Raw genomic sequence first — 227406 nt, 5'->3', positions numbered from 1 at the left:
CGCTCCGAGATCGAGACGGTGTACCGGCCCGACGGCGGCCCGTTCTTCGACCGCAACGGCCTCCTGCTGATGTCGCAGGAGGAGTTGGAGCAGACCACCCAGCGCCTGATCGAGCAGCAGGGCCTTCTCGGGCCGCTGGCGGCCGACCCGTCGCTGCGCGGCGTGATGCGGGTGCTCTCCCTCGGCGTGAAGGGCGTGAAGAGCGGCGACGCCAAGCTCGAAGACCTCGCCCAGCCGATGGAGCAGATCGACGGGACCCTGCGCAAGGTGCTCGACGGGCAGCGCGCCCGCATGTCGTGGCAGACCCTGCTCGCGGGCGGGCGCAGCGAGACCACGGACACCCGCAAGTTCGTGATGATCCAGCCGGTGCTCGACTACAACGCGCTGGAGCCGGGCCGCGAGGCGACCAAGCTGATCCGGCGCCTGGCCGCCGAGCAGAACATCGACGCGGCGCACGGCTTGCGCATCCGCCTGACCGGACCGGTGGCGGTGGCCGACGACGAGTTCGCCACGCTCGCCGACGACGCCTTCCTGAACTACTCGCTGACCACCGCCGCCATCGTCCTGTTCCTGTGGCTGGCTTTGCGCTCCGGGCCCCTCGTGATCTCGGTCCTGATCACGACCTTCGCGGGTCTCGTCGTGACGGCCGCCCTCGGGCTCATCATGGTGGGCGAGCTGAACCCAATCTCGGTGGCCTTCGCCGCCCTGTTCGTGGGGCTCGGCATCGATTTCGGCATCCAGTTCGCCGTCCGCTACCGGGCCGACCGCTACGAACTCGGCAGCGTCGATGCGGCGTTGCGCGGAGCGGCGCGCGGCGTCGGCTGGTCGCTGACGCTCGCGGCGGTGTCGCTGCTGGCCGGCTTCTTCGCCTTCCTGCCCACGCAGTTCCGCGGCGTCTCCGAACTCGGCCTCATCGCCGGCGTCGGCATGATCGTGGCCTACCTGTTCTCGCTCACCCTGCTCCCGGCCCTGATCGCGGTGTTCAACCCGCGCGGCGAGAAGCGGGCGGTCGAGACGACCTGGATGGCGGGCGTCGACCACTGGATCATCGAGCACCGCAAGTGGGTGCTGATCTTCGTCGGCGTGATCACCGTCGCCGGCATCCCGCTGCTCCTGAAGCTGCCCTTCGATTCCAACCCGATGCATCTTCGCAGCCCGAAGGTGGAATCGATCGCGACCTATCTCGACCTGATCAAGGACCCGGCCACCAGCCCGAACTCGATCGACGTGCTGGCTCCGAACGTCGATGCGGTCCCTGCCCTCTCCAAGCGCCTGGAGGGGCTCGACGCGGTCGCCAAGGTGATCTCGATCGACACTTTCGTGCCGCGCGATCAGGACCAGAAGCTCGCCACGATCCAGGAGACGGCGCAGCTCCTCGCCCCCGCCCTCAACCCGGCGCGCAAGCCGCCGCCGCCGACGGATGCGGAGAACGTCAAGGCGCTCAAGGAGACGGCCGCGGCGCTGAAGACCATCGCGAACGGCGATTCGGCCGGCGCCAAGGCCGCGGACCGCCTGTCGGGCACCCTCGACACCCTCGCCGCCGCCCCGGCGGAGAAGCGCGAGGCCGCCAGCGTCGCGCTGACCACCGATCTGAAGACCCTGATGAGCCGCCTGTCCGGGCTGCTCGATCCGAAGAAGATCACCCTCGACAATCTGCCCAAGCCGCTCAGGGCCGAATGGGTGACGAGCGACGGCCGCGCCCGCATCGAGGTCCACCCGAAGGGCGACTCGAACGACGACGAGGTGCTGCGCCGCTTCGCCAAGGAGGTGCAGACGGTCGATCCCCACGCCACGGGCGCGCCGATCGCCACCACCGAGTCGAGCTACACCATCCTCGGCGCCTTCGTGCAGGCGGGTCTGACGGCGCTCGCGCTGATCTTCATCCTGCTTTCGGTTGCGCTGCGCAAACCCTGGGACGTGGCGATGACACTCGGGCCGCTGGTGCTGGCGACCCTGTGGACGCTGATGGCGCTCAAGGTCATCGGCATGCCGCTGAACTTCGCCAACATCATCGCCCTGCCGCTGATGCTGGCGGTCGGTGTGGCCTTCCACATCTACTACGTGATCGCGTGGCGCGCCGGTGTCGTCGACATGCTGGCTTCCAGCCTGACGCGGGCGATCTTCTTCTCGGCGCTGACCACGGGCACCGCCTTCGGTTCGCTGATGCTGTCGAGCCATCCCGGCACCGCCAGCATGGGCGAGCTGCTCGCGCTGTCGCTGTTCTTCACGCTGATCGCGGCCTTCTTCGTGGTCCCGGCCTTCCTCGGGCCGCCGCCGAAGCAGCCGGATGCCGAGCGCCCCGAGGGCAAGGAAGCCGGCCGCCCGCCGGGCACGGTCGCCCGCGAGCACGCGACGGTGAAGTAGCCGGACCCGTCCGGTTGGCGGTTCGGCGTCATACCAAATCCGTTTGACCCCTTCGGGATGGCGGATTTGGGCTTCGCTCAAGCGCCGCGCGGGCTGACCGATACGGTTCCCGCTTTGATCAAGCGGAAACCGTATCAGTCGCCCGCCAACCGGGCCTGGATCGCCTCCAGGATCCAGGCCTCGCGGGTCTTGCCCGCCTTGGCGGCGGCGGCATCGATCTGCAGCGACAAAGCCGGCTTGACCGGCAGGCTCAGGATGAACGCGGTCTCGCCCTCGTTCGGGCCGGGGGGATCGTAGACGAGGCTCGTCAGCGCCGAGGCAAAGCGCCGGACCGCCTCACGCTGGCGGTCGAGCGTCAGGCTCTCGTCCCGGGCGACGAGCGGGCAGTACGCGGCGACCGCGCGATCGACGATGACCGTGCGCGGCACGCCCTGGGCCCTGAGACGCTGTATGGCGGATGCCAGCGCCGTGCCCGCATTCGTCTCGGGTTGCGGCGAGACGATCGCTTGGGTGAGGACAGCGTCGGCCTCCGGGTGCGGCGCCGACGGTGGGCCGCAATCCAGCCCGGCGGCCGAGGCGGCTGTGCCCGCCAAGCCCACTGCGACGGCAAGGGAAACGAGGGCGGCGCGTCGTCTCATGGATCGCCGTTCCTCACGGCTTTGAAGCGGTTTTCGCGGGGCCATGCCGCGCGGTTCCGACCCCTGTCGAGGCGGCTTCCGTTGCCCCGCTCCGCTTGGACGGTTCCGGGCCGTCCGCGGGCTTCGGCTCTGGTAGGAGGATGCTCTCCAACACAGCGACCGGCGTTGATTTCGATCAGCGTGGAAGCACCGTCGGGCCTGAACCGGCCCCCGTGAGCGGGGCCGGCCGCGCGCTGCGGACGCCTATGGCAGGAAATCCGAGAAGCCGCCCAGGATCGCTCCGCCCTGCTCGACGGCCTCCCGCGCCTGCGGCGCGATCAGCGCATCCCGCTCGGCGGCATATTGGTAGCCAGGGGCCTCGCCGGGGAAGCCGCCCGCACTTGCCGGATGGGTGTAGAGTTCGGTGAGCCCGTCCGGCAGGTGGCGCAGCAGGGCGGTGACGCGCTCCGGGGTCATCGCCCCGGACCAGGCGAGGCCGAGGGTCCGGGTCGGGATCAGCAGGCCCGCCTGCCGGGCGCGCACGGCAAGGAGGGCCGCCCACGGCACCGTGTCGAGAGCGGGTTTGGCCTGGAAACCGGGCTCCGCGCGCCGCAGCAGGTCGCGCGGCTCGCGCGGCACCCGCAGTGCCCGCATCCCGTAATCGCGGCCGATCCGCAGCACCATTCCGGCGATCAGCGGGTGGATGTGGAAATGCTTGTGCGCGTTGACGTGGTCGAGCGGCAGGCCGGTGGCGCGGAACGCCTCGAACTGCGCCCGGATCTCGGCGGCGAGCTGCCGCCGGGCGCTCCCCTTGAGGGCAAGGTCGAGTCCGAGACGCTCCATGTCGCGCCGCATCAGCCCCTGCGCGTCCGTCAGGTCGGGAAGCTCGGCGGGCGGCAGGGTCGGCCACGCCTCGACCAGCACGAGGTGCAGCCCGACCCGCAGGGAGGGCGTGCGCCGCGCGCGGGCGACGGCGTCGGCGGCGCGGGGCGCGGAGACCATCAGGCTCGCGGCGGTGAGGATGCCGTCGCGATGGGCCTGCTCGACGGCCTCGTTGACCTCATGGCTGAGGCCGAAATCGTCGGCGGTGACGACCAGTCGCTTCAAGCTCTGCCCCTGTCTCGGGTGTTGGGAGGGCAAGCCCTCTCGCGGGTCCAGGGCGGAGCCCTGGAAGCAGGAAAGGCCGGGCGGGTGCCCGGCCTTTCCTGTTTGCTCGATGGAGCCGGCGGCTCAGCGTTACGCGGCGGCCTTGCGGTCCCGGAGGAAGTGCCAGAACTCGACGCCCTCGCGCAGGCGGCGCTTCATCATCTCGGGCGAGCGGACCATCTCGTTGACGATCGAGGCGATCTTCGGGGCGCGGAAGTAGAACTTCCGGTAGAACTCCTCGACCGCGGAGAAGATCTCCGAGTGCGACAGGTGCGGGTAGTGCAGCGGCGCGATCTGCACGCCGTTCTCGTCCACGAGCTCGGCGTTCTCGACGTCGAGCCAGCCGTTCTCCACCGCCTGCTTGTAGAGGAAGGTGCCCGGGTAGGGCGCCGCCAGCGAGACCTGGATCGTGTGCGGGTTGATGCGCTTGGCGAATGCGATCGTCTCCTGGATCGTCTCCTTCGTCTCGCCCGGCAGGCCGACGATGAAGGTGCCATGGATGGCGATGCCGAGTTCGTGGCAGTTCTTGGTGAACTTCTCCGCGACTTCGACGCGCATGCCCTTCTTGATGTTGTTCAGGATCTGCTGGTTGCCGGACTCGTAGCCGACGAGCAGCAGGCGCAGGCCGTTGTCCTTGAGAACCTTCAGGGTCTCGTAGGGCACGTTGGCCTTGGCGTTGCAGGACCACGTCACGCCGAGCTTGCCCAGCTCGCGGGCGATCTCTTCCGCGCGCGGCAGGTTATCGGTGAAGGTGTCGTCGTCGAAGAAGAACTCCTTCGTCTGAGGGAACTCCTTCAGGCAATACTTGATCTCTTCGATGACGTGCGCGACCGAGCGGGTGCGGTAGGTATGCCCGCCGACGGTCTGCGGCCAGAGGCAGAAGGTGCAACGGCTCTTGCAGCCACGGCCCGAGTAGAACGAGATGTAGGGGTGCTTGAGGTACCCGATGAAGTACTTTTCCATCTCGAGGTCGCGCTTGTACACGCTCGTGACGAAGGGAAGCTGGTCCATGTCCGTCATGATCTCGCGGTCCTCGTTATGGACCACGACGCCGTTGGCATCACGATAGGACAGACCCTTGATCTCCGACATCGGCACGCCGTCGGCGACTTCCTTGACGGTGAAGTCGAACTCGTTGCGGGCGCAGAAATCGATGCAGGGGGCCTGGGCCATGGAGCCGGCGGCATCCACCGCCACCTTGGCGCCGATCAGGCCGGCGATCAGCCGCGGGTTGGCGGCCTTCAGCGCCTCGACGGTCTTCACGTCGGACTTGAAGGACGGGACCGAGGTGTGGAGCACCACGAGGTCGAAGTCGTTGGCCTGGGCCACGATCTCTTCGAGCTTGATGTTGTGCGGCGGCGCGTCGATCAGCTTCGAGTTCGGCACCAGAGCCGCCGGCTGGGCCAGCCAGGTCGGGTACCAGAACGACTTGATCTCGCGCTTGGCCTGGTAGCGCGAGCCGGCGCCGCCATCGAAGCCGTCGAAGGTGGGGGCCTGCAGGAAGAGCGTGCGCATGGGGTTCAAGGCCTCAAGGCTCGAGCGTTGATCTGTAAAGGGCGAATGGTTTGAAGCTTAGACCGAAGTCGCGCGCGACTCGCGACCGAGGCCGTGCTCCGGAATCAGCGTACCGTCCGCAACCACACGGTAATCGTGACCTTTCCATGTCACCGCACCCGAGACGAAGCTCCAGGTGAAGTTGATGAAGGACAGCATGTCACGAATCGGCAACAGCCAGTAGGCGTGGGGGCTCAGCCCGAAGGCCCGCTCGATGCGCAGGCACAGCAGGATGCGGCAGGTAAGGGCCAGGGCGGCGACCGCGAGCGCGCCGGAGCCGGCGCCGGGCATCAGCGCGGCCAGTAGCGCCAGCGGAAAGGCGTGGGTCACGACCGATCCGGCATAACCCTTCGGATCGACGTTGCGGATGGTGCGGTTCCAGCGCAGCTCGTGCCGCCACAGGCCGGACAGCTCGGTATCGACGCAGGCATGCCCGATGGTGAGGGCGGGAATCGCCACCGTGCCGCCCTCGGCGCGCAGGGCTTCGCCGATCGCGTAATCGTCGGCCAGATCGTCCTTGAACGCGCGGAAGCCGCCGATGCGGGCCAGCGATTCGGCCGTCATCGCGATGGTCGAGCCGAAGCAGGGCCGGGCGAGATCGAAGGTGGTGCCGAGGATGACGTTGGGCACGAACTGCACGTCGATGGCGAGCGCCGCGAGCTGGGCGCACATACCCCGGTCGCCCGGCACGCCGTGATAGAGGCAGGTCACGCCGGAAATGCCGGGCTGCGACAGGGCGGCGGCGACGCGCTCGAGATAATCGGGCTTCACCGACATGTCGCTGTCGGCCAGCACCACGACGGCGTGGGCGATCTTCTCCGACATGTTGATGAGGTTGGAGACCTTGCGGTTCGAGCCGTGCTGGCTCGGATCCACCACGAGGTCGAGGCGCAGGGCGGGATGGGCTTCACGCAGGCGCTGCACCACGGCAATCGCCGGGTCGGCCGCGTTCTGGACGCCGAACACGATCTGCACCGGGCCGGCATAATCCTGGCGGCAGAAGCTTCCGAGGTTCTCGAAGAGGTCCGGCTCCAGGCCGCAGAGGGGCTTGAGGATCGTCACGCCGGGGCGCGGCGCATCGGCCGCGAGCGCGGGCGACGGCCGCGCGGCGAAACGGTCGACGAGCCAGGCCGCGAGCAGGGCATAGACGCAACCGGCGAGCGCCATCAGCAGTAGCACAGATGCGATCCAGGCCGGCAGCTCGTTCAGATCCATGGCGCGGCGTTGCTCGCTGCTGTCTTGGGGCGGGGCCGCGGGCGGCGGTCTGAAGACGGTGAAGCCTGGACGCCGCCCCAAACGGGTCGCGGTCGGCTCCAGGCGTTGTCGGTGGTCTCGTTCCTGCCGAATCGATGGTTGGTTCTGCCCGGCGGAGCGCTTCTCAATCCCTGGTCTCTGGCCCTACTCTCTGGGCGAGACTTTGGCGGCGAGCATCCCATCGGTGCGTTCGCGCATAAATTTCAGCAGGCCGTCGGCGCCACCCTTGAGTGGGTCGGCGAAGCTCGCTCGCATCGAGGCGACCTCGCTGACATTGCCGTTGAGCAGCACGTCCTGCACCTTGTTGCCGGCGTTGACGACGTAATCGACTTCTGAATCGTCGCCGTCCTTGTTCGAGACGCGGGTCGAGACGACGCGGTTGGGCCCGCGCTCCTCGCTCTTCGGCTCGATCTGGAACTTGCCGCCCGCCGCCTGCGAGAGGCGGTTGGCGTAGAGCGTGACGAAGTACTTGCCGAAGGTCTCGGTCAGCGCGTCCTGCTGCTCGGGCTTGAACGTCTTCCACTTCGGCCCGACGGCGGTGCGTACCATGGCGGGCGTGTCGAAGGTCTCGGCCAGGGTCTCGCCGACGATCGCCAGACGGCTCTTGAGGTCGCCCGCGCCGTTCTTCAGCGCCTCTTCGAACTTGGCGTAGAGGCGCCGGATCGGCGCCACGGCCGGATCGTCGGCGGCCCGGACGGGGTGCGGTGTCGCCGTGAGGGCGAGCATCGCCACGGCGGCGGCAAGGAGGCTGCGGCGGTTCAGGCGCACTTCTGGAGCGCTCCAGCTTCGTTGTCGGAGGAAAGGGGGGCGGGGTTCCGGGCGGCGGAGAAGCCGTAGGCCGGGGCGAGCGGGGTCGCGCCCGAGCGGCGGCCGAGCCGTGCCCGGATCGCGCCGAGCCCCTCGCGCACCGTCTCGGTGCCGTCGGTTTCGGCAGGCGCCGCGCCTTTGCGCTCCATCAGGTTCCACAGGGCGAGGCTCGGCAGGCCGACGGCGAGGTCGGCGACGCGCTTGACCAGGGAGAGGGCGAGGGCGGCTTCCACCGGGATGCCGAACAGGGCGCCCAGAGCGATCAGGCCGCCCTCCTGGGCCCCGATGGCGCCGGGCACGACGAAGGCGGCGCCGCGCACGGCCTGGGCCAGGCTCTCGATTACCAGGGCGTCGAGGAAGCTGATGGAATAGCCCATCGCGTTGAGGGCAATCCACACCTCAACGGTGCCGGCGACCCAGCCGAGGAGGTGGATCAGAAGCGCGGCGCCGACGCGGGCGCGATTGCCGTAGAGGCGGCGCAGGTTCTCAAAGAGCACGTCGATCGCGCCGAGCGCGCGCCACTCGCGTCCGGCGGCGAAGCGGCTCAGCGCGGCCTCGATCAGGCGGTGACCGCTGCGGCGCTGGATGACGTAGAAGGCGGCCAGCGCCGGAATGGCGATCAGCACGCCGCCCGCGACGGTGCGGACCATCGGCCCGTCGCCGGTGATCTGCATCAGCAGGAGAAGCCCGGCGATGGTGAAGATGAGCTGCGTGACCGCCTGGGTCATCAGATCGACGAACATGCTGGCGCCGGCCATGCCGCCCGGCGTACCGCTTCGGGTGAGCAGGCGCGCGCCGATGAGGTCGCCGCCGACCTGTGCAACCGGCAGGAGCGTGTTGATGCCCTCGCGCACGAAGCGCAGCGAGATGCAGTCACGCAGGGTCGGCCCAGCGCCGCGGGGAAACACCGCGTACCAGCCGAGGCCCGCCCAGGCGACCGCCGCAAAGCGGGCGAGCACGACGGCAAGCGTCCCCCAACCCGCGCTGACGACCGCGGCGGTGACATCGGACACGCCGGAAGACAGGAACAGCGCGAGCGCCGTGCCCAATCCAACGATCGATGCCAGTGTTGTGAGACGCTTCATCAGCCTCTTTCGATCATCGGCGAAGGCTTGTGTTGTCGAAATCCCACCCGAAGCGACCATCGAAGCTTAGCCGGTGGTGGGAAGCGTTCCGGCAGGTTGCAGCTTTGATCTGCCCTGTCTATCACCCGATTGACACACCGGGGAGCAAAGCGGCGCCCGCGGTGGACGCTGGCGACGATTGCCGCGAGATGCCGCTTCTAGGGAGCCTCAAATGGATCGCGAGCCGCAGATCACGGCGGATTCCGCCTTGGTCAACGACGCCTCGTCGACGGGTTTTTCACAGGGCTACGAGGGTCGTGACGAGCGGGGAGGACAGTCTCCCGCCACCCGCAGCCCGGTGATGGCCTGGAACGAGTGGGATCCGCTGGAGGAGGTGATCGTCGGCTCGCTCGACGGCGCCACGATCCCGACCCATCACCTCACCGTGATCTTCAACCTGCCGCGGGCGGCCCAGCCGTTCTACCGCTTCGCCTCCGGCTGGAAGTATCCGAAGTTCATGAAGAAGCTCGCGCAAGCGGAGCTCGACAACTTCATCTCGATCCTGGCCGGCGAGGGCGTGACGGTGCGCCGCCCGGATACGGTCGACTTCTCGAAGAAGTTCAAGGCGCCGCGCTGGACCTCGCGCGGCTTCTGCGTCGCCTGCCCGCGCGACCCCTATCTCGTGATCGGTGACGAGATCATCGAGAGCCCGATGTGCTGGCGCTCGCGCTACTTCGAGGGCGATGCCTACCGCTCGCTGTTCAAGGAATATTTTCGCAATGGCGCGCGGTGGACGTCGGCGCCGCGCCCTCAATTGACGGACGATCTCTACAACTACGACTATCGGGTGCCGAACCTGAAGGCCGGCGAACCGATGCAGTTCACGGTCAACGAGTTCGAGCCGGTCTTCGACGCGGCCGACTTCGTGCGCTGCGGCCGCGACCTGTTCGTGACCCGCTCGAACGTGACGAACCTGATGGGCATCGAGTGGCTGCGCCGCCACCTCGGACCGGGCTTCCGCATTCACGAGATCGAGAGCCGCTGCCCGCAGCCGATGCATATCGACTCGTCGTTCATGCCGCTCGCGCCCGGCAAGGTGCTGGTCAACCCCGACTACATCGACGTCGAGAAGCTGCCGGCGGTGCTCAAGAAGTGGGACGTGCTGATCGCCCCGCGCCCCGACCCGGTCGAGGGCTTCATGAGCAAGATCTCGATGTGCTCGCCCTGGACCTCGATCAACGTGCTCGCCATCGACGAGAAGAAGATCGTCGTCGATCAGAGCCAGCCGACCCTGATCAAGGCCCTGAAGGATTGGGGCTTCGACCCGATCCCGGCGCCGTTCCTGTCCTACGGCCCGTTCGGCGGCTCGTTCCACTGCGCCACGCTCGACGTGCGCCGCCGCGGTGTGCTGAAGTCGTACTTCTAGGAAACGGCCCTGCCCGGCAGCGGGCGGCGCCCTTCATCGATCCGGAGCCTGCCGCGAACGCCTCGCGGCAGGCTCTTTTCGTTTCAGGCTGCGGTCGTGCTCGCGGATCGCGCGCGTCGGCGACGTGATCCAAACGCGTAGCGGTGCAGGATAAGCCTCTCGGCCGAAACGCTTTTACCCGCTGAGGCGGTTCACTCGCCGATGAATTTTCCGGGCAGACGCGTCACCCGCCGGTAGGTCGTCCCGGCGAGCGCCAGTGCGCCGCCGTATTGCAGAAAGCCGTTCTCGGCGAGCCCGTCCGGCGCGAATGGGGCCTGGAGCGCGAGCCGGGTCAGCGCGTTGAGCGCGATGATCGCGAGGCAGAAGACGGCGGACGCGAGCGAAGCGGCGACGAAATCGGGCATGGTGGGCCTCCCGGCAGGGACGGTCCAAGCTTAGCAAGGGCCGAGCCAGCCGGAAGACGAGGAGAGGTGAGAGCCGTCTCCGACCTGATGGCATCAGGTCGGCGTCTCTCGGTCTATGGTTCAACGCGCTTTCTTTCGCCGAACCGGCGTCCACTTCGTCGGAAAGCGCTCTATCCGGCGGGCGGGCGCGTCGCCACCATGGAGGGCCGCTCCTCGAAGCGGGCGAACCACGCGGCGAGCCGGGGCGCGTCGTCGCGCCAGGCGATGTCGGAGAAGCGCAGGTCGAGGTAACCGAGTGCGCAGGCGAGCGCGATGGTGCCGATATCGACGCGATCGCCCGAAGCCTCCGCGTGCTCCTCGAACCACGCCAGCGCGCTCTCGATCTTGGCGGTCTGGCCCTCGATCCAGGCGGCCGATCGCTCGGATTCGGGGCGTGCGGTCAGCTCGTAGCGGATCAGCAGGGCCGCATCGAGTACGCCGTCGGCGGTGGATTGCTCGTTGAGCGCCCGCCAGCGCGCGTCGCCCCCGGCCGGGAACAGCCGGCCGCCGGCCTCAGCGTCGAGATACTCGCAGATCACCCGGCTGTCGGCGAGGCTCTCGCCGGAGTCGAGGATCAGGGTCGGCACTTGGGCCAGCGGATGCTGCGCCAGCACCGAGCGGTCGCGCTTGACCGGGTGGACGGCGCTCGGCAGCAACTCCAGCCGCTCGGCGAGGCCGAGTTCGTGGGCGACCACCATCACCTTCCGCACGAAGGGCGAGCTGTGCGAGTGGAACAGCTTCATCGGCTTGTCGGCATCCTCTAAGGTTTCGGATCGGGATGGGAAACGGGCGGTCAGCGCTGCACGGCGGCGGGTGTGCCCGGCACCTTCGGCATCTCGACGCCGAGGCGCTTGACCGGCCAGCCGTCGCCCCAGCGGCGCATGTCGCTGAAAGCGGGGTCGTTCTTCAGGCTCTGGGCGTCCTTGCCGGCGAAGGCAGCCGTCGCCGCCATGTCGAAGGTGCGCCAGAAGGCGAGGAAATCGAGGCTGTCGGCGCGGGCGTTGTTGATCTGCGAGACCAGCGTCGTCTGCTCGCCCGAGAGCGCCATGTCGGCCGACCAGCGGAAGGGCGGCGGCTTCTCGCCGGGCGGGTCGGGCGGCAGCTTGATCGCGCCGCCGTCATAGGCCGCGTCGAGCCCGGCGGGTGAAGCGAGCGTCGCGGTCAGCGCCGGGAAGCCATGGTCGTCCGAGAGCGCCCGCACCAACAGCTTGCGCTCGGGCGGAACGGAATGGGCGTCGCGCAGGATGCGCCGGGCGGCGGCGTCGGCGGCGCGTGCGTCGCGGTCGCCGATCACCGTGACCAGCAGGGTCTTGGGCGAGATGCCGTCGAGATCGCCGAGCGGGACGCCGCGGGATTTGGCGTCCCGGGCGATGCCGCCGGGCATCACGACATAGACGAGCTTGGGCGCGGGCAGGCCCTCCTGTGCGGCTTCCGCCGCGAGATGGGCGGCGAGCGGCGCGCCCGCGAGATGCCCGATCAGCGCGAGGCGGCCCGTATCCGGCTTCGCGTCGGCGTCGCCTGCGAGATCCGCCAGCGCGGATTTGAGCAGGCGCGCGGCGATGGCCGGCGCGTCGGAGGGGCGGGTGCGGTTCACCTCCTGAAAGCGGGGAAACAGCACGAGCCAGCCGTGGCGGGCGAGGTGGTCAATCCAGGCGCCGTAGGCCTGCGGGTTCGGCGCGCCCCAGGCGTGCAGGAACACCGCCACCGGCCGCCCGCCCTCGGGCGCCGGGCCCGCCTTGTAGAAGGCATAGGTCGCCGCGCTCGCCTTGCCGACCGCGCGCTTGGTGATGGTGGCGGCCTTGTCGCCGACGCCGCCCGGACCGTCCGTCGGCTGGGCCGGGGGCGCGGCGGCGAGGACCGGCCCGGCCACGGACAGGGCGGCCAGCATGCCCAGGGCGGGCCAACGCAGGGCGGCAAGTCCGGATTTCGGGCGCATCAATCACTCGACGATCGGCGAAACACTGTGCCGATCCCCTCCGCTCACGTGAATTTCAGGGCTCGACCGCGCCTGAATAGCAGATTCCGGCGCGGAGGCGACGCCGGAGAGGCAACGGTCCAAGCTATTCGCGTTCCTTCACCCGGCGGCACTCGGTCTTGAGGTAGCTCGTCTTGCCGACTTCGTCCCTCAGGTCGGTGCGGGCGATGATCTCCTGCCAGCCGTTGGTGCAGCCGAGTTCGTTCGCGACGCGGACCTTGCGCACCTCGCTCGCCCGCTCGTCGTTGCAATCCTGCTGCGGGATGCCGTTGGCGCAGACGAGCACGACGGCGATGAAGGCGTTCATGGCGAATCTCCCGTTTTTTGTTGGCTTGTCCCGCCTGTGGCGAGCCGGAGCCTTACGCACGAAGCCGACGTCGGGTTTCGTCTGTGAGAACGCTATCCCACTGAGACGATGAGATCGTTGCGAAACGTCTTTCCCTCCACGGGGTTGGCGAGCCAGCGGGTGCGCCCGATCCGCAGATCGTGACCGGCATGGAAGTGGCCGGAAATCCAGAGTTCGGGACGGTCCGCGTCGGGCAGGTCGTCGAGGATGGTGGTGGCGTAGAAGGCCGGCACCCACCACGGCACGCCGGGGCTGTCGCGGAACGCGTCGGCGGCGAGCGGGCTCGGCGGGTGGTGCGTGACGGCGACCGTGAGTCCCTGGTGCGGTTGGGCCAGCGTTTCGAGGAAGGCCGCCCGCTCGCGCAGATGGGCCTCCATCGCGTCGGCCGGCGACCAGGGCTCGCGGTCGGCCCGGCGGATCGAACCGCGGTACTCGCGCGAACCGGTGACGGGATCGGTCATCCGCGCGGCCGCATAGGCGACCGGGTCGTCGGGCCGGTCGGCCGTGTCGTCGGTGAGCCAGCGCCCGGCGAGCGACCAGTCGCTCCACAACGTGGTGCCGACGAAGCGCACCCCGCCGATCACCGCCGCCTGCCCGCCCTGGAGCAGGTGGATGCGGTGACCCAGCCCGTTCAGCCGGGCGACTTCGCGTTCGAGCGCGGCGAGGAGTTCGGGCGCGGTGCGCGGGTCGCCGGTCGGGGCGTAGTGCTCGTGGTTGCCCGGCACCAGCACCACCGGCCGCTCGCCCGCCAGCGCCAGCACCGTGGCGAGCCCGGCTTCGGGCTGGCCCTCGTGCAGGTCGCCGGCGCAGACGAGCACGTCGAAGGCGGCCGCGGGCGGCGGGATCATCTCCGGGCGGCGGCGTTCGAGATGCAGGTCGGAGAGGGGAAAGAGGCGCAGCACGGCGTCCGTCGGTTCGAGAGAAGTCGGAAAGCGTCAGGCGCGGGCCTGCGCCGCCTCCTCGGCCGCGGCGCGCCATTCGCGGCGGGCGGCCTTGAGCACGTCGAAGGCGGAATCGGCGTTGATGACGGCAATGCCGCCTGCCGCCACGAGGTCGGGCCAGGGCGAGAGGGTCAGCGCGGTGGCGGCTCCTGCGATAATGATCGCGACGTTGGCGGCGACATCGTTGCGGGCGGAGAGGTAGGCCGCGCGGGTGAGGCTGCCATGTCCGTCGCGGTGGCGGGCGAGCATCAGCGCGCAGGCGAGGTTGACGAGAAGCGCGCCGAGGCCGGTCAACGTCAGCGGCACGGGGGCCGGCGCGGTGAAGTCCGAGAATTTTTCGTAGGCCGCCCAGGCCGTGGCGAGGCCCGGCACCAGCAGGATGCCGGCGAGCAGGGTGCCGAGCCGCGCCCGGTTGCGCACGCTCCAGCCGATCCCTGCAAAGATCAGCAGGTTGATCGCGGCATCCTCCAGGAAGTCGAGGCTGTCGGCGATCAGCGCCACCGAGCCGATCGCCAGCGCCACGACGATCTCGATGCCGAAATAGCCGAGGTTCAGCGCCGCCACACGGGCGACGACCGGGCGCAGGCTCGGCGAGGGTGGCAGACGAGGCACCGGCGGGTTCCCGAGGGTGGGGCGAAGCGGGCCGGTGATGGACCGAGGCGCCCTGCCCTGTCGAGGCCCTTCCCGGCCGCGGGTCACTCGGTCCATTGTCCGGCTGGATTTGCACGCGCGGCTGTGCAAGGCGAAAGAACTGCCAAAGGACAGCCAAGCCGCCTATCGAGCGGCGATCCGGACCGGGGAGGCGTTGACCATGTTGCCCGAACTGCGCGTGCTCTATTTCGAGGATCTCGAAGTCGGACTGACGGAGATTCTCAAGAAGGAGATCTCCTCCTCCGACGTGGTGGGCTTTGCCGAGATCACCGGCGACCGCAACCCGATCCACCTCTCCGAGCACTTCGCCGCGCGCACGCCCTTCGGCACCCGCATCGCCCACGGCCTCTACACCGCGGGCCTGATCTCGGCGGTGCTCGGCACCCGCCTTCCGGGACCCGGCGCGGTCTACATCTCGCAGACCCTGAACTTCCGCGCGCCGGTGCGCATCGGCGATATCGTCGAGGTGAAGGTCGAGGTTGCCGAACTGATCCCCGAGCGCCGCCGCGCCCGGCTGGCCTGCACCTGCTCCGTCGGCGACGAGGTGGTGCTCGACGGCGAGGCCCTGGTGAAGGTGCCGAAGAAGGAAGAGGCCGATCCGCTCGCCATGCGCATGGGCGGCGGCCGCGCCTAAAGCATCGTCCCGAAAGGTGGTTGCCGGCTTTCGGGACAGGACGATGCGATAGCGAAAGTCGACCCTCTTTTGCCCGAGCCCATCGCCATCGACGATCCGGACGACCCGCGGCTCTCCGCCTACCGAGACGTGCGCGAGCGCGACCTCGTGGGCCGGCAGGGCCGCTTCATCGTCGAGGGCGAGGTGACTCTGCGGCTGCTGTTCTCGGGCCGCGCCCGCTTTGCCGCGGAATCGGTGCTGCTGGCGCCCGAGCGCTGGCCGGGCTTTGCGGATCTGCTGCGTGGGGACGGGCCGCCGGTCTATCTCGCCGGCAAGGACGTGATGAGCGCGGTGGCCGGCTTTCCGATCCATCGCGGCGTGCTGGCGGTAGGCCTGCGCGGCGAGGAGCCGTCACCCGAGTCCCTGATCCCGCCCGCCCCTGCCCCGGCCCTCGTCGTCGGGCTGGTGGGGCTGACCAACCACGACAATGTCGGCGGCCTGTTTCGCAACGCCGCCGCCTTCGGCGCCTACGCGGTCTGGCTCGACGCCGAGACCTGCGATCCGCTCTACCGCAAGGCGATCCGCGTCTCGGCCGGCGCGGCGCTGACCGTGCCCTTCGCCCGCGCGCCGAGCGGCGCTGCGCTGCTCGACCTCGCCGAACGCCATGCCCTGACGCCGCTGGCGCTCACCCCCGGCGGCAGCGAGACGCTCGACGCCCTGGAGCCGCCAGCCCGCGCGCTGCTGCTGCTCGGCACCGAGGGGCCCGGCCTGCCTGAATCGCTGATGGCCCGCGCCCGCCGCGTCCGCATCGCCATGGCGCCGGGCTTCGACTCGCTCAACGTCGCGACGGCTGGGGCAATCGCGCTGCATCACCTGGCCGGACGGCGTTTCTCATCCTGATCAGGAGCGCGCATCCGACCCAAGGGGCGCCTTGAACCTGGATTAAACCCCGGCTATGTTGCCCAAATATGTAATTTGTTCAACGGCAGTCGAGGCGGCGATGAGCAGGGGTGCTCGGCAAATGCCAAAGGAAAGCCTGGGTAAGCTGCGCTCCGAGGAAAGCCGCCGCAAGGGAGCTATCAAGCATGAGCAGGTCGTCGCCGTGATGGCCCTCGCGCAGGCCAGCGGCCTCACCGCCGGCAAGGATTCCCGAATCTCCGGCCGGGTTTCATCCGAGTTGATCGAGCGTGCGAAGGCACGGACGGGACTGGAGTCCGACACGGAGCTGGTCGAGTTCGCCCTGGCCAACCTCGCGGTCGAGGACAATTTCGCGCAAGTTTTCCGTGAGTTGCACGGTACGGTGGATCCGGGCCTGGATCTCGAATTCTGACAGGCCCGACGTGGCTTTCAGCTTCAGGGTTGCGGAGCGCCTTCGGAGGCAGATGCCGTCATCGCCTCTGCTCCGGCGCGCGGACGACCTGCTCCCCTTCGTCGGCGCTCGGGCTGAGGCCGGATATGACCTTCTGCTCGATACCTGCGTCTATATCGATGGTCTTCAAGGAAAGACCCCGCCGGCCATCAGGGATCTGATTTCGATCCGACACGTGAACCACAGCGCGGTTGCCGTGCAGGAACTCATGTACGCGGTCGGGGCTCTCGATCCGGCCGACCCGCGGAGCCTGGAGGCGGTGGAGAAGATCGGTCGCATGATCGAAGGCGTGCCGCGACACCGCCACTTCACGCCCGACGCCGAGGTGCTGGCTAAGGCGGCGGTCTATGCCGGGATGCTGGGCCGTAATCAAAACTATGCGAAGGATGATCGCAGGCGGGCTCTCAACGACTGCGTGCTGTTCCTCCAGGCTCTGAAGCTCGGATCCACGGTTCTGACGCGGAACATCAGGGATTTCGATTTCCTGCTTCAGATATGCCCGGTAGGTCGGGTTCTCTTCTACCGCGTCTGACGATCGCCTGCGGCCTCCCGCCTGTGGACGGCTCAGGCCCTCGCGGACCCTGGCCGGCCGGCGCATGTTAGAAGCAGCGGGCGCCAGCGGGGTACGGGATGGGCTACGAGATCGATCTGGGTCGGGCCGGTGACAAGCCCGGGATGATGGACCTCACGGAGCTTCTGGCGACGCGCCTCCTCGTCCAGGGCAATTCCGGTTCGGGCAAGTCGCACCTGCTGCGGCGCCTGCTCGAACAGAGCGCGGGACTCGTGCAGCAGGCGATCATCGATCCCGAGGGCGATTTCGTCACGCTGGCCGAGCGCTACGGCCACGTCGTGATCGAGGCGGACGGCAACGAGGCGGAACTCCTGCGCATCGCCGCCCGCGTGCGCGAGCACCGGGTCTCCGTCGTGCTCTCGCTGGAGGGGCTCGACGCCGAGGACCAGATGCGTGCCGCCGCCGCCTTCCTCGGCGGGCTGTTCGATGCCGACCGCTCGCTTTGGTACCCGATGCTGGTGGTGGTGGACGAGGCGCAGCTCTTCGCCCCGGCCGCCGCGGGCGAGGTCTCGGACGAGGCCCGCCGCCTCTCGCTCGGCGCCATGACCAACCTGATGTGCCGCGGGCGAAAGCGCGGGCTGGCGGGTATCATCGCCACGCAGCGTCTGGCCAAGCTCGCCAAGAATGTCGCGGCGGAGGCCTCGAACTTCCTGATGGGCCGCACCTTCCTCGACATCGACATGGCGCGCGCCGCCGACCTGCTCGGCCTCGACCGCCGCGGGGCCGAGATGTTCCGCGACCTCGCCCGTGGCCATTTCGTGGGTCTCGGCCCGGCGCTCTCGAAGCGCCCGCTGCCGATCGCCATCGGTCCGACGGTGACCGAGAGCCGCAACGCCGCCCCCGATCTGCTCCCCCTGCCAACCATGGGTGAGGAGGCGCGCGCCCTGATCATGACGGCGTCGGCCGAGGAAGAGGCCCGGCCTCTGCCCGTCCCCCGGCCCAAGCCCGTGCGTGCGCCCGGCCCCGACGTGCTGGTCCAACTCGCCAATTACCGCCCGCCGGTGCGCGACGATCTGCCGGAGGAGGAGCCGATGGACCCGGCCGAGCGCGAGGCGGCGATGGCCGAGATCCTCGCTTCGGTGCTCGCAGATTCGGACGCTGCCGCCTGCACCCCCGCCACCCTCTACCAGGATTTCACCGTCCGCTGCCGTATCCGCCGGATCGGCGGCGAGGCGATGGGCCTGCCCGAGTTCAAGCGGCGGCTCGCCGTGGCGCGGGCCGGCGTCCAGGGCGCCACCGCCGAGGGACCCGGTTGGGAGCGGGCGCAGGAGATTGCCGCCGGTCTGCCGGAGGATCTGGCCGGGCTGTTCCTGCTCATCGCCCGCACGGCGCTCGAAGGTTCGCCCTGCCCCTCCGACGCGGCGCTCGCGGAGGCCTACGGCACCTCCTCGGCGGGGCGTGCCCGGCGCATGCTGGGCTATCTGGAGGAGCGTGGCGCTATCGTCATGCGCCGGGATCTGCGCGGCGCGCCGATCATTGCCGTGCCCGATCTCGACGCCGAGACCGGGCCGCAGATCGGCGCCGCTGCCGTGCTCCCGCTGCGTCGGCGGCGGCCCTGAACGCGGCTGGAACCTGGTGAGACCGGCGGCACGCGACAATCCGTGCCTCTTGCCCCTCGCCCGCTTCCGGCCAAGATTGCGCCGACGATATCAGGTTGGGAGTCTTGGGGCGTTGCTGCAGTCGCGGGAAGGTTTGCGTACCCTGTCGGGCCGCCGCACGATCGTCGTCGGGGCCGGCCCCGGCGGGCTTGCCACGGCGCTGCTCCTGGCCAAGGCCGGACTGCACGTCACGCTGATCGAGAAGGACGCCCAAGTCGGCGGGCGCACTAAGACCGTGGAGGCGCCGGGCGGCTACCGCTTCGATATCGGCCCGACCTTCTTCCTCTATCCGCAGATCCTCGCCGACATCTTCGAATCCTGCGGCGAGCGCCTGGAAGACCATGTCCGGCTGGAGCGGCTCGACCCGCAATACAACCTCGTCTTCGAGGGTGAGGGCGGCATTTCGGGGCAGATCCGCGCCACCGGCGACGTGCCGCGGCTGAAGGCCGAGATTGCCCGCCTCGCCCCCGCCGATGCTGAGAACGTCGAAAAGTTCTTCCAAGAGAACCGGACCAAGCTGAACTACTTCAAGCCGGTGCTGGAGCAGCCCTTCGACAACATCCTGTCGATGGCGAGCCCAGCGATGCTGGCCGCCCTGCCCCATCTCCATCCCGGCCGCAGCGTGGACCGGGATCTCAAGCGCTACTTCGCCGACCCGCGGGTGCGCCTCGCCTTCTCGTTCCAGACCAAATATCTCGGAATGAGCCCCTTCCGCTGCCCGAGCCTGTTCACGATCCTCTCGTTCCTCGAGTACGAGCATGGGGTCTACCACCCGGTCGGCGGCTGCGGCGCGGTCTCGGAGGCGATGGCGGGGCTGGCCCGCCGCATGGGCGTCGACATCCGCCTCGGGCAATCGGTCGAGCGGATCCTGTTCGAGGGCAAGCGCGCCACCGGCGTGGTCGTCGGCGGCGAGACTCTGAAGGCCGATGCGGTGGTCGTGAACGGCGACTTCGCCAAGGTGATCCGCGATCTCGTGCCGGAGGAGCGGCGCCCGCGCTGGCGCGACGCCAAGATCGGCAAGGCGCGCCTCTCCTGCTCGACCTACATGCTCTACCTCGGCATCGAGGGCAAAATGCCCGAGAGCCTGGGCCACCACACCATCCTGCTGGCCAAGGAATACGAGCGCAACATCAAGGAGATCACCGGCGGCACGCTGCCGATGGAGCCTTCGATCTACGTGCAGCATGCCGGCTTCACCGATGGCGGCATGGCGCCGCCCGGCCACACCGCCCTCTACGTGCTGGTGCCGGTGCCGAACCTGAAGGCGGGCATCGATTGGGAGACGGTCGGCCCGACCTACCGCAAGCTGATTCTGGAGCGCTTGAAGCTCCTCGGCCTTCCCGACATCGAGAGCCGCATCCGCTACGAGCGCGTGGTCGATCCCCGCGACTGGCGCGACGAATTCGCGGTGCACGAGGGCGCGACCTTCAACCTCGCCCACGATCTCATGCAGATGCTGTGGTTCCGGCCGCATAACCGCTTCGGGCCGGGGCTCTACCTCGTCGGCGGCGGCACCCATCCGGGCTCCGGTCTTCCGGTGATCTACGAGGGCGCGCGCATCTCGGCCCGGCTCCTGATCGAGGATCTCGCCAAGGAGAAGGCGCCCGCGATCCTGGCGGACCTGCCGACGACCTCGCCGCTCGCCACGCAGGGCGATCCGAGCTGATGCGGGCCGCGTTTCTCGCGGGCCTTGCCGTGCTGGCGGCGCTGACGGGCCCGGCGCGGGCGGCAGGCCTGGAGGTGATCGTCGAGGGGGCCGAGCCGGGGCCGGGCGAAGTCTACGTCACCCTGTGCCAGGGCGGGCTGAGCGAGGCCGCCTGTCCGATCGGCCGGAGCGCTCCGGTCCGCGGCGGCGCCGAGCGCTTCGTCTTTACCGACGTGCCCGCGGGCGTCTGGGCGGTCGCCGCCTTTCAGGACGAGAACGGCAACGGCCGGCTCGACCGGACCGGGCTCGGCCTGCCGCTGGAGCCCTATGGTTTCTCCGGCGCGGTCGCGCGTCGGGCTCGGCCGGACTTTGCCAGCGCGAGCTTCGCCCTGCGCGAACCCGGCGCCGCCGTGCGGATCCGCATCGCCCGTCCCTTGCCGCGGCGCTGACGGGCGGATGATGCGCAGCGATGCCCCGCCCCTCGTCTCCGTCGAGGGCGCTGCCCTCGCCTATCGCAGCCGTCCGGCCCTGCGCGGACTCGACCTCACCCTCGTTCGCGGCACGACGCTGGCCCTGCTCGGGCCGAACGGGGCCGGCAAGACCAGCCTGATCCGCCTGTTGGCCGGGCGGCTCAAACCCGATGCCGGTAGCGTCCGCATTCTCGGCGGCGATCCCCATGCCGACCGGGCGACCCGCAAGCGGATCGGCTTCGTGCCGCAGGAGATCGCGCTCTATCCCCGCCTCACCGTCGCGGAGAATCTCGACGTGTTCGCCCGGCTCGCCGGCCTGAAGCGGGGGGAGCGCCGCGGGGCGGTCGCGGCGGCGATCGGCCGCTGCGCGCTGGCCGAGGTGGCCGGGCGGCTCGTCGCCACGCTCTCGGGCGGCTACCAGCGCCGGGTCAACATCGCCGTGAGCCTGCTCAGCGAGCCCGACCTGATCCTGCTCGACGAGCCGACGCAGGGGGTCGATCTCGACGCGCGGGCGTCGATCCACACGGTGCTGGCGGGCCTGCGCGCGGGGGGCGCCGGGCTCGTGATCAGCACCCACGATTTCTCCGAGGCCGAGCGCCTCGCGGACCGCGTCGCCATCCTCGCCGACGGACAGATCCGGCTCGAAGGCGCCCTGGCCGCGCTGATGCGCCCGCTCGAGGCCGCCCCGCCCGAGCACGAGGCGGTGCTGGAGAGCCCCCCGGACGCCGCCGCCGAGGCGGCCCTGCGGCGCTCCGGCTTCTCGCCGCTCGCAGGCGACGCGCGGTTCTGGCGCGCCGACCATGGTGCGGCCGGCGGGCTCGACGGCGCGGCTCTGCTTGCCGCCCTGCGCACCTCCGGTGTGCCGGTGGCCGAGATCCGCGTGCGCCGCCCCGGCCTGGAAACCCTCTACCGGGACAGCCTCGCCGACCGCCCGGGCCTGGAGAGCGCAGCGTGATCGCGGCGGCGTTCCGGGTGATGTGGCTCTCGCTCGTGCGCGACCGCGCGGCGCTGACCATGGCCTTCGTGCTGCCCACCGTCATCTTCGCGATCTTCGCGGCGATCTTTTCGGGCGCGATCGGCGACCGCATCCGCATCCATCTCGGGCTTGCGGACCTCGCGGGCACCGCCACCACGCAGCGCCTTGTCACGGCGCTTGAGGCCGAGCCGTCCTTGCGCATCGCCCGCCTGGACGTGGCGGACGAGGCGGCGGCCGTCCGCGCCGTGCGCCGGGGCGAGGTCGATGTGGCCCTGGTGCTGCGCAGCGACCTCGCAGCACCCGCTGGCCCCGACAAGGCAGGCACGGACAAGGGGAGCGCGGGGGCGAGCCAGCCGGTGCTGCTGATCGAGAGTCCGTCGCGGGCGCTTGCCACGCCGATCGCGCTGGGCCAGCTCCAGCGTGCCCTCAACGACGCGCTGCCCGACGTGGTGCTCTCGCGCATCGTCGCGGACGTGGAGCGCTCCGGCAAGATCGGGCCGGACGAGCGCGCCTTCCTCGACGAGGCCTTCGCCGAGCAGCGGGCGAAGAAGGAGCCGTTCTCCTTCACCCGTCTCGTCGAGACCCGCACCACCGCGAGCGGGCGCGGCAACGAGCGGGTGAGCTACTATGCGGGCGCCATCGCCGCCGTGTTCCTGCTGTTCGCGGCAATGCAGGGGGCGCTCTCCCTGGTGGACGAGCGCGAGGGCGGGCTGGCCGACCGCCTCGCCGCCGGCCCCGGCGGCCTGCCGGTGATCGTGCTGGGCAAATTCCTGTTCCTGCTCGGCCAGGGCGTGGTCCAGGCCGGACTGATCTTTTCCGCCGCCGCGCTTCTGCACGGCGTCGATGTGTCCGGCCACTGGATCGGCTGGCTCGTCACCTCGATCCTCGTCTCGGCCATGGCGGCCGGCCTCGCGCTCGCCGCCTGCTCGCTCTCGGCCACACGTCAGCAGGCGCATCTGGCCGCGACCTTCGGCGTGCTGCTGCTCTCGGCGGTGGGCGGCAGCATGGTGCCCCGCTTCCTCATGCCCCCCTGGTTGCAGCAGGCCGGCTGGCTCACGCCCAACGCCTGGGCGATCGAGGCCTATCAGGCGGCCCTCGGCGAGGGCGCGGCGGCGGCGCTACCGGCCTGGGGCGTGCTGGCGGCCCTGGCGGCCGTGGGTCTGGGGGTCGCGGTCGGGGTGGTGGGCCGGAGAACGGTCTGAGGCGGATCGCCCTGCGGCGACCTGCGCCCGCGACCCGGGCGCGCGGATCGGGCAGAGGCAACGCCCCCGACCTGTCTCTCTCCGAGCCGCCCCACCCCCATGACGAACGCGATGCTGCGCCTGCTGATCGCCGACGGCAACGACCGCGACGGCCGTGCGAAGCGCGAGGCCGCCGTCGGCCAAACCACCTCGCAGGCCTTCGCCAGCGTCGTGGCCGATCTCGCGCCCGAGGCGGCCTGCACGCTGGTGAACCCGGCCGATGCCGAGGCCGCGATCGGGTCCGATCTCGCCGGGTTCGACGGGATGGTGCTCACCGGCTCCACCCTGCGGCTCGCCGATGGCGGGCCGGCGGTGCGGCGCCAGCTCGACCTGATGCGCGCGGCGCTGGAGGCCGGGCTGCCAGTCTTCGGCTCGTGCTGGGGCATGCAGGTCGCCGCGGCGATCGCGGGCGGGGATGTCGGCGAGAATCCGCGCGGGCCGGAATACGGTTTCGCCCGGCGCCTCACGGCCACGGGTGACGGGGCCGTTCACCCGCTCTTGGCCGGTCGCGCTCCCGCCTGGGACGCACCCGCGATCCATCTCGATGCCGTCGTCGGCGCCCCGTCCGGCGCGCGGGTGCTTGCGGCGAACGCCATGCTCGACGTGCAGGCGATCGAGATCCGCTACGGGCGCGGGCTGTTCTGGGGCACGCAATACCACCCGGAAACCGACCTCGACGAACTGGCTGCGATGCTGCGGCTGAGCGCCGATGCGGTCGTCTCCGCCGGGCTGGCTGCCGATCACGCCGCGGTCGAGGCCTATGCCGGCGAGATTTCGGATCTCGACGGGAGCGAGGGCGCCACCCGCCGCCATCGCGCGTGGCGCCTCGGGATCGGTAACGACGTGCTCGAATCCGCGCAGCGGCGCCGGGAAATCGGCAATTTTCTCGCGTCTCTGTCCACAGCCCGCGGCGTGGAATGAACCGAGCGCGACCGGGTGGCACGTTGACCCGCCCGGTCCCGCATCTAGCTTCGCTTTAACGGCCTTCTTTTTCAGGCCGCGCGGGAGACGCGTTTCCAATGAGCCAGGGTTCTTCGGTCGCGGTCGTCGGAAGCGGGCTCGGTGGGTTGGCCTCGGCCTGCGTGGCGGCCGCGCGCGGCCATCGCGTCACGGTCTACGACAAGAACGACTGGATGGGTGGCAAGGCCGCGGTGCTGCACGAGGGCGGCTTCCGCTTCGATATGGGCCCGACCATCCTCACCGTACCGCGCGTGCTGGAGCGCATCTTCGCCGAGGCCGGGCGTTCGGTGCACGATTACATGGATCTGCGCCGCCTCGACCCGCAATGGCGCTGCTTCTTCGATGACGGCTCGCGCGTCGATCTGATCGAGGACGTGGATGCCATGGCCGCCTCCATGGACCGGTTCGCGCCCGGGCAAGGGGCGGGTGACGGCTACAAGAAGTTCATCGCGGTCTCCGAGCATCTGCACGGCGTCTCCGAGCGGTTCTTCTTCTGGAAGGCGGTGCAGGATCTGTTCGACACGATCGACCTGCGCGCCAACATGAACCCCGGCACGCTCCGCGACGTGCTGAGCCTGCGCATGCACGCCACCGTCGCGAGCACGATCCGCGGCAAGGTCAAGGATGCGCGCCTCGCGCAGATGCTCGACCACTTCGTGCAATATGTCGGCTCCTCGCCCTACGGCGCGCCGGCGGTGCTCTGCGCCATCGCCCACATGCAGACGGCCGAAGGCGTGTGGTACCCGATGGGCGGCACCCGCGCGGTGGCCGAGGGGCTGATGCGGCTCGCCACCGAACTCGGCGCCACGATGAAGCCCGCCGACGAGGTGCTGGGCCTCGACATCGCCGCGGGCCAGCTCCGCGGCCTGCGCACCCGCGACGGCATCACGCCTTATGATGCCGTGATCTCGAACATGGATTCGGTGCGCACCTACCGCGAACTTGTCGGCGGCGAGGTCGGCAAGTCCTACGAGAAGAAGTCCTTCGAGCCGGCCTGCTCCGGCGTGGTGCTCTATCTCGGCCTGAACAAGCGCTACGAGCACCTGAACCACCACGATTTCGTCTTCTCCCGCGACCCGGAGGAGGAGTTCGATTTCATCTACCGCAAGGGCGAGCCGGCCCCCGACCCGACCGCCTACCTCGCCGCCCCCTCCTCCACCGATCCGAGCGTGGCGCCCGAGGGCGGCGAGGCGCTCTACGTCCTCGTCCACACGCCGTATCTTCGGCCGCACCACGACTGGTCGAAGATGTTTCCGGCCTATCGCCGGACGATCCTGGAGAAGCTCAAGCGCACCGGCGGCATGCCGGATCTCGAGGAGCGCATCGTCGTCGAGCGCCACCTCACCCCGCAGGACATCCACGACCGCTACAAGGTGCTCAACGGCGCGATCTATGGGCTCGCCTCGCACGGGCGGATGATGGGCGCGTTCAAGCCCGGCAACCGCTCGCGGGAAGTGCGCGGCCTCTACCTCGCGGGCGGTGCCGCCCATCCGGGGCCGGGCATGCCGATGGTGATGATGTCGGGCTGGATCGCGGCCGACGCCCTCGATCAGGACCTGCGCGGCCGTGCAGAACCGGAGCTGCGCAAGACCGCCTGAGTTTATTCGACATGGCGCGGGGCAAACCGCTTCCGCCCGAGCGCTCGGCCCGGCTCTGGCGGTTCATGGCCGCTTATTTCGACCGCTTCGTGCGGCGCCACCTGAACGCCCTGCGGCTGGCCCGCTGGGGCGTTCCGGCTGACGGGACAGGCACGGCGCCGCTGGTGATCTACGCCAACCATCCGGCGTGGTGGGATGCGGCGATCCTGATCGTGGCGGCCGACCGCCTGTTTCCGGGGCGCGAGAGCTTCGCGCCGATCGATGCGGCGATGCTGGAGAAGTACGGCATCTTCCGGAGGTTGGGCGCCTTCCCCGTCGATCTCGACAGCGTGCGGGGCGGTGCGCAATTTCTGTCCGCCGCCCGCGCGATCCTGGCTGCGCCGAACCGCGCGATCTGGATCACGGCGCAAGGGCGCTTTGCCGACGTGCGGGCCCGCCCGCTGGGGTTGAAGCCCGGCGTCGCGCGGCTGGCCGAGATGGCACCCGAGGCGACCTTCCTGCCGCTGGCCGTGGAATACGCCTTCTGGGACGAGCGCGGGGCGGAGGCCTTCCTCGCCTTCGGCCAACCGCTCACCGCCGCCGAACTGCTCGCCCTGCCCCGCCCGGAGCGCCTCGCCCGGATGGAGACGGTGCTGACCGCGACCCTCGACCGGCTCTCCGCCGACGTGATCGCCCGCGATCCGGCTCGGTTCGAGACGCTGCTGGCGGGTCGGCGCGGGGTCGGCGGCGTGTATGACGGCTGGCGGCGGCTTGCGGCGGTGCTGACCGGCCGCCGCTTCGAGCCGGGCCACCGGGACGGCGATTCCGAGGAGACGCGGACCCGATGACACTCACCCTCCTCGTCCTCGCGATCATCGCCCTCGCGCTGGCGCTGCTTCCGGCGGGGCTGGCCGCGGTCAATCTTGCGATCCTGCGCAGCCCCGAGCCCACGCCGAGCGACGGTCTCGTCTCGATCCTGATCCCCGCCCGCAACGAGGTGGCAGTGATCGAGGGCACGGTGCGAGCGGCGCTCGCGAGTCGCGGCGTCCCGGTCGAGGTGATCGTCGGCGACGATCACTCCACCGATGAGACCGCGGCGATCGTCGGGCGCATCGCCCGCACCGATCCGCGCCTGCGGCTGATCGCCGTGCCCGCCCTGCCCGAGGGCTGGACCGGCAAGAACCACGCCTGCGTCGCCCTGGCCGAGGCGGCAAGGGGCGAGCGCCTGCTGTTCCTCGATGCCGACGTGACGCTGGCACCGGACGGCGCGGCGGCGCTCGCCGCGCATGCCGTCCGGAGCGGCGCCGATCTCGTCAGCGGCGTGCCGCGGCAGGTGATGGAGACCCTGGGCGAGCGCCTGACCGTGCCGATGATCGACTTCCTGATGCTCGGCTACCTGCCGATCGCCCTGATGCGCGCCTCGCCCCGCCCCTCGCTCGGTGCCGCCTGCGGGCAGATGATCCTGATCGCGCGCGCGGCCTACCGGCGGACCGGGGGGCACGGCGCGATCCGCACCTCGCTCCATGACGGCGTGCGCCTGCCCCGGCTGTTCCGCGAGCAGGGCTTCCACACCGATCTCGTCGCCGGTCACGCGCTCGCGGCCTGCCGGATGTACCGGGATTTTGCGCAGAGCTGGGCCGGCTTCTCGAAGAACGCGCATGAGGGCATGGCGACGCCCGCTTCGCTCCCGGTCTGGACGGTGCTGCTGTTCGGCGGCCATATCCTGCCCTGGCTCGTCCTTGCTACCGCCCTGGCGCTGGGCGCCGGCACGGCCGTCGTTCTGGCGGCGGCCGCCGTCATCGTCTCGCTGGCGACACGGGCAGCGATCACGCTGCGGGTCGCCGAGCCGCTCGCGACGATTCTCCTGCACCCCGCCACCGTCGGCACGGCATTGGCGATCCAGTGGAATGTGCTGCTGCGCCCCGGGCGTGCCGGCCGGGCCGTATGGAAGGGCCGCAGCTATACGGTCGGCGGGACGGCTAAGCCGCGGCAGGAACCGGGTTGAGGGACTTTTCGCGAAACAATCCATGCGGCAAATCGTGTAAGGCCGGCCATCCAGCCTTTGCAGTTCCTGAATAACGCCTGTAGCCTTGGTGCCACGTCGGCCCGGCGTCTTGCCGGGCTGCATCGCCAGGAAGTTCGGTCGCGTCGATGAGGGATGAGAGCGCCGCCGCCGTGTCGGCCCGCCCCACCGCCGACCCGCAGACAGCGCGGGAGGGTTCCCGCACGGTCACGGGCGGACGCCCGATCGAGAGCTTCCCCCCACGCTACGAAACCGGTCGGCACGGCCGACGCGACGCCTATGCCGCGCTCGATCTCGGCACCAACAATTGCCGCCTGCTGGTCGCCGAGCCGACGCCCAACGGCTTCCGGGTGATCGACGCCTTCTCCCGCATCGTCCGGCTCGGCGAGGGACTGGGCAATTCCAATCGCCTCACCGAGGCGGCGATCGAGCGCACGGTGGAGGCCCTGCGCATCTGCCGGGGCAAGATGAAGTCCCGCGCGGTGGCCCGCTCCAAGGTGATCGCGACCGAGGCCTGCCGGCTTGCCGTCAACGGCGCCGAGTTCGTGGCGCGGGTGCGCGCCGAGGTCGGGCTCGACCTCGAGATCGTCGACCGGCAGACCGAAGCCTATCTCGCCGTGACCGGCTGCGCCGCGCTCGCCGACCCGCGGGCGGAATCGGTCGTGATCTTCGATATCGGCGGCGGCTCCACCGAGATCGCATGGCTCGACGGCGCGGCGGCCAACCCTTCGACCGACCCGACCTTGCGCATCCGCGCCTGGGATTCGCTCCCCGTCGGTGTGGTGACGCTGGCCGAGCGCCATGGCGGCACCGAGGTCACCCGGCGGACCTTCGAGGGCATGGTCGAGGAGGTCGGCGACCTCATCTCCCCCTTCGCAATCCGCGCTGCGGCGGCTGCCACCGCACCCTATTTCCACCTGCTCGGCACCTCGGGCACCGTGACCACGCTCGCGGCCATGCATCTGCGGCTCGCCCGCTACGAGCGGCGCCGGGTCGATGGCCTCTGGATGAGCGACGACGAGGTCGGCGACGCGATCGAGGATTTGCTCGACACCCGTCTCGAACAGCGCGCCGACAACCCCTGTATCGGCCGCGACCGGGCCGACCTCGTGCTGGCCGGCTGCGCCATCCTGGAGGCGATCCGCCGGGTGTTCCCGTCCGAGCGCCTGCGCATCGCTGACCGGGGCCTGCGCGAGGGCCTGCTCATGAACATGATGCGCGAGGACGGCGTCTGGCGCCGCGGGCGGTATCGCTGAGAAAGCCGGGCCGGCCCTCGTCTCAGCGCCCGTAGCGACTGACTCCCCGGACGGAACGTCTTCACGGACCCGCCGCGCCGCGATAGGGACCATCCTGCGGCTGTGAGCGCATCGGTGCGTTCCGATGCTTGAGGACAGGATCATGAGCGACCGGCGAGGCGGGACGGGGGGCCTGCGCGGCGACCTGAAGCAGCGGGTGAAGACCGGGCGCGGGCGCACCCTCTCCCAGAAGCGCTGGCTGGAACGCCAGCTCAACGACCCCTACGTCGCCCGCGCCAAGCGCGAGGGCTATCGCTCCCGCGCGGCGTTCAAGCTTCTCGAAATCGACGAGCGCTTCAAGCTGTTGAAGCCCGGACAGCGCATCGTCGATCTCGGCGCCGCCCCCGGCGGCTGGTCGCAGGTGGCGGCGCGGATCCTCGGCGAGAGCGGCCGCATCGTCGGCATCGATCTGCTCGAGATCGAGCCGATGCCGGGCGCGACCTTCATCACCCTCGACTTCCTCGATCCCTCCGCACCCGAGCGCTTGACCGAGCTGCTGGGCGGCCGGGCCGACCTCGTCCTGTCCGACATGGCCGCCAACACCACCGGCCACAAGAAGACCGACCACCTGCGCATCATCGGGCTCGCCGAGACCGCCGCGGTCTTCGCCCGCGAGATCCTGGCGCCGGGCGGCGCCTATCTCGCCAAGGTGTTCCAGGGCGGCACCGAGGGCGATCTACTGACCGAGCTGAAGCGCGACTTTGCCACCGTGCGCCACGTCAAGCCGCAGGCGAGCCGGGCGGATTCGAGCGAGCTCTACGTGCTGGCCACGGGCTTTCGCGGCGAGGCCGGCGCCAAGGACGCGGCGGACGAACAGGACTAACCGTTACCGGCGGCTGCGCCCGGCCTTCCTTTCGTGGCACGATGCCTGCGCGTCGTGCCCGAGAGTCGCGCAAGGAAGGCCCCGATGACTGCCCAACCCCTCACCCGCTTCGCCGTCGCGCCGCTGGCCCGGATGACGCGGCGCCTCGCCGATGTCGCCGCAGGCCGCGCCGAGCCCGATCTGGTGATCACGGGTGCGCGGGTGCTCTCGACCTATTCCGAGCGCGTCCTGCCCGACCGCGAGATCTGGATCGCGGGCGGGCGCATCGCCGCGGTGAAGCCGGCGGGCCAGCATCGCGGCGCCGCCCCGCGCTACGATGCGCGCGGCGGCCTGATCGCGCCGGGGCTGGTCGATCCGCACCTGCACATCGAGAGCAGCATGGTGACGGCTTGCGCCTACGCCGAGGCCGCGCTGATCAACGGCACCACCACGATCGTCTGCGACAGCCACGAGATCGGCAACGTGCTGGACGTGAACGGCGTGGAATGGATGCTGGAGGATGCCCGCGCGGCGCCCCTCAACATCTTCCTGACCGTGCCGAGCACGGTGCCCGCCACCACCCCAGATCTCGAGACCGCGGGCGGCGACCTGACGGCGGAGAAGATCGGCGCTCTGTTCGATGCCTGGCCCGAGGCGATCGGGCTCGGCGAGAAGATGGATTTCGTCGCGGTGGCCAGCGGGGACGAGCGGGCGCACGCCATCATCCGCGCTGCGCTGGAGCGGGGCCGCCCGGTCTCCGGCCATGTCTACGGCCGTGACTTCGTGGCGGCCTACGCCGCGAGCGGCGTCACCGACACCCACGAGGCCGTGGATGCCGACATCGCCGACGATCTCCTGGAAGCTGGCCTCTGGATCTTTCTGCGCGGGGGGCCGCCGACCACGCCCTGGCACTCGCTGCCCAAGGCCATCGGCACCGTGACCGAGTACGGCGCCGCCTGGAAGCGGGTCTGCGCCTGCACCGACGACCGCGACGCCGACGACCTTCTCGCGTTCGGCCTCGACTGGGTGGTGCGCGAGGCGGTGGCACGCGGCATCCCGAAACCCGCGGCCTGGGCGATGGGCTCTTTGCATGGAGCCACCCGCTACGGCCTCGACGGCGAAGTCGGCGGCCTCGGTGGCGGGCGCCGGGCCGACCTCGTGCTCCTGAACGACGATCTCGTGCCGCAGGCGACGTGGTACGGCGGGCAACAGGTGGTGGAGGATCGCCGGCCGACGCCGCTTCTCGAAGAGGCCCTGGCCCGGCCCTACCGCTACCCGGCCCCCGCCTACGCCACGGTCCGCCTGCCCGATCCCGTTCCCGCCCTGATCCCGGCGCTGCCCGCCGGGCCCTGCACAGTCAACGCGATCCGCACCACGCTGCCGGGCATCGAGCTGACGCATGAGCGCGTCTCGCTCACCCCCGGCGCGGATTGGGCGGCGACGCTCGCCGCGCACGATCTCTGCCACGTCGCGGTGGTCGAACGGCACGGCCGTTCCGGCGGCGTCGCCCAAGGGCTGCTCTCGGCCTTCGGCTTGAAGCGCGGCGCGGTAGCGAGCAGCGTCGGCCATGATTCGCACAACCTCATCGTCGCGGGGCTGAACGAGGCCGACATGCGGGTGGCCCTCGACGCCATCGCCGCGCATCAAGGCGGCGTCTGCGTCGTCGAGGACGGCCAAGTCGTCGCGATGGTGGCACTGCCGGTGGCGGGCCTCCTCTCCGACAAGCGCGTGGGCGCTGTGGCGGATGAGGTGAAGGCGCTCAAGCGCGCCTGGGAGCGGGCCGGCTGCAGCATCCCCTATATGGGCTTCAACCTGATCCCGCTTGCGGTGATCCCGCAGATCCGCATCACCGACAAGGGCGTGGTGCTGGTGCCGGAGATGCGCTCGGTGCCGCTGTTCGAGGCGGCTTGAACGCGGCGCTCCGCCGAGCCCCTCTCCCCGCTGGGCGGGGCGAGGGGCGCACGCTGGTTCGACGCGCTCGATCGGAATCCGCGCTAGCGCGCGGCGGAGACGCCCGGCCCCTTGTCGGTCCATTCCGGCGGCAGGCCGACCATGTCGCCGAGGATGCCGTCGAAGCCGGGCGCCCGGCCGAAGGCCTCGCAATCCGGGTCGAGGGGTGCCTCGCCCAACGTGGTGATGCGGATGCGGTCGTAGGTCGGGAGCTGCAGCTCGCCCTTGAACGGATCCTTGCCGGTGGCGAGGTAGGAGCCGAAATCCTGGCCGAACTCGCCGGCGAGATCGTAGGCGTCGCTGGCGGCCGAGAAGCGGGCTTGGTTGGTGAAGGAGTTGGCCGCACCCGCCCAGATCATCGCCGCGCGCTGGCGGTTGCGGGCGTCGAGCGCCTCGGATTCGATGGTCAGGCTGCCGAGCCCGATCGGCAGCCGCGGCACCGGCACCCGGCCCAGGGTGTTGGCGAAGCCGATGCCGACTTGGCCAGCCACCGAGATCGCCGTCGTGGCGGCGACGGTCGCGCCGGAGGCCGGAATGTTGGTGAGATCGACCCGCGTGATCGCCGAGCGGACGGTGAGGTCGGCGCGCCCCGACGACACCACGTCGTAGCGCAGCGAGAGGTCGTAGCAGAGCGCCCGGTCGGCGGCGTTGGCGATCAGGCGCCGTTCCACCGGCGACAGGCCGGGGCCGGAGACCGCCTCGGAAAACACGGTCGGGACGATGCGCACGGTGCGCACCGTCTGCGGCAGGGTCGGATCGATGAACAGCTTGGACTCGGAGGCGACGGCGTCGCTGGCCACGAACTGGTCGCGGCGCGAGAGGGCGCCGCCGTCGGTGAGCACCACGTCGCCGCAGCCGGCCAACCCGGCGAGCAGGGCGGCGGCGAGCGCGAGACGGGAAACGCCGGGACGAAGGTTCGACCGCAGGGGCATTAGGCTCTTTCGCGGGATGGAGGCCGGCGCCGGGGGGACGCTCGGGGACGCGTATCCTGCCGTGACCGGCGGGACAGCATCGCTTTTCGGGCGGAAGCCTAGCCTTAAGCCGGCGGTCCCGGAAGGATTGGACGGGGGACGGCGCGCGTATCCAGCGGGCCTGTGACCGTTCCGCCACGTTGTTTCATCCCACGCCCACGCAACGTTGGGTTCCGGTATCGTCTTCGTGCAACGTCGCCGCGCCTCTCGCGCGCGACTTGCGCGCTCCTTGCGCGCCCCTTGCGCAACCTTCGGCGCGTCGCGCGCTTCTCCCTGCCGATGCGTCCCGCCCAGATCGTCCCCCTCGTCGTCGCCACCGCTCTGTTCATGGAGAACACCGACTCGACGGTGATTGCCACGGCCCTGCCCGCGATCGCAGCGAGCCTCGGTGTCGATCCGATCGCCCTCAAGCTCGCGCTCACCGCCTATCTCGTCAGTCTGGCGATCTTCATCCCGGTCTCGGGCTGGGCCGCCGACCGCTACGGCGCCCGCAACGTCTTCCGCGCGGCCCTGTGCGTGTTCATGGCGGGCTCGCTCGCCTGCGCCGCCGCGAATTCGCTCACCGGTTTCGTCGCCGCCCGCTTCGTGCAGGGGATCGGCGGGGCGATGATGGTGCCGGTGGGCCGCCTCGTGATCCTGCGCTCGGTGCCGAAATCCGAACTCGTCGGGGCGCTCGCCTATCTCACCATCCCGGCGCTGATCGGCCCGATCCTCGGGCCGCCGCTCGGCGGCTTCATCACCACCTATGCCGACTGGCGCTGGATCTTCTTCATCAACATCCCGATCGGGCTCGCCGGCATCGTGCTCGCGACCCTGTATTTCGGCGACATCCGCGAGGAAACGCGCCCACCGCTCGACGTGACGGGCTTTCTGCTCTCGGGCGGCGGGCTCGCCCTGCTGATGCTCGGCTTTGCCGCAACCGGGCGCCATCTCCTGCCGGACGGCGTGTCCTGGGCCTGCATGGCCGGCGGGATCGTCCTCGTCGGGCTCTACCTGCGCCACGCCAAGCGCACCGAGCATCCGCTGATCCGCCTCGACCTGCTCAAGCACGACACCTTCCGCGCGGCGGTGACGGGGGGAAGTCTGTTCCGCATCGGTACCGGCGCCATCCCCTTCCTGCTGCCGCTGATGCTGCAGATCGGGTTCGGGCTCGATCCGCTGCATTCCGGGCTCATCACCTTCGCCGCGGCGGCCGGCGCCCTTCTCATCAAGATCGTCGGCCCGCGCATCCTGCGCGCCTACGGGTTCCGCCGGGTGATGGTGGTCAACGCGCTGGTCGCCTCCGCCTTTCTCGCCGCCAACGGGCTGTTCACGGCGCAGACCCCGCACTGGATCATCGTCGGCGTGCTGTTGCTCGGCGGCTGCGTGCGCTCGCTGCAATTCACCTGCGTCAACGCCATCGCCTATGCCGACCTCGAATCGCGGGAGATGAGCGCGGCCACGAGTCTGGCCAGCGTCGCGCAGCAATTGTCCCTCAGCCTCGGCGTCTCCATCGGCGCCCTGGCGCTGGAGGGCGCTGCCGCCTGGCACGGCCATGCCGGGATCGAGGCGGGGGATTTCTCCCTCGCCTTCCTCGGGGTGGCCGTGGTCTCGGTGGGCTCGTTCTTCGTGTTCCGGCGGCTGGCGCCGGATGCGGGCGCGGAGGTGTCCGGTCAGCGACGGGTCGCCGAGGCCGTGCCGAGACCCGCCGACGGTTCGCCCCAGAGCCTTGCCCCTCTTACGCCGCGGCCCGCGCCGGAGCCCGGCCGCCCGCCCGCTTGACGCTGCCGGACTTAGGCCGCGCAGGCGCCTTGGCCGCCGGCTTGGCGGGGGCTCGTGCGGGCGCCGAAGCCTCGCCGGAGCTGAAGACCCCGCGCCAGCTCCAGGCGCCGGGGCCGGTCATCGCGTACATCAGGAAGGCGCCGGCCAGTCCGAGATCGGCGAGGAGGAAGCTGCGCTCGGTCACCGCGGCGGCCCCGGCATGGAGCCAGAACGGGTGCAGCAGAGCGGCCATGCCGGCCACGAAGCCGGCCATGGCGAGCCCAGTGATCCGCGGCATCACACCGAGGATGACCGCCAGCGGCCCGAACACCTGCACGATCACCGCCGCCGTCGCGATGGCGTTGGGGGCGGGGCAACCGGCGCCCGCCAACGCCACCGCGAAGCCGGAGACGTTGAGCGCGCGCGCCACGCCGGTCGGCAGCAGGGCCGAGGCCATGAGGAGACGGGCGGCGAGAAGGACGCCGTTCTGGGCTGAACCGAACACGGGCCGAGGACTCCGGGAGAAAAGGAATGCCGGGAAGCCTCGCGGGGCAGCGTGAATCGCCGGTTAAAGAGGCAGGGCGAAGCGATGGATGCCTGGGGATCGTCCAAGAACCATGCGCTCACCATGCACGCACCATGGACTTGCCCTTGCGTTGGGCTTAAGCCCGCAACCCGAGACCAGCACAGGACCGATCGAGGGGCATCCAAGCCGTGGTTCAGTCGATGGCCGACGTGCGGGAGGCGATCTTCGCCTTCATCGCGGCCCGCAACCCGGGCCTTCCCCCCGGCGCCGTCACCGGGGAGACGTCCCTCGTGACCAGCGACGCGCTCGATTCGATCGGCATCCTCGACCTGATGATGCATCTCGGCGACCGCTTCGGCGTCGAGGTCGATGAGGACTGCTTCGATCTCGCGAACTTCGCCAGCGTCGACACGCTGGCCCATTTCATCGACGACCGGCGTTCCGACGTCTGATCCGCGCCTGACCCGTCCCATGGCCCCGACGCTGCTGCACCACCTGCTCGAAGGAGCCGGCGCGGACGATTCCCCCGCGATCGTCGAGGGGGGCGAGACCCTCACCTATGGCGGCCTCCGGGCCCGCGTCGCCGCTTTGGCGGGGCGCTTGGCGCGTCTCGGCCTGCGGCCCGGCGACCGGGTCGCGATCCTGCTGCCGAAATCGATCCGTGAATGCGTCGCGATTTTTGCCGCCAGCGCGGCCGGCGGCGTGTTTGTGCCGATCCACCCGTCCTTGCGCCCGCGTCAGGTCCACCACATCGTCGCCGATAGCGGCGCGCGCGTGCTGCTGACCGATGCCGCCCACGCGGCCGGGCTCGAAGGCGCGCTCGACGACCTCGCGGACCTGCGCATCCTCGATGGGGAGACGGGTGACGACGCCGCGGCCCTCATCCCCGGCGAGCCGGCGCCGGAGGGGCTGGCGGCGATTCTCTACACTTCGGGCTCGACCGGCCTGCCCAAGGGCGTGATGCTCTCCCACGCCAACCTGATCGCCGGCACCCGCATCGTGCGGACCTATCTCGGCATCAACCCCGCGGACCGCCTCCTCTCGGTGCTGCCGTTCTCGTTCGATTACGGTCTCAACCAGCTCCTCACCACCGTAGAGCAGGGCGCGCGCATCGTGCTGCTGACGCCCCGGCTCGGCGACGACGTGGTGCGGGCGCTGGAGGCGCACCGCATCACGGTGCTGGCCGGCGTGCCGACGCTGTGGACGCTGCTGACACGGGCCGCGCCGCATCTGGCGAAGGCGGACCTTTCGGCCCTGCGGGCGATCACCAATTCCGGCGGCAGCCTCGCCCTGCCGACGATCGAGCGCCTGCGCGCGCGGCTGCCGCATACGGCCGTCGTGCTGATGTACGGCCTGACGGAAGCCTTCCGCTCGACCTACCTGCCGCCGGAGGAGATCGACCGGCGGCCGGACTCGATCGGCCGCGCCATCCCCGAGACCGAGATTTTTGCCGTCACCCTCGAAGGGCGCCGGGCGCGACCCGGCGAGCCCGGCATCCTGCATCACCGCGGCCCCACCGTCTCGATGGGCTACTGGAAGCGGCCCGAGGACACCGCCCGCGTGCTGGTGCCCGATCCATTTCCGCCACCCGGTTCCGCGCCGGGCCTCGTCTGCCGCTCCGGCGACCTCGTGGTGGAGGATGCTGACGGCTTCTTCCGGTTCATCGGCCGCGAGGACACGATGATCAAGACGCAAGGGTTTCGCGTGAGCCCGACCGAGGTCGAGGCGGCGTTGATGGAGACGGGCGCCTTCCGCGCCGCCGCCGTGATCGGCCTGCCCGACCCGAGCCTCGGCCAGCGCATCCACGCCGTGACCGTCCCCGCCGAGGGTGCGCCGGGCACGGCGGACGTGCTGCAGCGCCTCCGCGCGGCGCTGGCACCCCATCTCGTGCCCCGCACCATCGAGGCGGTGGCCGCGCTGCCGACCACGCCCAATGGCAAGGTCGATTACAAGCGCCTCACCGCCGAGCGCGCGGCGGTGGAAATCTAGGACACCGATGCGCGCGGGCCGACGGTCTCCCATCCGCTGCCCTCATCCTGAGGCGCCGCGCAGCGGCCTCGAAGGATCATCCCGTTCCCGCGCGATCCCTGGAGCACCCTTCGAGGGCGCCGCTGCGCGTCGCCACCTCAGGATGAGGTTGAGGATGGGGCAAGTCTCCCGCATGAGGTCGTCATGACCCAGGCCGTCTCTCCCGACCTCGCCGCCGCGCTGATCGCCGAGAATTTTATCCGTGATGCGAGCGGCGTGCTGCAGGTGGGCGGCCTGCCGCTGACCGACCTCGCAAAGGAATTCGGCACGCCGCTCTTCGTCTACGACGCCGACACGATGCGCCGGACCTACCGGGCGCTGTGCGCGGCACTCGCGGGCTTCGCGGCGGTGGATTTTTCGGTCAAGGCGAACCCCAACCCGGCGGTGATCCGCGTCTTCTCTCAGGAGGGCGCGGGGGCCGAGATCGCCTCCGGTGCCGAGTTCGACGCCGCGATCAGGGCGGATGTTCCTCCGGAAAAGATCCTGTTCGCCGGCCCGGGCAAGGGGGCGGCCGACCTCGACCGGGTGATCGGCGGCGGCATCGGCGAGATCCATCTCGAAAACCGCGAGGAGATTGTTCGCGTCGCGGCGGCGGCCGAGCGTCACGGCGTGCGCGTGCGGGTGGCGCTGCGGATCAATCCCGGTGCGGCCGCGCAAGGCGGGGCGATGCGGATGGGCGGCAAGCCTTCGCCGTTCGGCTTCGACGAAGAGGACATCAAGGCCGCCATCGACACCGTGGAGGCCGAACCGCGCTTGCGCCTCGTCGGGCTCCACCTGTTCGCGGGAACGCAAGGGCTGAAGGCGGACACCCTCCTCGGCCAGTGGGCCTACGGGCTCGGGCTTGCGGCGCGGATCGCGAACCGAATCGGGCGGCCGCTGGAGACGATCGATCTCGGCGGCGGCCTCGGCATCCCGTACTTCTCCGGCGACGCCGCCCTCGATCTCGGCGCGATCCGGGCCGGGCTGCCCGACCTGATCGCCACCCTGCGGGCCGACCCGCGGCTGGCGCGTGCCCGCGTGGTGCTGGAACCCGGCCGCTACCTCACCGGGCCGGCGGGCGTCTACGTGGCGCGGGTGCTGGCGGTGAAGGAATCGCGCGGCAGCCGCTTCGTCATCACCGATGGCGGCATGCACCATCATCTCGCCGCCAGCGGCAATCTCGGCCAGATCGTCAAGCGCGACTTTCCCCTTGCCGCGGTGACCGATGCGGGCGGTGAACGCGCGGCGACGGCGGTCGTCGGCCCGCTCTGCACGCCGCTGGACATGCTGGCCCGCGCCGCCCCTCTGCCGCCGCTGGCCGAGGGCGATCTCGTCGCGGTGCTGCAATCGGGCGCCTACGGGCTCACCGCGAGCCCGACGGGCTTCCTGAGCCACCCGACCCCGGCCGAGGTGCTGGTGGAGGGGGGCGAGGTCAGGGAGGTCCGGGCACGGGGCTGATCCTCGTCCCTCTCCCCCCGCTTCACGGCTCCGACAACGCCACGGCAGTCGCTTGTCTGGGTGCATTCGCAAGCGTGAACCTGCCGTCCGACGAAGGCCGCATGTCGAGGCAGCGCTCGTGGAAGCCCTGCAGTGTTGCACGGTGACCGATCGAAACCAGCGTGGTGGCGGGCAGCTGCTCCCGCAGCATGGTGTAGAGCGCCGCTTCGGTCGGCTCGTCGAGCGCGGCGGTCGCTTCGTCGAGAAAAAGCCAATCGGGTTTGGCGAGCAGGGCGCGGGCGATGGCGAGGCGCTGCTGCTCACCCAAGGTGAGGGTCTGAGCCCAGGCCGCCTCCTCGTCGAGACGCTCGATCAAGTGCGGCAATCGCGCCAATCCGAGCGCCCTATCGATCTCGTCCCCGCCGTGACGGACCAAGACCTGCGGATAGGTTGCAGCATAGCGAAGCGATCCGATCGGGATGTAGGGACGCTGGGGCAGCAGCAGCAGCGTCGCACCGGCCGGGATCTGAATGCATCCCTCGCAGAACGGCCAGATCCCTGCGATGGCGCGGAAGAGCGTCGACTTGCCGGATCCCGAGGGCCCTTTCAGGAGTACCGCTTCGCCGGGATGCAGGAGAAGGTCCGGAACGGAGGCGATGCGACGGCCATCCGGAAGTTTCAGCGCGAGACCGCGCACGCTCAGAGCCTGGCTGTCGCCCGCAGCGACCACCGGGGCGGCAAGCGCCCTCATCGCGTCGGCACGATCCATATCCTTTCCGAAGCTCGTGAGGCGATCGACCTCCGACTTGTAAGCCGTCAAATCCGTGTAATTGGCGATGAAGAACGACAGCGTCATCTGAAGCTTGAGAAATGCATCCGCCACCTGCGTCAGCGTGCCCAGCGTGATTTGGCCGGAAAAATAGTAAGTTGCAGAAAATATGTAGGGTAAGACCGTGGCAGACTGCTCATAGGCCACGATGAAGGCCATCAATCTTTTGCGCACCTTGATGATCGCGTAGAAGTTTTTCACCAATGGATTGAACCGGCCGCGGATTAATCCGTCTTTTTCGGCCTCGCCGCCTCCCAGCAGACTGACCTGTTCGCCATACTCCCTCAGGCGGGCGAGCGAAAAACGGAAATCAGCCTCGCGGCGTTGCTGATGGAAGTTGAGGCCGACGAGGGTGCGCCCGATCACGTGCGTGAGCCACGTGACGAGGCCGACATAAATCACGGCTCCCCAGACCAGGAAGCCCGGAACGTGCCAATTCGTTCCGGGAACGGTAAACGAAGCCGAAATACTCCAAAGTATGACGGAGAATGAGATCAGGTTCGAGACTGACGAAAGAAACTGGACGGTCAATGATTGCGTGGTACGCGTGAATTTATCGATGTCTTCCGCAATGCGCTGATCGGGGTTGTCGCCCGGCGACGAGAGCAGACCGATACGGTAATGAGTGTGATCTCCCAGCCAGCGATCGACGTAACCCTTCGTCATCCAAGTCCGCCAGCGGATCTGCAGAACCGACATGATCACGTACTGGGAAACACTCAGCGTGACGTAAATCAGGGACCACACAAGGAAAACGTGGAGCAGCTGAGACCAGAACGCACCTTCATCTTTATTCTGGATAGCGTCGAACCAATCACGATTGAAATACGAGAGCCGAACGGTCGCGGTGACCTTGAAAAGCTCGATTCCGAAGATGAGCGATACCAAGCCGAGCGCGATCCAGCGTTCCTGGATCCGCATGGGTCGAAGTGGAACAGGGCGACTGACCGTGTCCGTCGCCGTGAAGTAGGGATAGGCGAGCCGCCAAACCGGCAGGACGAGACGTTTTACTCGGCGCATGAAATTACCGAGGCGGCCGCAATAACTTGACGCGAGAGACGGCATCGGAACCACTATGTGTCTGTTAAGAAGGATCGGGACCGCGCCCCGTGGAAGCTTTCGACGAAGCCGTTCCCTGAAAGCAGTGCTTCCCTGTCGCCCGCTTGCCTTGAGGCCGGCATCCGGATGCGTCTTGAAGTCTTTGATCTTGAAGTCTTTGATTTTGAAGTCTTGGATCGCACCGCCCGCGAAGCATATCAGCCGACGCTTCCCCGCGGCGCCCTGCGAACAGGAAGCCGCGGGTGCTCATCCGGCCAGGTTTTCGTGAGCGCTCCACCCTGCCGTGGATGTCCGTTCGGCGTCGAACCGCGCAGTCCGGCACGATCCAGTCGAACCAAATCTAGAACCTGTAATCCGCCTGGAGCAGGGCGCTCCGCCCCTGATTGATGCCGATGTAGTCGCTGAAGTAAGATGGACTCAATGAATATTCATTGAGTATGTTTTTGACATTCAACGATACGGAAAAGTCGTCCCGCTGATAGGCAATCATGGCGTCGGCGACGACGTATCCAGGAACGTAGACGGAGTCCGTGCCGATGCCCGTCGTGCTTCGTGAGTTGCCACGTGCACCGACCCCGAAGGTGAGACCGGCGAACGGAGTGGACTGAAGGGCGTAGGTAACCCACAGGCTCGCGGTCTTCTTAGGCACTCCGAAGAACTCGCCACCTTCTTCCGTCGCGCGATCGGTCACAGCGATGTTTTGGATCGTCAAGCTCGCGATGACGTTGAGACCCGGAAGTATTTCGCCCTGAAGCTCGAATTCGGTGCCGCGACTGCGCAAGCCTCCCACCAGGATGCGTGTTTGACCCGTCGGATCGCGTGGATCGGTAATCGTGACGTTCGTACGGGCAAGATCGAACAAGGAGGTCGTCAGAGAAAGCCGCTTGTCGAACAGGAAGTAGCGCGCTCCGACCTCCGCGAGGTCGCGTCCTTCCGGCGCCGGCAATGCGCCGGCGACCGTACCGAGTACGGAGGGGACGAAGCCGACGCTGCGATTGCCATAGACCGTCATCCAGGGCGTCACATCGAACGCGGCGCCGGCGACCCAGGATTCGCCCTCGTTTCGCCCACTGACCCTGTTCGTCTCCAGGGGGGTTCGCGTGACGGAGTTGGTCGCCTGCCAATCATACCGGTACGACCCCATGATATGCAGGCGGTCGTCAAATGTATCGAACTTATTGATAAAGTAAATTCCTTGAATTGTTGATGAATCCTCGCGCAAATTGGGACTGTACGCAAATCGTAGAGGAAAGTAGGGCAGGCCCGTGCGAATGTTGACATTCCCGAGAGGCTCCCCCCCGATGCGCGGACGATTGGTGCGGTCGATGTAATCGTATCCGAGCTTCAGAAAATTCCTTGCAAATCCGGCATTGTATTCCGTCGTGACATCCAGGCGGTTTGTCAGATCACGCATGGAAACATTCGATGGGCTGTTGAACAAGCCCTGAACCTCGTCCTCTGTGGCATCCAGAAGGCCGGTGAGCAGCTTCGCGCGCGAGATCAGGTATTGCGTGCTGTTGTTGACCGTGACGTCGGCTCCGAGAACATTTCCGACATCGTAGGATTGCCGCGTGTTGAACGCGATCTCCTCGGTCGACCCACCGAAATAGGGACTGCCGATGGGGACTTCGCGCGGAAGCCGCAAGGGACGGCCGAGGCCGCCCTCGAGAAGGAAGGGTGCGAAGGTGATGGGCGCCGGGACAAGGTGCGCCCGATCATACCGCATACCCAGGAGGATGCTGAGATCCGCGCCGGTCCACCGTACGGACGGCGCGATGTGCAGCTCTCTCGGATCTCGGTATCCGCCGTAATTCTCGTCGGCATGGTTGCCGGATGCGACAAACCTGTAATTCAGACCATCGACGCCCTCGACCGGGCCGCCGATATCGGCGGCCAAGGTTTTGTAGTTGTAGGTTCCATACCGCATCGTCAGCGTCCGGATCGGCTCGGCGGTCGGCTCCTTCAGGGTCACGTTCACCACCCCGCCCTCCCTGCTCACGCCGGTCAGAATGGACGTTGGCCCCTTCAGCACCTCGATGCGCTCGACGCCGTCGATCGGAACCTGCGCGAAGGTCGAGCCGATCTGTCCGTTGATCGCGTAGCCGGCCTGCTTGAAGCCGCGAATCGTGAACTCCGGGCGGCCGGTCGAGACGGCGCTCGCCGACACGCCGGCCACGTTGCGCACCGCATCGGCCGTGCTGGTGATGCCCTGCGAGCGGACGACATCCCGGGTGACGACACTGACGCTAAGCGGGATTTCTTTGATCGGAGCCCCTCCGATCCGCACCGTCTCCCCGGCCGCCCCGGCCTGAAATCCACGGTCGCCGAAGGCGTTGACACCGCTGTTGTCGGTCACATCGATGGCTTCGATGACATTCCCGCCAGCGGGAGGAATCGCCGATGTGCTGGATGCCGCCCGGATGATGATGCTCCGGCCCTGGCCGGAATCGGCGCGCAGGCCGGTGCCGGCCAGGGCCTTGGCCAGGGCGTCGAAGACGGTTTCACGGCCCTGAACCGGCCCGGCCATGCGGCCAGCTGCGAGCGACTGGGGAATTACGATGATCGTGCCGGCCATGCGCCCGATCTCCGTCACGACGGTCGCCAGATCGCCGCGCGGGACGCTGAAGTCATACTGGGCCTGCGCGAAGGCCGGTTGAGACCCGCACACCAACACCCCGCCCCCCGCAACGAGAGACGATGCGCTGACGAAAGCACTGTAGATGTTCCTTCGCACAACACTCATATCCAGCCCCCACTCGCGCCTTCGCGCTTCTTTCGTGGGAGATGTCTGATGAGGCCGGCAAAGCGTCAGCATCCGGACGCTGTTTTTTGAGTCTTGACGAGCCGGTGTGGCCGACGTGCTCAGACGGCGAGGACACGGACCTGGTCGGCATCCAACAAGGCGGCCGAAGGGGTAGCCCGTTATCCGAGTTCAACAGAATGGGTTGGCGCTCCCGATCGCCGTGCCGCGCGCGATGCCTGCCGTGTCGAATGGCCGAACCCAGCAAACGGCACGTTCAGGCCGGGAAGATCGCTCCGTCCTTCAGGCCTTGGCCGGGCCGAGCTTGATCCAATACCGGGACAGGCGTGCCTGTGAAAGGCCGAGGGATTCCGCCAAGGCGTCGAGGGTCGCCTCCGGATCTCGAAGCGAGAAGACGCCGGTGACACGCAGGTCCGCGACGCCGGGCTCCACCTGTATGATTCCGGCGAAGTAGCGTTGCAACTTGGTTGCGATCGCCTGAAGACTGCTGTCCTTGGCCACCAGCAATCCATCGAGCCAAGCCGTCGCGGCAGCGATATCGGCCTTCAGATGTCGCCTGTTTCCGCCCGCGAACTCGATCAAGTCTCCGGCGGCCAACGATTCGGTCGCCGAAGCATAGGCGAGTCGCCCGGTCCCTTCGATTCCCGTCACCGCGAGGCGCTCATCCCGGCTTTCGACCAGGAATGTTCCTGCGGAGGTCACCAGCGTCAACGCCCCGGTCTGGACCTTGAAGGGCGTTGCGTCAGGGGCAACGCGCATCAGCACCTCGCCCGTCAGAAGTTGGATGCCCCGCTGCCCGGCCTCGCTTACGATGTTGAGGGCAGTCCGCGGCGCGAGCACGAGCTCGCTTCCGTCCGAAAGCGCCACAGTCTCCTGCCCACCCGTATAGGTGACGCGATCTGCCAAGATCTCGCTCAAGGGAATGTATCGGTCCGCGATCCCGGCACTGATCACGCCGAGTCCGGCCAAGCAGGCCAGGCCCAAGATGACGTTCCGTCGGTTCTCTCGATGGGCGCCGAGATGGCGCTTCAGAACTGCCTGCCCAGCTCCTCGCCGCGCCGTGACGCCGCAGGGCATGAGGCCTTCCTGCAGGCGAATCCAAGCCGTTTCATTGGCGGGATCGGCGCGCAACCACGCGTCGAACGCCTCGAGCTGATCCGCGGATACTTCGCCCGAGGAAATCTCCACCATCCATTCGATCGCAGCTTCGGCTCGCGCATCCTCAAATCTTTGGGGTGATGCCATGCTGAGGTGAGCCTTGCTCAGTTCTGATGATCGACCGCGGCATAAGCAGCACGCAGTCCTTGCGCAACGTACTTGCGCACCATGCTAACGGAAACATTGAGTTCCACCGCGATCACGGCATACGGCATGCCTTCGATCTGGCTCATCAGAAAAGCGATCCGTGCCTTTCGCGGTAAATTCGCCAGTATCGTCTCGACAGCTTGAAGGGCCTGGATCAGGATGAGGCGATCCTCTGCCGATACTTCTAACACCTCCGGCAGGAAGGTGAGCTCGGCCTTATAGGCGGCGTGGAGATCATGTCGCCGACGCTCGTCATAGATGAGGCGGCGCGCGATGGTCGTCATCATCGCGCGGGGCTGCCTGATGGCCCCAATGTTCGGCACCGTAAGCAACGCGCAGAAAACATCCGAAGCCAAGTCTTCGGCAGATTGCACGGTCCACGACTGTTTCCGCAACCAGTTTTTCAGCCACCCGTTATGGGCGCGAAATATCTCTTCGAGCGTCCTTCGGTTTGAGTTGAATGTGACCTCGGGCATTCATCGACCTTTCGACACTCCGCGCCTTGATCCCTCGGCTATGATTTTTCTTGCGGGACGCTCCCGTCGGCATAGAACTTTCAATCAAACCTGAACTGAATTGATGATCAGCAATTTGTGGGCCAGCTTGATGAGTCATGGAAAGATCTTCAGATGTCGGCCATAAATTGAAGTTTTAATGGAAATTCTCAGCAAATCTGGGTGCTTCGAGATATAACTGGTAAGACCGTCTCAGTAGATTGCGTAATCAGCGATTAACATACATTATTTTATCGCAAGGTGAAGCCACGCGCATTTCTATTTTTCGACTTTTAGGGAAACGATTTCCCTATATATTGATGAAGCGAGAATTTATCTCTCCGGGTTTGTTCTGCTGGACACCGGCTCCAGGGCGTGCACGCGAAGCCGCTTCGCGACGCGCCGGCACGGTCGATGAGGGCGCGGTGGACATCCCTGCGTTTCGCCGCGGTCGACGCCGAAGGCAGGACGTTCGAACACCCATGGGCTGCACGATCACGTCGGATCAGGCGGGCCGGGAGCCGGTCCGGGCGGCGGCGCAGATCGTATCTGGCAGCGTGCGCCCGGCCGCTACCTCACCGGGCCGGCGGGTGTCTATGTGGCGCGGGTGCTGGCGGTGAAGGAATCGCGCGGCAGCCGCTTTGTCATCACCGACGGCGGCATGCACCACCACCTCGCCGCCAGCGGCAATCTCGGCCAGATCGTCAAGCGCGACTTTCCCCTCGCCGCGCCGCCCCCTTACCATCGCTGGCCGAGGGCGATCTCGTCGCGGTGCTGCAATCGGGCGCCTACGGGCTCACCGCGAGCCCGACGGGCTTCCTCAGCCACCCGGCCCCCGCCGAGGTGCTGGTGGAGGGGGGCGAGGCCAGGGAGATCCGGGCGCGCGGGCCTTGATCCTGGCGCGTTCGCAAGATCGCGCGGCGCTTGCGGAAGCCCCCATCGCGTTCGCGTGACGGGGGCCTCGGATGCCGTTCGGGATGTGGTGGCGCGGCTTGGCGCGTCGATCAGGCGGCCCGCACCGTGGCGAGGAAGCGCTGAACCTCTGTCGAGAGGTTCTCGGACTGGCGTGACAGCTCCGCGGCGGCGCTCAGGACCTGGCTCGCGGCAGCCCCCGTCTCCTCGGCGGCGCCGGCCACGCTGGTGATGTTCGTCGTCACCTCGCCGGTGCCGATCGCGGCCTGGGCGACGTTGCGCACGATCTCCTGAGTCGCCGCCCCCTGCTGCTCCACCGCGGCGGCGATGCTCGACGCCACGCCGTTGATCTCCCTGATGCGGCTGGCGATGCCGCCGATGGCAGCCACCGCCTGCCCGGTCGCCCCTTGGATCGTACCGATCTGGGAGGCGATTTCATCGGTGGCGCGCGACGTCTGGTTGGCAAGCTCCTTCACCTCGGACGCGACGACGGCGAAGCCGCGGCCCGCCTCGCCGGCACGCGCCGCCTCGATCGTCGCGTTCAGCGCCAGCAGGTTTGTCTGACCGGCGATCGTCGAGATCATCGCGACGACGTTGTTGATCTGAGCGGCGGCGTTCGACAGGTTCTGCACCAGCACCGCCGTATGGTCGGCCTCGCCGACCGCGCTCTCGGCCAAGTCCGCCGAACTCGCCACCTGGCGGCCGATCTCCTGCACCGAGGCGCCGAGTTCCTCGGCCGCGGCGGCCACGGTCTGCACGTTCGCCGCCGCCTCCTCAGCCGCGGACGCCACGGTCAGAGATTGCGACGCCGTCTCGGTGGCCGTTCCCGACATGCTCCGGGCCGTCGCCTGCAACTGGCTGGCGGACGAGGTCACCATGCCGATGATCCCGCTGACCATCGTCTCGAAATGATCGGCCATCTGCCGCATGCCGGCCTTGCGCTGCTCCTCCGCCGAGGCGCGGGCGAGAGCGGTGTCCTCCTCCAGCTTGCGCGTATGGATCAGGTTCGTGCGGAACACCTCGACGGTGGATGCCATCTCGCCGATCTCGTTCCGTCGGCCCTTGGACGGCACCTCCCGGTCGGTATCGCCGCTCGCGATGTCGCGCATCGCGCGCGTCATCTGCTCGATGGGCCGGGCCACGCCGAAGATGGAGAACGCCATGGCCAGGATCGTGACGACGAGGCCCGCGACCAGCATCGCGATGGCCGTATGGATCGCCTGAGTCTGTTGGATCTGCGCGGCCTCTCCGGCGGCCTTGCTCACCTCGAAATTCAGATCGACGAGCCGGGTCGCGGCGGCGGCGGCGGCGCGATACCGTGCATGGTTCTCCGTCCGGAACAGCACCAGCGCCTGATCGGCGTTTGTTTCGGCGATCCGCAGCAGCTTGGACCAGTCCTGCTTCAGCGCGCCGACCGTCTGGATGAGGTCGTCGTAGGCGGCCTGCTCAGTGCTACTGGCGATGAGCACCTTGTACTTGTCGAGCTCCGCGGTGCGCGCCTCCATCAACTCATGCGCCAAGGCGAGGTCTTCTTTCCTGATCGCATCATTGGGTGCGGTCAGGAACCGAAGCTGGGCCGTTCTAACCTGCAGGATGAGCCTATTGATGCGGCTCGCCTGGTTGAGGGACGGAATTGCATTGGTGATGATGACGTTCGTGCTCTCGCCATTCGTTTGGAGGGCTTTGATCGAAACGAGTCCCTGAATGGCGGATACAATCGTCAGGATGGCAAACATGCCAACGAGTATTGCTTTGATGCTAATTCTCATTTTTCGCCCCAGTCTAATTTCTCCTCAAATCTATCATGAGTTTGATAATGGAATCTAAATCCCAATGCGACGTGCCCTGCCCGATTATTGCCGTTTCAATGAGATATAATGATTTTGACTGGGATTATTGGCGGACTTATTTCGTTTGTCTTGATCAAAGGTTGAGATCTCTGTCCATGTTCGTTCATCGGTTGTATCCCCTAACGAGGGGACAGGGACGGGCTGAAGCCGCCGGTCTTCGAGACTCGGCTCCGGAGCGGCGACGGCGGGAGCGCATTCCGACGTAGTGGTCACCGGCTCGTCGAAGGAATGCGCACCACAACAAGGACCGAGAGGCACCGACCCGATGCCATCAGGCCGGGCGACGCCGGGTCCTCGCGACCGCACAGGGGCTGCTCCCGAAGGCCGGCCGGTGAGGCGTATGCCGGAAATGCAAAAAGCCCCGGCCTTGCGGCCGGGGCTGGAGTCGGTCTCGAACTCTCGAAGGGCTTAGAAGAACCCGAGCTTCTTCGAGGAGTAGCTGACCAGCATGTTCTTGGTCTGCTGGTAGTGGTCGAGCATCATCTTGTGGGTCTCACGGCCGATGCCGGACTGCTTGTAGCCGCCGAAGGCCGCATGCGCCGGATAGGCGTGGTAGCAGTTCGTCCAGACGCGACCGGCCTGGATGGCGCGGCCGAAGCGGTAGGCGCGGGTTCCGTCGCGGGTCCACACGCCGGCGCCGAGGCCGTAGAGCGTGTCGTTGGCGATCGAGAGCGCCTCCTCGTCGTCCTTGAAGGTCGTCACCGAGAGGACGGGCCCGAAGATCTCCTCCTGGAAGATCCGCATCTTGTTGTGGCCCTTGAACACCGTCGGCTGCATGTAGAAGCCGTCGGCCAGATCGCCCTCGCGGGTGCCGCGGGCGCCGCCCGTGAGGCACTCGGCGCCTTCCTGGCGGCCGATATCGACGTAGCTGAGGATCTTCTCGAGCTGCTCCGAGGAGGCCTGCGCGCCGATCATCGTCGCCGGATCGAGCGGCGAGCCCTGGGTGATCGCCTCGACGCGCTTGATCGCGCGCTTGATGAAGCGGTCGTAGATCGATTCATGCACGAGCGCGCGGCTCGGGCAGGTGCAGACTTCGCCCTGGTTGAGGGCGAACATGGTGAAGCCTTCGAGCGCCTTGTCGAAGAAGTCGTCGTCCTCGTTGACGACATCCCCGAAGAAGATGTTCGGCGACTTGCCGCCGAGCTCCAGCGTCACCGGGATCAAGTTCTGCGAGGCGTACTGCATGATGAGGCGGCCGGTGGTCGTCTCACCGGTGAAGGCGATCTTGGCGATGCGCGGGTTCGAGGCGAGCGGCTTGCCGGCCTCCAGGCCGAAGCCGTTGACGACGTTGATGACGCCGGGCGGCAGCAGGTCGCCGATCAACTCCATCACCACGAGGATCGAGGCGGGGGTCTGCTCGGCGGGCTTGAGCACCACGCAGTTGCCGGCGGCGATCGCGGGGGCCAGCTTCCACACCGCCATCAGAATCGGGAAGTTCCACGGGATGATCTGGCCGACGACGCCGAGCGGCTCGTGGAAGTGGTAGGCCACCGTGTCGTGGTCGATCTCGGAGATTGCGCCTTCCTGGGCGCGGACGCAGCTCGCGAAGTAGCGCCAGTGATCGATGGCAAGCGGGATGTCGGCGGCGGTGGTCTCGCGGATCGGCTTGCCGTTGTCCCAGGTCTCGGCCAGCGCGATCAGATCGAGGTTGTCCTCCATCCGGTCGGCGATCTTGTTGAGGATGCGGGCGCGCTCGGCCGGCGCGGTGCGGCCCCAGGCATCCTTGGCGGCGTGCGCGGCGTCGAGCGCCCGCTCGATGTCCGCCGCCTCGGAGCGGGCAACCTCGCAGATCACCTTGCCGGTGATGGGGGAGGTGTTCTCGAAGTAGCGGCCGCTCGCCGGCGCGACCCACTGGCCGCCGATGAAGTTGTCGTAGCGCGCCGAAAACGGCGACTTCGTCTTGGCATCCGCCAGGAATTCGGGCTTGTTCATCGCGTTTCCTCCATTGCGCTTGTTCGTTGACCGCTCTTGCCGCCGGTCTTGCCGCGTCTTGGCGGGAGACAAGAGCAGTCGCCTCGTCCGATCAAGATGGACTTTTGTCCAACGCGGCTTCTGGCGGCCGCCGACTTGACTGTCTTCGCAATTGTTTTTGCCTGCCGCCGGGGCGGCTGCGGCTCCATCAGTTAGACCCTTTCAGGCCCCCTGGCGACCCCGCCCTTTGTCCAAGGAGCGGGGGCGTGGCGCCCTCGTCGGGCAATCGGGGCGCGTCGGTCTCGAGGCCGTTCCGGTGCAGGATCAGGCCGGTGACGCGGCCGGTCTCGTCGGCGGTGAAGCGGATCTGCGCATCATTCGCGCGCAGGAAGAAGGCGCGTTCGCCCTCGGGGACGAGTTCGTTGCGCGGCTGCCGTGTGGTTTGCGCGAAGATCCGCCCGTCCTCGACGGTCACCGCGATCTCGGAGCCCGGTCCCAGGGCGTAGCGGCCGGCGAGCGCCGCCAGACCGGAGCGGTCGATGGCGACTTCGCGATGCGCCTGCGGTGGCTCGGCGAGCACGGCCCGCGCCTCCTCGGCGGTGACACGCGGCCCGGTCCGGTCGCGGCCGTCGCGATGAAGGATCGCCCCGGTGGGCGTGCCGTCGGGCTCCGTCTCGAAGGTCAGGCGCATGTCGGCGACGGGGCTGACGAAGGTGCGGTCGCTCTCGGGCACGAAGGGGAAGGCGGGCTCCCGCATCCCCGGTCCTTCCGCCCGCGCCGTCAGGCCCCGGCCCTCGCGGGCGACGGTGAGGAAGGCGCGGGGGCCGAGGCGGTAGGTGCCGGGGTAGCGGTCGAGGATCACGTCCTCCAGCACGATCTCTTCGGGCGCCGCGTAATGGCCGAGATGGAGGGCGGCGAGGTCGCGGGCGATCTTCTGGGCCGGCGCGGTCTCGGTGTTCGAGAGCACGATCACCGTGAGCCGGTCGTCGGGATAGACGTCGTTGATCGAGAGGAAGCCGGGGATCGACCCGGCATGGCCGAAGACGCGGTGGCCGCTCGTCTTGTCGCCGGGTTTCCCAAAGGCGCGGGAGATGAACCAGCCGAGGCCGTAGCCGGTGCCGCGATCGTCGAACATCGCCGCGCGCGAGGCCTCGGAGAGCAGGCGCGGGCCGGCGAGCGCCTCGTCCCAGGCGAGCAGGTCGTCGACCGTGGAATAGAGCGCGCCCGCGGCATAGGCTGAACTCGCCGCCATCGGCACCGCGTTGCGCCACTGCGCCCGCCCCCGCCGGTAGCCGGCGGCCCGCCGCGGCAGGATCGCGGTGAGGTCGTCGTAGCCGGTCTCTTTCAGCCCCAGCGGCGCGAGGATGTTGTCGCGCAGGTACCCTTCGTAGGAGAGGCCCGAGGCGGCCTCGATCACCATCCCGAGCAGCACGTAATTGGTGTTGCTGTACTCGAAGCGTGTCCCCGGCGGGAACAGCAGTGGGTCGCCCGCCGTCAGCGCCACGATCTGCGCGGGCGTGTGATCGACCCGCGCGATCTGGTCGTAATAGTTCGGCAGCGCCGTGAAGTTGATGATGCCGGAGCGGTGTTGGAGCAGGTGACGCAGGCTCACCCCCGCCCAGGCTTCCGGCACGGACGGAACCCAGCGGCGGACGGGATCGTCGAGCCCGAGCCGGCCGGCCTCGGCGAGCTTCAGCACGGCCGCCGCGGTGAAGGCCTTGGTCAGCGAGCCGATGCGGAAATGGGTCTGCGGCGTGTTGGGGACCTCCCACTCTCGGTCGGCGAGGCCGTAGGCCTGGCGGAAGACCGGCCGCCCGTTCCGGGCCACGAGGATGACGCCGGAGAACAGGCCCGCCTCGACGTAAGGGGCGACGAGCCCCTGCGCGCGCGTCGTGTCATCGTCTTGGGCGCGCACCGGGCTCAGGGCCACCAGCGCGATCGCGACGGCGAGCCAGGCTGCGCGGACGGGCTGCGGGCGACGCGGGCTCACGGGGGCACGGCTCAAGAGGGCACGGCTCACGGGCTGCGGTTCTCCTTCTGGTCGGCGGCTCGACTGCGAACTTGGCAGCCAGCTTGGCCGCGAAACAGAGGCCGGCTTTGCGGCTGCGGCGTGGCGAATGCGGTCGCGCACGGAGCGGGCCGCTCCCGGATGCCATCACGCTTTCGCCGCGACCCGCTGCGACAAGCCCCCGGCGCGGGCGGAAGCCGTCGCGCTTGCGGGGTTTTCCTCGGCGCCGCCGACACGACACCAGAGGCAGACGATCATGACGATCCTATCGCGCAGCCTGTTCGCCGCTTCCGTCTCCGCCCTCCTCGCCGGAACCGCCCTGGTTCCGGGCAGCGCGCTCGCCCAAGTCCCTGCCCAAGTCCCTGCCCAAGTCCCTGCCCAAGTCCCTGCCCAAGTCCCTGCCCAAGTCCCTGCCCAAGTCCCTGCCCAAGTCCCTGCCCAAGTCCCTGCCCAAGTCCCTGCCCAAGTCCCTGCCCAAGTCCCTGCCCAAGTCCCTGCCCAAGTCCCTGCCCAAGTCCCTGCCCAAGTCCCTGCCCAGGCTACAGCGCCGGAGCCTGGCAAGGCGATCGCGCTGACGCAAGGACAGATCGACGGCCTCCTCGTCGCCCAGCCCGAACTCGCGGCGCTGCCCGGCGCCGCGCCCGACAAGCCCGATCCGAAGGCCGAGGCGCAGGCTCAAGCCGAAGCCGAGGCGATCGTGAAGCGGAACGGCTTTGCCAGCCTCGAAGAGTTTCAGGATGCCAGCGACACCGTCGATGCGGTGCTCGGCGGCATCGATCCCGAGACGAAGAGCTATGTCGGCGCAACGCCGTTGCTGAAGAAGCAACTGGCGGCGCTCCAGGCCGACAAGGCGATGCCCGCCCAGGAGAAGGCCGAAGCGGTCAAGGAGATCGAGGCGGCGCTCGCGGCGGGCGAGCCCGAGAAGCCGTCGCCGGCCAACATCACCCTCGTGACCCGGAACTACGCCCGGCTCAGTGCGGCAATGGCCGAGGGCGACGGGAAGCCGAAATAGGCGCCGCGTCGCAGACAACCCTCCTCCCCGTATGGGGGAGGGATAGCGCCGGCTTCCCCCGCGTTACGACACGCCAACCCCTTGTCCCGCTGCGCCCGGTCCCAAGCCGGATGCTGCCCCTGAGAGCATCCGCGACCGTGATATCCTCCCCTCGGCCCACCCTCGGAAGCCCGGCCTCCGAGGCCCCGCCGGGCGGTTCGCCGGGAGCGGCCCGGAGCATGCCTGCGGGCCCGCCGGCGAGCCCGTCCCCTTCGGGTCCATCCCCCTCGAATCCATCACCCTGGGTCGGGCCGGGCTTTGCCGAGTTCGTCGGCATCGTCGCGCTGATGATGGCGGTCACCGCCATGTCGATCGACAACCTGCTGCCGGCCTTCCCGATGATCCAGGAGCGGTTCGGGGTTGCCGACCCCAACAGCCTGCAGCTCCTCGTCTACGTCTACATGATCGGCTTCGGGGTGGCGCAGATCGTCTACGGGCCGGTCTCGGACGCGCTCGGGCGGCGGCCGACCCTGCTGATCAGCCTCGGCATTTACACCGCGGGCTGCATCCTCTCGATGCTGGCGCCGAGCTATGAGTGGCTGCTCGCCTCCCGCGTCATCCAGGGCATGGGTGCGGCGGGCGGCCGGGTGCTCGCCACCGCGATCGTGCGCGACCGCTTCTCGGGGCGCGAGATGGCGAGCGTGATGTCGCTCATCATGATGGTGTTCCTGATCGTGCCGATGCTCGGGCCGGCGATCGGCGCGACCATGCTGCTGCTCGGCTCGTGGATCTGGGTGTTCGTGTCGATGCTGGCGCTGGGCGGCATCCTCACGCTGTGGTTCGCCCTGCGCATGCCGGAGACGCTGCATCCCGAGTACCGCCGCCCGCTCTCGCTGCGGGCCACGGGGCAGGCGCTCGCCACGGTGCTGCGCAACCGCGCGGCGATCGGCTACGCCACGGCGCTCGGCCTGCTGACAGGCTGCATCATGGGCTATGTCGGCTCGGCCCAGCAGGTGTTCGACACCGGGCTCTATCATCTCGGCGGCCTGTTCCCCGTCGCCTTCGGCGTGGTGGCCGGCGCCATGGGCGCGGCGACGCTGATCAATTCCCGCGTCGTGCGCTGGCTCGGGATGCGGACCCTGTCGCATGCGGGCGTGACCGCCTTCACGGCGGTCGGCCTCGTGCAGGTCGGCATCGGCCTGCACTATCAGGGGCATCCGCCGCTGGTGCTGTTCCTCTCGGTGCTGGCGCTCAATCAGTTCCTGATCAGCTTCGCCCTGCCGAACTTCAACGCGCTGGCGCTGCAGCCGCTCGGGGCGATCGCCGGCACGGCCTCGTCGTTCCTCGGCTTCTACACCACGATCCTGGGCGCCTTCTGCGGCTTCGTCATCGGGCACGCCTTCGACGGCACGGTGATGCCGGTGGCCTACGGCTACGCCCTGCTCGGCGCGCTGGCCCTGCTCACCGTGGCCTGGACCGAGCGCGGGCGGCTCTACCGGGCCGGCGTCTCCGGCTGATACGGTTTCCGCTTGATCAAAGCGGGAACCGTATCGGTCAGCCCGCGCGGCACTTGAGCGAAGCCCAAATCCGCCATCCCGAAGGGATCAACCGGATTTGGTATGAGATCGGCGGCCCGGAGCGCGTCCGGGCCGCAGGCACCGGTCAGGCGTTGGCGCCGCCATCGACCGTGAGGGTGGTGCCCGTGATCTGCCGCGCCGCCGGGCTCGCCAGGAAGGCGACCGCGGCAGCGATGTCCTCCGGCCGGCCGTAATGGCCGAGCGCGGTCATGGCGCGCTGGAGGTCCGACTGTTCGCCGTTGGACGGATTCATGTCGGTGTCGGTCGAGCCCGGCTGCACGAGGTTCACGGTGATGCCCTGAGGCCCGAGTTCGCGGGCGAGCCCACGGGTGAACGAGAGCAGCGCGGACTTCGTCATCGAGTAGACCGTGACACCGGGAAACGGCACGCGCTCGCCGAGGCACGAACCGATGGAGATGATCCGTCCGCCCTCCCCGAGATGCGGGATCGCCGCCTGCGAGGCCAGCACCACGGAGCGAATGTTCACGGCCAGCAGCGCGTCGATATCGGCCAAAGACATCTCCGTCACCGGGCCGCCACGGGCGATGCCGGCATTGTTCACGAGGATGTCGAGCCCGCCGAGTTCCGCCGCGGCCGCATCGACCGAGCGCTTCACCGCTGCCGCATCGGCACTATCGGCCTGGATGGCGAGGCCGCGCCGGCCCTGTCCCTCAATCGCACGCACGACGTCCGCCGCTCGCTCGGCCGAGCGCTCGTAGGTGATCGCGACGTCCGCACCCCGCTCCGCCAGCGCCAGGGCGATGGCGGCGCCGATCCCGCGGGAGGCGCCGGTTACGAGGGCGCGCTTGCCTGCCAGTTCACTCATCGATTGATCTTTCTGTATCGAACGACACAGAATTGGCTACGAGCGTTGCCGATCGCGGTCAAGCGAATTATAGAACGATCGATGCAGAATTCTGAACCCGGCCCTTCCCCGCTGAGCTGCGGCCCAACGCGTGGCCGCGGCCGGCCGCGTGCCTTCGACCGGGACGCGGCGCTGACCCAGGCAATGCATCTGTTCTGGCGCAAGGGCTTTGCGGCCACCTCCATCTCCGACCTGACCGCGGCAATGGGGATCGGCTCGCCGAGCCTCTACGCGGCGTTCGGCTCGAAGGAGGGGCTCTACACGGAGGCCCTGCGCCACTACCGCGAGCGATACGGGGCGCATGTCTGGGGCAACTTCGATGCGGCCCCGACCGCGCGCGCGGCCGTCGAATCCCTGCTGATGGACACGGCCGCCGCCCTGACGCAGGTCTGCGCGCCCGAGGCGCCGCGCGGCTGCATGGTGACGCTCTCGGCCGTCGGCGGCGAGGGCCATGCGGAGCTCGGCGCCTGCGTGCGGGCCGCGCGCGCCCTCGGATTCGAGCGCGTCGTGGCGCGGCTCAGCCGCGCGGCGGCGGAGGGCGAATTCGGTGCCGCGGTCGATCTCCCCGCCCTCGCCCGCTTCGTCATGACTGTGCAGGGTGGGATGTCGCTTCAGGCCCGCGACGGCGCGAGCCGAGCCGAGCTGGAGGCGGTCGCCCGTCTGACGATGGCGGGATGGGACGCCAGGGTCGCCGGTTGATCGCGCGCGGCCCTCAGGCCGCCTCGTCCTCGGGGATCACATCGACCTCGACGGTGAGCTTCTGCTCCCCGGCGGAGGCGACCATGCCATCGATGGGGGCGACGTCGGCGTAATCGCGTCCACGCGCCACGACGATGTGGTCGTCGCGCACGACGCAGGCATTGGTCGGGTCGAGGCCGATCCAGCCACCTTCCCCCGCGCCCGTCTCGGGCCCGCACCAGAGGGCGACCCAGGCGTGGCTGGCATCCGCCCCGCGCAGGCGCGGGCGCCCCGCCGGCGGCCGGGTGCGCAGGTAGCCGCTGACATAGGCCGCCGGCAGGCCGAGCCCGCGCAGACCGGCGATCATGACATGGGTGAAGTCCTGGCACACGCCCGCCCTCAGGGCGAAGGCTTCCGCCAGCGGCGTCGAGACTGTGGTCGCCTTGGCGTCGAAACGGAAGTCGTCGCGGATGCGCTGCATCAGCTCGACCGCGCCGCCATAGGCGCTGCGCCCCGGCGGGAAGCTGGCGCGGGCATAGTCCGTCACCGCCGGTTCGAGCGGCACCCGCTGGCTGCGGAACTGGAAATGCGCCGGCCCGTCCGGCCCGAGCGAGGGCAGCGCCAAGGCCGCCGCACACACGGCCTCCCAGGGCAGGCCCGACTCGGGCGGCGGCGGAGCCGGACGCTCCACGGCGACGCGGGAGACCGCCTCGACCGTGAATTCGCGGTGGGGCTCGTCGAGGGTCAGGGTCAGCGTGTCGAGACCGAAGAAGTCGCGCCGCGCGAGACGGCTGGTCGGCGTGGGTGTGACGTGAAGCGCGCTCTCCAGCACCCGCTGCCCCTCGCCGTCGCGAGGGCGAAGGCGCAGGTTGCAGCGCGCGAAGCGGACGGCCCGCGCATAGCGGTAGGTCGTCAGGTGACGCAGGCTGTAGATCAAGCGAGACCCGTGAGCTTCTCGGGCCGCAGGGCATCGGGGCCGTTGGGGAAATAGCGGCCGGCGATCCCGTCGGCGAGGCCTTCCAGGTCCGCCTCGAACCGCTCCAGGGTCTCGGCGTCGAGCGCGGCGGCCTCCGCCGTCTGGAGCGTGACCGCCAGCGCCAGCGCCCGGCGGCGGTGTGGCTCGGGCAGCCCGTCGGCGGCGAGCGCCGGCAGGGCGTCGAGATGGGCCACCATCGCCTGGAGCTGGTAGGCGACGGAACGGGGATTGTTGGGATCGAGCACCGCCATGTCGCAGACCGCGTCGCGGCTCACGCCCACGAGGTAGCGCGCCCCGTAGGCGATCTGCGAATCGGCGAGCGAGAGCATCACGCCGAGATCCTCGGCACCGGCGTCCGGGCTGCAGAAGCGGAGCGCGAAGCCGCAGGTGTTGATCGCCCGCTCGACGCGCCGGCCCATATCGGCGAAGCGCCAGCCGGCGGCGTGGCCCATATTCTCGTGGATCAGGCCGGTGAGCGCGGCGAGATGGCCGAGCGCCCGCTCGGCCTTGCCGAAGAGCTGCGCCTCGGTCGGCGCCCAGGCTTCCGTATAGGCCAGGGTGTCGCGCAAATCGGCCAGAGCCCGCCAGGATTCGGCCGGCAGCCGCTCGCGCAGGGAGGCGGCGATGCGCCGGGCCTCCAGCACATGGGCGAGGCCCGAGCCGTGAAGCGTCTTGCCGGAGAGCGCCTCCCCGGCCACGGCCGCGGGCGGGAGATCGACCGCGCTCACCGCGCCCCAATCCTTGAGCAGCGCGCGGATGGCGAGCGCCGTCGGCGCGCCCTCCTCGCCGGAGGCGTCGGCGGCGATCGCCTCGCTGAACACGCCGAGATGGGCCTGGACGAGGCGGATCACCGCTTCCGCGCGCTCGAGGTAGCGCCCGAACCAGAACAGGTTGTCGGCGGCCCGTGACGGCAGATGGCCGGCGATGCGGCGGATGCGCGGCGCGCTCGTGTGCACCAGGCCCGGGGTGTCGACGGGCGTGTCGGACAGGACCCAGACGTCGGCGGAGCGGATGCCGGCGCGCATCTCGCTCGGGTCGCCACCCTCGTGCTCGGCGACGCGGCAGAAGGCGCTCGGCAGCACGCGCCATCCGTCGGGCGTGGCGGCGGCGAAGACGCGCATGACGAAGGGACGTGCGACGAGCCGCCCGTCCTGCCACGCGGGCATGGTCGAGAGCGGCGTGGGCTCCTGCGCCACCCAGTCGAACGGCCGCTCGCGCAGGGACGCGACGGCGCGGGCGCGGGCGGCGTCGAGCGCCGGGCCGGCCAGCATCGCGTCGCGCTCCGGGCCGCGCACCGGGGTCGCGGCGGCGCGCAGCGTCAGACGGTCGAGGTTGGCCAGCGCGTGGTCGAGCCCGTCCGGATCGCCGCACCACCATGTGCGAGGCCCCGTGAGCCGCAATTCCTCGCCGGTGAGCCGCCGGGCGATGGCCGGCAGGTACGGCCCGAGCGCGGCCGACTCGAGCACGCCGGAGCCCGGCATGTTGCCGACTACGGCGCCGCCCCGACGTAGCACCTGGAGGATGCCGGGCACGCCGAGGCGCGAATCCGAGCGCAGCTCCATCGGATCGAGATAGTCGGCATCGATCCGGCGCCAGACCGCGTCGGTGCGCTTGAGCCCGGCGATGGTCCGGACATGGAGGAGTCCGTCCCGCACCACGAGGTCGTCGCCCTCCACCAGCAGGAAGCCGAGATAGCGCGCGAGCGCGGCCTGCTCGACATAGGTGCTGCTGTAGGGCCCCGAGGTGAGAAGGCAGATGCGCGGGTCGCTGCGGGCGCAGGAGGCGGCCAATCCGGCGCGGAACGCCTGGAAGAAGCCGGGCAGGCGCTCGACATGGAGGTCGGCGAACAGGTCCGGGAAGGCGCGGGCGAGCACCATCCGGTTCTCCAGCGCGTAGCCGAGGCCGGAGGGCGCCTGGGTGCGGTCGGCCAGAACCTGCCAGCGCCCGTCGGGGCCGCGGCCGACATCGGCGGCGTAGATCGGCAGCCAGCGCCCGCCGGGCGGGGCGATGCCGTGGACGGGCCGGAGATATTCGGGATGCCCCGCGACCACGCCCGCCGGCAGAAACCCGTCCGCGACGAGCCGGCCCGCGCCGTAGATGTCGGCGACGATGCGCTCCATCAGGCCGGCGCGCTGGACGATCCCGGCCGACAATTCCGCCCAGTCGGTGGCGTCGATGACGAGCGGCAGCGAGCCCAGCGGCCAGGGATGCTCGCGCCCGTCGCCGTAGACCCGGTAGGAGATGCCCGCGTCGCGGATATGCCGCTCGGCGGAGAGGAAGCGGGCGGCGACCTCGCGGTCGTCGAGCCGGGCGAGACGCTCGAGAAAGCGCGGCCAGCCGCCGCGCAGGTTGCCCCCCGCATCGACCAGCTCGTCGGCGAGGCCGGGGCGGGGCGCGTAGCCCTCCGTCCAGCGGCGCATGCGCGCGGCCGGGTCGTCGGCCGCCCAGGCGGAGGCGTCGGGCGGTGGCCCGTCCGCGAGGGCGGCCGATGCGCTCATCGGGGTGCGGGCGTACGCAGGTCGAGGGTCAGGGGGAAGTCACCCGTGCGCTCCTCGGCCGGCATCGCGAGGCGGCCGGGGGTGTGGCCCATGGCCTCGAACCGGGCGAGGCGGCGCCCCTCCGCCTCGTAGGCGTTGACGGGGAAGCTGTCGTAGTTGCGCCCGCCCGGATGGCTGACATGGTAGCGGCAGCCGCCGATCGAGCGGCCACTCCAGGCATCGAAGATGTCGAAGGTCAGCGGCCCGTGCGGCGGGATCGTCGGGTGCATCGAGGAGGCCGGCTGCCACGCCTTGAAGCGCAGGCCCGCGACCGCCTCGCCGCTGGCGCCGGTCGGCGTCATCGGCAGGCGGCGGCCATTGCAGGCGATCACATGCCGGCCGGGGACGAAGCCCTCGACCTTCACCTGAAGCCGTTCGACGGATGCGTCCACGAAGCGCACGGTTCCCCCGGCGGACCCTTCTTCGCCCAGCACGTGCCACGGCTCCAGTGCTTGGCGCAGTTCGAGGCCGACGCCGCCCTGCTCCACCCGGCCGAAGACGGGAAAGCGGAACTCGGCTTGCGCCGCGAAGGCCTGAGGGTCGAAGTCGTAGCCGCCGCCGCGCAGGTCTTCCAGCACGGAGAGGAAGTCCGCCCAGAGGAAATGCGGCAGCATGAAGCGATCGTGCAGGGCCGTGCCCCAGCGGACACAGCCGCCGGTCTGCGGCTCGCGCCAGAGCCACGCCACGATGGCCCGCAACAGCACCTGCTGCGCGAGGCTCATGCGCGCGTCCGGCGGCATCTCGAAGGAGCGGAATTCGAGCAGGCCGAGGCGGCCTGTGGCGCCGTCGGGCGAGAACAGCTTGTCGATGCAGATCTCGGCGCGATGGGTGTTGCCGGTGACGTCGGCGAGGATGTTGCGGAACAGCCGGTCCACCAGCCAGTGCGGGATGTTGGCCCCATCCGGCTCCGGCACCTGCGCCAGCGCGATCTCCAATTCGTAGAGCCCGTCATGGCGCGCCTCGTCCATGCGCGGCGCCTGGCTCGTCGGGCCGACATAGAGCCCGGCGAACAGGTAGGACAGGCATGGATGCCGCTGCCAGAACAGCACGAGGCTCTTCAAGAGGTCCGGCCGGCGCAGGAACGGCGAGTCGGACGGGGTGGCACCGCCGAGCACGACGTGGTTGCCCCCGCCGGTGCCGGTGTGGCGCCCGTCGATCATGAACTTCTCGGCGCCCAGGCGCGTCTGCCGGGCCTCCTCGTAGAGGCCACGGGTGATGTCGACCGCCTCGCGCCAGGAGGCGGCGGGGTGGACGTTGACCTCGATCACGCCGGGATCGGGCGTGACCTTGATGACCGGGAGACGCGGATCGTAGGGCGGCTCGTAGCCCTCGATATGGATCGGCTGGCCGATGGTCTCGGCGACGCGTTCGAGATGTCCGACGAGGTCGATGTAGTCGTCGGCCCGCTCCACGGGCGGCATGAACACGCAGAGCACACCGTCGCGGGGCTCGACCGACAGCGCAGTCCGCACGGCCACGCCCTCCATGCCGGCGCCGTTGGCCCGGTCGGCGCCCTTCGGCAGGGGAGCGTCGCGGGGGCCGCCCGGTTCGACGGGCAGGTCGCCGCGCGCGTCGAGCGGATCCTGCGGATGGTAGTAGGGGTAGGAATCCGGCGGCACATAGGGCAGCGAGCCGAGCGGCAGGCGGAAGCCGAGCGGCGAGTCGCCGGGGTTCAGGTAGGCGCCGCCGCGGCGGAACTTCCAAGTCTCCGAGATCCAGACACGGCCCTCCCCCGCCGCGAGGTTGGCCAGCGGCAGCACGTAGCCGACGGGCTTGTCGAGGCCGCGCCCGAACACGCGCCTGAACCGGGCATCGGTCTCCGGGCTGCCGGTTTGCGGTTCCGCGGTCGTGACGTTGACCGGCAGCTCGCTCTCGCGGATCCGCCAGTAATCGGCGTCCTCGTAGGCCGGGAAGACGAAGCGGGCGAGTTCGAGCCGCTCGGCGAGCGTGCCGATCAGTCGCTCGGCATCCGTGATGGTGGCGGTCTTCGGACCATCCTCGACGGCGATCAGGTCGGCGTTCTTCCAGATCGGCACGCCGTCCTTGCGCCAGTATAGGGCGAAGGCCCAGCGCGGCAGGCTCTCGCCGGGATACCACTTGCCCTGGCCATAATGCAGTATGCCGCCGGGCGCGAAGCGGTCCCGCAGGCGGCGGATCAGTTGGTCGGCCAAGCCCCGCTTGGTCGGCCCCACGGCGGCGACGTTCCATTCGGGGGATTCGAAGTCATCCACCGAGACGAAGGTCGGCTCGCCGCCCATGGTCAGGCGCACGTCCTGCTCGGCGAGATCCGCGTCGATGCGCTCGCCGAGCGCGTCCATCGAGGTCCAGACCTCGTCCGAGAAGGGCTTGGTGATGCGCGGCGCCTCGGCGACGCGGCTGATCGTCATCTCGTAGGCGAACTCGACCTTGGCCGGTTCGGCGAGCCCCGAGATCGGCGCGGCGGCGTTGTAATGCGCGGTGGCCACAAGCGGGATGTGCCCCTCGCCCGTGAGCAGGCCGGAGGTGGCGTCGAAGCCGATCCAGCCGGCGCCGGGCAGGTAGACCTCGGCCCAGGCGTGCAGGTCGGTGAAGTCGGTCTTGGTGCCGGCCGGCCCGTCCACGGCGGTGGTGTCGGGCACGAGCTGGATCAGGTAGCCCGAGACGAAGCGGGCGGCAAAGCCGAGCCGGCGCAGCACCTGCACCAGCAGCCACGCGGAATCGCGGCACGAACCGCTCTGCAGGGTGAGCGTCTCGGCGGGCGTCTGCACGCCGGGCTCCATGCGCACGCCGTAATTCACCTCCGCCCGCAGCAGCGCGTTGAGTGCCACGAGGAAGGTGACCGTGTGGGTCTCCTCGGGAATGCGCGTGAGGAAGGCGTCGATCTCCGGCCCGTGCGCGTCATCGAGAACGAGGTAGGGCGCCAGCGCGACCTTCAGATCGGGCTCGTACTCGAAGGGATGGCGCTCGGCGTAGGGCTCGACGAAGAAGTCGAACGGGTTGATGACCGCGAGGTCGGCGGTGAGATCGACCTCGATGCGCAGCTCCGTGGTCTTCTCCGGGAAGACGAGCCGGGCGAGCCAGTTGCCGGCCGGATCCTGCTGCCAGTTGATGAAGTGGTTTTCCGGGCTGACCTTCAGCGCGTAGGCCGGCACCCGGGTTCGCGCATGCGGCGCCGGGCGGAGCCGGATCGTCTGCGGTCCCAGCGCGATCGGCCGGTCGTAGCGGTAATGCGTGACGTGGTGCAGGGCGGCTTGGATCGACACGGAGGCTCCGAAGGCTTCTGCGATTGTCTCGAACGAGCGGGCGGTGCGCTCGGCCGCCGGTTGCATGCCTTACTACAGTTCGGGCGGCCGGAAGGAGCAATCGGAATAGCAAGAACCGTGCAGTGGCCGTTGCCCGGCATGGAACTTCGTCCGGCTCACACCCTTGGTTGATGCGGAAGGCCGCGGGAGCGAGGCTGCGGCCCGGTTCTTGTAGGGATCCCGCGACGGCCGAAGCGGGGGCCTCCCATGAAAATCTTCCAGTGCCAAGCCTGCGACCAGCCGCTGTCGTTCGAGAGCACCGTCTGCGAGAGCTGCGAACGGCGGCTCGGCTATGTCTGCGACCGGCACGAGATCTCGGCGCTGGAGCCCAGCGGCGAAGATGGGCGCGGGCCGCTGTTCCGGGCCTACGCCCATCCCGGCCGCAAGTACCGCCTCTGCGCCAACGCGGCCCATGACGCCTGCAACTGGATGGTGCCGGAGGAATCCGACGAGGCCTTCTGCGTCGCCTGCCGCCACAACCGGATGGTGCCGGACCTGGGCGTCGGGACCAATCTCGACCGCTGGCGCCGGATCGAGGCGGCCAAGCACCGGTTGTTCTACTCGCTCCTGCGCCTCGACCTTCCGCTGGTGACGCGGGAGCAATATTCCGACGGGCTCGCCTTCGATTTTCTGGCCGAATCCGCCGGACCGCCGGTGATGACCGGCCATCTCGACGGGCTCATCACCCTGTCCATCGCCGAGGCCGACGACGTCGAGCGGGAGCGCCGCCGCAAGCTGTTCGGCGAGTATTACCGCACCCTGCTCGGCCATTTCCGCCACGAGATCGGGCATTACTTCTGGAACCTGATGGTGCGCTTCGACGCGAGCCTGCCGACCTTCCGCGCCCTGTTCGGCGACGAGAGCGCCGATTACGGGGCCGCGCTCAAGCGCCATCATGCCGAGGGGCCGCCGCCGCATTGGGAGGAATCGTTCGTCTCGTCCTACGCGACCGCCCATCCGTGGGAGGACTTCGCCGAGACCTTCGCCCACTACCTGCACATCATCGACACGCTGGAGACCGGCAGCGCCTTCGAGATCCGCCTGAAGCCGAAGCTGCGGGCCAAGGCGGAGCCGGCGGTACCGGCCACCTGCATCGATTTCGATCCGTACGAGACGCCGGACTTCGAGCGGGTGGTCGAGGCGTGGATCCCGCTCACCTACGCGGTGAACTCGCTCAGCCGCTCCATGGGGCAGCCGCCGCTCTATCCGTTCACGCTGACGCCGTCGGTGATCGCCAAGCTCGCCTTCGTGCATGAGCGGATCTACGCCGCGCGCGCGCCCGGCGGCTTCACGGAGGAGGCGAGCGCCGAGATGCTGAAGGCGGTGATCGCGGGTCTGCGCCAGCGGGTGGCGACCCCGACGACCTGAGCGGGTTTCGCGGGGGCCGAAGGCGATCCGTCATCACGCGGCATGCCGGATGGGGCTTTCGCCTCATCCGGCATGCGTGCCGCAGGGGTCGTGTGACCCGTTCCGTGTGGGCCGGTTACTGCGCCGGGGCCGGCGCCGGAGTCTTGGGTGCGGCGGGCTTCGGCGCGGACTTCGTCGCGGCGCCTGCGCTGCCGGTGGCGGCGGGCGCGTTGGCGGCCGTGCCGGGGGCGGATTTCGGAGCCCATTCGGCGTCGGCGCGGGGCCCGTTCGGGCCGTTGGTCGGGCCGGTGAGCTGGCCGGGTTGGGTGTCCGTCACCTTCTTCCAAGTCTGCGACTGGCACAGGAAGGCGATCAGGCAGCCCTTGACCGTCAGTTCCTCCGGCTCGTCCGACCAGACCGTGACGTCGTAGAACTTGCCGTCCTCGGCGTTGTAGATCTTGCCCTCGTAATGGGCATCCTCGTTCAGCTTGAGGCCGAGGATGAGCTGATGCCCGAGCGAGGCGCGGGTGCGCTTCTTCGCATCGGGGTTACGGAAATCGACCCGCGGCTTGCCCTCGTCGTTGAGCGGCGTCTTCAGCCACACCGCGTAGCCGCACAGGTTCTTCTCCTGCGGGCCGCACTTCTCGACGCGGATGCGCGCCTTGCCGTCCTGCGTCAGCCAGGTGCCGCTGGGGTCATGCTGGGGCGCCGCGGCCGAGGCGGGAGCCACCGACAGGCCGCCCAGGACGGCGAGGCCGGCGGCGAGGGCCGCGACGCGGCCGGTGCGGAGGAAAGGCGCGCGCGCACCGATCGGTCCGAAGATCATGCAAAAACATCCCCACTCGGGCGCGGCAGCGAGTGCGGGCCGCACCGTTCATCCTGACGATTGGGCCGCCCGCGCACGGACCGTTGCCCCTTCGCCGCAGCCATCGAATCGGAAGGTGACCGGATCATGACCGCCGCGGGGCGGTTCCGACGCAATTTGCCGGTCTTCCCACGCCCCATGCGAAAAGGGCCGGTGCACATGGCACCGGCCCTTTCGAACTACTTCGGTTGAGTCGCGACTTACTCGGCCGGAGCGAGATCGGCGGTGAAGTGGCCGCACCAATCCTTGGAAGCGACGACCGGCCACAGGCCCTGGCTCTGCGGGTCGGGCTGGCTCACCGGCGGGTTGAAGCGGCACAGGCCCTGGTCGCCCGCGGCCTGGGCGCCGTTGGTCTTGTGGTCGTCGAAGAAGCGGCAGCTCTGGCAGGCGGCGTTGCTCGAGGTGGCCATGATCTCTCTCCGGTTATCGTTCGATCGTTGCTCGTTGGCGGGTCTTCCGTCGGGGCCGTTCGGCCCTGCACGTCCCGCCGTCACCACCCTTGATTAGAACAAGTCCAAACTTGGAGCAAGCTCTTTAGAACGATTCCGAATTGTGAGCCGGCGTGCGAAAGGTGGCGTCCGATCCGTATGAAACCGCAGGTTGGCCAACGGTTTGCGGCCAGAGCGAGGGGGAGCCGGGCGATCGGACGGGCGTTGGGCCCTACCTCACGAATGCGTGAAGCGGCGGAGAGGCAAGGCTCTCCGCCGCTTCGAGGCAACGCTCCGGACGATTGGGATGAGGGGGTGCTACGCCGCGGCGGCGCGGTCGAGGGTGGCGGCGACGAGGCCGGCCAGTTCCGCCGCCTCATTGCGGATGTCGGGCACCGCGGTGCATTCCCACAGGACGCCGCGCAGGAGCGGCCCGAGGATCCAGAGCGGTCCCCCGCCCTCCCCCGCCGCGGTGCGGACCGCCCGGTAATCCACCCCCGCGTCGAGACCGAGGCCGAACGGGCCGGGACGCACGAGGCCCCGATCGAGCAGCCGCCGCAGCAGCGGGTCGCGGCTCTGCGGGAGATGGCCGAAGCCAGTGGCGTCGATCATCGCCTGAACCGCGAGGCGCTCCGGGCGCTCGGCCCCGCGCAGGCGCAGCGTCACCACCGCCTGCGACGCCTCGTCCTCGATCGCGATCAGGCGCCCCGCCCGCACCGTGAGGGCGCCGCGGGCGATCTCGTCGGCGATGGTCTGCGCGGCGGGCGGGGCGGTGCGGTGGCGGTGCACATCCCAGAACGGCCGCAGGTGGCGCTGGAACCGGGCCTGCTCCCGCGGCGGCAGGCTGCGCCAGATCGTGTCGGTGAGCGGACGCAGGGCGTCGATGACGCCGTGCCAGCCGACGCCCCGTTCCGCGGCCCGCGCGACGTCCGAGCGGATGCGGGCGAGGAGCCGCCTCAGGGAGGCGAAGTCGGCTGGCCTCAGGTCCGGCATGGGCCAGAGGTCGGCGGGGGCGTGGGCGTTCGGCAGCAGGCCGCGGCGCGACAGGGCGAGGATCGCGCCGGTAAAGCCCTGTGCCCGCAGGCTCGCCACCGCGTCGAGCATGGTGAGGCCGGTTCCGACGATGAGGACCGGCGCGTGCGGGTGCAGGCGGCCGAAGCTGTCCGGGGCCCAGGGGTCGAGGCTATGCCGGCTCTTGGGCGCCGCCGAGGCCAGATTGCCCATGGCGAGCACGGCGCCGGCGACCCGGTGGGTCTGCCCACCCTCGGTGCGCAGCAGGAAGCCGCCGGCCCGCGGCTCCAGATCGACCACCGCGTCGTTGACGAGGCGAAGGCGCGGCACCCCCGGCCCGGTGACGGCCGCGGTCAGCAGGTCGGTGAGATAGCTGCCGTAATGGCCCCGCGCCACGAAGGTGCCGGCCGACGTCGTCACGACGCCCCCGCCGAGATCGGCGCCGGAGAGCCACTCCTCGAAATGGCCCGGCCGGTCGGGAAAGGCGCTCATGTTGGCGGCGCGCACGTTGAGGAGGTGGGCCGGGTTGCCGGTGCCGTAGGCGAGCCCGCGGGCGAAGCTGCCTCCGCGCTCGCACAGCAGCACCGGCTGCTCCGGCGGCAGGGCTTCGAGAAGCTGGAGTGCGGCCATGGTGCCGCTGAACCCCGCGCCGATCACCGCGATGGGGGGCAGACTCGCCTGACGGGTCATCGTGTTCGATCCCTTAGCGTGAAACCCCCTCGGGTCAGCGTGACGGCAATTCCCAGACCGGCAGCGCGGACGCATCCACGGCGCGCGGCAACAGGCCCTCGGCGCGGAAGGCGTCGGCGATGGTCTGCTGCTCCGCCAACCCTTCGCGGTTCACCGGCTCGACCCGGTAGGAGCGGCGGGCATTGGCCTGTTTGACGATCTCGGGCTCGATCTTCCAAAGGGCGCCCAGCCGCGTGGCGGCGGCGTCCGGGTTGGCTTTCACCCAAGTCCCGGCCTCGCGCAGCTTGGTGACGAGCAGGGTCAGCACGTCGGCGCGCTTTTCGGCGTAGGCGTCGGAGGCGAGATAGTAGCGCTTGTAGGCCGAGAGCCCGGTGCCGTCCCGCAGGATGCGTGCACCCGCCTGGATCTGCGCGGCGGAGAGGAACGGGTCCCACGCCACCCAGGCATCGACGCTGCCGCCGGAAAGCGCGCTGCGCCCGTCGGCCGGGGTGAGGTAGGCCGGAGTGATGCTCTTGAAGGGCAGCCCCTCCGCCTTCAGCGCGGCGAGCAGCAGGTAGTGGCTGCCGGCGCCCTTGGTGACCGCGACCTTGCGCCCCTTGAGGTCGGCGACCGTCTTCAGCGGGGAATCGCCCGGTACCAGGATCGCCTGCGCCTCCGGCGAGGCCGCCTCCTGCGCGATGTAGGTGATCTTGGCGTTCGCCGCCTGCGCGAAGACCGGCACGGTGTCGGCGACGTCCGCCGAGACATCGATGCGGCCGACATTCAGCGCCTCCATGATCGGCAGGCCGCTGGTGAATTCGTGCCAGGACACGGTGACGCCGAGCGGCTTCAGGGCCGTTTCCAGGGTCGCGTCCTCGCGCAGCAGCGAGATCAGCGCCGACGAACGCTGGTAGCCGATGCGCAGGGTGGATTCCTCCGCCGCGGCCGGGTTGCGACCGAGGGCGAGACTCAGCGTCAGGCCGGCGAGGACGAGGCGGGCGGCGGACCGGCGGTTCATGAGGGCTTTTCGTTTTTTTAGAGGACGCAAACGGGACGGACGCCTCCCCGCAAGGAGGGAGGCCAGAGCTGCGGCGAGGGGCCGGTTGGGGAAGAGGAATCAGCTTCCGGGCTTGCGCACGGCGCCGGCGATGTCGACCGTCTTCGGCACGAGCTTGAGCCCGTGGAAGGTGTCGGCGATGCGCTGCTGCTCCTTCGTCACCGCCTCGTCGAGGGGGCGGATGCCGTAGGTCTGGCGCTTGAGGGCGATGCTCAGGATCGGCGCCGGGATGCCGACGGAGGGGCTCAGCTCCTTGGCCACCGCATCGGTGTTGTCCTTGGCCCAGGCATCGACCTCGGCCACCGCCGCGACGATGGCGTCGAGCGCCGGGCCGTTCTCGGCGGCGAAGGACTTGGAGGAGAGATAGAACTGGTGGTTCGGCACGAGGCCGGTGCCGTCGACCAGCACCCGGGCGTTGCCGCCGGCTTCGGCCGCCGCGAAGTATGGGTCCCAGATCACCCAGGCATCGACCGCGCCGCGCTCGAACGCCGCCCGCGCATCGGCGGGCGCGAGGTAGACCGGGGTGATGTCGGCGAGCGTCAGCCCCGCCGCCTCGATGGCGCGCACCAGCAGGTAATGGACGTTCGAGCCCTTGTTCAGCGCGACCTTCTTGCCGCGCAGATCGGCCACCGATTGCACGGCACTGGATTTCGGAACCAGGATCGCCTCGCCCTTCGGCGCGGCGGGCTCGTGGGCGACGTAAGCGAGCACGTCGCTCGCGGCCTGGGCGAAGATCGGCGGGGTCTCGCCCGCCGAGCCGAAATCGACCGCGCCCGCATTCAGCGCTTCCATCAGCGGCGGGCCCGAGGGAAACTCCGACCACTGCACCCGGTAGCCCAGCGCCTTCAGCTTCGGCTCCAGGCTGCCGCGGCCCTTGAGCAGGACCAGCGTGCCGTATTTCTGGTAGCCGATCCGCACCGTGCGCTCCTGCGCGTGTGCCGCCAGCGTCAGGCTGACGAAGATCAGCGCGGCCAGCGCCAGCCACAGGCGCGGCAGCAGCGAGGATGCGGGAACGGCGCGGGTGCGGGTAAGCATCGGACTAAAAATCCCCGATCAGTGGGCGCTGACGCGGCGGGTCGGCACGATGTCGTTGGCGATGACCTCGCCGAACGGACCGTTGTTGCGGGCCGTGCTCGGGGCTGTGCCGGTGGTGGCGCGCAGGGGGAGCTTCGGGAAGACCAGTTCGGCGAAGCGGTAGGCCTCCTCCAGATGCGGGTAGCCGGAGAGGATGAAGCGGTCGATGCCGAGATCGATGTACTCCTTCATCCGGTCGGCGACCTGATCGGCCGAGCCCACCAGAGCCGTGCCCGCCCCACCGCGGACGAGGCCGACGCCGGCCCAGAGGTTGGGCGAGACCACGAGCTTGTTCCGGTCGCCGCCGTGCAGCGCCATCATCCGGCTCTGGCCGACGGAATCCTGGCGCTTCAGGGTCGCCTGCGCCTGGGCGATGGTGGCGTCGTCGAGCCGCGAGATCAGCCGGTCCGCCGCCTCCCAGGCCTCGCTCTCGGTCTCGCGCACGATGACGTGCAGGCGGATGCCGTAGGAGAAGGTTTTGCCTTTCCGCTCGGCGGCCTCGCGGGCCTTGGCGATCTTCTCGGCGACACCGGCCGGGGGCTCGCCCCAGGTGAGGTAGACCTCGCAATGCTCGGCCGCGACCTCGATCCCGGCGGGCGAGGAGCCACCGAAATAGAGCGGCGGATAGGGTGCCTGGACGGGGCGGAAGATCACCCGGCCGTTCTCGGAGCGCAGGTGCTTGCCCTCGAAGTTCACGGTCTCGCCGGCCATCAGCCCGCGCCAGATATGCAGGAACTCGTCGGTGACGACGTAGCGCTCGTCGTGGTCGAGGAAGACGCCGTCGCCCTTGAGCTCCACCGGATCACCCCCGGTGACGACGTTGATGAGCAGGCGCCCGTCCGAAATCCGGTCCAGCGTCGCGGCCATGCGCGCGGCCATCGACGGCTCCTGCAGGCCGGGGCGCACGGCGACGAGGAAGCGCAGGCGCTGCGTGAGCGGGGCGAGCGCCGAGGCGACGACCCAGGAATCCTCGCAGGAGCGCCCGGTCGGCAGCAGCACGCCGTAATAGCCAAGGTCGTCCGCGGCCTGGGCGATCTGACGGAGATAGGGCAGCGAGACGTCGCGGGCGCCTTCCGAGGCGCCGAGATAACGGCCGTCGCCGTGGGTAGGCAGGAACCAGAGAACGTCGGTCTTGCCGTCGGTCTGGATGGTCATGGAATACGCTCCGAAAAATCGAAAAAAGTCAGGCGCGGTGGCCGAGAAGCCGGTCGAGGATGCGGCCTTCGAGTTCGGCCAGCGCCGGGTCGCCGCGGCGGCGCGGGCGCGGCACATCGACCGCAACGTCGAGGGCGATGGCGCCCTCCTCGACCACGAGGATGCGGTCGGCCATCGCGACCGCCTCGCCGACATCGTGGGTGACGAGGATCGCGGTGAAGCCTTGGGCCTCCCAGATCCGCTCGATCATCGCCTGCATCTCGATGCGGGTGAGCGCGTCGAGCGCACCCAGCGGCTCGTCGAGCGCCAGCAGCGCCGGGCGGCTCACCAGGGCGCGGGCGAGCGCCACCCGCTGGCGCTGGCCGCCGGACAAGGTCGCGGGCCAGTTGCCGGCCTTCTCCGCCAGCCCGACTTCGTCGAGGACGGCGAGCGCTCGCTTGCGCCGCTCGGCACGGCCGATCTCGCGCCCGAGCCCGACCGCGACGTTGTCGGCGACGCGTGCCCAGGGCAGCAGCCGCGGCTCCTGGAACATGATTTTCTTGGATTGGGCCGCGCCGTTTCCGGCACCGCCGTTGACGGTGACGCGGCCGGCGCTCGGCTCCTCGAGACCGAGGATGAGGCGCAGCAGGGTGCTCTTGCCGCAGCCGGAGCGGCCGACCACGGCGACGAACTGGCCGGCGGGGATGTGGAGGTCGAGGCCGTGGATGACCGGGGCGCCCCCGTCGAAGCTTTTCGCGAGACCGCGCAGGGTGATGGCGAGGCCGGCATCGTGAGGGCGCGCGGCGGCATCCTCGACGCGCAGGGCAGTGGCAGCGGACATGGGACTCACTCGCGGAAGAATGGCGCGCGGAAAGAATGATCAGGCGTTGCGGTAGGCCGGGTTCCAGGAGAGGCAGGTGCGCTCGAGCGCCCGGGTCAGGCTGTCGGCGATCTTGCCGAGCCCGGCGTAGATCAGGATCGCCAGCACCACGACATCGACCAGCATGAACTCGCGGGCCTGCATCGCCATGTAGCCGAGGCCGGAATTGGCCGAGATCGTCTCGGCGACGATCAGCGTCAGCCACATGATGCCGAGCGCGTAGCGCACGCCGACGAAGATCGAGGGCAGCGCGCCGGGCAGCACCACGCGCCAGAACAGCTCGCGCCGGTTCATGCCGTAGACCCGGCCCATCTCGATGAGCTGCGGATCGACCGAGCGGATGCCGTGCAGGGTGTTGGCGTAGACGGGGAAGAACACGCCGAGCGCCACGAGGAAGAGCTTGGCCCCCTCGTCGATGCCGAACCACAGGATCACCAGCGGGATCAGCGACAGGTGCGGAATGTTGCGCACCATCTGGAGCGTGGTGTCGGTGAGCTTTTCCGAGAGGTTCGAGAGGCCGTTGGCGAGCCCGAAGCTCAGCCCGATGCCGCCGCCGATGAGGAAGCCGGCGGCCGCGCGGGCGAAGCTGACCCACAGGTTCTCCCAGAGTTCGCCGGTCTGGGCGAGGCGCCAGCCCGCGGCGGCCACGTCGAGCGGCGCGGGCATGAAGCGCGTCGAGACGAGCCCGAACGAGGCCGCCGCCTGCCAGCCGGCCAGGACGAGAGTCGGCAGCAGCCAGGGCAGCAGCTTACCCGTCGGTAGCCGCAGGGGCTTGCGTTGCAGCGGCGCGGCGGCCTTGGCGCGGCTTGCGCGGCCAGGGAGCGATCGGATCGCGGCGGAATCGGCCATGGTTCGGCTCATCCGTTGTTCTGAGTCTTGGTGGCGGTCGCGGGCGGCGTCCAGACGATATCGGACACGCGCACGGAGCGGGGGATCACGCCGATGGCGTGGAAGCGGTCGGCGATGCGCTGCTGCTCGGCGATCACCGCCACATCCATCGGCGCGATGACGAAGCGGATGCGATCCACCGCGCGGCGCGTGGCGGCGAGCGGCACGCCGGTGATCTTCGACAGGCTCGCCGCGACGCTGGGACGGTTGCCCTCGCACCACACCGCGACCTCGCCGAGCGCGGCGATGGCTGCCTTCAGCACCTCGGGCCGCTCCTCGGCGAAGCCCTTGTTGGCGAGGAAGAAATTGTTGGTCGGCGTGATGTCCGAGGCCTGGACGAGAATGCGTGCGCCCTGCCCTTCCTCGGCGATGGCGAAGTAGGGATCCCACACCGTCCAGGCGTCGATCGTGCCGCCGGCAAAGGCCGCGGCGCCGTCGGCCGGCGCCAGCAGGACGGGGGTGATGTCGCGGTAGGACAGGCCCGCCTTCTCCAGCGCCGCGACGGTGAAGTTATGCGCGCTCGATCCCTTGGCGAAGGCGACGCGCTTGCCTTTGAGGTCGGCCAGCGTGGCGACCGACGAGCCCTTCGGCAGCAGGATCGCCGAGCCCGAGCCGCCGTTGGGCTGGGCCGCCGCGTAGACGAGGTTCGCGCCCGCGGCCTGGGCGAAGATCGGCGGTGCGTCGCCGGTCTGGCCGAAATCGATCGCGCCGAGATTCAGCGCTTCGAGCAGCGGGGGCCCGAACGAGAACTCGACCCAGCGCACGCTCACGCCCTGCGGCTTCAGCGCGGCCTCGATCGCGGCCTGCTCGCGGGCGACGGCGAGGATGCCGTTCTTCTGGTAGCCGATGCGCAGCACGCCCGGCTCGCTTGCGCGGGCGAGGCGGAGCGGAAGCGCGGTGCCGGCCAAGGCGAGGCCGCCCGCGAGGAGGCGGCGGCGGTCGAGCGTGGTCATCTCAGCGTGCCGCGGCCGTGGCCAACGGCGCCGCGGCAGCCTGCGCGACGTCGAGGAGCCGGGCGAGTTCCGCGGCGGCCTGCGCCACGCGGGCCCGGACGATCTCGTCGGCGACCCGGCCCTCGGCGATTTCGGTGTCGCCGGCATAGACGGCAGTCGGCGTGGTCTGCGCCGAGAAGAAACCGAAGAGCGGGCGCAAGCTGTGCTCGACCACCAGCGCATGGCGCGGCCCGCCGCCGGTCGCGGTGAGCACCACCGGCTTGCCGATCAGCGCCTCGGGGGCGACGAAGTCGATCAGGTGCTTGAACAGACCCGCATAGCTGCCCTTGTAGACCGGCGAGCCGATGATCAGCGCGTCGGCCGTCTCGATCGCCTCCACGATCCGCGCCGCCGGCAGCGGCAGGGCCGAACGGCTAGCGACCGCGATGCCGGTGCCGGCATCGACGAGATCGTAGACTTTCAGGTCGATCGGGCGCTGGCGCGACAATTCGGCGGCCACCGCCTCGACCAAGGTGCGGGTGCGGGAGGGGCGGTGCGTGTTGCCAGAGAAGGCAACGATCCGTGCGGGCATCGCGAATGATCCGAGGCAGGACCGCGGCCATGGAAGAGCGGGGCCAGAAACCTCCTGAAGGAGTGTCTCAAGCCTCAAATCTTCGAAAGGCAGCGGAGCGTTGTTGGGACGTTGTTGTCCTGAAATTTAAAGACTTGGGGTGGGGCAAATCAACGGATTGTTTTTGCGTTGTTTTTCTGGCGCGGAGGACAGTTCTCTCGCTTCGCGCGGAAAGGCAGAGAGATTCTTTTTGCCCTCGTCCGCAGCCTGTGGCGCTCCGAGAGGGCATCGGGCGGAGCCCTCACGCGCGATCGTTCTGACGTGAGTGCAGGTCTGCCTCCCGGTCATGCGCCTGTCGCGTCCGCCCGAGATGACCATGTTGCGGCGCTCGTATTGCAGCGCAACACACGCGCTGCCCGGAGCATTCTGCATGGCATCCCTGCCGATCCTCGCGCTCGCCGTCGCCTCCTTCGGCATCGGCACCACCGAGTTCGTCATCATGGGCCTCCTGCCGGAGATGGCGCGCGACTTCGACGTCACGATCCCGCAGGCGGGCCACCTCGTGTCCGGCTACGCGCTCGGTGTGGTGATCGGCGCGCCGCTTGTGGCGATGGCGACCGCGCACCTGCCGCGCAAAGCGGCCCTGCTCGCTCTGATGGCGGTGTTCACCCTCGGCAACCTCGCCTGTGCCCTGGCGCCGAGCTACGCATGGCTGATGGCCGCGCGGGTCGCCACCGCCTTCGCCCACGGCGCCTTCTTCGGCATCGGCGCCATCGTCGCGCGCAACCTCGTGCCGCGGGAGAAGCGCACGCAGGCCGTCTCCCTGATGTTCGCCGGGCTGACGCTCGCCAACGTTCTCGGTGTGCCGCTCGGAACCGCGCTCGGTCAGGCCTTCGGCTGGCGCTCGACCTTCTGGGCGGTGGTCGGCATCGGGCTCGTGGCGGGGGCGGCGATCACGCTCGCCCTACCCGGCGGAATGCCCGGCACGCGGGGCGGCCTCGGACGGGAATTCCGGGCGCTCGGGCGCTGGCCGGTGCTGCGGCCGATGCTGGTCTCGACCCTGTCCTCGGTGAGCTTCTTCACCGTCTTCACCTACATCGCGCCGTTCCTGCTCACCGTGACGCATCTGACGCCCGGCGGCGTGACGGGGGCGCTGTTCGCGGCCGGTGTCGGACTCACGATCGGCAATCTCGCCGGCGGCTGGCTCGCCGACCGCAGCCTGATGCGCACGGTGCTCGGCAGCTTTGCTGCCCTCATCGCGGTGCTCGTCGTGTTCCCGCTGGTCGCGCCCTTCACCTGGCCGGCGCTGGCGGTGCTGGTGCTGTGGAGCGGGCTCGCCTTCGCCCTGGTCTCGCCGCTTCAGGTCTGGGTGCTGGAGGCGGCCAGCGACGCCCCGAACCTCGCCTCGACCCTGAACCAGGGGGCGTTCAATCTCGGCAACGCGCTCGGCGCCTGGCTCGGCGGCACGGCGCTGACGCTGGGCGTGGGTTACGCGGAGTTGCCGGCCCTGGCGGCCGTCGTCTCCCTTCTGGGCCTCGGACTTGCCGCCACGGGGGCCGCGCGGTCCCTGTGGCCGTCCCTGGCGGCGAGCCAGGGACGGTCGTGATTCAGGTCACATCGGCGGGGTGAGGCCGTCCTTGCCGACCGCGACGAGCTTGCCTTCGAGCTTGCCGCCGTCCTTGGCCGCGACCACGAAGATCTTGGCGCCCGGCGTCAGGATCGACTTGTCGGCGGGGTCGAAGGCGACGATCGGCGCCTTGGGCGGCACCACGATCGTCTTCGAGCCGTCCTTGTCGTAGGTTACGGTCAGCGTGCGCTCGCCGCCGCTTCCGGCATTGCTGCTGGCCACGGTGGCGTTGGTCATCGAGCTCTTGACTTTCGGTGCGCCGCCCGCGCTGGCGCCGCCGGCCTTCACTGTGCCGTTGGTCATGGAGCTCTTCACCACCGGCCCGGCGCCGCCCGTCGTGTGGTCGGGGATCGGGTCCCAGCCGTAATGGCCCTCGGCCGTGCCGCGCATGGATTCGGGGAACAGCACCACTTCGAGGGCCGTCATCGGGTTCTCGCCCTTGGTGGCGGTGCCGATGAAGGTGCCGTCCTTGATCTGGTCCAGGCTCGACTTCACCACCCAGGCGAACTTGGCGCCGCCGACCTGCACCGTCTCGGACGTGCCGTCGGTGGTCTTGATCGTGACCGTGCCGGCGTCGCTTTTCTCGATCGTGCCGCGCACCCGCTGAAGCTCGGCCCCCTGGGCGGCACCCGCCAGCGTCGTCAGGGCGGCGACCGCCAGGGCGGTCCGCATCGTCTGGAACATGAGGTTTTCTCCGTTTGAGATCGGAGAAGAGTGGCGCGGGGCTGGAGGCTTTCAAGATTGCGCGCAAAATGGTGATGCGCAATCTTGCTGATCTTCTCCTCAGGCGCTGACCGCGATCACGAGGCCTGCCGGGTCCGGACGGCGCGCGATCAGTCCTCGCTCAGTCCTCAATCCCTTGCGCCCGACGCCGGGCGGCGCGGATCTTCTCCATGCGCGAGACCGAAAAGACCGAGGCCTCGTAGAGAAGCAGCATCGGGATCGCCAGCGAGAGCTGCGAGATCACGTCGGGCGGCGTCAGCACGGCGGCGGCGACGAAGACCAGCACGATGGCGTAGCGCCGCTTTTCTCGCAGGAAGGCCGCGTCGATCACGCCGATCTGACCGAGAAGCGTGAGGATCACCGGCATCTGGAACGCGAGCCCGAAGGCGAAGATCAGCGTCATGATCAGCGAGAGGTACTCGTCGACCTTCGGCAGGAGCTTGATCGTCGCCTCGCCCGGCTGCCCGATCTGCTGCAGCGAGACCGAGAACTGGATCAGCAGCGGCATTGCCAGGAAGAAGACGACGAGCGCGCCGAGCAGGAAGAAGATCGGCGTCGCGACGAGATAGGGCAGGAAGGCCTGGCGCTCGTTGCGGTAGAGGCCCGGCGCGACGAAGGCGTAGACCTGCGTGGCAATGACGGGGAAGGCCAGGAAGCCCGCGCCGAACACGCTGAGTTTGATGTTGGTGAAGACCTGTTCGAGGAAGTGGGTCGCGATCAGCTCGGCATTCTGCGCCCCCACGATCGAGACGTAGGGATAGACGAGGATGTTGTAGATCTGTTTCGAGAAGAAGAAGCAGCCGAAGAACATCACGATGAACGCGATCAGCGACTTGATCAGTCGCGAGCGCAGTTCGATCAGGTGCTCCAGAAGGGGTGCCCGCGAGGCCTCGATCTCGGCCTCATCGCGCTCGTCGCTCATGGAGTCGGGCCTGTCTCGGGCTTGGTGCCGGGGGTGGTGGAAGAGGTCTCGACGGCGGCGTGTGCCGGAGCCCCGTGCATCTGTTCGGCCTGCTGGCCGGGCGTCGGCCGCGGCACGTCGAAGCTGCCCGTGTCTTTCGCGCCGGCATCCTTGTTGCCGGAGCCGGGACGGCCCTCGACCGCGCTGCGGATCTCGTTGCGGATGGTGTCGACGGGATTGAAGGTCGGGCGCGCGGAATCGACGGTGCGCTTGACGCCCTCGACGTCGCGGCGGACCTCTTCCAGCTCCGCCTCGCGGATCGCCTCGTTGAACTGCGACTGGAACTCGCCGGCCATGCGCCGGACCTTGGTGGTGATCTGGCCCAGCGTGCGCAGGGCCTTCGGCAGATCCTTCGGCCCGATGACGATCAGGGCGACGCCGCCGATCAGCATCACCTCGCCCCAGCTCATGTCCAGCATTGCGTCGTCCGTCCCGCGGGGCCGCGCCTGTCGAGGACGGGCGTGCGGCCCGCGCTATCCTGCCCGGAGCCGATCTTCAACCGTGCCCGAAAGCCGTTGCAGCCCTTACGCGCCCCTTTGCACGCCCCGTGTCGAGCCCGTCGGTCAGACGGCCTTGTGGTCGCCCGCCGACACGTGCGGCTGAACATGCGGCGGCTGCGGGGCGGTGCCCGGCGCGCCCTGGTGCGGCAGCGTGCGGACCGGATCGTTCGGGCCCACCGGGGGCACGCTCGTCGCCGTATTCGGCTGGGTCTCGTCGTCGGCCATGCCCTTCTTGAAGGCCTTGATGCCCTTGGCGACGTCGCCCATCAGCTCCGACACCTTGCCGCGGCCGAACAGCAGCATGACGACGACCGCCACGATGACCCAGTGCCAGACACTCATGCTGCCCATGGCAACCTCCTACACCGCCCCAACTCCGGCGGCGCCTCCACTTGAATTGGGGCGAACCTAGGGATCGAGTGGCGCGAACACAAGCAGTGCAGGGCGCACAAGCGGGCAAAGGCTGCGCAGCCCTTGCCCTTCTTTGTCGCACTCCGCCTCGTTGCCGGGCGCGTCGACGGACCATCGAGCGTGAAGAGCGCCCCGCGGCGCGGGCCTCGGCTATGCCGGGGCAGCTGCCGGCGTTTGAGGCCGGAAAAGCGGCGGCGTGACGGCTGTTATGCGACCGCGCCGAAGGCCGCGTCGAAGCGCGCGCGCGCCTCGTCCACATCGATGGCGTCCGGAGGCGTGAGGCGGGCAAGCGCGGCCTCGGCCCGGCGTGCGCCCTCCCCCGCCAGATCGGACGCGGCTTCGGCGATGGCGCGCATCTCGTCCATGCGTCCGTTGCAATGGAGAACCACATCGATGCCGGCGCGGTAGGCGGCTTGCGCCCGCTCGCGGAACGGGCCCTGGAGCGCGTGCATCGACAGGTCGTCGGTCATCAGCAGGCCGTCGAAGCCGATCTCGCCCCGCACGATCTCGCGGATCACGCGCTCCGACAGGGTCGCCGGCCGCTCGGGGTCGAGGGCGGTGAACACCACATGCGCGCTCATGGCGAGCGGCAGGTCGGCCAGCGCCCGGAACGGGCGGAAGTCGCTCTCGCCCAGACTCACGCGGTCGGCCTCGACCACGGGCAGGTCGAGATGGCTGTCGCAGGTCGCCCGGCCGTGACCGGGGATGTGTTTGATGACCGGCAGCACGCCGCCCGCCATCAACCCCTCGGCGACGGCGCGGCCGAGTTCGATCACCCGCTCCGGCGTGTCGCCGTAGGCCCGGTCGCCGATAATGTTGTCCGAGCCCGCGACGGGAACGTCGAGCATCGGCGCGCAATCGACGTTGATGCCGACCGAGGCGAGGTCGTGCGCCATCAGCCGGGCGCCGAGCCGGGCCATCGCCGCGGCGTCGTCGCCGAGGGCGCCGAAGCGGCCGCCCGCGGGATATTTCGGCCAGTGCGGCGGGCCCATGCGCTGCACCCGCCCGCCCTCCTGATCGATCAGGATCGGCGCATCCGCCCGCCCGACCGTCTCGCGCAGGGCGGCGGTCAGGGCGCGTACCTCGTCCGGCGTGCCGATGTTGCGCTTGAACAGAATGAAGCCCCAGGGCCGCAGATCGCGGAAGAAGGCGGCCTCCTCGGGCGTCAGCGCCGTTCCGGAACAGCCGAGGATGACGGCGCGGGGCGTGCTGGCAGAGGTCATGCTGGCTGAGGTCATGGGGCCGGCGTTCCTCGGATGGGGCGAAACGGGCGCGAGGGCTTGCAGCAATCGCGGGGGCCGAGCACGGATTCGATCCCCCTCACGCCCTCATCCCGAGGTGCCCGCTGACGTGGGCACCTCGGGATGAGGGGTCGGATGGGATGCTCGGAATCGAGCCGGCTCCGGAGACGTACCGGAGCCGGCTCGATGGCAAGCGCGGTCTCAGCCTAGTTTTTGGCGACGAAGCACTGGCCGCCCGCGCCCTGCAGCGCGCTGCACAGGCTGGAGGCCTCGTTCTTGGCGAGCGGCCCAACGCGGACACGGAACAGGGTCTTGCCGTTCACCTCGGCCTGACGGATCAGCTCGGGCTTGCCGGAGAGCTGGCTGTACTTGCCTTGCATCTCGCGGAAGGCGGCCCGCGCCTCGCTCTCGCTGCCGCGCACGCCGAGCTGGACCGAGTAGCCGCTGACCGGCGCCGTGAGCGAGGCGGAGGTGGGGGCCGGCTCGGAGGTGCTGGCGGTGGTCTCGGGCGAGACGGAGGCGACGCGCTGCGGGGCCTTCGGGCGCGCGGCGGGCGCGGCCGGCGGCTCCGCCGGTGCCTCGGTGACGGGCGTGGTCGCCGGCGCCGTGGCCAGGGTGCGCGACGCGGAGCGACGGGGCTCCGACGACGGCGTCGCGGTGCTCGCAGCGGTGTCGGGCATCGTCATGGTCGGGATCGCCGAGGCAGGCGCCTGGGCGGTCTCGGCCTGGGGCGCCGGCGGCTGGTGGATCGGGGTGTCCGGCTTGACCGAGACGGTGCGCACCCGGCGCGGCTCGCCGAACGTGTCGGACAACGTGCCGCCGGGGGTCGCCCCGCCCTGCCCCGGCTCGCCGCCGTCGCTGCGGGCGGCGGCGGTGCGGGCGGCTTGGTTGACGTCGAGCGGCTGCTCTTCGCGGTTGACGATCTTGATCTGACCGTCCTTGGCGTTGCGGTCGTAGATCTGCTTGTTCTGGTCGGGAATCTCGACGCCGTCGGTCGCCGTCGGCTGCACCTTCAGCGGGGTCTTGTCGGCGAGCACGGTGATCGGGCCGCCGCTGCCGCCGCCATGAGTGCCGCGCCACGCCAGGGCACCGCCGACGCAGACGGCGACCACGGCGAGGCCGGCGCCGACCTGGACGAGGCGGTTGCGGCCGCGCGGACGGTCCGCAGACCGCGTCCGGTACGTCTCGTCGGCCTCGGCGAAGGCCGCCGGATCGGTCGTGCCGTCGGCGTACATGCCCTGCTCGACGGAGGCGAGGTACTGGTCGAAGGCATCCGCCGGGCTCTGGGACTGACCGTGCATGTCGGCATGCGCCTGAGTCCGGGCCGGGTCGTGGGCGGGTTCGTCCACGAAGGTCGGCTCGACGCGGGCCGGACGGCCCGTCTCCGACGCGCGCGTCACCGGAGCCGCCTCCTGGGCGGCACCCTTCTCCCGCGCTTCCAGCAGGGCGCGGAAGGGATCGTCCTGCCCGACGATGCGGGCAAGCTCGGCGAGCGGGTCGCCCTTGGGTGCGCCCTTGGGGGCGGCCTGCGGCGCCTTCGCCCGGATCGCCTCCTGCGACGTCTGACGCAGCTCGCGCTCGAAGGCATCGAAGTCGACCGTCGCGCGCGAAGCGTGTCCCGTCATGGCTTCATCCTCTCAACAACCGTCCTCGGTCACCGCATCTCGTTGGGTGCGGAGACGCCCAAAACCGCGAGGCCGGAGGCGAGAACGCCGCCCAAAGCCTCGACGAGGGCTAAGCGAGCCCGGGTGGAGTTTCTGTCGGTTGGATTAACAATCCGTAATTGCGGCAAGTCTTTGCCCTTATTCCAGAAACTATGAAGCGAACTTGCCGTTTCATAGAGGTAGAACGCAATTCGGTGCGGTTCGTGCGCCGCCGCCGCTGATTCGAGCACCCGCGGATACTGGGCAATCAGGCGCATCATCTCGATCTCGCCGGGATCGGTGAGCACCGACAGGTCCGCGTCGGCCAGCAGCGCCGCGGGCGAAAAATCTTCGCCGGGCAGCGCCTCGCGGGCCTGGCGCAGCACCGAGAAGCGGCGGGCGTGGCCGTATTGCACGTAGAAGACCGGGTTGTCCTTCGATTGCTCCACCACCTTGGCGAGGTCGAAATCCAGCGTCGCGTCGTTCTTGCGGTAGAGCATCATGAAGCGGATCGCGTCGCGACCGACCTCGTCGATGACGTCGCGCAGGGTCACAAACTCGCCCGCGCGCTTCGACATCTTCACCGGCTCGCCTGCGCGTAAGAGCCGCACGAGCTGGCAGAGCTTGACGTCGAGCCGGGCCTGCCCGTCGCTGACTGCCTTCACCGCCGCCTGCATCCGCTTGACGTAGCCGCCATGGTCGGCGCCGAGCACGTCGATGAGCTCGTTGGCGCCGCGCAGCCACTTGTCGCGGTGATAGGCGATGTCGGAGGCGAAGTAGGTGAAGGAGCCGTCAGACTTCAGCAGCGCCCGGTCCACGTCGTCGCCGAACTGGCTCGAGCGGAACAGGGTCTGCTCGCGGTCCTCCCAATCGTCGGGCAACTGGCCCTTGGGCGGCGGCAGGCGCCCCTCGTAGACGAGGCCCTTCTGCCGCAGCGCGTCGAGCAGCTCCGCGACCTTGCCGCCGTTCTCGCCCTGGAGCGTGGCTTCCGAGAAGAACACGTCGTGGCGGATGCCGATCGCCGCGAGATCCTCGCGGATCATCGCCATCATCGCGTCGATGGCGAAGCGGCGCACCTGCGGCAGCCATTCGTGTTCGGGCTGGTCGAGGAGCGCCCGGCCATGCGTCTCCGCCAGCCTCATCCCCACCGGCTTGAGGTAGTCGCCGGGGTACAGACCCTCGGGGATGGTGATCGTCTCGCCCAGCGCCTCGCGGTAGCGCAGATAGGCGGAGCGGGCGAGCACATCGACCTGCGCGCCGGCATCGTTGATGTAGTACTCGCGCGTCACCGGCCGGCCGGCGGCGGCGAGCAGGTTCGCGAGCGCATCGCCGAACACCGCGCCGCGCCCGTGGCCGACATGCATCGGCCCCGTGGGGTTGGCGGAGACGTACTCGATGTTGACCGGGCCGCCCGGCATTTGTCCGCGCCCGAAGTTCTCGCCCTCGCTGAGCGCGGCACGGATCACGTCCTGAAACACCTCCGGTGCGAGCCGCAGGTTGATGAAGCCGGGCCCCGCCACGCTCGCCTCGACGATGCGCGGATCGGTGCGCAGTTCTTCGGCCAGCGCCTCGCCGAGCGCCTTCGGGTTCTGCTTGGCCTCCTTGGCCAGCACCAGGGCGGCGTTGGTGGCGAGATCGCCGTGCGAGGCGTCGCGCGGCGGCTCGACCACGACGCGCGACAGGTCGAGCCCCTTGGGCAGCCGGCCGGAGCGGGTGAGGGATTCGAGCGCCTCGCGCACGCGCGTCTCGAAGAGGGCGAAGATGTTCATGAGGCTCAGTGTTCGTCGTTACCGCGTGCCGGCCCACCCGCGCGTCGGGCGGCCGGAACCGTCCGGGGCGGCATAGCAATGGCGGGCTGGAGTGTCACGGCGCCTCCGTCCGCACGACCGCGAGTTCCGCGAGCACGGCCCGCAACCGCTCCGGCAGCGGCACCGGCCGGCGCGTCTCCCGGTCGACATAGACGTGGACGAAGTGCCCCTGCGCGGCGGCTTCCGCCTCGTCCTCGCGAAAAATCGCGATCTCGTAGCGCACGCTGGTGCGGCCGAGATGGGCCACCCGCACGCCGGCCGTGATCCGATCGGGGAAGGCGACCGGGGCGAAGTAGCGGCAGCCTGTCTCGACTACGAGGCCGATGACGGGGGAGCGTGCAATGTCGAGGGCGCCCTCCTCCACCAGGATCCCGTTCACCGCCGTGTCGAAGAAGGCGTAGTAGACGACGTTGTTGACGTGCCCGTAGACGTCGTTGTCGCCCCAGCGCGTCGTCAGCGGCACGAGCCGGGGATAGGCGGCGCGGGTGTCGCGCAGGGTTATGCGGTCGGCGCTCAATCGGTCCTCCGTGATCTGGCCTTATGCGTTTCCCGTGCCGCCTTTCGCGCGGGGACAAGAGGCTCTCTCGGTAGAATGCAGCGTTGCACGCAGGGCGCGAAGGGCGGCGTTGTCGAGGCAAGATCCTGCATGGAGACTGCCCCGATGAAGTCCTTCGCCCTCGCCGCCACGGCCCTCGCCACCCTGATCCTCGCACCCGCAACCGCCGAGGCCCGCGAGTTCGGCGGTCATGGCGGGTATGTCGGCGGCGGTCGCCATCAGGGCGGCTACGGCCATCACGGCTATGGTGCGCGCTTCGGTCAGGCCGGCCGCTTCGGTGGGTATCGCGGCGGGTTCGCCGGTCATCGCGGCGGCTTTGGACATCGCGGCTATGGCCATCACGGCTTCGGATATCGTGGATACGCCGCGCGCGGCGTCTACGGCCGCGGCTACGGCTACGGACGGGGTGCCGGCATCGGCCTCGCGGGGGCCGGGATCGGTCTGGCCGGTGCCGGGCTGGGGTTGGGCCTTGGGCTCGCCGGCGGCGCGCTGAGCGGCGGCTACGGCTGGGGTGGTTACGGCGGCTACGCCGCACCCGCCTACGGCTACGCGGCACCGGCCTATGGCTACGGCTACGCGCCCGTCACCTACGGCAATGCCCCGATCTACAACACCGGCTACGGCGCGGGCTGCGTCTGCGAATGAGAGCGTGAGCCTTCCGCTGGCGGTGTCTCACGGTTCGGTCAGCGGAAGGCCGCGGCTCGGCGGGCTCCAGTGCAGGTTGGGCGTCGCCGCAAATAGCCGGCCGTGCTCCAGCACCGCGTAGGTGTCGGTCATGCCGGCGATGTAGTCGGCGATGCGCCGGGCGAGGCGGGCCTCGCTGGCATTCTCCAGTCCCTCCGACCATTCCGCCGGCATCCGCGCGGGGTCGGCTCGGAAGGCCGAGAACAGGTCGTTGACGATGGTCGCGGCCTTGGCCCGCACCGCCATCACTTCCGGATGGCGGTACATCCGCGCGAACAGGAAGCGCTTGATGTCGGCATCCGCCGTGGCGATGGCCGGCGAGAAGGCGATCACCGGCTCCTGCGCGGCGCGGATGTCGCCGACGCTGCCCGGTGCCAGTGCGGCGATGCGCGCCTCGCTCTCGCGGATCACGTCCTCGACGAAGCGCGTGATGACCCGGCGCGCCAGCTCGTGGATCTTTCGCGACGGCTCCAGGCCGGGATGCAGGGTGTCGATCTCGTCGAGCAGCCCGTTCAGGAACGGCACGGCCGTGAGGTCGGCAAGATCGAACAGCCCGGCCCGCAGGCCGTCATCGAGGTCGTGGGCGTCGTAGGCGATGTCGTCGGCGAGCGCGGCGCCCTGCGCCTCCGGGCCGGCGAAGCGCGACAGTTCGAGGTCGTTGGCCGCGTTGTATTCCAGCACGGCTGCCGGGATGCCGTCGGCGGCGTAGCGCCGAACCGGCGCGCCGGATGCATCGAGGAGCGGGCCGTTATGCTTGACCAGCCCCTCTAGCGTCTCCCAGGTCAGGTTGAGGCCGTCGAAGCCGGCATAGCGCCGCTCCAGCCGGGTGACGATGCGCAAAGCCTGGGCGTTGTGGTCGAAGCCGCCATACTCGGCCATGCAGGCGTGCAGCGCGTCCTCGCCGGTATGCCCGAAGCAGGTGTGGCCGAGGTCGTGGCTCAGCGCCAGCGCTTCCGCGAGATCCTCGTCCAGGCCGAGCGCGCGGGCGAGCGCCCGGGCGATCTGGCTGACCTCCAGGCTGTGGGTGAGCCGCGTGCGGTAATGGTCGCCCTCGTGATGCACGAAGACCTGCGTCTTGTGCTTCAGCCGCCGGAAGGCGGTCGAGTGGATGATCCGGTCGCGGTCGCGCTGGAAGTCGCTGCGGGTGGGCGAGAACGCCTCGGGGATCAGCCGCCCGCGGGTCGCCGCCGGATCGGTGGCGTAGGGCGCCCGCCAGCGCTCGCCGTTCTGCCGCACCTGCACAGCTCTTCCTTTCGCAGCCGCGTTGCGGCCAGCCCTCGCACCCCATATCTTGGGTAGGGAGTAGCCCGCGGCAATCACGGGCTCTTACCTTCACGACACCGGTTCGAGAAACGGGGCCGCGCCACGATGGCCGACATCAACCTCACCGCCCGCGCCGCCAAGCGGATCAACGAGATCATGGGTGCCGAGCCCCCCGGCTCGTCGCTGCGCATCAGCGTGAATGGCGGCGGCTGCTCGGGCTTCTCCTATGCCTTCGACATCACCAGCGCCCGCGAGGGCGACGACGTGGTGATCGAGCGCGACGGCGCCACCGTGCTCGTCGATCCGGTCTCGCTCGAATATATGGGCGGCGCGACCATCGATTTCGTGAACGACCTGATCGGTCAGTCCTTCAAGATCGAGAACCCGCTCGCCACTGCCTCCTGCGGCTGCGGCACCTCCTTCGCGATCTGAGGCGAGCCCGACCCGGCGATCGGGGGAAGCGGTCGCCATTCCGGCCTCAAGCGCAATGAGCCCGCCCAAGTGGGTTCGCGCGATTGCCCTGCCGTGGCACCGGCGCAATTGCCACGCCTGTGGAAAACCGGCAGGGATGGAAGTCTCACGGCCCTTCTCCGATCTCCCGCCAGCCTGCGATCTGATCCAGCCATGACGTCATCGACGCGCCGTCCCGTCCTCATGCGGGCACTGCTCGCCTCGGCTTGCGCGGTCGCGCTGCTGACAGGGCCCGCGCCCCTGGCGCCGGCCATGGCACAGGAGGCAGCGTCCGCGGTTCAGGATCTCGTCCTCGATAACGTGAGCCTCGCCTTCGGCGACACGCTCGTCACCGCGCCGAAGGTGACAGTGAGCGGCACGCGCCTCTCCCGCGACGACCTGCTGGCGATCTTCAAGGCCGACGCCAAGGACGCGAAGGACCCGGTCAAGGATCTCTGGCCGGCCCGGCTTCAGCGCCTCGATGCCGGCAGCCTCACCATGCCGGAGCTGCGCGTCGAGCGCCGCGACGGCGAGCGGCGGCAGGTCGTGACCTACCGCGACGTGGCCGCGCGCACGATCCGGGCGGGGCGTATCAGCGAACTGACCGCGGCCGGCGCGACGCTCACCGTCGAGGGCGCGCCGCAGGCGGGCAGCGGCAGCTACGGCCGCATCCGCGCCGAGGAGGTCGATCTCACCGCGCTGGCGCGCCTCTACAGCGAAGCCGGCGACGCGAGCAGCCCGCTTCAGCGCCTCTATGTGGCGCTCGCCGTCGAAAGCATCGCCTTCATCGACGAGCGCGGCACCACGGTATCGATCGCCCGCCTGATCGGCCGCGACCTCGCCGGACGCCAGACGCCGGCGACCTGGCGCGGCGCCGTGGAAGCGTTGGGCGATGGCGGGTTGGCCGAGGACGACCGGGCCATGCGCGCCCGTTCCGCCGGCCTGCTCGCGGATCTCGCCGAAGCGGTCTCGGTCGGCAGTCTCGAGGCGACGGACCTGAATGTGAAGGAGGTGAAGGGCGACGACCCGCTCTCCTTCAGCATCGGCCGCATGAGCTATGCGGGCGGCGGCGAGGCCGGCATCACGCTCGCCGAGATCGGCTTCGGCGCCAAGGAGGCGCAGGGCAAGATCGCCCGCCTCTCGCTCACCGGCTTCTCCCTGGAGCCGACTATCGCCGCCCTGCGCCGCCTCGCGAAGGCTCCGCTCCCCGCCGGCACCGATCCCGGGAAGGGGGCCGCTCCGGCGCCGGACCTGCATGAGGCGGAGCTGCGCCGCCTGACGCCGGTCATCGGCACGCTGACCCTGTCCGATCTCGGGCTCGATCTCGCGCAGGTGGCGGTGACGCCCCCGGCCGCCTCGGGCGATCCGCTCAAGGCGCCGAAGCTCGTTCCGCTCCCGCCGCTCCATATCGGCCTGCGCGGCGCCAGCATGAGCTTCGGGCCCCCGAAGGACGGCGTGCCGACCGAGACCCGTTTCACGCTCAACGGCCTCACCATGCCGGCCTCCGCCGTCGAGGGCGTTCCCGGTCTCGGCTCGCTCGGCCTCTACGGCTACCGTGACCTCGATCTCGATGCCACCGCCGACACCGCCTGGAGCGAAGACAAGCGCGAACTGAGCTTCAAGGCGCTGTCGCTCTCCGGCAAGAATATGGGCCGGCTCCACCTCAACGCGACGCTCGGCGGCATCGGCCCCGAGGTGTTCGACCCCGATGCCGCGGTCTCGGGCTTCGCCATGCTCTCGGCCACCGCCAAGGCGCTGGACCTGACGCTGGAGAATGGCGGCTTGTTCGAGCGCTTCATCGACGCCCAGGCGAAGGTGCTGAGCCTCAAGCCTGACGAACTGCGCAAGGAATACGTGACGGCGAGCGTGATCGGCGTGCCGGTGATCCTCGGCAACTCGGCGGCCGCCAAGGCGATCGGCGCGGCGATGGGCAAGTTCGTGGCCAAGCCCGGCACCCTCTCGATCAGCGCCAAGGCGAAGAGCGGCGACGGCCTCGGCATGGTCGATGTCAGCACCGCTCCGACCCCGGCGGCGGTTCTCGACAAGCTCGAGGTGAATGCCAAGGCCGAGTAGTCGTCTCGGTCCTCGTCATACGCCGGCTCGGTGGGGACCGGGTCCATGCGCGAAGCCGCTCGGGCGGCTTCGCGGCACGACAGCCCTCATCATCCGTGAACGCGAGCGCCGGTATTCGCGGACAGCGAGAAACCGTGGGCCGATCGCACTGAGCGATGGCCCTTTCGGTTGGTTGGCGTCAGTTCGCCGCCGCCACCTGCGAGCGTTTCGCCTTGGCGCCGGAATGGCCGGGGGCCTGGGCCACGGCCGTCTTGCTAGCCGTCTTGACGGCGGGCTTGGTGCCCGGCGCCGGGGCCGTGCTGGCGAGCTTGGCGATCGCCTGCTTCGAGGTCGGCGGCATCGCTGCCATACGCGAGGCGGGTTCGGGCGCCGCGGCTTTGCCGGTGGGCTTGGGCGGGCCTTTGACGGTGCCGGTGGCCGCGAATTGCTGCACCGGCGTCTTGGTCGCCGCCGCCTTCATCGGCACCGCTTGCGCGGTACGGACGGGCACGGAAGCGCCCTTCACCGGAGTGGCGGCCAAAGTGGAGGCCAAGCGCGTCGGGGCCGAAGCCGTCGCATCCTTGTGCCGGCCCTGTGCCGGCTGAGCGGAGCGGCCGGTTTCGGCCATCATGCGGCGCGGCTCGATCGCCGGCTTGGCCGGGGCGGCGGCGAGCGCCACCGGAGCCGGACGGAACGGCGCCGCGCGGGCAGCCGTCGGCTGCAACGCGGCCGGGACGGCGACGGCGGCGCTGGCCAGCACGATCGGCGCGGGCCGGGCCGGGCGCGTGACCGGTGCCGCCGTCTCCGGCGCGTCGTCGTCGCGCTCGCCCGCCGGGCGGAAGGCGAGTGCGCGGGAGGCGCGTTCGAGCCGCTCGGGCGCAGCCTCGGGCTCGGAGGGGCCGAGATCGGCCATCATCACCGGCGCGCGCCCGATCGCGGCGGGGCGACCGTCGGTGCGCAGGGTGGCGAGCAGCTTGCGATCGTCGCTGCCGGCGACCGAGGCCTTGCCGGCATATTCGACGCGCACCCGCGCCGTGCCCTTGCGATGGAATTCGAGCGCGCGGGCCGCCTCCTCGGACACGTCCATGAGACGGTTGGCATGGTAGGGGCCGCGGTCGTTGACGCGCAGGATCATCGAGTGGCCGTTGTCCAGGTTGGTCACCCGGACATAGCTCGGCAGCGGCAGCGTGGGGTGCGCGGCGGCGATGGAGTGGCGGTCGAAGACTTCGCCGTTGGCAGTGACCCGGCCGTGGAAGGCGCTGCCGTACCAGGAGGCGAGACCCTCGCGCACGTAGCCGCGGGCATCCTCACGCGGCACGTAGGTCTTGCCCGCCACCACGTAGGGCTTGCCCGAGAAGCGCCGCCCGCCCCCCTTCGGGATCACGTCGCCCTCGTTGTAGAGGCGGCGGCTCGCCTTCACGCCGTATTTCGGATCGATCTCGCTGCCCGAGGAGGCGCCGCCCGCGAGCTTGGCCGGATTGTTGGCGCAGTTGGCGGTCGTCAGCGCCACCGCGCAGACCGCCAGGAGCTGCAGGGCCGGTCGCAGGACCGGCATCGCACCCCGCGTCGGAGCGTCCGCGGCCGTCCTGATCGATGCCAAATCCCGTGGCATGACATGAGTCATGTCGCTCGCCCGCTCCCCGCCTACGCCACAGATTCCCCCAAGGCCGCGGAAAGCTGGGCCTTAAGGGGATCACGCTACGCCGAGCCGGAACACACGTCCGGCCGTCCCCAGAGGATCGTCCGGACGCGGTAAAGGAAGGCTGAACGGGCGCTCAGGCCGTGGGAGAGCCGAGGCGTTGTGTGCGCAGACAGTCTCGAGGACTCGAGAGGAACCTGCGCCGCGCGTCATGACGGGGGCCCCGTGAAGCGAAGGGCGGGCTCACGTCTCTCAGCGCGGGTTCTCGCCCAGCACCTGCTCGATCGAGCGGGCGCCGCGCTGCTTGAACAGAAGGTCGAGGGCTTCGAGCATCAGGGCGTGCATCTTGGTGCGCTCGGCATAGGCCAAGTCCCGGAGCTGGTCGTAGACCGGGGGCTCCAGATAGACCGACATCTGCTTGGCGCGCTCCTTGAGGGTCCCGGCCCGTGCCGGAGGCGCCGAGGCCGCCAGATCGAGCCTGACGATTTCCGCGCCCGCCGGGCTGTTCGCCTTCGCAGCCGATCGGGCGCCGCCTTTGCGCGGCCCGCCGGCCGGGCCGGCGGAGGCGACGATCGAGGCGAGGTCGAGCTTAGGCCGCCTTGACATGCTTTCTCGTGTCCTTGGCCGTCTCTGCGGCCGCTCCCTTGCGGGTCCGCTGCCCCGTCGCCTGCATGCGGCGCTCGATCCAGCTCCACAGCCGGCGGACTTCGCCCGCGGCCTGACCCTTCGGATTGAATTCGGTGACGCCCTGGCCGACGCCGATGGCGTCCTGATGGTCGTTGCGCGCCACGATGTTGACGTCGGGCAGGATGCCGAGCACCGCGAGCCCGTCGGCGGCATCGCGGATGCGGTAGGAGCGTGGCGGGGTCTGGTTCAGGACGAAGGCGAACTTCTTTTCCAGGCGGTAGACGGCGGCGAGCGTCGGCTTGAAGGCGCGCAGGTCGGCGGGGGTCGGCCGGCAGGGGATGATGCACAGATCCGCCGCGCGAATCGCCGAGAGCGTCCCGTTGGAATCGATGCCGGGGGTATCGATGAACACGTAGTCGTAGGACGATTCCGCCAGCCGCTCCATCACGAGGTCGATCTGCGTGGCGTCGATCTGGGCCACTTCGGGGCCGTCGGCGGTGCGGTGATCGAGCCAGTCGGTGATCGTGGCCTGCCGGTCCATCTCCAGGATGCAGACCGCGTGCCCGGCTTCCTGTGCGGCGACCGCGAGCGAGATGCACAGGGTGCTCTTGCCGCTGCCTCCCTTCTGCGTGACGAACGTGATTGCTTTCATGCCGGCCACCCCACCGCTCTCGGTTTCGTCGGGCTGCCGGTCCTGTGATCCCGGGGCCGCCCAGACCCCGGATTTCGCCTAACATAGTTAACCGCCCGTTAAGGCCGATGCCGGCCCTCATCCGTGCTCTGTTGACTTGAGGTTGAGTTTTCGCCGTTGCGCCGGTTGAGCGCTTTACGAGGACGGTTGCATTCCGCTATCGTAACCTAAGGCAAGTTTGACGGCAGAAAGTTTACCTGAGATTTCGATTTGCGGCCGGTTTGGCCGAGGAAACCGCTTTCGTCGGGTCGATCCTGGATGCTCGCTGAGCGTCCAGGCTGCGGTCCGACATGCCTGCAGAAGCGATGCCGGTGCCTTGAGATGACGGCTTTTCAACCTGACCTTCCCTCCGCCTTCGCCGGCTCCGCCTGCATTGGGGCCTGGGCCCATGACCCTGATTCCAACCGACTCGCTCTGTCCCCGGTCCTGGCGCGCCTCCTGGCCGTACCGGCGGCCTCGGCGGCCGGGGCACCTCTGACGCTGGCGCTGGCGGCTTTGGAGGCCGAGGACGCGGTCCGGCTGGAAAGCGTGCTGCGGGCGGCGGGGGAAGACGGACGACCTTTCGAGGCCGAGTTCCGCACGCGGCCCGGCCCCGACGGCCCGCGCTGGCTGCGCCTGATGGGGCGAAGCGGGCGCGATCCCGAAACGGGGGCACTCACGACCCAGGGGCTCGCCTTCGACCTGACCGAAGGGCGCCGGCCGGTCGATTCGGAGGTCCACCAAGCTCAGCGGCAAGCCAACCGCCTTGCCGACCATGCCGCGGCGATGAAGGGATTGGTCGCGGGCCTGCGCAATCCGCCCCTGGCCCGCCTCGTCGACGAGGTCGCCGTCGAGGTCGGCCACGAACTCGCCCGTCATCTCCACGGCACCCGACGGCAGGTGCACTGACGGGCGCGGCAGCCCGGATTTATCGCGGTTGCGCGGAGGCTTCGAGCGCGGGGCGCGTACGTGCCGGCGACGGGGGGAAGAGCAGCGGGCGCAAGGCCTGCGCCGCCTCAGGGTTGGGGCGGGCCAGGGCGGTCGCGAAGGCCTTTCGCAGGGCCGCGCAGCCGCGCCCGCGCGCCGGCTTTGGTGAGGCCGTCACCGTCGCCACGGCGATGGCGGCCTGCCCCGTCGAGGCCTCCCGGAGGGGCTGGGGCGCCGCCTCCGTCGCCCTCAACCCGAGCGCCCGCGATAGGATCGCCCGTCCCTCGGCGAGCTGTGCCGCGCCGAGGCGTGACCGCGTCAGCACGGCACCCACCCCGTCCTCGGCCGACGCGCAGATGCGCCTTCGCTCCGGGCTCGGACGCTGCATCGTGTGAAGGATCATCCGGCCGAGATCGGTCAAGGCAGCCGGGTCGGCTTCGGCGAGGCTTCGCGCCACGGCCTGCGCCGCCATGCGGCGGACACCGTCGACGGCGTCCCCCTCCGAGCGGCCCCGGCGATAGCCGTCGAGATACCACGCGGCGATCGGCGCGATCGTCCCCGGTGCGTCGGCCTCCATCGCGTCCAACAGCGGCACGTCACGCAGGATCACGGTGCGGGCCCGCTCCGGCTCGGCACCGTCGTCGAGGGTGGAATCGGGAAAGCGGTAGGCATCGACCCGGCCGGTGGCGACGCCGGCCCTCACCAGGGTGTCGGTGTCGGGGATCATCAGGTCGTCCGGCCGGACTTGGAGGGCGGCATCGACGAAATCGGCGCTGATTCCCGCCGCGAGGTAGGCGGCGCGTTCGGGCGCGCTGTCGGCGGCGATCTCGACGCCGAGCGGACCAGTTTCGTAGGGCGCGTGGAAGCCGAGCCGGGCCTCCGCCAGGACCAGCCGCTCGCGCCCGCGCACGAAGGCCAGGGTGCAGGCGGAGACGCAGTAATCCGGCACGTAGGTGACGAGGCCGTGCTCCGCGATCAGTGCGCCGATCGCCGCGCCCTCATCGACCAAGCCGCCCTCGCTGGTGAGATGGATGCGCTCGACCGCGCGGTGGGCCTCGAGCAGCCCCGCGAGCCGCTCGGCCGCCCCCTCGGTCAGCTCTCCCGACAGGCGTATGTCGTGCTCACCGGGCCCGAGGACGATGCGGGTCGCGGGCGCTTCCGGTGCGGCCGCACGGAGATCGGTGCGGGTCGTGAGCCCGCCGCCGACCGGATCGATCGCCCCGCGCGGGCTGGTCGTCCGGCCCGAGCCGGAGAGCAGGATCCCCGCCATCAGGGCGCCGGCCAGCCCGACCGAGACGCAAGCAACACCGCGCACGGCCCGCCGCGAGCCAGCCGCCATCATTCGCCCCCACAGGATGGTTCGGGTTCTCGTTCGACCCGAGAAGTGTCCATCGCGAGAGCGGCGACGCAAGGCCTTTGCCAGGGCGAAAAAGCGACCGGAGGCGACCCTTGTCGCCGGGGATGGGAGGGCGGGAAGAAATCAGTTTCGAGCCGCATCGTTTGCGGCAGGGGCTTCCCCGCCTCGACACTATGTCGCAGGGCGAGGGCGGAGCGTCGGCGGCGTCAGGGAGTGGGTTTGAGCAGCAGATAGATGTCCATGATCCAGCCGTGGCGGGCGCGGGCCTCGGCGCGCACCCGGCGGATTTCCTCGGCCACGTCACCGAGCCGGCCAGCGACGAGCAACTCGTCCGGCGTGCCGAGATAGGCGCCCCAGTGGATCGTCAGATCGGGGTCGAGCCCCTCGAAGCGCGGGTCACCATCGAGCATCACTACGGTGGCGCCGGGCTCCTCGCCCACGCCGTCGCGGAGCCGCCGGCCGGTGGTGATCCGCACCGGTTCGCCGATGCGGTGGAGCGGGATGCGGTGGGCGGCCGCGAGCGCCTGCACGCTGGTGATGCCGGGGATCACGTCGTAGGTGAAGCCGACGCGGCCGCGGGCGAGCACGCGCTCCAGGATGCGTAGGGTGCTGTCGTAGAGGGACGGGTCGCCCCAGACGAGGAAGGCCCCCCGCTCGTCCTCGCGCAAATGCTCGGCGATGAGATCCTCGTAGAGGGCTGCGCGGGCCGCGTGCCAATCGTCCACCGCCACGCCGTAATCCGCAGGGCGGCGGTCGCGCTCGGGATCGGCAGCCTCGACGAAGCGGTAGGGCCGCCCTTCAATGTAGCGGTCGCAGATCTGCCGGCGCACGCCGATCAGGCCGGCTTTGGCGTCCCCCTTGTCGAGGGCGAAGACCGCATCGGTCGCCTTCAACGCCTGGAGGCCCTGGATCGTCAGGTGCTCCGGGTTGCCGGTTCCGATGCCGATGACGTGGATGTGTCGCACGGTTCACGCTTCCGGCCGGGCTTGGTCCCGGCGACATCCCCGCGAGGGGAGAGATGGAAGCGGCTTCTTAACGGATCCGGGCTATGAAGGGAGCCTCCGGATCGGACGGCGCCTGGAGTGGCTGAGGCTTAGCCCACCAGCGCCGTGAGGCAGGTGCCGAATAGGGTGACGAAGGTCATGGTCGCCATGAACTTGATGTCGTCGATGCGCTGGCTCATTGCCTGAACTCCGTTGCGGCTCCTTCGCGGCCGCCGTGATCGTTAAATAACCCCTAACCTTGTGCAGTGGGATTGCGCGGTGCGTTTCGTCACCATTGCTCCCGCTATCCCAGAGGCCGCTCGGCGAAACATCCTTAACGACGACTTGGCGGTTGACTGTTGCCGCCCGGCTGATCTGGGACATGCCGAACGCACGACGGCCCTCGTGGTTGCGTTTCGCTCTTCGCTTGAGGCGGCCGGGCGTTCCGCGCTGACCGCTCCGGGAACGAGAAAGCCCCGCCGTGGCGAACACGGCGGGGCTTTCCTTGTCGAAGTTCGTGGAACGGCGCGGCTTACTTCGGCGCGGCGCTGGCGGCCGGGGCTGCGGGAGCCGGGGCGGCGCCGGCCGAACCCTGCTGCTCCAGCTTCTTGCGCATGTCTTCGCTGCGCTTCTCCATCTCGGCCTGGAGCTTCTTCTGCTGCTCCTCAAGCACCTTCGGATCGATGGCCGGGCCGTCGAAGGCCTTGCCGAAGCCGGTGAGCGGCACCGCGAACACGACCTCGCGCTGGGTCTGGTTCTGGACCCGGACGTTGAGCGTCGTGCCCTTCTTGAAGCCGGTCATCAGCTCGTTCGAGACGCCGCCGGCCTCGGCGAAGCAGCCGTTGGGGAAGCAGACCGCGAACTTGCCGCCGGTCACTTCCTTGCCGTCGACATCGAAGCGCATGCCGGGTGCCAGCATCAGGCCGAGCGGCAGAAGGAAACGGACGACCTTCACCTCTTGCTTCGTCGCGGCGTTCTTCATGTCGTAGACCGCGACGGCGAGCACCGGCTGGCCGTTATCCGACACGAAGTCGCGGGTGGTGTAGCAGACGTCGGTGCCCGAACCCTGATCCTTGCCGCAGACCTTGGTCCAGTCGGCCTGGCTCGGCTCGGACTTCACATTGATGAGCTGCGGGCCGGCAGCCTGACCCTGCTGCTGGGCCGGCGCGGCCGGCTGGGCCTGCGCGGGGGCCGGGGCCGGGGTCGGAGCGGCCGGCTTCTTCTGCGCGAACGCGGTTCCGCCCAGGCCGGCGCCCAGGCCTGCCATGGCGAGGATCGCGGCCACGCGCAGTGGGCGCGCGGAAGGCTTGGCCATGGAGAACTTGGCAAGGAACATCGGCGTTATGACCCCTTCAACGGATGGCGCGTAGATACGTGACGCGGTGCTCACTCGGTCCGCCGCGGCCTCGTGGGATGGCCGCAGGCCCGGCCGATCGGTCCGAGGCGCGGCCTTCCTGGCGGTGCGCCGGATCGGCAGAGGCAGCCTCGGGCGCGGCACGATTTCTACCCGAACGAGACGGCGGCCTGCTTTCCCCTGGAATGCGGCGAAGGCATGACGCCTGCGCCCTACACCCCTGCATCCGCCGCCTCAAGTCGCAGGCCCGGCCCACTTGCGGATTAGATGGGCCGTTTGGCCGGTTTTTCGCCTCGAGAGGTCGTGTTCGGGCCCCGCCGGGGCACCAGAACCAGCCTCGGCGGGGCGGTTGACCAGGCATCGAGCGAGGCCTGCCGCCTCGCCTCGCAGCCTGGGAGGCCGCATGGGCCGGTTTTCGAACAAGGGAACGACACTCTCGCAGGACGAGCTCTGGATCGCTTCGGCTTCACCGCGCGATGACGCGCGTGCTTTGGCCGATCAATCCAGATCGCGCAGATGCCGCGCCGCGACCGCCGAGGCGGCGGTACGGTTCTCGACGCCGAGCTTGGCGTAGATGCCTTCCAGGTGCTTCGTCACCGTGCGGGGGCTCAATCCCAAGATCTCGCCGATGTCGCGGCTCGACTTGCCGCGGGAAAGCCAGAGCAACACCTCCGCCTCGCGGCCTGTGATCGGCAGGCGCTCGCGCAGCCGTTCCAGCCCGGCGGCGGCGGGATCGCCGGAGAGGCGCAGCAGGATCTCCGGCCCGGTGCGGCCGATGAAGCTCAAGGTATGGATGCGCCCCTGCGCATCGGTGAGCGTGAGGGGTGCGGCGGTGCCGGCGAGGCACTTGGCCAGCCAGTCGCGCCCGCTCGGGGGAAGACTCAGGGGCTCGCTGGCTCCGAGCGCGGCGAGCACCTGCGCGGCCTGAGGCGTGCACCACAGGACCGCGCCCGCGGCATCGACCGCGAACAAGGTCCGCCCGGCGGTGTCGAGCGCGGCCCGGGCGCTCTGCGCGGCCCGGGCGCTCGCGAGATGGACGCGGATGCGCGCCAGGATCTCGTCGGGGGCGATGGGCTTGGTGACGTAGTCGGTCCCGCCCGCGCCCAGGCCTTTCACGATGTGCTCGGTCTCCGACAGCCCGGTCATGAAGATGACGGGCACGTGGGCGAGATGGCCCTTGGCCTTGAGCCGGCGGCAGGTCTCGAATCCGTCCATGCCCGGCATCACCGCGTCGAGCAGGATGATGTCGGGGGTGATCTCCTCCACGAGGTCGAGGGCGAGGTCGCCGCCGACCGCCACGAGCACCGTGGCGCCGGAGCGCTCGATCGCCTCGGTGAGGAAGCTGAGCGTATCGGGAGAATCATCGACGACGAGGACGATGTCGCGCCGCGTGTCAGGCATCGCGGGCCAACCCCTCCAGAACGCCGACATAGCGGCGCATGTCGTAGGCCGTCACCAGCCCGCGCATCTGCGCGATGAAGGCGGGCGGCACGGCGGCGTCGGTCTCCAACTCGGTGAGCTTGGCCTCGATGCCGCGCACATGGCCGATGCGGCCGAGGCGCAGCAGCGCGGCGACGTGCTCGGCCGGCACGGTTCCGCCGCGCGCCGCTTCTCCCTTCATCGCTTCGGCCGGACGCTCGGGCCGCACGATCGGGCGGGTTTCCGGGCCGGGGTCAGGCAGCGGGCGGGCGGTCCCCAGAAGCCCGGTGATCCTCTCTAAAAGATCCTGCATGTCGAACGGCTTGGCGATGATGTCGTCATGCGGCGCATCCGCTCCGCGGCTCGGACTGATCTCGTGGACGTTGGCCGACATCATCGCGATCCGGGCGGTGAAGCCGGTCTCGCGCAGCGTTCGCGCCACCTCCCAGCCGCTCATGCCCGGCATGGCGATGTCGAGCAGAACCAGCGCCGGCTCGCGCGCCTTCGCCAAAGCGAGGCAGGCCGGGCCATCCGGTGCCTCGGCGACCGTGAAGCCGAGGGGTTCAAGGATCTCGCGCATCAGCGCGCGGTGGGCGGGATCGTCGTCGGCGACGAGAACGAGGCGCCCCGGCTCGGACAAGGCGGGCCGCACCACCGCCGCGGGGGCCGGCATCGCCGCGGGCGCCGGGCGGTTCACCGAGGCCAGCATCAGCCGCACCCGGAAGCAGGTGCCCTCCCCGACCCGGCTCTCGACGGTGATCTCGCCGCCCATCACCTGCGACAGCAGATGCGCGATGGTCAGTCCGAGCCCGGTGCCGGGCGCCGCGCGGGCGGCGGGCATCGAGCCGCGCTCGAACGGCTCGAAGATCCGGCCGAGATCGGCCTCCGGAATGCCGAGCCCGGTGTCGCGGATCGTGAAGACGGCGACCTGCCCGCGATAGGTCATCTCCAGCGCGACCTCGCCCTCGGGCGTGAACTTGATCGCGTTGGACAGCAGGTTGAGCAGGATCTGGCGCAGGCGTTTCTCGTCGGTCGCCACCACCGCCGGCAGGATCTCGGGCCGGGTGAAGCGGAAGGTCAAGCCCGCACCCTCAGCCTGAAGCCGCACCATGTCGACGATCTGGGCGAGGAAATCGGCGAGCCGGATCTCGTTGCGGTGGGTCTGGAGCCGGCCTGCCTCCATCCGCGAGATGTCGAGCAGGCCGTCGATCAGGCCCGAGAGATGCTGGGCGCTGCGGCGGATCACCCGGATACCGTTGCGGCGGGGCTCGGGGATGCTCGGGTCGCCCTCCAGCAACTGTGCGTAGCCGAGCACGGCGTTGAGCGGCGTGCGCAATTCGTGGCTGATGCCGACGACGTAGCGGCTCTTGGCGAGGTTGGCGGCCTCCGCCGTCTCCTTGGCCTGCTGCAGCTTGGCGTCGGTAATCTTGTGGGCGGCGATCTCGGCCTCGTAGAGGGCGGTCTGGCGCGCGGTCTCCTCCTGCGCGACGCGGCGGCTCTCCTGAGCCAGCACGAACAGCCATGCCACCACGCCGAGAATCACGATCAGGATGAAGAACAGGCTGGTGAGCGCCGCGCGCAAGGTTTCCGCGTGCTCCGGATGCGCGGCGGCAGCCCCCGCATGGACGATGACGAGGATCAGCCCGATCACCGTGATCAGGGTCAGCATCAGCGCGATGTAGCGGCCGAGCGGCGCGCCGATCCAGGCGGCGGTGCGGGCGGGCAGCACGCGGGCGAGCGCGTCGTGCGCCTGCACCTCCAACCGTCCGTGCGGCTTGCACAGGTCGCCGCAGCGGGCATCGAGCGAGCAGCACAGCGAGCAGATCGGCCCCGAATAGGCCGGGCACTGGGCCATGTCCTCGGCTTCGAACGGGTGCTCGCAGACCCGGCAGGTGATCTCCGTCCGATCCCAGGCGGTCTGCGGGTCGCGGGCGAGGTAGCGCTTGCCTCCGGTCGCCAGGGCGATGGCGGGTGCGGCGGCGAAGGCGGTGGCGAGCGCCAGCATCGGCGCGAAGGGCTGGAGCGCGTCGCCGAACAGGCCGGCATGGATCAGGCAGCCGGCGAGCAGCGAGAGCACCATCGCCCCGGTGCCCACGGGGTTGATGGCATAGAGATGCGCGCGCTTGAACTCGATGCCCGGCGGCGACAGCTCGAGCGGCTTGTTGACGGCGAGATCCGCGGCGAGCGCTCCGACCCAGGCCGAGACCACGCAGGCATAGAGCGGCAGCGTGCTCTCGATGGTCTTGTCAATGCCGAGTTCCATCAGCAGCAGCGCGATGGCGACGTTGAACACGAGCCAAACCACCCGGCCCGGATGGCTATGCGTGAGGCGCGAGAAGAAGTTCGACCACGCGATCGAGCCGGCATAGGCGTTGGTCACGTTGATCTTGAGCTGCGAGATCACCACGAACAGGCCGGTCAGCGCCAGCGCGACGCCGGGCGAGCCCGAGACGTAGCCGAAGGCGACCGCGTACATCTGCGTCGGCTCGGCGGCGCGCTCCGGCGAGACGCCATGGCCGAGCGCCAGCACCGTGAGGAAGGCGCCGAGCAGGATCTTGAACATGCCGGGCACGATCCAGCCGGCGCCCGCCGAGAGCACCCCGACCCACCAGCGCCAATCGCCCCTCCCCTGAGGCGGTGGCATGAACCGCAAGAAGTCGACCTGCTCGCCGACCTGGGCCAGCAGCGCCAGCAGGATGCCGGAGGCGAGCCCGAACAGGCGCAGGTCGAAGCCCGCGCCCGCGGCTTCCAGGCCAGGATAGCCGGTGAAGGCTTCGAACGGCACCGGCCCCGAGAGCCAGATGCAGAGGAGCGGCAGCAGGTTGAGGCCGATCCAGAGCGGCTGCGTCCAGAGCTGGAACCGGCTGATGAGGCGGATGCCGTAGATCACGAGCGGGATCACCGCCCCCGCACTGACGATATAGCCGATCCACAGCGGCAGGCCGAAGCAGAGCTGCAGCGCCAGCGCCATGATCGCCGCTTCGATGGCGAAGAACAGGAAGGTGAAGCCGGCATAGATCAGCGAGGTGATCGTCGAGCCGAGATAGCCGAAGCCCGCTCCGCGGGTGAGCAGGTCGATATCGACCCCGTAGCGCGCGGCGTAGATGGTGATCGGCGCGGCGGTGGCGAAGATGATGAGCCCGACGACGAGCACGGCGGCGAAGGTGTTGGTGAAGCCCGTGGCGAGCACCAGCGTGCCGCCGATGGCTTCCAGCGCCAGGAATGAGAGCGAGCCGAGCGCCGTCTGCGCGATGCGGAAGGACGACCAGCGCCGCGCTTTCTTGGCGGTGAAGCGCAGGGCATAGTCTTCCAGCGTCTCGTCGGCGACGAGGCGGTTGTAGTCCCGACGGATCGGGATGATGGACCGGGCGCTCAGGGGGCCGTCCTCACGATGGGCGGATCACCGGCTTGCAACGGACGTGCCGGCCAAGAGCCTGTCCAACTGTCCGTCACGGCGGGGCACGGACATCCCTAACGCCCGCTGCTCACGGAATCGAGAGCGGTACGCTACGGTCCGCTCTGCCGGGCGGACATACGCAAAACAGCGTATGGGTGCGCCGCATCATCAAGCCTAGCCTTCCCCTCGTTCGAGCACGGCCGCCGACCGGCAGAGCCGTGCCGAGACGAGATACAGGGGTTGAGGCACGATGGCGGACGACAAGAAGGGCCTGGACTCGGCCCTGCGGCGCAAGCTTCTCATGGGTCTCGCGGGGCTTCCCGCGCTGGCGATGATGCCGCGGATGGCGTTCGCCGCCGCGCCGACCTCGGCCGTCAACACGACCGGGCTCGCGGTGACCGACACGGAAGTCACGGTCGGCATCCTGCACTCGGCCACCGGCACGATGGCGATCTCCGAGACCGGCTCGATCCAGGCCGAGAAGCTCGCGATTGCCCAGATCAACGAGATGGGCGGCGTGCTCGGCCGCAAGATCAAGGTGATCCAGGAGGACGGCGCCTCCGACTGGCCGACCTTTGCCGAGAAGGCCAAGAAGCTTCTCGTCAACGACCATTGCGCCGCGGTGATGGGTTGCTGGACCTCCGCCTCGCGCAAAGCCGCCCTGCCGGTCTTCGAGCAGTATAACGGCCTGCTCTACTACCCGACCTTCTATGAGGGCTTGGAGCAATCCAAGAACGTGATCTACACCGGCCAGGAGGCGACGCAGCAGATCCTCGCCTCGCTCGACTGGGTCGCCAAGGAGAAGGGCGCCAAGTCGTTCTTCATGGTCGGCTCCGATTACATCTGGCCGCGCACCTCGAACAAGATCGCCCGCAAGCACATCGAGAACGTGCTCAAGGGCACGGTCGCCGGCGAGGAATACTTCCCCCTCGGCCACACGCAGTTCAACTCGGTCATCAACAAGATCAAGCTCAAGAAGCCGGACGTGATCTTTGCCGACGTGGTCGGCGGCTCGAACGTCGCCTTCTACAAGCAGCTCAAGGCGGCGGGCATCGACCTCAACAAGCAGACCCTGCTGACGATCTCGGTCACCGAGGACGAGATCGACGGCATCGGCGGCGACAACATCGCCGGCGCCTATTCCTGCATGAAGTACTTCCAGTCGCTGAAGAACCCGAACAACGAGAAGTTCGTCGCCGCCTTCAAGAAGATGTGGGGCGACAAGACCGTCATCGGCGACGTGACCCAGGCCGCCTATCTCGGCCCGTTCCTGTGGAAGATGGCGGTGGAGAAGGCCGGCTCCTTCGATGTCGACAAGGTCGCCGCGGCGTCCGCCGACATCGAGTTCAAGGAGGCGCCGGAAGGCTACGTGAAGGTTCACCCGAACCATCACCTCTGGTCGAAGACCCGCGTCGCCAAGGCCCTGCCGAGCGGCCAGTTCGAGGTGGTCTACGAGAGCCCCGAGCTGATCGAGCCGAACCCCTTCCCGAAGGGCTACCAGTAGTCGCGGACGCTCCGGTCCCCTCCCTCGCGGGAGGGGACACCCGCGATATGACGGGCGTGGCCCGACACTTGCTGCGCTCTCCCAGAAAATTCCGCCGGAGTCACAAGCCATGTTCGGCGACTATTCGCTCGCAGACCTCAGCTCGATCTTCGTGATGCAGGGCTTTGCAGGTCTGATCCTGTTTTCCGTCTACGTGCTGATGGCGTTGGGTCTGGCGATCATCTTCGGCCAGATGGGCGTCATCAACATGGCCCACGGCGAGTTCATGATCCTGGGCGCCTACGTCACCTATCTCTGCTCGACCTTCTTCCAGACCTACCTGCCCTCGCTGTTCGGCGCGTATTTCTTCGTCGCCATGGCGCTGGCCTTCCTGGCGTCCGGGGCGATGGGGATGCTGGTGGAATGGGCGCTGATCCGCCACCTCTACAAGCGCCCGCTCGACACGCTGCTCGCGACCTGGGGCCTCTCGCTGATCCTGCAGCAGGCCTACCGCACGATCTTCGGCCCGCGCGAGGTCGGTGTCGAACTGCCCTCTTGGATGATGGGCTCGATCCCCGTCACCGATTCCATCGAGGTGCAGATCAACGGCCTGTTCGTGATCGCGGTCACCGCCGTCATCACCGTGGGCGTCGCGGTGCTGATGTACCGCTCGCGCTTCGGTGCGCAGATCCGCGCGGTGATGAGCAATCGCCCGATGGCGGGTGCCGTCGGCATCGATACCGAGAAGGTCGATCGCACCACCTTCGGCCTCGGCTGCGGCATCGCCGGCATTGCCGGCTCGGCCTTCACGATGATCGGCTCCACCGGGCCGACCTCGGGCCAGCTCTACATCGTCGATACCTTCCTGATCGTGGTCTTCGGCGGCGCGGCGAGCCTGCTCGGCACCATCGCCTCGGCCTTCTCGATCTCGCAGACCCAATCCACCCTCGAATTCTTCCTCTCCGGCTCGATGGCCAAGGTGCTCACCCTGCTCGCGGTGGTGGGAATCCTGATGCTGCGGCCGCAGGGCCTGTTCACCCTCAAGGTCCGTCGCTGAGGAGCGCGCCCCGATGACGAACCCGAAGACAAGTCCCATGCAGTCCCTGTCGAAGGCGGTCACCGTCAACGACAACCCCTTCATGAAGCCGGTCGAGTGGGTCAGCCTCGCGCTGCTGGCCGGCGTGATCCTGGTGGTCCTGCCGCTCGTGCTCGACGGCTTCCGCCTCAACCTCGTCGGCAAGTACCTCACCTACGCCTTCGTCGCCCTCGGCCTCGTCATCTGCTGGGGCTATGCCGGCATCCTCTCGCTCGGCCAGGGCGTGTTCTTCGGCCTCGGCGGCTACTGCATGGCGATGTACTTGAAGCTGGAGGCTTCGAGCGTCGAAAATACGAAAATCCAGTCGACGCCGGGCATTCCCGACTTCATGGACTGGAACCAGATCACGGAGCTTCCGTGGTTCTGGCACCCGTTCCAGAGCCTGCCGCTGACGCTGCTCCTCGTCGTCGCGGTGCCGGTGGCCTTCGCCTTCCTCATCTCGGTGGCGATGTTCAAGCGCCGTGTCGGCGGCACCTACTTCGCCATCATCACCCAGGCCATCGCCGCGATCCTGACGATCCTGATCGTCGGCCAGCAGGGCTACACCGGCGGCATCAACGGCATCACCGATCTGCGCACCCTCCACGGCTGGGACATCCGCCAGGATAGCGCGAAGTTCGTCCTCTACTTCGTCAATGGCGGCCTGCTGATCGGCTGCATCCTGATGGCGCAGTACGTGAAGAAGTCGAAGCTCGGGCGCATCCTCGTCGCCATGCGCGAGAAGGAGGACCGGGTCCGGTTCTCGGGCTACTCGGTGGCGGGCTTCAAGGTGTTCGCCTACTGCCTCGCGGCCGCCTTCGCCGCGATCGGCGGGGCGATGTTCACCCTCCAGGTCGGGTTCATGTCGCCCTCCTTCGTCGGCATCGTGCCCTCGGTCGAGATGGTGATCTACACCGCGGTCGGCGGGCGCCTCTCGCTCTTCGGCGCGGTCTGGGGGACGCTGCTGGTCAACTGGGCCAAGACGAGCTTCTCCGAATCCTTCCCCGACCTCTGGCTGTTCGGCCTCGGCGGCCTGTTCATCGCCGTGGTGCTGATCTTCCCCAACGGTCTCGCCGGCATCTGGCGCGAGCACATCGAACCCCGCCTGTTCCGCAAGGCCAAGGGTCTGGCCCCCGTCGCCGGCCCCGCCCTGCCCCACGGCACCCCGGCCGAGTGAGGACGAAACCCATGAACGCGGCCATCCTTCCTTCATCCGCCCCCATCGGTACCCCCGCCGACGAGAAGGACTTCCTGCTGGCGGTCGAGGCGCTCACCGTCTCCTTCGACGGGTTCAAGGCGGTCAACGACGTGTCGTTCTACGTCGATCCCGACGAGATCCGGGTCATCATCGGCCCCAACGGCGCCGGCAAGACCACGGTGCTCGACCTGATCTGCGGGCGGACCAAGGCCAGCGCCGGCTCGATCAAGTACAAGGGCCAGGAGCTGACCAAGCTCTCCGAGAGCGCGATCGTCCAGGCCGGCGTCGGGCGCAAGTTCCAGACGCCCTCGATCTACGACGACCTGACGGTGTTCGAGAATCTCGAGATCTCGTTCCCCCGCGGCCGCTCGGTGTTCGGGGCGCTGACCTTCAAGCGCGACGCCGAGGTGCGCGACCGCATCCACGAGATCGCCCAGACCATCTTCCTGAAGGACCAGCTCGACGAGCGGGCCGAGTTCCTGAGTCACGGTCAGAAGCAGTGGCTGGAGATCGGCATGCTGCTGATCCAGGACCCGGAGCTGCTGATGCTCGACGAGCCGGTCGCCGGCATGAGCGTCGGCGAGCGGATCAAGACCGCCGAACTCTTGAACCAGATCATCAAGGGCCGCTCGGTGCTCGTCATCGAGCACGACATGAAGTTCGTCGAGGACATCGCCCACCGCGTCACCGTGCTCCACCAGGGCAAGGTGCTCTCCGAAGGGTCGATGGAGCGGGTCAAGAACGACCCGAAGGTCATCGAAGTCTATCTCGGCCACTGAGGGCGAACGGATCATGCTCCAGACTTCTCCCTCCCCGCTCGTGCCGCCGGTCGTGCCCGGCACCCAAGCCATGCTGTCGATCTCCGACCTCCACTCGGCCTACGGCCAGAGCGAGGTGCTCCACGGCATCGACCTCGACGTCGCGCCGGGCGAGATCGTCGCCGTGATGGGCCGCAACGGCATGGGCAAGTCGACGCTCATGAAGACGCTGATGGGCATCGTGCCGACGAAATCCGGCACGATCACCGTGGACGGCACCGACGTCACCAGCCTGAAGAGCCATGCCCGCGTGGCCAAGGGGCTGGCCTACGTGCCGCAGGGCCGGATGATCTTCTCGACCATGACGGTGCAGGAGAACATCGAGACGGGCCTCACCGTCACCGGCTCGCGCAAGGTGCCGCAGGACCTCTACACGATGTTCCCGGTGCTGCTGGAGATGAAGGGCCGGCGCGGCGGCAACCTGTCGGGCGGCCAGCAGCAGCAGCTCGCCATCGCCCGGGCGCTTGCCAGCAAGCCGAAGGTTCTGCTTCTCGACGAGCCGACCGAGGGTATTCAACCCTCGATTATTCGCGAAATGGGGCGTACGCTGAAGAAGATTCGCGACGAGCGCGGTCTGTCGATCGTCGTCTCGGAGCAAGTGCTGAGCTTTGCCATGGACGTGGCCGACCGGGTTCTCGTGATCGAGAACGGCTCGATCGTCCACGAGAGTCTGCGTGCCGACATCGACGAGGCGCAGGTCGCCCGCTTCCTCTCGGTCTGAGGATCTTCTCGATGGCCGATTACGAGATTTTCGAGCTCGGCGACGTCGTCCTGCAGTCGAAGCAGACGATCCGTGGGGCGCGGCTCGCCTACAAGACCTACGGCACGCTCAACGCCGCGAAGGACAACGTCATCGTCTATCCCTGCTGGTATTCCGGCACGCATCTCGAGAACGAGTGGCTGATCGGGCCGGGCAAGGCGCTCGATCCGGACCGGTACTTCATCATCGTGCCGAACATGTTCGGCAACGGGTTGTCGTCCTCGCCGAGCAACACGCCGGCACCCTTCAACGGGCCGCGCTTTCCCAAGGTTACGGCCTACGACAACGTGGTGCAGCAGCACCGGCTGGTGACGGAGGTCTTCGGCATCGAGCGGATCAAGCTCGTCACCGGCTGGTCGATGGGCGCACTCCAGACCTTCCACTGGGGCGCGATCTTTCCTGACATGGTCGAGCGCATCCTGCCGTTCCAGGGCTCGGCCAAGTGCTCGCGGCACAACTTCGTCTTCCTGGAGGGCGTCAAGGCGGCGCTCCAGGCGGATGCCGCCTTTGCCGATGGGTTCTATGCCGAACAGCCGCAGAAGGGCCTGCGCGCCGCCGCCCGGGTCTATGCCGGATGGGGCTTCTCGCAGACCTTCTACCGGGTCGAGGCCGACCTGAAGCAGATGGGCTACGCCTCGCTCGAAGACTTCCTCGTCGGCTTCTGGGAAGGCTGGCTGCTCGAAAAGGACGCCAACAACCTGCTGGCCATGCTCTGGACTTGGCAGAACGGCGACATCTCCGCCAACAATCTCTACGGCGGTGATCTCAAGAAGGCGCTCGGCGCGATCAAGGCCAAAGCCTTCGTGATGCCCGCCTCGACCGACCTGTATTTCCCACCCGAAGACAGCGCCATCGAGGTCGAGCACATGCCGAACGCGGAGCTGCGCACGGTCGAGACCTATTGGGGCCACTTCGCCGGCGGCCCCGGCACCTCGCCCGAAGACATCAAGGTGCTGGATGCGGCGCTGAAGGAGCTGCTCGCCAGCTGAGCCACCAGCGGGGCGCCCCGGCGACCCGCCCGAACCGATCCGGCGCCGACCCGCGCCGGATGAACGAAGAACGACAACAACGATCCACGGGGGCGGCCGGACCAGCACCGGACACGCAACGGGGACGGCTGCCAAAAATCCGGACAGTAAAGGAGTAAAGGAAATGCCCGAGACCCTGATCAAGGTCGATCTCACGCAGTCGGCCTACGACAACGACATGGTGCACAACCGCTGGCACCCGGACATTCCGATGGTCGCGACCGTGAAGCCCGGCGACGACTTCATCGTCGAGACCTATGACTGGACCGGCGGCTTCATCAAGAACAACGATTCCGCCGACGACGTGCGCGACATCGACCTGTCGATCGTGCACTTCCTGTCCGGCCCGATCGGCGTCGAGGGTGCCGAGCCCGGCGACCTGCTCGTGGTCGATCTGCTCGATATCGGCGCCAAGCCCGAGAGCCAGTGGGGCTTCAACGGCTTCTTCTCGAAGAACAACGGCGGCGGCTTTCTCGACGAGCACTTCCCCCAGGCGCAGAAGTCGATCTGGGATTTCGAGGGCATGTTCACCAAGTCGCGCCACGTGCCCGGCGTGCGCTTCCCCGGCCTGATCCATCCCGGCCTGATCGGCTGCCTGCCCGATCCGAAGATGCTGGAGACCTGGAACACCCGCGAAAAGGCGCTTTACGACACCAACCCGAGCCGGGTGCCGGCGCTGGCCACCCTCCCCTTCGGGCCGACCGCGCATATGGGCCGGCTGAAGGGTGACGCCAAGGACAACGCCGCGGCGACGGGCGCGCGCACGGTGCCGGGACGCGAGCATGGCGGCAATTGCGACATCAAGGATCTGTCGCGCGGCTCGAAGATCTACTTCCCCGTCTACGTGCCGGGCGCCGGCCTCTCGATGGGCGACCTGCATTTCAGCCAGGGCGACGGCGAGATCACCTTCTGCGGCGCCATCGAGATGGCGGGCTGGGTCCACCTCAAGGTCAGCCTGATCAAGGACGGTATGGCCAAGTACGGGATCAAGAACCCGATCTTCAAGCCGTCGCCGATCACCCCGAAATACGACGATCACCTGATCTTCGAGGGCGTCTCGGTCGACGAGTACGGCAAGCAGCATTACCTCGACGTCACGGTCGCCTACCGCCAAGCCTGCCTCAACGCGATCGAGTACCTGAAGAAGTTCGGCTACTCGGGCGCCCAGGCCTACTCGATCCTCGGCACCGCCCCGGTCCAGGGCCACATCTCCGGCGTTGTCGATATCCCGAACGCCTGCGCCACGCTTTGGATTCCGACCGGCATCTTCGACTTCGACATCAACCCGTCCGAGGCCGGGCCGACGAAGTTCCTCGACGGCTCGATCCAGATGCCGCTCTCGCCGGATCTCTGAATCTCTTGGTTTGCCGCCCTCTCCGGGCGGCAAACCGCACACACTTTGCCTGAGAGTGCTTGAGATGCCGGTCTACGATTACGCCTGCGAGAGTTGTGGTCCGTTCACGGTGCTGCGCCCGATGGCGCAGTTCAAGGACCCGCATGACTGCCCGGATTGCGGCGGGGAATGCCAGCGCGCCTTCCTCACCGCCCCGCGGATCTCCGGCATGGATGCCGGCCTCAAGGCGGCCCACGCCACCAACGAGCGCAGCCGCCACGAGCCGCGGCGCTCCGGTGCCCATGGGGCCGGTTGCGGCTGCTGCTCGCCGAAGAAGACGTCCGCCGCACCCGCGGCGGCCAAGAGCTTCCCGAACGCGCGGCCCTGGATGATCAGCCACTGATCGAACGGCCGTCTCGGCGGCGGGCGCCCGGTGTGCCCGTCGCTCCACATCCGGAAGGATGGATCGAACCGAAGAACAGCTCCGCGAGGGAGCCGCCGGCCGCGACACGACAAGCGGGACGAACCCTGTGGGCAGGCCGGCGCAGAGGACGGGTTGGGGACTGACGATGCTTGAGCGAATGACACAGACACGGGCCAGACGCCGCCGCGGCGTGAGAATCGGAACGGCCGGAGCCCTGCTGGCGGCAAGCCTGACCACGGCGACCGGCGTCTCCGCGCAGCAACCCTCGCCGGTGGGTCAGTTCAACGATCAGACCCAGCCGCGCACCGATCCGCGCATCGCCGAGAAACCCAGCGATCCCGTCCGCGTCGGCCCGCTGGCGCCCTGGGCCACCCACATGGCCGAGCGCGGGCTCACCTTCGACATCAACATCTACAACTTCTACCAAGCCAACCCTTCGGCCGGCCTGCGCACCGGAGAGCAGTCGAACTCGACTTACTTCGTCCTCTCCATGACCGCCGACATGCAGCGCATCGCCAACATCAGTGGCGGCACCATCAAGTTCACGCAGACCTTCTTCGGCAACGTCCGCAACCTCAACATGGCCGCCGATATCGGCGACACCACGGTCGGCTACCAGCCACCGTTCAACCCCAACAACAACCGCCTCTCGCTGCTCACCTATCAGCAGAAGCTGCTTGATGACCGCCTCGTCATCGAAGTCGGCCGCACCCACCCCGATCGTTACTACGGCCTGCCGCCGTGCAACTCGATCAATTCCTGCTTCCAGGACCTGTTCTACATCAACGCCGGCTTCACCTCGCCGCTCTACGCGGTCTGGGGCGCGAACGCCGCCTACCAGCTCTCGCCCACCAGCTACGTCCAGGCCGGCGCCTTCTCGGTGAACCCCGGCACCAACGCACTGTCGGGCTACGATTTCGGCTACGAGCGGCTCTCGGGCGCGCTGGTGATGACCGAGATCGGCACCAAGACCGACTACACCATGACCGCCTATCCCGGCCGCGCCTCGCTCACCGGCTTCTTCAACACGGCGGATCACGACGACAACTTCAAGACGGTGTTCGGCACCTCGAAGGGCCTGAACCCCGGCGCCCCGGTGCTGCAGAAATCGGGCACGTCCGGCATCGTGCTCACCGGCACGCAGACGGTCTGGCGCGCCGATGGCGGCCTTGTCGCCAACCCGCACCCGACCGCGATTTCGCTCTATACCGGCACGGGCTATTCCTTCGACCCGACGGTGCCGATCCGCTTCAACTCGTTCGTCGGCGTACGCCTCGACGCGCCCGACCAGAGCCGGCCCAACGACAGCTACGGCCTGAAGATGAACTGGCAGCGTTTGTCGGAGAACTACACGCAGTTCCTGTCTGACGCGAACTTCATCTCGGGCGGCTCGGGCGCCCCGTACTCGCGCGACAAGTTCGTGTTCGAGGCCAACGCACACTTCGACGTCGGCGCGGGCGTGATCATCGAGCCGGTGGTCCAGTACGTGGTCAACCCGAACTCGTTCTGGAACCCCTTCACCGCGCGGCGCGCCAAGGACGGCTTCTACGCCGGCGCCACCCTCGTCGTCCCGCTCGGCACCTTGCTCGGCCTCGCTCCGGGCTAGCCCTTTTTCCGAGCCAAGAAAGGGGGCTCGCGCGACGGGCCCCTCCCCTCACACCAACCGGAGGAAACACCGCCATGATGCACGGTGATATCTCGTCGAGTCAGGACAGCGTCGGCGTCGCCGTCGTGAACTACAAGATGCCCCGGCTGCACACGAAGGCCGAGGTGTTGGAAAACGCCAAGAAGATCGGCGACATGATCATCGGGATGAAGGCCGGTCTGCCGGGCCTCGATCTCGTGATCTTCCCCGAATACTCGACCCACGGCATCATGTACGACGCGGGCGAGATGTACGAGACCGCCTCCTCCATCCCCGGTGCGGAGACCGACATCTTCGCCGACGCTTGCCGCAAGGCCAAGGTCTGGGGCGTGTTCTCGCTCACCGGCGAGCGCCACGAGGAGCATCCGCGCAAAGCCCCCTACAACACGCTCATCCTGATGAACGACCAGGGCGAGATCGTGCAGAAGTACCGCAAGATCATGCCCTGGACCCCGATCGAGGGCTGGTATCCCGGCGACCGCACCTACGTCTCGGACGGCCCGAAGGGCCTCAAGATCAGCCTCATCATCTGCGACGACGGCAACTATCCCGAGATCTGGCGCGACTGCGCGATGCGCGGCGCCGAACTCATCATCCGTTGCCAGGGCTACATGTATCCGGCCAAGGAACAGCAGGTTCTGATCTCGAAGGCGATGGCGTTTGCCAACAATACCTACGTGGCAGTCGCCAACGCCGCCGGGTTCGACGGCGTCTACAGCTATTTCGGCCACTCGGCGATCATCGGCTTCGACGGCCGCACGCTCGGCGAGTGCGGCGAGGAGGAGATGGGCATCCAGTACGCCGCGCTCTCGAAGTTCCTGATCCGCGATTTCCGCGCCCACGGCCAGTCGGAGAATCACCTCTTCAAGCTGCTGCACCGCGGCTACACCGGCATGATCAACTCGAAGGAGAACCGGCACGGGATGTCGGAATGCCCCTACGACTTCTACCGCCGCTGGATCGAGGACCCCGACGGCACCCGCGACGCGGTGCGCGCCATCACCCGCTCCAGCGTCGGCACCGAGGAATGTCCGATCGAGGGCATCCCCTTCGTCGGCAAGGGCGAGGGCCCGCCCGACCCGCGCTGAACCCGGCTCGAGCCGAAGCGCCACGTCACGCGGCCGAGCGCCCTCCACCCGGACCGGTTGGAGGGCGTTCTCCGTAGTCCGCATGCGGTACGTTTGTCGGTGATCTCCCGAATGACTCGTTGCCTTCGTTGACCGACGTTTTTTGGCGAAGCAGCGTGTTTGCCGGCGGGGAGTGCCATGTTTGTCGGTTTGCGAATGCCGGCCCGTCCCGTTGTGCCGGTTAGGAACGACGCCCAAGACCGATCCGACCGATCGCGCCGAACTCACGCAGCATGATGTCGGGGACGGCACGAATGACTTGATCGCCCACAAGATGACGCTGCCTGTCGTTGGCCAATTTGAAGTAATCGATATCGATGGCCATCCCTGCCAACAGCGTCCATCTTCCCGGCGAACGAGCACTCCCCCTTCGGCCTGCTCGATGTTCAGTCCCTTTGTGTGGTGGTACGCCTGGGCGTGCATCGAGAGATGCGCTATAGGACAGGTTCTCCACGGCAGCGCCACAACGACTGAGGCGATCCGTCGGGCAATCCAAGCTCGTCAAGAGAGCGTGAGAGCGGCGTCCAACGCGACGGCGTCAGCCCGGCCACACTTCAGAAGTGGCGTGGTCGGGAGACATCGGCGGACGCGCGCATGGGGCCGAATAGAAGCGCGGTTCACCGTCCTGAGCCCGGAGGAGGAAGCCATCGTCGTTGCCTTCCGGCGGCATATTCTTCTGCCGTCGGACGATTGCCTTGATGCGCTCCAACCCAGCGTCGAGCTCGCCTTCGTCGATCAGGGCTACACCGGCCAGAAGCCGGCCACAGGCGCGCGAGTGGAGGGGGAATCAATACCAGAGATTTTCCCCCTCCACCGCCGCGCGCAGAGGTCTTGAGGCTCCAGCCCGATACGATCAGGCCGGATTTGCCCCTAGACGCGTTCAATCTCGAGATAGCCGATCACGCCCATCGCGTCCTCTGTGTAGGTCGTCTGTCGGACGTCGGCTGGCTGAAGGTCCTGCGCGAAGCTCTCGATTTCCTCACGGGAGCGGTACAACAGGTACCAGTCCATGAAGACTTCCATATAAGCCTCCTCTGGGACGCCCCAGAGAAAGTTCGGAATGAGGAGCCGTCCGCCTTCGTTGAGGTGCTCGAAGAGAATGCGCGTCAGGCGCGCCGCGACCCTTGCATCGAGATAGTCGTAGAGCCCCGCAGCATAGATGAGGTCAAAGCGGCCCAGGTCCGTCTTTTCCGAGAGAATGTTTCGGACGGTGACCTGTCGCGTCTCGATCGCATCTGAGATCGAGCTGCGGTAACCATCGACAACCGCAAGGCTGGAAGCGTCTTGATCGGTTGCGAGGAGACGCCCAACCCGTCCGTCCGTCAGGGCGATGCTGAGTTCCGCCTCGCGCAGATGGCCGCTGGCGACCGACAAGATCGAGGGTCGATCCCGGCGTGCCGCGGCCTCGTCGATCTTCCCGGCCAAGATGGACCGGCGGTGGCGCACCGCTTCGCACGCCGTCACACCCACAGTGAACGTCATGACCGTGCGCCCGGCCTCCGTTGCGGCTTCCTGCGAGGGCCGCGCGGTTGGGTGGCGATAGACGAAGTCGAGAAGCCCGGCATCGCCGGGGTAGCCACGGGGCTTCGTGAAGGAGTGGCGCGTGAAGGGGCACTCGTGAACGAGGCTGGCCAGGGCATGTGCGCGGGCCGCCGGCAGCACGGCTTCCCGCCATGTCCGGTCGCTGAAGGTCTCCTTCAGCACCCTGAGCAGATCGATGACCGCGTCCGTCAGCCCCGTGTAATTTCCCGGAACCGCAAGTCCGAGAAGGCTGGTCAAGGCGCGGCTGACGTCATCCGCCACCACCGGATAGAGCGCCGCCGGCAGCTCCGTCGGGATCCGACCGCCATCGAGTCGTGATCGTTCAAACGCCCTGAGCGAAGCGAAATCGCGCAAGCGATCCGGGTCACGAGATAAAGAAAGTTGCCCACTCGACATGCTCGACCGCCCTTAGCCCCGACGCCGGAGCGCATCCGGGTCTTATGGTTAAGGTTAATGAATGGTTAAGCTTTGTCCAGAGGCTTGTCGCGCTTGTTCAACGGCTTCGTATATCCGTGCCTGTAGGCAGGGCGTCCGTATCTCGACGCGCTTTTTCGTTCTTATGTGAGCGTTTTTCGCTCTGATCCGGCGACGCGCGGCCTGCTCAGCGCTGCCAGGGCCTGTGCCGTGCGCGCCGCACCGGCCGATCAGGGCGTGGGACCGCCAAAGATCCCGAATGATGACGCATCAAGGATTTGATACCCAGGCAGTGCGATCCACAGCGATGGAGCCCGCATTAAGGGTTTTGGGACACCGCGTTGGTATCGATGCTGGATGAGGCTCGGTCCACGATGAACAGCGATACGCTCGATTTACTCGATCAGGAGCTCGGCAAGCGTTGGTTTCAACGCCGTTCGCCGATTCTGAATGCCGCTTTCCGGGCGCAATACGCACAGGCGATGCGCGAAGAGATGGGTCGCGCGTGTCAGTTGGTGGGCCTGCTCTACGTCGCGTTCGGCGTGATGGATGCGCTCCTCATCCGCGACATGCTCCCCTACCTCATCGCGCTGCGTCTCGTGCTCGGCGTGGGCTATGTCACTTCGATCATGCTGCAGGTCCGTCGCGGCGTCGATACGCAGGCCCTCGAGCTTCAGTGCTCACTCGGCATCTATGTCGGCTTCGCAGCCTGGCTCTATCTTGCGACCCAGAGCTCCGATGAAACAGCGATCCTCTACTATGCCGGATACGGCTTGATCTTCATGCTGGTCGCAAATCTGTTTTTTAACCTCAGTTTCAGGTTCGCCCTACTTTCGTCAGGCCTGATCACCGCGACATTCCTGTTCTGGGCCCTCCGTTCGAATGGCAATTTATCCTACATCATCTGCTTTAGTTCCTTATATATACTGAGTTTTATGCTCACGGCGTTCCTCAATCTCAAGTACAATCGAGAGCGGTACCGCGTGCATTTGAACGCGTGCCGGGCCGAGCTGCAGCAGCGTGAGGTCGTCCAACGCGGCGAGGAGCTGTTCCGGCTGTCCACGACCGACGTCCTGACGGGCTTGGCCAACCGCCGTGCGATCGACAGCGTCCTGCAGGAACTCTGGCTCGCCAATGTCAACTCGGGGCAGGCGTTCGGCGTGATCCTGATCGATGTCGATTTCTTCAAGCTCTACAACGACCGCTACGGGCATCAACGGGGCGATAGCTGCCTCGCCGCTTTGGGTGAGGCGATGCGCGGCGCTGCCGATAAGCGGCGGTATGCTATCGGGCGCTTCGGAGGCGAGGAGTTCGCGGCGCTCTTTCAGGCGGATTCAGCCGAACAGGTTCTCGAATTCGCTGAGGAGGTTCGTCAAGCCGTCGAGGCGTTGCAGATCCCCCATGCAGCACGGCGTGATCCGCTCTCCCATGTCACGGTGAGCATCGGAGCGGCGTTCTCCGCGGATGTCGCGGACGATAAGCCGGAGCGTGCGATTTCCGCAGCTGACGACGCTCTCTATGTCGCGAAGGAAGAAGGCCGCAACCGCGCGCGAATCTTCAATGCGAGGATGCGCCATAGCACCGAGAGCGATGATCTGAATGCGGAGATGCTTCGAGCGGCTGTCACGGACGGGCGCATATCCGCGGTCTTTCAGCCCATCGTCGATGTCTCAAGCGGACGCATCTGGGCCGCGGAAACGCTGATGCGGCTCAAGGACACGCAAGGCCGTGCGATCTCCCCAGAAACGTTCATCCCTGTCGCCGAGCGCACGGGCGCCATTCTTGAGATGGGCGCATGGATCCTGCGTCAGGCTTGCGACCTTCTCGCGAGCGAGCCCGAACTACCCATCGTCAGCGTGAACATCTCCGCACGACAAATCTCCGAACCGAACTTCATCAGTTCCGTCGAAGCCATCGTCCGAGCCGCCGGCATCGCTCCGTCACGCCTTGCTCTGGAGATCACCGAGAGCGGGGAGATCAGTGGCAATCCAGAAGTCGCTCAGTTGATGGATCGGCTCAACACGATCGGGATCCGCGTTTGGCTGGATGATTTCGGGACGGGTTTTGCGGGCCTTACCTGCCTGAGTGAACTGCGTTTTGATATGGTGAAGATCGACCGTTTCTTTGTGCAGAGCTGTGATACCCCACGTGGGGCAAAACTGCTTAAGAATATCATCGACTTGGTCAACAATTGCGCTCAGCGGCCGATCGTCGAAGGCGTTGAAGAGGCGTGGCAGATCGACCTTGTGTCGTCCTTCGGCGCGGATCTGTTTCAAGGCTATCACCTCGGCAGGCCAATGCCCCGCAGCGAACTTAAGCTGATGCTTTCTGAGTATTTGCCTTCAAACGAGAATTTAGAAATGCAGCACGGTAGTTGAGTGTATTGCCTTCTATGTGGCGTGTTTGACTTGCGATTGCGTCACACTTCAGCCAAGGCATTCGCGGATCTGCGCTCATCACGAAAAATGGAGCCTCGGAAATTCTCAGCGGCCTCAGGCCTGGGTCCGTCGAACAGTAAGATCCTCGCTGGTGCGGCATCCGCTTTCGAGGTGCCGCCCGGCTCGTAGGCGATAGCAAGGGCGCAACGCTGAATGCCGATCCGGCGACCGGCTGACCTCAAAGTGCCCAGGCAATCATAGGTATTGATGCGAAGAGGATTGTCACCCGCCCAGAGCCAGATGGGACGGCCTGCAAGAAGCTCACGGAACTTTGCGTCGCGTGTGCCGCCGCACGAGTGTATTGTGCAATCTGCGACACCATAGAGCTGCCTGATCAGGGAGTGATGATCATGCGTGCTATCTACGTGTTCCTACTTGCGCTTTCCCTCGCCACTGGGGCGTTCTGGGCAACGATGCTCATCAGCCCACCGAAGACAAGAGCGGCACCGACTGCCTTAGCCGATACGTGGGTGGTCAAGACGGATCAGCCGCCGATCGCGGACGACTACGATCCAGAGTTCTGAATTGGGCTAAAAGGCCTGCTACGGCCTATGCCGATACGTGGGGCGGCGGTCGTGTCATGTGCGATCGCGGAAGGGTCACACTGCGAGCCGCGCTGATCGGCACCTCAGCCGTTGAGCTGTCTCCCCATCTCCTGGTTCGTTATTGACACGGCCCCTGATGGTCAGAGACCGCGCCCAGCTCAATGGGGGCGACCATGTCGCTTCACACCGCTTCCGTGACCGCCGATCTCATCGTCACAGCGCTCGGATTAGATCTTCGCACGCGCGCCGCTCAGATGCCGGGGCAGATGTCCTCAGTGCGATTGATGCCGGCTTTCACCTTAACCGCTGCCGGCTGAAGGGGGCGGCGCGTGGAAACGGCGAAGCTGCCCTCAGGGGCAAGCGCCATCCCATGTGGCGCGCAACCGCGCCCCGATCCTGAACCCGGCCGCCGCGAACGGGAGGCAATTAGTTTCTTCAATCGTCCTCGCCACGGCGGTCTAACCGCGGAGGTCGGGCCCGCCTGTTCGGTGCCTGGGCAGCGTCGAGGAGGACGAAGATGGCGGCGACCCCGCGCGAGATCAGGCTGACGGAAGAGCGCCGGCGCCTCGACGTAATCTGGGAGGATGGTATGGCCTCCCACCTCACGGCCGCGACGCTTCGTGCCCATAGCCGCAGCGCCGAGACCGTGCGTGCTGGGATCGACGGGCTCCCCCCGCGCTGCCGCACGACATCGCGATCACCGACGTCGTGCCGGTCGGCGCCTACGCCGTGAACCTCGTCTTCTCCGACGGGCACGACCGCGGAATCTTCCCCTGGTCCTACCTGCGCGCGCTCGGCGACGACACGACCCCGTGTGCGGCCGAACGCGCGGCGGCGTGAGGGAGACGGCGATGAGCGCAGCGCAAGACGCGATTCAGGACGCGACCTCGGAGGTCGCCTGCGACGTGCTGGTGATCGGCGGCGGCACCGCCGGGCCGATGGCGGCGCTGAAGGCCAAGCTGCGCAACCCGGCGGCCCGGGTGATCTTGCTGGAGAAAGCCAACGTCAAGCGCTCGGGCGCGATCAGCATGGGCATGGACGGGCTGAACAACGCCGTCATCCCCGGCTACGCCACGCCGGAGCAGTACACCAAGGAAATCACCATCGCGAACGACGGCATCTGCGATCAGGCGCCGGTCTACAAATATGCCGAAAACTGCTTCGAGATCATCCAGGAACTCGACCGCTTCGGCATCCGCTTCCAGCGCGACGGCAACGGCGATTACGACGTCAAGAAGGTGCACCATCTCGGCACCTACGTGCTGCCGATGCCCAACGGCGACACCGTCAAGAAGGCGCTCTACCGGCAATTGCGCAAGGCGCAGGTGCTGATCTCGAACCGCTTCATGGCGACCCGGCTTCTCAACGCGCCCGACGGCGCGGTGGCCGGGGCGGTGGCGGTCAACACCCGCACCGCCGAGTTCCTGGTGATCCGCGCCAAGGCGGTGATCCTCTGCCTCGGGGCGGCCGGGCGGCTCGGCCTGCCGCATTCGGGCTATCTGTGGGGCACCTACGAGAACGCCGCCAATTCCGGCGACGGCTATTCGATGGCCTATCACGCGGGTGCCGGGCTCGCGAACCTCGAATGCTTTCAGATCAACCCGCTGATCAAGGACTATAACGGCCCCGCCTGCGCCTACGTCGCCGGGCCGTTCGGCGCCTACACCGCCAACAGCGAGGGCAACCGCTTCATCGAGTGCGACTACTGGTCGGGCCAGATGATGCAGGAATTCTACAACGAACTCTCGAGCGGCAAGGGCCCGGTCTTCCTCAAGCTCGACCATCTCCACGCCGACACGGTCTCGGAAATCGAGACGATCCTGCACAAGGTCGAGCGGCCCTCGCGCGGACGCTTCCACGAGAACCGCGGCACCGATTACCGCCACCGTATGGTCGAGATGCACATCTCGGAGGTGGGTTTCTGCTCCGGCCACAGCGCGTCGGGCGTGTTCGTGGACGAATTCGCCCGCACCACCGTGCCGGGCCTGTATTCGGCCGGCGACATGGCCAACGTCCCCCACAACTACATGCTCGGCGCCTTCACCAACGGGGCGGTGGCGGGCGAGCACGCCATCGACCACGCGGGGGCGATCGACCTGCCTGAGATCGATGCCGAGGCGGTGGCGCGCGAGCGCGAGCGGGTGCTGGCGCCGACGCGGCGCGAGGACGGCATTCCGCCGAACCAGATCGAGTACAAGACCCGCCGCTTCGTCAACGACTACCTGCAGCCGCCCAAGGTCACGGCGAAGATGGAGATCGGGCAGCGGCGCTTTGCCGAGATCCGGGAGGATCTGGAGACGCGGATGGTCGCCCGTGACAGCCACGAACTGATGCGGGCGCTGGAGGCGTCCTCGATTCTCGACTGCGCCGAGATGGCCGCCCACGCCTCGCTCTACCGCACCGAGAGCCGTTGGGGCCTCTACCACAACCGCACCGACTACCCCGAGAAGAACGATGCGGAGTGGTTCTGCCACACGATCCTGCGGAAGGTGGAGGGCCGCATGGTCAGCGAGAAGCGGCCGATCACGCCGTACATCGTGCCGATCGAGGCGGACGAGCGCGGCGCCTACGACCGCCAGCGTGTCCGCAAGCAGGCTTGAGCCCGGAGACATCCATGCCCCTCGCCCACCAGCCCAGCACGGTCCCGGTCACCGTGGACCCGGAAAAATGCATCGCCGACAAGGGCTGCACGGTCTGCGTCGATGTCTGCCCCCTCGACGTGCTGCGGATCAGCGACCTCACCGGCAAGGCCCACATGAAGTACGACGAGTGCTGGTACTGCATGCCCTGCGAAACCGACTGCCCGACCGGCGCCGTCACCGTCCAGATTCCCTACCTGCTGCGGTGAGCCCGATGCCCATCACCGATCCGTTCGAGGATTTCGGCGACGTTGCCGAGATCGCCCGCGGCCTCGACGATGCCGACCCGGCGGTGCGCCGCGTCGCGGTCCTCGCGCTCGCCGAGACCGCCGACCCGGACGCCGTGCCCCCGCTCGCCCGGGCCGCCGCCGATCCCGATCCGGATGTGCGGCGGCAGGCGGCCCTCTCGCTCGGCGGCTTCGACGGCCCCGAAACCGCAGCCGCGCTGGCGGGCGCGCTCACCGATCCCGACCGTTCGGTCGCGACGGCGGCGGCCGAGAGCCTGACGGAGTTGAAGGATGCCCGCGCCGGCGATCCGCTGCTGCCGCTCGCCGGGCACGGCGATGCCTTCGTGCGGGCGGCGGCCCTGCGGGCGCTGCGGGGGCTGAGGCTGCCCGCCGCGCTCGGGCCCGCGGTTGCGGCGCTCGGCGATCCGGAGCCGGCGGTGCGGGCGCAGGGCGTCGGCGTCATCGCCTACCTGAAGCGGGAGGAGGCGCTGCCCTCGCTCATCGCCGCGACCCGCGACGCGGATGCCGAGGTGCGCCGCGCCGCGGTCGGCGGCCTCGCCTTCGCCCGCCACGGCAGCGCCGTCGAGGCGATCGCGGCCGCGCTGCACGACGCCGAGTGGAGCGTCCGCGAGACCGCCGCCGAGGCCCTCGGACGGGCCGGGACGGCCGAAGGTGCCGAAGCAAGCGGCGAGGTGCTGATCGCGGCGCTCGGCGACGCCACGTGGCAGGTTCGCCAGAAGGCCCTGCGCAGCCTCGGGCGGCTCAGGTTCCGCCGCGCTGTGCCGACGGTGCTCGCGGCGTTGTCCGAGGAGATGGCGTCCCTGCGCAAGGAGGCGGCCGCCGCGCTCGGCGAGATCGCCGACCCGGCCGCGCAAGCGGGGCTGGAGGGCATCGCGAACGATCCCGATCCGGACGTGCGCAAGACCGCGCGCTGGGCGCTGGCGCGGCTGGCGGCGTAGGGAGTGCCTCGCTCCGGTCACGGGGCCGGAGCCGGGCTCACCCCTCGGTCAGGACGATCTCCTGCAGCCGCCCGGGCCGCACCAAGCGGATATGCGTCGCATCGACGGACACGATGCCCTCGCGCTGGAACCGCTTGAGCATCATCGTCACCCATTGCCGGGTCGAGCCGACGAGGGCCGCGAGTTCGTCGTGGGTGATGCGGCGGCGGATGATCACCGTGCCGTTCTCAGGGATGCCGTAGAGCTCGCCGAGATTGAGGAGAAGCTGGGCCAACCGCTCGATCACCGAGCGTGTGCCGAGCATCTGCGCCATGGCGGTGTAGCAGCGCCCCTTGGCCTCCAGCGCGGCGATGAGGCAGATCGCGAAGCCCGGCATCTGGCGGATCAGCCCGCGCAGGGTCGCGCTCGACAACACGGTGACGCGCACCGGCTCGATCGCCACGCCCGACCATTGATGGCAGCCGCCGCCATAGATGCTGGGGCCGCCGATGAAGTGGCCCGGCGTCCAGTAGGCCAGCGTCACCTGCCGGCCCGACGGCCCCGAATAGAACACCCGGACCCGCCCCTCCTCGATCAGGAAGATGCCCTCGTGCGGCGCCCCTTGAGTGAAGACGCTCTCGCCGGGCGCGAGGCTCACCGTGCGGCCGGCGGCGCGCACCCGGGCGCTCTCGGCGGGGGTGAGCCCGTCGAGGAAGCCCGCGCCGTCGTCGAGCCCCTCGACTGTCTCGCTGAGGAACAGCGCGCTGGCGATCAGGGGCGCCGGACGGCGGGGTTCGGACAGGGCGAGCGGTGCCGACGACATGGGAACCTCGGGAACATGAGAACGTCGGGGAAACGTTCGGGTGCGAGGCCCTGAGCATGACCCATCTCCCGCTCTCGATTATCGGCGCGGCCTGCTTGAGAGCAATTCCAAATCGGGCGGTCGACAGAACACATTCTTCTCCTACCAAACATTTCGCGAGAAGAGATTTCCTGCGGCCCAAGAACAGTCGCCCATCGATCCGAATCTCAACTTTCCAACGAAATTAATTGCTCGCCGCAACGGCTGTCCGAACGGCACATCCACGAGGTCGCCGCCCTCGCGAGCGGCCGACGCACTCGCCTCGACGGACTTGCCTCGCCTCACGGAGCCTCACGGTGACACAGCACATCCCGCTCACCCGCCGCCTCGCAGCGCTCCTCCTGACCGCCACGGTGCTCGGCGCGGCGGGCTCCGGGGCAGCCCGGGCCGAGACGATCCGGGTCGCCGTCGGCACGCAGGACACCACGATCAATTGCGCCACCGGCGGCCTGCTGATCCGCGAGTTGAAGCTCCTGGAGAAGTTCCTGCCCCGCGACGGGCGCTACAAGGACGCGACCTACGACATCCAGTGGCGCAACTTCACCAGCGGCGCGCCGCTCACCAACGAGATGGTGGCGGGCAAGCTCGATCTCGGGGCGATGGCCGATTTCCCCGGCTCGCTCAACGGCTACGCCTTCGCCAAGGCCGGGCGCCGCTCGCTGTTCATCTCGGTGCTCTCGGGCAGCCTGCACGGCAGCGGCAACGGCGTCGTCGTGCCGAAGGAATCCCCGGTGCAGTCGTTCGCCGAACTGAAAGGCAAGACGATCTCGGTGCCGTTCGCCTCGACCGCGCACGGGCTGCTCTTACGGGCGGTAAAGGCGCAGGGATGGGAGCCGGGCCGCGACGTCACCATCATCACCCAGGCTCCGGAGGTGGCGGGCGCCGCGCTTCTCGCTAACAAGATCGAGGCGCATGCCGACTTCGTGCCCTTCGCCGAGCTGTTCCCCTGGCGCGGCTTCGCCCGCAAGATCTACGACGGCGCCCAGGCCGACGCCCCGACCTTCCACGGCGCGCTCGCCGATGCCGACTATGCCGAGAAGTACCCGGAGATCGTCACCGCCTACCTGCGCGCGGCGATCGAGGCGGACCGGCTGATCGCGGCCGAGCCGGAAAAGTATTCCGAACTCATCGAGCGGGTGACGGGGATCGAGGCGGAGGTCGCCTACCTGTTCCACGGACCGCTCGGCCTCCAGACCCGCGACGTGACCTGGAAGCCGGCCTACCGGCAGGCGGTGAAGACCTCCTTCGAGACGCTCAAACTCCTGAAGAAGGCCGATTCCGACATCGACCTCGACCGCTTCGTCGATGACCGTTTCATCCGCGCCGCGGCGGCGCAGGCCGGTCTCGACTACGAGGCGCGGCTCAAGGACGAGGCGCCGCTGCCGCTCGCCGCGCAGGACAGCGCAACGGGCAAGCCGATCACTGATCCGTCCCGCGTGGCGCAGCTCTGGATCCGCGGCGAGGACAAGGTCCGCCCCTACGCCTCGCCGGAAGCGGCGTTCGCGGCGCTCGCCGAGCTGGAAGGCCAGGGGCGCGAGGCCCGCGCCGTCTACGCCCAGGATCGGGGCAACGGGATCAAGCTGTTCGCCACCCAGGCCTGGTACGTGCGCGACGCGCAAGGGCATCTGAGCGCCTTCCTGCTCAAGGGCGACGCGCAGGCCCACGCCGCGGCGAAAGGGGGCGACGTGCTCGATTTCGCCGCCGCGCGGAGCGGCCACGCGCGGCTCTCGGCCCGATGAGCCCCTCGATGAGCCCGTCGGTGAGCGCCTCAGGAATCGAGACGGCCGCCCCGGTCCGCGCGCCGCGCGGGCGGCCGGTCCGGTTTGCGCGACCATCCACGCTCGGGCGCTTGGCGCTGCGCGGCCTCGCCCTGGCCCTGAGCCTGCTGGCGTGGCATCTCGCGGCGAGCAGCCGGCTCGATCTCGGCCTCGTCACCTTCCGCAACGTGCCGACCCCGGCGGCCGCCGCGCAGGCGGCCTGGGCGCTGGTCCACGCCCCCGCGCTGCCGACCCATCTGGGCGTCAGTCTCGCGCGGGTGCTGTCGGGCTTCCTCGCCGCTTTGGGCGTGGGCGTCGCCCTCGGCCTCGCCATCGGCCGGTCACGGCTCGCCCGCGACCTGCTGCTGCCGCCGCTCGAAGTGCTGCGCCCGATCCCGGCGGTGGCCTGGATCCCGTTGGCGATCCTGATGTTCCCGTCCTCCGAGGTCTCGATGGCCTTCATCACCTTCACGGGCGCGCTGTTCCCGATCCTGCTCAACACCGTGCACGGGGTGGAATCGGTGCATCCCCGGCTTGTCGCCGCCGCCCGCAGCCTCGGCGCGGGCGATGCCGCGATCCTGCGGGAGGTGATCCTGCCGGGCGCCGCGCCCAGCATCGTGACGGGGGCGGCGATCGGCATGGGCACGGCGTGGTTCTGCCTCGTGACCGCCGAGATGATCTCCGGCCAGTACGGGATCGGCTACTTCACCTGGGAATCCTATACGCTGCAGAACTACGACGACATCGTCGTCGGCATGCTGCTGATCGGCATCCTCGGGATGGGATCGAGCCTCGTCGTGCGCTGGCTCGGCGACCGGGCGACGCCCTGGGTCGGCGCGGGAGGCCAGCGATGAGCGCGGGAATGGCACCGGTCCAGACCGGCCCTCTCACCGGCACCGATCCTCTTGCCGACACCGATCCCTTTGCCGACGGTCACGTCGCCATCCGGGACGGGGCGATCCGGCTCGGTCGGGGCGATGCGGCGTTCGACGTGGTCGAGAACATCAGCCTCGACATCTTAGGCCGCCAATTCGTCTGCATCCTCGGGCCCTCAGGCTGCGGGAAATCGACCCTGCTCGGGGCGGTCGCCGGGCACCTCACCCTGTCGCGCGGCAGCGTCAGCCTCGATGGGCGGGCGATCGCCGGGCCGCATCCCGACCGCGGCATCGTCTTCCAGCAGCACACCCTGTTCCCCTGGCTCAGCGTGATCGACAACGTCGCCTTCGGCCTGAAGATGAAGGGCGTCGGCCGCAGCGAGCGCCGGGAACGGGCCCGGGCGCTGCTGGCGCAGGTCGGGCTGTCCGACTTCGCCGAGCGCTATCCGGCCGAATTGTCGGGGGGCATGCAGCAGCGGGTGGAGATCGCCCGTGCGCTGATCAACCGGCCTCGGGTCCTGCTGATGGACGAGCCGTTCGGAGCACTCGACGCGCAGACGCGGCTGACGATGCAGGAACTGCTGCTCGACATCTGGACGCGCCACCGCACCACGATCCTGTTCGTGACGCACGACATCGACGAGGCCCTGTTCCTGGCTGATCGGCTCGTCGTCATGACGCCGCGGCCGGGACGCATCCTCGACGACATTCCCCTCGATTTCGGGCGCCCGCGGGACCGCGGCCTGATCACCGATCCGCGCTTCACGGCGATCAAGCAGCGCTGCCTCGCGCTCCTTCACAGCGATCCCGGCCATGTGCCGCTCGCCCGCTTGAGCCCGATCGGAGTCCCGGCATGACCTCGAACGCTCCCTCGTCGCCGACCATCACGTACTATTTCAGCTTCCTCTCGCTGTGGTCCTATGTCGGCAGTCGCGCCTTCCGCGATCTCGCCGAACGGAACGGCGCGCGGATCGTCTACAAGCCGGTGGATCTGATGGCGGTCTTCGCCGCCGGCGGCGGCAAGCCCGTCAAGGAGAGGCCCCTGCAGCGGCAGGCCTACCGCCTCGTTGAAATGCAGCGCTGGCGCCGCATCCGCGGCATCCCACTGGTGCTGCACCCGAAATTCTACCCGGCCGACCCCTCCCTCGCCCACCGGGTCCTGCTGGCCGCCCTCGACGAGGGCAGCGCGGTCGCCGACTTCGTCCATGCCGGCCTCAGCGCCGTCTGGGCGGACGAACGCGACATCGCCGATCCCGGCACGATCGTCCGGCTCGCCGATGCGGCCGGGCTCGACGGGAAACGCCTGCTCGCCCGAGCCGACGAGCCGGCGTTCCGCGCGGCCGAGGCGGCTCTGACCTGCGAGGCGATCGGGCGGCAGGTGTTCGGGGCGCCGTTCTATGTCTACCGCGACGAGCCGTTCTGGGGTCAGGACCGGCTCGACCTGCTGGAGGCGGCGATCTCGGGCTCGGACGCGCCGATCGCGCTGCCGGACCTCTCCGCTTCCGGCTGAGCCCCGCTCTGCCCGAGCAGGGCGTTGAGCAGGATGGCCGCGATCGCGGTGAGCAGGATCGGATCCTTCACGATCGGCCCGAACGCGTCGGGCACGGCCCGGAAGAAGAGCGGCTGCACGATCGGGATCAGGCCGATCCCCAATGAGGCGGCGATGATCAGCGCGTCGCGGCTGCCCGCGCGGGCGTAATCGACCTGAGCCAGGATGCGGATGCCGGTCGCCGCCACCATGCCGAACATCACCAGCGCCGCCCCGCCGAGGACCGGCTGCGGGATCGAGGCCGCGAGATAGGCGACCTTGGGCACGAGGCCGAGCACCAGCATGATCCCGCCGGCGGCCGCGCAGACCCAGCGGCTGTGCACGCCGGTGAGCCCGACGAGGCCGACATTCTGCGAATAGGACAGGTAGGGAAACGAGTTGAGCAGGCCGCCGATCAGCGTGCCGAGCGCGTCGGCGCGCAGGCCCCGGCGGATGTCCTCGGTCGCGACCTTTCGCCCGGTCATGACGCCGAGCGCCAGGAACATCCCGGTCGCCTCGATGAAGACGATCGTCATCACGAGGCACAGGATCAGGCAGGGCACGAGGTGGAAGGTCGGCAGCCCGAACTGCAGGGGCAGCACCACTCGCAGCCACGGTTCGGCGCCCAGGCCCTCGAAGCTCGTCCAGCCGAGTGCCAGGGTGACGGCGTATCCGAGCCCGATCCCGAGGAGCACGGCGACGCGGCCGACGAAGCCCGGACCGAACCGGGCGATGAGCAGGGTCGCGGCGAGCACGCCCGCCGCCACCGCGACCGTGCCGGGCGCACCGAAATCGGCGCTACCCGCACCCCCGCCCGCCCAGCCGACGGCGACGCGGGTGAGCGCGATGCCGATCATCAGGAGGATCGTGCCGGTCACGACCGGCGGGAAGAACCGCATCACCCGGCCGATGAAGGGCGTGACGAGGAGCCCGTAGAGGCCGCCGACGATCACAGCGCCGTAGATGCCGGTGAGGCCGACGCCGGGCATCGCCGCGATGGCGAGCAACGGCTGGATCGCCACCGCGGTCACGCCCATGATGACGGGAAGCCGGATGCCGAACGGGCCGATGCCCACCGTCTGGATCAACGTGGCGATGCCGCAGGCGAACAGGTCGGCGTTGATGAGAAGCGCGATCTGGTCCTTCGGCAGGTGCAGCGCCCCGCCGACGATCAGCGGCACGGCGATGGCGTTGGCGTACATGACGAGCACGTGCTGCAATCCGAGCACGAACAGGCGCGGCGCGGGCGGCACCGCATCGACGCCGTCTCGCGGCGGGCCGCCGGGAAGGGGATCGACCGGCCTCATCCCTTCACTCGCGAAAACACCTGCGCGGCGAAGCGGGCCATCTCCGCCTCGAACGGCTGGAATTGCAGCATGAACAGCTCGATTCCCGCCGCGTGGAAGGCGCGGATGCGCTCGGCCACCCCATCGTAGCTGCCGACGAGCCCGGCCGCCGTGCCGCCGTTGGTGCCGACATGGTGCGCGGCCGCCGCATCGGTCTTGGCGAACATCACGCTCGCCGCGTCCGTGCGCGCCCGGGTGTCGGCGCGGATGGCCTCGTCGCGGCGGCTCAAGCTCAGAAGCCGGGCGAACTCGTCCTGCGCCTCGGCTTCCGTCTCCCGCGCGATCACGAAGGCCGAGAGCCCGTAGCGCAGACGGCCCTGCGCGGCCGGGCGCCGGGCGACGTCGGCGATGAGATCGGCGACCGCGGCCAGCGGCTGGCCGTTGATGAACCAGACGTCGCCGTGATCGGCCACCAGCGCGCGGGCCGGCTCGGACTCGCCGCCGACATAGATCGCCGGCCGCGCCCGGTAAGTGCCCGCGGGCTTGAGCTGATAGTCCTCGACGCGGAAGTGCCGGCCCTCGTGGGTGACGCGCTCGCCCCGCAGCAGCCGGTCCACCAGGGCGATCCATTCGCGGCCATAGGCGTAGCGCTCGTCATGGGCCGGGAACGGCAGGCCGGCCCGCTCGAATTCGGCGCGGTTCCAGGCGTTGACGAGGTTGAGGGCGAAGCGCCCCCGGCTGACCTGCTCGATCTGCAGCGCCATCTTGGCGAGCAACACCGGATGGTAGAGCCCCGGCTTGATCGCCGCGATGATCTCGATCCGCTCGGTGAGCGCCGCCAGCGCGGCCGAGGCGGTCCAGGCCTCCAGCTGGTCGCGGGTCTCGTCGTAGGGGTTCACCGTATGCTGGGCGACGAGGACGGAATCGTAGCCGAGGCGCTCGGCCTCGAGCACGAGGGCGCGGTTGCGCGCCCAGGAGGCATCGTGCGGCTCGTCCGGATCGTGGCGGGCGGCGCGGGAGCCGTGGACCGGCGCCCAGACGCCGAAGCGGAGCGGGTGGCTCATCGCGCTCACCCGCGTCCTGCCGGCGGCTGCCAGAGCGATACGGCGGTGGCGTCGAGCCGGCGCGGGATCAGCCCGGCCTCGTGGAAGGTGTCGGCGATCGCCTGCTGTTCGGAGAGCGCGGCCCGATCGACCGCCTTGACCGCGTAGGAGCGCCGCTCGTTGACGGTGGCGACCACCGCCGGCGGCAGGTCTCCCCAGATCGGCGCCAGCAGCGCAACGGCCGCCGACGGGTTGGCCTTCACCCATTGTCCCGCCTCGACCAGGGCGGAAAAGACCGTGGCGACGACCTCCGGCTGCTCGGCGGCGAAGCGGTCGTTGACCGTGTAGTAGCGGTTATAGCTCGACAGGCCGGTGGCGTCGGCCAGCACCCGCACCGGGCGCTTGGCCTGCACGATGGCCAGGAAGGGATCCCAGATCGACCACGCCTCGATGCCGCCCCGCTCGAATGCGGCGAGCCCGTCCGCCGCCTCCAGATAGGCCGGGCGGATGTCGGCGAACCGCAGGCCCGCCCGCTTCAGTGCGCCCGCGAGGATGAAGTGGCAGCCCGAGCCCTTCGAGACGCCGACCGTGCGGCCTTTCAGATCGGCGACGGTGCGGATCGGCGACTCGTCCGGCACGATGATCGCCTCGGCCCGCGGCGAACCGGCCTCCATGGCGTAGAAGGTCAGCGGGGCTCCGGCCGATTGGGTGAAGATCGGCACCGCGTCGGCCACATCGGCGTGGAGATCGACCGCGCCGGTGTTCATCGGCTCGAGCACCTTGGTGAAGAGGTGCCAGCTCACGCCAAGCCCTTGCGCGCCGAGCCGCTCCTCCAGGGTGCCCCGCGCCTTCAGCACCGTGAGGAGCGTCGAGGAGCGCTGATAACTCAGCTTCACCGTCCGTCCGGCGCGGGCCGGGCCGGAGCGACCGAGGACGAGGCCTGCGGCGAGTGCGGCGCTCGATGAAAGGGCGAAGTGGCGGCGGGTCAGGCTCATCGGGTCTCCGTGTGCGCGGCGGGCCGGGCGGAAGGGCGAGCGGAGGGATTCGGCGGTGCGATGTCGGGGCGCGGATCGGCGGTGAAGCCGTCGCGGTTCGGCATGGCGACCCTGGGCAGGGAGGCCGCATCGAGGCTCGCCTCCTCTGGCAGCAGGCCGTTGAGGTGCAGCACGTAGGCGCTGACCGCGTAGGTCTCGTCCGGGCTGAGCGATTGCGGCGCGTCGAACGGCATCGCCCGGCGCACGTAGTCGAACAGGGTCGTGCCATAGGGCCAGAAGCTGCCGACGGTGCGCAGGGGTTTTGCGCTCGCGAGGCTGCCGCGGCCGCCGGCCAGCGGCTCGGCGGCGGCCCCCTCGCCGCGGGCGCCGTGGCAGCCGGCGCAACGCGCGGCGAACAGGGCCGCGCCGTCGCGCACGCTGCCGTGGCCGGGCGGCAGGCCCTGGCCGTCGGGCCGGACATCGATGTCCCAGGCAGCGATGGTCTCAGGGCTCGCCGGGTGGCCGATGCCGAGGGGGGCCGCCGCGGCCGGGCCGGCGAGGGTGAGGCTCAGGACGAGCGGAAGAAGCGCCTCAGGCCGCATAGGTCACCGCCCCGTTCGCGCCGAGGCTCCAGCCGAACACCGCGTTGTTGTGGTAAAAGGAGCGGGTGCCGCGCACGGCGACCAAGGCCTCGCGGCTTGGCTGCACGTAGCCGGTCTCGTCCCGCGCCCGGCTCAGCAGTTTGGCCGGTCCGCCCTCCCATCGCCACGGCAGGCGGAAGCGGGTGAAGCAGCGCGGCAGCACCGGCCCCTCCAGATGCGCCTCCGTCCAGGAGGCGCCGCCATCGGTCGAGACTTCGACGCCGGCGATGCGCCCGCGCCCGGTCCAGGCGAGGCCCCGGATCTCGTGGAATCCGGGCTCCCGAAGCTGCTGGCCGCCCGACGGCGCGGTGATGACGGACTTGGCCTCCATCACGAAGGTGAATTGCCGCGCCGTGCCGTCCGGCATCAGGTCGGTGTATTTCGAGGTTTCCTCCCGCGTCTGGAACGGCCGGTCGCCGACCTTCAGGCGGCGCAGCCACTTGATGCTGAGGTTGCCCTCCAGCCCCGGCAGGAACAGCCGCAGGGGATAGCCCTGCTCCGGCCGCAGCCGCTCGCCGTTCTGCGCGTAGGCGAGGATCGCCCCGTCGAGCGCGTCGAGGGGGATCGAGCGGGTCATGGCGCAGGCATCCGCCCCCTCCGCCAGGATCCAGGCGGCGTCCGGCTGCACGCCGACCTCGGCGAGCAGGGTCGAGAGCTCGACGCCGGTCCACTCGGCGCAGGAGATCAGGCCGTGGCTGTCCTGCACCGTCCAGTCGGGCTTGGCCCCGAGCCAGGGCGTGTTGCCCGAACATTCGAGGAAATGCAGCCGCGAGACCGCGGGGAAGCGGAGGATGTCGTCCATGGTGAGGATCAGCGGGCGCGCGACGAGGCCGTGCACCACGAGGCGGTGCCGGTCCGGATCGATCGCCGGGATGCCGGCGTGGTGGCGCTCGTAATGCAGGCCATTGGGCGTGAGGATGCCGTGCAGGCCCTGGAGCGGCGTCACCGTGGCCACCGCCCCGGGAAAGGGCGGCGGCAGCCGGGGATAGCGCGCAAGCGTCTCCCGCGGGCCGGGCCGGCCATAGCCCGGAGCGGTGGCGCCCTGCTCGCGGGTCCAGGGCGGCACCTCGAGGGGGCCTGCCTCCGCCAGGGCTCCGGTGGCGGCGCCCGCCCCGGCAAGCGAGCCGGCCAGGCGCAGGAAGGCGCGGCGGTTTTCCATGACCCCGCCCATCCTATCGCGCGCTCGCCTCGGCCTGGGCCGCCTCGAAGAAGCGGGGGTCGAACAATCCCTCCGTCGGCGGTGTCTGCTCGCTGATGCCGAGCTTGGTCTGGAAGGCCAGCATCGCGCCTGTCGCCGCCACGATGGTGCGGGGATCGGCGACATACTGGGTCGCCGGCGAGGCGAGCGCGTTGCGCAGGGTCGCGGCGGTGACGATCCCCTTGCCGAGCGCGGCCTCCACCGCGGGAAGCGCCCGCTCGGGCTCGCGCTTGATCAGATCGACGGCCCGCACGATGGCCGAGACGAGGGTGCGCACGGCCGCCGGATTCTGCTCGAGGAAGGCGCCGCGCACCGCCACAACGGTGCCGGGCTGGCCGGGAAACAGCTCGTTGCCGCCGGCGACGAGGCGGATCTGCGGGTTGCGCTCGCGGATGATGCTGAGGCCCGGCTCGCGCACCGTCGCGGCCTCGACCGCGCCGGCGAGGATCGCCTGCTGCGCCGCGTCGATGCCGAGTGTCAGGATCTGCACGTCGGCCGGATCGACCTTGTGGACCTCGCGCAGCCAGTAGGACAGGTTGGTGTAGGGGATCGAACCGGGCGGCTGCGTGGCGATCTTGGCCGGGCGGCCCGTCTCCTCCCGGAAGCGCCGGAAGGCGGCGGCCGGTGCCGTGCCGTCGGTGAGCGGCCCGGCGAGCTTGGCGCCCGCCACGAGCACGTTCTCGCCGATAGCGGTCGCCGCCACCACCCGCAGATCGACCCCGCGCGTCCGCCCGATCGCCACCGGCGTGATCCCGGCGACGTAGACATCGACCGTGCCGCTCGCCGCTGCCTGCACCGCGTTCGGCCCGGAATCGAACAGCGTTACGGTGGGTTTGAGCCCGCCGGCCCCGAGCCAGCCCTCCCGCTCGGCGACGAAGAGCGGCGCGGCACCGAGCACCGGGATCGCCCCGATCCGCACCGGCAGGCTCTGAACCTGGCCTTGCGCCAAGGCGGAGCCCGAGGCACCGAACAGCGCGAAGAGAAGAATTGCCCACCGGATGAAGTGCGATGACATGATCGTTCTTTTATTTACGGGATCGAGATAAGATCTATTCATATCCTTTTGTATTATGTACAAGTCATGCCAATAGGCAAGACATCTTCGGGCGACAAGGCTAAAGCCCTGAGCAAATCGGTGACGGAGGACGAGGATCTTGGCGATGCAGGACGAGAGCGAGCGTCGGCAGCGGCTGGGCGAGCATGTGGCCCCGGCCGGGCTCTACGCGGCGATCAAGGCGCGCCCCTTCCTCGGCAGCGTCGCCTGCAGCCACGACCGGCTGGTGGCGGGGAGCTGGCACGAGATCGTGCTGACCTACGAGGTCGGCGCCTGCGGCATCGCCGACGGGGCGACCTTCAAGGCGACGTTCAAGTTCTACTCCGACTGGGCGCTGTTCCAGACCGCCGACCCGTCGGCGGCCAACTACGTCAGCGCGGAATACGAGGCCGGCCCGCTGCTGCCGGGGCAGTCGCCCGCGACCGTGCAGTCGCTCAGCGTGCGCTTCGACCAGAAGGGCCACGAGCGCCCGTTCCAGAAGGCCGTGATCGTCGATGTGGTCGACGGCTATCTCAATGCGGGCGACCGTATCGTCATCCGGCTGGGCGACCGGCGGGCCGGGGGGCCGGGCACCCGCGTCCAGACCTTCGTCGAGGACGGCTTCCGCTTCCGCTGCTACGTCGATCCGCTCGGCACCTCGCGCTACGTGGCGGTGCCGGGTGACCCGGTCATCGCGATCGTCGCCGGGCCGCCGGAGCGGATTCAGCTCGGGGCCCCCCGTTTCGTGGCGGAGGGCGTCGCGCCGCCGCTGACCGTGGCCCTGCTCGACCGCTGGGGCAACGTCGCCCGCGACCTCGGCGGCCCGCTCGACATCGCCGCCACCGCGGAGGGGCGTGAGGTCTATCGCCGCCGTCACGCCCTGCCGGAGCAGGGCTGGGCAACGCTTCGGGTCGAGGATCTGCCGCCCGTCTCGGACGAGCTGCGCATCTGTGCCGCGCGTCCGAGCGCCCGGGACGTGGCGGAGGGGGAGGCCTTCGTCACCGGGCTCGCCGACGCACCCGTGCCCCGGGCGCTCTACGGCGATCTCCACGTCCACGCCCACGATACGGTGGGCACCAACAGTCCGGCCTACAACGCGGCCTATGCCCGCGACGTAGCGGGGGTCGATGTCTACGGCTACACCGCCAACGACTTCCAGATCACCGACGAAGGCTGGCGTGAGGGCGTCGCGGTGACGGCCGGCTTCGACGTGCCCGGCCGCTTCGTCGCCTATTCGGTTCAGGAATGGTGCGGCAGCTCGACCGCGGGCGGCGACCATCAGGTGCTGTTCCTCGGCGACGATCCGCCCGGCTTCCCCTTCAACGAGCGGGGCGAGCACAACCGCACCTTCCTGTGGAACGAAAGCATGGGCGGCACCGGCGTCGAGGTCGGGCGCTGGCCGGTCGAGGATCTCTGGGCGGCCTACGCGCACGATCCGGAGAACCACCTCGTCATCCCGCATGTCGGCGGGCGCCGCTACATCCCGGACTGGCACCATCCGGAGCTGGAGCGCCTCGTAGAGATCGCCTCCGCCTGGGGACAGTTCGACTGGCTCTACCGGGACGTGATCGCCCGCGGCTACCGGCTCGGCGTCTGTGCCAACGGCGACGAGCACCGCGGACGGCCGGGCGGCGGCGCGCCGGGCGTGCAGGTGTTCGGCGTGCGCGGCGGGCTCACCGGCATCCTGGCGGACAGCCTCGACCGCCGCGCGGTCGGCCGCGCCTTGCGGGCGCGCCACACCTTCGCGACGACGGGCGAGCGCAGCGCCCTGCTGGTCCGCTGCGGCCCGCACCGCCAGGGCGACGCCTTTACGCACGAGGGCGCTGCGCGGCTCGACTATCATTTCCTCGGCGAGGCCGGCTGGGAGGAACTGACCGCCCACGATCATACCGGCGAGATCTGGCGGCGCGACCTCCACGCCGAATGCGGATTCTCCGAGCGCCTCGTGCGCCTGCGCTTCGGCGGCGCGCGCATCCGCGACCGCTATCGCTGGGCGGCCTGGGAGGGACGCATCCGCATCCTCAATGGCACGATCCGCCGCATCGTCCCCCAGGGCTTCGAGCATGCCGAGGAGACGGCGTGGCGCTCAGGCCCGACCGAGATCGCCTTCCGCTCCGAGACTTACGGCGACAGCGATGCCATCGAGATCGATATCGGTGGTCTCGAGGAATGCCGCATCCTGGTCGAGGGCACGATCGGCGGCTTCGTGAAGGTCGGCGATCCGCGCCGGCCCGCCCCCTTCGTCCATGCTCCGGATTTCCGTTTCGAATGCACCGGCCGCGAATTGATCGCGGCGGGCGCCCTGCAGCGTGACCTCGGCGGGGCCGGGCTGTTCCTGGCGCTGGAGCGTCTGACGGAAGCGCCGCTGCCGCGGGATATCGCCGGGCATATCCATGTGGAGCCGGAGAACGCCCCGTTCGGCTTCCGGCCGGTCTACTTCTCGGGGCGCCAGCGCGACGGCAGCCGCGTCTGGTCCTCGGCACAGTTCATCACCTTCGCGGACGGGGGCGCGGCGAAGCCCATCTCATCCAGTTGATCGTCGGCGTCTGCTCGGCGGCGCGACGGACGCGGCCGTCCGGCGTGCGAACACGACGATGTGCCGCGAAGTGAAGGAAAACGCCCTTCTCGCCGAGAGTGGATATCAAGAATTACCGTCCAGTTGGCATCGGATGCAGAGTTTGTCTTTGCAAAGTCGCTCGTCGCGAAGGAAATCGAACAGATTTCCTTGAGATTGGGGCGGGAATTGCCGATTCCCTGCACGGATTGCCGCCGGGGGCCAGGTCCGCAGACCGGGCCGGCAGCGGCTCGTGAGGGATGACCGGACGATGTCGCAGATCGATGCAGGCTGGGGCGCCGGCCCGAGTGGACGCTACGAGGAACTCGCGGGTCGCTTCAGGCCGGTCTTCGGCGAGATCCGTTCCACCGCCGTCGCGCGGGACGCCGAGCGGCGCTTGCCGCATGCCGAACTCGGTTGGCTGAAGGAAGCGGGCTTCACCACCCTGCGTCTGCCCGCCGGGGCGGGCGGGCACGGTGCGAGCCTGCCCGAACTCTTTAACCTGCTGATCGAGCTGTCGGCGGCCGATTCCAACGTTACCAATGCGCTGCGCGCCCATTTCGGCTTCACCGAGGACGTGCTGACCGCCGCCTCGGCGGAATGGCGTACGCGATGGATCGCCCGGCTCGCCGCGGGCGAGACGGTCGGCAGCGGCGTGTCCGAGACGGGGCCGGCCAAGGTCGGGCAGTTCGACACGGTGGTGCGCCGACGCGGCGACGAGCGGGTGGTGGATGGCCGGAAATTCTACACGACCGGCGCGCTCTTCGCCGACTGGATCCACCTTTCGGCCCAGGACGAAGACGGCGCGCCCGTGGTCGCCGCGGTGCCGACGCGAGCGCGCGGCGTCACGATCGAGGACGACTGGGACGGCTTCGGGCAGGCCCTGACCGCGAGCGGCACCGCCCGCTTCGACGGCGTCGTGCTGGCGCCGGAGCTGATCAAGCCGGAGACGGTGCGCTTTCCCTACGCCATGGCCTTCTTCCAACTCGTGCATCTGGCAACGCTCGCCGGCATCGCTCGGGCGGCGGCCGAGGACGCGGCGCGGCTGGTGGCGGCGCGCACCCGGGTCTACAGCCACGGGAATGCCGACCGCACGGCGGACGATCCGCAAATTCTGGCTGTGGTGGGCCGCGTGCGCGGCAATGCCTATGCAGCCGGTGCCCTCGTGCTGAAGGCGGCCGAGGCGGTGCAACGTGCGGCGGAGGCGGTGCAGTTGGGCGGCCGCGAAGCGGCGGAACCGGTCACGGCCCTCGCCGATGTCGAGGTCAACCAAGCCGTCGCCGTGGTGACCAACCTCGTATTGGAGGCGACCACAGTGCTGTTCGATGCCCTCGGTGCGTCCGCCGTGAAGGCCGAGCACGGCCTTGATCGCTACTGGCGCAACGCACGCACCATCGCCTCACACAACCCGCGGATCTACCGCGAGCGCAGCGTCGGCGCCTTCGCGGTCAACGGCACGCGTCCACCCAGGGAGTACCGCGTCGGTACGGCCTGAGGACCGCGACCTAGAGCCGTATCCGACCTGATTGCATTAGGCCGGCGTCTCTCGGTCATTGTTGTAACGCGCATTCTTTCGACGAACCGGTGACCACTTCGTCGGAATGCGCTCGAGCATGAACGGATCGGCTGCCTCGCGCCGCCTCGGCACAGGCCACGACACCAGCGACCGCAGCCTCAAGACACCAATCTTCTCCCGAATGCGGTTCGGTTCACCCCATTTCTGCTCACGGCTCCGTTCTTTAAAAAGAACAATTCCGTTGACATAAAGAACGTAGGCGGACACCCTGTCGGTATTGGACAAGGGGCTCCGGCCGGCGCGCCAGCCGCAGCCCAAACGACGGGAGTTCCTGAAGGATGGCGTTTCGACCCCTGCACGACCGCGTGCTGCTGCGCCGCATTGAGAGCGACGAGCGGACGAAGGGTGGCATCATCATCCCTGACACCGCGAAGGAGAAGCCGCAGGAGGGCGAGGTCGTGGCCGTCGGTCCCGGTGCCCGCGACGACCAGGGCCGCGTCACCGCGCTGGACGTCAAGACCGGCGACCGCGTGCTGTTCGGCAAGTGGTCCGGCACGGAGATCAAGGTCGACGGCCAGGATCTCCTGATCCTCAAGGAATCCGACATTCTCGGCGTGATCGCCGCCTGAGCAAGCTCTGACGTCATCGACAACAGGAGATCGGAATGGCTGCCAAGGACGTGAAATTCTCGGGTGACGCGCGCGAGCGCCTGTTGCGCGGCGTCGACATTCTGGCGGATGCCGTGAAGGTGACGCTGGGGCCGAAGGGCCGCAACGTCGTGATCGAGAAGAGTTTCGGGGCGCCGCGCATCACCAAGGACGGCGTCACCGTCGCCAAGGAGATCGAGTTGGAGGACCGCTTCGAGAATCTTGGCGCCCAACTCCTGCGCGAAGTCGCCTCGAAGACCAATGATCTGGCCGGCGACGGCACCACGACCGCGACCGTGCTCGCCCAGGCGATCGTCCGCGAGGGCGCCAAGGCGGTGGCGGCGAACTTCAACCCGCTCGACTTGAAGCGCGGCATCGACCTCGCCACCGCCGCCGCCGTGAAGGACATCACCGCCAGCGCCCGCAAGGTGACCGCCTCCGACGCCATCGCTCAGGTCGGCACAATCTCCGCCAACGGCGACGCCGAGATCGGCCGCCTCATCGCCGAGGCTGTCGAGCGGGTCGGCAAGGAAGGCGTCATCACGGTGGAGGAGGCCAAGACCGCCGAGACCGAACTCGATGTCGTAGAGGGCCTGCAATTCGACCGCGGCTATCTCTCGCCGTACTTCGTGACGAATACGGAAAAGCTGATTGCCGAACTCGAGGATCCCTACATCCTGATCCACGAGAAGAAGCTCTCCTCGCTGCAGCCGCTGCTGCCGGTGCTGGAGGCGGTCGTCCAGTCGAGCCGTCCCCTGCTCATCATCGCCGAGGATGTGGAGGGCGAGGCGCTCGCCACCCTCGTCGTGAACAAGCTGCGCGGCGGCCTCAAGATCGCGGCAGTGAAGGCTCCGGGCTTCGGCGACCGTCGCAAGGCGATTCTTGAGGACATCGCGATCCTCACGAACGGCCAGACCATCTCCGAGGATCTCGGGATCAAGCTCGAGAACGTGTCTCTTCCCCTGCTGGGTCAGGCCAAGCGGGTGCGCATCGACAAGGAGAGCACCACGATTGTCGACGGAGCGGGGGACAGGGCGCAGATCGATGCGCGCGTCGCCCAGATCAAGGCGCAGATCGAGGAGACCAGCTCGGACTACGATCGTGAGAAGCTCCAGGAGCGCTTGGCCAAGCTCGTGGGCGGCGTCGCGGTGATCCGCGTCGGCGGCGCGACCGAGGTCGAGGTCAAGGAGAAGAAGGACCGGGTGGACGACGCGCTCAACGCTACCCGCGCCGCGATCGAGGAAGGCATCGTTCCGGGCGGCGGCACCGCGCTCCTACGGGCCAAGGCCGCCGTATCAGCGCTCAAGAGCGAGAATGCCGATGTGAAGGCCGGCATCAACATCGTGCTCAAGGCGCTCGAAGCGCCGATCCGGCAGATCGCGGCCAATGCCGGGGTCGAGGGCTCGATCGTCGTGTCGAAGGTGATCGAGAACGGCTCGGAGACCTTCGGGTTCGACGCCCAGACCGAGACCTACGTCGACCTGATCGAGGCCGGCATCGTCGATCCGGCCAAGGTTGTGCGCACGGCACTGCAGGACGCGGCCTCCGTCGCCGGCCTGCTGGTGACGACGGAGGCGTTGATCGCCGAGCGGCCGAAGGAGAAGGCGCCGCCACTGCCACCCGGCGGGCCGGACTTCTGATCGCCTGAAGGCCCGAGGTCCGGCGGCGCCGGACCTCGGGCACCTGGCTGCCGACAGTATTGATGTCCCCTCCCTCATCCTAAGGTGCCGCGAGGCGATCCCGAAGGATCCCGCGCGGTCCCGAGAGCCGTATCCGACCTGATTGCATTAGGCCGGCGCCTCTAGGTCGTTATTGTGACGCGCATTCTCTCGACGAACCGGTGGCCACTTCGTCGGAATGCGCTCTAGAGCCCCCTTCGAGGCCTGCCTTGTGCCTCGGTACCTCGAGGATGGGGCGAAGGATGGGATCAAGGCGATTCCGGCTGGGTGTCCCCGCCGGCACCTTCCGTCACGGTCCATCCGCCGGATGGGCCCGCTCCGATGAGATCGACCGATGACTGCTTCGCAGGACTTCCGCCGCAGGATCGAGGGCTACAGTCTCACGACGGCCGAGATCCTCTATCACCTGCCCGACTTCCCGCATCTCCTTCAAACCTTCGTCTGGCAGAACCACGACCTGTTCCCGCAATTCCCGGAGCTGAAGCGGTTCCTCGACTTCTGGCAGGAGACGTTGGACGGCCCGCTGCACTCGGTCAGGGTGATGCATGCCCGCCTCATCCGGCCGACCGAACTCAAGGCACTCTCGGCCGAGTTTCATCTGCACTGAAGGGCATGCGGTACGGCGGGAACGATGATGCTCCGATCGATCCGCGAAGAGACCGATGGCCCTCTGTGGCTATACGGAGGAGGACTGCATTCTAAAATGATGATCTCGAGCCGAAATGTGTCGCCTTCGACTTGAGCGTGCGGCTGGATGGAAGGGATGACACTTCGACCACGTTGCGGAGGAGGTAGACGATGCCGAACGGCTTGGCGACACGCATCTGCCCCTCGGCGGCCGAGGCCGGGCCCGCCGCGAATCCGGCCAGCGCAGTACCCGCCCAGAGAGCGGCGGCTTGCCGGCGCGTGAGCAGGCCGCGTCGCTTGCCAGTCATGTCGATCCCTGCTGTGCGAAGATGTGGTCATCTAACGGCGTTGTATCTCAATATATTTCAAGTATTTGCTTCTTCGGCAATGACGTTTCAACGGAAATATATAATTTATTATAGCCAATCAAAAGCATAGTTATGGCGGGTGGCCGCGTTTTAAGGAAAAATTATTGCTCCTAGTCGGAAATCCGTCAATTGCGCCGTGCGCGATACTCCGCGTGGGGAGCGCCGTCCCCGTCAGGCCTCGTCGCGCATTCGGGCGTCCGGGATCCGGCTCGGCCAGCAGACGAGGTGGGGCGCGAGCCATTCGTGGCTCAGCATCGCGCCGGACGCGAGCGGCAGCGGCCCGGCTTCGGCAGGTAGCGCCGCGTTCCGCAGGAGCGTGCCGAGCCAAGTGACGAGCTAAGTGAAAAGCTGTCTCATGCGGCCCGCGCCTCGGCGATGAGCAGGTCGGCATAGTGGGCTGCCGCCACGTCGGGATGCGAGCGCAGTCGACCCTTAAGGTAATTGCGGCCGACCTCGCGGAAGAGCGGGTTTTCGGGGTCGCTCGCCGCGCCCCGTGCCTGCTCCGCCAGCGCGGCGGGCAGAGCGAGCAACGGGACGGTGGCGTCGTGTCGCGCGCCGAGGAAGAAGGCGATGGAGAGCCGGTCCCGGCCTGCATCCGGCGTCACCACCCGGTGAATTGTGGCCCGCAGGTAGCCGTTCGAGGCGAGTTCCAGCAGTTCGCCGACATTGACCACGAAGGCTCCCTCGACCGGTGCGACCGCGATCCAGCGGCCGTCGGCATCCTCGACCTCCAGGCCGCCCACGCCGTCCTGCACCAACAGGGTGAGAAAGCCGCTGTCCTTGTGGGCGCCGACGCCCTGGTTGTCGCCGGTGGCCTCGCGGCCGGGATAGCGGATGATCTTGATGTGCTGGTTGGGCGCGCCTGCGTAGATCGGCGCGAAGGCGTCGGCCTCCTGCCCAAGCGCCAGGGCGAAGGCCTGCAGCAGGCGGGTGCCGATATCTGTGACCGCCTCCTGCCAGGCCAGGAGCCCGACCCGGAGCCCCGGCAGGGCGGCCGGCCACTGGTTCGGCCCCTGGAGGCGGGTCCAGGCCGGGAGGCCGGGTTCGCGCGGCCGCGCCGCCCGCTCGGCGCCGATATCGAACTGCTCGCGCCAATCGGCCAGCCCACGGGTGATCTCCTGGCCGGCCTCGGTGTAGCCTCGGAAATGGGGCGAGTTCACCATCGCGACCGCCCGCTTCTCCTCCGCCGGCAGGGCAAAGAAGTGCCGTGCCAGCGCCTGGACGCCGGCGATCTGCGAGGCCGGAATGCCGTGTCCGACGAGATAAAAGAAGCCGGTCTCGCGGGCGACCGTCCGCAGCTCCGCCAGGAAGGCGTCGCGCTCGCTCCCACCCGCATCGAGGCGGGCGAGATCGAGGATAGGGAGCGTGCGGCTCATCTCAGGCCGCCCGCGCCAGCGTTCCGACGGCGGCCAGCGCCTGATCCAGATCGGCCAGGATGTCGTCGATGTGCTCCAGCCCGACCGAGAGGCGCACGTAGCCGTCGGTGACACCGGTGGCGCGCTGCTCGTCCGGCGTCAGCTGCGAGTGGGTGGTCGAGGCCGGGTGGATCGCAAGGCTGCGCACATCGCCGATATTGGCGACGTGGTAGAACAGCTTGAGCGCGTCAATGAAGCGGCGCCCGGCGGCGCGGCCCGCTGCCAGCTCGAACCCGACGAGGCCGCAATAACCTCCCCTCAGGATGCGGTCGGCCCGCTCCCGCGCGGCGCCGGTTTGAGCGGAGGGATGGATCACGCGGGCGATCTCCGGCCGACGCCCGAGCCACTCGGCGACCGCTTGCGCATTGCGGCTGTGGCGCTCGATCCGCAGGGGAAGCGTCTCGATCCCCTGGAGCGTCAGGAAGGCGTTGAGCGGCGAGACGGCGGGACCGAGATCGCGCAGGAGCCGCACCCGGGCTCGCAAGGCATAGGCCACCGGTCCGATCGGCCGCGCGGCCTCGGTCCAGACCGCGCCATGATAGCTCGGATCCGGCGTGTTCAGGGCGGGCTGGCGATCGGGATAGGCTGCCCAGTCGAAGCGGCCGCCGTCGACGATGGCTCCGCCGATGGCGATGCCGTGGCCGCCGAGATACTTCGTAGTCGAATAGACGACGATCGCCGCGCCATGGTCGAGAGGCCGTGCCAGCAGGGGCGCCGCGGTGTTGTCGACGATGAGCGGGATGCCGAGCGGCCGGCCGATCGCCGCCACCTCGGCGATGGGGAAGACCGTGAGCTTCGGGTTCGGCAGGGTCTCGGCGTAGTAGGCCCGCGTCCGCCCGTCGGTCGCGCGGGAGAAATTGTCCGGGTCGGCGGGATCGACAAAGCGGACCTCGATGCCCTGCTCGGCCAGCGTGTGGGCGAACAGGTTCCATGTGCCGCCGTAGAGGTCGGTGGAGGAGACGATGTTGTCACCTGCCCGCGCGAGGTTCTGGACGCTCAACGCGGAGGCCGCCTGACCGGAGGCGAGAGCAAGTGCGGCCGCGCCGCCCTCCAACGCGGCGAGGCGCTGCTCCAGCACGTCGACGGTTGGATTGGTGACCCGGGTGTAGATGTTGCCGAGTTCCTTGAGCGCGAACAGGCTCTCCGCGTGATCGGTGTCGCGGAACTGGTAGGAGGTGGTCTGGTGGATCGGCACCGCGACCGACCCGGTCTGAGGATCGGCGCGCCAACCGGCATGGAGCGCGAGCGTTTCGGCGTGGACTGAAGCGGGGGTCTGGTCCGACATCGGCGGCTCCCTTGAGTAGATCCCAAGATGATCAGCCGATACATATTGAAGTCAACGGAAGTTGTTTTCTTTGTTTATTGGTTTTGGGTGATTTTCTTCGTCGTTGCGGGCGAATTTTGCTACTTGTCACCTGAGCTGCCACCGCGCCCGAACGGCCGCCTCCGAGCAGGCCCTCGCGCTTGCGGCGCTTGCCGAATTGGGAAGGGGTCAGGCTGTCGGCTGCGGCTCTAGGCATCCGCGGACGTGATGATGGATGCTCATCGCAACGGCCGATGTCGTCTTCGCTCGCATCCGGCGCCTTGGCCGCGGTGAGGGCAGCAGCCAAGACCGTCGGATCGATGTCGGCCTTCAACGACGACCATTCCGGAGAAGGAAGGGCCGACGAGGACGGTCGGCCCTTCCTTCTTGGAAATGCGCGCGGTTCGGCCCCCTGCACGGCGTCGCCGATGGGGCCGCCTCAACCCGCCGTCGATGTGACGGCGCTCGCGATAAAAGCAGCAAAGCCCTGGACGACCTTGTCAGTCCTTGACCGTCGCGGGCGTGGCAACTTGCTGCCGACAAGCTTCCCGCATGCGCACAGTCAGTTCTTCACGATCACCTTCGTGCCGACTTTCACCCGGTCGTAGAGATCGACCACGTCCTTGTTGGTCATGCGGATGCAGCCTGATGACACGGCGGCGCCCATCGTCTCGGGCTCGTTCGAGCCGTGGATGCGGTAGAGCGAGGAGCCGAGATACATCGCCCGGGCGCCGAGCGGGTTGTCCTGGCCGCCGGCCATGTAGCGCGGCAGGTCCGGGCGGCGGGCGAGCATCTGGGCCGGCGGGCGCCAGGCCGGCCATTCCTTCTTGCCCGTGACCGTCTTGGTGCCCGACCACGAGAAGCCCTGGCGCCCGACGCCGACGCCGTAGCGGATCGCCTCGCCGCCGCCGAGCACGTAGTAGAGCCGGCGCTGGCTCGTGGAGATCACGATCGTGCCGGGCTTCTCCTTGCCGGCATAGGCCACCGTGTCACGCGGGATGGCCTGCGTCTTGAACACGTTGATGAAGTCGGCCAGCGGCCCGCTGTCGAGCGGGTTGGCGTGGGCCGGCACGAGGGCGGCCGCCGCAAGAGCACCGCCGAGGGCAAGCGTTGCGGCAAGGCGCGGCAGCGCGGAACGGTTCGGCCAGGATCGGGTCGGCAAGGCGTGTATCCTCCTCGAAGGGACCGCGCCGCGTGGGTGGCGGCAGCAGGCGAGTCGAGCGCTTTAGGGCCGGCCGTCAGGGCAGGAGGAAGGCAAGGGTGTGGGTTCTCGGCAACGCCTGCGCTGAAATGTCGGGCGCGTCCGGAACGCCGTGCGGCCCGGCACATCGGCTTACGGCCGAAGCATGCTCCGCTGGATGAGGAGCCGAGTGACTGTCCTGGAGGACCGGCCAGAATGCCGCACTCGATTGCGCGGGAACGTTTCATCCACCACAATGATGTCATCGTGACCATCATGACTCGCCTTGCATCGACGGGCCGCACCCATGCCGGCCGACCGGCCCGCATCGTCCTGTCCACGCTGGTCGGGCTGCTGAGCCTGCTCGTCGTCATCGGCCTGCCGACCGACGGCTCTGCCCTCGGCGGAATCCCGCAGGCACATGGCGTGGTGACGTTCGAGCAACGCCCCGACACGGACCCGCTCGCCAGCGTGCGGATCGGCCACGCCGTGCTCGATCTCGACGAGGTGGCGAAACTCGGGCGCGTGAGCGCGGTCCTTCCGGGTCTCGACCGCGTGCGGGCGTCGTCCCTTCCCCGTCCCCTCTCGGATCGAAACCCCGCGGCCGCCGAACGCGGTCAGCCCGAGCGTCCGCCCCGGGCCTGACAGGCGCACGGTCGCGGTCGTACGGGCGTTGCGAGGGGTTTGAGCGATGGCATGGCGCCGATGCGCGCCGTCGTCGGATTGCCAAACTTCGCGCCCAGGATGTACCCCGACCCCATTCGGCTGTCCCGCACAGTCGATCCCGATGCCTCTGGCATCTTACGTCCAGGGCCTTCGATCCCCGATCGTCGCAGCGGCCCGGTGATTGCAACGGCGCGCGAGGCCGATCCGGTCTCCCCCGTCATCCGTGACGCGCGGTGACGCTCTCCTTCCCGGGGGACCGCCGGCCGCGTCACGGCATCGGCTCGAAGGCCAGCACCGGCCTTCGGACAGACGTCGATGCGACAACAAATGCCGAGAGCATCGTAGGAGTAACCCCATCGTGACGCCGTCTCCCCAGTCGCCCGGCAGCAATCCCGGCCTTGCCAAGGCCGGAAGCCGCCGCTCCCGCTGGTCCCTGCCGGCCTCTCTTCTCGTCGGTGCCGTCCTCGTCGCCGTCTCGGCCTGCAACGAGCAGAAGGCGGCCGCGCCCGTGCCGCTGCCGCCGCCCGAGGTCAGCGTCGTCAGCGTCCGTCCGCAACCGATCCCCTACGTCCGTGACCTGCCCGGCCGCGTCGCGCCGATGCGCATCGCCGAGGTGCGCTCGCGGGTCTCGGGTCTGGTGATCCGGCGCCTGTTCGAGCAGGGAAGCCACGTCAACGAGGGCGACGTCCTCTACAAGATCGACCCGGCCCCCTATCAGGTGGACCTCGCCAGCGCCGAGGCGACTTTGGCCAACCGCGAGGCTGCCCTGGTTCTGGCCAACCAGCAGGCCGACCGCCTCGAAACGCTGCTCGCCCGCAACACCGCGAGCCAGGCGCAGTACGACACGGCGTTTGCCGCCAAGAAGCAGGCCGAGGCCGAAGTCGCCGGCGCCAAGGCGGCCCGCGATCGGGCGCGGCTCAACCTGTCCTGGACCGATGTACGCGCGCCAATCTCCGGCCGCATCGGCCGGGCGCTGCTCACCGAGGGCACGCTGATCGAGTCCGGCATCACCGGCGTGCTCGCCACGATCCAGCAGCTCGACCCGATCTATGTCGACATCACCCAGTCGGTGGGCGAGCTGAACAAGCTGCGCCGCGACATCGCCTCGGGCGAACTCGCCAAGCTCGCCGCCGACACCGCCAACGTCCACCTCATCATGGATGACGGCACGCTCTACGGCTCGGCCGGGCGCCTGCTGTTCTCCGACGTCACCGCCGACCCGAGCACGGGCCAGGTGACGCTGCGGGTGCAGTTCCCCAACCCGCACAACGAGCTGTTTCCCGGCATGTATGTCCGCGCCCGGATCAAGCAGGGCATCGACTCGGACGCCATCGCCGTGCCGCAGCAGGCGATCCAGCGCACCAGTGACGGCAAGCCCGAGGTCTGGGTGGTCAAGCCCGACGGCAAGGTCATGCTCCAGCCGGTCGAGGTCGGCCCCGTGGTCGGCGGCAACTGGCTGATCCGCGAGGGCCTGGAGGGCGGCGAGAAGGTCGTCGTCGAAGGCTTCCAGAAGATCTCCGCGGGCATCCAGGTGAAGACCGTCCCGTGGAAGACGGAGACCGCTGCCGACGAGGGCAAGCCGATCGACACCGACAGCCACGACACCGACGGCAAGGAGACGAACGAGAAGAGTTCGTCGGCGGCCGAGCCGGCCGCCCAGCCCGTCGCCCAGTTCGCCGACTGATTCTTTCTCAAGCATCGCGCGGCCGGCGGGCGTTCCGACGCCCCGCCGGCCCGATGGCATAGGACATCAACGCGCCTCATGGCTCGCTTCTTCATCGACCGGCCGGTCTTCGCCTGGGTCGTCGCCCTCTTCATTCTGCTGGGCGGCGCGCTCTCGATCCCGCAACTGCCGATCGCCCAGTATCCGATCATCGCGCCCCCCGCGATCGCGCTCTCGACCTCGTATCCCGGCGCCTCGGTGGAGAATCTCTACACCGGCACGACGCGCCTCATCGAGGACGAGCTCAACGGTGCGGCCAACATCCTGAGCTTCGAATCGGCCTCCGACTCGTTCGGCGTGGTCGAGATCACCGCGAGCTTCCAGCCCGGCACCGATCCCGGCTACGCCGGCGTCGAGGTGCAGAACCGCTTGAAGCGCGTCGAGGCGCGCCTGCCGGCCGAAGTGCGCCAGCAGGGCATCCTCGTGGAGGAGGCGTCGGCCGCGACGCTCAACATCATCACGCTCGTCTCCACCGACGGGAAGACCGACGAGGTGGGGCTGGGCGACTTCCTGATCCGCAACGTCATCAACGAGATCCGCCGCATCCCCGGCGTCGGCCGCGCGACCCTCTACTCGACCGAGCGGGCGCTGCGGATCTGGATCGACCCGGACAAGCTGCGCGGCCTCTCCCTCAACGCCGCCGACGTGACCAAGGCGATCGGCCGGCAGAACGTGCAGATCGCCTCGGGTGCCGTCGGCGCGCAGCCTTCGCCTGAGCGCCACGCCGTCAACTTCCCCATCATCGTCAAGGGGCAGATGACCGAGCCGGAGGCGTTCGGCGCCATCGTGCTGCGGGCCAATCCCGACGGCTCCAACGTGCGCCTGCGCGACGTCGCCCGGATCGAACTCGGCGGCGACGACTACAAGTTCACCACCCGCCTCAACGGCGGCCCGGCGGCGGGCATCTCGGTGACGCTGGCGCCTGACGGCAACGCCATCGAGACGGCGAAGGCCATCCGCGCCAAGATGGTGGAGCTGTCGCAGTTCTTCCCCGACACGGTGAAGTGGGACATCCCCTACGACATCACGCCCGCGGTCGATGCCTCGATCGAGAAGGTGCTGCACACGCTGGTCGAGGCGGTGGTGCTGGTCTTCATCGTGATGTTCGTGTTCCTCCAGAACATTCGCTACACCCTCATCCCGACCATCGTCGTGCCGATCGCCCTGTTCGGCACCTGCACCGTCATGCTGCTCGCGGGCTTCTCCGTGAACGTGCTGACCATGTTCGGCATGGTGCTGGCCATCGGCATCCTCGTCGACGACGCCATCGTCGTGGTCGAGAACGTCGAGCGCATCATGAACGAGGAGGGTCTGCCCCCGAAGGAGGCGACCCGGAAGGCGATGAGCCAGATCACGGGGGCGATCATCGGCATCACCCTGGTGCTGATCGCCGTGTTCATCCCGATGGCGTTCTTCCCCGGCTCGGTCGGCATCATCTACCGGCAGTTCTCGATCGCGATGGTGACTTCCATCGCCTTCTCGGCCCTGCTCGCCCTCTCGCTGACCCCGGCGCTCTGCGCCACGATGCTGAAGCCGATCGAGAAGGGGCACGGCCACGCCAAGGGCGGCGTGTTCGGATGGTTCAACCGGTTCGTCGACCGGGAGACCGCGCGATACGGCCGCGGCGTGGCGTGGTTCATCCGGAAGTCCGGCCGGGTGATGCTGATCTACCTCGTGCTGGTCGCGGGCGTGGCCTACGCCTTCATGCGCCTGCCCGAGGGCTTCCTGCCGCTCGAGGATCAGGGCTTCTTCACCGTCGATATCCAGACCCCGCCGGGCTCCTCCTTCAACCGCACGGAAGCGGCGGTGAAGAAGGTCGAGGATTATCTCCTGGCCCAGCCGGGCGTGGCGACGGTCACCGTCATCAACGGCTTCTCCTTCTCCGGCCAGGGCCAGATGACGAGCCAGGCCTTCGTCACGCTCAAGCCCTGGAGCGAGCGTGACGCGGCGAACTCCGCCGCCAAGCTGGTCGAGGGCACCAACAAGGCGCTCGGGGGCTACAAGGATGCCGTGATCCAGGCACTGGAGCCGCCGCCGATCGACAACCTCGGCAACGCCTCGGGCTTCTCGTTCCGCCTGCAGGACCGGGCGCAGAAGGGCTACTCGGCGCTGATGGCGGCCCAGGAGCAACTGCTCTCGCTCGCCCGCAAGAGCCCCGTGCTGACGAAGGTCTATGTCGAGGGCCTGCCGCCCGCGCCCGAGGCCGAACTCATCATCGACCGCGAGAAGGCGGCCGCCCTCGGAGTCGATTTCGAGGACATCAACAACACGATCCAGGTCAATCTCGGCTCGGTCTACGTCAACGACTTCCCGAATCGCGGCAAGATGCAGCGCGTGATCGTGCAGTCCGAGGATCTCCAGCGCCTGCACGCGGCGGACCTGTTGAACTACTCGGTCAAGAACGCGCAGGGGACGATGGTGCCGATGTCCTCCTTCGCCGACCTGAAATGGGGCGTCGGGCCGGCCCAGATCATCGGCTTCAACGGCTACCAGTCGGTGCGCATCACCGGCGATCCGGCCCCCGGCTACACCTCCGGCGACACCATCAAGGAGATGGAGCGGCTGATGACCTTCCTGCCGAAGGGCTTCGGCTACGCCTGGACCGGGCAGTCGCTCCAGGAGAAGGAGGCGGGCTCCCAGGCCTCACTGCTGCTGGCGCTGTCGGTGCTGATCGTGTTCCTGTGTCTGGCCGCGCTCTACGAAAGCTGGTCGATCCCGATCTCGGTGCTGCTGGTGATCCCCCTCGGCGTCATCGGATCGGTGGCGGCGGTGTATCTGCGCGGCATGCCCAACGACGTCTACTTCAAGATCGGGCTCATCACGATCATCGGCCTGTCGGCCAAGAACGCGATCCTGATCGTGGAATTCGCCCGCGACCTCTGGAAGCCGGGCACCAACATCGTCCAGGCGACGATCCAGGCGGCGACGCTCCGCTTCCGCCCGATCGTGATGACCTCGCTCGCCTTCATCTTCGGCGTGGTGCCGCTGGCGATCGCCACCGGCGCCTCCTCGAAGAGCCAGCAGGCCATCGGCACGGGCGTGATGGGCGGCATGATCTCGGCCACCGTGCTCGCGGTGTTCTTCGTGCCGGTGTTCTTCGTGGTGGTGATGCGCCTGTTCAAGCGCAAGGAGGTCGCCGCGGGCGAGAACGCCGAGGCGGCGCCTGGGGCGGAGCATGCGCCGCACGGGCATTCCGTGCCGGCGGAGTAGCGGGCGGGAGAAGCGGTGCGCGTGCTTCGAGGCACGCGTGCCGCGTGCGCCTCAGCATGAGGAGCGTGGTGGATGCCATCTCCGTTGAGCCGAGGTGGCGAATCACGGAGGGTAAGAGATCTTCCTCGTTCCCCCGAGGCCGCCTTGACGGCGTTCGTCTATATGCTGCGCTGTGCCGACGGCAGTTACTATGTCGGCTCGGCCCGCGGCGACTCCCTTGATGGGCGGCTGGCCGAGCATCAGGCCGGAACGCGCATCGGCTACACCTATCACCGCCGGCCCGTGACACTGGTCTACGCCGAGTGGTTCGATCGCATCACGGATGCGATCGCGGCCGAGCGCCGGATCAAGGGCTGGAGCCGTGCCAAGAAGGAAGCGTTGATTGCAGAGGATTGGGACAGGGTGCAGTTCCTGGCGAAGCGCCCTTCCGCCCGCGCATCCAACCCCACGACCTCATCCTGAGGTGCCGCGAAGCGGCCTCGAAGGATCCTCCAGGGACCAAGACGGATTTGGCGTCCTCTCAGCGCTTCAGCACCCGCCGCGCGCCATATCCGGCGGCGGCCCAGAGAAACGCTGAGACCGTCCGCACCGGAAAGAACGTCGGCAGGTCGGCGGCGACGGGGGCCGGCCAGGGCAGGCCGATCCGCGTCACGAGCCATGCGAACAGCACCGAGACCCCCAAAGCGGCAATGGCCGCGATGAAGACCTTGCCGAACTGATCCGCCTTCCAGCCGAGGAACACGGCGATCAGGATCAGGAGGGGGTCGAACCCGGCGAGGATCCAGACCGAGAACGAATAGACCGGGACGACGGGGGCGGCGTTCACGCCCACCACGCCTTCGGCAGGCTGATCCGCCCGGCCGCATTCTCGATGGTCTGCGCAGCGGCGAACAGCGTCTCCTCGTCGAAGGGACGACCGATGAGCTGGAGGCCGAGCGGCAGCCCCTGCGCGTCGAGGCCGGCCGGCACCGAGATGCCGGGCAGGCCGGCCATGTTCACCGTCACCGTGAACACGTCGTTGAGATACATCTCGACCGGATCGGCCGAGGCCATCTCGCCGATGCCGAAGGCCGCCGACGGGGTTGCGGGGGTGAGGATCGCGTCAACGCCGGAGGCGTAGGCCGCCTCGAAGTCGCGCTTGATCAGCGTGCGGATCTTCTGGGCCCGGACGTAGTAGGCGTCGTAGTAGCCCGCCGACAGCACGTAGGTGCCGATCATGATGCGCCGCTTCACCTCGCGGCCGAAGCCGGCGGCGCGGGTGTTCTCGTACATCCCGGCAATGTCTTTGCCCGGCACCCGCAGGCCGTAGCGGACGCCGTCGTAGCGGGCGAGGTTCGAGGAGGCCTCGGCCGGCGCCACGATGTAGTAGGCCGGCAGCGCGTATTGCGTGTGCGGCAGCGAGATTTCCTTGATCGTCGCGCCGGCCTCCCGCAGCCAGTCCGCGCCCTGGTCCCAGAGCCGCTGGATCTCGGCGGGCATGCCTTCGACCCGGTATTCCTTCGGGATGCCGATGGTGAGGCCCTTCACGCCCCGCGAGATCGCCGCCTCGAAGTCGGGCACCGGCATGTCCACGGAGGTCGTGTCGCGCGGGTCGTGTCCGGCCATGGAGCCGAGCAGGATCGCGCAATCCTGCACCGTGCGGGCGATCGGGCCGGCCTGATCGAGCGAGGACGCGTAGGCGATGATGCCCCAGCGTGAGCAGCGGCCGTAGGTCGGCTTAATGCCGACGGTGCCGGTGAAGGCGGCGGGCTGGCGGATCGAGCCGCCGGTATCGGTCGCGGTGGCGCCGAGGCACAGGTGGGCGGCCACCGCCGCCGCCGAGCCACCCGACGAGCCGCCGGGCACCAGCGGGGCCTCCGAGCCCTGGCGGCGCCAGGGGGAGATCGTCTTGCCGTAGGCGCTGGTCTCGTTGGACGAGCCCATGGCGAACTCGTCGAGGTTGAGCTTGCCCAGCATCACCGCGCCGTCGCGCCAAAGCTGGGACGAGACGTTCGACTCGTAATGCGGCTCGAACCCTTCGAGGATCTTCGAGCCCGCGGTGGTGTCGACGCCCTGCGTCGCGAACAGGTCCTTGATGCCGAGCGGCAGGCCCTCGAGCGGGCGCGCCTCGCCCTTGGCGATCTTCTGGTCCGAGACCTCGGCCATCTTCAGCGCCCGGTCGGGCGTCGCGACGATGTAGGCGTTGAGCGCCTTTGCCCGGTCGATGGCGTCGAGATGCGCCTGCGCGATCTCGCGGGCCGAGAAATCTTTGGCCTTCAGCCCGTCGCGAGCCTCGGCCAGGGTGAGTTCGTTGAGTGCCGTCATGCCCGTTCCAAGTGTCTGCCAGGTATCCGCACCAAGCCCGCGGGCGCGTGGCGTCTCGCGGGTGGCAGAAAAGCCGCTCCGTCGCGTCCCAGGGGACTACTCGACGACCTTCGGCACGAGAAAATAGTTGTCCTCGGTCTCGGGGGCGTTGGCGACGATGTCGCTCGCCCGGCCGCCGTCGTTCACCACGTCGGCGCGCTTCTTCATGCGCATCGGGGTGACGGAGGTCATCGGCTCGACGCCCTCGACGTCGACCGCGCCGAGTTGCTCGACGAAGGCGAGGATCGCGTTGAGCTCCCCCTTCAGCGGGCCGACTTCCTCGTCGGTCACCGCGATGCGGGCCAGATGCGCGATGCGCCGTACCGTTGTCTCGTCGACCGACATGCCGCCCGTGTCGCCTCGCCTGCCGTGAGCGCGGGTGAAAGACCTCGCGCCGGGATCAGCCGGGCTATAGCACCCGCCTTCGCGCAGGGGCAACGCTCCGGGCCGCGCCGACGGCGGAGAGTGTCACAGAGCCTGTAAACCCCGATCGAACCGTCCGCTCAGACGATGACGTGGCCCCGCGTCACCGGCATGTCCACGGTGATTCCGGGACGGCGGTAGCGGTCGGCGTTGTAGGCCCCGACGCAGAGGATCTCCACGGCAAGCGCCAGCATCAGCACGTGCCGCCGCATGAGGCGGCCGGAGGCGGGAGGGGTCGGCGTCGGCGTGAGGGGCACGGGGCGGTTCCGGCGTCGTTAATAAAACCTTAACACCGCTTTTCGCTTTCCGGTCCATCCCGGGAGGAACGACTACCGGCCATGGTTAATCTGTGCGGTGGACAAGTCCGCGCGGGCGGGCGTAAGCCCCTCCCTCATCGGGATACGGGGAGGACGGGGCATGTGGGACAGCGTCTTCCGGGAATTGCGTCCGGGGCTGACCTCCAGCGAGGCGGATCTCGCCCGCGCCGAGGCCGAACTCGGGTTCCCCCTCCCCCAGAGCTACCGCAACTTCGCGCAGAGCTGCGGCGCCGGGCGGATCGGCGGGCATCTGCGCATCTTCACCCCAGTTCCGGTGGAGGCGGCGGATCTCGGTTCGCGCGCGCACCTGATCTCGCACGGCGTGGCGCTCGCCCTCGATGGCCTGCGCGACGAGGACAGCGACGAGCCGCACCGCTTCACCATCGAGGGTGATGCCGATGCCGGGCTGATGGAGCGGGCCTGCTTCTTCGGACAGACCGAGCGGGGTGATTTCCTGTTCTTCGACGTGACGCCGGGCTTTCCCGAATACGACATCTGGGTGCTGTGCGCCGATCTGGAGACGGTGCATTTCGGCGGGGCCGACCTGCCCACCTTCCTGCGCGGTCTTCAGGGCCTCGAGATCCTGCACATTCTCGGCGACGGGGAAGGTCCGCTGCCCGCGACCTTCGTGGGCGACGACGCGGCAGCCCTGGAACAGCTCGGAGCGACGGATTCGTGAACCGGGAGGAGATGGTGGCCTTCGCCGAAGCCTCGGCCGGCGCGCCGCGGCTGATCGGGCTCGACCTCGGCACCAAGACCATCGGAATCGCCCTGTCCGATGTCGGCCGGCAGATCGCCTCGCCGCTGGAGACGATCCGGCGGGTGAAGTTCACGCCCGACGTGGCGCGGATCGTGTCGCTCTGCGCGACGCACGCGGTCGGCGGCCTCGTGATCGGCCTGCCACTCAATATGGACGGTTCCGAAGGCCCCCGTGCCCAATCGAGCCGGAGTTTTGCCCGCAACCTCAAGCCGCTGTTGCCGCTGCCGGTCCTGTTCTTCGACGAGCGCCTCTCTACCGCCGCCGTCACCCGCACGCTGATTGAAGCCGACGCCTCACGAGCGCGTCGCGGCGAACTCGTGGACAAGCTCGCCGCTGCCTACATCCTGCAAAGCTGCCTCGACGTGATGGGCGGGATGTTTTCGGGCGCGGCCGAGGAAGCGGACGGGTTTTAACCCCGCGTCACCCGCGCCACGATCGTCTCCCGCTCCCGGCGCGTCGCCGACAGCCGCTCGCGGGCGGCCGCGAGAATCTCAGGGCCGGCGGTTTCAGGGCGGCCGGCATCGAAGGGCGGGGCCGGAGCGTATTCCTGATGGAGCTGGATCGCCTTCGCGGTCGCCACGTCGGTGAGTTCGGCCGCGAGCGTCAGGCCGAAATCGATGCCCGCGGTCACGCCGCCGCCGGTGATCAGGTTGCCGTCGCGCACCACGCGCCCCTCGGTCGGGATCGCCCCGAAGGCGGCGAGGAGATCGTGCGCCGCCCAGTGCGTGGTGGCGCGCTTGCCCCGCAGAAGTCCCGCCGCGCCGAGCACCAGGGCCCCGGTGCAGACGGAGGTGACATAGCGGGCGCGCTCCGCCTGACGGCGCAGGAAGTCGAGGGTCTCGGCATCCTCCATCAGCGGGTTCACCCCCGCGCCGCCGGGCACGCAGATCACGTCGAGAGCCGGGCATTCGGCGAAGGTGATTGTGGGCTTTAGCACGAGGCCGGTGGCGCTCGCGATCGGGCTCAGGTCTCTCGCAACGAGATGGACGCGGGTGCCCGGCACCATGGCCAGCACCTCGTAGGGGCCGGTCAGGTCGAGCTGCTGCACCTTGGGGAAGACGAGGAATCCGATCTCGATCGTCATGGTCCCGAAGCCTCCGCTCGGAAGAATCTGAAGCATCGTCCCGAACGGTAGCCGCCGGCTTTCGGAAAAAGACGATGCAAAAACAGGAGCCTAGCGCAGATAGATCACGCTGTAGAGCGAGGCGCGCAGCTCGTCCTCGTCGAGCCAGACCCGGCCGAGGTCGCAGCGCTCGGCGATGCCCGGCCGCATCCGGGCGCAGTACTCGCCGGTATTGTCCTGCAGGTGGTACTGGCAGCGCCCGCCCGCCTTGCGCCGGGCGAGGATCGGGCTCGAATGGTCGGCGGCGATGTCCGGCTCCTTCGGCAGGCGCTCTTCCAGCACGTACCAGGAATAACCCACCACCGGCAGGCGGCCCCGGTCGAGGGCGTAGTCGATCATCGCCATCAGCCGGTCGGTGCCGGCCTTGAGGCCGGGCTCGCTGCGGGCGGCCTTGTCCATGAAGTCGAGCTGGTTGTCGGCAATCGACTCCGAGACCGGGATCAGCGGCACCGGCAGGGGCTTGCGACGGCAGCGCCGCTCGACATGGGCGATCCAGCCGGCATTGAAGGCGTCGGTCGCCGGATCGCGAAGCCGCGGCACCGTCCCGCCGAGGCTGCGCCACGAGATCTTCGGGGCCGCGACGCGGCTGCGCCAGCGCAGGGCTCCAAAGGTGCGCGCGTGCTGGCCGTAGCCGTCGAAGGAGGGCAGGTCCCGGTCCGTGCACAGGCCGCCGAGGTTGTAGAGAAGGGTCGCCGCCTCCTCCTGCCCGTCCTCCAGCTTGTCGAAATATGGCTTGCGGCCGGGGTTGCGCTCGCGGCTCGCCTCGGTGTCGTTGCGGCTCTCGGCGATCTCTTCCGCGAGGTCGGGATGCCGGCGCAGATAGTTCCGCAAGGCACGGTCCCGGCCGCGTTCGAGGCCGGCCGGGTCGGCGAAGTAGTAGCGGGTGGCAACATCCAGCGCCGAGACGGTAACGCCGACGCGCTGCGAGATCATGTCGGCGGTGGCGTAGGCAAAGCAGATCGCGCTGTCGCCCTGGCTCATCGGCGACAGGGCCGGGTTGGGGCTGATCCGATCGTCGAGCGGATGCGTGCCGGGCCGGCGCGCCGGCGCCACGACGGTGACGTCGGCGCAGGTCGGGTTGCGGGCATAGCGCGGGTTTTCGGGCAGCAGGCGCAGATCGACCGCCCCGGCGGGCGCTGCCGCGAGCAGAAGGCCGAGCGCGACACAGCGGGCGACGTAGGCCGCCCCGGATGATGGCCTCAATCCGTCCCCGCCTCGGCGAGCGCGACCGGTGCCGCCTCGGCGCCGTCGAGCACCGTGTCCTGCGCGGCCTCGGCGAGCAGGGCGTAGCCGCCATCGGCCATGTGCAGGCCGTCGCTGGCGAACAATTCGGTGCGGGTCAGCCGCCCCTGTCCGATCCAATCGCGCATCAGGTCTGAGCGGCGGATCACCGGGACGCCGAGATCGGCGCCGAGGGTGCGCACCGCGTCGCGGAACCGGTCGGCGCCGGGCGTAGCGTCGAGCGTCGGGCACCATTGCGGCTCCATCAGAACCACGTCGATCCCCGCCGCGCGGATACGCTCCAGCGCCGCCTCGGTCGCCTCGCGGAAATGATCGAGGGAGATGCCGCGCAGGGCGTCGTTGCTGCCGGTCTGCCAGATCACGAGATCGGGCCGGGGCGCGATCACGTCCCGGTCGAGCCGGGCCAGCATCTCGTCCACCGCCTCGCCGCCGATGCCGCGGTTGGCGACCGTGATCTTGCTGCCGAGATGCGGCAGGGCGCGCCGCAGACCCGCTTCGAGGCGGGCGGGATAGGCGGCGGCGGGCGTCGAGGCGCCGATCCCTTCCGTCGAGGAGGAGCCGAAGGCGACGATGCTCAGCGGCCCGCCCAGCGCGATCTTCTGGGCGACGTGCGGAAGGCCGGCCGGGGCCGCATCCTCGAACAGGCCGAGATCGAGGTCGAAGCCGAGATCGAGGTGTTGCGGCAGCAGGTCGGCGTAGGCGAGCACCGCGGTCGAGGAGAGGGTGAGGGCCAGCATCAGCGCCGTCGCGCCGACAAGCCGCCGCGGACGTCCCGTCGGGACCATCCGCTTCCGAGCCTGAGGAAGAAGCCGTACCACCGTTCGAGCCCCCGCCCGCGGGCCACCTCGACCGGGGGGCTTCGCGGAATGACTGATATCGACCCTTCTAACCGAACCGAGGCCGGATTACGGCCCAATAATCGTGATTCGCCACAGCCGCAATGCGCAGTGTTTGATGGAGTCTTAAGGGCGAGACTCGGATCAAAGATTTGTCGGTCATGGACGCCGCCCGTTCGACGCCGGCATGAAGTTCGGGGGCCGCGATCGAGCGCGGTAACGGCGCCGTCCTGCCCCGGCGTCATGGGCCTTTCCTCGCCGGATCGGCCGCGTCACGCCCGCGAAACCAGGGAGACCGTCCCACTGCCGTGCCGCTCGATCCGGCCGTCGAGTTCGAGTTCGAGCAGCGTCGTCTGCACGATCCGAACCGGTAGGCCGGTGGAGCGGGCCAGTTCGTCGGTTCCGACCGGAGTCGGGCTCAAGCATGCGATCAGCCGCGCGCGGTCGTCCCGGGGCTCGGGGGGAGCCTCGATCGGCTCCGCCGCGGCGGGAAGCAGCGGCGGCGCGATCTCGGCTCGTCCGTCGAAATCGATCTCGTCCCAGTAATCGGGCGTGCTCCAGCTCTCGGAGCGGTCGTTCAGGCCGTCCGCCTGCGGCACGTCGCCGGCGATCAGCGGATCTAGCACCGACAAGACGTGCTCGACCTCCGAGACCAGCGTCGCGCCCTGGCGGATCAGGTCGTTGGTGCCCTCCGCCCGCGGATCGAGCGGCGAGCCGGGCACCGCGAAGACCTCCCGGCCCTGCTCCAGCGCGAAGCGGGCGGTGATGAGCGAGCCGGAGCGGCGCGCGGCCTCCACGATGACGGTGCCGAGGCTGAGGCCGGAGATGATGCGGTTGCGGCGGGGAAAGTCGCGCCCGCGCGGCACCCAGCCCATCGGCATCTCGGCGACCACCGCCCCACCCGCCCCCACGATCTCCTCGACGAGGTCGGCATGGTTCTCCGGATAGATCCGGTCCTGCCCACCCGCGAGGACCGCGACGGTGCCGCTGATGAGCGTGGCCTTATGGGCGCGGGCATCGATGCCGCGGGCAAGGCCTGAGACGACGACGAGACCGGCTTCGCCGAAGCCGCGGGCGAGCCGCTCGGTGAAGGCGAGGCCGGCGGTCGAGGCGTTGCGCGAGCCGACGATGGCCACCGAAGGCTTGAGAAGCGCGGCTGGATCACCGCGAACGGCGATCAACGGTGGCGCGGTGTCGGTGGCGTGCAGCGCCTTCGGGTAGGCCGCCTCGCCCATGGCGAGGAAGCGGATGCCGAGGCGGGCGGCCGCCGCCATCTCGCGCTCGGCCTCCGTCGCGGAGGGCGGTACGGCGCGTTTGCCCGCCCGCTTCGTCAGGTCCGGCAGGGCATCGAGCGCGGCCGACGCGCTGCCGAAGCGGTTGATCAGGCCGCGGAAGGTGCGCGGGCCGATGCCGTCGGTGCGGATCAGGCGCAGCCAATCGAGACGTTGCGCGTCGGTGAGCTGCATCGGTCCCCCTCCGTCCGGGAGGGGGCGGCGCTCACCCCTTCTTCCCGATCCGCCCCTCGGTGCCGGCGGCGAGTCGGCGGATGTTGGGCGCGTGCTTCCACCATAGCAAAGCTGCGAGCACGAGGAAGAGCGCTGCAACCGCTCCGTGTCCCAGCGCCCACAGGATGAGGGGCGTGGCGGCCGACGCCGCGAGCGCGGCAAGCGACGAGTATTTCAGGGCAAAGGCGAGCCCGAGCCAGATCGCGGCGAAAGCGGCCAGCGTCACCGGGCTCAGCGCCAGCAACACGCCGATGAAGGTCGCCACGCCCTTGCCGCCCTTGAAGCCGAGCCAGAGTGGGAAGAGATGGCCGAGGAAGGCGCCGAGCCCGGCGGCGAGCGCCGGCCCCTCGCCCCAGTGGCTCGCGGCCAGCACCGGCAGTGTGCCCTTGAGCGCGTCGCAGAGCAGCGTCGCGGCAGCCAGGCCTTTGCGGCCGGTTCGCAGCACGTTGGTCGCGCCGATATTGCCCGAGCCGATCGCCCGCACGTCGCCGAGACCGGCGAACTTCGTGAGGATCAGCCCGAAGGGGATCGCGCCGCAGGCATAGCCGAGGACGAGCGCGGTGATGAGGACTGGCCAGCCGGCCGCGAGAAGCGTGGTCATGCGGCCAGGGCCGAGAGGTCGGAGCGGTGGACGATGCGGCCGCCCACCAGCGTCAGCACCGCGGCGCCCTGGAGCCGGGCCTCGTCGAAGGGCGAGTTCTTGGAGCGCGACTTCAGCTGCCGCTTGTCGAGCAGGTAGGGCAGATCGGGGTCGATCAGCACGAGGTCGGCGGGAGCGCCCTTCTCCAGGCGGCCCGCCTCGCGGCCGAGCAGCGTGGCGGGGTTGGCCGAGAGGGCCTTCAGCAGCGTTCCCAGCGTGACGTCGCCGGTATGGAGCAGGCGAAGGCTCGCGCCGAGCAGGGTCTCGATGCCGAGCGCGCCGTCCGCGGCTTCGGCGAACGGCAGGCGCTTGGTCTCGACGTCCTGCGGATTGTGGTCGGAGACGATGACGTCGATCACGCCTTCATTCAGCGCGGCGATCACCGCCTGCCGGTCGTCCTCGCGGCGCAAGGGCGGCGAGAGCTTGCAGAAGGTGCGGTAGTGGCCGATGTCGCCCTCGTTGAGCACGAGGTTGTTGACCGAGACGCCGCAGGTGACGGGCAGTCCCGCCTCCTTGGCCCGCCGCACGATCTCGACGGAATCGGCGCAAGAGATCATCGCCGCGTGGTAGCGCGCGCCGGTGAGGCGCACGAGGCGGATGTCGCGCTCCAACATCACCGTCTCGGCCTCGCGGGGGATGCCGATCAGGCCGAGGCGGGAGGCCATCTCGCCCTCGTTCATCACGCCCTCGCCGACGAGGTCCGGCTCCTCGACATGCTGCATCAGCAGCGCGCCGAAATCGCGGGCGTAGGTCAGCGCGCGGCGCATCACCTGCGCGTTGGTGACGGCCTTGAGCCCGTCGGTGAAGGCGACCGCGCCGGCTTCCGCCAGCAGGCCGAATTCGGTCATCTCCCGGCCGGCCAAACCCTTGGTGATGGCGGCGGCCGGCAGGACGTTGACGCTGGCGGTGTCGCGGGCGCGGCGCAGCACGAAATCGACGATGGCCGGTCCGTCGATGACGGGGTTGGTGTCGGGCATGCAGACCAGGGTCGTCACGCCGCCTGCCGCCGCGGCGGCGCTCGCCGAGGCCAGGGTCTCGCGGTGCTCTGCGCCCGGCTCGCCGACGAAGGCGCGCAGGTCGATCAGGCCCGGCGCGAGGGTGAGACCCCCGCAATCGATTGTTTTGCAATCTTCCGGCGCGTCGGGGGCGGCACCCCAGGCGATGTCGGCGATGCGGCCGTCGCGCACGAGCACGGCGCCGGGACCCTCGCGGCCGCTGGCCGGATCGAGGAGATGGGCGTTGGAGAGGACGAGCGCGCTCATGAGTGTCACCCGTTCGGCAAGTGGGTCGCCAGCGCTTCCAGCACGGCCATGCGCACGGCGACGCCCATCTCGACCTGCTCGCGGATCAGCGACTGCGTCCCGTCGGCGATGTCGGAGGCGATCTCGACGCCGCGGTTCATCGGACCCGGATGCATCACCAGCGCACCGGGCTTGGCCAGCGCCAGCTTGTCGCCGTCGAGGCCGTAATAGCGGAAATACTCCTTCACGCTTGGCACGAAGGAGCCGTTCATCCGCTCGCGCTGGAGGCGCAGCATCATCACGATGTCGCAGCCTTTCAGCCCCGCACGCATGTCGGTGAACACCTCGACCCCGAAGCGCTCGATGCCGGTGGGGAGCAGCGTCGAGGGGCCGATCACCCGTACCCGGGCGCCCAGCGCCTGAAGCAGGATGATGTTCGAGCGCGCCACCCGCGAATGCAGGACGTCGCCGCAGATCGCGACCTGAAGCCCCTCGATGCCGCCCTTGTTGCGGCGGATGGTGAGCGCATCGAGCAGCGCCTGGGTCGGGTGCTCGTGGGCGCCGTCGCCGGCATTGACCACAGCGCAATCGACCTTGCGGGCGAGCAGATGCACCGCGCCCGCCGCGTGGTGGCGCACCACGATGATGTCGGGCCGCATGGCGTTGAGCGTCGCGGCCGTGTCGATCAGCGTCTCGCCCTTCTTCACCGAGGACGAGGCGACCGACATGTTCATCACGTCGGCGCCGAGGCGCTTGCCCGCGAGTTCGAACGAGGATTGCGTGCGGGTCGAGGGCTCGAAGAACAGATTGATCTGCGTGCGGCCCCGCAGGACGGTGCGCTTCTTCTCGACCTGCCGCGACAGGGCGACGGCGGCGTCGGCGCGCTCCAGGAGCGCTTCGATGTCCGGCCGGCTCAGGCCTTCGATGCCGAGCAGGTGCCGGTGCGGGAAGGCGGGTGCGGTCTGAGCGGTCATGCGGCGGTTCTGGCGTCGGCTCCGCGCTATAGGTGTCCGGGAGGGACCCGGCAAGGCGCAGGCGTGTCGGGTTGGCTGGCGCGACCGGCGCCGCGAGGAAAAATGGTCTCGCCCGGTCGCGGCTGAGAGATTTTCTTGATCATCGCGAGCCTGTGATCGAGAAAAATTTGAACGATCCGGTCTCGCTTCCGTTTTTCCAACATCTGTTGGGGTTTGCGCGCGTCGAATGCCTGTCCCGGTATTCGCTGGCCGACCCGGAAACGAAGGGTAGCTCATGAATACGCGACTTCTCCTGACCGCCGGTGCGCTCTCGCTCGGCCTCGCGCTCTCGTCCGGCGCCTACGCTCAGGGCATGCAGCGGGGCGGCATGGAGCCCGGCATGGGCGGCCAGCCCGGCGGGCAAATGGGTGGCCAGATGGGCGGCCAAATGCAGCAGGGCGCCATGGGCGACGACATGGGCCAGGAGCAGCGCCCGATGAAGCGCAGCTCCAAGAAAATGAAAAAGCCGATGAAGAACAAGAAGATGATGCGCTCGAAGCGCATGAATTCCGGCTCCGGCATGGAGTCCGGCGCGGGCGGGATGTAATCCACCCGTCACCCGACTGTGACCGGATCGCCATCTAGGCGATCCTCGGCCCGCCCGGTTAAACCGGGCGGGCTTTTTCGTGTCGAACGAAACCTTCCGAGTCTTCCCGCGCCGAACGGTCCATCCTCCCGGCGCCGGTTGCTGCAACAGGGAACAGCCGCGCCGTGGCCGCAGGATCGACGCTCTCGGGGCCGGACATCGTCGAGACGGTGCGGCGGCGCTGGATGTTTCGCCATCCGCTGGTGATCCGGCTGGCGCACTGGCTCAACGTGGTCTGCCTCGCCATCCTGCTGATGAGCGGCCTGCAGATCTTCAACGCCCATCCGGCACTCTATTGGGGCGCGGCCTCGACCTTCGACAAACCGTTCGTCGCCATCACCGACGACCAGCGGGACGACGGCACGCCGCGCGGCATCGTCTTTGTGGCCGGCCACACCTTCGAGACGACGGGCGTGCTCGGCCTGTCGAACCTCAACGGCCAGCAGGCGGGGCGCGCCTTCCCCGCCTGGGCGACCCTGCCGGCGCATCAGGATCTCGCCACCGGCCGGCGCTGGCACTTCCTGTTCGCCTGGGCCTTCGTCATCAACGGGCTGATCTACCTCCTCTACGGGATCGGGACGGGCCAGTTGCGGCGGCGCCTCGTGCCCGACGGCGATCAGCTGCGTGGGTTCGGCTCCTCGATCCGCGAGCACCTGACCCTGCACTTTCCGGAAGGGGACGAGGCCAAGCGCTACAACGTGCTGCAGAAGCTCTCCTACCTCGTCGTGGTGGCGGTGCTGCTGCCGCTGATGGTGCTGACCGGGCTCGCGATGTCGCCGGGCGTCAACGCAGTGGTGCCCCTGCCCGACCTGTTCGGCGGCCGGCAATCGGCCCGCACGATCCACTTCATCGTCACGAACCTGCTGGTGCTGTTCGTGATCGTCCACGTCCTGCTCGTGCTGCTCTCCGGCGTGGTCAACAACATGCGCAGCATGATCACCGGCTGGTTCGTGATCGAGCGCCAGAAACTTCCCGCCGGCCCGGGAGAGACCCCATGAAACCTCGTCTCTTGACCCCCCGCCTCCACATCCCCCGCCCCCACCGCCGCGGTTTCCTCACGGCGGCGGCCGGCCTGCTCGGCGTCTCGGCGCTGGGCGGCTGCGACCGCTTCGCCGCGAGCCCGACCGGACAACGCGCGCTGAGGGCGGGCGAGGACGCCAACCTGTTCGTGCAGCGCCTGCTGCTGACGCCAGCCTCGCTCGCCAAGGAATTCCCAGATTCGGAGATCTCGCCCTGGTTCAAGCCGAACGGCACGATCGAACCGCCGGACCGGGCCTACAAGGCGCTCGCCGCCAAGAGCTTCGACGGGTTCAAGCTCCGCGTCGACGGGCTCGTCGAGCGGCCCCAGGACCTCAGCCTCGCCGATCTGCGGGCCCTGCCCGCCCGCACCCAGACGACCCGGCACGATTGCGTCGAGGGCTGGAGCGCCATCGGCAAGTGGACCGGCGTGCCGCTCGCGGAGGTGCTCAAGCGGGCCGGCCTGAAGCCGAATGCCCGCTACGTCGTGTTCCACTGCGCCGACACGATGGAATACGCCATGAGCGGCGGGGAGGACGAGGCGGAACCGGAAAAGTCCGCCAATCCCAGCATGGAGACCCGGCCGGAGGGGGCCGAGAATCAGGCAAGCGATTCGCAGGCCGCAGGCGCGGAGGCACCGAATGCCGAGGACGAAGCGAGCCAGGGCACGCCGGTTCGCTATTACGAGAGCATCGATCTCACCGACGCCTACCACCCGCAGACGATCCTCGCCTACGACCTGAACGGCAAGGCGCTGCCGGTCTCGAACGGCGCGCCGCTACGCCTGCGGGTTGAGCGTCAGCTCGGTTACAAGCAGGCGAAATACATCCAGCGGATCGAGCTGACCGAGGGCCTGACCGGTATCGGCGACGGCAAGGGCGGCTACTGGGAGGACCGCGGCTACGAGTGGTACGCGGGGATTTAAGTGCAGGTCCGGCGCGTTCACCCGATTTGACAACGCCGCGCGGCTCACCCACTTCTGCGCGGCGCGAGAGCCGGCCTCCGACCGGTACGCATCCGCGCCATTCCCAAAACCGTATCTGCGGTGAGGCTCTGGCGAGAGGCAGAGGTTCATGAAAGTCGTCGTCGTCGAGTCGCCGGCCAAGGCCAAGACGATCAACAAATACCTGGGGCGCGATTACGAGGTTCTTGCCTCGTTCGGCCATATCCGCGATCTGCCGGCCAAGGACGGCTCGGTCGATCCGGAGGCCGACTTCGCCATGATCTGGGAGGTGGAGGATCGCGGCGCCAAGCGCGTGTCCGAAATCGCCCGTGCCGTGAAGGGAGCCGAGAAGCTCATCCTCGCGACCGACCCGGATCGCGAAGGCGAGGCGATTTCCTGGCACGTCATTGAGGCGCTCACCGCCCGCAAGGCGCTGAAGGGCATCCCCGTCGAGCGGGTGACCTTCAACGCCATCACCAAGGCGTCGGTCGATGCGGCGATGAAGAAGCCGCGCCAGATCGACCAGGCCTTGGTCGATGCCTATCTCGCGCGCCGCGCCCTCGATTACCTCGTCGGCTTCAACCTCTCGCCGGTGCTGTGGCGCAAGCTGCCCGGCGCCCGCTCGGCGGGCCGAGTGCAGTCGGTGGCGCTCCGCCTCGTGGTCGAGCGCGAGATGGAGATCGAGCGCTTCAAGCCGCGTGAGTATTGGTCGATCATCGCGACGCTGGTGACGGAAGCCGGCGGCGTGTTCGAGGCCCGGCTCGTCGGCGCCGACGGCAAGCGCATCCAGCGCCTCGACGTCGGCAACGCCGAGGAGGCCGCCGCCTTCAAGCGCGACCTCGAACTCGCGACCTTCCAGGTGGCGAGCATCGAGGCCAAGCCCGCCAAGCGCCATCCGCAGCCGCCCTTCACCACCTCCACCCTGCAGCAGGAGGCGTCCCGCAAGCTCGGGATGGCCCCGGCGCAGACCATGCGCGTCGCCCAGCGGCTCTACGAGGGCGTGGATGTCGGCGGTGAGACCGTCGGCATCATCACCTACATGCGAACCGACGGCGTCGACATGGCGCCGGAGGCGATCCAGGACGCGCGCCAGGTGATCGGCCGCGAGTTCGGCGACGCTTACGTCCCCGGCGCGCCGCGCAAATACACCGTCAAGGCCAAGAACGCGCAGGAGGCCCACGAGGCCGTGCGCCCGACCGATATGGGCCGGTTGCCGAAGCACGTCGCTCGCCACCTCGAGCCGGAGCAGGCCAAGCTCTACGACCTGATCTGGACCCGCACCATCGCGAGCCAGATGGAATCGGCCGAGCTGGAGCGCACCACCGTCGAGGTGAGCGCGAATGTCGGCCCGCGCCGGATCGACCTGCGCGCCACCGGTCAGGTCGTGAAGTTCGACGGCTTCCTCGCACTCTATCAGGAGGGCAAGGACGACGAGGAGGACGAGGACGCCAAGCGCCTGCCGGCGATGAAGGCGGGCGACGCGCTCAAGCGCGAGCGCATCGCCTCGACCCAGCACTTCACCGAGCCGCCGCCGCGCTACTCCGAGGCCAGCCTGGTCAAGCGGATGGAGGAGCTCGGCATCGGCCGGCCCTCGACCTATGCCGCGGTGCTGCAGACCCTGCGCGATCGCGAATATGTCCGCATCGAGAAGAAGCGCCTCCAGCCGGAGGACAAGGGGCGGCTCGTCACCGGCTTCCTCGAAAGCTTCTTCAAGCGCTACGTCGAGTACGACTTCACCGCGAGCCTGGAGGAGCAGCTCGACCGGGTCTCGAATGCCGAGATCGACTGGCGCTCCGTGCTGCGCGATTTCTGGCGCGATTTTTCCGCCGCGATCGGCGGCACCAAGGAATTGCGCGTCGCGGAGGTTCTCGAGGCGCTCAACGGCCTGCTCGGGCCCCACATCTTCCCCGAGAAGGCGGATGGCGGCGATCCGCGCGCCTGCCCGACCTGCGGAGCGGGCCAGCTCTCGCTCAAGCTTGGCAAGTTCGGCGCCTTCATCGGCTGCTCGAATTACCCGGAATGCAAGTACACCCGCCAACTCTCGGCCTCGGGCGTCGAGGGCGAGGGTGACGGCTCCTCGGCCGAGGGCGGCCAGCCCGGCGTGCGCGTGCTCGGCGACGATCCGGCCACCGGCCTGCCCGTAACCCTGCGCGACGGCCGCTTCGGGCCGTTCGTGCAGCTCGGCGAGGCGAGTGCCGAGAAGGGCGCGGAGAAGCCCAAGCGCTCCTCGTTGCCCAAGGGGATGACGCCGGGCAGCGTGACGTTGGAGATCGCGCTACGCCTGCTGTCGCTGCCGCGCGAGGTGGCCAAGCATCCGGAGACCGGCGAGCCGATCCTGGCCAATCTCGGCCGCTTCGGCCCCTACGTGCAGCACGGGAAGATCTACGCCAATCTCGGCAAGGACGACGACGTGCTGGAGATCGGCGCCAACCGCGCCATCGACCTCATCGTCGCCAAGGAGCAGGGTGGCGGACGCGGTCGCCCCTCCTCCGATCCCGGCCGCACGCTCGGCCAGCATCCGGACGGCGCCGCCCTCGTGGTCAAGGCCGGCAAGTACGGCCCCTATGTCAGCGACGGCTCGGTCAACGCCACGCTGCCGAAGACCATGGCCGCCGAGAGCCTGACGCTGGAGCAGGCGATCGACCTCGTCAACGCCAAGCGCGCCTCGGGCGGCGGCAAGAAGCCGGTCCGCAAGACGGCTTCCCGCGCCCGCGCGCCGGCGAAGAAGGCGGAGGCCGGCGAGGCGAAGAAGCCGGCCGTGCGCAAGGCCGCAGCAAAGCCGGCGGCCAAGGCGACGGCGACGAAGGCCGCGGCCAAGCCGGCGGCTGCCAAGAAGGCGGCGGCGAAGACGAAGGCGGGCTGAGGGCGCGCCGGAAGCGGCCGGTTCCTCCGGATGTCGGGTCTTCCCGACATCCGGCCGACGGCCGGTGCTTCATTCGGGTCGAGAGGGCGCACAGACGCCGTCGCCGCGCGGTTCTCTTCTCGTAGGTTCGTTCAGCCGGCCGTCATCGCGAGCGACCGCGCGATCCAGTCACGCGACCTCTCAAAGAAAGGCGGCGCGCCGGATCGTTTCGGCTTCGTTTGGCGATGATGGCGTGGAGTGTTCGGCGGCCGGATCAGTCCGCGCCGACACGCTCGAACGTGAGGTAGCTCGGCAGCCGGCCGGCCGCGAGGGCCTTCGCCTCGTAGCGGGTGCCCGGCCAGCCTTCGAACGGCTTGCGCCAGTCGTCGGCGGTCTGCGCCGTCCAGCGCAGTTGCGGGCAGCGGGCGGCGCGGACCAGCGTCCAGCCCACATAGTCGTCGATATCGCTGGCGAAGCGGAAGTGGCCGCCGGGGCGCAGCACGCGCGCAATCTCGGCGAGCGAGGCGTCCGACACGAAGCGGCGCTTGCGCTGGCGGCGCTTCGGCCAGGGATCGGGATAGAGCAGGTAGACGCGGGCGAGGCTCGCATCCGGCAGGGCGGCGAGCAGGGCCGTCGCGTCCTCGTCCCAGACGCGGACATTGCGCAAGTCGCGCTCGTCCACCGCGCGCAGCAGCTTGACCACGCCGTTGACGAAGGGTTCGCAGCCGATGATGCCGGCTTGGCGGTGGGCCTCGGCCTGGGCAGCGAGATGCTCGCCGCCGCCGAAGCCGATTTCCAGCCAGACCTCGTCGACCGGCACCGGAAACAAGCTCGGCGGATCGAGGAATTCGCCGCGCTCGGGCAGCGTCACGCGAAGAGAAGGCAGCGCCCCTTCGAGGCGCTGCTCCTGGCCCGGGCGCAGGCGCTTGCCCTTGCGGCGCCCGTAGAAGGCCCGCTCGGTCTCCGCCGTCCCGCCCGTCTCGGGAGGGATGTCGTCATCCCTCCCCATCATGGTTCGGGCTCAGAAGGCCGACTTCAGCTTGTCGGCCAGATCCGTCTTCTCCCAGGAGAAGCCGCCATCAGCATCGGGCTCGCGGCCGAAATGGCCGTAGGCCGAGGTGCGGGCGTAGATCGGCTTGTTGAGCTGAAGCGCCGTGCGGATGCCGCGGGGCGAGAGATCGAGAGCGTCCATCAGGACGGTCTCGAGCTTGGCCTCGTCCACCATGCCGGTGCCGTGCAGATCGACGTAGATCGACAGGGGCTTGGCCACGCCGATGGCGTAGGAGAGCTGGATCGTGGCGCGGCGGGCGAGGCCGGCGGCGACGACGTTCTTGGCGAGATAGCGGGCGGCGTAGGCGGCCGAGCGGTCGACCTTGGTCGGGTCCTTGCCGGAGAAGGCGCCGCCGCCGTGGGGCGCCGCGCCGCCGTAGGTGTCAACGATGATCTTGCGGCCGGTGAGGCCGGCATCGCCATCGGGGCCGCCGATCACGAACTTGCCGGTCGGGTTGACGTGCCAGACGGTGCCTTCGTTGACCCAGCCCTGCGGCAGAGCCTTGAGGATGTAGGGCTCGACGATGGCGCGCACGTCAGCCGAATCGAGCGACTCGTCGAGATGCTGGGTCGAGAGCACGATCTGCGTCACCTCGACCGGGCGGCCGTTGGCGTAGCGCACGGTGACCTGGCTCTTGGCGTCGGGGCCGAGCTTGGCCGCGTCGCCCTGCTTGGCCTTGCGCGCGTCGGCGAGGTCCTTGAGGATCTTGTGGGCGTAGAAGATCGGGGCCGGCATCAGGGCCGGGGTCTCGTCGGCGGCGTAGCCGAACATGATGCCCTGGTCGCCCGCGCCCTCGTCCTTGTTGCCGGCGGCGTCCACGCCCTGCGCGATGTCGGCCGACTGCGCGTGCAGATGGATGGCGACGTCGTTGTTCTTCCAGTGGAAGCCCGACTGCTCGTAGCCGATGTCGCGCACGGCTTCGCGGGTCAGCTCTTCGAGATCCTTGAAGGTCACGGAATCGGGGCCGCGCACCTCACCCGCGATCACGACGCGGTTGGTCGTCGTCAGCGTCTCGACGCCGAGACGCGCCTCCGGCATCGCCGAGAGATAGGCGTCGACCACGGTGTCCGAGATCCGGTCGCTCACCTTGTCGGGGTGGCCTTCGGAGACGGATTCGCTGGTGAAGAGGTAGTCGGAACGAGGCATTGGCTGCACCCCCGATTGTCGGGCGCGCCTCGTGTGTCACGGCGCTTACCCTGGTCTCCAGAGGGGCGGCTTGTCGCATCGCCGTTCTGGACGGTCAAGCCGGAATGGCGAAATCGTCCGTTTTAACGAACGCTGTTGCATGCAACCGCAGCCTGCGGTTCCGAGTCCGATCGGGATTGGGGTGGCACCGGCACGGAGCGGTGACCGTCAGCCCTTGAGTTCCTGGCTCAGGATCTCGACGGCGGCCGAGAGTTCGCGGCGCTGTTGCTCGGTGAAGGTTTCCGTGAACTGGCGCGCGAAAGCGCGGGCAAGATCGGACCACGGCTCGACAGCGTAAGCGTGCTGGCCGTTGTCTGAAAAGCCACGTTCCGTCTCCGGATCCGGATGCGGAATGCCATCAAGAAAGTCGGAAACCGGAGTATTGGTGAGCCGACTGAGGATCGCGAGATGAATCGCGCTGATCCGGTTAACGCCTTTTTCGTACTTCTGGAGTTGTGCGGCAGACATCCCGAAGCTGTCGGCAACTGCTCGCTGCGTTAGCTTCGAGCGTTTGCGCTGCTCGGCAATGCGACGTCCGAGAAGGACGTCGCGCTCATCGGTCTTCTGGCCTGCCATCTTCGTTCTGCCCAAGCTCTTTCGGGCGATGCTTCGAACGAAAACTTTCCGCTTGCAAGGGCGCGTCGGGAGCTAATGGCAACGACACACACGTTATGTCATTTGTTATAGCTGCGGCGCGACGTCGCACTCAGATCGCAGGAAGTATCGGCTGTCCGCCTGCAATCTGAGGCAGCGAAAACCCTTGGCGTCCCCGGCAGGGCTCGAACCTGCGACCCCAGGTTTCATACCACTTCGACTTTCGCCGCCACGCTGTTCGCGCGTTCGTGGTCTGGACTATCCCTTCACCGTGGGCTTCAAACGAAGCCTTTAGGTGCCACCCGTCTAGTCTCTACACCTTCCCGCGGGCCGTGACCGGACCTCGGGCTTGGCTCGGGATCGGCAGAGCGCCGCGGCGCCGGAAGCTTTCCCCGAATTTGAGTGGATCCGCCGTGCGGTTTCCCATCACGGCGCCCAATTGTGGAGTTTAGGAAACCTGTGCTCTGTCCAGCTGAGCTACGGAGACGTCGGTTCAGGCTTAGCATCATCGCAGGGGGCCGCCAACCGCTCCGGCCTGGGCCGTCGGCGATTGTACGGGGCGAGCCGGAGTACGCGATCGGCGCGCTGTTGCCCGGGAGGCGCACGGGCCGGCAATCCGCGATTGTGCGTCCGCGGCGCTCTCGCGTGCCGCGATCCGGGCACTTTTCGCGCGGCATCTTCGCCTGAATCGAAAGGCCGAGCGCGAACGGTGACGATGTTGCCCAGTGATGGTCACGAGATCAGCTCGCGTGGGAGCCCGACGAGCCGAGCCGGTGCCCCGGCTCTCGTCTGGCTGCTCGCGGCCGCCTGCGGCGCGCCCGGTGACGCCTCAGGCGCTCCGCGGGTGGCTTCAAGCGCTCCGCGGTTGGAGGAGGCATGCCGGCCTTCCGCCTCGCGGGACGACCGCCTTACCGAGATCGGACCCAGGGGCGAGCTGCGCCTCGCCTCCGGCCGCCGGGCCGTGCTCTCCGGGCTGCGCTGGCCCGACGAGCCGGCGCTCGACGCGGCCGCGCGAACCTGGCTGCACGCCTTTCGCGGCGCGCCCCTGGTTTTGACCGAACGCGGCGGCGAGGACCGCTGGGGCCGCCATCGTGCCGACGCGGTCGGGATCGCGGGCGAGGCGGAGCCGATCGATCTCGCCGGAGGATTGGTCGCGGCCGGGCTCGCCTATGCCGATGCCGGCGAGGCCGACACACTCTGCCGCCCGGCGCTCCGCGCCGTCGAGGCGGCGCCGCGCGCGGCCGGGCTCGGCCTGTGGGCCGGCGGCCCCCTCGCGGCGACCGATGCGGCGGCGCTGAGCGGGCGCGCCGGGCGCTTCACGGTGGTGGAGGGGCGCATCCTGCATGTCGGCGAGCGGTCGGCCCGAACCTATCTCGACTTCGCGCGCCGGGGCGAGCAAGGCTTGACCGTAACCGTGCAGAAACGCTCTTGGCGGATTCTGAGCGAACATGGTTTGTCTGCGGCCACGCTGAAGGGCCGCCTCGTGAGAATCCGCGGCATGGTCGAGATCGGTCGGGGACCGTTCATTGATCTCGGCGGTGTCGACGGCATCGAGGTCATCGAGGGAGAGCGGGCGCTGCGGCGCTAGAACGGCATGACGGGGGATCGGCAGCATCAATCGGGGCGGCGGCGCGTGCGCGGGGGCGGTCGTCGGAGACTTGCGCGGCTCGGCACGCTGGCCGCGCTCGCGGGCCTGCTCGCGGCCTGCGCCGCCGACCAGACCGGAAGCGTCTTGACGCCTGCGGTCATCACGGTGCCCGAGCAGGCACCGAAGACGACCGGGCGCACACGCTCCGACGAGGCGGACCACGCCAAGCTCGTGGCCTCGTTCGGCGGCGAGTACCGCGCACCCGCCGCCCACCGGCTCATCACCGAGATCACCGACCGGCTCGTGCGCGCCAGCGACCGGCCGGAGGAGAGCTACGCGGTCACGCTGCTCGATTCGCCGGTCGTCAACGCCTTCGCCCTGCCGAGCGGTCGGCTCTACGTCACCCGCGGCCTGCTGGCGCTCGCCGGCGACAGCTCGGAGGTCGCGGCGGTGCTCGCGCACGAGATCGCCCACGTGACGTTGCGCCATGCCACCGCCCGCAGCGAGATGGCCCTGCGCTCGCAGCTCGTCAGCCGCGTCGTCGCCGACGTGCTGAACGATCCCGTCACGGGGGCGCAGCTCGAGAGCCAGTCCAAGTTCACCCTCGCCCGCTTCTCCCGCGAGCAGGAGCTGGAGGCGGACACGAACGGCGTGCGCGTGCTGGCCCAGGCCGGCTACGACCCGTTCGGTGCCGGCCGTTTCCTCGATGCGCTCCAGCGCACCATGGCGCTCAAGGCCGGCAACGGCAGTGCGGCCGAGCCCGACATGCTCGCGACCCACCCCGCGACCGCCGAGCGCATCGCGCTGGTCACCCGCGCCGCCCGGCGCATCGGCGCCCCCGGCCTCGGCGCCGACGACCGCGCCCGCTATCTCGCGGCGATCGACGGGCTCGCCTATGGCGACAATCCCGGCGAAGGACTGGTGCGCGGTCGCCGCTTCCTGCATCCGGGCTTGAGCATCGCCTTCGAGGTGCCGGACGCCTTCGCCATCGAGAACACCCGCAACGCCGTGCTCGGCACCACGCCCGAGGGCAGCCGCCGCTTGCTGTTCGATCAGGTCGAGGCGAGCGGCGACCGCAGCCTGGAAGACGTGCTGCGCGCGACCTGGAACGATGCCATCGAGGCGGGCTCGGTCGAGAACCGCATCGTCGGCGGGCGCTCGGTCGCCACCGCCCTGTCGCGGGGCAAGGACTGGACCTTCCGCCTCGCGGCGATCCGCATGGGCGAGACCACCTACCGCATGATCATGGCGGCCAAGGGCGCGACCGACCCCGAGCCGGCCTTCCGCCGCTGGCTGGAGAGCCTGCGCCCGATCGAGCCGGAGGAGACCGCCTCGCTCAAGCCGGCGCATCTGCGGATCGTCACCGCCGCTCCGGGCGACACCGTGGAGGGGTTGGCCCGCCGCATGAGCGTGCCCGACCGCGCCGTCGATCGCTTCCTCGTGCTCAACAGCCTGCAGCGCGGCGCAGTGGTGAAGCCCGGCCTGAGCTACAAGCTCGTCGTCGAGTGAGGGGCGAGGCCGTCGGGCTTGCGCGTCCGGGAGCCGGCGCCTAGGCCGTTGACCTCGATAACAGGTCCGACGTGACGCCCTCCGAGCTTCCCACCGATACCGCCGTCGCGGTCGTGTTCTTCCGTCCCTCGCCCGAACAGGTCGCGCGGATCGTCGAGCGCTTTGCCGGGCGCCTGCCCGTCTTCGTCTACGACAATGGCGGCATCCCGCCCGAGGCGCTGGCGCAGCTGCGGGAGGCGGAAGGGCTCACCCGGCTCGGTGAGGGCCGCAACCAAGGCATCGCCGCTGCCCTCAACGCGCTGGCCGAGGCGGCGACGGCCGCCGGGTTTCACCGCCTGTTCCTGCTCGATCAGGATGCCGATGCCACCGTCGGGACGGCGCAGGCCCTGGGCCACGCCCTCGACCGGGCCGCAGGCGAAGGCCCGCCCCCGGCCCTCGTCGGGCCGGCGCCCGCGCCGAAGCCCGGCCATAAGGCACCGGCCTACCCGCTGCGCCCCGGCGTGCGGCCCCGCGAAAACCTTCGACCGGTCGAGTTCCTGGCAACCTCCGGCTCGCTCGTGGATCTGGCGGCCTTCGCGCGGGTCGGCCCGTTCCGCGAGGACTTCTTCATCGACGCGGTCGATCTCGAATGGTGCTTTCGCGCCTGGGCCCGCGGCCGGAGCTGCTGGATGGACCCTGGCACCGCCATCCCGCACAGCGTCGGGCGCGGCACGATCCGGATGCGATTCCTGCCGGTGACGATGCCCGACCAGCCGCTGTTCCGCATGGCCGTCTACGTGCGCAACTCCGCCTATAGCTGGCGCCTGCCGCACGTGCCGGCCCGGTGGAAGCTGAAGCAGGCCGCCTACCTGCCGCTCCAGATCGCGCTCTACTGGAGCCGTCACCGGTTCTCGCCGCGCGTGCTCGCTCGCCTTCTCGCGGCCCTAGCCCAGGGGCTGGGCGGGCGTCTCGGCCGGCCGGCGGACGCGCCGCCGTGACCGCGACCCCCGTAGCCTCGCCCTCTACGGCAGCCCTCGACGTCGTCATCGTCAACTGGAATGCCGGAGACCAGCTTCGGGCCTGCCTCGCGAGCCTCGCCGCGAGCGAGGGGGCGGAGCACCTGCGGGTCATCGTCGTCGACAACGCCTCCTCCGACGGCTCGGCGGAGGGGCTGGATCAGCCCGGCCTCGCGCTCACGGTGCTGCGCAACGCCGACAATCGCGGCTTCGCCCGTGCCTGCAACCAGGGCGCGGCTTTGGGCTCGGCCGCGGCCATCCTGTTTCTCAACCCCGATACGGGGGTGAGCCGGGACGGTATCGCCGCGGCCCGTGCTCAGCTCGACGCCGATCCCGGCACCGGCATCGTCGGCGCCCGGCTGGTCGATGACGCCGGGCAGACGCACCGCACCTGTGCCCGCCACCCGACGGGCGCGCGCCTGATCGCCCACACCCTGTTCCTCGACCGGCTGCTGCCCGGCCGCGTCGCGCCGCACTTCCTGCTCGACTGGGACCATGCCGAGACGCGGGCCGTCGATGCGGTGATGGGCGCCTTCCTGATGATCCGGCGCCCGCTCTTCGCCCGGCTCGGCGGGTTCGACGAGCGCTTCTTCGTCTACTGGGAGGATGCCGACCTCTGTGCCCGTGCCGCCGCCGCCGGCTTTGCGGTGTGTCACGTCGCAGAGGCCGAGATCCGCCACCGCGGCCAGGGCACCACCGAGGCGGTGAAGGACCGTCGCCTATTCTACTTCCTGCGGGCGCAGACGCTCTACGCGCACAAGCATCACGGCCGGGCGGTGTCCCTCGCCGTGCTGGCGGCCGCGCTGGCCGTGAACCTACCCGTCCGCCTCGGCCGGGCGCTGGTGCGCGGCTCGGCCGGAGACGCGGGTGCGGTGATCCGCGCAGGGCTTATGCTGATACGGGCCGTGCCGCGCCTGTTGACCGGCAGCGGTCGATGAGGCTTGCCTCGACCGGGCATCTTGTTGTCCGCGGCGACCTCCGTCATGGTGCCGCCCTCCGGACGGTCCCGCTTGCACCCGCGGCGGGCGGCTGAACGGGGAGTATCGTGTACGACAGCGCGGACAAGGGCTCTCGACCGGCGGACCTCTCGCCCGCCTTGTACCGCGCGGCCTTCGACCGCGCGCCGGTGGGGCTCGCCGTGTTCTCGCCCGATGGGCGCACGATCCGCACCGCCAATCCCTGCCTGTACCGCTGGCTCGGCTACCCCTCGGGCTTCCTCGATGGCCGCCCGATCGACCAGGTGATCGGACGCGACGCGTTCGACGGGGAGACGCCCGGGCTGAAGGCGGGCATCCGCCGTTGGCTGCGGGCGGATGGCAGCAGCCTCGATCTGCGCCTGACCCTGTCCGGGGAGGACGGTGGCGAGACGGTCGCGGTCGTGAACCTCGTCGATGCCGACGATCTCGTTCGGGCCGAGCAGAACCGCGACGCCCTGACGGCGGCGGGGCTCGGCGAGTGGCGCTGGGATCTCGTCACCGGACAGATGGTGTTTTCCCGCCGCGCGGCGCAGATCCTCGGCTACGCGCCGGGGCGCTCGGTCACCTGGGAGGGGATGCGCGGCCAGGTCGATCCGGAGGACGCCGAACGGATTCAGACCGCGGTCGCCGCCGCCATCGCCGAGCGGCGCCCCTACGCGTTCCAGACCCGTTTCCGGCGCGCCACCGACGGCGCCGAGATCTGGATCGGCGCCCGCGGCGAGGCGCTTCTCGCCGCCGACGGTGCGCCCATCGGCATCGTCGGCGTGGTGCAGGACGTCACCACCCGGGTCGAGGCCCGGGAGGCCCTGGCCGAGCGCGAGGAGCGCCTGCGGGTCGCCACCACGGTCGCCGACCTCGGCATCTTCGAGTGGCACGTCCTCGACGACCGGGCGACCTGGGAGAACGAGCGGATGTTCGCGATCTTCGGCCGTCGGCCGGACGAGGGCAGCATCGGCAAGTCCGCCTTCCTCAAGGAAATCCTGCATCCCGAGGATCGCCCCGTCTTCCGGCAGGCGATCCTGCGGGCGCTCCGCGACGATACGATCCTGCACGCCACCGGCCGCATCCGCCGCCACGACGACGGCCTCTGGCGCACCATCGACATGGCCGGCCGGTTCGAGCGGACCCGGCCGGGCGGGCTGCCGCGGCGCCTGATCGGCGTCGTCGCGGACGTGACCGACCGTCATCTCTCGGAAGAGCGCCGCAGCCTCCTGATCCGCGAGTTGCACCACCGGGTGAAGAACACGCTCGCCACGGTCCAGGCCATCGTCGGCTCGACGGCGCGCACCGCCACCAGCATCGACAGCTTCCACGAGGCCTTCGTCGGCCGCATCAAGTCGCTCGCCCACACCCACAGCGTGCTTACCGAGGCGACGTGGCAGACGGCGAGCCTGCGCGACCTGCTCGCCTCCGAACTGATGCCCTATGCCGAGAGCGAGACCGAGACCTCGCCGGACCTGCGCATCGTCCTCGACGGCCCGGCAGTGGACCTGCCCTCCGAGATCGCCGTACCGATCGGCATGGCGATCCACGAATTGACCACCAACGCCGCCAAGTACGGTGCCCTCTCGACGGGGCGCGGACGGATCACGATCACTTGGAGCGTCGAGGCCGGCGTGCTGCACCTCGATTGGCGCGAGAGCGGCGGCCCCCGCGTCACCCCGCCGACCCGCCAGGGCTTCGGCTCACGCCTGCTCCAGCGGGTGCTGACCGCGCAGGTTCAGGCGCAGATCACCACCGATTACGCGCCCGAGGGGTTCCACCTGACGCTCGCCGCGCCCCTGCCCGCACGAAATCCGGCGCTCAACCCCCTGGCGTGAAGGGGCGTCCATCGGGCGGCCGGTGGCGTTGCGCGCGTCTTGAAGTCGGCCGGGACGCGCAGCCCTCAGGCCGCGCCGCGCGCCTCTTCGCCCCCGGCATTGACGAAGGTCTTCAGCTCGTCGAGCGAGGCGAAGGTGAAGCGGCCGCGCGGCGTGTCCGCCTCGATCGAGCCGTCGGAGAACATCACGTAGGTGTTGGCGCCCGACGCGTAGGAGCCGACCGCGTGCCGCTCCTCCGGGGCACTCGCCTCCGGCTCGGGCTCCTGAGCCTTCGTTTCCCCAGCCGCGATCTCCTGCGGCGCAGGCGTCACGGCCTCCGGCTCGGGCGGCGTTTCGGCGACCGGTGCGGGCGCCGGATCGTCGAGGAAGGAGCGCAGGCCGATCGGTTCGGCCGCGGTCGTCTGCGCCGCGGTCCGCGCCTCGTCCCGCTCCTCGGCGACCGGGAGCGTCACCGGCTCCGGCTCGGGCGCCGGCTCGGGCATGCGGAACAGGTCGTCATCGCTCGCACGCGGCGGCGCGGCCTCCGGCAGCAGGTCGGGCAGCAGCGGCTCGGCGGCGCTCGGCTGCGGTTCGGCCGGGGGCGCCGGATCCTCGAAAACCGGCTCGGCACCACGTGCGCCCGGCCGCAGCGCGCCGATCGACAGCCCCGCGAGACCGGCTGCACCCGCGCCCGCCAGCCCCATGCCGGCGAGCGAGGGCCGCTCGGGGGGCGAAACCTCGGGAGCGGTGAAGGCCGGCGCCCCCGGTGCCGACGCCTCCCAGGGCACCACACCGGCGGGTACTGCGGCCGGGATGCTCGGCTGGGGGGAAGCCTCGCGCAGGCTCTCCACGGCGTTGTGGAGCCTGCGCAGGCGGTAGACGATGGCCGTCAGGCCGAGCAGGACGACGCCGGCCGAGGCGGCGGTCGAGCCGCCGATCACCATGGCTAGCCCGCTTTCCAGCCGGACATAGGGAAAGCCCTGGACCACGGCGGCAACGCCACCGAGGATCATGACGGAACTGAGCGCGAGCAGCGCGACGACCATGGTACTCTCGACTGACTGTCGCGGGCGGCGTGAGGATCACAGGATAACCCCCCGCCCGCTCATTGCAAAATCGCACGGTCACGCCACGCGCGGAAACCGGCCTTTCCGTCGCTCCATGCACAGCCGAGTGCCCGCCTTGCGGTGTCCTCACGCACGGCATCGGGTGATTGCGGCGGCGGACGCCCTCCGCAAAACGGTGGATGCCTTGCCCCGATCGGTAACATGCGCACGGATACGGCTCCGCTGGCGTTGCCGAGCCCGCTCCCCCGACTTACCTACCCGCACGTCACCTCGCCGGCCGCGCGCTTCGAACTCCTTGCGCGCTTCGCCTCCGCTTCCCGCGAGACCCGGACAACCTAGGAGACACGCATGACGTTCACCCTGCCCGAGCTGCCCTACGCCTACGACGCGCTGGGGCCCTACATGTCGAAGGAAACCCTCGAGTTTCACCACGACAAGCACCACAAGGCCTATGTCGACACCGGCAACAAGCTGCTCGAAGGCACCGACCTCGCCGGCAAGAGCGTCGAGGAGATCGTCAAGGCGAGCTACAACACCAATCAGGCGCTCTTCAACAACGCCGGCCAGCACTACAACCACCTCCACTTCTGGAACTGGATGAAGCCCAACGGCGGCGGTCAGCCCCCGGCGGCGCTGGCCCAGAAGATCGACGAGGATCTCGGCGGCTACGAGAAGTTCAAGGCTGACTTCATCCAGGCCGGCGTCGGCCAGTTCGGCTCCGGCTGGGCCTGGCTCGCGGTCAAGGACGGCAAGCTCGCCATCCTGAAGACCCCGAACGGCGAGAACCCGCTGGTCCACGGCGCGACCCCGATCCTCGGCGTCGACGTGTGGGAGCACTCCTACTACATCGACTACCGCAACCGCCGCCCCGACTACCTCAAGGCGTTCATCGAGAACCTCGTGAACTGGGAGTACGTCGAGAAGCTGTACGGCGAGGCCAAGGCCTGATCCGCTTCGAGGCTTGATGCCGCCGCCCCGTTGACCGACGGGGCGGCTTTTTCATGCGCGGCGTGCCCGTGCGGTCATTGTCCTGCCGTGTCGCGGCGGCCTACTCCCCGTTCGAGTCTCCTCGTCTCCACCCTCATCCTGAGGTGCCGGCGCGTCGCGTCGGCCTCGAAGGATCCTCCAGTTCCCGCGCGATCCCTGGGGGATCCTTCGAGGCCGCTGACGCGGCGCCTCAGGATGAGGATGTGGATGGGATGCGGCGCCGCCTGCCCCCCCTCGTCACGCACGGGATCAACCGCGAAAACATGATCCGCTCGATCCTCTCCGTCGGCGGCTGGACGCTGGTCTCGCGGGTCACCGGCTTTGCCCGCGACGTGGTCACGGCCGCCGTGATGGGGGCCGGGCCGATGGCGGATGCCTTCGTCGTCGCCTTCCGCCTGCCGAACCACTTCCGCGCGATCTTCGGCGAGGGCGCGTTCAACACTGCCTTCGTTCCGGCCTACACCCATCTGGAGCAGGCGGGCGCCGAGGGCGTCGCCGCGCGCTTTGCCGACCGCGTCTTCACCCTGATGCTGATCGTGCAGGTGGCTTTGCTCGCCCTCGCGCTTCCGGCGACGCCGTGGATCGTGCGGGCGCTGGCACCGGGCTTCTCCGAGGACGGGGCGCGCTTCGCGCTGGCCGTGAGCCTGACGCGGATCACATTCCCCTACCTGCTGTTCATGACGCTGGTGACGCTGTTCTCCGGCATCCTCAACGCGCATCGGCGCTTCGCCGCCGCGGCCGGCGCGCCGGTGCTGCTCAACCTTTCGATGCTGGTGGCCCTCGCGCTGGCCTTCCTGTTCCCGAACGCGGCCTATGCCGCGGCCTGGGGCGTCTCGGTCTCGGGCGTGCTGCAGTTCGCGCTGCTCTGGTGGGACGCGCGCCGACGCGCCTACGCGCCGCGGCTGACGAAGCCGACCCTGCGCGATCCCGACATGATCCGGTTCTTCAAGATCCTGGGGCCCGCCGTGATCGGCTCGGCCGGGTTCCAGATCGCGACCTTCGCCGACACCATCATCGCGAGTTTCCTACCGACCGGTGCGGTTTCGGCGCTGTACTATGCCGACCGGCTCTACCAGCTGCCCTTCGGCGTCATCGCCATCGCCGCCGGCACGGTGCTCCTGCCCGAGATGAGCCGGCGCATCGCCGCCGGCGACGTGGCCGGCGCGCACGCGGCGCAGAACCGGGCCGCGGGCTTCTCGCTGGCGCTCTCGGCCCCGTTCACCATCGCCTTCCTGACGCTGCCGGGGCTGATCATGGCGGCCCTGTTCCAGCGCGGCGCCTTCACCGCCGAGGACGCCGCCCGCGCGGCCTCCGTGCTCGCGGCCTACGGGCTGGCCCTTCCCGCAGTGGTGATGGTGCGCTCGGCCGTGGCGAGCTTCAACGCCCGGCAAGACACGACGACGCCGCTCTACGCCTCGCTGACGGCGATCGCCGTCAACGTCGCGCTAAAGCTCGTGCTGACCGGTCCCTACGGCGTCGCGGGTCTCGCCCTCGCCACCGCCATCGCCCAGTGGATCAACCTCGCTCTGCTCTACGGGCTGGCGCTCCGCCGTGGCTGGACCGCGCCCGGGCGGGTGCTCGGGGTGACCGTCGCCGCGGTCGTCGTGGCGAGCGCGGTGCTGGCGGTGCTCGCCGTCTACGGCCTGCCCTTCGCCGAGCGGATCGTGCCCGCCCTCCCCCATCTGCGCGAGATCGCGGTGCTCGCGCTCCTCGGCTTTGCCGGGGCGCTCGCTTACGCCGGCACCCTGCTCGCGGTGATGGGCGCGTTCGGCGTGCGATTGCGCCGCAGGTAGCCTTTCCGGATCGGGCGCGCGCCTCATTTCACCCGGTATGACCCTCCCCGATCTCCGCTCCGGCAAAAGCTACGCCGTTTTTGACGCCTACGGCACTTTGTTCGACGTGCATTCGGCGGTCGCGCGCCATGCCGGCGCGCTCGGGCCTCAGGCGGACAGCCTCTCCGAGGTCTGGCGCACCAAGCAGCTCGAATATTCCTGGGTGCACGGCCTGATGGGCCGCTACGTCGCCTTCTGGGACCTGACCGAGCGCGCCCTCGATTTCGCGCTGGCGAAGCACCCCGAGATCGACCGGGGCTTTCGCGAAAAGCTCCTCGATGCCTATCGCGACCTCGACGCCTACGACGAGGTGCCCGGCGTCCTGGAACGTCTACGCGAGCGCGGCGTGAAGACCGCCCTCTTCTCCAACGGCAATGCCGCGATGCTGGAGCGGGCGGTGGCCTCTTCCGGTCTGGGCGAGCGGCTCGACGCGGTGCTCTCGGTCGATCCCGTCCGGACCTTCAAGACGGCGCCCGCCGCCTACCAGATGGTTCTCGACCAACTCGCCACCGAGCGGAACACCGTCTTGTTCTTCTCCTCGAACCGCTGGGACATCGCGGGCGCCACCGCCTTCGGCTTCGATGCGGTGTGGGTGAACCGCAAGGGACAACCCGATGAGTACCCAGACCAGCCGCCTCGCGCGGTCGTGAAGAGCCTCGACGCGGTGATCTGAACCGCCGCGACGGCGCGTTCGCCAATCCTTAAGCTTGACCGGATTAATTCGGGCTCACGTGCCTGATTAGTCCGGTTGTCCAAAGGATCGGTTCTCGTGCCCGCCCTGTCCCTCTCCGTCCTCGCCCGCAAGGGCATCTGCGCGGCGCTTCTCGGCGCTGCGGTTCTCTCCGCCGCTCCGACCTCCGCTCGCGACGGCCGCAACGGTGCCCTGATCGGTGGCGCTGCGGCCGGCGTCATCGGCGGCCTCGCCGTCGGCGCGCTCCTCAACAACGGTGCTGCGCCTCCGCCCCCGCCGCCCGCGCGCCGGGTCTATGTCGAGGAAGAGCCGGTCTACGTCGCGCCCCCGCCGCGCCGGGGCCCGATCTGCCACTACGAGCGCCGCAAGGTGTGGCTCGACGAGGTCGAGTTCACCTACCGGCGGGTCGAAGTCTGCGAGTAATTCTCGCGGCTTGGCTCTACGTGAGCGCGGCTTGGCTCTACGTGAGGATGACGGGCGTCCGCTTCAGGCGGGCGCCTTTTTCGTCAGGATCCAGTCCTCGACCACGATGGCATCGAGGCCGGTGGTGTAGAACATCAGGATCGCGTCCTCCGCCGTGTGGAGGATCGGCTTGCCCATCACGTTGAAGCTGGTGTTGAGCAGGATTGGCACGCCGGTCAGCTCGGCGAAGGCCTCGATCAAAGCCGCGTAGGCCGGGTTGCGCGCGCGCGTCACGCTCTGGAGCCGGCCGGTGCCGTCGGCGTGGACCACCGCCGGCACCTGATCCCGCACCGCCGCGCGCCATACGAGCGTGCGCTCCATATAGGGGCTGTCGGCATAGTCCTCGAACCAGTCGGGCCCGGCCTCGGCCAGGATCGAAGGCGCGAAGGGGCGGAACGCCTCGCGATACTTCACCTTGGCGTTCAGCGATTCCTTGGCATGGGCCGGGCGCGGGTCGGCGAGGATCGAGCGGTTGCCGAGCGAACGCGGGCCGAACTCCGCCCGGCCCTGCACCCAGCCGACGAGCCCGCCTTCGGCCAGGATCTTGGCGGCTTCCCGCGTCACGCCCTCGTGGCCGAGGCGGCGGGCGCGGGGCTCCCACTCGGCCATGCGCTCCAGCGGCTCGGTGGAAACGGTCGAGCCGAGATAAGGCGTGAGCGGGCGGGTCTCGCGCTTCGGCCCCTTCCAGTCGGGATCGTCCTCGGCCAGCGCCAGCCACGCGGCGCCGATGGCGTTGCCGTCATCGGCCGGGGCCGAGGGCACGTGCAGGCGGCGGAAGCCCGAGCGCCCGAGCACGCGGCCGTTATAGGAGGAGTTGAGCCCGCAGCCGCCGGCGATGACGAGGTTTTCGCTCGCCGCGAGCCGCCAAGCCTCGGCCACCAGCACGTCCATGAGTTCGGAAAAAATGTCCTGGCCGCAGCGGGCGAGGTCGGCCCAGCCCTGCTCGCCGACATCCCCCGGGCGCCGCGACAGGATCTCGGCGGCGACCGTCTGCACCGTGGCCTCGTCGGCGAATTTCAGGCGGCCCTCTTCGACCGAGAACAGGCGGCGCAGCAGCCCCATCAGGTCGGGGTCGGTGCGGCCGTAGGGCGCGAGCCCCATGATCTTCCATTCCTCGCCCTTGATCTGGTCGAAGCCGGCGAGATCCGTGACGAGCCCGTAGAGGAAGCCGACCGAGCCGCGCCCGCGGTGGCGCCGCACCTCCTCGATCCGCCCGTCCTTCAGGCGGTAGATCGCCGCGGCGCCGGTCTCGCCCATGCCGTCGACGATGAGCGCGGTCGCCTCCTCGAACGGGCTGCTCCACAGGGCGTAGGCGGCGTGCGCCAGATGGTGGGCGTAGCGCCGCCGCCCGGCGATGGTCGCCCGCGGCTTGCCGCTGAGCCCGCGGGTTTCGTTGTCGAGCGCCAGCACCGTTCCGTTGCCGGCCCGCGCCTGCATGGCGTGGAGGTCGGCGATGAAGACGCGCTCGGCCCGCTCCGGCACGAAGGAGCGGTTGAGGGTGGAGGGGTGCGCGGCCAAGGCCGGCAGCTCGAAGGCGCCCGACGCGGCCTGCCCTTTGAGAAACTCCGAGAACTGCTCGCCCCAGGAGGTGGCGATGACCAGATCCGTCCCCTCGGGCACGTGACGCTTCAAGAGGCCCGCCATGCGAGTGCCGGGATCGGGCTCGCAGTTCGGCGCGCGCTTGTATTGCAGGTAGCGCTCGGCGGCCTCGGCGAACAGCACGGTCCCGTCCGGCCCGACGAGGGCGAGCGCCGGATCGTGGAAGGTCGTGGCGAGGCCGAGATAGGTGCGCATGCTGCCGGGCTACACGCCGGCACGCGAGGCGACAACCACGTTGCGCCGGGCAATCGCTCGCGGGCGACCGCCCCGTTTTGGCTCGGCCTCGAACGCCGACGGCCACCTCTGCGGCCTCAGCTTTCGCCGCGCTTTTGCGTTCGAGCGACCGTTCCGGTCCTCGAACCCGCTCCGCGGCGCGCAGTTGGCGCCCGAAATGTGGTGCAACCCCACTTCGAGCGACGGCCCGGCTGCGTTGCAGTGCTTCGATTGCCGTGCGAGACGAGCCGCCGATGACGGACGCCTTCCCCGCCTCGCCTCCCCTCGCCCTCGTGATCTTCGACTGCGACGGCGTGCTGATCGACAGCGAGCCGATCAGCCTCGCGACCCTGACGCGCGGGCTCAACGGGATCGGGCTCGCGATCAGCGTCGACAGCGTGCGGGAGCGGTTCGCCGGCACCTCCATGACCTCGATCATGGAGCGCGTGGCCCGCGAGGATGGGGTCACGGCCCCGGACGGCTTCGTCGAGCGCGTGAAGGCGGAGACGCTCGCCGCCTTCGAGGCGGAGCTGGCCGCCATGGCCGGAATCGCCGAGGCACTGGGGCTCCTGAACCTGCCGTTCTGCGTCGCCTCCAGCAGCGACCCCGTGCGGCTGCGCCGCTCGCTCTCGCTCACCGGCCTGCTGCCGCTGTTCGAGGGACGCGTCTTCTCCTCCGCGCAGGTGGCGCGCGGAAAGCCGTTCCCGGACCTGTTCCTGTTCGCGGCTGAACAGATGGGCATCGCGCCGGAGCAGTGCCTCGTGATCGAGGACAGCGTGCCGGGGGTGCAGGCCGCGCGGGCGGCCGGAATGCGGGTCGTCGGCTTCACCGGCGGCGGGCATTGGGGCCACGACCGGGCCGGACGGGATCTCCTCGATGCCGGGGCCGCCGCCATCTTCTCGGCCCATGCCGATCTCGGGCGCATCATCGCCGGGGCATGAGGCCCGTTTCGGCCCGGGCTTTGCTAGATTTGGCGTGAGCCCTTCCCCGACAGACGGGACGCGCCGCGGATCGCTCGAATCGCGGCGCGAACTTTCTCTGTCAAGCTGAACTTCGAAAGAACATTCCGTTGACGGTTGGGGTTTGGCACCTCATCTTAAGACCGTGCGAACGACTTCGCGCCGCGGTGATTTGTAGTGGCAAGCTTGCGCCGCGTTATCAAACGCTAATGCATCACGACGCACTTGCGCCGTGGTCCTCGCGAGAGAGGAGGACTGGCCGTGAACGGTAGCTTTATTTGGAAGAAGTCGAGGTTGCCTGGCGGATGGGGTGCCCGGGCATGGGGATGTTGTCGGCAGACAGTCACATCCGTGGGCTAGAGCAGCGCCCGCGAACGCCTTGCCGATAACCGGCCGACGAAGGCCGCAGGAGTTCACCCCGTCATGACCCGTGCCCAGACCGCTTACCTCGACGACGACGCGCTCGACCTCTCCGCCGCGGATGCGACCCCCGCCCGCGTGATCGAGATCGGCGACATCACCGCCGGCATCGCCGTACCCGAGCGCGGCGGTGTCCGCTTCTTCTCGTCCGAGCGCCGCTTCGACGGACTCGACGGCACGCTGTTCCGCACCGTGGAGCAAGCTGCCCGCGCGGCACGCGAGAAAGGCCGCCAGCCGCGCCTGCGCGCGGTGGTGTAACCCTCCGCAACACACCGCATGAACACAGCCGGCGGCGCCGTTTCGGGCCGCCGGCTTGTTTTTGCGGGGTTCGTTTCAGAAGCTTCGATCGCGAGACGGTCACGTCCGTTCGTGACAGTCCCGGATCAGTGGGCCCACGCGGAAGGCCGGCGATGCAGCCCTCCGATGCGAAGGCCTACTTGCACTCCTCGCGTGCGCGCTTGAGCGCATCGGCGAAGCCGCCCAACGCGTAGTCGTCCTGAGTCGGCTTGCCGCGCTGGGAGGTCGTGCGAACCGTCGCGGTCTGGGTCCGGCTCATCTCCGTGACGATGCGCGGCTCGTCGGCCTGGTTCTGGATCCAGGCGTTCTCGTCCTTCGCCACGAGGCCGTAGCGGGTGCTGCCGACCGTGAGATAGGGGTCGCTCGGAGCGGCGGCCGCGCCGGGCTTTGCTTGCGCGGCGGCCGGCTTCGGCTTGAAGCCGAGCATCACCGCAATCTCCCCCTGGGCACCGCCCTTGGGGAAGGTGACGAACAGGTAGCCGGTGTCGCGCGCGAGCGTCTTGGGGCTGCGGGTGGTCGGCTGGGCGATGACGTAGCAGAGCTTGTCGCGGCCCTGCGCGCCGTTGGTGAAGACGTTCCAGTCGCCGAACACCGCCAGCGGGACGGCCTGTTGCATCCCCGGCGGAAGCGCCGAACTCTTCGGCTCGCGGCGGCTCGACCGGGCGAGGATGATCTCTGCTCCCTGTATGCCCTCCTGTGCGAGCGCACGCCCGGACGGGCCGGGCAGTGCCCCGGCGACCGCGGCGGCCAGCGCGAGGGCCGCGAGGGGGCGGCCGCGACCAAAGGCGGGATGAGAGATCGAAAGGCGGTGCCGCTGCATCGTTACTCGGGTGTACGGACGGCCGGGTCGGCCCTCTTCACGCGCCGTCAAGATGACGGGCCGCAGCGTAACAGGAAACCCCTGACCGCTCCGATTAACCGAAAACGGCCATGGGCCGCACCCGTCGACGCAGCCTGAAGCGGTCGGGCGCGGTGTCAGGCCGCCCGCATCTCCGCGGCGAGCGTCGCCGAAGCGACCGCGGCCGCGGGCAGGTCGATCGACGGATCGATCGCCGGAAGACGGATCTCGACCGCCGACGGAATGGTGCCGGCCGCCGGCTCGACCGGCTTGGGCTGCGCCGGCTTCTCCGGATCGTTGTAGGGGGTGTTGTAGGCCTTGCGGATCGAGGCCCAGAAGGCGCCCCGCTCCGCATCGGTGAGCCGTGCGAGGCGAGCGTCGATGACCGCCATGGCCTCCGCCGCTAGGGCAGGCGTCTCCTCGACGGTGATCCAACTCTCAACGTTCATGACGGCACTCCGCAGGTTCGGACAGTCGGATAGCCAAGCTCAGTTAGCTGAAACCTGAACGCCGCATTTTCCGTGCCCGTTCCCGCAGGGCTGTTTTTACTTCTCCACAGGGCCGAGCTTTTCCAGCCAAGCTGCCGCCTGCCGGCGCACGTTGTCCGGTGCGGTGCCGCCGTAGCTGGTGCGGCTCGCCACCGAGTTCTCGACGCCGAGGACCGCGAAGACGGCGTCCGTGATGCCCGGCTCGATCGCCTGCATGTCCTGGAGGGAGAGTTCCTCCAGCCCGATCCCGCGCTCGGAGGCCACCGCGACGACGCGGCCGGTGACGTGGTGGGCCTGCCGGAACGGCATGTTCAGCTCACGCACCAGCCAGTCGGCGAGATCGGTGGCGGTGGCGTAGCCCGAACCCGCCGCGCGCTTGAGCGTCTCGGCCACGGGTTCGAGGTCGCGCACCATGCCGGCCATGGCGGCAAGGCACAGCGAGAGCGATTGCAGGGCGTCGAAGGTGCCTTCCTTGTCCTCCTGCATGTCCTTCGAATAGGCGAGCGGCAGCCCCTTCATCACGATGAGCAGGCCCGTGAGCGCGCCGATGATGCGCCCCGCCTTGGCGCGCACGAGTTCGGCGGCGTCGGGATTGCGCTTCTGCGGCATGATCGACGAGCCGGTGGTGAAGCCGTCGGAGAGCCGCACGAAGCCGAACTGGGCCGAGGTCCACACCACCAGCTCTTCGGCGAAGCGCGAGAGGTGGACCGCGCAGATCGAGGCCGCCGAGAGCGATTCCAGCGCGAAGTCGCGGTCGGCCACGGAATCGAGCGAGTTCGCGGTCGGCCGGTCGAAGCCGAGGGCGGCGGCCGTGGCGTGCCGGTCGATCGGGAAGGAGGTGCCGGCGAGTGCGGCGGCGCCGAGCGGGCATTCGTTGAGCCGCGCCCGCGCGTCGCGGAACCGGCCGCGGTCGCGCGCCAGCATCTCGACATAGGCGAGGCAGTGATGGCCGAAGGTGACGGGCTGGGCCGATTGCAGGTGGGTGAAGCCCGGCATCACCGTCCCGGCATGCTTCACCGCCGTCTCGGCCAGCGCCCGCTGCAGGTCGGCGACCTGCGCGTCGAGGGCGTCGAGGGTGTCGCGCACCCATAGCCGCATGTCGGTGGCGACCTGATCGTTGCGCGAGCGGGCGGTGTGCAGGCGCCCGGCGGCGGGGCCGACGATCTCGGTCAGGCGGCTCTCCACCGCCATGTGGATGTCCTCCAACTCGCGCCGGAAGACGAATTCGCCGCGCGCGATCTCCGCCTCGACGGACTTGAGCCCGGCTTCGATGGCTGCCACATCCTCGGCCGGCAGGATGCCTTGGCTCCCCAGCATCGCGACATGCGCCAGCGAGCCGCGGATGTCCTGGGACGCAAGGCGCCTGTCGAACCCGATGGAGGCGTTGATCTCCTCCATGATCTCGGCCGGGCCGCTGGCGAAGCGTCCACCCCACATCCGGTTGCTCATGGCTGATCCCACCTTCCGCACGCGAAACGAGGTTCAGCCGTGACGGCGACCCCGAAAATCCTTGCCGCCGGCGGCGCGCTCGCCGCCGTCCTCGTCGGCGGCCTCGCCCTATACGGGACGGGCTCGAACCTCGGCAACCTCGCGGCCTCCGGCCCCTGCGCCGAAGCCGCCCCGGTCGCGGCCCGGCTCGCGCCGCTGGCCCGCGGCGACGTCGCCGCTTTCGACGCCTCCGCTCCCCTGAAGCCGGCACCCGCCGTCGCCTTCAAGGGCCCGGACGGCGCGCCGACCGATCTCGCATCCTTGCGCGGAAAACTGCTCCTGGTGAACCTGTGGGCGACGTGGTGCGCCCCCTGCAAGGCGGAGATGCCGGCCCTCGATCGCCTTCAGGCGGAACTCGGTGGCGACAGCTTCCAAGTGGTGGCGATCAATGTCGAGACACGCAACCTCGACAAGCCGCCCGCATGGTTCAAGGCCAACGGCATCGCGCGACTGACCTATTACGGCGACCCCGAGGGCAAGGTGCTGCCGGTGATCCAGTCGGCGGTCGGCTCCACGGGGCTGCCGACGACGATGCTGATCGACGCAAAGGGCTGTACGCTCGGCGTGATGAAGGGCCCGGCCGAGTGGTCGAGCGAGGACGGCAAGCGGCTGATCCGGGCGGCGCTGGCGAAATCCTCCTGATTGTCCAAGGTGCCTGATTTTCCAAGGCAGCCCGATTTTCCAAGCCAGCGGGTTGCGGTGCCGGTCCAGGGCGGGCAACGGGTCACGGCATGAAGCCGCCGCCCCCCTCCGTCCGTGCGCTCCCGCGCCCTCTGCAACGCTCGTACTCGGCGACGCGCCGCTTTCTCACGAACGAGGCGGCCGGCGGCATCGTGCTCATGGCCGCGGCCGGCGCCGCGCTCGTGGTCGCCAATTCGCCCCTGGCGCAGGCCTATCACGACCTCCTGCACATCCATCTCGGGCCCTTGAGCCTGATGCACTGGATCAACGACGGCCTGATGGTCGTGTTCTTCCTTCTGGTCGGCCTCGAGATCAAGCGCGAGGGACTGGACGGGCGCCTGCGCACCTGGCCCGACCGGGTGCTGCCGGGGCTTGCTGCCGCGGCCGGCATGGCCGTGCCGGCCCTGGTCTACCTCGCCTTCAACGCCGGGCAGTCCACGGCTCGGGGCTGGGCGATCCCCGCCGCGACCGACATCGCCTTCGCGCTGGGCGTCCTCGCGCTGTTGGGCTCGCGCGTGCCCGTTTCACTCAAGATCTTCCTGTCGGCGGTGGCCATCGTCGACGATCTCGGCGCCGTGGTGATCATCGCGCTGTTCTATACGGGGCAGCTCGATACCACGATGCTGGCGGCCTCGGCCGGGATGCTGGCCGTGCTGTTTGCCCTCAACCGCCTCGGTGTGCGCGCGCTCCTGCCCTATCTCCTCGCGGGCCTCGTCCTTTGGGTGTTCGTCCTGCGCTCCGGCGTTCACGCCACGGTGGCCGGCGTGCTGCTCGCCCTGTTCGTGCCGATCCGCCCGAGCCCGGGCCGACCGGAGGACGTGACTTCGCCCCTGCACCGTCTGGAACACGCCCTGACGCCCTGGGTCTCATTCCTGATCGTGCCGATCTTCGGCTTTGCCAATGCCGGGGTGACGCTCCTCGGCTTGCCGGCGCGGGCGCTGATCGAGCCCGTGACCCTCGGCGTCGCGCTCGGCCTGTTCCTCGGCAAGCAGGTCGGCATCTTCGCGAGCGTTCGGCTTGCCGCCGCCCTTGGCCTCGTTTCCCGCCCGGCGGGGGCGACCTGGGTTCAAGTCTACGGCGTCGCGCTCCTCTGCGGCATCGGCTTCACCATGAGCCTGTTCATCGGCGCGCTCGCCTTCACGGATGGCCTGCACGAGACCGAGACCAAGCTCGGCGTCCTCGGCGGCTCGCTGCTCTCGGCGCTGTTCGGTGCCGTGCTGCTCGCCCGGGCGACCGTGCGGGAGGCGAGCCCGCGCCGGGGCCTTGGAGCCGAGCCCGACCGCTTGCCTTGACCTCCGGCCTCGGCCTACTCAGGCCGGAAGCGTCGCGGTGGTAGGTGGTCCGTCTTCCGGCCCGTCATCCCGCGCGAGGGCGAACATGCTGCGAACCGTTTCCCGTTTCCTCGGACTGCCGTTCTTCAGCCGGGCGCTCGGGCTCCTGATGATGGCGGCTGGCTTCGTGCAGCTCTGCTACGACGGCGCCCGCTCCATCGCCAATAACGGCCTGCGGGTGACGAGCCTCGCCGAACTGATCCAGTCCCTGCCGCAGGAGCGGATCACCGCACTCGGAACCACGATCCGGCAGGCGGCGCCCTGGGCGGATACGGTTCTGCTGACGCCACTCGGCCTCGTCCCGGCGGCCCTGTTCGGGCTCGGGCTCGGGGCCGTGCTGGTTTGGCTCGGCCAGCCGCCGCGGGAGCCGATCGGATTCCTGACCCGGCCGTAGAGCGTCGTCCCGAAGAGGGTCCAGGCGTCCTCAGATCCCCCAATACGGCGCCGCGTTGTAGTAGCGGTGGACGTGCTCCTCCCAGGCGCGCTCGTCCTCCGGGTCGCCGCCCTCCGGCGAGCGGGCGGGCGCGTCGCGCAGCTGCGCCTCGGTGATGTCGACGACGTAGGCATCGAGGCCCGTGTCGTAGCGCAAAACCGCCCAGGGCAGCGTGTAGTATTCCTCGCCCATGCCCAGGAAGCCGCCGAAGCTCATCACCGCGTAGGCGACGCGGCCGGAGCGCTTGTCGAGCATCAGCCGCTCGATGCGGCCGACCTTGCTCCCGTCGGTCCGACGTACCTCGGTGCCGATGACGCGATCGCTGGCGATCAGGCTGCGGGGCGGGGGCGCCGCATTGGCCGCAGCTTCGGAACGAACCGGATCCATGGCGATCATCCTGCAACGTTGTTACAGCTTGCCATAAAAAACGCCCATGCGGCCGGGCACGTTCCGGCCGGTGCGGCACCCACCCTTGCCCCATCCTGCCCCGCCATCCCGGACGAGCCACCGCGCATGCCGTTGACCCGCCTGACACTCCCTGCCCTCGCGCTTGCCCTTCCGGCGCTGCTGAGCCCGGCCGCGGCGCAGGACCGCGGCAGCGTCAACCCGAAGCCGCTGCCGCCGCTCGCCAACCCGAACGATCCCTCGACGCCGGCCAAGGCCCTGTTCGGCCGCGTCACCGGGCCGGCCAGCGGGCCGGCGCGGCCGTTCGGCTCCTACGCCAAGGGCTGCTTCTCCGGCGGCGAGGCACTGCCCCTCGACGGTGCGACCTGGCAGGTGATGCGGCCCTCCCGCAACCGGATGTGGGGCACGCCCCATCTCGTGGATTTCATCGAGCGGCTCGCCGCCCGCGCGCCGCAGGCCGGCTGGCCCGGCCTTCTCGTCGGCGACATGTCACAGCCCCGCGGCGGGCCGATGCTCACCGGCCACGCCTCGCACCAGCTCGGCCTCGACGTGGACGTCTGGCTCACGCCGATGCCGGACCACCGCATGACCCGGGCCGAGCGCGAGGAGACCTCGGCCACCGACATGGTGCGCTCGGACCGGCTCGACATCGATCCCGACGTCTGGACGCGCCAGCATACCGCGCTGATCCGCATGACGGCCAAGCAGCCCGAGGTGGCGCGGATCTTCGTGAACGCGGCGATCAAGAAGGCCCTGTGCCGCGAGGCGGGCGGGGATCGCGGCTGGCTCACCAAGGTGCGCCCGATGTACGGGCACAACTACCACTACCATATCCGCCTCGCCTGCCCGGCCGGCGACGGCGCCTGCGATGACCAGGCGCCCCCGCCCTCCGGCGACGGCTGCGGCTCCGAACTCGATTACTGGTTCAGCGCGGCGGTGCTGAACCCGCCCAAGCCCAAGACACCGCCGAAGCCCCGCCCGCCGATGACACTCGCCGGCCTGCCCGACGCCTGCCGGGCGGTGCTGCACGCGCGGTAGCGTACCGTCGGATTGATTCGGAGACGGTAGGATGATGGATGTCAGAGCCATCCGGAACGACGATGATCTGACTTGGGCTCTCAGGGAGATCGAACCCTACTTCATACGGGAACCCGCGTTCGGCACGCCGGAGGCGGAGCGCTTCGACGTGCTGATAACGCTGATCGAAGCCTACGAGAGCCGGCATTACCCGATCCCAGAAAGCAATCCGATCGAGCTTCTGCACTACGCGATCGAGCATCTTGGGCGTAGCCAAGCGGAGCTTGCCGAATTGCTCGGCTCACGCTCGCGGGCTTCGGAAATCCTCGGCTGCAAGCGCGGGATGACGCTGGATCAGATCCGGGCCGTCAGCGAGGCTTGGAAGATCCCGATTGCCGCGCTGGCCAAGCCTTACCCGATCGGCTCGGAAGAGGCTCCGCGTCGCCAGCGGGCCGAGAGCAAGCGTGCCAAAAGTAAGCGCGCCAAGAGCAAGTCCTCGGCAGCTGCCTGAGGGGTTTCAAGAAGACCCGATCTCCGAAGCAGCACGAACTTGAAAAAATCGTGTCGCTGCTTGAGTCGCAGGTGCGGGCAAAAACCCTACTTCTCGTGGTGTCCGGCCGAGAGCCGGTCGGTCAGCGCCATCAGCAGGCCGGATACGACGAACACCATGTGGATGCCGACCAGCCAGGACAGATCGCGGTCGCTGTAGTTCTTCACGTCGAGGAACGACTTCAGCAGCTGGATCGCCGAGATCGCGACGATGGAGGAGATCAGCTTCAGCTTGAGCCCGCTGAAGTCGATGGTGCCCATCCAGGTGGGCCAGTCCTTGTGGTCGGTGTGATCGAACTTCGAGACGAAATTCTCGTAGCCTGAGAAGATCACGATGATCAGCAGCGAGCCGGTGAAGGTCAGATCGACCAGCGCGAGAACGCCGAGGATGGTCTGCGACTCGGTGGACTCGAACGCGTGCGTGACGACGTGGCCGAGTTCCAGCAGCAGCCGGACCAGCAGGACGACGAGCGCGATCGTCAGCGCGGCGTAGAACGGCGCCAGCAGCCACCGGCAGGCGAAGAGAAAGCGTTCGAAGCCACGTTCCAGCATTGTCTCTCGATCCCGGCCATCCGAGGGGCCGGGATTTGGCATGGGCGCAACGGCCCCGCAAGACGGTCAAGCTTGGACCGGCCTTGCCGGGGCCGACCGGAGACTCACTCCGCCGCGACGCCGACACCCACGGGGCAGGACACGCCGGTGCCGCCGAGCCCGCAATAGCCGCCGGGATTCTTGGCGAGGTATTGCTGGTGGTACTCTTCCGCGAAGTAGAAGGTCTCGAGCGGTACGATCTCCGTCGTGATCGGCCCGTAGCCCCGTGCGTCGAGCGCCTGCGCGTAGGAATCGCGCACGGCCCGTGCCGTCGCGGCCTGGGCCTCGCTGCCCGTGTAGATGCCGGAGCGGTACTGGGTGCCGACATCGTTGCCCTGGCGATACCCCTGCGTCGGGTTGTGGCTCTCGAAGAAGGTCTTGAGCACGGCCTCCAGCGGCAGCACGGCGGGGTCATAGGCGACCAGGACGACCTCGTTGTGGCCCGTGAGCCCGGAGCAGACCTCCTCGTAGGTCGGGTTGGGCGTGGTGCCTCCGGCATAGCCCACGGCGGTGACGTGGACGCCCTGGGGCAATTCCCAGAACTTGCGCTCGGCGCCCCAGAAGCAGCCGAGCCCGAGCACGATCGTCTCGACGCCCTCCGGATAGGGCCCCTTCAGGGGATTGCCGTTGACGAAATGGCGCTCGGCGGTCGGGAGGGGATTCGGCCGGCCGGGCAGCACCTCGGACGGGGCCGGCATCTCGGGCCGCTTGCGGAACAGAAGCATCGCTGTTTCCTCTGGTGGTCGCGGGGCGGGCACGCAGTCGGCGCGCCGGTGTGCATCCCGCTCGATTTCGCTTGATATGGTCATCGCCGTCTGCTTTGGCGACAGGGTCAGGTGAGGCCGCGCCCTCGGCGGCTTCGGCCGTGCCATTCGCACCTGGGGAGCGATCGGGAACAGATGGAGCCCGGCGACGACTGGCAACTGACGGAGCGGGTTCGCGCCAGCGTCCGTTCCGGCAAGGGCGACCCCTTCGCGGCGGCCGTGCGAGCCACCCGCATGGCGATGATCATCACGGACCCGCGCCGGCTCGACAATCCGATCATCTATGCCAACGACGCGTTCCTGCGGCTCACCGGGTACACGCGGCTGGAGGTGACCGGCCGCAATTGCCGCTTCCTGCAGGGGCCCGGCACCGATTTCGACGCGGTGGCTCGGATTCGTGCCGCGATCGATGCCGAGCGGGACGTGCATGAAGAGCTTCTGAACTACCGCAAGGACGGCTCGACCTTCCACAACGCGCTGTATATCAGCCCCGTCCACGACGAGGACGGCACGCTGCTGTTCTACTTCGCCTCGCAGTTCGACGTCAGCGAGCGCCACGCGCTCGCGGCCGAGCGCGACCGGACGCGTGACGCCCTCGACGCGAACGCCCTGCTGCTGCGCGAGATCGGACATCGCGCCCGCAACGATCTCCAGATGATCTCGGCCATGCTGACGCTTCAGAGCGGCAACAGCGCCGATCCGGCGGTTCGCGCGGCGCTCGGCGAGGCGATCGGGCGCATCGATGCGCTCAGCACGCTCTACCGCCAGTCCGCCCCGCCGGAAGAGAGTGCGGGCCACGATCTCGGCGATCTCGTCCGTGAGATCGCCGAGACCCTGGTCGAGGCCTCTGGCCGGCGCGACATCGCGCTTGCGCTCGATCTCGCGCCGCTCCGCGTCCGGCCCGAGGCGGCGGGGCCGCTCGCGCTCATCGTCAACGAGGTCGTCTCCAACGCCGTGCGCCACGCCTTCCCGTCCCGGGCCGGACGGCTGACCGTTCGCATCGCCCGCGATGGAGCGGAGGTCACGGTGGCGGTGGAGGATGACGGGATCGGTCCGAGCGCCACGGGCGACGGGAGCTTCGAGGCGACGCTGATCGATGTTCTGAGCCGGCAGGTCGGCGGTACGATCCGCGTCCGACCAAGCGATCCGGCGGGCACCGCCGTCGAACTCCGCTTTCCGGCTGAGCGCATCGGGGTCTAATCCCCCACTGCTCAGACGTCAGTGCCGGTCGTCGGGGGCCGGCGGCAGGGGCATGACCTCGATGCCCTCCTCGACCAGCGCCCGCGCTTCCTGCGGGCTGGCCTCGCCGTAGATCGGGCGCCCCTCCGCATCGCCGTAATGGATCGCCCGCGCCTCGTCGGCGAAGCGCTCGCCGACATCCTCCGCGGTCGAGACGACGTGCTCGCGCACGGCCCGCATCAGGGCGCGCAACTGTCGCTCCGGCTCGGCGGCGAGCATCGGCATCGGCACCCCAGTCGGCGCCGCCGGAACCGGAGGCTGCGGCGTCGGCGTTTCGGCCCGGCCACGGTCGGTGCGCGCCACCGCCGGGGCCATCGGTGCCTTGGCGACTCTGGCCGAGTCGCAGAACGGACAGGTGACGAGCCCGCGGGCCGATTGCTCGTCGTAGGCCGCGTTGGAGGGAAACCAGCTCTCGAACTGGTGGCCCGAATCACAGGCGAGAGTGAAAAGGATCATGACCCTTAGAGCATCGTCCTGGATACCGGATCCAAGGATGCTCTATCCTCTTATTTTTGCACCATCTCTTCCGAAAGCCGGAGGCCACCTTTCGGGATGATGCTTAGATGGGATGGCTTCAGGCGCGGCGCACGCCGAAGCTGCGCGCGTGGGACAGGGTGGGAATGCGGGCGCGTGCATCCGCGACCCGCGCGAGGTCGATCTCGGCGAGGATGATGCCCGGCGCGTCGCCCTCGGCCTCGGCGAGGATGCGGCCCCAGGGATCGACGATGAGCGAGTGGCCGAAGGTCTCGCGTCCGTCCTCGTGCCGGCCGCCTTGCGCCGCCGAGATCATGAATGAGCCGGTCTCGATGGCCCGCGCCCGCTGCAGGATGTGCCAGTGCGCCTCGCCGGTCTGGCGGGTGAAGCAAGCCGGCGCGGTCATCACCGTGGCGCCCGCCTCGGCCAGCGCCCGGTAGAGGGCGGGAAAGCGGATGTCGTAGCAGATCGTCAGCCCGAGGCTGGCGAGCGGCGTCTGCGCGACCACGGCGCAGTCGCCGCCCGAATAGGTCGCCGATTCGCGCCAGCTCTCACCGTTGGGCAGATCGACGTCGTAGAGGTGGAGCTTGTCGTAAGCCGCTTGAATCTCGCCCGCGGCGTCGATCAGAAAGGCGCGGTTGGCGATCTTCTCGCCCTCGCGGATCGCCAGCGATCCGATTTGCAGAACGATCTGTTCCGCCCGCGCGACCTCGCGGAGGGCGGCGAGCGTGGCGTCGCTCTCCTGCGGCCCGACCTTTTCGAACAGGGCGGTGCGGTCGCGCTCGATCAGCGAGGTCGTCTCGGGCGTCTGGACATAGGCGGCACCCCGGCGGGCGGCCTCGCGCACCGCCTGCACGGCAGCCTCGCGGTTGACGGCCGGATCGCGCCCGCCGCGCATCTGCACGCAGGCGGCGGTGAAGGGCTTGTGGTCGGACAGGTCCGTCATGCCGCGAGCAGCGGATCGAGATCGCCGGCGCGCTCCAGCGCGTAGAGGTCGTCGCAGCCGCCGACATGCCGGTCGCCGACGAAGATCTGCGGCACCGAGGTGCGTCCGCCGGCCCGCTGGACCATGGTCGCGCGGGAGCCCGCCGTCTTCTCGACGTCGATCTCGTTGAAGGAGACGCCTTTTTCGCGCAGCAGGCTCTTGGCCGCCGAGCAATAGGGGCACCAGGCGGTGGTGTAGATCGTGACCGGCTGCATAGGTCCGTCGCGTGCCCGAATGGGGGAGAAGCGACGGATATAGGCGAGCCGCGCGGATCTTCCTACTGCGGCCGGGTCACAGAGTCGGGCGATTGCTGCCCCGGCTCTCCGCTCAGGCGGGTTTAGGCGGCCAGCAGCTTCTCGACCTCGTTGACGAGGTCGCGCAGGTGGAAGGGCTTCGAGAGCACCTTCGCATCCTTGGGCGCCTTCGAATCCGGGTTCAGCGCCACCGCGGCAAAGCCGGTGATGAACATCACCTTGATGTCGGGATCGAGTTCGGTGGCGCGGCGCGCCAACTCGATGCCGTCCATCTCCGGCATGACGATGTCGGTCAGGAGAAGCTCGAACGGCTCCTCGCGCAGGCGATTATAGGCGGAAAGGCCGTTGTCGAAGGACAGCACGTCGTAGCCGGCGTTCTGGAGCGCCTTGGCCAGAAACCGACGCATGTCGTTGTCGTCTTCCGCGAGCAGGATCTTCATCGAACGGCGTCCCGGTGCCCATGCGCCTTGGAGTGTCTCAGGAAAGGCCGGTCGCTACCATGCCGCTTGAGGGCATGACAGCGCTGTCGGCGCTTTGCGAGAGATGCTCGGTGGGTGTTCATTTCATAAAGCGTCGGCTTGGTAAACAGAGCGTTAAACGCGCCCGGTGTCGCGACGCACCCGACAATCGCGGGGCGCTGTCCCCTCCTCTCCCGGCTCTGTGCGGCGCATGGTGGACAGGGCGGACGAGGCGCCGCAAAGTAGCGCCATGTCCCTTCCGTGCCACGGTCAGGCCCCCGCTTCTCGATGAGCCCTTCACAGCCAGACGGAGCCGAGGCGTTCGATCCACCCTTCGCCGTGGACGAGCCGGCGCAGCACGCGATCCCCTTCGTGTTCAACACGCCGCATTCCGGCGCGCATTACCCGGACTCCTTCCTCGCGGCCTCTCGGCTCGACGCGCTGGCCCTGCGCCGCTCGGAGGATGCCCATGTCGACCGGCTGTTCGCTGCGGTCGTGGGCCTCGGCGCGCCCTTGATGCGGGCGAACTTCCCCCGCGCCTATCTCGACGTGAACCGCGAGCCCTACGAGCTCGACCCGCGGATGTTCGCCGGCCGCCTTCCGTCCTACGCCAACACCCGCTCGATGCGGGTAGCCGGAGGGCTGGGTACGGTGCCGCGCATCGTCGCCGACGGACAGGAGATTTACCGGGAGCGGCTACCGGTGGAGGAGGCGGTGCGGCGCATCGAGACGCTCTACAAGCCGTATCACCGAACCCTGCGCGGCCTGATCCATCGCACGGCACGGACCTTCGGCCGGTCCTTCCTGATCGATTGCCACTCGATGCCGTCCTCGAGTCTCGGGCGCGACGAGAGCGCCCAGGCCGATTTCGTGCTCGGCGACCGCTTCGGCACGGCCTGCCTGCCGGCGCTGGTCGATGGGTTCGAGAGCCGGCTGAGGGCTCTCGGCTACAAGGTGGTGCGCAACAAGCCCTATGCCGGCGGCTTCATCACCGAGCATTACGGCGAACCCGGCCTCGGGCGGCACGCGCTGCAGATCGAGATCAACCGGGCGCTCTACATGAACGAGCAGTCGCTGGCGCTGACGGCCGGCTTCGTGACACTCGCGGACCATCTCGCCGAGGTTGTCGCCGGGGTCGCTGCCGAGACGGTCGAGCTGCCGTCGCACCGCATCGCAGCAGAGTAGCCGCCCGAATCGGAACGGGGCTTTCAGCCCTCCCGAATCGACGCTTTGGACAAAAAAAGGCCGCCCCGAAGGACGGCCCGAAGTCTAGGGAGGAAACGCCCAAGAAGGGCTGCGGGACCGCGACGCCATCGCGATCTCGCAATGCACAAATCGCATCGCGCTGCACAAATCGCAAGGGCGATGAAACGGTTTCCACATGTGCGCCGCGCATATCTGTCCGGCACGCGCACAGAGAACCGGATCAGGCCTCGCCGAGAAGCGCGCGGATCTCCGCTTTCAGGGCATCGGCCAGTTCCGGCCGCTCCAGGCCGTAGGCGAGGTTGGCGGTGAGGAAGCCGATCTTGGACCCGGTGTCGTAGGTGCGCCCATCGAAGCGCATGCCGTAGAACTTCTGCTCTTCGGCCAGCCGGATCATCGCGTCGGTGAGCTGGATCTCACCGCCCGCGCCGGTCTCGCCCCGCTCCAGAATCGAGAAGATCTCGGGCTGGAGGATGTAGCGGCCGGAGATGATGTAGTTCGAGGGCGCGGTGCCCTGCTTAGGCTTCTCGACCATGCCGGTGATCTCGAAGGTCTGGCCGAAGGTCTCGCCGACGGCGACGATGCCGTACTGGTGGGTCTCCTCGGGCTTCACCTCTTCCACGGCGATGACGTTGCCGCCATGCTGCTCGTAGGCCTTCAGCATCTGGCCCATGCAGCCGCGGCTCAGCATGTCGGGCAGCAGCACGGCGAAGGGTTCGTCGCCGACGATCTCGCGGGCGCACCAGACGGCGTGGCCGAGGCCCAGCGGCGCCTGCTGCCGGGTGAAGCTGGTCTGGCCGGCCTTGGGCAGGTCCTTCTTCAACTCCTCGTAGGCCGCCTGCTTGCCGCGCTCCTGCAGCATGTGGTCCAATTCGAACGCGATATCGAAATGATCCTCGATCACCGCCTTGCCGCGGCCGGTCACGAAGATGAAGTGTTCGATGCCGGCCTCGCGGGCTTCATCGACGACGTGCTGGACGACCGGGCGGTCGACGACGGTGAGCATCTCCTTCGGAACGGCCTTGGTGGCCGGCAGGAAGCGCGTGCCGAGACCCGCGACGGGAAGGACGGCCTTGCGAATTCGTTTCATCTGGCGGGACCCCATTTTAGCGTGTGTCGGGGCGAGCCCTGATCGACAACGGATCAAATAGCACGCAGGCCGCCGCTAACAGCCCCGCTTGGGTTAGGATTGGCAGAATTTTGTCATAAGACGCGGCTGGCGCTTCGGCTGACGGCTGACGAAGACGGATCAGGGGTGGACGATGGCGGTTCTGGTCACGGGCGGCGCCGGTTATATCGGCAGCCACATGGTGCTCGCACTGGTTGATGCCGGGCATGAGGAGGTCGTGGTCCTCGACGACCTCTCGACCGGTTACGACTGGGTCCTGCCTCCGGAAGTGCGTCTCGTCGTCGGCGACGTGGCCGACCAAGCCCTCGTCACCGAGACCATTCTGCGCCACCAGATCGACACGGTCGCGCATTTCGCGGCCAAGATCATCGTGCCGGAATCGGTCGCCGACCCGCTCGGCTACTATCTCGCCAACACCGTTAAGACGCGCGCGCTGATCGAGACCGCGGTGCGCACGAAGGTGCGGCACTTCATCTTCTCCTCGACGGCCGCCGTCTATGGCGAGCCCGAGATCGTGCCGGTGCCCGAGACCCTGGCGCCGAACCCGATCAACCCCTACGGCCGCTCGAAGCTGATGAGCGAGTGGATGCTCGCGGATGCCGCCGCCGCGCACGGCTTCACCTACGGGGTGCTGCGCTACTTCAACGTGGCCGGGGCCGATCCGCGCGGGCGTTCCGGGCAATCGATGCCGGCGGCCACCCACCTCATCAAGGTCGCGACGCAAGCAGCACTCGGCCAGCGCACGCATCTGGAGGTGTTCGGCACCGATTACCCCACCCGCGACGGCTCCTGCCTGCGCGACTACATCCAGGTCTCGGATCTGGCCGCGGCGCATCTCACCGTCCTCGACTATCTGCGCGGCGGCGGCGACAGCCTGACCGTCAATTGCGGCTACGGCCGGGGCTACTCGGTTCTGGAGGTCGTGGAGGTGGTCAAGCGCATCTCCGGCCGCGACTTCGAGGTGCGGCTGTCGCCCCGCCGGCCCGGCGATCCGGCCCAGATCATCGCCGGCGCCGACCGCATCCGCAACGAACTCGGCTGGACCCCCAAGTACGACGACCTCGACGTCATCGTCGCCCAGGCGCTTGCCTGGGAGGATACCCTGGCCAAGCGGAACCGCCGGTGAGATCACCCCGCGCCGCCCTCATCCTCGCGCTCGCGCTGCTGGCGGGGCCGGCCCCGGCGCAGGATAGCGACTTCTCCGGCTTCATCGCGTCGCTGCGCCCCGACGCCACGGCCCGCGGCATCTCGCCGAAGACCTTCGACGCGGCGTTTGCCGGCGTGCAGGGGCCGGACCCGGACGTCGTCGCCCGCACTCGCCGCCAGAGCGAGTTCAGCCGGCCGGTCTGGGACTACCTCGTCGGCGCGGTCTCGGGCGCCCGCATCACCCGGGGGCAGGCGCAGGGCAAGCGGCTCGCGGCCACCCTCGCCGCCATCGAGGCGAAGACCGGCGTGCCGCGCTCGGTCGTGCTGGCCTTCTGGGGGGTCGAGTCGGATTTCGGCGCCAGCGCCGGCTCTTTACCGACGGTCCGCGCGCTGGCGAGCCTCGCTTATGCCCGGCACCGCGGAACCCTTTTTCGCGACGAGTTGCTGGCCGCCCTCCAGATCCTCGAGAACGGCGATATCGAGCCGGCGCGGATGGTCGGCTCCTGGGCCGGCGCCATGGGGCAGGTGCAGTTCCTGCCCTCGGTCTACCTGCGGGAGGCGGTCGATTTCGACGGCGACGGGCGGCGCGACATCTGGCGTTCCGAGGCCGATGCGCTGGCCTCCATCGCGCATTACCTGCAATCGCTCGGCTGGAAGCCCGGCCTGTCCTGGGGCTACGAGGTCAGCCTGCCGAAGGATTTCGACCTGACCCGCTACCGCGGCCCGCTCGCCGACTTCGCCGCCCGCGGGGTGCGCCGCATCGACGGCAAACCCTTGCCGACAGGCGGCGAGGCCAGCCTGTTCCTGCCGGGCGGGCTCGGGAGCTCGGTCTTCCTCATCACCGACAATTTCGAGGTGATCCGCGGCTACAACACCAGCGATTCCTACGCGCTGGCGGTCGGCCACCTCGCCGACCGGCTGGCCGGCGGCCCGGCGCTCGCCGCGCCCTGGCCCAACGGCGCCGCCCGCCTCGACGGGCCGGGCCTCAAGCGTCTCCAGGCGGGGCTCGCCGCGAAAGGGCTCTATGCCGGCGAACAGGATGGACGCGCCGGCCCGAAGCTGCGCGAGGCGGTGCGGCAGTACCAGATCCGCGAGGGCCTGCCCGCCGACGGCTACGCCCGGCCCGCACTTCTGGAGCGCCTGGAGGGACGGCCATAGAGCGCATTCCGACGAAGTGGCCACCGGTTCGTCGAAAGAATGCGCGTTAAAACAAAGACCTAGAGACGCCGTCCTGATGCAATCAGGTCGGATACGGCTCTCGTGTCTCTCACGAAGCGCCCGCTGCGCCGTCGTGCCAGATGGGTGATCGGGCGTGTCGTAAGGCACGCTTAGACGCGCGCGCCTCAAGGCGCTATCCTGACCGGATGTGTGGTCGGACCCGCTCCGGCCCCTCCCCTTCGATCAAGGCTTCGCGCATGCAACGCCGCCCGACCGATCGCACTGCGCTGCCGCGCTTTCCTGCGATCCTCGGCCTCCTCCTCCTCGCGGCGCTGTGGCTCACGGCGGCGTGGTCCGCCCTGCCGCAGCCGGCCGCGGCGCAATGGGGCGACAGCTACGACGCACCCGCGGCCGATCCCTACGCCGCGCCGCCACCGCGCCGCCGGGCCCGCGGCGCCTATGCCGACGAGTACGGCTACGGCCGGGCCCCCGCCCGCCGGGCCGCGCCGCCGCAGGAGGCGCCGCGCCAGTTCTACTGGCCGTGGGAGGACCAGCCGCGCGCCCAGCCGACCCCGCCGCCCCAGCCCGCGCCCGGCTATGCCCGGCCGTCGCGCCCGCGTGCGCCTGCCGCTGCCCCCGCCCCCACCACCGCGGGCCGCTCCGACGAGGAGCGTGCCGCCCGCCGCCGCCGGCCGAGCCCCGCCCCCGCGGTGGCGCAGCCCAAGGCCAAGGTGCCGAAGGCGGCGCCGACGACGCAGATTGCCGTGTTCGGCGACTCGCTCGCGGGCTACCTCGCCAAGGGCGCCGATGACGCCTTCTCCGACAATGCCGAGGTCGCCGTGCTCGACCGCTCGAAGGCCGATAGTGGCCTCGTGCGCAAGGATCTCGTCGATTGGGCCAAGACCGCCGAGGATTTTCTCAAGGCCACGCCCAAAGTCTCCTACGCCCTGATGATGATCGGCTTGAATGACCGGCAGGCGATCCGCGAGGGCGACCAGAGCGTCGAGGCCCTGTCCGACAAGTGGCGCGAGATCTACGCGGCACGGGTCGATGAGGTCGCGAAGGTGTTTGCCGAGCACAAGGTGCCGCTGATCTGGGTCGGCCTGCCGCCGGTCCGCAGCGAGAGCCTGAGCCGCGACTTTGCCGCCATCAACGATCTCGTGCGCGAGCGGGTGCAGCGGGCCGGCCAATCCTATGCCGAGGTCTGGCAAGGCTTCGTGGACGACCGCAACCGCTTCACCGCCTCGGGGCCCGACGTGGACGGCCAGGAGGCGCGGCTGCGCACCTCGGACGGGATTCACTTTACCGCCGCCGGCTCGCGCAAGGTCGCCCATTTCGCCGACGTGGAGCTGAAGCGCCTGATGGGGGAGAAGGGCGGCCTGACCTCCGAGCAGCCCGCCGCCGCGATCGCCGCCACGCCCGGCGAGGGTGGTGTCGGATTGGGCGTCGATGACACGGCGGCGATCGATCGCAAGATCACGGCGATGCTGCCGAGCCTGCCCGAGCCGCCGGGCATCCCGAGCCTGCCGGTCAAGCCCGCGGCGGGGCCGGTGGTGCCGCTCGGCCGCACCGAGACCTCGCCGGGCGGGACGCTCCTCACCGCACGTCCGCAGGAGGGGGATGCCACCGGCACCCGCGAGCGCAGCCTGCAGCGCGGCGCCGCCCCCCTGCCCCAGCCTGGCCGAGCGGACGATTTCCGCTGGCCGCCGGGATAGTCCTCCTCAACCGCCGAACGAGGTCGATCACGTCTCGGCGGCGGGTGGGCCGTGCGGGGTTGCCACGAGCCCGGCGCCGACGGCGATCCAGACCAGATGGGCGTCCGTGCGGGCGCCGAGCTTGGCCCGGATCAGCGAGAGATTGTTCTGGACCGTCTTGAGGCTGAGGCACAGCGCCTCGGCGATGGTCTGCGCCGTGGCACCCGCTGCCGTCATGCCGAGGATCTCGACCTCGCGCGGGCTGAGTTCGTCGAGGCTGCTGCGCCCGCCGGCCACCTCGTCCTGCGCGATCGCCAGGGCGATGTCGGCGCTCATGGCCCGCTCGCCGCGCAGGACGCCCGCGGCCGCCTCAAGCAGCTCGCGGGGGGCGCTCGCCTTGCTGACATAGCCGCTGGCGCCCGCCGCGAAGGCTTGGCGCGCGATGGCGGCGCCTGTGCGCATGCTGAAGACGAGGATGCGGGCCGCGCCGTCCCATTGCCGGATATGCCGGATCGCCTCGATGCCGCTCGGCCCCGGCAGCGACAGGTCGAGGATCACGAGGTTCGGCCTCTGCGCCTTGTAGAGGCGGTAGGCCTCCGCCGCGGTCGCGGCCTCCGCCACGACCGTGAAACCCGGCTGCCGTTCGAACAGGCGGCGATAGCCCTCACGCACGACGGGATGGTCATCGACGAGGAGGATGTTCGTCATCATCCGCCTCACCCGTGAACCGGAACGGTGACGCGGGCGCAGATGCCGCTGCCGTTCCCGGTGAGAGAGAGTTGGCCGCCGAGGGCGGCGAGCCGGGCGCGGATTCCGGGAAGTCCGCGGCCGGACGCGCTAGCCGCGCGGGCAGCATCACCCCCGCCGTCGTCGTCCACGGTCAGCGTGACGGTCCCGCCGCCGGTGCCGGCGCGCTGCAGCCGCAGGAAGACCCGGCTCGGTCGTCCGTGCCGCAAGGCGTTGGTCAGCAATTCCTGCGTGATCCGATAGAGGCTCGCGGACGCCTCGCCGGACAGGCCCGACCAGTCGCCCTCCATATCGAGGTGCAGGTTCGGCCCGGTCCGTAGCCGCGCCCGCCAGTCCGAGACGAGGCCGCGGATGCCGTCGCCCAAGCCGATCCCGGCAAAGTCGGGGAGTTCGAGCTGAGCCAGGGCACCGCGCAGGCTCTCGCGCATGGCGGCGACGACCGCCTCGATGCCGCGCGCATCGGCGCGCAGATCTGCGCGGTCCGTCGGCGCGCCGGCCTCGATCGCGGCTGCGAGCGCCCCGGCGGCGGCAAGGCATTGGCCAAACGCGTCGTGCAGGTCGCTGGCGAGGCTCTGCCGCTCTTCTTCCTGCACGTGCACCAGCCGCTGCATCAAGGCGGTCCGCTCGCTCTCGGTACGGGCCAGCCGCCCGGCGAGCGCGTCGAAGGCGGTGGCGATCCGGTCGAACTCCGCCGCCCTAAAGCGCGGCAGGGGCGGACGGGATGCGCCAGCATCGAAGCCGTCCAGATGGCGCACGATCCGTCCCGCGGGCGCGACGAGGCCGGCGGCGGCGAGCCACCCGAGGATCGCCGTGGCTCCGGCGAGCGAGAGGGCAAGGCCGCTCGCGAACCGCACCTGCCGCCACGCGCGCCCCGCTGCCGCACCGGAATCGGGCCAAGCCGCGACGGTGCCGAGCCGGCGTCCGCGATAGACGATCTCTCGGACGACCGGATCGCCGAGGGTCCTCGCCGACAGGAGGGCCGCGAGCCAGGACGGGGCCGTGCCGAGCCCATCCCAATCGCCGCAGAGCCGCCGCGGCACCTCGCTGCCGAGGCGGATCTCGGCGCAGATCCCCGGCAGCAGCATCAGGACGGTCGGCTCGGCCTGGGGTTCTCCGACCGGCAGCGCCGCCGGCCCGACGCTGCCGAGCCCCGGTTGCCGGGCAAGCGCTGCGGCGATCCGCTCCGCCGATACCGCAGACTCAACCCGCAGGGCGCTGCGCCCGTCCCACAGGGTCCAGGCGACGGCGCCCGCCAGACAGAGCAGGGTCACGATCAGAAGGCGCAGGGCGAGATGCGCAGGCAGGCTCATCGGGGCGACCGTGCAGGGGAGCGTCGCCCAAGATGGCACCGGCCGCCGTCCGGGGCGCAAGGGGGACGAAGGGATGTCGGGAAAAATGCCCGCGCGGAAGCGGGAGCCGTTCCCTGGGCGACCGTGACGAGGCGGCGCAGGATTTCGATCGCCCTTCCCCTCGCCCGGATTGCCGCCGATGCTCCCTCTGCCGACCCGTCGAGCCGTCCTCGCCGCGGGTGCCTGCCTGTCGATCCTTCGCTTTCCCGAAGCACGGGCTGCGGCTCCCGCCGATCGCGTCGGCGCCTTCACCGTCACGCCGCTGCGCGACGGCCACTTCCCGCTTGAGCCGAGTATGATCCCCGGCGCCGACAGCGAGGCCGGACGCGCCTTGCTCGCCCAAGCCGGCTTGCCGCCGAGTGGCCCCTCACCCGAACCGGTCAATGCGTTCCTGATCCGGCGCGGGGCATGGCACGGGTTGCTCGATGCGGGTTGCGGAACGGTGTTCGGGCCGGGCTTCGACCGGGTGACGGCGGCTCTCGCCGCGGAGGGGTTGGGCCCCGACCAGATCGAGACCGTATGGTTGACTCACCTGCACGCCGACCACGCGGGCGGCCTGCTCACGGGCGATGGCCGCGCCCGCTTCGCCCACGCCGAGCTGGTGCTTCAGGAGCGCGAGGCCGCCTACTGGTCGGATGCCGGTGCGCGTTCCCGTGCACCCGCCGCGATGGGGCTGTTCTTCGACACCGCGCAGGCCGTGCTGGCCGCCTATGCCGGCCGGGTGCGCCGCGTCTCCGGCGCGGCCGAACTCGCCCCCGGCGTCTCGTTCCTGCCGCTGCCGGGGCACACCCCTGGTCATGCGGGCGTGCTGATCGAAGACGGGTCGGAGCGGCTGCTGATCTGGGGCGACATCCTCCACTCCCGCCTGCTGCAGGTGCCGCATCCGGACTGGACCGTGATCTGGGATACCGATCCGGCGGAGGCGATTGCCACGCGGCGGCGCATCTTCGACCGGGCTGCCAGTGAGGGGCTCGACGTCGCCGGGATGCACCTGGCGAGCCGAGGCCGGATCGAGCGGGCCGGCGCGGGCTACGAACTGGTCTCCGCCGCACCCTGACCCTGCGGTCCGACCGCGCCGCGCGCCCGCTCGCGAAGCAACCGGATCAGCGCCGCCGCTTCGGGCGTCGGCGCCCGCTCGATGCGGCGATAATCGCGGCCGTCCACGGTCCGGCTCATCAGGCCGAGATGGCACATCGTGCGCCGAATGATGGCCGGATCGCCGAACCGGTGCAGTGTGTCGAGGAGCGCGCTGATGCCGCGCTCGTCGAACAGGCGGTCGCGGGGAAGCGCCGACCAGATCGCCCAAAGACAGAGATCCTGAACCGATCGGCGGGCTGGCCAACTCGTCAGCCGCCCCTGCGCGTCGAAGCAGCGGGCGGCCCGAGCGACGAGCGCGCCATCGGCCTGAGCGGGCGCTCCGACGGCGTCGGAGGCGCGCGGCACGAGACCCGCCGCCAGCCCGCGAAGATGCTGGAAGTTGCGGTGCCCGGCCGCCCGGGCCAGCATGTTGAGCATCTCGACGTGGCTCGGCGGTTTCGTTCGCGCCGTCATCTGGCTGCGAAGGGACTTGGCCAGCGCCGATACGTCATCGGTCGCGTAGGGAATCAGCTCTCTCGGCACGGTCATTCTCCGAGTGCCGTTCTCCGGATCGGAGGTCGAGGGTCACCGGCTTGCGACGCGGCACGGGAATGATGTCATGCCCAGGGTGGCGGTTGCAGGTTTAGCTCCCCTTTCGGGGCGGTGACGCCTGGGTGATCTGCAGACCCGCCGGCATCGTAGCATTGCCTGCGATGACGGCAAGCCGGAGCGCTCGCATCAGTCGAGCGCCGGCGATGGAAAAGGGGGCACCGCCTCCCGGCAATGCCCCCCGTGATCGGTCCGGATGCGACGCGGTTCAGAGCGGCAGGACAGTCGCGCCCATCAACGCCTCGTCGATCGAGCGGGCGGCCTGACGGCCCTCGCGGATCGCCCAGACCACCAGGGACTGGCCCCGGCGCATGTCGCCCGCAACGTAGATCTTCGGGTTCGAGGTCAGGTAGTTCTGATCGTTGGCCGCGACGTTGCCGCGCTTGTCCACGGCCACGCCCGATTCCGCGACGAGACCCTTCTGCACCGAACCGGCAAAGCCGATCGCCATGAAGACGAGGTCGGCCGGCAGCACGAACTCGCTGCCCTCGATCGGCTGGCGCTTCTCATCGACGCGGGCGCAAACCACGCCGGTGAGCTGGCCCTTGCGGTTGCCCTCCAGCCGCAGGGTCGCGGCCTGGAACTCGCGCTCCGCGCCCTCCGCTTGGCTCGACGAGGTGCGCATCTTGGTCGGCCAATAGGGCCACACCGTCAGCTTGTCCTCGCGCTCCGGCGGGCGCGGGCGGATGTCGAGCTGGGTGACCGAGAGCGCGCCCTGGCGGAACGAGGTGCCGACGCAGTCGGACGCCGTATCGCCGCCGCCGATAACGACGACGTTCTTGCCGGCGGCGAGAATCGGCAATTCGCCGTTGCCCGGCATCGGCTCGGCGCCGACCCGGCGGTTCGACTGCACCAGGAAGGGCATGGCGTAGTGCACGCCGTCGAGTTCCTGCCCCGGAAGCTGCGGGTTGCGCGGATCCTCGGCGCCGCCGCAGAACAGCACGGCGTCGAACTGGCTCGTCAGGTCCTCCAGGGGCACGTTGACCCCGATGTTGGCCTTGTAGTGGAAGACCACGCCCTCGGCTTCCATCTGCTTCACGCGCCGGTCGATGTGGCGCTTCTCCATCTTGAAGTCGGGGATGCCGTAGCGCAGCAGGCCGCCGGCCTTGGGCTCGCGCTCGTAGACGTGCACGTCGTGGCCGACGCGGGCGAGCTGCTGGGCCGCCGCCATGCCAGCCGGTCCGGAGCCGATCACCGCCACGCGCTTGCCGGTGCGGTTTGCCGACGGCTCGGGCTTCACCCAGCCCATGTTCCAGGCGCGATCCGCGATCGCCTGCTCGATCGTCTTGATGGCGACCGGCTGGTTCTCGAGGTTCAGCGTGCAGGCCTCCTCGCAGGGCGCGGGGCAGATGCGGCCGGTGAACTCCGGAAAATTGTTGGTCGAGTGGAGGTTACGCGAGGCCTCCTCCCAGTCCGACTGGTAGACGAGGTCGTTCCAGTCCGGGATCTGGTTGTGGACCGGACAGCCGGTCGGCCCGTGGCAGAACGGGATGCCGCAATCCATGCAGCGCGCGGCCTGTTTGGACAGGTCGTGCTCGTCGAGCGGCAGCGTGAATTCGCGGAAGTGCCGCACGCGGTCGGCGGCGAGCTGATACTTCTGCTCCTGCCGGTCGAATTCGAGAAACCCGGTGACCTTGCCCATCGATCAGTCCTTCGCAGGCGCGGATCTCTCGACCACGCGGCCTTGCCGTCTGCCCGGCATCACTGTGAACCGGTCGGCGGCTTTCTGCCGCCGACCGGTATGGCCCGCCTTGATGACGCTCGATTACTCCGCCGCCACCGGCATGCGCGCCATTTCCATCTCGCGCAGCGCCCGGCGGTACTCGACCGGCATCACCTTCACGAACTTGGTGCGGAACGCCGCCCACTCGTCGAGGATCTGCTTGGCCTTCGGCGAACCCGTATACTTCATGTGGTTGGTGAGGAGCTGCGACAGGCGCTCCTCGTCGTGGCCCGACATGTCCGCGAGGATGTCGACCCGGCCCTTGGTCTCCAGGTCGCCGTCCTGGTGGAAGCGGCGCATGAGGTCGTCCTCCTCCTCCACCGGCTCCAGATCGACCATCGACAGGTTGCAGCGATCGCGGAACGAGCCGTCCTCGTCGAGCACGTAGGCGATGCCGCCGGACATGCCGGCCGCGAAGTTGCGCCCCGTCACGCCGATGGAGACCACGACGCCGCCGGTCATGTACTCGCAGCCATGGTCGCCCATGCCCTCGACCACGGTGATGGCGCCGGAGTTGCGCACGGCGAAGCGCTCGCCCGCCGCACCGCGGATGTAGCACTCGCCCGCGATCGCCCCGTAGAGCACGGTGTTGCCGGCCATGATCGTACGGGCGGGGGGCGCCTTCAGCGCGTCGCTCGGACGGATGATCAGCTTGCCGCCCGACAGGCCCTTGCCGACATAGTCGTTGCCGTGGCCGGTCAGGTCGAGGGTGACGCCCGCGGCGAGCCACGCGCCGAAGCTCTGCCCGGCGGTGCCGTTGAGCTTGACCACGATGGTGTCGTCGGGAAGCCCGTCATGCCCGTGGCGCTTGGCCACCGCGCCGGAGAGCATGGCGCCCGCCGCGCGATCCGAGTTGCGGATCACGTCGGTGAGCACGACCGGCTCGCCGGTTTCGATGGCCGTCTCGGCGCCCGCGATCAGGCGGCGGTCGAGCACCGTGTCGATCGGGTGGTGCTGCGTCTCGACGTGACGGATCGCCACCTCCGGCCCGACATTCGGCCGGTGGAACAGCTTCGAGAAGTCGAGGCCGCGGGCCTTCCAGTGCTCGATCGCGTCGCGCTTGTCGAGGAGGTCGGAGCGGCCGATCAGGTCCTCGAGCTTGGTGAAGCCCATCGCCGCCATCAGCTCCCGCAGCTCTTCGGCTACGAAGAAGAAGTAGTTGATGACGTGCTCTGGGGTGCCCTTGAAGCGCTTGCGCAGCACCGGGTCCTGGGTGGCGACACCCACGGGGCAGGTGTTGAGGTGGCACTTGCGCATCATGATGCAGCCGGCCGCGATCAACGGCGCGGTCGAGAAGCCGATCTGGTCGGCGCCCAGCAGCACTGCGATCATCACGTCCTTGCCGGTGCGGATGCCGCCATCGGCCTGGAGCGCGACCCGGCCGCGCAGGCCGTTCATCACCAGCGTCTGCTGCGTCTCGGCCAGACCCGTCTCCCAGGGACCGCCCGCATGCTTGATCGAGGTGAGCGGGGCCGCACCCGTCCCGCCATCGAAGCCCGAGATCGTGATGTGGTCCGCGCGCGCCTTGGCGACGCCCGCGGCGACCGTGCCGACGCCGACCTCGGAGACCAGCTTCACCGAGACGTCGGCGGCCGGGTTCACGTTCTTCAGGTCGAAGATGAGCTGGGCCAGATCCTCGATCGAGTAGATGTCATGGTGCGGCGGCGGCGAGATCAGGCCGACGCCCGGGGTCGCGTAGCGGACCTTGGCGATCTTGGCATCGACCTTGTGACCGGGCAGCTGGCCGCCCTCGCCGGGCTTGGCACCCTGCGAGACCTTGATCTGCATCATGTCGGCGTTGACGAGATACTCGGTGGTGACACCGAAGCGGCCCGACGCCACCTGCTTGATCGCCGAGCGGCGCGAGCGCCCGTCCGGCCCGGTGATGAACCGGCGCGGCTCCTCGCCGCCCTCACCCGAGTTCGAGCGACCGCCGAACGAGTTCATCGCGATGGCCAGCGTCTCGTGCGCCTCCTTCGAGATCGACCCGTAGGACATCGCGCCGGTGGCGAAGCGCTTGACGATCTCGGAGGCCGGCTCGACCGCCGAGATGTCGACCGGCTGGCGGCCGAGATCGGCGGCGGTCTTGACCCGGAACAGGCCGCGCAGGGTCTTGAGGTGGTTCTCCTGCTCGTTCACCAGCCGGGCGTATTCGCGGTAGCGCTCGGCCGCGCCGAGGCGCACCGCGTGCTGCAGCGTCGCCACGGTGTCGGGCGTCCAGGTGTGGGTCTCGCCGCGCAGGCGGTAGGCGTACTCGCCGCCGACATCGAGCGCGTTGCGGTAGATCGGGGCGTCGCCGAAGGCGTCCTGGTGGCGCAGGGTCGTCTCCTGGGCGACCTCGGCCATGCCGATGCCCTCGACCGTCGTCGCCGTGCCGAAGAAGTCCTTGGCCACGAAGTCGGAGTTCAGGCCGATCGCGTCGAAGATCTGCGCGCCGCAATAGGACTGGTAGGTCGAGATGCCCATCTTGGACATGACCTTGAGCAGGCCCTTATCGATCGACTTGATGTAGCGGTAGACGATCTCGTCGTCGGTCAGGTCCGGCGGGAACTCGCCCTTCATCGCGATCAGCGTCTCGAAGGCGAGATAGGGGTTGATCGCCTCCGCGCCGTAGCCGGCCAGACAGGCGAAGTGATGCACCTCGCGCGGCTCGCCCGACTCGACCACGAGGCCGACCGAGGTGCGAAGCCCCTTGCGGATCAGGTAGTTGTGCACGGCCGCGGTCGCGAGCAGCGCCGGGATCGGGATGCGGTCCGGCCCGACCATGCGGTCCGACAGGATGATGATGTTGTAGCCGCCGCGCACCGCGACCTCGGCCCGGTCGCACAGGCGATCGAGCGCACCCTCCATCGCCCCAGCGCCGGACTCGGCCGCGTAGGTGATGTCGAGCGTGCGGGTGTCGAAGCGGTCCTCGAAGTGCGAGATCGAGCGGATCTTCTCGAGGTCGCCGTTGGTCAGGATCGGCTGACGCACTTCGAGCCGCTTGCGGCGGGAAGCGCCCTCCATGTCCAGCAGGTTCGGGCGCGGGCCGATGAACGAGACGAGGCTCATCACGGCCTCCTCGCGGATCGGGTCGATCGGCGGGTTGGTGACCTGCGCGAAGTTCTGCTTGAAGTAGGTGTAGAGCAGCTTCGGCTTGTCGGAGAGCGCCGAGAGCGGCGTGTCCGAGCCCATGGAGCCGACGGCCTCCTGGCCGGTCACGGCCATGGGGGCCATGAGCAGCTTGAGGTCTTCCTGGGTGTAGCCGAAGGCCTGCTGGCGATCGAGCAGGGGCACGTCCGTGCGCGAGGCCCGCGGCTGAATCGGGTGCAGATCCTCCAGCACGATCTGGGTGTTCTTCACCCACTCGGCATAGGGATGCGCGGAGGCCAGTTCGCCCTTGATCTCCTCGTCGGAGACGATGCGGCCCTTCTCCAGATCGATCAGCAGCATCCGGCCCGGCTGCAGGCGCCAGGACTGGACGATCTTCTCGTCGGGGATCGGCAGCACGCCCATCTCGGAGGCGAGCACGACGAGGCCGTCATCGGTGACGATGTAGCGGGCGGGCCGGAGGCCGTTGCGATCGAGGGTGGCGCCGATCTGGCGTCCGTCGGTGAAGGCGACGGCGGCCGGGCCGTCCCACGGCTCCATCAGGGCAGCGTGGTACTCGTAGAAGGCGCGCCGCTCCTCGCTCATCAGCGGGTTGCCGGCCCAGGCTTCTGGGATCAGCATCATCATCGCGTGGGCGAGCGAGTAGCCGCCAGCCACGAGGAATTCGAGGGCGTTGTCGAAGCAGGCGGTGTCGGACTGGCCCTCGTAGGAGATCGGCCAGAGCTTCGAGATGTCGTTGCCGAACAGCTCGGAATCGACGCTGGCCTGGCGCGCGGCCATCCAGTTCACGTTGCCGCGCAGCGTGTTGATCTCGCCGTTATGCGCGACCATCCGGTAGGGGTGCGACAGGCGCCAGGTCGGGAAGGTGTTGGTGGCGAAGCGCTGGTGGACGAGCGCCAGCGCCGAGACGAAGCGCGGATCCTTCAGGTCGAGATAGTAGTGGCCGAGCTGGTGCACGAGCACCATGCCCTTGTAGACGATGGTCCGGCTCGACACGGAGACGGGATAGAACGCCTTCACGCGCTCGTCTTCGAGGCCGTAGACCTTGTTCGAGATCACCTTGCGGGCGATGTAGACGCGCCGCTCGAAGGCGTCCTGATCGGCGACGCTGGCCGGGCAGCCGATGAAGACCTGCCGGTGATGCGGCTCAGTCTCCTTCACGGCCTTGCCGAGATCGGCCGAGTCGACGGGCACGTCGCGCCAACCGAGCAGCGGCAGGCCCTCGTCGGACAGCGTCTTCTCGACGATCGCCTCGATGCTGGCGCGGGCCTCCTCCGCCTTCGGCAGGAAGAACTGGCCGATGGCGTACTGGCCGGCCGGCGGCAGCTCGAAGCCGAGGCGCGAGCACTCCTCCGAGAAGAAGCCGTGCGGGATCTGGGTGAGGATGCCGCAGCCGTCGCCCATGGTCGGGTCGGCACCGACCGCGCCGCGGTGGTCGATGTTCTCCAGGATCTTGAGACCCTGCTGGACGATGGCGTGGCTGCGCCGGTCGTGCATGTCCGCGACGAAGCCGACGCCGCAGGCGTCGCGCTCGTGAGCGGGGTTGTAGGCGCCTTCGGCCGCGGGAAGGCCCGGGTCGCGCAGGATCAGCGGCGTGGCACCGGCGCGCGACGGCGCGGCTTTCTCGGCGTTCATGACCGACACCGACAGCTCAGACGGGATTTCACGCATCGTCCGCACATCTCCGACCCTGCCCGCATGCGAGCATGTTTCGTGCCCGTACACCGCCGGTGTCCGGGCTGCCGCCTTCTTTATACCGAGTCGGGTGGGGTCAGGTTCTTCCTGCCGGAATCGCCCGCCAACCCGCGGGCTGAAGCTCCGGCTTGTTCAGCCGGCGCTCGCCCGGATCGCCTCGACGGTCACCGGTTTCTCAGCTCGTTCGGACGTCACGTCGATCACGTGATGGATCCCCAAAGCTGGCCCGACGGCCAAGCACGACAAATGGGACAGTCTTACTGTCCTATAGGTGGACGTTGCCAGATTTCATTCATTCCAGCAAGGGGCCGCCGACCACCGCCGCCGGCCTTTTGAACATGCCTCGGATACGCGCAACGCACCCGTCTCTCGGCCTGTACTCGGCGCGCGGACGCGTGCCGGGCAGCACCGCATCACCACAATGGCACTGGCAGGTTCCGGCTCGGTTCGCAATGTCGCCCCAATCAACCGTTTAGAAAACCTTGCCGGCACGGAAGGAATGCGGGGATGCGTCTGCCGTGACGCCGGGGGACCCGCGATCAACAGCGGGCTCCCGGGACTTTCCTCTTCTTCTGCACAGCTTGGTTCGAGAGGTCCTATGGCTTCGAGCCGTCACGCCCCTGGTGGAGTCACGAGAGCGGCACTGCGTCGCGGTTTCGGATTCGGCCTCGTTGCCGCGCTCCTGTCCGGCCTCGGTCTGCAGAGCGCCGCTGCCCAGGGCTTCTACCGTGAGATCTATGGGCCGCCGCGGGTGGTCTACCGCGAGGATGACGGCATGTTGCCGTCCCGCGAGGTCGTCGGTGAGCTGCGGGACCGCGGCTTCTCCGAGATCGGACGTCCGCGCTACGACGGGCGGAACTACCGCGTGGAGGCGACGAGCCCGCGCGGCCAGCGGGTGCGGCTCGTGGTCGATGCCCGCGGGGGCGACGTGATTGGGCGCGAGCCGCTCGAAGGCGTCTACTATCCCTCCGACCGGGCCCGTCCGGCGGCCCCCGGCTACGGCTGGACCGAGGACGACATGCGCACGCGCCGTCCGATCCGTGAGGCCGAGCGCATCATGCCGCCCGCCGACATCCCCTCCGTTCCCGGTCTGCGCAGCGCTCCGCTCGGCAGCGAGCGGGGTGCGGCGCGGGTCGAGCGCGTGCCGCCGGCCGCGCGGCCGGACGCCAACCCGCTCGGCGTCAATCCGGATGCGGCGACCCGCTCCGAGCAGCCTCGGCGCGCGGCGGTTCGGACCGCCCCGACACCCAAGCTGCCGTCCCAAGCGCGCATTGCCCCGACGGCTCCGGAGCCTTCGCTCCGTTCCGGTTCGCCCGCGTCGCCAACGATGACGCCTGCCGCCAAAACCGAGCGGAACAAGGCGGAGACGAAGGAAGCCAAGGCGGTCGAGCCGAAGCTGGGCGAGCCCCGGCCCGAAACCGGCAAGGAAGCTGGCAAGGAAACCGGTAAGTCCGAAACGAAGCCTGACGCCGCCAAGCCGGAGCCCGCCAAGGACGCGGCGAAGACCGCCGAGTCGAAGCCGGCCGCCGGCAAGGGCTGGCAGGATCCGCCGGCCGACGGTCCGCGCAAGAACGTGCGGGTGATCGGTGGGGCGACGGTCGTCCCCGGCGGCACCGGTGAGGCCGGCAGCGCCGAGTAACGGGGCTCGGCGCCGGGAAAGCCGGGCTCAGCCCTCCTCCCCGGCCAGGATCAGCCGCTCGCGGCCGGAGAACACGGTCAGCGTGTCCGAACGGGCGATGGCGCAGAGCGTCATGTCGTGGCAGCGCGCCCGCTCGATCGCGAGCGAGGTCGGGGCGGAGATCGCCACCAGCACCGAGGCGCCCAGGCTGGCGGCCTTCTCCGCCATCTCGAACGAGCAGCGGCTGGTGATGACGAGAAAGCCCTCGTCCGGCCGCACGCCCTGGCGCAGCAGCGCGCCGATGCACTTATCCAGAGCATTGTGGCGGCCGACATCCTCGCGCACCGCCAGCAATGAGCCGTCGAGGTTGGCCCAGCCGGCCGCGTGGACCGCCCGCGTCTCCCGGTTGAGCGTCTGACGGTCCGACAGGGCGGTCAACGCCGTCTGGATCGCCGCCAGCGTCACCTGCGGGCCCTTGCCGGAGCGGGGCCGGGCAATCGGCAGGGCGGCGAGATCCTCGATGCCGCAGACGCCGCAGCCGGTGCGCCCGCTGATCGCGCGCTTGCGGGCGAGATGCTCGCGCAGCCGCCCGGGTGCGAGATCGACCAGCAGCCTCAAGCCACCCTCACCCGGTTCCACCGAGACGCCCCGGATCTCGTCGGGCGCCTCGATCACGCCCTCGGTGAGGCTGAAGCCGTAGGCGAAATCTTCGAGATCGGCCGGCGTCAGCATCATCACGGCGTAGGGCACGGTGCCGTAGACGACGTTGACCGGCATCTCTACGGCCAGCGCCCGGGAATCGGGCCGCGCCTCGGGCGCGTCATAGGCAACGACGAGTGTTCCGACCTTGACCGACGTCGCGGGGCCGACCGCGCCGAAGTCATCTGCGGCTTCTTGCTCAGGTTTTGCGCCGACGTCCTGCATCCGTATCCCCAGAGGCAGCCAAATTGCCCGCTGCGCAACCCTGATACCGCGTCCAAGCGACGCTTGGGGGCGCTGTTGTGGTTGCGGTTTTTTGATCAGTATGGTTCTACGTCGCAACCGCCCATCCGGCAGCGACACGGTCACGCCGGAACCGGCAAGGCCCGCGATACGATCGGGCAGTTCTGGGATTTGCGACGCTCGTCGGCAAATTCAAGGGCAAACAAACCATAGGCACCAGGGGAGCCAAGCGGGGACATGCGGACGACGCAGGCGCAACATCGGTCATCGTGGGGGCTCGCCGCGTTCGGCGCTCTCCTCGGTTCGTCCTCCTCCGCTCTCGCGGCCGGTATCGGTCAGCCCGAGCCGTGGCAGATGAGCCGTCAGATACCGGTCACGGCCGAGGCCGCTGACCTCCTCAACTTCGAGCACGGGCTGCACTGGATCGCCTTCGCGATCTCGGTCTTCGTTCTCGTTCTCATTCTCTACTGCATCTTCAAGTTCAACGAGAAGACGAATCCGACGCCGTCGCGCACCACGCACAACACGGCGATCGAGGTGGCCTGGACCATCATCCCGGTCCTGATCCTCGTGGCGGTGGCGATCCCCTCGTTCCGCACCCTGCGCACGCAGCTCTCGGATCCGAAGGCCGACCTCGTGGTCAAGGTCGTCGGCCACGCGTGGTACTGGTCCTACGTCTACCCGGCCGAGGGCGACAAGGGCGGCTTCACCTTCGACGCGAACGTCGACGAGGAGCAGCAGCCCAAGCTGCTCGCGACCGACAACGACATGGTCATCCCGGTCGGCAAGGTCGTGAAGGTGCAGGTCACCTCCGACGACGTCATCCACTCCTGGGCGATCCCCTCCTTCGGCGGCAAGATCGACGCCATCCCCGGACGTCTGAACCAGTGGTGGTTCAAGGCCGACCGCGAGGGCACCTATCACGGCCAGTGCTCCGAGCTGTGCGGCGCCCGTCACGCCTACATGCCGATCACCGTGCGCGTGGTCAGCGAGCAGGCCTACGCCGACTGGCTGACCGAGGCGAAGACCAAGTACGCCGCGATCGACAACGGCGCGCGCCTCGCGGACGCCCGCTGACGCTTCTCCGGGCCGGCACGCGCCGGCCGGATCTCCCTTCGCCAGAGGCGACAGACATCTGATTAAGGCAAGGATCGATGGCCACCGCCACAGCACATGCCGGGCATGACGCCCACCACGACCATAAGCCCTCCTTCTTCTCCCGCTGGTTCCTCTCGACGAACCACAAGGACATCGGCACGCTCTACCTGATCTTCGCCTTCATGGCGGGCATCATCGGTGCGTTCCTGTCGTTCGGCATCCGCATGGAGATGGAGGAGCCGGGGCTCCAGTACTTCTCCAATCCGGCGACCTACAACGTGTTCGTCACCGGCCACGGCCTCATCATGGTGTTCTTCATGGTGATGCCCGCCCTCATCGGCGGCTTTGGCAACTGGTTCGTCCCGCTGATGATCGGCGCGCCGGACATGGCCTTCCCGCGGATGAACAACGTCTCGTTCTGGCTGACGGTGTCGGGCTTCGCCTGCCTCCTCTGCTCGCTGTTCGTCGAGGGTTCGCCCGGTGCGACCGGTGCGGGCACCGGCTGGACCGTCTACCCGCCGCTCTCCTCCTCGGCCGGCCATCCCGGCCCGGCGGTCGATTTCGCGATCTTCTCGCTCCACCTCGCCGGTGCGGGCTCGATCCTCGGCGCGATCAACTTCATCACCACCATCCTCAACATGCGCGCCCCCGGCATGACGCTGCACAAGATGCCGCTCTTCGCCTGGGCCGAGCTCGTCACCGCCTTCCTGCTGCTCCTGTCGCTCCCGGTTCTCGCCGGTGCGATCACGATGCTGCTCACCGACCGTAACTTCGGCACCACCTTCTTCGCCCCCGAGGGCGGCGGCGATCCGGTGCTCTACCAGCACCTGTTCTGGTTCTTCGGTCACCCCGAAGTGTACGTGATGATCCTGCCGGCCTTCGGCATCGTCTCGCACATCATCGCCACCTTCTCGCGCAAGCCCGTCTTCGGCTACCTCGCCATGGCCTACGCCATGGTCGCCATCGGCGTCGTCGGCTTCGTCGTGTGGGCCCACCACATGTACACCGTCGGCCTGTCGCTTCAGACGCAGTCCTACTTCGTCTTCGCGACCATGGTGATCGCGGTGCCGACCGGCGTGAAGATCTTCTCCTGGATCGCGACGATGTGGGGCGGTTCGATCCGCTTCACCGCGGCGATGCACTGGGCGGTGGGCTTCATCTTCCTGTTCACGGTCGGCGGCGTCACCGGCGTCGTGCTCGCGAACTCCTCGGTCGATAAGTACCTGCACGACACCTACTACGTCGTGGCGCACTTCCACTACGTGCTCTCGCTCGGTGCCGTGTTCATCATCTTCGCCGGTATCTACTACTGGTTCCCGAAGATGACCGGCCACGTCATCCCGGAATGGGCAGGAAAGCTGCACTTCTGGCTGGCCTTCATCGGCGCGAACGTCCTGTTCTTCCCGATGCACTTCCTGGGTCTGGCCGGCATGCCGCGTCGCTACGCCGACTATCCCGAGGCCTTCGCGGGCTGGCACAAGGTCGCGACCCTGGGCGGTCACGTCTTCGCCCTCAGCATGATCGTCTTCGTGATCGGCATCGTGCTGGCCTTCCGCTCCAAGACCCGCGCCGCGGACAATCCGTGGGGCGAGGGTGCCACCACCCTGGAATGGACCCTCTCCTCGCCCCCGCCCTTCCACCAGTTCGAGACGCTCCCGAAGATCGTCGACGAGCCGGCCCACTAAGGGCGGAACGAAAACCGAAGATCGCGAGGACCGCCCCGGCGGTCCTCGCTCTTTCCCGGAGGCCTCTCACCGCTAAGGCGAGGCCTCCCGCAAAGGGCGGCGCCCCGAACGGCGCGATCCGAAGACCTACGAAAACATCAGAACAAGCGTCAGAGCACGGTTTCCATGACGAGCCTGTCGAACAGCCTGAGTGCCGACACCGGCACCACGTCGTTCTCCCCCGCCGCGGGGGGCGAGGTTTCCGACTTCTTCGCCCTGCTGAAGCCGCGGGTGATGGTGCTCGTCATCTTCACCGCGCTCGTCGGCATGGTGGTCTCGGACGCCACCGTGAACCCGGTGATCGCGGCAATCTCGCTCCTGATGATCGCCGTCGGCGCGGGCGCCTCGGGCTGCCTCAACATGTGGTGGGACGCCGATATCGACGCGCTGATGACCCGCACCGCCAAGCGGCCGATCCCGGACGGGCGCATCCGCCCCGACGAGGCGCTGGCCTTCGGCATCGTCCTGTCGGTCGGGTCGGTGCTGATCCTCGGGCTGGCCTCGAACTGGCTCGCGGCCGGGCTGCTCGCCTTCACCATCGTGTTCTACGCCGTGATCTACTCGATGTGGCTGAAGCGGGCGACCGCGCAGAACATCGTCATCGGCGGCGCCGCCGGCGCCCTCCCCCCGGTGGTGGGTCAGGCCGCTGTGACCGGTCATGTCGGCATCGAGTCGCTGGTGCTGTTCGCGATCATCTTCATCTGGACGCCGCCGCATTTCTGGGCGCTGGCGCTCGTGAAGAGCGGCGAGTACGCCCGCGCCGGCATCCCGATGATGCCGAACGTCGCCGGCCCGGATTCCACCCGTCGCCAGATCATCTGGTATTCGCTGGTCCTCGCGCCGCTGGCCCTCCTGCCGGTCTGGCTCGGCTTCGGCGGCTGGCTCTACGCCGTCGTCGGCGTGCTCGGCGGGCTCGGCATGCTGGCGGGCGCGGTGCAGGTCTACCGGCTGCGTGAGGGCGAGCCCGAGCGCAAGGCGGCGATGGGCCTGTTCGCCTTCTCGATCCTCTACCTGTTCCTGCTCTTCTCGGCGCTGCTCGCCGAGCAGGGACTCGGATTGTTCCGCGCGGTCGCAGCGTGAGGCCCGCCATGTCCGATCTTCCCGAAGGGATCCGTCCGCTGACGCCGGCGGAGGCCAGGACCCGCCGCAAGCGCTCGGTCGCCATTGCCCTGACGCTCGGCGCCCTGGTGCTGCTGTTCTTCGTGCTGACGATCGCCAAGCTTGGACCGCAGATCCTGCAACGGCCGCTCTGAAGGCGTGACCCGATGACGAATGTGGGCGAGAGGCAGAAACAGGCGGCGCGCGGTACGCGCTGGACCGTGCTCGCCTGTGCGGGCGTCGTGCTCGGCATGGGCGGCCTCGCGGCTGTCTCGGCGCCGCTCTACTCCATGTTCTGCAAGGCGACCGGCTTCAACGGCACGCCGCTCGTCGGCGCCGCGCCCACCGCTCCGACCGGCGAGGCTCTGGCTCCGGTCTCGGTGCGCTTCGATACCAACGTCTCGAAGAACCTGTCCTGGCGCTTCCAGCCGGAGCAGTCGCGGGTCGACGCCGTGCCCGGCCAGACCGCGACCGTGTTCTTCAAGGTGACGAATACCGGCCCGGCGCCGTCCGCCGGCATCGCCGTGTTCAACGTGCAGCCGGATCTGATGGGCAGCTACTTCGTCAAGGTGCAGTGCTTCTGCTTCGACGAGCACACGCTGCAACCGGGCGAGTCGGCGGAATTCCCGCTGGTGTTCTACGTCGATCCGGCCCTGCGCAAGGATCCGGACATCGGCGATCTCTCGGAGATGACGCTGTCCTACACCTACTACCCTTCGAAGAACGGGGCGCCGGTGGCGGAGGCGGCCAAACCCGCCGCGACGCGCAACTTTTGAGGGGTGAAGCGGCGGGCCAAGCGTGACAATGGCGCGACCGCCGCAGTAGAGGGTTTTCAACCGAGGTCCGGTCCCGCCGGACCTCCAAGGCAACAGGGCCCGGCCGTCAGGCGGTGACGGGCAAGGGCTGAGGGAGAACCATTGCGATGGCCGGGGCGCACGCCAAGAACCACGACTACCACATCATCAACCCGAGCCCGTGGCCGCTGCTGGGCGCGTTCTCCGGGTTCCTGATGGCGTTCGGCGCCGTCTTCTGGATGAAGGGTCTCTCCGCGGGCGGCCTCGCCATCGGCCCCTACGTGTTCGGCGCCGGCACGCTCGGCGTGCTCTACACGATGCTGTCGTGGTGGCGCGACGTCACCCACGAGGCGAATTCCGGCGACCACACCCGCGTCGTCCAACTCCATCACCGCTACGGCATGATCATGTTCATCGCCTCCGAGGTGATGTTCTTCGTGGCGTGGTTCTGGGCCTATTTCGAGGCCGCGCTCTACACCGCCGACCCGATCCAGCCGCAGCGCGTCGAGTTCACCGGCGGCATGTGGCCGCCGAAGGGCATCGAGGCGTTCGACCCCTGGCACCTGCCGCTCCTCAACACCCTGATCCTGCTCACCTCGGGCACCACCGTGACCTGGGCTCACCACGCCCTGCTGCACGGCGACCGCAAGGGCCTGAAGTACGGCCTGTGGCTGACGATCATCCTCGGCGTGCTGTTCACCGCCTGCCAGGCCTACGAGTACGCCCACGCCCATTTCGGCTTCTCGGGCTCGATCTACTCGGCGACCTTCTTCATGGCGACGGGCTTCCACGGCGCCCACGTCATCATCGGCACGATCTTCCTCGCCGTCTGCCTGTTGCGCACCTACCAGGGTGACTTCACCCCGAAGCAGCATCTCGGCTTCGAGTTCGCCGCTTGGTACTGGCACTTCGTCGACGTGGTGTGGCTGTTCCTGTTCGCCGCCATCTACGTCTGGGGCGCGGGCGCCGGCGGCGCGGCCCACTAACGGGTCCAGCCGACAGCCTCCGCCGCCCTGCTCGGGCGGCAACCCTGAAGGGCGGCGCGAGCCGCCCTTTTTCACGTGCGGCGCGCCGTCCGTTGCACCATACCGGCGGACAGCGAGGAGCATCCCTTGAGCCGAACCGCCACGAATCCGCCCCCCTCCCCGATCGCGACGGGCCTGCGCGGGCGCTGCCCCGCCTGCGGCGAGGGCCACCTGTTCAAGGGCTTCCTCGCCGTCAAACCGGCTTGCGAGGTCTGCGGCCAGGACTTCTCCGCGTTCGATTCGGCGGACGGGCCGGCCTTCTTCGTGATGTCGATCACCGGCTTCGTCGTCGTCGGCATGGCCCTGTGGATGGAGATCACCTACGAGCCGCCGGTCTGGGTCCACGCCCTCGTCGCCGGCAGCCTCGCCATCGGCCTGAGCTTGGCACTGGTGCGCCCGTTGAAGGGACTGCTCGCGGCCGTCCAGTTCGCCAACAAGGCCGCGCAGGGGCGCTTCCGCTAGTGTCCGCTTTGTCCTCGACCGAGCGAAGCGCCCGCCTGCGCAGCCTGTGGGCGCCGGGCCTCGCGGCCCTGGTCTGCCTCGCGATCTTGCTGAGCCTGGGTACGTGGCAGTTGGCTCGCAAGAGCGAGAAAGAAGCGCTGATCGCCCGCATCATCGAGCGCTCGCATGCCGAGCCGCCGGCCGCCCCTCCCCCGTTCGAGGAATGGGACGCGAAGGCCGACGAGTTCAGCCGGGTGCAGACGCGCGGCACCTTCCTGCACGATCAGGAGACCCTGGTGCACGGGCTGGCGCCGGGCGAGCCCGGCCGGGCGCTTCAGGGCTTCTACGTCATCACGCCGCTCAAGCGCGACGACGGGACGACGATCCTGATCAACCGCGGCTTCGTGCCGACCGAGTTGAAGCGCCCCGAGGACCGCGCCGCCGGTCAGGTCTCGGGCGCGGCGACGGTGACCGGCATGCTACGCGCCAGCGAGACCCGCACGCTGTTCGTGCCGGAATCCGATCCGAAGCGGGAGGCGTGGTTCACCCGCGACATCCCCGGCATCAGCGCCGCCCGCAATCTCACGAACGTCGCCCCCTACCTGATCGAGGCCGACGCGACGCCGAACCCCGGCGGCTGGCCCCGCGGCGGACAGCTTCGCGTCGATCTGCCGAACAACCACCTGCAATACGCCTTCACGTGGTTCGGCATCGCCGCCTGCCTGATCGGCGTCTTTTCCGTTTTCGCGTGGAAACGGCTCTACGATCCGGCGGACCCGAAGGCGGGTTGACGGCGTTGGCCCGCGTGTTGCCTCGATCGTAAGCGTGCGCGGGGGACGACCAGCCCCCGCGGCAAGCCTCGCGATCTGAGATGCGGAGGGCTCCCGATGCGTGCCGTCGCTGTCTTTCTGTTGGTTTTCCTGACATCGGCCGCGGTCCAGGCCGACGACGCGGCCCGCGATGCCGCCCGCGCCACCATCGAGCGGCAGATCGAGGCCTTCCGCCGAAGCGACGCCGCGGCGGCCTATGCCGAGGCCGCGCCGCAGGTCCGCAACCTGTTTCCCTCGGCCGAAACCTTCATCGCCATGGTCGCGAAGGGCTATGCCCCGGTCCTGCGCCCGCGAAGCTACCGCTTCGAGGCGACCGAGACGTCCGGCGAGGACGAGTTGGCTCAAGGCCTGAGCCTTCAGGACGAGGCCGGCATCGATTGGGTCGCGCTCTACACGCTCCAGCGTCAGGCCGACGGACAGTGGCGCATCACCGGCTGTCACTTGAAGAAGGCGCCGGGCGAGAAGGTTTGACGCCGCAGATGTGAGAAACCGATCCGGCCCCGCTTCGACACGGCCGAATCGATCGTGTAGAGGGAGCGCCTTCCCGGAGGCATCTTTGCTGCACGTCTCGACCCGCGGCGCCGCTGCGCCCTTGAGCTTTTCCGATGCGCTGCTCGCCGGCCTTGCCCGCGACGGCGGTCTCTACGTGCCCGAGAGCTGGCCGCAGATTAGCCGTGCGGAGATCGCGGGCTTTGCCGGCATGCGCTACGCCGAGGTCGCCAAGCGCGTACTGCGTCCGCTCATCGACGGCGAGATTCCGGACGACGCGCTCGACGAGATGATCGAGGCGGCCTACGCCACCTTCCGCCATCCGGCGATCTGCCCGCTCACCCAGATCGACGACAACCTGTTCCTGATGGAGCTGTTTCACGGGCCGACGCTCGCGTTCAAGGACGTGGCGATGCAGCTCCTCGGGCGGCTGATGGATTACGTGCTGCGCCAGAAGGGCGGCCGTGCCACCATCGTCGGCGCCACCTCGGGCGATACGGGCAGTGCCGCGGTCGAGGCCTTCAAGGGGCTCGATCAGGTCGACGTGTTCATCCTGTTTCCGCACGGCCGCGTCTCGGAGGTGCAGCGCCGGCAGATGACCACGGTCAACGCGCCGAACGTTCACGCGCTCGCCATCGACGGCAATTTCGACGATTGCCAGAACATCGTGAAGGCGATGTTCCAGCACGGCGACTTCGCCGACAGGGTGAAGCTCTCCGGCGTCAACTCGATCAACTGGGCCCGCGTCGCCGCGCAGACCGTCTACTACTTCACGAGCGCGGTGGCTCTGGGCGCCCCGCACCGGAAGGTGTCGTTCGCGGTACCGACCGGCAATTTCGGCGACATCCTCGCCGGCTGGGTCGCCAAGCGGATGGGCCTGCCGATCGACCGGCTGATGATCGGCACCAATGCCAACGACATCCTGGCCCGCACCCTGGAGCATGGGGCCTACGAGCCCCGCGGCGTGCAGCCGACGACCTCGCCCTCGATGGACATCCAGATCTCCTCGAACTTCGAGCGGCTGCTGTTCGAGGCGTTGGGCCGCGACGCCTCCGCGCTCGGCCGCCTGATGGCGGGTCTGAAGCAGTCGGGCGGGTTCTCGCTGAGCCCCGAGGTGCTGGACACCGTGCGCGACGAGTTCGATGCGACCGCCGTGCGCGAGCCCGAGGTCGTGGAAGAGATCGCGGGCACCTTCCGCAAGACCGGCCTCGTGCTCGATCCGCACAGCGCCATCGGCGTGCGGGCCGGTCGCAGGCTGCTGGAGAAGGATCCGGCCACTCCGGTCGTGGCGCTGGCGACCGCGCACCCCGCCAAATTCCCGGATGCGGTCTCGCAGGCGACCGGCGGCGGGCGCCCGGTTCTGCCGCCCCACCTCGCCGAACTGATGACCCGGCCCGAGACGGTGGCGAACCTCGCCAACGATCAGGCCGCGATCGAGCGCTACATCACGGAACACGCCCGCATCACCCGGGGCAACTGACGGACCGACAGCGTGACATCCAACCCAACCCCCTCATCCTGAGGTGCCGCGAAGCGGCCTCGAAGGGTCCTCCAGATCCCGCGCGATCTCTGGACGATCCTTCGAGGCTCCGCTTTGCTCCGCACCTCAGGATGAGGATCAGGGTGGGAGACCGGATCGACCGACCGTTTGTCCACCTCCGAAATACGTGGTGAGTTGGGCCGAACAGGCACTGAGATCGAATGAACCAGCATTTCTCGACCTTCGGCGCCTCGCCCGGCCTCACCGTCAGCCGGCTCGATAACGGCCTGACCGTTGCCACCGAGACGATCCCCGGCGTTGCCACGGCCACGCTCGGCGTCTGGGTCGGGGCGGGCTCGCGGCACGAACGGCCGGACGAGCACGGGCTCAGCCACCTGATCGAGCACATGGCGTTCAAGGGTACGGCGACGCGCTCGGCCCGGAAGATCGCCGAGGACATCGAGAATGTCGGCGGTGAGATCAACGCCGCCACCAGCACCGAGAGCACGAGCTACACCGCGCGGGTGCTCGGCGAGGATGCGGGCGTGGCCCTCGACGTGCTCGGCGACATCCTGACCCGCTCGGTCTTCGACGCGGGCGAACTCGCCCGCGAGAAGGGCGTGATCCTTCAGGAATATGCGGCGGTCGAGGATACGCCCGACGACGTCGTCTACGACGCCTTCATCGAGACGGCCTTTCCCGACCAGCCGATCGGCCGGCCGATCCTGGGCCGGCCGGAGACGATTCAGAGCTTCGACCGCGCGGCGATCGAGGCCTATATCGCCCGCGAATACGTGCCCGAGCGCATGGTGCTCGCCGCCGCCGGGGCGGTGGAGCATGCCGAGATCGTCGAGGCGGCCGAGCGCCATTTCGGCGGCTTGAGGCCCGTCGCGGCCCCCCCGGCCGTGGCCGGCGTCTACGGCGGCGGCGAGCGGCGGATGCAGAAGCGGCTCGAACAGGCCAACCTCGTCCTCGGCCTGCCCGGTCTCTCCTTCCGCGATGACGGCTATTACGCGCTGCACCTGTTCTCGCAGGTGCTCGGCGGCGGGTTGACCTCGCGGCTCTGGCACGAGGTGCGCGAGACCCGCGGGCTCGCCTACGACATCCAGGCCTTCCACTGGCCCTTCAACGATTGCGGCCTGTTCGGCATCGGCGCCGGCACCTCGGGCGCGGATCTGGCCGAACTCGTCGATGTCACCATCGCCACCACCCGTGAGGCGGCGGAGCGGCTCGACGCGGCCGAACTCGCCCGGGCCAAGGCCCAGCTCAAGGTCTCCCTGCTCACCGCCCTGGAGACGCCGGGCGGGCGCATCGAGCGCAACGCCCGCCAGCTTCTCGCCTGGGGTCGAGTGATCCCGCCGCAGGAGCTGATCGCCAAGGTCGATGCGGTCGAGGTCGAGCATGTGCGCGCGGCCGGCTGCGCCCTGCTGCGCGGCGCCCCGACCCTGGCCGCGATCGGCCCGGTGAAGGGCTTGCCCTCGCTCGCACGCGTCGCGTCGGCCCTTCAGGCGGCCTGACGCCGCCCTACCTCAGAGTTGTGAAGTCCGGCGCCGCGAACGGCGCCGGGCCCCGATCCCAGCGATAAAAACCGCCCGCCATGAACCCCGTCGCCGTCGCGACCATGCTCGGCATCGCCCTCGGCTTTTTCGGCCTGCTCGCCTATGCGCTGACCGTGGGCGAGGCGTGGCTGCTCGCCGTCCTCGCCATCGTCGCCATCGCGCTGTTCGTGCGCTGGGGGGACTAAGCGGAGCCGCCGCAGAGGCGTTGAAATCTCTCAAGATCGATGCGGCTCCCCTCTCCCCGCATAGCGGGGCGAGGGAATGCGCGCTGCACCGAATCGAAGACCGGAAACGGCGTTACTTCTCCTCCAGCGCCGGGCCCCGCGTCGCATCGGCCCCCTGCCCCGTTCCGGCAAGCGGGCCGACCGTGACGGGCTGGCCGGAGCGCGCGGCGGCGTAAATCGCCTCCATCAGGATCATGTCCTGCAGGCCTTCCTCGCCGGGCGTGCGGGGACGGCGGTCGGCGAGGATGCACTCGGCCATATGGTCGAGTTCGAGTGCGAACTGGTTCTTGTGCGTCAGCACCGGCTCGTCGCGCTGGACGTGGCTGCCCTCGCGGTGGGCGATGGTGAGGCGCTGGCCGCGATAGGCGAAGGCGTTGGCCAGATCGAGCGAGCCGCCCGTCGTGTGGACCCGGAGCGATCGGCTCTCGTGGACGCCGTAGCTCGTGCCGCATTGCGCGATCACGCCGGAGGGAAAGCGGAGCGTAAAGGCGACGCTCTCCTCGACCTCCTTGAAGCGCGGATCGTTCTCGGGCGTGACGATCTGCGCCTGGATCGAGACCGGCTCCTCGCCGAGCAGCGCCCGCACCCCGTTGAGGCAGTACAGGCCGATATCGGGCAGCGCCCCGCCGCCCGCGAGTGCCTTGCGCAGGCGCCACTGCTCGGGCAGCGCCGTGGTCTGGCCATTGAAGGCCTCGACCATCTTCACGCGCCCGAACTCGCCGGAGCGGGCGAGCCGCACGACCTCGCGGTTGAACGGCTCGTACTGGCAGCGATAGGCGATCATCAGCTTGACGCCGGCCTTGCGGCAAGCCTCGACCATCTCCTGCGCCTCGGCCGAATTATTCGCCATCGGCTTCTCGCAAAGCACGTGCTTACCGGCGCCCGCCGCGGCGAGCACGTTGTCCCGGTGCAGGCCGTTCGGCGTGACGATGTAGACCGCCTTGACCGCGGGGTTGGCTTTGAGCCGGTCCCACTGGTCGTAACCATAGATCGCGTCGGCGGGGATGCCGTACTGCGCCGCCGTGATCCTGGCCTTGTCGGGCGAGCCCGACATCAGCGCGACGACCTTCGCTTTCTTCGCCTCGCCGAAGGCCGGGAGGATTTCCTCCAGGCTCAGGCGTCCGAGCCCGACGATGGCGAAGCCGACCCGCTGTGAGGGCGGCATCGGCGCGGGCGGCGGCGGAGGCGGCACGTCGCCGGCATCGCGCCAGTTCGGGAAGACGATCCGGTCGCCCTGAACCGCGCCGGTATCGGCCGGCACCGATGGAGCCGGTGCATCAGAGGCGGCCCGCGCAGCCCCGCCGAGGCCGAGGGCCGCGCCGGTCAGGCCGGCACCGCCCGCGAGCAGGAGGCGCCGGGACAGTTGAGGGTCGTCGCTCATGATAGGATTCCGGCCTTGCTGATCACGTGCCTTGCGAGCACGAGGCCGGAACGCGTCAGCCCGGCGCGGAGGTTCCTTTAAGCTGGCCCGGGCCGGTCGAGGCCGGCGTCGGATCGGGATCCTCCACCTCACCCCGGCGCTGGAGCTGGAGCGCGACGAACCAGCACAGGGCCGCCCAGGCGGCGCCGACGCACCAGCCCGCCACCACGTCGCTCGGCCAGTGCACGCCGAGATAGACCCGGCTGACGCCGACCAGCACCGTCATCCCGATGCCGAGCGCCAGCATCAGCGCCTTGACGCTGTGCCGCCGCTCGACGCGGGCGAGCAAAGTCGCGAGCGTGAGGTAGGCGATCGCCGACATCATCGCGTGGCCTGATGGGAAGCTCGCCGTAAACACGTCCATGCCGTGCGGCACGAGGTCGGGCCGGGGGCGGTGGTAGAACAGCTTGAGCACCGTCGAGACCGCTTCGCCGCCGCCGACGGCGGCCAGCACGAACACCGCGACGCGCCGCCGGCCGGAGAGCGCGAGGTAGATCACTGCCGCCGCCGTGAGGAAGACGATGGTGACGACGCTGCCCCATCCGGTGATGTCGCGCATCGCCTCCTCCAGCCAAGCCGGCCCGAGCGGGTCGGAGAGGTCGGCAGGGTTGCGCAACCCGAGCAGGATCTTGCGGTCGAGCGCGGCGGTCGATCCTTCGCCGACCTCGCGGGCGAGCGCGAAGAAGCCGTAGCCGAGGGTGCTGACGAGAAGCAGCGACACCATTGGCCCGACTTCGTTGAGGTGCAGTCGCACCCAGACGGCGGACGATCCGCGCCAGAGGGCGCCCCCGCCGGTGCGGGCGATACCGGGTAGTCTCATGCCGCATCCCCGAATGCGATAGTTGCGACCCGCTCCCACGGGCCGCCGAGATAACGCCATAGCAGCACGCCCGGTGCACGGAAGTGCGAAGGCTCGAACTCCTGGGCCAACACGGCATGCAGCGCGCGGGCGGTCTCGGGGGCGACCTTGTTCTGCACGGTGACGTGCGGGCGCCAGCCCTGCCGGTCCTGCGCCGTGAGATGATCGCGGAACGCTGCCGCGACCCGCTGGCGGAAGTCGGACAACGCGTCCGATTCCAGTGCGTAGGCGACGCCGCGCCCGGTGAAGCGCACGCCCGTCACGGCGACCTCCGGTGCGGCCTGCGCACGGGCGAGCGCCGTCACGGTCTCGGTCACGCCCGCCGGATCCTCGCCCGGCAGGTGGTGGAACAGCGTCGCGTGGGCGGGGATGTGGTTCAGCGCCTCGGGAAAATGCCGCCGTCGCAAACCATTGAAGGTGGCGAAGGCCGCCTCGTCCATCTGCAGGGTCAGGATCAGCGGGGCGGGCTCGGGCAACGCGTTGAACTCTCGGTCGAGGCCGGGGCGTCCGGCGCGGGTCTGAGCAAGATGGCGCGGCCGGACCGCGTATCCAGCGGGCGGGCTGTGGTGTGGCTGCGCTGTTCAGCCGGTCGAGCTGCGTCTAGGTAGCTGCGATGACCCGCAGGAACAGAGAGATCATCCACCGGGGACGCGACGGATGGCTGTTCCTGATCGGGGGCACCAACGGGGTGCTCCTGCAGTACCGGCGCTCGCTCGCCGGCTGGTGGCATCTGCGCCGCTGGGCGCGGCTGATCGAGGCGCGTGCGGCCCGCGCCCAGGCGCTCGGCATCCGCTACGTCCACACCATCGTGCCGGAAAAGCTCTCGGTCTACGACGACCGCACCCTCGACCTCGACTACGACGCGCGCCTGTCG

204 protein-coding genes and 4 pseudogenes (2 of these 208 only partly in view) are annotated in these 227406 nt (G+C 69.1%); 105 read left to right on the top strand and 103 right to left on the bottom strand.

Annotated elements, in window-relative coordinates:
- Positions 1-2364, top strand: the 3' portion of a protein-coding gene (locus tag OVA30_RS13480) for an MMPL family transporter (RefSeq protein ID WP_268175725.1). Its footprint begins 285 nt before the window's first position; 2364 of the gene's 2649 nt are visible here — the last part of the coding sequence; its start codon lies beyond the left edge, outside the window; its stop codon occupies positions 2362-2364.
- A gap of 134 nt (positions 2365-2498) precedes the next feature.
- Here the strand turns inward: OVA30_RS13480 and OVA30_RS13475 are convergent, their stop codons facing one another.
- The 6 genes from OVA30_RS13475 to OVA30_RS13450 all read right to left on the bottom strand — a co-directional run bounded on the left by OVA30_RS13475 (position 2499) and on the right by OVA30_RS13450 (position 8827).
- Positions 2499-3002, bottom strand: coding sequence for a hypothetical protein (locus OVA30_RS13475; protein ID WP_268175724.1), 504 nt, complete (start codon positions 3000-3002; stop codon positions 2499-2501).
- A 243-nt stretch (positions 3003-3245) separates the two neighbouring features.
- Positions 3246-4088, bottom strand: coding sequence for a hopanoid biosynthesis-associated protein HpnK (gene hpnK / locus OVA30_RS13470; RefSeq protein ID WP_268175723.1), 843 nt, complete (start codon positions 4086-4088; stop codon positions 3246-3248).
- 129 nt (positions 4089-4217) lie between these two features.
- The gene (hpnJ, locus tag OVA30_RS13465) at positions 4218-5642 is read right to left on the bottom strand and encodes a hopanoid biosynthesis associated radical SAM protein HpnJ (protein WP_003601712.1); all 1425 of its coding nucleotides are present in this window, start codon (positions 5640-5642) and stop codon (positions 4218-4220) included.
- Positions 5643-5699: 57 nt separating this feature from the next.
- On the bottom strand, positions 5700-6896 hold the full coding sequence (gene hpnI / locus OVA30_RS13460) for a bacteriohopanetetrol glucosamine biosynthesis glycosyltransferase HpnI (protein WP_268175721.1): 1197 nt from the start codon (positions 6894-6896) through the stop codon (positions 5700-5702).
- Between the two features lie 183 nt (positions 6897-7079).
- Positions 7080-7703 carry an MlaC/ttg2D family ABC transporter substrate-binding protein gene (locus OVA30_RS13455; RefSeq protein WP_003601709.1) on the bottom strand — a complete coding sequence of 208 codons (624 nt, stop codon included), beginning with the start codon at positions 7701-7703 and terminating at the stop codon, positions 7080-7082.
- Positions 7694-8827: an HpnL family protein gene (locus OVA30_RS13450; RefSeq protein WP_041357976.1), complete on the bottom strand. Its 1134-nt coding sequence runs from the start codon at positions 8825-8827 to the stop codon at positions 7694-7696. The genes OVA30_RS13455 and OVA30_RS13450 overlap by 10 nt, the downstream gene beginning before the upstream one ends.
- A gap of 211 nt (positions 8828-9038) precedes the next feature.
- Between OVA30_RS13450 and OVA30_RS13445 the strand changes: the two genes are divergently transcribed.
- Entirely contained in the window at positions 9039-10232 is a 1194-nt protein-coding gene (locus OVA30_RS13445) for an amidinotransferase (protein WP_268175720.1), read from the top strand.
- Between the two features lie 191 nt (positions 10233-10423).
- Here the strand turns inward: OVA30_RS13445 and OVA30_RS13440 are convergent, their stop codons facing one another.
- From OVA30_RS13440 to OVA30_RS13415, 6 genes are all read right to left on the bottom strand, one after another.
- The gene (locus OVA30_RS13440) at positions 10424-10636 is read right to left on the bottom strand and encodes a hypothetical protein (protein WP_015823602.1); all 213 of its coding nucleotides are present in this window, start codon (positions 10634-10636) and stop codon (positions 10424-10426) included.
- A gap of 170 nt (positions 10637-10806) precedes the next feature.
- Positions 10807-11418, bottom strand: coding sequence for a glutathione S-transferase (locus OVA30_RS13435; RefSeq protein ID WP_015951791.1), 612 nt, complete (start codon positions 11416-11418; stop codon positions 10807-10809).
- A 50-nt stretch (positions 11419-11468) separates the two neighbouring features.
- A complete protein-coding gene (locus OVA30_RS13430; RefSeq protein ID WP_012753331.1) occupies positions 11469-12611 on the bottom strand; it encodes a poly(ethylene terephthalate) hydrolase family protein in 1143 nt (380 codons plus the stop codon).
- 124 nt (positions 12612-12735) lie between these two features.
- Positions 12736-12957 (bottom strand): hypothetical protein, encoded by a 222-nt coding sequence (locus tag OVA30_RS13425; RefSeq protein WP_003606993.1) that lies wholly within the window; start codon positions 12955-12957, stop codon positions 12736-12738.
- A gap of 92 nt (positions 12958-13049) precedes the next feature.
- Positions 13050-13898, bottom strand: a complete 849-nt coding sequence (locus OVA30_RS13420) for a metallophosphoesterase (RefSeq protein ID WP_268175719.1) — start codon at positions 13896-13898, stop codon at positions 13050-13052.
- Positions 13899-13931: 33 nt separating this feature from the next.
- Positions 13932-14549, bottom strand: a complete 618-nt coding sequence (locus tag OVA30_RS13415) for a cation transporter (protein WP_015823598.1) — start codon at positions 14547-14549, stop codon at positions 13932-13934.
- A gap of 199 nt (positions 14550-14748) precedes the next feature.
- On the opposite strand from OVA30_RS13415, the gene croR reads away from it, so the two are divergent.
- From croR to OVA30_RS13335, 16 genes are all read left to right on the top strand, one after another.
- On the top strand, positions 14749-15222 hold the full coding sequence (gene croR, locus OVA30_RS13410) for a 3-hydroxybutyryl-CoA dehydratase (protein WP_003606989.1): 474 nt from the start codon (positions 14749-14751) through the stop codon (positions 15220-15222).
- 69 nt (positions 15223-15291) lie between these two features.
- The gene (locus OVA30_RS13405) at positions 15292-16101 is read left to right on the top strand and encodes a TrmH family RNA methyltransferase (RefSeq protein ID WP_268175718.1); all 810 of its coding nucleotides are present in this window, start codon (positions 15292-15294) and stop codon (positions 16099-16101) included.
- A gap of 100 nt (positions 16102-16201) precedes the next feature.
- On the top strand, positions 16202-16531 hold the full coding sequence (locus OVA30_RS13400) for a hypothetical protein (protein WP_268175717.1): 330 nt from the start codon (positions 16202-16204) through the stop codon (positions 16529-16531).
- A gap of 52 nt (positions 16532-16583) precedes the next feature.
- Positions 16584-17102, top strand: a complete 519-nt coding sequence (locus OVA30_RS13395; protein ID WP_268175715.1) for a type II toxin-antitoxin system VapC family toxin — start codon at positions 16584-16586, stop codon at positions 17100-17102.
- 98 nt (positions 17103-17200) lie between these two features.
- The gene (locus OVA30_RS13390) at positions 17201-18700 is read left to right on the top strand and encodes a helicase HerA domain-containing protein (protein WP_015951786.1); all 1500 of its coding nucleotides are present in this window, start codon (positions 17201-17203) and stop codon (positions 18698-18700) included.
- 112 nt (positions 18701-18812) lie between these two features.
- Complete coding sequence (gene crtI / locus OVA30_RS13385) at positions 18813-20405, top strand: phytoene desaturase family protein (protein WP_268175714.1); 1593 nt, start codon at positions 18813-18815, stop codon at positions 20403-20405.
- Positions 20405-20833: a DUF2141 domain-containing protein gene (locus OVA30_RS13380; RefSeq protein ID WP_012254688.1), complete on the top strand. Its 429-nt coding sequence runs from the start codon at positions 20405-20407 to the stop codon at positions 20831-20833. The genes crtI and OVA30_RS13380 overlap by 1 nt, the downstream gene beginning before the upstream one ends.
- Positions 20834-20840: 7 nt before the next feature.
- Positions 20841-21809, top strand: a complete 969-nt coding sequence (locus OVA30_RS13375) for an ABC transporter ATP-binding protein (protein ID WP_268175713.1) — start codon at positions 20841-20843, stop codon at positions 21807-21809.
- A complete protein-coding gene (locus tag OVA30_RS13370) occupies positions 21806-23032 on the top strand; it encodes an ABC transporter permease (RefSeq protein ID WP_268175712.1) in 1227 nt (408 codons plus the stop codon). The genes OVA30_RS13375 and OVA30_RS13370 overlap by 4 nt, the downstream gene beginning before the upstream one ends.
- A gap of 99 nt (positions 23033-23131) precedes the next feature.
- The gene (locus OVA30_RS13365; protein ID WP_268175711.1) at positions 23132-23992 is read left to right on the top strand and encodes a type 1 glutamine amidotransferase; all 861 of its coding nucleotides are present in this window, start codon (positions 23132-23134) and stop codon (positions 23990-23992) included.
- Positions 23993-24090: 98 nt separating this feature from the next.
- On the top strand, positions 24091-25629 hold the full coding sequence (locus OVA30_RS13360) for a phytoene desaturase family protein (RefSeq protein WP_003603441.1): 1539 nt from the start codon (positions 24091-24093) through the stop codon (positions 25627-25629).
- An 11-nt stretch (positions 25630-25640) separates the two neighbouring features.
- Positions 25641-26456, top strand: a complete 816-nt coding sequence (locus OVA30_RS13355; RefSeq protein WP_268175710.1) for a lysophospholipid acyltransferase family protein — start codon at positions 25641-25643, stop codon at positions 26454-26456.
- Entirely contained in the window at positions 26453-27613 is a 1161-nt protein-coding gene (locus OVA30_RS13350) for a glycosyltransferase (RefSeq protein ID WP_268175709.1), read from the top strand. Before OVA30_RS13355 ends, OVA30_RS13350 begins: the two co-directional genes overlap by 4 nt.
- 146 nt (positions 27614-27759) lie before the next feature.
- Complete coding sequence (locus OVA30_RS13345; RefSeq protein WP_015951777.1) at positions 27760-28887, top strand: Ppx/GppA phosphatase family protein; 1128 nt, start codon at positions 27760-27762, stop codon at positions 28885-28887.
- A 142-nt stretch (positions 28888-29029) separates the two neighbouring features.
- On the top strand, positions 29030-29749 hold the full coding sequence (locus OVA30_RS13340; RefSeq protein ID WP_082290279.1) for an RlmE family RNA methyltransferase: 720 nt from the start codon (positions 29030-29032) through the stop codon (positions 29747-29749).
- Between the two features lie 84 nt (positions 29750-29833).
- On the top strand, positions 29834-31639 hold the full coding sequence (locus OVA30_RS13335) for an adenine deaminase C-terminal domain-containing protein (RefSeq protein WP_268175708.1): 1806 nt from the start codon (positions 29834-29836) through the stop codon (positions 31637-31639).
- 83 nt (positions 31640-31722) lie between these two features.
- Here OVA30_RS13335 and OVA30_RS13330 read toward each other — a convergent pair whose 3' ends face one another.
- Positions 31723-32610 carry a DUF3313 domain-containing protein gene (locus tag OVA30_RS13330; RefSeq protein WP_003603430.1) on the bottom strand — a complete coding sequence of 296 codons (888 nt, stop codon included), beginning with the start codon at positions 32608-32610 and terminating at the stop codon, positions 31723-31725.
- A 318-nt stretch (positions 32611-32928) separates the two neighbouring features.
- On the opposite strand from OVA30_RS13330, the gene OVA30_RS13325 reads away from it, so the two are divergent.
- Positions 32929-34410 carry an MFS transporter gene (locus OVA30_RS13325; RefSeq protein WP_265225154.1) on the top strand — a complete coding sequence of 494 codons (1482 nt, stop codon included), beginning with the start codon at positions 32929-32931 and terminating at the stop codon, positions 34408-34410.
- On the opposite strand, the gene OVA30_RS13320 is transcribed toward OVA30_RS13325, so the two are convergent.
- Positions 34367-34894 (bottom strand): DoxX family protein, encoded by a 528-nt coding sequence (locus OVA30_RS13320; protein WP_015951772.1) that lies wholly within the window; start codon positions 34892-34894, stop codon positions 34367-34369. The two genes, OVA30_RS13325 and OVA30_RS13320, sit on opposite strands and share 44 nt — an antisense overlap.
- Before the next feature lie 221 nt (positions 34895-35115).
- Between OVA30_RS13320 and OVA30_RS13315 the strand changes: the two genes are divergently transcribed.
- The 3 genes from OVA30_RS13315 to OVA30_RS13305 all read left to right on the top strand — a co-directional run bounded on the left by OVA30_RS13315 (position 35116) and on the right by OVA30_RS13305 (position 38380).
- On the top strand, positions 35116-35367 hold the full coding sequence (locus tag OVA30_RS13315; protein ID WP_060770767.1) for an acyl carrier protein: 252 nt from the start codon (positions 35116-35118) through the stop codon (positions 35365-35367).
- 19 nt (positions 35368-35386) lie between these two features.
- Positions 35387-36904, top strand: a complete 1518-nt coding sequence (locus OVA30_RS13310) for an AMP-binding protein (protein ID WP_268175707.1) — start codon at positions 35387-35389, stop codon at positions 36902-36904.
- A 183-nt stretch (positions 36905-37087) separates the two neighbouring features.
- Positions 37088-38380: a type III PLP-dependent enzyme gene (locus OVA30_RS13305; protein ID WP_268175706.1), complete on the top strand. Its 1293-nt coding sequence runs from the start codon at positions 37088-37090 to the stop codon at positions 38378-38380.
- Positions 38381-38402: 22 nt separating this feature from the next.
- On the opposite strand, the gene OVA30_RS13300 is transcribed toward OVA30_RS13305, so the two are convergent.
- The 4 genes from OVA30_RS13300 to OVA30_RS13285 all read right to left on the bottom strand — a co-directional run bounded on the left by OVA30_RS13300 (position 38403) and on the right by OVA30_RS13285 (position 44789).
- On the bottom strand, positions 38403-40253 hold the full coding sequence (locus tag OVA30_RS13300) for an ABC transporter ATP-binding protein/permease (protein WP_268175705.1): 1851 nt from the start codon (positions 40251-40253) through the stop codon (positions 38403-38405).
- A gap of 334 nt (positions 40254-40587) precedes the next feature.
- Positions 40588-42822: a TonB-dependent siderophore receptor gene (locus OVA30_RS13295; protein ID WP_268175704.1), complete on the bottom strand. Its 2235-nt coding sequence runs from the start codon at positions 42820-42822 to the stop codon at positions 40588-40590.
- Positions 42823-43290: 468 nt separating this feature from the next.
- Positions 43291-44253, bottom strand: a complete 963-nt coding sequence (locus OVA30_RS13290) for a FecR family protein (RefSeq protein WP_268175702.1) — start codon at positions 44251-44253, stop codon at positions 43291-43293.
- Positions 44254-44270: 17 nt separating this feature from the next.
- Positions 44271-44789, bottom strand: a complete 519-nt coding sequence (locus tag OVA30_RS13285) for a sigma-70 family RNA polymerase sigma factor (protein WP_147019532.1) — start codon at positions 44787-44789, stop codon at positions 44271-44273.
- Positions 44790-45369: 580 nt separating this feature from the next.
- Here OVA30_RS13285 and OVA30_RS13280 point away from each other — a divergent pair.
- Positions 45370-45701 (top strand): annotated as a pseudogene (locus tag OVA30_RS13280) (type III PLP-dependent enzyme); the annotation flags it as partial.
- Positions 45702-45811: 110 nt separating this feature from the next.
- On the opposite strand, the gene OVA30_RS13275 reads toward OVA30_RS13280, so the two are convergent.
- From OVA30_RS13275 to OVA30_RS13265, 3 genes are all read right to left on the bottom strand, one after another.
- Positions 45812-47488, bottom strand: a complete 1677-nt coding sequence (locus tag OVA30_RS13275; protein ID WP_015951769.1) for a methyl-accepting chemotaxis protein — start codon at positions 47486-47488, stop codon at positions 45812-45814.
- 489 nt (positions 47489-47977) lie between these two features.
- A complete protein-coding gene (gene adh / locus OVA30_RS13270; RefSeq protein ID WP_268175701.1) occupies positions 47978-49501 on the bottom strand; it encodes an aldehyde dehydrogenase in 1524 nt (507 codons plus the stop codon).
- Between the two features lie 187 nt (positions 49502-49688).
- Positions 49689-51500 carry a serine hydrolase gene (locus OVA30_RS13265; RefSeq protein ID WP_268175699.1) on the bottom strand — a complete coding sequence of 604 codons (1812 nt, stop codon included), beginning with the start codon at positions 51498-51500 and terminating at the stop codon, positions 49689-49691.
- Positions 51501-51996: 496 nt separating this feature from the next.
- On the opposite strand from OVA30_RS13265, the pseudogene OVA30_RS25995 reads away from it, so the two are divergent.
- Positions 51997-52500: pseudogene (locus tag OVA30_RS25995) on the top strand (hypothetical protein); the annotation flags it as partial.
- A gap of 329 nt (positions 52501-52829) precedes the next feature.
- Positions 52830-53996: a multidrug effflux MFS transporter gene (locus tag OVA30_RS13250; RefSeq protein WP_056498387.1), complete on the top strand. Its 1167-nt coding sequence runs from the start codon at positions 52830-52832 to the stop codon at positions 53994-53996.
- A 145-nt stretch (positions 53997-54141) separates the two neighbouring features.
- On the opposite strand, the gene OVA30_RS13245 is transcribed toward OVA30_RS13250, so the two are convergent.
- Positions 54142-54882 carry a 3-oxoacyl-ACP reductase family protein gene (locus tag OVA30_RS13245; RefSeq protein WP_012254669.1) on the bottom strand — a complete coding sequence of 247 codons (741 nt, stop codon included), beginning with the start codon at positions 54880-54882 and terminating at the stop codon, positions 54142-54144.
- Between the two features lie 81 nt (positions 54883-54963).
- Here OVA30_RS13245 and OVA30_RS13240 point away from each other — a divergent pair, with 81 nt between their 5' ends.
- Complete coding sequence (locus tag OVA30_RS13240; RefSeq protein WP_268175696.1) at positions 54964-55620, top strand: TetR/AcrR family transcriptional regulator; 657 nt, start codon at positions 54964-54966, stop codon at positions 55618-55620.
- A 13-nt stretch (positions 55621-55633) separates the two neighbouring features.
- Here OVA30_RS13240 and OVA30_RS13235 read toward each other — a convergent pair whose 3' ends face one another.
- From OVA30_RS13235 to OVA30_RS13225, 3 genes are read right to left on the bottom strand one after another with little or no spacing between them, the layout of a single operon-like run.
- Positions 55634-56536: a transglutaminase family protein gene (locus tag OVA30_RS13235; RefSeq protein ID WP_268175695.1), complete on the bottom strand. Its 903-nt coding sequence runs from the start codon at positions 56534-56536 to the stop codon at positions 55634-55636.
- Entirely contained in the window at positions 56533-59073 is a 2541-nt protein-coding gene (locus tag OVA30_RS13230; protein ID WP_268175694.1) for a circularly permuted type 2 ATP-grasp protein, read from the bottom strand. The genes OVA30_RS13235 and OVA30_RS13230 overlap by 4 nt, the downstream gene beginning before the upstream one ends.
- Complete coding sequence (locus OVA30_RS13225) at positions 59070-62420, bottom strand: transglutaminase family protein (RefSeq protein WP_268175693.1); 3351 nt, start codon at positions 62418-62420, stop codon at positions 59070-59072. The genes OVA30_RS13230 and OVA30_RS13225 overlap by 4 nt, the downstream gene beginning before the upstream one ends.
- Positions 62421-62600: 180 nt before the next feature.
- On the opposite strand from OVA30_RS13225, the gene OVA30_RS13220 reads away from it, so the two are divergent.
- Complete coding sequence (locus tag OVA30_RS13220) at positions 62601-63761, top strand: zinc-binding metallopeptidase family protein (protein ID WP_012254664.1); 1161 nt, start codon at positions 62601-62603, stop codon at positions 63759-63761.
- A gap of 115 nt (positions 63762-63876) precedes the next feature.
- Here OVA30_RS13220 and OVA30_RS13215 read toward each other — a convergent pair whose 3' ends face one another.
- The 10 genes from OVA30_RS13215 to msuE all read right to left on the bottom strand — a co-directional run bounded on the left by OVA30_RS13215 (position 63877) and on the right by msuE (position 73270).
- Positions 63877-64566, bottom strand: coding sequence for a DUF2147 domain-containing protein (locus OVA30_RS13215; protein WP_268175692.1), 690 nt, complete (start codon positions 64564-64566; stop codon positions 63877-63879).
- A gap of 239 nt (positions 64567-64805) precedes the next feature.
- Entirely contained in the window at positions 64806-65015 is a 210-nt protein-coding gene (locus OVA30_RS13210; RefSeq protein WP_003606058.1) for a hypothetical protein, read from the bottom strand.
- A gap of 336 nt (positions 65016-65351) precedes the next feature.
- The gene (locus tag OVA30_RS13205) at positions 65352-66734 is read right to left on the bottom strand and encodes an FAD/NAD(P)-binding protein (RefSeq protein WP_265221456.1); all 1383 of its coding nucleotides are present in this window, start codon (positions 66732-66734) and stop codon (positions 65352-65354) included.
- 34 nt (positions 66735-66768) lie between these two features.
- Complete coding sequence (locus tag OVA30_RS13200) at positions 66769-67731, bottom strand: aliphatic sulfonate ABC transporter substrate-binding protein (RefSeq protein WP_268175691.1); 963 nt, start codon at positions 67729-67731, stop codon at positions 66769-66771.
- Between the two features lie 99 nt (positions 67732-67830).
- Positions 67831-68805, bottom strand: coding sequence for a sulfonate ABC transporter substrate-binding protein (locus tag OVA30_RS13195; RefSeq protein WP_003606054.1), 975 nt, complete (start codon positions 68803-68805; stop codon positions 67831-67833).
- Between the two features lie 18 nt (positions 68806-68823).
- Positions 68824-69999 carry an FMNH2-dependent alkanesulfonate monooxygenase gene (gene ssuD, locus OVA30_RS13190; protein WP_003606053.1) on the bottom strand — a complete coding sequence of 392 codons (1176 nt, stop codon included), beginning with the start codon at positions 69997-69999 and terminating at the stop codon, positions 68824-68826.
- A gap of 28 nt (positions 70000-70027) precedes the next feature.
- Entirely contained in the window at positions 70028-70819 is a 792-nt protein-coding gene (locus OVA30_RS13185) for an ATP-binding cassette domain-containing protein (RefSeq protein ID WP_268175690.1), read from the bottom strand.
- Positions 70820-70858: 39 nt separating this feature from the next.
- Entirely contained in the window at positions 70859-71707 is an 849-nt protein-coding gene (locus OVA30_RS13180) for an ABC transporter permease subunit (protein ID WP_041357969.1), read from the bottom strand.
- 8 nt (positions 71708-71715) lie between these two features.
- Positions 71716-72699 (bottom strand): aliphatic sulfonate ABC transporter substrate-binding protein, encoded by a 984-nt coding sequence (locus tag OVA30_RS13175; protein WP_268175688.1) that lies wholly within the window; start codon positions 72697-72699, stop codon positions 71716-71718.
- 1 nt (position 72700) lies between these two features.
- On the bottom strand, positions 72701-73270 hold the full coding sequence (gene msuE / locus OVA30_RS13170; protein WP_012254655.1) for an FMN reductase: 570 nt from the start codon (positions 73268-73270) through the stop codon (positions 72701-72703).
- Between the two features lie 409 nt (positions 73271-73679).
- On the opposite strand from msuE, the gene OVA30_RS13165 reads away from it, so the two are divergent.
- Positions 73680-74855, top strand: a complete 1176-nt coding sequence (locus tag OVA30_RS13165) for an MFS transporter (protein WP_056113749.1) — start codon at positions 73680-73682, stop codon at positions 74853-74855.
- 6 nt (positions 74856-74861) lie between these two features.
- Here the strand turns inward: OVA30_RS13165 and OVA30_RS13160 are convergent, their stop codons facing one another.
- The 8 genes from OVA30_RS13160 to OVA30_RS13125 form a co-directional block, all read right to left on the bottom strand.
- The gene (locus OVA30_RS13160) at positions 74862-75560 is read right to left on the bottom strand and encodes a metal ABC transporter permease (protein WP_268175686.1); all 699 of its coding nucleotides are present in this window, start codon (positions 75558-75560) and stop codon (positions 74862-74864) included.
- A gap of 160 nt (positions 75561-75720) precedes the next feature.
- Positions 75721-76521 (bottom strand): twin-arginine translocase subunit TatC, encoded by an 801-nt coding sequence (tatC, locus tag OVA30_RS13155; RefSeq protein WP_003605996.1) that lies wholly within the window; start codon positions 76519-76521, stop codon positions 75721-75723.
- Complete coding sequence (gene tatB, locus OVA30_RS13150; protein WP_268175685.1) at positions 76518-76979, bottom strand: Sec-independent protein translocase protein TatB; 462 nt, start codon at positions 76977-76979, stop codon at positions 76518-76520. The genes tatC and tatB overlap by 4 nt, the downstream gene beginning before the upstream one ends.
- Before the next feature lie 144 nt (positions 76980-77123).
- Positions 77124-77411: a twin-arginine translocase TatA/TatE family subunit gene (locus OVA30_RS13145; RefSeq protein WP_003605994.1), complete on the bottom strand. Its 288-nt coding sequence runs from the start codon at positions 77409-77411 to the stop codon at positions 77124-77126.
- 266 nt (positions 77412-77677) lie between these two features.
- Positions 77678-78709: a beta-N-acetylhexosaminidase gene (nagZ, locus tag OVA30_RS13140; protein WP_268175683.1), complete on the bottom strand. Its 1032-nt coding sequence runs from the start codon at positions 78707-78709 to the stop codon at positions 77678-77680.
- 209 nt (positions 78710-78918) lie between these two features.
- Positions 78919-80337 (bottom strand): SPOR domain-containing protein, encoded by a 1419-nt coding sequence (locus tag OVA30_RS13135; RefSeq protein WP_268175682.1) that lies wholly within the window; start codon positions 80335-80337, stop codon positions 78919-78921.
- A 29-nt stretch (positions 80338-80366) separates the two neighbouring features.
- A complete protein-coding gene (gene argS, locus OVA30_RS13130) occupies positions 80367-82124 on the bottom strand; it encodes an arginine--tRNA ligase (RefSeq protein ID WP_268175681.1) in 1758 nt (585 codons plus the stop codon).
- A gap of 94 nt (positions 82125-82218) precedes the next feature.
- Positions 82219-82680 carry an acyl-CoA thioesterase gene (locus OVA30_RS13125; RefSeq protein ID WP_268175680.1) on the bottom strand — a complete coding sequence of 154 codons (462 nt, stop codon included), beginning with the start codon at positions 82678-82680 and terminating at the stop codon, positions 82219-82221.
- A 144-nt stretch (positions 82681-82824) separates the two neighbouring features.
- Here OVA30_RS13125 and OVA30_RS13120 point away from each other — a divergent pair, with 144 nt between their 5' ends.
- Entirely contained in the window at positions 82825-83364 is a 540-nt protein-coding gene (locus tag OVA30_RS13120; RefSeq protein ID WP_268175679.1) for a hypothetical protein, read from the top strand.
- 27 nt (positions 83365-83391) lie between these two features.
- Here OVA30_RS13120 and OVA30_RS13115 read toward each other — a convergent pair whose 3' ends face one another.
- Positions 83392-84645 carry a deoxyguanosinetriphosphate triphosphohydrolase gene (locus OVA30_RS13115; RefSeq protein WP_268175678.1) on the bottom strand — a complete coding sequence of 418 codons (1254 nt, stop codon included), beginning with the start codon at positions 84643-84645 and terminating at the stop codon, positions 83392-83394.
- 126 nt (positions 84646-84771) lie between these two features.
- On the opposite strand from OVA30_RS13115, the gene OVA30_RS13110 reads away from it, so the two are divergent.
- Together OVA30_RS13110 and OVA30_RS13105 are read left to right on the top strand one after the other, a co-directional pair.
- Entirely contained in the window at positions 84772-85098 is a 327-nt protein-coding gene (locus tag OVA30_RS13110; protein ID WP_004447459.1) for a HesB/IscA family protein, read from the top strand.
- 192 nt (positions 85099-85290) lie between these two features.
- Entirely contained in the window at positions 85291-87189 is a 1899-nt protein-coding gene (locus OVA30_RS13105; RefSeq protein ID WP_268175677.1) for a hypothetical protein, read from the top strand.
- Between the two features lie 178 nt (positions 87190-87367).
- Here the strand turns inward: OVA30_RS13105 and OVA30_RS13100 are convergent, their stop codons facing one another.
- From OVA30_RS13100 to OVA30_RS13090, 3 genes are all read right to left on the bottom strand, one after another.
- Positions 87368-88792: a septal ring lytic transglycosylase RlpA family protein gene (locus OVA30_RS13100; protein ID WP_268175676.1), complete on the bottom strand. Its 1425-nt coding sequence runs from the start codon at positions 88790-88792 to the stop codon at positions 87368-87370.
- A gap of 267 nt (positions 88793-89059) precedes the next feature.
- Positions 89060-89413 carry a ribbon-helix-helix domain-containing protein gene (locus OVA30_RS13095; protein WP_003607086.1) on the bottom strand — a complete coding sequence of 118 codons (354 nt, stop codon included), beginning with the start codon at positions 89411-89413 and terminating at the stop codon, positions 89060-89062.
- Positions 89397-90086: a ParA family protein gene (locus tag OVA30_RS13090; RefSeq protein ID WP_003607087.1), complete on the bottom strand. Its 690-nt coding sequence runs from the start codon at positions 90084-90086 to the stop codon at positions 89397-89399. The genes OVA30_RS13095 and OVA30_RS13090 overlap by 17 nt, the downstream gene beginning before the upstream one ends.
- Before the next feature lie 360 nt (positions 90087-90446).
- Here OVA30_RS13090 and OVA30_RS13085 point away from each other — a divergent pair, with 360 nt between their 5' ends.
- Entirely contained in the window at positions 90447-91013 is a 567-nt protein-coding gene (locus OVA30_RS13085) for a hypothetical protein (RefSeq protein WP_003607088.1), read from the top strand.
- A 19-nt stretch (positions 91014-91032) separates the two neighbouring features.
- Here OVA30_RS13085 and OVA30_RS13080 read toward each other — a convergent pair whose 3' ends face one another.
- The 5 genes from OVA30_RS13080 to OVA30_RS13060 all read right to left on the bottom strand — a co-directional run bounded on the left by OVA30_RS13080 (position 91033) and on the right by OVA30_RS13060 (position 99334).
- Positions 91033-92346 carry a hypothetical protein gene (locus tag OVA30_RS13080; protein ID WP_268175673.1) on the bottom strand — a complete coding sequence of 438 codons (1314 nt, stop codon included), beginning with the start codon at positions 92344-92346 and terminating at the stop codon, positions 91033-91035.
- A 248-nt stretch (positions 92347-92594) separates the two neighbouring features.
- Entirely contained in the window at positions 92595-93353 is a 759-nt protein-coding gene (gene cobF, locus OVA30_RS13075; RefSeq protein WP_268175672.1) for a precorrin-6A synthase (deacetylating), read from the bottom strand.
- A gap of 550 nt (positions 93354-93903) precedes the next feature.
- Positions 93904-94707, bottom strand: a complete 804-nt coding sequence (locus OVA30_RS13070) for an invasion associated locus B family protein (protein WP_012753311.1) — start codon at positions 94705-94707, stop codon at positions 93904-93906.
- A 516-nt stretch (positions 94708-95223) separates the two neighbouring features.
- Positions 95224-96126 (bottom strand): response regulator transcription factor, encoded by a 903-nt coding sequence (locus OVA30_RS13065; protein WP_056498318.1) that lies wholly within the window; start codon positions 96124-96126, stop codon positions 95224-95226.
- Complete coding sequence (locus tag OVA30_RS13060; protein ID WP_268175671.1) at positions 96119-99334, bottom strand: hybrid sensor histidine kinase/response regulator; 3216 nt, start codon at positions 99332-99334, stop codon at positions 96119-96121. Before OVA30_RS13060 ends, OVA30_RS13065 begins: the two co-directional genes overlap by 8 nt.
- 457 nt (positions 99335-99791) lie before the next feature.
- Here OVA30_RS13060 and urtA point away from each other — a divergent pair, with 457 nt between their 5' ends.
- The 10 genes from urtA to OVA30_RS13010 all read left to right on the top strand — a co-directional run bounded on the left by urtA (position 99792) and on the right by OVA30_RS13010 (position 110393).
- The gene (urtA, locus tag OVA30_RS13055; protein WP_012254636.1) at positions 99792-101045 is read left to right on the top strand and encodes an urea ABC transporter substrate-binding protein; all 1254 of its coding nucleotides are present in this window, start codon (positions 99792-99794) and stop codon (positions 101043-101045) included.
- 109 nt (positions 101046-101154) lie between these two features.
- The gene (gene urtB, locus OVA30_RS13050; protein ID WP_003599194.1) at positions 101155-102081 is read left to right on the top strand and encodes an urea ABC transporter permease subunit UrtB; all 927 of its coding nucleotides are present in this window, start codon (positions 101155-101157) and stop codon (positions 102079-102081) included.
- A gap of 13 nt (positions 102082-102094) precedes the next feature.
- Positions 102095-103276 carry an urea ABC transporter permease subunit UrtC gene (gene urtC, locus OVA30_RS13045; protein WP_056113791.1) on the top strand — a complete coding sequence of 394 codons (1182 nt, stop codon included), beginning with the start codon at positions 102095-102097 and terminating at the stop codon, positions 103274-103276.
- An 11-nt stretch (positions 103277-103287) separates the two neighbouring features.
- Positions 103288-104076, top strand: coding sequence for an urea ABC transporter ATP-binding protein UrtD (urtD, locus tag OVA30_RS13040; protein WP_004446567.1), 789 nt, complete (start codon positions 103288-103290; stop codon positions 104074-104076).
- A gap of 70 nt (positions 104077-104146) precedes the next feature.
- Positions 104147-104836, top strand: coding sequence for an urea ABC transporter ATP-binding subunit UrtE (gene urtE, locus OVA30_RS13035; protein ID WP_041929281.1), 690 nt, complete (start codon positions 104147-104149; stop codon positions 104834-104836).
- Between the two features lie 11 nt (positions 104837-104847).
- On the top strand, positions 104848-105864 hold the full coding sequence (locus OVA30_RS13030) for an alpha/beta fold hydrolase (protein WP_268175670.1): 1017 nt from the start codon (positions 104848-104850) through the stop codon (positions 105862-105864).
- Between the two features lie 163 nt (positions 105865-106027).
- Entirely contained in the window at positions 106028-107257 is a 1230-nt protein-coding gene (fmdA, locus tag OVA30_RS13025) for a formamidase (RefSeq protein ID WP_004446573.1), read from the top strand.
- A 64-nt stretch (positions 107258-107321) separates the two neighbouring features.
- Positions 107322-107639: an FmdB family zinc ribbon protein gene (locus OVA30_RS13020; protein WP_004446576.1), complete on the top strand. Its 318-nt coding sequence runs from the start codon at positions 107322-107324 to the stop codon at positions 107637-107639.
- A 166-nt stretch (positions 107640-107805) separates the two neighbouring features.
- Positions 107806-109266, top strand: a complete 1461-nt coding sequence (locus OVA30_RS13015) for a carbohydrate porin (RefSeq protein ID WP_015951734.1) — start codon at positions 107806-107808, stop codon at positions 109264-109266.
- Between the two features lie 74 nt (positions 109267-109340).
- On the top strand, positions 109341-110393 hold the full coding sequence (locus OVA30_RS13010; RefSeq protein WP_004446579.1) for an aliphatic amidase: 1053 nt from the start codon (positions 109341-109343) through the stop codon (positions 110391-110393).
- A 220-nt stretch (positions 110394-110613) separates the two neighbouring features.
- Here OVA30_RS13010 and OVA30_RS13005 read toward each other — a convergent pair whose 3' ends face one another.
- Positions 110614-110757 (bottom strand): hypothetical protein, encoded by a 144-nt coding sequence (locus OVA30_RS13005; RefSeq protein WP_268175669.1) that lies wholly within the window; start codon positions 110755-110757, stop codon positions 110614-110616.
- A gap of 111 nt (positions 110758-110868) precedes the next feature.
- Here OVA30_RS13005 and OVA30_RS13000 point away from each other — a divergent pair.
- Positions 110869-111182: pseudogene (locus tag OVA30_RS13000) on the top strand (IS481 family transposase); the annotation flags it as partial.
- 120 nt (positions 111183-111302) lie between these two features.
- On the opposite strand, the gene OVA30_RS12995 reads toward OVA30_RS13000, so the two are convergent.
- A complete protein-coding gene (locus OVA30_RS12995) occupies positions 111303-112370 on the bottom strand; it encodes a methyltransferase type 12 (RefSeq protein ID WP_326493617.1) in 1068 nt (355 codons plus the stop codon).
- 392 nt (positions 112371-112762) lie between these two features.
- Here OVA30_RS12995 and OVA30_RS12990 point away from each other — a divergent pair, with 392 nt between their 5' ends.
- The 6 genes and pseudogenes from OVA30_RS12990 (at position 112763) to OVA30_RS12965 (ending at position 119196) form a co-directional block, all read left to right on the top strand.
- Complete coding sequence (locus tag OVA30_RS12990; RefSeq protein ID WP_268175667.1) at positions 112763-114766, top strand: putative bifunctional diguanylate cyclase/phosphodiesterase; 2004 nt, start codon at positions 112763-112765, stop codon at positions 114764-114766.
- A gap of 410 nt (positions 114767-115176) precedes the next feature.
- Positions 115177-115350 carry a hypothetical protein gene (locus tag OVA30_RS12985; protein WP_268175666.1) on the top strand — a complete coding sequence of 58 codons (174 nt, stop codon included), beginning with the start codon at positions 115177-115179 and terminating at the stop codon, positions 115348-115350.
- Positions 115351-115888: 538 nt separating this feature from the next.
- Positions 115889-116211: pseudogene (locus OVA30_RS12980) on the top strand (gamma-butyrobetaine hydroxylase-like domain-containing protein).
- An 11-nt stretch (positions 116212-116222) separates the two neighbouring features.
- Positions 116223-117971, top strand: coding sequence for a fumarate reductase/succinate dehydrogenase flavoprotein subunit (locus OVA30_RS12975; protein ID WP_076643208.1), 1749 nt, complete (start codon positions 116223-116225; stop codon positions 117969-117971).
- A 14-nt stretch (positions 117972-117985) separates the two neighbouring features.
- On the top strand, positions 117986-118219 hold the full coding sequence (locus tag OVA30_RS12970) for a 4Fe-4S dicluster domain-containing protein (protein WP_056117876.1): 234 nt from the start codon (positions 117986-117988) through the stop codon (positions 118217-118219).
- 5 nt (positions 118220-118224) lie between these two features.
- Positions 118225-119196, top strand: coding sequence for a HEAT repeat domain-containing protein (locus OVA30_RS12965; RefSeq protein WP_268175665.1), 972 nt, complete (start codon positions 118225-118227; stop codon positions 119194-119196).
- A 37-nt stretch (positions 119197-119233) separates the two neighbouring features.
- Here OVA30_RS12965 and OVA30_RS12960 read toward each other — a convergent pair whose 3' ends face one another.
- A complete protein-coding gene (locus OVA30_RS12960; RefSeq protein WP_268175664.1) occupies positions 119234-119998 on the bottom strand; it encodes a Crp/Fnr family transcriptional regulator in 765 nt (254 codons plus the stop codon).
- A gap of 335 nt (positions 119999-120333) precedes the next feature.
- Between OVA30_RS12960 and OVA30_RS12955 the strand changes: the two genes are divergently transcribed.
- The 4 genes from OVA30_RS12955 to OVA30_RS12940 are packed head-to-tail and all read left to right on the top strand — an operon-like array spanning position 120334 to position 124179.
- On the top strand, positions 120334-121776 hold the full coding sequence (locus OVA30_RS12955) for an ABC transporter substrate-binding protein (RefSeq protein ID WP_268175662.1): 1443 nt from the start codon (positions 120334-120336) through the stop codon (positions 121774-121776).
- Positions 121773-122648 carry an ABC transporter permease gene (locus OVA30_RS12950; protein ID WP_268175661.1) on the top strand — a complete coding sequence of 292 codons (876 nt, stop codon included), beginning with the start codon at positions 121773-121775 and terminating at the stop codon, positions 122646-122648. Before OVA30_RS12955 ends, OVA30_RS12950 begins: the two co-directional genes overlap by 4 nt.
- Positions 122645-123526: an ABC transporter ATP-binding protein gene (locus OVA30_RS12945; RefSeq protein ID WP_268175660.1), complete on the top strand. Its 882-nt coding sequence runs from the start codon at positions 122645-122647 to the stop codon at positions 123524-123526. Before OVA30_RS12950 ends, OVA30_RS12945 begins: the two co-directional genes overlap by 4 nt.
- Positions 123523-124179 (top strand): 2-hydroxychromene-2-carboxylate isomerase, encoded by a 657-nt coding sequence (locus OVA30_RS12940; protein WP_268175659.1) that lies wholly within the window; start codon positions 123523-123525, stop codon positions 124177-124179. The genes OVA30_RS12945 and OVA30_RS12940 overlap by 4 nt, the downstream gene beginning before the upstream one ends.
- On the opposite strand, the gene OVA30_RS12935 is transcribed toward OVA30_RS12940, so the two are convergent.
- From OVA30_RS12935 to OVA30_RS12910, 6 genes are read right to left on the bottom strand one after another with little or no spacing between them, the layout of a single operon-like run.
- On the bottom strand, positions 124095-125504 hold the full coding sequence (locus tag OVA30_RS12935) for a nucleobase:cation symporter-2 family protein (RefSeq protein WP_268175658.1): 1410 nt from the start codon (positions 125502-125504) through the stop codon (positions 124095-124097). The two genes, OVA30_RS12940 and OVA30_RS12935, sit on opposite strands and share 85 nt — an antisense overlap.
- Positions 125501-126547, bottom strand: coding sequence for an LLM class flavin-dependent oxidoreductase (locus tag OVA30_RS12930; protein WP_056498364.1), 1047 nt, complete (start codon positions 126545-126547; stop codon positions 125501-125503). The genes OVA30_RS12935 and OVA30_RS12930 overlap by 4 nt, the downstream gene beginning before the upstream one ends.
- 5 nt (positions 126548-126552) lie before the next feature.
- Complete coding sequence (locus OVA30_RS12925) at positions 126553-127521, bottom strand: aliphatic sulfonate ABC transporter substrate-binding protein (protein WP_015823520.1); 969 nt, start codon at positions 127519-127521, stop codon at positions 126553-126555.
- Positions 127518-128102, bottom strand: a complete 585-nt coding sequence (locus OVA30_RS12920; RefSeq protein WP_268175657.1) for a c-type cytochrome — start codon at positions 128100-128102, stop codon at positions 127518-127520. Before OVA30_RS12920 ends, OVA30_RS12925 begins: the two co-directional genes overlap by 4 nt.
- Positions 128092-129300, bottom strand: coding sequence for a sulfite dehydrogenase (gene soxC / locus OVA30_RS12915; RefSeq protein WP_268175656.1), 1209 nt, complete (start codon positions 129298-129300; stop codon positions 128092-128094). Before soxC ends, OVA30_RS12920 begins: the two co-directional genes overlap by 11 nt.
- 13 nt (positions 129301-129313) lie before the next feature.
- Positions 129314-130354, bottom strand: coding sequence for an ABC transporter substrate-binding protein (locus OVA30_RS12910; protein WP_268175655.1), 1041 nt, complete (start codon positions 130352-130354; stop codon positions 129314-129316).
- A gap of 145 nt (positions 130355-130499) precedes the next feature.
- On the opposite strand from OVA30_RS12910, the gene OVA30_RS12905 reads away from it, so the two are divergent.
- Positions 130500-132908, top strand: coding sequence for a hypothetical protein (locus OVA30_RS12905; protein WP_268175654.1), 2409 nt, complete (start codon positions 130500-130502; stop codon positions 132906-132908).
- A 289-nt stretch (positions 132909-133197) separates the two neighbouring features.
- Positions 133198-134421 carry an acyl-CoA dehydrogenase family protein gene (locus tag OVA30_RS12900; RefSeq protein WP_268175653.1) on the top strand — a complete coding sequence of 408 codons (1224 nt, stop codon included), beginning with the start codon at positions 133198-133200 and terminating at the stop codon, positions 134419-134421.
- Between the two features lie 36 nt (positions 134422-134457).
- Here OVA30_RS12900 and OVA30_RS12895 read toward each other — a convergent pair whose 3' ends face one another.
- The gene (locus OVA30_RS12895; protein ID WP_268175652.1) at positions 134458-134727 is read right to left on the bottom strand and encodes a hypothetical protein; all 270 of its coding nucleotides are present in this window, start codon (positions 134725-134727) and stop codon (positions 134458-134460) included.
- A gap of 53 nt (positions 134728-134780) precedes the next feature.
- On the opposite strand from OVA30_RS12895, the gene groES reads away from it, so the two are divergent.
- From groES to OVA30_RS12880, 3 genes are all read left to right on the top strand, one after another.
- Positions 134781-135071, top strand: a complete 291-nt coding sequence (gene groES / locus OVA30_RS12890; protein ID WP_003599372.1) for a co-chaperone GroES — start codon at positions 134781-134783, stop codon at positions 135069-135071.
- A gap of 35 nt (positions 135072-135106) precedes the next feature.
- Positions 135107-136729, top strand: a complete 1623-nt coding sequence (gene groL / locus OVA30_RS12885; protein WP_268175651.1) for a chaperonin GroEL — start codon at positions 135107-135109, stop codon at positions 136727-136729.
- A gap of 373 nt (positions 136730-137102) precedes the next feature.
- Positions 137103-137375: an usg protein gene (locus tag OVA30_RS12880; RefSeq protein WP_003599370.1), complete on the top strand. Its 273-nt coding sequence runs from the start codon at positions 137103-137105 to the stop codon at positions 137373-137375.
- Between the two features lie 91 nt (positions 137376-137466).
- Here OVA30_RS12880 and OVA30_RS12875 read toward each other — a convergent pair whose 3' ends face one another.
- The 5 genes from OVA30_RS12875 to OVA30_RS12855 all read right to left on the bottom strand — a co-directional run bounded on the left by OVA30_RS12875 (position 137467) and on the right by OVA30_RS12855 (position 141643).
- Positions 137467-137703 carry a hypothetical protein gene (locus tag OVA30_RS12875; protein WP_268175650.1) on the bottom strand — a complete coding sequence of 79 codons (237 nt, stop codon included), beginning with the start codon at positions 137701-137703 and terminating at the stop codon, positions 137467-137469.
- A 413-nt stretch (positions 137704-138116) separates the two neighbouring features.
- Positions 138117-139139 (bottom strand): isopenicillin N synthase family dioxygenase, encoded by a 1023-nt coding sequence (locus OVA30_RS12870; RefSeq protein WP_268175649.1) that lies wholly within the window; start codon positions 139137-139139, stop codon positions 138117-138119.
- 1 nt (position 139140) lies between these two features.
- On the bottom strand, positions 139141-140463 hold the full coding sequence (locus OVA30_RS12865; RefSeq protein WP_268175648.1) for an O-acetylhomoserine aminocarboxypropyltransferase/cysteine synthase family protein: 1323 nt from the start codon (positions 140461-140463) through the stop codon (positions 139141-139143).
- Between the two features lie 31 nt (positions 140464-140494).
- Positions 140495-140815, bottom strand: coding sequence for a hypothetical protein (locus OVA30_RS12860; protein ID WP_268175647.1), 321 nt, complete (start codon positions 140813-140815; stop codon positions 140495-140497).
- Between the two features lie 228 nt (positions 140816-141043).
- A complete protein-coding gene (locus OVA30_RS12855) occupies positions 141044-141643 on the bottom strand; it encodes a L,D-transpeptidase (RefSeq protein ID WP_056455804.1) in 600 nt (199 codons plus the stop codon).
- Between the two features lie 294 nt (positions 141644-141937).
- Here OVA30_RS12855 and OVA30_RS12850 point away from each other — a divergent pair, with 294 nt between their 5' ends.
- The 4 genes from OVA30_RS12850 (at position 141938) to OVA30_RS12835 (ending at position 147722) form a co-directional block, all read left to right on the top strand.
- On the top strand, positions 141938-142306 hold the full coding sequence (locus OVA30_RS12850) for a hypothetical protein (protein WP_268177490.1): 369 nt from the start codon (positions 141938-141940) through the stop codon (positions 142304-142306).
- A gap of 379 nt (positions 142307-142685) precedes the next feature.
- Complete coding sequence (locus OVA30_RS12845; protein ID WP_015951709.1) at positions 142686-144011, top strand: efflux RND transporter periplasmic adaptor subunit; 1326 nt, start codon at positions 142686-142688, stop codon at positions 144009-144011.
- Positions 144012-144089: 78 nt separating this feature from the next.
- The gene (locus OVA30_RS12840; protein WP_268175646.1) at positions 144090-147260 is read left to right on the top strand and encodes a multidrug efflux RND transporter permease subunit; all 3171 of its coding nucleotides are present in this window, start codon (positions 144090-144092) and stop codon (positions 147258-147260) included.
- Positions 147261-147404: 144 nt separating this feature from the next.
- Positions 147405-147722, top strand: a complete 318-nt coding sequence (locus tag OVA30_RS12835; protein ID WP_268175645.1) for a GIY-YIG nuclease family protein — start codon at positions 147405-147407, stop codon at positions 147720-147722.
- Between the two features lie 58 nt (positions 147723-147780).
- Here the strand turns inward: OVA30_RS12835 and OVA30_RS12830 are convergent, their stop codons facing one another.
- The 4 genes from OVA30_RS12830 to OVA30_RS12815 all read right to left on the bottom strand — a co-directional run bounded on the left by OVA30_RS12830 (position 147781) and on the right by OVA30_RS12815 (position 150283).
- Positions 147781-148086 (bottom strand): hypothetical protein, encoded by a 306-nt coding sequence (locus OVA30_RS12830; RefSeq protein WP_015823502.1) that lies wholly within the window; start codon positions 148084-148086, stop codon positions 147781-147783.
- Entirely contained in the window at positions 148083-149564 is a 1482-nt protein-coding gene (gene gatA, locus OVA30_RS12825; RefSeq protein WP_268175644.1) for an Asp-tRNA(Asn)/Glu-tRNA(Gln) amidotransferase subunit GatA, read from the bottom strand. Before gatA ends, OVA30_RS12830 begins: the two co-directional genes overlap by 4 nt.
- A 96-nt stretch (positions 149565-149660) precedes the next feature.
- The gene (gene gatC, locus OVA30_RS12820; protein WP_003599355.1) at positions 149661-149948 is read right to left on the bottom strand and encodes an Asp-tRNA(Asn)/Glu-tRNA(Gln) amidotransferase subunit GatC; all 288 of its coding nucleotides are present in this window, start codon (positions 149946-149948) and stop codon (positions 149661-149663) included.
- 158 nt (positions 149949-150106) lie between these two features.
- Positions 150107-150283: a hypothetical protein gene (locus OVA30_RS12815; RefSeq protein ID WP_015951705.1), complete on the bottom strand. Its 177-nt coding sequence runs from the start codon at positions 150281-150283 to the stop codon at positions 150107-150109.
- A 160-nt stretch (positions 150284-150443) separates the two neighbouring features.
- On the opposite strand from OVA30_RS12815, the gene OVA30_RS12810 reads away from it, so the two are divergent.
- Positions 150444-151022, top strand: a complete 579-nt coding sequence (locus tag OVA30_RS12810; protein WP_056117916.1) for an SMI1/KNR4 family protein — start codon at positions 150444-150446, stop codon at positions 151020-151022.
- Positions 151019-151516, top strand: coding sequence for a Holliday junction resolvase RuvX (gene ruvX / locus OVA30_RS12805; RefSeq protein ID WP_268175643.1), 498 nt, complete (start codon positions 151019-151021; stop codon positions 151514-151516). Before OVA30_RS12810 ends, ruvX begins: the two co-directional genes overlap by 4 nt.
- On the opposite strand, the gene OVA30_RS12800 is transcribed toward ruvX, so the two are convergent.
- From OVA30_RS12800 to OVA30_RS12770, 7 genes are all read right to left on the bottom strand, one after another.
- A complete protein-coding gene (locus OVA30_RS12800) occupies positions 151513-152187 on the bottom strand; it encodes a DJ-1/PfpI family protein (protein WP_268175642.1) in 675 nt (224 codons plus the stop codon). The two genes, ruvX and OVA30_RS12800, sit on opposite strands and share 4 nt — an antisense overlap.
- Before the next feature lie 90 nt (positions 152188-152277).
- The gene (locus OVA30_RS12795; protein ID WP_268175641.1) at positions 152278-153429 is read right to left on the bottom strand and encodes a hypothetical protein; all 1152 of its coding nucleotides are present in this window, start codon (positions 153427-153429) and stop codon (positions 152278-152280) included.
- Positions 153426-154253, bottom strand: coding sequence for an SGNH/GDSL hydrolase family protein (locus tag OVA30_RS12790; RefSeq protein ID WP_268175640.1), 828 nt, complete (start codon positions 154251-154253; stop codon positions 153426-153428). The genes OVA30_RS12795 and OVA30_RS12790 overlap by 4 nt, the downstream gene beginning before the upstream one ends.
- A 323-nt stretch (positions 154254-154576) precedes the next feature.
- Positions 154577-155770, bottom strand: a complete 1194-nt coding sequence (gene dprA, locus OVA30_RS12785; RefSeq protein WP_268175639.1) for a DNA-processing protein DprA — start codon at positions 155768-155770, stop codon at positions 154577-154579.
- Between the two features lie 31 nt (positions 155771-155801).
- Positions 155802-156410: a glycerol-3-phosphate 1-O-acyltransferase PlsY gene (plsY, locus tag OVA30_RS12780; RefSeq protein WP_268175638.1), complete on the bottom strand. Its 609-nt coding sequence runs from the start codon at positions 156408-156410 to the stop codon at positions 155802-155804.
- Complete coding sequence (locus tag OVA30_RS12775; RefSeq protein ID WP_268175637.1) at positions 156407-157711, bottom strand: dihydroorotase; 1305 nt, start codon at positions 157709-157711, stop codon at positions 156407-156409. The genes plsY and OVA30_RS12775 overlap by 4 nt, the downstream gene beginning before the upstream one ends.
- Positions 157712-157716: 5 nt before the next feature.
- Entirely contained in the window at positions 157717-158664 is a 948-nt protein-coding gene (locus tag OVA30_RS12770) for an aspartate carbamoyltransferase catalytic subunit (RefSeq protein ID WP_012254578.1), read from the bottom strand.
- Between the two features lie 71 nt (positions 158665-158735).
- Between OVA30_RS12770 and OVA30_RS12765 the strand changes: the two genes are divergently transcribed.
- The 5 genes from OVA30_RS12765 to topA all read left to right on the top strand — a co-directional run bounded on the left by OVA30_RS12765 (position 158736) and on the right by topA (position 164112).
- On the top strand, positions 158736-158942 hold the full coding sequence (locus tag OVA30_RS12765; RefSeq protein WP_268175636.1) for a hypothetical protein: 207 nt from the start codon (positions 158736-158738) through the stop codon (positions 158940-158942).
- Complete coding sequence (locus OVA30_RS12760; protein ID WP_003599341.1) at positions 158939-159250, top strand: hypothetical protein; 312 nt, start codon at positions 158939-158941, stop codon at positions 159248-159250. The genes OVA30_RS12765 and OVA30_RS12760 overlap by 4 nt, the downstream gene beginning before the upstream one ends.
- Positions 159251-159414: 164 nt before the next feature.
- Positions 159415-160287: a cytochrome b/b6 domain-containing protein gene (locus tag OVA30_RS12755; protein WP_003599340.1), complete on the top strand. Its 873-nt coding sequence runs from the start codon at positions 159415-159417 to the stop codon at positions 160285-160287.
- Complete coding sequence (locus OVA30_RS12750; protein WP_268175635.1) at positions 160284-161231, top strand: molybdopterin-binding protein; 948 nt, start codon at positions 160284-160286, stop codon at positions 161229-161231. Before OVA30_RS12755 ends, OVA30_RS12750 begins: the two co-directional genes overlap by 4 nt.
- Before the next feature lie 148 nt (positions 161232-161379).
- Positions 161380-164112, top strand: coding sequence for a type I DNA topoisomerase (gene topA / locus OVA30_RS12745; RefSeq protein WP_268175634.1), 2733 nt, complete (start codon positions 161380-161382; stop codon positions 164110-164112).
- A 253-nt stretch (positions 164113-164365) separates the two neighbouring features.
- On the opposite strand, the gene trmB is transcribed toward topA, so the two are convergent.
- From trmB to OVA30_RS12730, 3 genes are all read right to left on the bottom strand, one after another.
- A complete protein-coding gene (gene trmB, locus OVA30_RS12740) occupies positions 164366-165103 on the bottom strand; it encodes a tRNA (guanine(46)-N(7))-methyltransferase TrmB (protein WP_056117933.1) in 738 nt (245 codons plus the stop codon).
- A 9-nt stretch (positions 165104-165112) separates the two neighbouring features.
- Positions 165113-166288, bottom strand: a complete 1176-nt coding sequence (gene metK / locus OVA30_RS12735; protein ID WP_268175633.1) for a methionine adenosyltransferase — start codon at positions 166286-166288, stop codon at positions 165113-165115.
- A 207-nt stretch (positions 166289-166495) separates the two neighbouring features.
- Positions 166496-166903 carry a helix-turn-helix domain-containing protein gene (locus tag OVA30_RS12730; RefSeq protein WP_003599335.1) on the bottom strand — a complete coding sequence of 136 codons (408 nt, stop codon included), beginning with the start codon at positions 166901-166903 and terminating at the stop codon, positions 166496-166498.
- Positions 166904-167636: 733 nt separating this feature from the next.
- On the opposite strand from OVA30_RS12730, the gene OVA30_RS12725 reads away from it, so the two are divergent.
- From OVA30_RS12725 to OVA30_RS12705, 5 genes are all read left to right on the top strand, one after another.
- Entirely contained in the window at positions 167637-168509 is an 873-nt protein-coding gene (locus OVA30_RS12725) for a thermonuclease family protein (protein WP_326493616.1), read from the top strand.
- A gap of 6 nt (positions 168510-168515) precedes the next feature.
- Positions 168516-170018, top strand: coding sequence for a M48 family metalloprotease (locus OVA30_RS12720; protein WP_015823485.1), 1503 nt, complete (start codon positions 168516-168518; stop codon positions 170016-170018).
- Between the two features lie 71 nt (positions 170019-170089).
- The gene (locus tag OVA30_RS12715; RefSeq protein ID WP_268175631.1) at positions 170090-170995 is read left to right on the top strand and encodes a glycosyltransferase family 2 protein; all 906 of its coding nucleotides are present in this window, start codon (positions 170090-170092) and stop codon (positions 170993-170995) included.
- Positions 170992-171951 (top strand): glycosyltransferase family 2 protein, encoded by a 960-nt coding sequence (locus tag OVA30_RS12710; RefSeq protein WP_268175630.1) that lies wholly within the window; start codon positions 170992-170994, stop codon positions 171949-171951. Before OVA30_RS12715 ends, OVA30_RS12710 begins: the two co-directional genes overlap by 4 nt.
- A 107-nt stretch (positions 171952-172058) precedes the next feature.
- Complete coding sequence (locus OVA30_RS12705) at positions 172059-173810, top strand: sensor histidine kinase (protein ID WP_015951687.1); 1752 nt, start codon at positions 172059-172061, stop codon at positions 173808-173810.
- A 65-nt stretch (positions 173811-173875) separates the two neighbouring features.
- On the opposite strand, the gene OVA30_RS12700 is transcribed toward OVA30_RS12705, so the two are convergent.
- Positions 173876-174835, bottom strand: coding sequence for a hypothetical protein (locus OVA30_RS12700; RefSeq protein WP_268175629.1), 960 nt, complete (start codon positions 174833-174835; stop codon positions 173876-173878).
- Between the two features lie 369 nt (positions 174836-175204).
- Here OVA30_RS12700 and OVA30_RS12695 point away from each other — a divergent pair, with 369 nt between their 5' ends.
- The 4 genes from OVA30_RS12695 (at position 175205) to OVA30_RS12680 (ending at position 178789) form a co-directional block, all read left to right on the top strand.
- Complete coding sequence (locus tag OVA30_RS12695; protein WP_015823480.1) at positions 175205-175804, top strand: superoxide dismutase; 600 nt, start codon at positions 175205-175207, stop codon at positions 175802-175804.
- Positions 175805-176106: 302 nt separating this feature from the next.
- Positions 176107-177636, top strand: a complete 1530-nt coding sequence (gene murJ / locus OVA30_RS12690; RefSeq protein ID WP_268177489.1) for a murein biosynthesis integral membrane protein MurJ — start codon at positions 176107-176109, stop codon at positions 177634-177636.
- Between the two features lie 37 nt (positions 177637-177673).
- Entirely contained in the window at positions 177674-178348 is a 675-nt protein-coding gene (locus OVA30_RS12685; protein ID WP_015951684.1) for a haloacid dehalogenase type II, read from the top strand.
- 96 nt (positions 178349-178444) lie between these two features.
- Entirely contained in the window at positions 178445-178789 is a 345-nt protein-coding gene (locus tag OVA30_RS12680; protein ID WP_268175628.1) for a hypothetical protein, read from the top strand.
- Positions 178790-178852: 63 nt separating this feature from the next.
- Here OVA30_RS12680 and OVA30_RS12675 read toward each other — a convergent pair whose 3' ends face one another.
- Positions 178853-180622 (bottom strand): carbamoyltransferase family protein, encoded by a 1770-nt coding sequence (locus tag OVA30_RS12675; protein WP_268175627.1) that lies wholly within the window; start codon positions 180620-180622, stop codon positions 178853-178855.
- Between the two features lie 272 nt (positions 180623-180894).
- Here OVA30_RS12675 and OVA30_RS12670 point away from each other — a divergent pair, with 272 nt between their 5' ends.
- Together OVA30_RS12670 and OVA30_RS12665 are read left to right on the top strand one after the other, a co-directional pair.
- Positions 180895-181581, top strand: coding sequence for an HAD family hydrolase (locus tag OVA30_RS12670; protein ID WP_268175626.1), 687 nt, complete (start codon positions 180895-180897; stop codon positions 181579-181581).
- 441 nt (positions 181582-182022) lie between these two features.
- The gene (locus tag OVA30_RS12665; RefSeq protein ID WP_003604178.1) at positions 182023-182277 is read left to right on the top strand and encodes a hypothetical protein; all 255 of its coding nucleotides are present in this window, start codon (positions 182023-182025) and stop codon (positions 182275-182277) included.
- A gap of 175 nt (positions 182278-182452) precedes the next feature.
- Here OVA30_RS12665 and OVA30_RS12660 read toward each other — a convergent pair whose 3' ends face one another.
- The 3 genes from OVA30_RS12660 to argH all read right to left on the bottom strand — a co-directional run bounded on the left by OVA30_RS12660 (position 182453) and on the right by argH (position 185091).
- On the bottom strand, positions 182453-183136 hold the full coding sequence (locus tag OVA30_RS12660; protein ID WP_268175625.1) for an invasion associated locus b family protein: 684 nt from the start codon (positions 183134-183136) through the stop codon (positions 182453-182455).
- Between the two features lie 155 nt (positions 183137-183291).
- Positions 183292-183603 carry a hypothetical protein gene (locus OVA30_RS12655; protein ID WP_268175624.1) on the bottom strand — a complete coding sequence of 104 codons (312 nt, stop codon included), beginning with the start codon at positions 183601-183603 and terminating at the stop codon, positions 183292-183294.
- Between the two features lie 96 nt (positions 183604-183699).
- Positions 183700-185091: an argininosuccinate lyase gene (argH, locus tag OVA30_RS12650; protein WP_268175623.1), complete on the bottom strand. Its 1392-nt coding sequence runs from the start codon at positions 185089-185091 to the stop codon at positions 183700-183702.
- 39 nt (positions 185092-185130) lie between these two features.
- Between argH and tlpA the strand changes: the two genes are divergently transcribed.
- The 3 genes from tlpA (at position 185131) to OVA30_RS12635 (ending at position 187536) form a co-directional block, all read left to right on the top strand.
- Positions 185131-185772: a thiol:disulfide interchange protein TlpA gene (gene tlpA, locus OVA30_RS12645; RefSeq protein WP_268175622.1), complete on the top strand. Its 642-nt coding sequence runs from the start codon at positions 185131-185133 to the stop codon at positions 185770-185772.
- A gap of 89 nt (positions 185773-185861) precedes the next feature.
- The gene (gene nhaA / locus OVA30_RS12640) at positions 185862-187103 is read left to right on the top strand and encodes a Na+/H+ antiporter NhaA (protein ID WP_268175621.1); all 1242 of its coding nucleotides are present in this window, start codon (positions 185862-185864) and stop codon (positions 187101-187103) included.
- A gap of 85 nt (positions 187104-187188) precedes the next feature.
- Positions 187189-187536 (top strand): hypothetical protein, encoded by a 348-nt coding sequence (locus OVA30_RS12635; RefSeq protein WP_012254555.1) that lies wholly within the window; start codon positions 187189-187191, stop codon positions 187534-187536.
- A gap of 30 nt (positions 187537-187566) precedes the next feature.
- Here the strand turns inward: OVA30_RS12635 and OVA30_RS12630 are convergent, their stop codons facing one another.
- On the bottom strand, positions 187567-187962 hold the full coding sequence (locus OVA30_RS12630) for a PRC-barrel domain-containing protein (RefSeq protein WP_012254554.1): 396 nt from the start codon (positions 187960-187962) through the stop codon (positions 187567-187569).
- A 126-nt stretch (positions 187963-188088) separates the two neighbouring features.
- On the opposite strand from OVA30_RS12630, the gene mepA reads away from it, so the two are divergent.
- On the top strand, positions 188089-189018 hold the full coding sequence (gene mepA / locus OVA30_RS12625; protein WP_056455862.1) for a penicillin-insensitive murein endopeptidase: 930 nt from the start codon (positions 188089-188091) through the stop codon (positions 189016-189018).
- Between the two features lie 34 nt (positions 189019-189052).
- Positions 189053-189508, top strand: coding sequence for a helix-turn-helix domain-containing protein (locus tag OVA30_RS12620; protein WP_442786101.1), 456 nt, complete (start codon positions 189053-189055; stop codon positions 189506-189508).
- Between the two features lie 86 nt (positions 189509-189594).
- On the opposite strand, the gene OVA30_RS12615 is transcribed toward OVA30_RS12620, so the two are convergent.
- The gene (locus OVA30_RS12615) at positions 189595-190098 is read right to left on the bottom strand and encodes a TIGR00645 family protein (RefSeq protein WP_003603121.1); all 504 of its coding nucleotides are present in this window, start codon (positions 190096-190098) and stop codon (positions 189595-189597) included.
- A 104-nt stretch (positions 190099-190202) separates the two neighbouring features.
- Positions 190203-190862: a peptide-methionine (S)-S-oxide reductase MsrA gene (msrA, locus tag OVA30_RS12610; protein WP_003603122.1), complete on the bottom strand. Its 660-nt coding sequence runs from the start codon at positions 190860-190862 to the stop codon at positions 190203-190205.
- Between the two features lie 174 nt (positions 190863-191036).
- On the opposite strand from msrA, the gene OVA30_RS12605 reads away from it, so the two are divergent.
- Complete coding sequence (locus OVA30_RS12605; protein ID WP_268175619.1) at positions 191037-192101, top strand: PAS domain-containing protein; 1065 nt, start codon at positions 191037-191039, stop codon at positions 192099-192101.
- Between the two features lie 18 nt (positions 192102-192119).
- On the opposite strand, the gene OVA30_RS12600 is transcribed toward OVA30_RS12605, so the two are convergent.
- The 4 genes from OVA30_RS12600 to cpdR all read right to left on the bottom strand — a co-directional run bounded on the left by OVA30_RS12600 (position 192120) and on the right by cpdR (position 194293).
- A complete protein-coding gene (locus tag OVA30_RS12600; RefSeq protein WP_268175618.1) occupies positions 192120-192596 on the bottom strand; it encodes a DUF1178 family protein in 477 nt (158 codons plus the stop codon).
- A 118-nt stretch (positions 192597-192714) separates the two neighbouring features.
- Entirely contained in the window at positions 192715-193560 is an 846-nt protein-coding gene (locus OVA30_RS12595) for a carbon-nitrogen hydrolase family protein (RefSeq protein ID WP_268175617.1), read from the bottom strand.
- On the bottom strand, positions 193557-193814 hold the full coding sequence (grxC, locus tag OVA30_RS12590) for a glutaredoxin 3 (RefSeq protein WP_003603127.1): 258 nt from the start codon (positions 193812-193814) through the stop codon (positions 193557-193559). The genes OVA30_RS12595 and grxC overlap by 4 nt, the downstream gene beginning before the upstream one ends.
- Before the next feature lie 122 nt (positions 193815-193936).
- Positions 193937-194293, bottom strand: coding sequence for a cell cycle two-component system response regulator CpdR (gene cpdR, locus OVA30_RS12585; RefSeq protein WP_003603128.1), 357 nt, complete (start codon positions 194291-194293; stop codon positions 193937-193939).
- Between the two features lie 306 nt (positions 194294-194599).
- Here cpdR and OVA30_RS12580 point away from each other — a divergent pair, with 306 nt between their 5' ends.
- Positions 194600-195496, top strand: coding sequence for an N-formylglutamate amidohydrolase (locus OVA30_RS12580; protein ID WP_268175616.1), 897 nt, complete (start codon positions 194600-194602; stop codon positions 195494-195496).
- Between the two features lie 241 nt (positions 195497-195737).
- On the opposite strand, the gene galU is transcribed toward OVA30_RS12580, so the two are convergent.
- Positions 195738-196604 carry a UTP--glucose-1-phosphate uridylyltransferase GalU gene (galU, locus tag OVA30_RS12575; protein WP_012254544.1) on the bottom strand — a complete coding sequence of 289 codons (867 nt, stop codon included), beginning with the start codon at positions 196602-196604 and terminating at the stop codon, positions 195738-195740.
- A 172-nt stretch (positions 196605-196776) separates the two neighbouring features.
- On the opposite strand from galU, the gene galE reads away from it, so the two are divergent.
- From galE to OVA30_RS12560, 3 genes are all read left to right on the top strand, one after another.
- On the top strand, positions 196777-197769 hold the full coding sequence (galE, locus tag OVA30_RS12570) for a UDP-glucose 4-epimerase GalE (protein WP_268175615.1): 993 nt from the start codon (positions 196777-196779) through the stop codon (positions 197767-197769).
- A complete protein-coding gene (locus OVA30_RS12565) occupies positions 197766-198947 on the top strand; it encodes a lytic murein transglycosylase (RefSeq protein WP_268175614.1) in 1182 nt (393 codons plus the stop codon). The genes galE and OVA30_RS12565 overlap by 4 nt, the downstream gene beginning before the upstream one ends.
- Before the next feature lie 257 nt (positions 198948-199204).
- Positions 199205-200662, top strand: coding sequence for an SGNH/GDSL hydrolase family protein (locus tag OVA30_RS12560; RefSeq protein WP_268175613.1), 1458 nt, complete (start codon positions 199205-199207; stop codon positions 200660-200662).
- Positions 200663-200689: 27 nt separating this feature from the next.
- Here the strand turns inward: OVA30_RS12560 and OVA30_RS12555 are convergent, their stop codons facing one another.
- The gene (locus OVA30_RS12555; protein WP_253388151.1) at positions 200690-201352 is read right to left on the bottom strand and encodes a response regulator; all 663 of its coding nucleotides are present in this window, start codon (positions 201350-201352) and stop codon (positions 200690-200692) included.
- 5 nt (positions 201353-201357) lie between these two features.
- Positions 201358-202698, bottom strand: a complete 1341-nt coding sequence (locus OVA30_RS12550) for a sensor histidine kinase (protein WP_268175612.1) — start codon at positions 202696-202698, stop codon at positions 201358-201360.
- Positions 202699-202876: 178 nt separating this feature from the next.
- On the opposite strand from OVA30_RS12550, the gene OVA30_RS12545 reads away from it, so the two are divergent.
- On the top strand, positions 202877-203794 hold the full coding sequence (locus OVA30_RS12545; RefSeq protein WP_268175611.1) for an MBL fold metallo-hydrolase: 918 nt from the start codon (positions 202877-202879) through the stop codon (positions 203792-203794).
- On the opposite strand, the gene OVA30_RS12540 is transcribed toward OVA30_RS12545, so the two are convergent.
- The 3 genes from OVA30_RS12540 to gltB all read right to left on the bottom strand — a co-directional run bounded on the left by OVA30_RS12540 (position 203767) and on the right by gltB (position 210907).
- Positions 203767-204363, bottom strand: coding sequence for a DUF2087 domain-containing protein (locus tag OVA30_RS12540; RefSeq protein WP_442786100.1), 597 nt, complete (start codon positions 204361-204363; stop codon positions 203767-203769). The two genes, OVA30_RS12545 and OVA30_RS12540, sit on opposite strands and share 28 nt — an antisense overlap.
- A 268-nt stretch (positions 204364-204631) precedes the next feature.
- The gene (locus OVA30_RS12535) at positions 204632-206065 is read right to left on the bottom strand and encodes a glutamate synthase subunit beta (RefSeq protein WP_003600827.1); all 1434 of its coding nucleotides are present in this window, start codon (positions 206063-206065) and stop codon (positions 204632-204634) included.
- Positions 206066-206188: 123 nt separating this feature from the next.
- Positions 206189-210907 carry a glutamate synthase large subunit gene (gene gltB / locus OVA30_RS12530; RefSeq protein ID WP_012254537.1) on the bottom strand — a complete coding sequence of 1573 codons (4719 nt, stop codon included), beginning with the start codon at positions 210905-210907 and terminating at the stop codon, positions 206189-206191.
- Positions 210908-211529: 622 nt separating this feature from the next.
- Between gltB and OVA30_RS12525 the strand changes: the two genes are divergently transcribed.
- A complete protein-coding gene (locus OVA30_RS12525; protein WP_268175609.1) occupies positions 211530-212570 on the top strand; it encodes a hypothetical protein in 1041 nt (346 codons plus the stop codon).
- Positions 212571-212597: 27 nt separating this feature from the next.
- Here OVA30_RS12525 and fdhD read toward each other — a convergent pair whose 3' ends face one another.
- Entirely contained in the window at positions 212598-213473 is an 876-nt protein-coding gene (gene fdhD, locus OVA30_RS12520) for a formate dehydrogenase accessory sulfurtransferase FdhD (RefSeq protein ID WP_015823456.1), read from the bottom strand.
- A 255-nt stretch (positions 213474-213728) separates the two neighbouring features.
- On the opposite strand from fdhD, the gene coxB reads away from it, so the two are divergent.
- The 12 genes from coxB (at position 213729) to OVA30_RS12460 (ending at position 224214) form a co-directional block, all read left to right on the top strand.
- Positions 213729-214568, top strand: a complete 840-nt coding sequence (gene coxB / locus OVA30_RS12515; RefSeq protein WP_012254534.1) for a cytochrome c oxidase subunit II — start codon at positions 213729-213731, stop codon at positions 214566-214568.
- A 77-nt stretch (positions 214569-214645) separates the two neighbouring features.
- Entirely contained in the window at positions 214646-216274 is a 1629-nt protein-coding gene (gene ctaD, locus OVA30_RS12510; protein ID WP_004446924.1) for a cytochrome c oxidase subunit I, read from the top strand.
- A 165-nt stretch (positions 216275-216439) separates the two neighbouring features.
- Positions 216440-217393, top strand: coding sequence for a heme o synthase (locus OVA30_RS12505; RefSeq protein ID WP_004446925.1), 954 nt, complete (start codon positions 216440-216442; stop codon positions 217391-217393).
- Positions 217394-217401: 8 nt separating this feature from the next.
- The gene (locus OVA30_RS12500) at positions 217402-217566 is read left to right on the top strand and encodes a hypothetical protein (RefSeq protein ID WP_012254532.1); all 165 of its coding nucleotides are present in this window, start codon (positions 217402-217404) and stop codon (positions 217564-217566) included.
- A 12-nt stretch (positions 217567-217578) separates the two neighbouring features.
- Complete coding sequence (locus OVA30_RS12495) at positions 217579-218187, top strand: cytochrome c oxidase assembly protein (protein WP_056118000.1); 609 nt, start codon at positions 217579-217581, stop codon at positions 218185-218187.
- A 146-nt stretch (positions 218188-218333) separates the two neighbouring features.
- Positions 218334-219191: a cytochrome c oxidase subunit 3 gene (locus OVA30_RS12490; RefSeq protein WP_004446930.1), complete on the top strand. Its 858-nt coding sequence runs from the start codon at positions 218334-218336 to the stop codon at positions 219189-219191.
- A 126-nt stretch (positions 219192-219317) separates the two neighbouring features.
- On the top strand, positions 219318-219692 hold the full coding sequence (locus tag OVA30_RS12485; protein ID WP_004446931.1) for a DUF983 domain-containing protein: 375 nt from the start codon (positions 219318-219320) through the stop codon (positions 219690-219692).
- Positions 219692-220462, top strand: a complete 771-nt coding sequence (locus OVA30_RS12480; protein ID WP_268175608.1) for an SURF1 family protein — start codon at positions 219692-219694, stop codon at positions 220460-220462. Before OVA30_RS12485 ends, OVA30_RS12480 begins: the two co-directional genes overlap by 1 nt.
- 96 nt (positions 220463-220558) lie before the next feature.
- Positions 220559-220972: a DUF4864 domain-containing protein gene (locus OVA30_RS12475; RefSeq protein ID WP_253396996.1), complete on the top strand. Its 414-nt coding sequence runs from the start codon at positions 220559-220561 to the stop codon at positions 220970-220972.
- Between the two features lie 85 nt (positions 220973-221057).
- Entirely contained in the window at positions 221058-222470 is a 1413-nt protein-coding gene (gene thrC / locus OVA30_RS12470) for a threonine synthase (protein ID WP_268175607.1), read from the top strand.
- 221 nt (positions 222471-222691) lie between these two features.
- A complete protein-coding gene (locus tag OVA30_RS12465) occupies positions 222692-223987 on the top strand; it encodes a M16 family metallopeptidase (protein WP_268175606.1) in 1296 nt (431 codons plus the stop codon).
- An 80-nt stretch (positions 223988-224067) separates the two neighbouring features.
- Positions 224068-224214, top strand: a complete 147-nt coding sequence (locus OVA30_RS12460; protein ID WP_253388159.1) for a hypothetical protein — start codon at positions 224068-224070, stop codon at positions 224212-224214.
- 112 nt (positions 224215-224326) lie between these two features.
- Here OVA30_RS12460 and OVA30_RS12455 read toward each other — a convergent pair whose 3' ends face one another.
- Genes OVA30_RS12455 through OVA30_RS12445 form a run of 3 tightly spaced genes read right to left on the bottom strand, consistent with a single transcriptional unit; the run spans position 224327 to position 227008 of the window.
- Positions 224327-225634: a Gfo/Idh/MocA family protein gene (locus OVA30_RS12455; RefSeq protein WP_253388160.1), complete on the bottom strand. Its 1308-nt coding sequence runs from the start codon at positions 225632-225634 to the stop codon at positions 224327-224329.
- Between the two features lie 55 nt (positions 225635-225689).
- Positions 225690-226493, bottom strand: a complete 804-nt coding sequence (locus tag OVA30_RS12450) for a phosphatase PAP2 family protein (RefSeq protein WP_003606750.1) — start codon at positions 226491-226493, stop codon at positions 225690-225692.
- Positions 226490-227008, bottom strand: coding sequence for a 2'-5' RNA ligase family protein (locus OVA30_RS12445; RefSeq protein WP_268175604.1), 519 nt, complete (start codon positions 227006-227008; stop codon positions 226490-226492). The genes OVA30_RS12450 and OVA30_RS12445 overlap by 4 nt, the downstream gene beginning before the upstream one ends.
- Positions 227009-227145: 137 nt before the next feature.
- On the opposite strand from OVA30_RS12445, the gene OVA30_RS12440 reads away from it, so the two are divergent.
- On the top strand, positions 227146-227406 hold the beginning of the coding sequence (locus OVA30_RS12440) for an alginate O-acetyltransferase AlgX-related protein (protein ID WP_253396992.1). The gene runs 684 nt beyond the window's last position; the window shows 261 of its 945 coding nt (coding positions 1-261); its start codon is at positions 227146-227148; the stop codon falls past the right edge of the window.

This window comes from Methylorubrum sp. SL192, from assembly GCF_026672325.1.
Classification (GTDB): domain Bacteria; phylum Pseudomonadota; class Alphaproteobacteria; order Rhizobiales; family Beijerinckiaceae; genus Methylobacterium; species Methylobacterium extorquens.
The sequence above is the reverse complement of the archived record's forward strand: the minus strand, read 5'-3'. Positions and strand labels throughout refer to the sequence as shown.

Excerpts from the sequence above, each read along its gene's own strand:
- OVA30_RS13475 (WP_268175724.1), bottom strand. The coding sequence starts at position 3,002 with ATGAGACGACGCGCCGCCCTCGTTTCCCTTGCCGTCGCAGTGGGCTTG.
- hpnJ (WP_003601712.1), bottom strand. The coding sequence starts at position 5,642 with ATGCGCACGCTCTTCCTGCAGGCCCCCACCTTCGACGGCTTCGATGGC.
- hpnI (WP_268175721.1), bottom strand. The coding sequence starts at position 6,896 with ATGGATCTGAACGAGCTGCCGGCCTGGATCGCATCTGTGCTACTGCTG.
- OVA30_RS13450 (WP_041357976.1), bottom strand. The coding sequence starts at position 8,827 with ATGAAGCGTCTCACAACACTGGCATCGATCGTTGGATTGGGCACGGCG.
- OVA30_RS13445 (WP_268175720.1), top strand. The coding sequence starts at position 9,039 with ATGGATCGCGAGCCGCAGATCACGGCGGATTCCGCCTTGGTCAACGAC.
- OVA30_RS13440 (WP_015823602.1), bottom strand. The coding sequence starts at position 10,636 with ATGCCCGATTTCGTCGCCGCTTCGCTCGCGTCCGCCGTCTTCTGCCTC.
- OVA30_RS13435 (WP_015951791.1), bottom strand. The coding sequence starts at position 11,418 with ATGAAGCTGTTCCACTCGCACAGCTCGCCCTTCGTGCGGAAGGTGATG.
- OVA30_RS13430 (WP_012753331.1), bottom strand. The coding sequence starts at position 12,611 with ATGCGCCCGAAATCCGGACTTGCCGCCCTGCGTTGGCCCGCCCTGGGC.
- OVA30_RS13425 (WP_003606993.1), bottom strand. The coding sequence starts at position 12,957 with ATGAACGCCTTCATCGCCGTCGTGCTCGTCTGCGCCAACGGCATCCCG.
- croR (WP_003606989.1), top strand. The coding sequence starts at position 14,749 with ATGTTGCCCGAACTGCGCGTGCTCTATTTCGAGGATCTCGAAGTCGGA.
- OVA30_RS13400 (WP_268175717.1), top strand. The coding sequence starts at position 16,202 with ATGAGCAGGGGTGCTCGGCAAATGCCAAAGGAAAGCCTGGGTAAGCTG.
- OVA30_RS13395 (WP_268175715.1), top strand. The coding sequence starts at position 16,584 with ATGCCGTCATCGCCTCTGCTCCGGCGCGCGGACGACCTGCTCCCCTTC.
- OVA30_RS13390 (WP_015951786.1), top strand. The coding sequence starts at position 17,201 with ATGGGCTACGAGATCGATCTGGGTCGGGCCGGTGACAAGCCCGGGATG.
- OVA30_RS13380 (WP_012254688.1), top strand. The coding sequence starts at position 20,405 with ATGCGGGCCGCGTTTCTCGCGGGCCTTGCCGTGCTGGCGGCGCTGACG.
- OVA30_RS13375 (WP_268175713.1), top strand. The coding sequence starts at position 20,841 with ATGATGCGCAGCGATGCCCCGCCCCTCGTCTCCGTCGAGGGCGCTGCC.
- OVA30_RS13365 (WP_268175711.1), top strand. The coding sequence starts at position 23,132 with ATGACGAACGCGATGCTGCGCCTGCTGATCGCCGACGGCAACGACCGC.
- OVA30_RS13360 (WP_003603441.1), top strand. The coding sequence starts at position 24,091 with ATGAGCCAGGGTTCTTCGGTCGCGGTCGTCGGAAGCGGGCTCGGTGGG.
- OVA30_RS13355 (WP_268175710.1), top strand. The coding sequence starts at position 25,641 with ATGGCGCGGGGCAAACCGCTTCCGCCCGAGCGCTCGGCCCGGCTCTGG.
- OVA30_RS13350 (WP_268175709.1), top strand. The coding sequence starts at position 26,453 with ATGACACTCACCCTCCTCGTCCTCGCGATCATCGCCCTCGCGCTGGCG.
- OVA30_RS13345 (WP_015951777.1), top strand. The coding sequence starts at position 27,760 with ATGAGGGATGAGAGCGCCGCCGCCGTGTCGGCCCGCCCCACCGCCGAC.
- OVA30_RS13340 (WP_082290279.1), top strand. The coding sequence starts at position 29,030 with ATGAGCGACCGGCGAGGCGGGACGGGGGGCCTGCGCGGCGACCTGAAG.
- OVA30_RS13335 (WP_268175708.1), top strand. The coding sequence starts at position 29,834 with ATGACTGCCCAACCCCTCACCCGCTTCGCCGTCGCGCCGCTGGCCCGG.
- OVA30_RS13330 (WP_003603430.1), bottom strand. The coding sequence starts at position 32,610 with ATGCCCCTGCGGTCGAACCTTCGTCCCGGCGTTTCCCGTCTCGCGCTC.
- OVA30_RS13325 (WP_265225154.1), top strand. The coding sequence starts at position 32,929 with ATGCGTCCCGCCCAGATCGTCCCCCTCGTCGTCGCCACCGCTCTGTTC.
- OVA30_RS13315 (WP_060770767.1), top strand. The coding sequence starts at position 35,116 with ATGGCCGACGTGCGGGAGGCGATCTTCGCCTTCATCGCGGCCCGCAAC.
- OVA30_RS13310 (WP_268175707.1), top strand. The coding sequence starts at position 35,387 with ATGGCCCCGACGCTGCTGCACCACCTGCTCGAAGGAGCCGGCGCGGAC.
- OVA30_RS13305 (WP_268175706.1), top strand. The coding sequence starts at position 37,088 with ATGACCCAGGCCGTCTCTCCCGACCTCGCCGCCGCGCTGATCGCCGAG.
- OVA30_RS13300 (WP_268175705.1), bottom strand. The coding sequence starts at position 40,253 with ATGCCGTCTCTCGCGTCAAGTTATTGCGGCCGCCTCGGTAATTTCATG.
- OVA30_RS13295 (WP_268175704.1), bottom strand. The coding sequence starts at position 42,822 with ATGGCCGGCACGATCATCGTAATTCCCCAGTCGCTCGCAGCTGGCCGC.
- OVA30_RS13290 (WP_268175702.1), bottom strand. The coding sequence starts at position 44,253 with ATGGCATCACCCCAAAGATTTGAGGATGCGCGAGCCGAAGCTGCGATC.
- OVA30_RS13285 (WP_147019532.1), bottom strand. The coding sequence starts at position 44,789 with ATGCCCGAGGTCACATTCAACTCAAACCGAAGGACGCTCGAAGAGATA.
- OVA30_RS13275 (WP_015951769.1), bottom strand. The coding sequence starts at position 47,488 with ATGAGAATTAGCATCAAAGCAATACTCGTTGGCATGTTTGCCATCCTG.
- adh (WP_268175701.1), bottom strand. The coding sequence starts at position 49,501 with ATGAACAAGCCCGAATTCCTGGCGGATGCCAAGACGAAGTCGCCGTTT.
- OVA30_RS13250 (WP_056498387.1), top strand. The coding sequence starts at position 52,830 with ATGGCGGTCACCGCCATGTCGATCGACAACCTGCTGCCGGCCTTCCCG.
- OVA30_RS13245 (WP_012254669.1), bottom strand. The coding sequence starts at position 54,882 with ATGAGTGAACTGGCAGGCAAGCGCGCCCTCGTAACCGGCGCCTCCCGC.
- OVA30_RS13240 (WP_268175696.1), top strand. The coding sequence starts at position 54,964 with ATGCAGAATTCTGAACCCGGCCCTTCCCCGCTGAGCTGCGGCCCAACG.
- OVA30_RS13230 (WP_268175694.1), bottom strand. The coding sequence starts at position 59,073 with ATGAGCGCATCGGCCGCCCTCGCGGACGGGCCACCGCCCGACGCCTCC.
- OVA30_RS13225 (WP_268175693.1), bottom strand. The coding sequence starts at position 62,420 with ATGCAACCGGCGGCCGAGCGCACCGCCCGCTCGTTCGAGACAATCGCA.
- OVA30_RS13220 (WP_012254664.1), top strand. The coding sequence starts at position 62,601 with ATGAAAATCTTCCAGTGCCAAGCCTGCGACCAGCCGCTGTCGTTCGAG.
- OVA30_RS13215 (WP_268175692.1), bottom strand. The coding sequence starts at position 64,566 with ATGATCTTCGGACCGATCGGTGCGCGCGCGCCTTTCCTCCGCACCGGC.
- OVA30_RS13210 (WP_003606058.1), bottom strand. The coding sequence starts at position 65,015 with ATGGCCACCTCGAGCAACGCCGCCTGCCAGAGCTGCCGCTTCTTCGAC.
- OVA30_RS13205 (WP_265221456.1), bottom strand. The coding sequence starts at position 66,734 with ATGACCCGTCAGGCGAGTCTGCCCCCCATCGCGGTGATCGGCGCGGGG.
- OVA30_RS13200 (WP_268175691.1), bottom strand. The coding sequence starts at position 67,731 with ATGAACCGCCGGTCCGCCGCCCGCCTCGTCCTCGCCGGCCTGACGCTG.
- OVA30_RS13195 (WP_003606054.1), bottom strand. The coding sequence starts at position 68,805 with ATGCTTACCCGCACCCGCGCCGTTCCCGCATCCTCGCTGCTGCCGCGC.
- ssuD (WP_003606053.1), bottom strand. The coding sequence starts at position 69,999 with ATGACCATCCAGACCGACGGCAAGACCGACGTTCTCTGGTTCCTGCCT.
- OVA30_RS13185 (WP_268175690.1), bottom strand. The coding sequence starts at position 70,819 with ATGTCCGCTGCCACTGCCCTGCGCGTCGAGGATGCCGCCGCGCGCCCT.
- OVA30_RS13180 (WP_041357969.1), bottom strand. The coding sequence starts at position 71,707 with ATGGCCGATTCCGCCGCGATCCGATCGCTCCCTGGCCGCGCAAGCCGC.
- OVA30_RS13175 (WP_268175688.1), bottom strand. The coding sequence starts at position 72,699 with ATGACCACGCTCGACCGCCGCCGCCTCCTCGCGGGCGGCCTCGCCTTG.
- msuE (WP_012254655.1), bottom strand. The coding sequence starts at position 73,270 with ATGCCCGCACGGATCGTTGCCTTCTCTGGCAACACGCACCGCCCCTCC.
- OVA30_RS13165 (WP_056113749.1), top strand. The coding sequence starts at position 73,680 with ATGGCATCCCTGCCGATCCTCGCGCTCGCCGTCGCCTCCTTCGGCATC.
- OVA30_RS13160 (WP_268175686.1), bottom strand. The coding sequence starts at position 75,560 with ATGTTCCAGACGATGCGGACCGCCCTGGCGGTCGCCGCCCTGACGACG.
- tatC (WP_003605996.1), bottom strand. The coding sequence starts at position 76,521 with ATGAGCGACGAGCGCGATGAGGCCGAGATCGAGGCCTCGCGGGCACCC.
- tatB (WP_268175685.1), bottom strand. The coding sequence starts at position 76,979 with ATGCTGGACATGAGCTGGGGCGAGGTGATGCTGATCGGCGGCGTCGCC.
- OVA30_RS13145 (WP_003605994.1), bottom strand. The coding sequence starts at position 77,411 with ATGGGCAGCATGAGTGTCTGGCACTGGGTCATCGTGGCGGTCGTCGTC.
- nagZ (WP_268175683.1), bottom strand. The coding sequence starts at position 78,709 with ATGACCTCAGCCAGCATGACCTCTGCCAGCACGCCCCGCGCCGTCATC.
- OVA30_RS13135 (WP_268175682.1), bottom strand. The coding sequence starts at position 80,337 with ATGACGGGACACGCTTCGCGCGCGACGGTCGACTTCGATGCCTTCGAG.
- argS (WP_268175681.1), bottom strand. The coding sequence starts at position 82,124 with ATGAACATCTTCGCCCTCTTCGAGACGCGCGTGCGCGAGGCGCTCGAA.
- OVA30_RS13120 (WP_268175679.1), top strand. The coding sequence starts at position 82,825 with ATGAAGTCCTTCGCCCTCGCCGCCACGGCCCTCGCCACCCTGATCCTC.
- OVA30_RS13110 (WP_004447459.1), top strand. The coding sequence starts at position 84,772 with ATGGCCGACATCAACCTCACCGCCCGCGCCGCCAAGCGGATCAACGAG.
- OVA30_RS13105 (WP_268175677.1), top strand. The coding sequence starts at position 85,291 with ATGACGTCATCGACGCGCCGTCCCGTCCTCATGCGGGCACTGCTCGCC.
- OVA30_RS13100 (WP_268175676.1), bottom strand. The coding sequence starts at position 88,792 with ATGACTCATGTCATGCCACGGGATTTGGCATCGATCAGGACGGCCGCG.
- OVA30_RS13095 (WP_003607086.1), bottom strand. The coding sequence starts at position 89,413 with ATGTCAAGGCGGCCTAAGCTCGACCTCGCCTCGATCGTCGCCTCCGCC.
- OVA30_RS13090 (WP_003607087.1), bottom strand. The coding sequence starts at position 90,086 with ATGAAAGCAATCACGTTCGTCACGCAGAAGGGAGGCAGCGGCAAGAGC.
- OVA30_RS13085 (WP_003607088.1), top strand. The coding sequence starts at position 90,447 with ATGACGGCTTTTCAACCTGACCTTCCCTCCGCCTTCGCCGGCTCCGCC.
- OVA30_RS13070 (WP_012753311.1), bottom strand. The coding sequence starts at position 94,707 with ATGTTCCTTGCCAAGTTCTCCATGGCCAAGCCTTCCGCGCGCCCACTG.
- OVA30_RS13065 (WP_056498318.1), bottom strand. The coding sequence starts at position 96,126 with ATGCCTGACACGCGGCGCGACATCGTCCTCGTCGTCGATGATTCTCCC.
- urtA (WP_012254636.1), top strand. The coding sequence starts at position 99,792 with ATGGCGGACGACAAGAAGGGCCTGGACTCGGCCCTGCGGCGCAAGCTT.
- urtB (WP_003599194.1), top strand. The coding sequence starts at position 101,155 with ATGTTCGGCGACTATTCGCTCGCAGACCTCAGCTCGATCTTCGTGATG.
- urtC (WP_056113791.1), top strand. The coding sequence starts at position 102,095 with ATGACGAACCCGAAGACAAGTCCCATGCAGTCCCTGTCGAAGGCGGTC.
- urtD (WP_004446567.1), top strand. The coding sequence starts at position 103,288 with ATGAACGCGGCCATCCTTCCTTCATCCGCCCCCATCGGTACCCCCGCC.
- urtE (WP_041929281.1), top strand. The coding sequence starts at position 104,147 with ATGCTGTCGATCTCCGACCTCCACTCGGCCTACGGCCAGAGCGAGGTG.
- OVA30_RS13030 (WP_268175670.1), top strand. The coding sequence starts at position 104,848 with ATGGCCGATTACGAGATTTTCGAGCTCGGCGACGTCGTCCTGCAGTCG.
- fmdA (WP_004446573.1), top strand. The coding sequence starts at position 106,028 with ATGCCCGAGACCCTGATCAAGGTCGATCTCACGCAGTCGGCCTACGAC.
- OVA30_RS13020 (WP_004446576.1), top strand. The coding sequence starts at position 107,322 with ATGCCGGTCTACGATTACGCCTGCGAGAGTTGTGGTCCGTTCACGGTG.
- OVA30_RS13015 (WP_015951734.1), top strand. The coding sequence starts at position 107,806 with ATGCTTGAGCGAATGACACAGACACGGGCCAGACGCCGCCGCGGCGTG.
- OVA30_RS13010 (WP_004446579.1), top strand. The coding sequence starts at position 109,341 with ATGATGCACGGTGATATCTCGTCGAGTCAGGACAGCGTCGGCGTCGCC.
- OVA30_RS13005 (WP_268175669.1), bottom strand. The coding sequence starts at position 110,757 with ATGGCCATCGATATCGATTACTTCAAATTGGCCAACGACAGGCAGCGT.
- OVA30_RS12995 (WP_326493617.1), bottom strand. The coding sequence starts at position 112,370 with ATGTCGAGTGGGCAACTTTCTTTATCTCGTGACCCGGATCGCTTGCGC.
- OVA30_RS12990 (WP_268175667.1), top strand. The coding sequence starts at position 112,763 with ATGAACAGCGATACGCTCGATTTACTCGATCAGGAGCTCGGCAAGCGT.
- OVA30_RS12985 (WP_268175666.1), top strand. The coding sequence starts at position 115,177 with ATGCGTGCTATCTACGTGTTCCTACTTGCGCTTTCCCTCGCCACTGGG.
- OVA30_RS12975 (WP_076643208.1), top strand. The coding sequence starts at position 116,223 with ATGAGCGCAGCGCAAGACGCGATTCAGGACGCGACCTCGGAGGTCGCC.
- OVA30_RS12970 (WP_056117876.1), top strand. The coding sequence starts at position 117,986 with ATGCCCCTCGCCCACCAGCCCAGCACGGTCCCGGTCACCGTGGACCCG.
- OVA30_RS12965 (WP_268175665.1), top strand. The coding sequence starts at position 118,225 with ATGCCCATCACCGATCCGTTCGAGGATTTCGGCGACGTTGCCGAGATC.
- OVA30_RS12960 (WP_268175664.1), bottom strand. The coding sequence starts at position 119,998 with ATGTCGTCGGCACCGCTCGCCCTGTCCGAACCCCGCCGTCCGGCGCCC.
- OVA30_RS12950 (WP_268175661.1), top strand. The coding sequence starts at position 121,773 with ATGAGCCCCTCGATGAGCCCGTCGGTGAGCGCCTCAGGAATCGAGACG.
- OVA30_RS12945 (WP_268175660.1), top strand. The coding sequence starts at position 122,645 with ATGAGCGCGGGAATGGCACCGGTCCAGACCGGCCCTCTCACCGGCACC.
- OVA30_RS12940 (WP_268175659.1), top strand. The coding sequence starts at position 123,523 with ATGACCTCGAACGCTCCCTCGTCGCCGACCATCACGTACTATTTCAGC.
- OVA30_RS12935 (WP_268175658.1), bottom strand. The coding sequence starts at position 125,504 with ATGAGGCCGGTCGATCCCCTTCCCGGCGGCCCGCCGCGAGACGGCGTC.
- OVA30_RS12930 (WP_056498364.1), bottom strand. The coding sequence starts at position 126,547 with ATGAGCCACCCGCTCCGCTTCGGCGTCTGGGCGCCGGTCCACGGCTCC.
- OVA30_RS12925 (WP_015823520.1), bottom strand. The coding sequence starts at position 127,521 with ATGAGCCTGACCCGCCGCCACTTCGCCCTTTCATCGAGCGCCGCACTC.
- OVA30_RS12920 (WP_268175657.1), bottom strand. The coding sequence starts at position 128,102 with ATGCGGCCTGAGGCGCTTCTTCCGCTCGTCCTGAGCCTCACCCTCGCC.
- soxC (WP_268175656.1), bottom strand. The coding sequence starts at position 129,300 with ATGGAAAACCGCCGCGCCTTCCTGCGCCTGGCCGGCTCGCTTGCCGGG.
- OVA30_RS12910 (WP_268175655.1), bottom strand. The coding sequence starts at position 130,354 with ATGTCATCGCACTTCATCCGGTGGGCAATTCTTCTCTTCGCGCTGTTC.
- OVA30_RS12905 (WP_268175654.1), top strand. The coding sequence starts at position 130,500 with ATGCAGGACGAGAGCGAGCGTCGGCAGCGGCTGGGCGAGCATGTGGCC.
- OVA30_RS12900 (WP_268175653.1), top strand. The coding sequence starts at position 133,198 with ATGTCGCAGATCGATGCAGGCTGGGGCGCCGGCCCGAGTGGACGCTAC.
- groES (WP_003599372.1), top strand. The coding sequence starts at position 134,781 with ATGGCGTTTCGACCCCTGCACGACCGCGTGCTGCTGCGCCGCATTGAG.
- groL (WP_268175651.1), top strand. The coding sequence starts at position 135,107 with ATGGCTGCCAAGGACGTGAAATTCTCGGGTGACGCGCGCGAGCGCCTG.
- OVA30_RS12880 (WP_003599370.1), top strand. The coding sequence starts at position 137,103 with ATGACTGCTTCGCAGGACTTCCGCCGCAGGATCGAGGGCTACAGTCTC.
- OVA30_RS12875 (WP_268175650.1), bottom strand. The coding sequence starts at position 137,703 with ATGACTGGCAAGCGACGCGGCCTGCTCACGCGCCGGCAAGCCGCCGCT.
- OVA30_RS12870 (WP_268175649.1), bottom strand. The coding sequence starts at position 139,139 with ATGAGCCGCACGCTCCCTATCCTCGATCTCGCCCGCCTCGATGCGGGT.
- OVA30_RS12865 (WP_268175648.1), bottom strand. The coding sequence starts at position 140,463 with ATGTCGGACCAGACCCCCGCTTCAGTCCACGCCGAAACGCTCGCGCTC.
- OVA30_RS12850 (WP_268177490.1), top strand. The coding sequence starts at position 141,938 with ATGACTCGCCTTGCATCGACGGGCCGCACCCATGCCGGCCGACCGGCC.
- OVA30_RS12840 (WP_268175646.1), top strand. The coding sequence starts at position 144,090 with ATGGCTCGCTTCTTCATCGACCGGCCGGTCTTCGCCTGGGTCGTCGCC.
- gatA (WP_268175644.1), bottom strand. The coding sequence starts at position 149,564 with ATGACGGCACTCAACGAACTCACCCTGGCCGAGGCTCGCGACGGGCTG.
- gatC (WP_003599355.1), bottom strand. The coding sequence starts at position 149,948 with ATGTCGGTCGACGAGACAACGGTACGGCGCATCGCGCATCTGGCCCGC.
- OVA30_RS12810 (WP_056117916.1), top strand. The coding sequence starts at position 150,444 with ATGTGGGACAGCGTCTTCCGGGAATTGCGTCCGGGGCTGACCTCCAGC.
- OVA30_RS12800 (WP_268175642.1), bottom strand. The coding sequence starts at position 152,187 with ATGACGATCGAGATCGGATTCCTCGTCTTCCCCAAGGTGCAGCAGCTC.
- OVA30_RS12790 (WP_268175640.1), bottom strand. The coding sequence starts at position 154,253 with ATGGTCCCGACGGGACGTCCGCGGCGGCTTGTCGGCGCGACGGCGCTG.
- dprA (WP_268175639.1), bottom strand. The coding sequence starts at position 155,770 with ATGCAGCTCACCGACGCGCAACGTCTCGATTGGCTGCGCCTGATCCGC.
- plsY (WP_268175638.1), bottom strand. The coding sequence starts at position 156,410 with ATGACCACGCTTCTCGCGGCCGGCTGGCCAGTCCTCATCACCGCGCTC.
- OVA30_RS12775 (WP_268175637.1), bottom strand. The coding sequence starts at position 157,711 with ATGAGCGCGCTCGTCCTCTCCAACGCCCATCTCCTCGATCCGGCCAGC.
- OVA30_RS12770 (WP_012254578.1), bottom strand. The coding sequence starts at position 158,664 with ATGACCGCTCAGACCGCACCCGCCTTCCCGCACCGGCACCTGCTCGGC.
- OVA30_RS12760 (WP_003599341.1), top strand. The coding sequence starts at position 158,939 with ATGAATACGCGACTTCTCCTGACCGCCGGTGCGCTCTCGCTCGGCCTC.
- OVA30_RS12750 (WP_268175635.1), top strand. The coding sequence starts at position 160,284 with ATGAAACCTCGTCTCTTGACCCCCCGCCTCCACATCCCCCGCCCCCAC.
- topA (WP_268175634.1), top strand. The coding sequence starts at position 161,380 with ATGAAAGTCGTCGTCGTCGAGTCGCCGGCCAAGGCCAAGACGATCAAC.
- trmB (WP_056117933.1), bottom strand. The coding sequence starts at position 165,103 with ATGATGGGGAGGGATGACGACATCCCTCCCGAGACGGGCGGGACGGCG.
- metK (WP_268175633.1), bottom strand. The coding sequence starts at position 166,288 with ATGCCTCGTTCCGACTACCTCTTCACCAGCGAATCCGTCTCCGAAGGC.
- OVA30_RS12730 (WP_003599335.1), bottom strand. The coding sequence starts at position 166,903 with ATGGCAGGCCAGAAGACCGATGAGCGCGACGTCCTTCTCGGACGTCGC.
- OVA30_RS12725 (WP_326493616.1), top strand. The coding sequence starts at position 167,637 with ATGTTGCCCAGTGATGGTCACGAGATCAGCTCGCGTGGGAGCCCGACG.
- OVA30_RS12720 (WP_015823485.1), top strand. The coding sequence starts at position 168,516 with ATGACGGGGGATCGGCAGCATCAATCGGGGCGGCGGCGCGTGCGCGGG.
- OVA30_RS12700 (WP_268175629.1), bottom strand. The coding sequence starts at position 174,835 with ATGGTCGTCGCGCTGCTCGCGCTCAGTTCCGTCATGATCCTCGGTGGC.
- OVA30_RS12695 (WP_015823480.1), top strand. The coding sequence starts at position 175,205 with ATGACGTTCACCCTGCCCGAGCTGCCCTACGCCTACGACGCGCTGGGG.
- murJ (WP_268177489.1), top strand. The coding sequence starts at position 176,107 with ATGATCCGCTCGATCCTCTCCGTCGGCGGCTGGACGCTGGTCTCGCGG.
- OVA30_RS12685 (WP_015951684.1), top strand. The coding sequence starts at position 177,674 with ATGACCCTCCCCGATCTCCGCTCCGGCAAAAGCTACGCCGTTTTTGAC.
- OVA30_RS12675 (WP_268175627.1), bottom strand. The coding sequence starts at position 180,622 with ATGCGCACCTATCTCGGCCTCGCCACGACCTTCCACGATCCGGCGCTC.
- OVA30_RS12670 (WP_268175626.1), top strand. The coding sequence starts at position 180,895 with ATGACGGACGCCTTCCCCGCCTCGCCTCCCCTCGCCCTCGTGATCTTC.
- OVA30_RS12665 (WP_003604178.1), top strand. The coding sequence starts at position 182,023 with ATGACCCGTGCCCAGACCGCTTACCTCGACGACGACGCGCTCGACCTC.
- OVA30_RS12660 (WP_268175625.1), bottom strand. The coding sequence starts at position 183,136 with ATGCAGCGGCACCGCCTTTCGATCTCTCATCCCGCCTTTGGTCGCGGC.
- OVA30_RS12655 (WP_268175624.1), bottom strand. The coding sequence starts at position 183,603 with ATGAACGTTGAGAGTTGGATCACCGTCGAGGAGACGCCTGCCCTAGCG.
- argH (WP_268175623.1), bottom strand. The coding sequence starts at position 185,091 with ATGAGCAACCGGATGTGGGGTGGACGCTTCGCCAGCGGCCCGGCCGAG.
- nhaA (WP_268175621.1), top strand. The coding sequence starts at position 185,862 with ATGAAGCCGCCGCCCCCCTCCGTCCGTGCGCTCCCGCGCCCTCTGCAA.
- OVA30_RS12635 (WP_012254555.1), top strand. The coding sequence starts at position 187,189 with ATGCTGCGAACCGTTTCCCGTTTCCTCGGACTGCCGTTCTTCAGCCGG.
- OVA30_RS12630 (WP_012254554.1), bottom strand. The coding sequence starts at position 187,962 with ATGGATCCGGTTCGTTCCGAAGCTGCGGCCAATGCGGCGCCCCCGCCC.
- mepA (WP_056455862.1), top strand. The coding sequence starts at position 188,089 with ATGCCGTTGACCCGCCTGACACTCCCTGCCCTCGCGCTTGCCCTTCCG.
- OVA30_RS12620 (WP_442786101.1), top strand. The coding sequence starts at position 189,053 with ATGGATGTCAGAGCCATCCGGAACGACGATGATCTGACTTGGGCTCTC.
- OVA30_RS12615 (WP_003603121.1), bottom strand. The coding sequence starts at position 190,098 with ATGCTGGAACGTGGCTTCGAACGCTTTCTCTTCGCCTGCCGGTGGCTG.
- msrA (WP_003603122.1), bottom strand. The coding sequence starts at position 190,862 with ATGCTTCTGTTCCGCAAGCGGCCCGAGATGCCGGCCCCGTCCGAGGTG.
- OVA30_RS12605 (WP_268175619.1), top strand. The coding sequence starts at position 191,037 with ATGGAGCCCGGCGACGACTGGCAACTGACGGAGCGGGTTCGCGCCAGC.
- OVA30_RS12600 (WP_268175618.1), bottom strand. The coding sequence starts at position 192,596 with ATGATCCTTTTCACTCTCGCCTGTGATTCGGGCCACCAGTTCGAGAGC.
- OVA30_RS12595 (WP_268175617.1), bottom strand. The coding sequence starts at position 193,560 with ATGACGGACCTGTCCGACCACAAGCCCTTCACCGCCGCCTGCGTGCAG.
- grxC (WP_003603127.1), bottom strand. The coding sequence starts at position 193,814 with ATGCAGCCGGTCACGATCTACACCACCGCCTGGTGCCCCTATTGCTCG.
- cpdR (WP_003603128.1), bottom strand. The coding sequence starts at position 194,293 with ATGAAGATCCTGCTCGCGGAAGACGACAACGACATGCGTCGGTTTCTG.
- OVA30_RS12580 (WP_268175616.1), top strand. The coding sequence starts at position 194,600 with ATGAGCCCTTCACAGCCAGACGGAGCCGAGGCGTTCGATCCACCCTTC.
- galU (WP_012254544.1), bottom strand. The coding sequence starts at position 196,604 with ATGAAACGAATTCGCAAGGCCGTCCTTCCCGTCGCGGGTCTCGGCACG.
- galE (WP_268175615.1), top strand. The coding sequence starts at position 196,777 with ATGGCGGTTCTGGTCACGGGCGGCGCCGGTTATATCGGCAGCCACATG.
- OVA30_RS12560 (WP_268175613.1), top strand. The coding sequence starts at position 199,205 with ATGCAACGCCGCCCGACCGATCGCACTGCGCTGCCGCGCTTTCCTGCG.
- OVA30_RS12555 (WP_253388151.1), bottom strand. The coding sequence starts at position 201,352 with ATGATGACGAACATCCTCCTCGTCGATGACCATCCCGTCGTGCGTGAG.
- OVA30_RS12550 (WP_268175612.1), bottom strand. The coding sequence starts at position 202,698 with ATGAGCCTGCCTGCGCATCTCGCCCTGCGCCTTCTGATCGTGACCCTG.
- OVA30_RS12545 (WP_268175611.1), top strand. The coding sequence starts at position 202,877 with ATGCTCCCTCTGCCGACCCGTCGAGCCGTCCTCGCCGCGGGTGCCTGC.
- OVA30_RS12540 (WP_442786100.1), bottom strand. The coding sequence starts at position 204,363 with ATGACCGTGCCGAGAGAGCTGATTCCCTACGCGACCGATGACGTATCG.
- OVA30_RS12535 (WP_003600827.1), bottom strand. The coding sequence starts at position 206,065 with ATGGGCAAGGTCACCGGGTTTCTCGAATTCGACCGGCAGGAGCAGAAG.
- gltB (WP_012254537.1), bottom strand. The coding sequence starts at position 210,907 with ATGCGTGAAATCCCGTCTGAGCTGTCGGTGTCGGTCATGAACGCCGAG.
- OVA30_RS12525 (WP_268175609.1), top strand. The coding sequence starts at position 211,530 with ATGGCTTCGAGCCGTCACGCCCCTGGTGGAGTCACGAGAGCGGCACTG.
- fdhD (WP_015823456.1), bottom strand. The coding sequence starts at position 213,473 with ATGCAGGACGTCGGCGCAAAACCTGAGCAAGAAGCCGCAGATGACTTC.
- coxB (WP_012254534.1), top strand. The coding sequence starts at position 213,729 with ATGCGGACGACGCAGGCGCAACATCGGTCATCGTGGGGGCTCGCCGCG.
- ctaD (WP_004446924.1), top strand. The coding sequence starts at position 214,646 with ATGGCCACCGCCACAGCACATGCCGGGCATGACGCCCACCACGACCAT.
- OVA30_RS12505 (WP_004446925.1), top strand. The coding sequence starts at position 216,440 with ATGACGAGCCTGTCGAACAGCCTGAGTGCCGACACCGGCACCACGTCG.
- OVA30_RS12500 (WP_012254532.1), top strand. The coding sequence starts at position 217,402 with ATGTCCGATCTTCCCGAAGGGATCCGTCCGCTGACGCCGGCGGAGGCC.
- OVA30_RS12495 (WP_056118000.1), top strand. The coding sequence starts at position 217,579 with ATGACGAATGTGGGCGAGAGGCAGAAACAGGCGGCGCGCGGTACGCGC.
- OVA30_RS12490 (WP_004446930.1), top strand. The coding sequence starts at position 218,334 with ATGGCCGGGGCGCACGCCAAGAACCACGACTACCACATCATCAACCCG.
- OVA30_RS12475 (WP_253396996.1), top strand. The coding sequence starts at position 220,559 with ATGCGTGCCGTCGCTGTCTTTCTGTTGGTTTTCCTGACATCGGCCGCG.
- OVA30_RS12465 (WP_268175606.1), top strand. The coding sequence starts at position 222,692 with ATGAACCAGCATTTCTCGACCTTCGGCGCCTCGCCCGGCCTCACCGTC.
- OVA30_RS12460 (WP_253388159.1), top strand. The coding sequence starts at position 224,068 with ATGAACCCCGTCGCCGTCGCGACCATGCTCGGCATCGCCCTCGGCTTT.
- OVA30_RS12455 (WP_253388160.1), bottom strand. The coding sequence starts at position 225,634 with ATGAGCGACGACCCTCAACTGTCCCGGCGCCTCCTGCTCGCGGGCGGT.
- OVA30_RS12450 (WP_003606750.1), bottom strand. The coding sequence starts at position 226,493 with ATGAGACTACCCGGTATCGCCCGCACCGGCGGGGGCGCCCTCTGGCGC.